A 230686-nucleotide genomic window follows, 5' to 3' on the forward strand; every position below is an offset into this window, starting at 1 on the left:
TCCAGATGATCGTCTTCGCAACGAAGCTAAGCAGCGCAACTGGCCCATTCTTGAATTGTTTGCATGATCACTAAATTTATTAAACGTATTTTGCGGCGTGACCCGATGGTCAAGCATACGCAGGCCAACAATACCGGCGCCCCAAAGCGCATCCCTAAAAAAGCACATCGAATTGATCCGCACTTGCTTTCTAAGAACGCAGTTAAGGTAACGCATACATTACAGCAAGCAGGATTTGAGGCATTTATTGTCGGTGGCGCCGTCAGAGATCTTGCTCTTGGTATCAGTCCAAAAGATTTTGACGTGGCAACCAATGCAACACCAGATCAAGTGCAAAGACTCTTTCGCAAAGCGCGCCTAATTGGTCGCCGCTTTCAAATAGTGCACGTAACTTTTTTTGGTAAAGGCCATCCTGAAATCATCGAGGTGTCAACCTTCAGGGCCTTGTTAGATAACGCCGGAGATCACGTAGCTGAAAGCGGCCGGATCCTGCGCGATAACGTCTGGGGCTCGCAAGGTGAGGATGCTGCAAGACGCGATTTCACAATCAACGCGATGTATTACGACCCTTCGTCTGAAACTGTTTTGGACTATCACGGTGGCGTGGCGGACATGCAAAAGAAAACTTTGCGCATGATTGGTGACCCAGCAAAGCGCTATCGCGAAGATCCGGTACGCATGCTTCGCGCAGTTCGCTTTGCAGCTAAGACTGGCTTTGAATTAGATGGCGCTACGCGCGCGCCCATAGCAAAGCTAGGCAAATTATTAAACGACGTCCCCTCTGCGAGACTTTTTGATGAAATTTTGAAGCTCTTGATGTCTGGCTACTCCTGGGCAGCAATTCAAGGACTCAAGGATGCGGGATTGCATCATGGCCTACTCCCGCTCCTAGACCATATTCTGGATACAGGCGCAGACTCCAAAGGGGCCAATGATTTTGTAAAGCTGGCTTTGGCTAATACTGACGAACGCATTCAATCCGGTAAAAGTGTTTCTGCTGGATTTTTATTTGCCACCCTGCTCTGGCCTGATCTACTAAAGAATTGGAAAGCCAATTCTGCTAAAGGAATGGCTAATATTCCCGCCTTGCATGATGCGATGGACGACACGATTGCCACTCAAAGTAGCGGCATGACGATTCAACGACGCTTCGAAAGCGATATGCGCGAAATTTGGTCTATGCAGCCTCGCTTTGAGAGACGCGTGGGGCGCTACCCCTATCGCCTCATCGAATCCCCACGTTTTAGAGCGGGTTATGACTTTATGTTGCTTCGCTGCGCCACGGGGGAATTAAACCCAGCAATCGGGCAATGGTGGACAGACTTCATTGCAACCGACGTCACAGGGCAAGATGAGCTGATGGCTAGCGTCAAAAATGAATCTGGTAACAGCCCAAGTCCTGCCAAAAGACGGCGTCGTAGAAAGCCGAAAGCGGCAGTGCCCCCAGAGAGTGCAGCAAGCTAAGCAGACTTAGAGAAATTTCAGTAAAGTAGTTTCATCTCTAGTTTGGAAACCTATGGCACGGGCATATATCGGATTTGGCGGCAACATCGGCGACACGCGTCAGCTTATTACTGATGCCATTGTTTGTTTGGCATTGCGCTCCGAACTGCAAATCTTGGCAAAAAGCTGTTTTTATCAAAGCGCGCCTGTTGAGGCTACAGGCGGTGACTACATTAATGCCGTCATTGAAGTCGAAACCGAGTTAAGCCCCTACGGCCTATTACATGTTTGCCAAACCATCGAACAAGAATTTGGTCGTGAGCGCCCATATGCAAATGCCCCCCGGACTCTTGACCTAGACATCCTTTCGTTTGAGGGGGTTACTCAAAGCGAAACAGAATTGATGCTGCCGCACCCTAGAATTATCGAGCGCTCATTTGTGCTCCTACCCCTCCTAGAAATCGCTCCCGATATCTTTTTGCCCAACTGGGGCGAACTCAAGGCCTACCTCCCTAACGTGGCACACCAAAGAATTGAAAAACTCCCCTGCAGGAACTGCAATTGCGGGGAAAAAGACGTTTATAGCCAAACAGCGCATTAATTCATTAAACTCTCGCCATGGGTTACTTACAAGGCGACAAGCCAATCACAATTACTAAGCTCCTCGCAATGCATGCTGAGGGTGAAAAAATTGCCATGCTCACGGCATACGACTCAACTATGTCAGCGCTTCTCAATCGCTGCGCTGTTGAAACGATCTTGATTGGTGACTCTCTTGGGAATGTGATCCAAGGACACTCCAGCACTACACCAGTGACCATTGAACAAATGGCGTATCACACTGAATGTGTAGCCCGTGCTAATACCCATGCATTTCTCATCGCTGACCTCCCATTTGCAAGCTACGGAGATCCAGTACAGGCCTTAGAGTCCTCTGCTCAATTGATGCGCGCTGGTGCAGACATGGTCAAGCTTGAAGGGGGTGGCGACTGGCAGATTGATGTCATTAGTCATTTAGTTGAGCGCAGTGTTCCTGTTTGCGCTCACTTAGGATTACTACCTCAATCAGTTCATGTCTTGGGCGGCTACAAAGTACAGGGCAAATCTAAAGATGCTGCAAGCGTCATGCTTGAGCAAGCACTTGCCTGCCAAGAAGCTGGAGCCCAAATGGTAGTGCTGGAAGCAATTCCCTCTTCATTGGGCGAAAAGATTACTGCTGAACTTCATATTCCCACTATCGGAATTGGTGCCGGTCCAGATTGCTCTGGTCAAGTATTGGTACTACAGGATATGTTGGGCATCAGCCCAGGCAAACCACCGAAGTTTGTCAAAAACTTTATGGATGGTCATCACTCCGTTGAGGCCGCAGTCAAGGCTTACGTACGCGAAGTGAAGTCCGGGAAATTCCCCGGGCCCGAGCATGGCTTTGCTGGCTAATTGCCAGCTAGCCTGCCCACTAGTTACTAGCTAAAGAAACTCTTTACACCATCAAACCAACCTTTTTGTTGGGGGCTGTGTTTGTCGCCAGCAGATTTCAGACTATCGTCAAACTGCTTCAATAATTTCTTTTGCTCTTCTGTAAGCTTAATCGGAGTTTCTACCAGAACGTGGACAAAGAGATCGCCCACCAAGGTAGATCGCAGACCCTTAATACCCTTGTTTCGTAAGCGGAAAGTCTTACCCGTCTGAGTTCCCTCAGGAATTGGAAACTCCACGCGACCAGAGAGTGTTGGCACTTCGATTTCACCACCGATGGTAGCTGTCGCAAAAGAGATTGGCATTTGAACATGTAAGTCACTGCCATCACGCTCAAAGACTTTATGCGGCTTAACACGCACCTCTACATAAAGATCGCCGGAGGGTCCACCATTGACACCTGGTTCACCGTTACCCACTGAGCGGACACGCATTCCATCATCAATGCCTGCCGGTATTTTGATCTCAAGTGTTTTTTGTTCTTTATGCTTTCCGCTACCGTGGCAAGTCTTGCATGGCTTTGGAATGTGCTCGCCAGTGCCGCGGCACTTAGGGCAAGTTTGCTGCATGGAGAAGAAGCCTTGTTGCACACGCACTTGACCATGACCGTTACAGGTTGTGCAAGTCTCAGCCTTAGATCCAGGCTCTGCGCCGGCACCATGACAAGGCTTGCAATTACTCCAGCTAGGTACACGAATTTGGGTTGTATAACCTTCAGCGGCTTGCTCAAGCGTAATGTCCATGTTGTAGCGTAAATCTGCGCCTTTATAGACTTGAGGGCCAGAATGACGGCCGCCGCCTTGACCGAAGATATCCCCAAAGATATCCCCAAACGCATCAGAAAATCCACCACCACCGAAACCGCCGCCGCCAAATCCGCCACCCATAGATGGGTCCACGCCAGCATGACCATATTGATCATAGGCGGCACGTTTATTGGGATCGGTTAAGGTTTCGTAAGCTTCCTTAACTTCTTTAAATTGGGCTTCAGCCGTTTTGCTATCGGGATTGCGATCAGGGTGATGTTTCATCGCCATCTTGCGATAAGCCTTTTTTAGCTCATCGTCACTGGCACCTTTTGCTACACCAAGCACTTCATAAAAATCGCGTTTACTTTTAGGCACGGCCTATTCCTCTCAACAACCTGAATGACACAAGTCGGCACGAGGCCGACTTGTTATTTAAGTACATCAAAACTACGTTAATGAATGACTAATTGCAGAATTACTTCTTGTCATCAACCTCTTTAAAGTCAGCGTCAACAACATCCGCATCAGGGGCAGCGCCAGGGGCTGCACCAGGTGCGGCACCGCCAGCTTTAGCTTGTTCAGCCGCCATGACTTTTTCGCCCAGCTTCTGACTTGCTTTACCCAAAGCTTCTGTTTTAGCTTCAATTGCTTCTTTGTCGCTACCTTTAATAGCTTCGTCCAAGTCTTTCAAGGCTGCTTCAATCGCTTCTTTTTCGGAAGCCTCTAAGCTAGCACCATGCTCTTCCAAAGCCTTCTTGGTTGAGTGAGCCAAGGCATCTGCAGTATTGCGAGCAGTTACCAACTCAAGCGCTTTCTTATCTTCAGCAGCATTGGCTTCAGCATCCTTCACCATGCGTTGAATTTCTTCTTCAGTCAAACCAGAGTTTGCTTTGATGGTGATCTTGTTCTCTTTGCCAGTGGTTTTGTCTTTTGCTGTTACATGCAAAATACCGTTGGCATCGATGTCAAAAGTCACTTCAATTTGTGGCATACCGCGTTGCGCAGGAGCAATACCTTCGAGGTTAAATTCACCGAGCAACTTGTTTGCCGCAGCCATCTCGCGTTCACCTTGGAAGCACTTAATAGTTACAGCAGGCTGGTTATCTTCCGCAGTGGAGTAAACCTGTGAATGCTTGGTAGGGATTGTGGTGTTCTTCGGAATCATCTTGGTCATGACGCCGCCAAGAGTTTCGATACCCAATGACAGTGGGGTAACGTCTAAGAGCAATACGTCCTTACGATCGCCAGACAATACAGAACCCTGAATTGCAGCGCCAACAGCAACAGCTTCATCTGGGTTAACGTCTTTGCGTGGCTCTTTACCAAAGATTTCTTTTACTTTGTCTTGAACCGCAGGCATACGGGTTTGACCGCCAACCAAAATTACATCGTCGATGTCCGCTACGTTTACACCAGCGTCTTTAATGGCAGTTAAGCAAGGACCAGCGGTACGGCTAATCAGTTCCTCAACCAAAGACTCTAGCTTGGCACGGGTCAACTTTAAGTTCAAATGCTTAGGACCGCTAGCGTCAGCTGTTACGTATGGCAAATTGATTTCAGTTTGCTGCGCAGATGACAATTCGATCTTGGCTTTCTCAGCAGCGTCTTTCAAACGCTGCAACGCCAATACGTCTTTGCTCAAATCAACGCCTTGTTCTTTCTTGAACTCAGCAATGATCCAATCAATGATGCGTTGGTCAAAGTCTTCACCACCCAAGAAGGTGTCGCCGTTGGTAGAAAGCACCTCAAACTGCTTCTCACCGTCAACGTTAGCAATCTCGATGATGGATACGTCGAATGTACCGCCGCCCAAGTCATACACAGCGATCTTGCGATCCACTTTGTCTTGCTTGTCCAAGCCAAACGCTAATGCAGCAGCAGTAGGCTCGTTGATGATGCGCTTCACATCTAAACCAGCAATACGGCCAGCATCTTTAGTTGCTTGACGTTGACTATCGTTAAAGTAAGCAGGAACAGTAATCACTGCTTCTGTCACTTCTTCGCCGAGATAATCTTCGGCAGTTTTCTTCATCTTACGCAAGATTTCAGCGGACACTTGCTGTGGCGCCATTTTCTTGTCGCGTGCTGACACCCAAGCATCGCCGTTATCAGCAGCGATGATTGAATATGGCATCAAGCTGATGTCTTTTTGCACTTCAGGATCAGTAAATTTACGACCCATCAAACGCTTCACTGCGTAGATAGTATTTTTAGGATTGGTTACTGACTGACGCTTTGCAGGCGCACCAACCAATACTTCGCCATCTTCAACGTAAGCGATGATGGATGGAGTTGTGCGACCGCCTTCAGCGTTCTCGACAACTTTAGGTGCATTGTTTTCAACGACTGAAACGCATGAATTCGTGGTTCCTAAGTCGATTCCGATAATCTTTCCCATAATTGCTCCAAAAAATTAAATTGTTTGTTGTACTGATAAATATTTCGATACCCAGTAAATGGGGTCTAAAAAGGGGATTTCAAGGGGATAAAGAGCAAAAAAGGCAGAAATCTGCCTTTTTCAACTTTTTTATGCCTTTTTTAGGGTTTTAGTCCCTTTTTAGCTTATTTTGGGGCACTGACCGTCACTAAAGCAGGTCTGAGAACCCTATCGGCTACGGTGTAGCCCCGCTGCAATACAGAAACCACTGTGTTGGACTCTTGCTCAGAAGGTACGGAAGCAATGGCCTGATGGTGGTGCGGGTCAAACTTATCCCCAACCGCAGGGTTAATTTCTGTCATGCGGCCTTTTTCAAAGGCAGACAGTAGCTGCTTAAGGGTAATTTCCAGGCCTTCCTTAAAGGCCTTAGCATCACCAGCATCGGTACTCAATGCAGCATAAAGACTGTCCGTCACAGGCACCAAATGCTCTGCAAAACTTTCAATCGCAAATTTATGCGCCTTCGCAATATCTTCCACAGCACGGCGACGAATATTTTCTCCTTCCGCCTTAGCGCGCAAGAAGTTATCTTGCAGCTCACCAATCTTTTGATTGAGTTCGGCAATTTCCTGTTCAGGCGTTTTCACAGCCGGAGTTTCTGCTGCAGATTCATTGACTGGCTCTGCAGAAGGATTCTCTTGCTCTGGAGATGGGTTTTGGTTTTCTTGTGTCATGGACGCTATTTTACTTTTCTATAAAGATGGCTATTACTTTGCAATATGGGGCTGATTGTTGCAATTTCAAGACTTCATTCTTTCAGCCAGCTCAGCCCTTTCATTGCGCTTCGCTAATTCAGCGTCAGACTCCACGCCTAAAGACCAGCCTTGAAGATGATGATGGGCAATATCGCTCAGAGCCTCTATCCACTTGGGGCTGCTGTTCAGGCAGGGAATATAGCGATAGTCTTTACCACCATGCTCTAGGAAGATTTCGCGGGCTTCCATGGCGATCTCTTCTAGTGTTTCTAGGCAATCTGCCGGAAATCCAGGGCAAAAAATATCGATGCGCTGGCAACCTTCTTTGGCTAACTTTTCAATGGTTGGAGCTGTATAGGGCTTTAACCATTCCGCCTTACCAAAACGGGACTGGAAGGTCACAATATATTGTCCAGGCTCTAAACCCAGAGACTCACCCAGCAAGCGACCTGTTTTCAGACACTCGCAATGATAGGGGTCACCCTTCATTAAATTACGCTTTGGCAAACCATGGAAAGACATCACTAAGCGATCGCCTTTTGCAAAATCAGGGCGCCCATCTTTATCCCAGCTCGATAACACCTGATCACGCAATGCGGAAATGTATGCGGCGTTGTCGTGATAGTGTTTGACCAAACGCAACTCTGGTTGGTCGCGCCATGTGCTGAGAACATGAAAGACTTCATCAAAGCTAGATGCCGTGGTTGTGGCGGAGTATTGAGGGTACAAAGGCAATAACAATAAACGCTCCATACCTTGTGCCTTAAGACCCTCCAGGACAACCTGTGTAGAGGGCTGGCCATAGCGCATTGCCAAATCCACCAAAACTGTATGCCCCTCATTGGCAAATTTCTCGCCCAATTCTTTCGCCTGCAAGCGTGAGTAATGCATTAAGGGAGAGCCTAACTTTGGTAACCAAATAGAGGCATATTTTTTCGCAGAAGCACTACTACGAATTGGCAAAATAATGCCATTCAAAATGCACCACCAAATAATGCGCGGAATTTCTACTACGCGTGGATCCGAAAGAAACTCTTTTAAATAGGCGCGCACTGCTTTAGATGTTGGGGCGGATGGTGTCCCCAAGTTCAAAAGCAACACTGCGGTTTTGGAAGCACGTAGATGCGGATTCGGATTCAAAATGTTCTGTCTCTGGTAATGAGTTTTAAATATAAAAAGTTAGGTCTGTACTCAGGAGCTTAAGGCGCCCGATAGTAATTTTGAGGTGATATCCACAATCGGAATCACTCGGTCATATGCCATCCGTGTTGGCCCAATCACCCCAAGCGTTCCCACTATTTGACCGTCTACGCTATATGGGGCGCTGATTACAGCGAGGTCCTCATAAGGCAATAAATCACTTTCACCGCCAATAAATATTTGAATACCGTCCGCATGACTTGATACGTCGAGCAATTGCATGAGTACCGATTTTTGCTCTAACATATCAAACATCTTGCGTAATTTATCGAGGTTGGAACTTAAATCTCCAACATTCAATAAGCGACGCTCACCAGACAAAACCATGTCGCCCCGCCCCATGTCGTAATCAGCAACACCGGTTTGCAAGGCCAAAGCCATTAAGCCAGCGATATCTGTGCGCAAATTATCTAAGTCGGATTTCAGATGCATACGCACTTGATCAAAACTTTTTCCAGCAAACTGGGCATTGATAAAGTTACCCGCCTCAATGAGTTGACTTGGTGTGTAATCCTGAGTCGTTGGTAATATACGATTTTGCACATCACCCTCTGGGGTAACCATGATGAGCAATATCTTGCCTTCGCCCAAGCGCAAGAACTCAATATGTTTAAAAACCTGGGCTCGTTTGGGCGTCATGACAACGCCAGCAAAATGGGTCAAGTTGGACAAAATCTGCGCTGCCGAGTTCAGGACCCTTTGTGGAGAATCCGGTAGAAGGCCTTTTTCAACCTCTCGAGCAGCCATCGCTTCCAAAGGGCGCACCGTCACCATAGTATCTACAAACAGGCGATAACCCCGGGGGGTTGGAATACGGCCAGCTGAAGTATGGGGGCTGGTAACAAGCCCCATCTCCTCTAAATCCGCCATCACGTTACGAATAGTGGCTGCGGAGAGGTCCAAACCCGAGAATCTAGACAGTGTGCGCGAGCCAATAGGCTGACCCTCCTCGATATAGCGCTCGATGAGAGTTTTTAGTAAGGCGCGGGAACGTTCATCCATGGTGGAAGGGATTTTATGCCTATGGTTTAATCGTTATATGTTAAGCCCATCCCCAAATTCCAGCAAAAAGGCATTTAGCCGGGTTGCGCTTGTCGGCAAATTTCATGCTGATGGCATTGAAGAGCACCTAAAAGACCTAGCCAAAGTGGTCTCAGGATTAGGTTGTGAGGTCTTTATTGAGTCTGAGACAGCCAATCACCTTGGTTTGAACACCTACCCCACAAAAACTGCGCAAGACTTTGCTGGAGCAATTGACCTTGTTGTCGTTTTGGGAGGCGATGGCACCATGCTAGGCATTGCACGTCAATTAGCAGGCAGCAATGTTCCGCTCGTTGGAATCAATATGGGTCGTCTTGGTTATATGACTGATATTCCAATTCAGTCGGTTCAGACTACGCTGCCCAAAATTATTTCCGGGGAATACGAAGCCGATACACGCACATTACTCGATGCTGTAGTTCTTCGTAATGGCAAAGAAATTAATCGTGCGTTAGCACTCAATGATGTTGTCGTGAACCGTTCTGGGATTTCAGGAATGGTGGAGTTGGCAGTTCACGTCAATGGCTCCTTTATGTACAACCAACGCTCCGATGGTCTAATCGTATCGACACCTACTGGCTCAACTGCTTATGCACTCTCAGCTGGCGGGCCTATTTTGCATCCACATGTGGCAGGCATATTGCTTGCCCCAATTGCGCCACACTCTCTCTCCAATCGACCTATTGTTTTGCCTCAAGATAGTGTTACTGTGATTGAGGTTGTGAATGGACTTGAAGTCATTGTCAATTTCGACATGCAATCACAAACCAATCTACAGAGCGGCGACAAGGTTGAAGTACGTCAATCCGACAAAACAATCGCCCTATTACACCCCAGCAATCACAGCGACTACAAAACTTTGCGTGAGAAATTGCACTGGAATGAATACCCATCGACTTTCTGATGTCGAGTTTTTTGCTACGCTAATACATGCTTCAAACCATCTCACTCCGTGACTTTGTCATTGTTGATCAGCTAGAGCTAGATTTCTCAAGCGGGTTTACTGTGCTCACCGGCGAGACCGGTGCAGGCAAATCAATTCTGCTAGACGCCCTTGGCTTAGTGCTGGGTGAGCGTGCTGATAGCAGCCAAATACGTGAAGGTAGTAACCGCGCAGAAATTTCCGCACTCTTTCGTATTGAGCCAGAGCTAGTGAAATCCTTTAGTCAGTGGCTTGATGCGCAAGGATTCCCTATTGAGGATGAGGGCCAAAGCTTATTACTCAAAAGAACCGTAGAAAGTAATGGACGCAGTCGTGCCTTTATTAATGGCAGCGTTGCCACGCTAGCGCAATTGCGCGAAGCAGGTGATCAGCTAGTGGACATTCACGGGCAACATGCGCACCAACTACTATTAAAGGGTGGCGCTCAACGCGAACTTCTCGATCGTCACGCCGGCCTACTACCACTCGCTGTAGAGGTAGCTCAAACCTTCAAAACACTGGCTGACTCTCGTCGCCGACTTGAGCAAGCTGAAAATGCAGGTCAAGACGTTGAACGCGAGCGTGAGCGTCTTGAGTGGCAACTGGAAGAACTTACTGAACTTTCACCGCAAGAAGGTGAATGGGCCAACATTCAAAGCGAGCACGCCCGCTTAGCAAATGGGGCAAAGCTGATTGGCGGTTGCCAAGAGGCAATAGAAATATTGAGTGATGCCGATAATTCTCTGGAATCTACTCTATCGAAGGTATGCATTAATGTAGGCGCCCTAGCAGAGCATGACCCAGCATTAGGCGAGATTAATCAAGCCCTAGGGTCAGCCAGCATTCAGCTGGATGAAGCCATTCATGGCCTTAATCGTTACTTACAAAAGATTGATTTAGATCCCGCTCGACTTTCTGAAGTTGAGGAGCGTATGCAAGCACTGCATAGTACCGCTCGCAAATATCGCGCAGAGGTTGATGAACTACCAAAACTTCTTTTGGAGACATCAGAACGCCTGGACGCTTTAACCGCATCCCAAAATATTGAAGCACTCCGAGATCAAGTCAAACAAGAAGAAGTCGTTTACTTAAAGCTGGCAAAACAGCTTTCACAAAAACGCAGCAAGGCCGCCAAAGAGCTAGGCGATTTAGTAACTAATGCCATGCAAGATCTATCCATGGCAGGTGGGCGCCTAGAGATCGCTTTAACACCCCTTAGCGAAGGCGGATCCCAAGGTCTTGAGCAAATTGAATTTTTAGTAGCCGGTCATGCTGGTAGCTCTCCTCGCTCACTTGCTAAGGTAGCCTCAGGTGGAGAGCTGGCCCGCATTAGCCTAGCAATTAGCGTTATTACAAGTAAAGCCTCATTCACCCCCACACTCATCTTTGATGAGGTAGATGCAGGTATTGGTGGCGCAGTTGCTGAAACAGTGGGCAAACTATTGCATCAATTGGGTCAATCTCACCAGATCTTATGTGTAACTCATTTGCCACAGGTAGCGGCTCAAGGCAATCATCACCTCAAAGTCAGCAAATCTCAAAACAGCGAAAAGACAGTATCACAGGTGCAGATCTTGGGTAGAGCTGAACGGGTTGAAGAAGTGGCCCGCATGCTTGGTGGCGCTACGATTACCGATACCACTCGCCGTCATGCCCGTGAGTTGTTAGAACAAAACTAAAGCTGCATTACTTCTAGCCAATGCTTGAAGGCGCTTTAAAAATCTCCAGCCAAAGCGCTTGAACTGCATCTTTTGCCGCAATGAGCTCAAGCTCATTTTCTAGATTGATCTGGGTCTTTTCGGCTCCATCCAAACGCAAGCGATGTTGACGGGCCCTCAACAATCGATACGCATTGCCAACAGTGAGTGCAGCCTCTTGGGTAATTAAGCCCACATCACCAGCAATTCGCAACAAAGCGATATTGCCAAGATTACCAATGAGTTGAGCGTGTTGATAGGCATAAGCCAAGACCAAGAACTGGACAATAAATTCAATATCGACCATACCGCCAGAATCATGCTTTAAGTCAAAATCGGCCTTGGTATTGGGATGACCTGCATGCACCTTGCGGCGCATTTCTAAAATTTCTGTCCTGAGCTGCTCAATATTTCGTTTCTGACTTAACACCTCGGAACGAACTGAGTCAAAAAATTTGCCCACGCCCGGATTACCGGCCGAGCAACGAGCTCGCGTAAGGGCCTGATGCTCCCAGACCCAAGCCGCATTATCACCTTCTCGAAGTTGGTATTTTTTAAAGGCATCCGCATTCGTTACTAAGAATCCAGCAGAGCCATTAGGACGAAGACGCGTATCGATTTCAAATAAGCTACCAGTAGAAGTAAATGCAGTTAACCAATTAATCATGCGTTTTGCTAGCAAGGCATAAGTTTCTTGAGCCGCATAGTCTGAGTCTTCCGCTTGATACAAAAAGATAATGTCTAAATCAGAGGCATAGCCTAATTCTTTGCCGCCCAATTTGCCATAAGAAATAATTGCAAATGGAGGGCTAGCCTCGAGAAGTAACCCAAACTTTTGAGCCACACTAGGCCAAACCCGCTCAAATGTCGTCTGCAAAATTAAATCCGCTAAAGCAGACAGATGGTCGCTTACCCGCTCTACCGGCAGTGCTTGTTGCACGCCAATACCTAGATCAGTCAATAGCGTGATAAAGGTTTCGTTGTGATGGGTGACTCGTAGGATATCCATCGCCTGCTCAGAGCCATCACTATCGGCCATAACATCATCGAGCCGCATATTTAGATTGGCTCGCACCTCGGTCCAATATCTTGATGGATCCTCGATTAGAGTTCTCTCGGTTTGAGAGTTCAATAAGTGATCCAGTAAATGTGGATGACGCGTAAGATATTGCGCACCCCATTGAGACGCCTTGAGTAAGTCAAGCACATTAGATAATGCTCTGGGATACTCGGCCAAAATGGAAAGATAGGCACTACGCCTCGCAATTGCCTCAAGCAAATCAAACAAACGCAACAGTGTTTGGTCAGCATGTGCCGAGGTAGCAGCTTCAATCTGCAAACTCTCTGCCGCCTTGCACATCAAGTTATCGAAAATTAAACGACTTTTTTCCGGCAACAATTTTTGTTTTGGGCTATCAATCCACGACTGCCACCGAATATAGGAGTCAGGGAAAAATATTGGATCAGGCGCCCAGTCCCGAGCTAAGGGCGCAATCTCCAGACGCGAGCCATCGTCCAGTAAAAATGCTTTTTCAAAAAGCTGAGCAACCTTATTTTGATGCCGCTCCAGTTCGGTCATAAAAGCGTTTACTTGTGCTTCTTGGCCTTGCATCGAAATCGCCAACCGTGACCGTACTTCAGCATCATCAGGCAGATAGTGGGTTTGCTGGTCATCCCATACCTGAAGACGATGCTCCAAGCGTCTTAAGAAAACATAGGCTGCCTGTAACGCATCCACTTCATCGGCGGGCAAGATGCCACATTGTTTAATGAGATCTAAGACCTCCAAGCTTGGGCGGACTCTAAAGCGAGGATCTGTACCACCCCGCATGAGTTGAAACATTTGTGCCAAAAACTCAATCTCTCGAATACCGCCGCGCCCTAACTTGATGTCACGTGAACGCCCTTGATGACCCGAAGAGCGTTTTTCTGCTTCAGCCTGAATTTGTGCATGCAAATCCCGAATGGATGCAATCACACCGTAATCTAAATGCCGACGATATACAAAGGGCCGAATCAGTTGGTCAAGCTCTCTTTGGCAGCGAGAAAAATCTGGGGTCCCAGGTAGAGGCGCGATTAATCTACCTTTAATCCAGGCGTAGCGCTCCCACTCTCGCCCCTGAACCAATAGATATTCTTCCAGCATATCCAAACTACATACCAGGGGTCCTGAATCTCCATTGGGACGAAGGCGCATATCCACCCTAAAAACAAACCCATTGGCGTCGTGCTCAGCAAGCAGCTTGATTAAGCGTTTGCCCATTCTCGTGAACCATTCCTGGTTGGATAAACTCTTAGGTCCACCAGTAGTTTCACCCTCATGCTCATAGAGAAAAATCAAATCGATATCTGATGACAGGTTGAGTTCAAGGCCACCCAATTTACCCATGCCGACAACCATGAGCGGCACCTCTGATTGCGTTGCGTTACTCCAAGGCAAGCCGAAACGGGCTTTGAGGTCTTCCCGAATAAAGGCAATCGATGCGGAAACTGCTAATTCAGCAAAATGGCTCAGCGCCTGAGTCACCTCTTGCAAGGCGGCCATGCCATTTAAATCTCGGAATCCAACCCAGAGCATCAAACGCTGTCTTGCCAAGCGCAAATTGGCCATCCAGAGGGTCTCGTCTTGCGCATCAACCCGTTCATCGACACTACAGTCTTTTAGCAAGGCCTTGATGCCCTGCATATCGACTTGTTTCTGCCCTTGAATACGGAGCCACTCAAGCCACTCAGGGTGAGCAGTTAGCCAACGTCGCGCATAAGTCGAGTGTTGCTCTAAAAAATCGATTTGCCGGGAAAAATCATCCATTCCCCCATCTTAATCCGACCCCAAGACCCAAGCCAGAAGCTTGTCGATCAGGCTAGGGCTGAAGGATAATGGAGGTCATGCTGCAAAACATCATCCCGCCTCGCCTCAAGAGCGTGCTTGCTAAACGTCCTCAAGGTTCGAACGGGGCTTGGCGTAAGCGTGCCCTCATCTTGACGGGCGTTGTTTTGGCTCTTTGTGTGCTGGTGCATGTAGGCGTGCGGTTTGTTCTTTGGCCGCAAATTGAGAAATCTAAAGCCTCGGTTGAGAGGCTCATTAGCGCTCGCATTGGTGCAGATGTATCTATGGACTCTCTACAAGTTTCATGGACGGGCATGAGACCTAATTTTGAAATTGAAGGTTTGCGCTTCAACGCGCCCGATAAAGCGAAACCGCTCTTATTCATTCAGAAAATTGATGGGCAACTCAGTTGGGCAACTTTTTATCACCTAGCCCCATTCTTTCATGAGCTCAATATCGAGGGTGCTGAAATTTATGGGCAACGTAATGGCAAAGGCGTCATTACTGTTGCCGGCATCCCCATAGACGGAAAATCCAATGACTACTCCACTGAGAATTGGCTCTTTGCTCAAAATGAGATTCGTGTCAGCGATGTCAAATTATTTTGGGATGATCAACTCAAAAAGAAAGCCATTACTTCAATAGATATTCAAAACCTTTCTCTTAGCAATGGGATTCGTAGTCATCAAGGCTCGCTGAATGTCATTACGCCCTGGACCAAGGGGCCGGTCTCGCTTGATATTGATCTTGTGCACCATATCGGCGGCCAAGCGGGTAATTGGCGCGATTGGATCGGGACTATCTCTTGGAATGTAAATGAACTCCAGCTCACTCAAATAGCAAATGAATTTGCTCTCTCGCTCAATACGCTTGAGGGAGTGGTGAACTCCAATGGAAAATTAAAAATTGACAACGGCAAACCTGATGGCGGAGAAATTTATCTTGCTGCCGATCGTTTAACTATTCAACTATCTAAAGGTGAAGATGCCATTGCTCTTGGAAGGCTAGAAACCAACCTGGCGCAAGAAACTGATAATGGATTGATATCTGTTACTACCAAGACATTTGCCTGGCGTGATATTGAGAGTCCAGCATCTACCCCCCTCGAGAATTTAAGCCCAATGACTTTCCGCTGGAGACCACCAGCGGGAGATGGAGAAATTAAAGAGTTTGGTTTTTCATCACCAAAGATTTCGGTTGAGGATGTTGCCTTATTTGCCCTGAACCTACCTTTATCTAAAAAAGTTCATCAGTGGATTAAAGCATCACAAGCTGATGGTGAGTTACAAGATCTCGATATCAATTGGTCTGAAAGTAAATCACCCTTATCTGCCCTCAATATTCCCGGCGGATGGTTCAAATCGAACAAAGTAGACTTTACTGTAAGCGGAAAACTCATCGACCTCAGCTTTGTTGGCATCAATAAAGCAATGCCTTCAGTATCCAAACTGTCTGGCTTCCTTTCTGCCGACCAAAACAAGGGCAGCTTCTCGATTAAATCAAGTGATCTAGAGCTCGAGGTTAACGACCTATTGGTGGATCCAAAAATCAAGCTTGATCAAGCCAATGGTCAAATTTCTTGGGCAAAACAAAAAGGGAATTGGGTCGTTAATGCAAAGCAGTTAGCGCTCAGTAATTCGGAGATTTCAACCACTCTCAATCTTAATTACATCATTGGCGAAGGTAAAAATCCTGACTTCATGAACCTGGATATGAATTTTGCTCAGGCTGATCTCAAAACTGCCTATCGTTATTTGCCCGTTGGCATGGGCAGTGATGCCAAATCCTATTTAAGTAAAGCCTTTGATGCAGGCATCATTAAAAATGGTAGCTTGCATATTAAAGGTGATCCTAATGAAGTGCCCTTTCCCAAATCGAGTACCGTGGAATTTAGCCTCAAACTTCCAGTTATTGACGCTACTTTCAGCCCAGTGCCAAGTTCATCTCCGGCGCAAGGTATTTGGCCCGCATTCAATAAAGTAAATGGCATGATCAATATGCAGAATGCTAACTTTACGGTAGATATCGATCAAGCAAGCTACAAACAAGTTGCACTAAGCAAATTTCATGCAGAAATTCCTAGTGTGAGCGCAAAGCAATTACTTCTGACGGTGAATGGTGAGGCTCAAGGTGACGCCCCACAACTGCTTGAATATCTATTTGCCTCACCTGTTGGTAAAAAGCAGATTGCGCTTGAGCGCAATCTAAAGGTTACAGGACCCACCAAGCTCAATTTGGCTCTTAGCATTCCCCTATCAGGCAACGGAGACACCAAAACTGACATTCAATTAAATTTTCCCGGCAACAGAGTCCAGTGGGATGACTTGCCTCCTCTGGATAACCTCAAAGGAAAGATTCGTATAACCGAGATTAATCCTGAATTCGAAGATATCACCGCTAATTTCCTTGGTGGTGATATCAAGATTTCAAGTGCAGCGCCAAATCAAGGTAGCCAGAGCTACAACATCTCGGGTGATATTAGCGCCAGCTTTATTAAAGACTACTTCGCAAAAGATGCATCGGTTCAGGTGGCACCGATTTTGCAAGCAATGAGTGGCGTAGCAAGATATGAGGGTGCCATTCATTTCAATAAAGGTAATAGCGAAACCAATCTCAAGATTGACATGCGTGATTGGGCTAGTTCAGCACCAGCCCCCGCGAAAAAGCAGTTGGGGACACCCATGTCAGGCCAATTAACCCTAAAGTCCTTTGCGAAATCACCCTCCGCCTCCAGTCGATTTACATGGGATGGAAAAATTGGTGACGCCTACTTTATTCAAGGTGAACTTGGCAGTGATGACACTCTTCGTCATGCAGTAGGAATCGGCACGAGCGCAGTACCCCCGGGCCAAGGCTTTCAGCTTAATCTTGCAACTTCAGAGCTCAATCTCGATGTATGGCAAGATTTTTTAGAAAGCCAAAGTAAAAAAGGTGCTTCTAAAGCGGAAGAAAAAAATCCAAGCAATATTCAAATTGCTGCCCAAGTAAAAAAAGTGGTTTTGTTTGAGCGCAATTGGCAAGATCTGAATTTTTCAGCAAGCAATAAAAATGCTGCTTGGCAAATGCGAATTAATTCACCCTCCATCGCCGGTCAACTGCAATATACAGAACCCAATAAGTCACAACCAAGCGGTTTGATTAGTGGGCGCTTAGCGCGACTCAAGTTTCCCGAGAAAGTCAGCGCTCCAATTGAGGTCAAAAAGCCAGCCTCAAAAAATCTTCCTATCAAAACTGCGATTAATCCTGACTCCATTCCTAGTATTGATTTGGCTATTGATGACTTCAACTGGGGTAAGGCTCAGCTTGGTCAGCTGAAAATTAAAACCAGGACAAATAACAACGTCCTCAATATGGATTCCATCCAATTCAATAATCCCCAAGGCAGCTCTGTTTTGACTGGGCGCTGGGTTGGTACCACCCAGAATCAAGCTGAACACACAACGGTGAATGTTGATTTAGACATTAAGGATGCTGGCCAAATTATTGAGCATTGGACCAGCCAAAAATCAGTGGAAGGCGGCCAAGGCAAATTGACCAGTAACGTGGAGTGGGATGGCACTCCTTTCGCACCTCAATTCGACACCCTAGCCGGTAAGGTAACTTTGAATCTTGAAAAAGGTCGATTGTTAGAGGTGAATACCAGCGGCGCCAAGCTACTCGATGTTCTCAGCCTACAAAGTTTATTTAGATTTGCTACTCTGGACCTCCAGGGAAGCTTGGGCAATATTGTGACCAAGGGAACGCCATTTAATTCCATTGATGCTTCTTTTGATATTAGCTCCGGAGTTGCTCAAACAAAGCAATTCACAATGGGTTTAGACCAAGCACGGGTTGCCATGAATGGGCAAATCAATATCCCCAAACAAACGCAAGATTTGCGTGTCACCATATTCCCAACAATTGATGCAACAGCTGGCTCATTAGCTGCATTTGCCATTAATCCTATCGTAGGTCTGGGCGCATTGGTTGGGCAGTACTTAATTACGAGTCAAATCAATCGTAATCTCCAATCAGACTATCTGGTCCAAGGCTCTTGGGATGATCCAGAAGTGATTCCTCTTGATCAAAAAGGTCAGCCAATTGACTCGAAAACTTTAGACACCATTCGCAGTAAAGACTTGTTAAAAGAGCAAAGTAAACCAAACAGCAATAACTCTGGACCACAAAGTAACCCAAGTAATTCAGGCAACTCCAACAAAATTTCTAACTAAATCATCATGAGCCTATCAGTAAGCAGTGCCGATCTCAAGATTGCCTCCATTCAGATGGTTTCCACGCCTGATTTGCATGAGAACTTATCTACAGCAAGTAGACTCATCGCTGCAGCTGCAACTGAAGGCGCACAACTAGCCGTCTTGCCAGAGTATTTTTGCTTAATGGGTCTTAAGGACACCGATAAAGTACGGGCCCGCGAAAGTATTGGTAGCGGCCCTATCCAGGAGCAGCTTTCGGATATTGCACAACAAAACAATATTTACCTAGTGGCAGGCACTATTCCACTGGAAGCAAAAGATTCTAATAAAGTACTTAATACAACCCTTGTCTTTAATCCTGCCGGCGAGCAAATTTCTCGTTACGACAAAATTCATTTATTTGGTTTTCAAACAGCAACTGAGCGTTATCAAGAATCCGAAACAATTGAGGCTGGCAATGAGCCGGGCCTCTTAAAAATTTCAATTAATGGAAATGATTGGACCTTTGGCTTGAGTATTTGTTATGACCTGCGCTTTCCAGAGCTCTATCGCGCCCTTGGACAGTTAGACTGCCATATCATCCCAGCCGCCTTTACATATACAACTGGCAAGGATCATTGGGAAATCCTCTTACGTGCTCGCGCTATCGAAAACCAATGTTACGTATTGGCATCTGCCCAAGGCGGCATTCATCAAAATCAACGTCGCACTTGGGGTAACAGCATGCTGATTGATCCTTGGGGCAGTATCTTGGCTAACCTCCCCGAGGGGGAAGGCTTTATTTCTGGGGTTTTGTGCAAAGATAAATTAAACGAGGTACGCTCTAAGTTACCCGCACTTGCGCATCGCAAGCTTTAAAGAAAGATTTGCTGAATCACATGAATGCACCAGAAGCACTATTCCCCGCCAATTGGACCAAAGCCAAAAAGCAAGCAGACCTCATCAAACTAGCCAAATCTATTTTGCTCGAACCAACCGGCTTATCCGAGCAAGATTTGCACGGCACCTTTGGCAACTTATTTGCTCATCGCCTTGATGATGCAGATCTCTACTTCCAACATACTCGGAGTGAAAGCTGGAGTCTTGAAGAAGGCATTGTTAAGTCCGGCAGCTTTAATATTGATCAAGGCGTTGGTGTGCGCGCTATCTATGGCGATAAGACGGCTTTCGCTTATTCAGATGAGATTAATTTAGAAGCTTTAAATAAAGCAGCCAAAGCTACTCGAGTAATAGGGCCCGAGGGTGGCAAGCAAGCGGTTGCAAGCAAATTATTTAACCCCGTATCCAATAAGCTCTACTCGGATGTCAATCCTTTAGATTCTCTTCAACCCAAAGAAAAAATCGCATTACTAGAAAGTATTGAGCGCCGGGCTAAGGCACGTGATCCGCGCATTATTCAAGTCATGGCCAGTCTGGCTGGAGAATTTGATGTCGTATTAGTAGTGCGAGCAGATGGCTTGCTAGCTGCAGATGTTCGTCCTCTTGTGCGCGTTTCGGTACACGTCATTGCAGAACAAAATGGTCGCCGTGAATCAGGCTCCTCTGGCGGCGGCGCACGTCATGACTATCTCTACTTCAATGAAGAACTCATTAATCGTTATGTTGATGAGGCAGTTGACGGAGCCCTAGTGAACCTCGAATCTCGGCCAGCACCCGCTGGCCCAATGACAGTAGTTATGGGACCAGGCTGGCCTGGCGTTCTATTGCATGAGGCAGTAGGTCATGGTCTCGAGGGTGACTTTAATCGCAAAGGTTCTTCTGCTTTTGCTGGTCGAATTGGACAACGTGTTGCAGCTAAGGGAGTGACTGTTGTTGATGATGGAACCCTGTCTGGACGAAGAGGCTCTTTGAATATCGATGACGAAGGCACTCCCACTCAATGCACCACCTTAATTGAAGATGGCATATTGAAAGGTTACATTCAAGACAGCCTAAATGCCCGACTCATGAATATGCCCCTCACCGGCAATGGTCGCCGTGAAAGTTTTGCTTCACTACCAATGCCACGAATGACCAATACCTATATGTTGGCCGGCAAAGATGATCCTCAAGAAATTGTCGCCAGCATCAAGCGCGGTTTATACGCAGTGAACTTTGGTGGTGGTCAGGTTGATATCACTAGTGGCAAATTTGTGTTTTCTGCTTCAGAGGCCTACTGGGTTGAGAACGGCAAAATTCAATACCCCGTCAAAGGCGCGACCATTATTGGTAGCGGGCCAGAATCCCTAAAACAGGTTTCTATGATCGGAAATGACCTGAAATTAGACGGTGGGATTGGGGTTTGTGGCAAGGAAGGGCAAAGTGTTCCAGTCGGGGTTGGGCAGCCTACCCTGAGGATTGATAGCCTGACTGTAGGTGGGACTGCCTAATATTGGCTAATTACGGCTTAAAATAGCCGGATGAGCCAACAAAATACGAATCCCGCTAATTGGTACTCTGCAGTCGACAAGACTTCAGATACTGACGATCAACGCATTGACAACATTTCTGTTCTGCCTCCGCCAGAGCATTTAATTCGCTTCTTTCCGATTTCTGGAACGCCTACTGAAGCGTTGATCAGCAACACTCGCAAAAAAATCCGCGACATTATTCATGGCAAGGATGACCGCTTACTCGTAATCATCGGACCATGCTCCATTCATGACCCAAAAGCAGCGCTGGAATATTGCCAACGCCTCTTAGCTGAGCGCGTGCGTTTTGCTGGTGAATTAGAAATTGTGATGCGCGTGTATTTTGAAAAGCCGCGCACCACTGTCGGCTGGAAGGGTTTGATCAATGACCCTTACTTGGATGAGAGCTATCGTATCGAAGAAGGTCTCCGCCTTGCGCGTCAAGTACTAATGGAAATCAATCGCCTTGGCATGCCAGCTGGTAGCGAATTCTTGGATGTGATTTCCCCGCAATATATTGCGGATCTGATTTCATGGGGTGCTATTGGTGCACGTACTACTGAGAGCCAAGTTCATCGCGAACTTGCTTCTGGCTTGTCTGCACCTATCGGATTTAAGAACGGCACTGATGGCAACATCAAAATTGCTACTGATGCGATACAAGCTGCAGGTCGTCCACATCATTTCTTATCCGTTCATAAAAATGGTCAAGTATCTGTTGTGGAAACTAAAGGCAATAAAGATTGCCACGTGATTTTGCGTGGTGGCAAAGAGCCAAACTATGAAGCTCAGTTTGTGCAAGCGGCCTGCTCTGAGCTAGAAGCAGCCAAGCTTCCAGCCAGTTTGATGGTTGATTTATCCCACGCCAATTCAAGCAAGAAGCATGAGCGTCAGATTGTGGTTGCTGACGATGTGGCACAGCAAATTGAATCTGGCTCACACCAGATTTTTGGCGTGATGGTTGAGAGTCATTTAAATGATGGAGCTCAGAAATTTACGCCAGGAAAAGATGATCCAAGCAAATTGGAATACGGCAAGAGTATTACCGATGCCTGCATCAACTGGGATGACTCTGTGAAGGTACTGGAGCGTCTAGCTACAGCCGTTAAGAAATGTAGAAGCAAGAAAAAGTAATACTGCAGTATTTTTTAAGTACTACTGATAAAAGAGACTAATTTATTTAGTCTCTTTTTTTTCATGCTTCCACAACACATCCGAACCACCAGCCGCACGATTCAAAATACGCGCAAGCACAAAGAGCAAATCGGATAGGCGGTTGACATATTGACGAGGGGAATTATATAAAGGCTCCTCCCAACCCAAGCGAACAATCGAACGTTCGGCCCTGCGACATACGGTGCGACAAACATGGGCTTGTGCAGCAGCGCGAGTACCACCCGGCAAAATGAATTCAGTCAAAGGGGGTAATTGTTTATTGTATTTTTCGAGCCAAACATCTAGCTGCGCTACATGCTCAGGATTGAGCAGTTTGTAATTAGGGATGCATAGTTCGCCCCCTAAATCGAATAAATCATGCTGCACCTGCAGAAAGAGCTCCTGTAATTCGGCAGAAATGCTCTCTGGGATCTCCTCGGTCATTAAAACCCCGATTTCTGAGTTCAACTCATCGATATCGCCCATAGCGCAGACCCGTAAGTGATCCTTCTCTACGCGACTTCCGTCACCCAAGCCCGTCATTCCTGCGTCACCGGTTCTAGTGGCGATTTTTGATAGTCGATTTCCCATAAGCTTAATTATAGGTAAATGGCTAAAATGATTCTTATGAATATGGTGACCCCACCCCCCGAATTAGCCGCTATTAGCGCCCTTCAGTCCAAATTGGTTGCAGCCTTGCGCCCAATCCTGCCGGAACATGCCCTTCTATGGGAGCCAGAAGACACCATTCCCTATGAATGTGATGGTCTAGCCGCCTACCGTCGGATGCCTTTGGCAGTAGCTCTGCCAGAAACAGAAGAGCAAGTTGCCCAAATTTTGAAGATTTGCTATGCAATGCAAATCCCCCTAGTGCCTCGCGGATCAGGAACCGGTCTCTCGGGTGGCGCAATGCCTCTTTCTCAGGGATTGGTCCTGTCCCTAGCCAAGCTCAAGAAAATTATCAGCATTGATCCATTTACTCGCACTGCAGTCGTTCAGCCTGGTGTTCGCAATCTTGCTATTTCTGAAGCAGTTGCCCACCTCGGTTTGTATTACGCTCCAGATCCCTCCTCTCAGATTGCCTGTTCGATTGGTGGTAACGTCAACGAAAACTCTGGTGGCGTGCACTGTCTTAAATACGGCCTCACTCTGCACAATGTTCTGCGTGTGCGCGGAATACTCATGAACGGTGAGATCGTTGAATTTGGCGGCTTAGCACCAGATGCACCTGGACTCGATTTACTCGCAATCATGATGGGTAGCGAAGGCATGCTCGCAGTGGTTACTGAAGTCACGGTCAAGTTAGTGGCGAAACCAAAATTGGCTCGCGTAATCATGGCAAGTTTTGATGACATTGAAAAAGGTGGTAACGCAGTTGCTGCCATCATTGCAGCCGGCATTATTCCTGCTGGTTTGGAGATGATGGACAAAGCTACTACTCGCGCTGTAGAAGAATTTGTGCACGCAGGCTATGACTTAGACGCTGCAGCTATTTTGCTCTGTGAGTCTGATGGCACTCCAGAAGAGGTTGCAGAAGAAATTGAGCGTATGACCAAAGTGCTTGAAGAAGCTGGTGCAAGCGGAATACAGATTTCTAAAGATGAAAGCGAGCGCTTAAAGTTTTGGAGTGGCCGGAAGAACGCCTTCCCGGCCGCAGGTCGCCTGGCCCCAGACTACTATTGCATGGATGGCACCATTCCTCGTCGCCATATTGCTACGCTCCTCAAGCGCATTCAGGGCATGGAAGAAAAATACGGTCTTGGATGTTTAAACGTATTCCATGCAGGCGACGGCAATATGCATCCCCTGATTTTATTTAACGGTGCTGATCAAGAAGAATGGCATCGCGCAGAAGAATTCGGCACTGAAATCCTAGAAGCCTGTGTAGAACTCGGTGGCACGATCACTGGTGAGCATGGTGTTGGCATTGAAAAAATTAATTCGATGTGCGTGCAGTTTGGTGAAGGTGAGCGTGAATCTTTCTGGGGTGTGAAGAGTGCTTTTGATCCAGAAAAATTACTCAATCCAGATAAAGCTATTCCGACTTTGAGTCGCTGCGCAGAATATGGTCGTATGCGCATTAGCGGCGGCCAATTGCCTCACCCAGAATTGGAGCGCTTCTAATGAGCCACTCCGATCCAAAAATCAATGCATTCCGCGAGCAAATTCTCAATGCAGCTAAGAATAAAACCCCGCTCTCGATTGAGGGCGGCGGTACAAAATCTTGGTACGGCAATCCGAATGGCTATACCAAACTAGACACACGTGGCTACTCAGGAATTTTGGAATACCAACCAGAAGAATTGGTCATCACTGCTTGTGCCGGAACTCCACTAAAGGAAATTGAAGCAGCCCTCAAAGAAAAGAATCAGGTACTTGCTTTTGAGCCGCCTCATTTCGGCGAGAATGCAACCTTTGGCGGGGCAATTGCCGCCGGCCTTGCTGGTCCAGGACGCATCACTGTGGGTAACTTCCGTGACTTTGTATTGGGCGCTCGCATTATTGATGGCAAAGGCCAAGACCTTTCCTTTGGCGGCAAGGTAATGAAGAACGTAGCGGGATATGACGTCTCTCGTTTGCTGCCTGGCTCCTTGGGAACCCTTGCTCTTCTGTTAGAAGCATCAGTCAAGGTGCTGCCTAAACCTGCTGCGACCGCAACTTTACGTTGTCAGATCTCTCAAGAGAAAGCCCTCAAGATCTTGAATGAATGGGCGGGACAGCCATTACCTCTATCTGCAAGCTGTTGGATTGGTTCATCTAAAGGTGGAGATGGGGAGTTAACTTTCCGTCTCGCTGGTGCAGCAGCTGCTGTAAAGGCTGCAATTCCTCTCATGAGTTCTTTAGTGATGGCCACTGAGCTTAATCCTGAAGCTGCAGAACATTTCTGGAATGATTTGCGTGAGCAAAAACTTTCTGCATTTGCCAATCTAGGTGCCGATCAAACGCTTTATCGCTTAGCACTCCCTGCAGCCAGTGGGCCAATTACTATCAGTGGTGCCTCAGATGGGATTGTTCTGGAGTGGCATGGTCAACAACGTTGGATTACAGCGCCTGGTAATGAGGCTACCTTTAAAGCTATCAAGGCCATTGCTAATTCCCATGGCGGACATGCAACTCGCTTTAGACAGGGCGCCAATGTAGACCCTAGCAATCAGCGCTTTACTTTGTTATCAGAGCAGACTCACTCCTTTGCCCTTGAGGCAGTGCAAGAGCGCCTAAGATCAGCTTTTGATCCTGCAGGTGTATTCGCTACTAAACGTCTTCCATAAGTATTTCTATGCAAACTCAACTCGCTCCTCAATTTGCCAACACGCCGGAAGGTATCGAGGCAGCCCGCATTCTGGGCAAATGTGTTCACTGTGGTTTTTGTACGGCCACCTGCCCTACCTATCAAATACTAGGCGATGAGTTAGATGGGCCTCGCGGACGCATCTATCTAATTAAGCAGATCGCCGAAGGGCAGGCACCCACTGAAAAGACTCGCTTGCATTTAGATCGCTGTTTAACATGTCGCAATTGCGAGAGTACTTGCCCGAGCGGTGTTCAATACGGCAACTTAATAGACATAGGTCGCAAGTGGGCAGAAGACAATACGCCTGAGCGCCCAATCGGCCAACGCTTGACCCGTTGGGCCCTAAAAGAAGGTTTAACTAAGCCCGCTTTATTTAATACAGCAATGACTCTAGGTCGTTTAGTACGCCCATTGATGCCAAGCGGTATCAAACGCAAGATCCCACTGACTGTAAATAAAGCATTGGCTAATTCCACCGATGCTTATGCAAGACCCACTGCAGCTCATCAGCGCAAAATGGTTTTGCTAGAGGGTTGTGTTCAGCCTGGCATGCTCCCGAATATCAATTCAGCAACAGCGCGTGTGCTTAACGCGTTAAAGATTCAAATGATTAGCGCGCCCAATGCCACTTGCTGTGGAGCACTACGCTATCACCTTAATGATCAAGCTGGCGGTTTAGATAATGCCAAGCAAAATATTGATGCGTGGTGGCCTTTGGTTGAAAGTGGTATAGAAGCCATTGTCATGACTGCATCTGGTTGTGGTGTGATGGTGAAGGACTATGGACATCTATTTGCAAATGATCCTATCTATGCAGCCAAAGCGAAAAAGATTTCAGATCTGACCAAGGATATTTCTGAAATACTGCCTTCCTTGCAAAATGAGCTGGTGCAGCTAGTAGGCACAGATCCAAAACCAGGTGTTGTTTATCACCCACCTTGCACCTTGCAACACGGCCAACAAATTCGCGGCAAGGTTGAGGGATTACTTTCCAGCATTGGTATTGGTGTGCGTTTATGTGCCGACAGCCATCTTTGCTGCGGATCTGCGGGCACTTATTCAGTGACTCAACCAGAACTCTCTGAGCAACTTCGTAAAAACAAGTTAACCCACTTAAATGCTGCCTGCGAGGAATCTGGTGCAGAGATCATTGTTTCTGGAAACATTGGCTGCATCACCCATCTACAGCAAGAAGACACCCCCGTAGTGCATTGGATTGAAATCGTAGATCAATTGCTTAGCAAATCTTCTAAGGCCTCATGAATTCCATTGTTGTCAATCTGATGCAAGTCAGAGCGCGGATTGAGCTTGCTGCATTAGCCGCAAAACGTGAGCCCGAAGAAATAGAGCTTCTGGCGGTTAGTAAAACTTTTCCGTCCTCGGCCGTTGAAGAAGCCATGCATGCCGGTCAATCCGCCTTTGGTGAAAACTACGTGCAAGAGGCGGTTGAAAAAATTGAGAAGTTAGCCAAATTGCGCCCTTGGTTGACCTGGCATTTCATTGGCCCTTTGCAGGGCAATAAAACCAGGGAAGTAGCGCAACACTTCGATTGGGTTCATAGCCTGGACCGCCTCAAAATTGCAGAGCGCCTATCCGCTCAACGCGGCGAGTTTCCAGATTTACCGCCATTGATGGTTTGCGTACAAATCAATGTCAGCGAGGAAGAGAGCAAAAGCGGTATTTCCCTGGTTGAAGTTGAAGAGCTCTGTAACGCCATTACCTCCTTGCCAAACTTAGTGCTGCGGGGCTTGATGGCTATTCCCGCACCTCATCCAGACCCTGTCTTGCAACGCCAAGCTTTTGCAGCTGTACAAGATTGTTTCAAGCGCATACAAGCCAGCCATTTCACTGAGCTTGGCTACCAGTTCTTTGACACACTTTCGATGGGTATGTCTGATGATTTAGAGGCTGCTATCGCCGAAGGCAGCACTATAGTGCGTGTTGGCACGGCCATTTTTGGGAAGCGCGATAAGATTAGCAAATGAGCACAAACAAAATCGCACAAAACAATAGCAATGCCCACATCACCTTTGTTGGTGGTGGCAATATGGGGCGCGCACTCATCAGCGGCCTTCTTGCCAGTGGATTCGAACCCAATCAAATCTCTGTTGTAGAAACTAATGCTGCAACCGCCCTAAAGTTACATGAAGATTTTGGTGTTCAAGGCATTGGCGCTCTGGAGCAAATCGCTTTTGAATTCTCTAAAAATAATGTGCTTGTCATGGCGATCAAACCCCAAGACTTCAATGTCGTTGCCAAAGGTTTGGCAACTAAACTTAAGCATGCTAGCGCTCCCGGCCCGCTCATTCTGAGCATCGCTGCCGGCATTCGCCTAAAAGATATGAGTCGCTGGCTTGATCACACGCGCTGTGTGCGCGCTATGCCCAATACTCCAGCCTTAATTGGCAAAGGGATTACCGGTCTTTTTGCAGATGCTGCTGTAGATCAATCTGATCGTACCTTAGCTGAAACTATTTGTAATGCGGTAGGCCAAACCGTTTGGGTAAAAGAAGAAAAATTGATGGATGCAGTAACTGCTGTTTCTGGTAGTGGCCCAGCCTATGTCTTTGCATTTTTAGAAGCCATGCAATCTGCTGGAGAGAAGCTCGGTCTTGACTCAGAGACAGCGCGCAAGCTGGCTTATGCCACTCTTGAAGGCGCTACACAGCTCGCCCATAACTCTGATGAGCATGCTGGTGTTCTCCGCGAAAGAGTTACTTCCAAAGGTGGAACCACTGCTGCTGCTCTAGATGTCATGAAACAACAAGGTTGGCATGAAATTTTAGAAAAAGCGATTGATGCAGCCAGTCAGCGCGGTAAAACAATGGGCGATGAACTCGGCCAGAGTTAGTTAATACCTAGACCCAGCACAATTCCCAGAAATAAAAATCCGCCTAACCAGTTGTTATGGCGGAATGCTTTAAAGCAATTGTCTCTATTGCGAGTTGAAACTAACTTCAAGTGATAGATCGCGCAAGCCAATGCTGCGAACCAACCCACTAAAAAATAATTGCTTAAGTTAGCCAATTGCGCCACCCATAACTGACTCAGAAAAAGCATCCCGTAGCTTATTGCTATAGCGACGACATCATACTGACCAAAAGTAATGGCCGACGTTCTCAATCCTAGGCGCAGATCATCATCGCGATCAACCATGGCATAGGCTGTGTCATAGGCTATCGCCCAAAAGATATTCCCAATAAATAAGAACCATGCCTCTAAGGGAATGAAATCCAAAATAGCCGCATACGCCATCGGAATGCCAAAGCCAAAGGCAATGCCTAAGACAGCTTGAGGCATGGCAAAAAAGCGTTTAGTAAAGGGATAGACGAAGGCTGCTAGCAAAGCAAGCACGGACAACTGCTTTGTAAATAGGTTCAGGGGCTGAATGAGTAAAAAGGCGAGTAGTGCCAAAACACCAGCTACGGCTACAGCCTCTTTGCCGGAGATTTTTCCACTTGTGACTGGGCGGCCTTGGGTCCGTTTAACATGCCGATCAAAATCACGATCAGCATAATCGTTGATTGCGCAGCCCGCACTACGCATCAAAAATGTGCCAACAATAAAGATCAGCAAAATAGATAAATCAGGCACGCCACTGCTTGCCAACCAAAGAGCCCAGAGCGTAGGCCACAATAGTAATAGCGTACCAATCGGCTTATCTAGCCTGATTAGATACCCGTAAGAAATAAAACGATCTTTTAAATTCATAAAGTAATTATCAAGCCTTCAGAAATTCTGCTCGAGATCCGAGCCAGCGCTCTAAATGACGCTCTACCAGATCTGCATGCTCAGCGAGTAAGCGCTCAGCCGCCTGTTGAGCCAAGTCAATTAACCAGGCGTCGCGTTGCAAATCAACAAAGCGCAACATCGCATCCCCTGATTGCTTTGCACCCAATAATTCACCCGGACCACGCAGAGATAAATCTCGCTCGGCAATCACAAAACCATCCGAGGTCTCACGTAAAGTTTGTAGGCGCTCTTTGGCCGCCATTGAAAGTGGTTCGGCATACATCAAAATACAAACCGAATCCGCAGACCCCCTACCCACGCGCCCGCGTAATTGATGAATCTGAGCATAACCAAAACGCTCAGCATGCTCAATCACCATTAACGCCGCATTGGGTACGTCTACCCCAACCTCAATTACCGTAGTAGCCACTAAAAGCTGAATCTCATTTGCCTTGAAGGCAGCCATGACTGCCGCTTTTTCTTCTGCTTTTAATCTGCCGTGTACCAAGCCAACCTTAAAGTCAGGTAAAGCCTGCGTCAGTTGCTCGAAGCTCTCAACTGCTGTTTGCAATTGCAGCACTTCAGACTCTTCAATGAGAGGGCAAACCCAGTACGCTTGCAACCCCTTAGACAGCCAACTTTGCAAACCACCAATGACCTCATCACGGCGACTGGCCTTAACTACCTTGGTAGCAATCGGTTTTCGGCCAGGAGGTAATTCATCAATGACAGAGACATCTAAGTCCGCATAGTAGGTCATCGCTAAAGTGCGTGGTATTGGTGTCGCTGACATCATCAACTGATGGCAGTAAAACAATTCTGAGCCAACCCGTTGCTGAATCTCTAAACGCTGCCTCACTCCAAAGCGATGTTGCTCATCAATCACTGCGAGGCCAAGTTTGGCAAAGCTCACATTTTCTTGAATAAGAGCATGCGTACCAATAATAAGTTGGGCTTGCCCATTCTCGATCACTGCTTGCGCCAATCGTTTTTCTTTGGCTTTCAGACTCCCCGACAGCCAAGCGATTTTTACCCCCAAAGGTTCAAACCATTCTTTCATTTTGAGGTAGTGCTGCTCAGCCAAGATCTCCGTAGGCGCCATGATGGCGGCTTGATAACCATGATCCATCACCCGCGCCGCAGCTAAAGCAGCCACTACGGTCTTGCCGCTACCCACGTCTCCTTGTAAAAGGCGATTCATCGGGAATGATTGAGAAAGGTCATGACTCATTTCAGACCAAACACGATCTTGAGCATTAGTTAATTTAAAAGGCAATACTTTCAGCAAGCCCGCTTCAAAGCTTTGCCGCTCTTTCTTGCCCTTACTCTCATCTTTATTTTTTACAAAACTAGGTGCATGCCGCTCCCGACGAATCGCATGCGCACGCTTTAACGAAATTTGCTGAGCAAGAAGTTCCTCAAACTGCACTCGACGCCAAGCAGGATGAGTACGCTCTAGCAATGCCTGAGTATTGGCATCGGCAGGCGGTTGATGCAAATAGGTAATCGCCGCTTGCAAGTTTGGCCAATCATGACTAGGCAGTAACTCTGCCATCAGTTCTTTGGGCAAGAACTCAGCCAGACTATCTTGCAGGCTTGGGTCACGTAAGGCTTGTGACACTGCTTTACGAATAATCGTTTGCGAGACTCCAACACTTGCTGGATAAACTGGAGTCAAACTAGCAGGTAGAGGTGCATCTGGAGCGACAGCTCTCACCGTAGGGTGCACCATCTCTGGACCCTGAAAACCTTCACGCACTTCACCGCGGACTCGAATATTGGCCCCAACAGCCATTTGTTTTTGCTGGCTAGGGTAGAAGTTCAGGAAACGCAGATTTAAGGTTTCAGTTTCATCCTCGATGGTCACCACCATCTGCCTTCTGGGCCTAAATAAGACCTGATTGCGAATAACTACACCCTGGGTCTGGGCTGAGTTAAATCGACCCTGATGTATGGCCTCCTCGATCGTGAGTAGCTCGGTCTCATCCTCATAACGGGATGGCAAGTGCAAAGCAAGGGCCATAGGGCTGTCTAAACCCATCTTTTGGAGTGTGCTTGGCGCTTGTTTAGTAGTCATCGTTAAAATCTAATACCTGATGGTAATGCTATGCAACTCTCCGACTTTAATTACGAACTCCCACCCGAACTAATCGCCCAACATCCCTTGGCGAATAGAACCGATAGCCGCCTCTTAGAGGTCAAGGCTGATGGGCCAAATCACGTCCAATTGGTAGATCGACAGTTTAAGGACATTCTGCGCATTGTTCAGCCCGGGGACTTATTAGTCTTTAATGACACCAAGGTTATTCCTGCGCGCTTACACGGCAAAAAGGAGACTGGCGGGAATGTGGAGCTGCTCATTGAACGCATTAGCGGTGAAAAGCAGGCTTGGGTACAAATTAGAGCGTCCAAGGTACCTAAGACTGGAACCACTGTTCATATTCACAATCAGGCTGGCGAAACCTTTCCTGTAGAGATGATTGGGTATGATGGACGTTTTTACGAGGTGCGCTTTCCGGAGAATGTGTTTTCTTTGCTGGAGCGTTTTGGTGAGCTCCCATTGCCCCCCTATATTGAGCATCAACCGGACGGTGAAGATGCGCAACGTTATCAAACAGTCGTCGCCAAAAATCCAGGGGCGGTAGCCGCCCCAACAGCAGGCCTACATTTTGATGAAGCAATTTTGCAAAAGCTAAGGGATGCTGGTGTAAGTCACGCAACCGTCACACTTCATGTCGGTGCAGGAACATTTACGCCCGTGCGCGAAGAAGATCTTTCAAAACATAAGATGCACTACGAATGGTTCTCCATTCCAAATGAGACATTAGAAGCTATTGAGGCTACCAAGAAAAATGGTGGCAGAGTTGTTGCGGTAGGCACTACTAGTCTGCGCGCACTAGAGAGCCAGGCTGCTAGCGGGCAAAGTAGGGGCGAGACCAATCTCTTTATTACCCCAGGCTACCAATTTAAAACCGTAGATTGTTTGTTAACCAACTTTCATCTGCCAAAATCTACCTTATTAATGTTGGTCAGTGCTTTTGCGGGAATGGAAAACATTCGCGCCGCTTATCAACATGCCATTCATCAGAAGTATCGTTTCTTCAGCTATGGAGATGCGATGTTTCTTTGTCGACTCGAGAATCCAAAGTTATGACCAAACCCGTTCACTTCAATATCCTGGCGCGCGACTCGCAAAGCCCAGCTCGTCTTGGTCAGCTTGACCTTCCACATGGCAGCGTGCAAACACCAATCTTCATGCCCGTGGGAACGTATGGCACTGTCAAGGCAATGACACCGCGTGATTTGAATGAAGCCAAGGCACAAATTATTTTGGGCAACACGTTTCATCTCTGGTTAAGACCAGGGTTAGATGTCATTAAAAAACATGGTGGCTTGCATCGTTTTATGGGTTGGGACAAACCGATCCTCACTGACTCTGGCGGCTTTCAGGTATTTAGTTTGGGCGCGCTGCGCAAGATCTCTGAAGAGGGCGTGACCTTTGCATCTCCAATTAATGGCGACAAATTATTTATGTCTCCAGAAGTGTCAATGGAAATTCAGGCGGTGCTCAATAGCGATATCGCGATGCAGTTTGATGAATGCACTCCTTATGAAATCAAAGGTCAACCTACCTCTGAAAAAACAGCGCGTGCATCACTAGAGATGTCTTTGCGCTGGGGCGATCGCTCTCTCAAGCGTTTCCGTGAACTGAATACAGGCAACGGACTCTTTGGCATTGTTCAAGGCGGCATGTTCGAGAATCTGCGTGAATTTTCTTTAGATGCCGTAAGCCAGCAAGGTTTTGATGGGATTGCTATTGGCGGCTTATCAGTTGGAGAGCCTAAACCCGAGTTTGAGCGGATTCTGAATTTCACTGCGCCCAAATTGCCAGAACATATGCCTCATTATTTAATGGGTGTTGGCACTCCAGAAGATCTGATATTGGGCGTTAGCCTAGGTATTGATATGTTCGATTGCGTGATGCCAACCCGTAACGCCCGCAATGGCTGGCTTTTTACCCGCTTTGGCGACCTCAAGCTCCGTAATTCTGGGTACAAGGACGATGATCGACCGGTAGACCCTACCTGTGCCTGCTATACCTGCCAAAACTTCACCAGATCCTACTTAAATCACCTCCAAAAGGCGAATGAGATCCTAGGGTCTCAGCTAAACACCATCCATAACCTGTCCTACTACCTCCAGCTGATGACTGAAGTCCGCGAGGCTCTGAGTAAAGACCGCTTTAGCGCCTATCGTGAGGAATTTCATAGTAATCGCCAGCGTGGTGTTGAGCCTGGACAGGACTAATAGCCCTACAGGGGGCAAAACCCCCTGCAAATCACCTCCAAAGCCCCACACAGTTTAGAATTGCGGGTTACGGCCATCGGTTTAAAGGTCGAAAAATATCGCAGTTTTTAATTGGTAATTAACGGAGGTTTTGTATGTGGATTAGTAACGCTTTTGCCCAAGCTCCTGCAGCGGGCGCAGATTCCAATGGCTTGATGAGCTTTCTCCCTTTGATTTTGATGTTTGCAGTTTTGTACTTCATCATGATTCGCCCACAAATGAAGCGTCAAAAAGAAACTAAGGCAATGCTCGAGTCATTAGGCGTTGGTGATGAGGTTGTTACTGTTGGCGGCATCATGGGCAAAGTAACAGCATTGAAAGACCAAGTGGTTACCGTTGAAATTTCTGCTGGCACTGAAGTGCACATGCAAAAAGGTGCTGTCACTACAGTATTACCAAAAGGCACACTGAAGTCTGCTTAATGCATCCGCTTAATTTGTTTGATTAAAAGTATCTCAATATGAATCGCTACCCTCTCTGGAAATATCTAGTCATTGCCGTTGCATTACTGATCGGTGGACTATATTCATTACCCAATTTCTATGGTGAGGCACCAGCGGTTCAAGTCTCGTCTGCCAAGCCAACCATCAAGGTTGATTTGGCAACGCAGGCTCGTGTCGAAAAGATTCTTGCAGAAGCTAACATTAATAACACCGGTCTCTTCTTCGAAGTCGCTGGCAATGTAGGCTCCATCAAAGTTCGATTCAATAACACTGACATTCAGTTGCGCGCGCGCGATCTATTGCAGCAGAAATTAAATGTTGATCAAAATGATCCCAACTACACCGTTGCCTTAAACCTGCTATCTAATACACCGGGCTGGTTAAGTGCAATCAACGCATTACCAATGCCACTAGGCCTTGATTTGCGTGGTGGCGTCTATTTCCTCTTGCAAGTAGATATGAAGGGGGCAGTCCAGAAAAAAGTGACTTCCTTGGCAGGCGATATTCGCAGTCAATTGCGTGACAAGAGCATTCGTCATCAAGGTATCGAGCGTGGCGCTGATTTCATATCAATCAATTTCGCCAATGTCGAAGATGCTGATAAAGCGCGCGCAGTACTGACAACGGGGCAACCTGAGCTCATTTGGTTAATCAAATCCAATGGCTCTTTACCTAAATTAGTGGGTGAATTTAAGCCGACTGCTTTAAAAGAAATTCAAGATAACGCCGTTAAGCAAAACATCATCACCCTGAATAAGCGTGTGAACGAATTGGCGGTTAAAGAGCCAGTGATCCAACAACAAGGTGCTGAGCGCATTGTGGTGCAGTTACCCGGTGTACAAGATACCGCTCGTGCCAAAGACATTATTGGTCGCACAGCAACACTCGAGTCTCGCTTAGCTGATCCCTTGGTATCTACCATCGGCTTGGGCGAAACTCCTCCTCCGGGCATGGATACATTCCGCTTTGGTGAAAATCGTTTGGGGGTATTTAAAAAATCAGTGATCTTCAGTGGTGATCGCATTACCGATGCTAGCGCTGGCTTTGACCAAAACCAACGTCCCGCAGTAAATATCTCCCTAGATGCAGCTGGTGGGCGCGTCATGCAAGAAGTGACTCGCGAAAATATCGGCAAGCCGATGGGCATGATCTTGTTTGAAAAAGGTAAAGGTGAGGTACTCACTATCGCCACTATTCAAAGTGAGTTTGGCTCCAAGTTCCAGATCACTGGTCAGCCAACTACCGAGAGCGCTAATGATTTAGCCCTGCTCTTGCGCGCTGGATCATTAGCAGCGCCAATGGAAATCATTGAAGAACGCACTATTGGACCAAGTCTTGGCGCAGAAAATATTGAGAAGGGCTTTAAGTCACTCTTAATCGGCTTTACTGCGATCGCAATTTTTATGATGGCCTACTACTTACTATTTGGCACTTTCTCTGTTGTTGCTTTGGCAGTGAACTTGCTCTTGCTGATCTCAGTGCTATCGATGTTGCAAGCCACCCTCACCTTGCCAGGCATCGCAGCGATGGCCTTAGCTTTGGGTATGGCGATTGACTCGAACGTGTTGATTAACGAGCGTATTCGTGAAGAATTGCGTAACGGAGCTTCACCACAAACAGCCATTTCTGTCGGCTTCGATAAAGCTTGGGCAACGATTCTGGACTCTAACGTAACGACTTTGATTGCCGGTCTAGCCTTGTTAGCTTTTGGCTCAGGCCCTATCAAAGGCTTCGCAGTGGTTCACTGCTTAGGTATTCTGACTTCAATGTTCTCGGCCGTCTTCTTCTCACGTGGCCTTGTTAACCTCTGGTACGGCAGACATAAGAAGATTCAAAAACTTGCTATCGGCCAGGTTTGGCGTCCACAGGAGAAATAAGCCATGGAATTTTTCCGGATCAAAAAAGATATTCCCTTTATGCGCCATGCATTGGTGCTCAATGCGATTTCTTTAATTACTTTTTTAGCTGCAGTCTTTTTCCTCTGGCATAACGGCCTGCACCTCTCCATCGAATTTACTGGTGGAACGGTGATGGAAGTCAGCTATCCACAAACTGCGCCGTTGGACTCTATTCGTACCAAGGTTGAGAAGTTGGGTTATGCAGATACCCAAATTCAGAACTTTGGTAGCTCACGCGATGTGATGATTCGCCTGCCATTACAAAAAGATGCTGAAGGCAAATTGATTTCTTCTGCTGATCAGAGCACGGCAGTGATGCAAGCGCTTGAACCAGCAACGACTGGCGTGAAATTGCAACGCGTTGAGTTTGTTGGCCCACAGGTGGGTCAAGAGTTGGCTATTGACGGCTTAAAAGCACTCATCTTTGTAATCATTGGCATCGTGGTGTATCTATCTTTCCGCTTTGAGTGGAAGTTTGCGCTTGCCGGCATCATTGCGAACTTACATGACGTTGTCATCATCTTGGGCTTCTTCGCCTTCTTCCAATGGGAGTTCTCCCTCTCAGTATTGGCAGCCGTTCTTGCGGTTCTGGGCTATTCAGTAAACGAATCCGTCGTGATATTTGACCGTATTCGCGAGAACTTCCGCAAATACCGCAAGATGAATACCCGTGAAATCATTGATAACGCAATTACAAGCACTATCAGCCGTACCGTAATCACTCACGGCAGTACTGAGATGATGGTCCTGGCAATGTTAGTCTTTGGAGGCCCAACACTCTTCTACTTTGCACTAGCACTGACCATTGGTATTTTGTTTGGTATCTACTCTTCAGTCTTCGTTGCTGCAGCATTGGCCATGTGGCTTGGTGTTACACGCGAAGATTTAGTGAAGGGCGATAAAAAGCCAGATGATGATGCCCGCAAAGATGATCCGAACTACGGAGCGCGGGTCTAACTCAGTCTTTTTAGTTCAGCATCAGTTTTGTTGATCAAGGGCAGCTAAGATTCTGTTAGTTGCACCTTGGTGTTCAGTTGAATAAGCCTGAGCAGCGGCACCCGTCTTCGCCAACTCAGCAGTATTCAGAAGCAATTCTTTCAAGGCCTCCATTAAGGCTATTGGCTCCGTTAAAAGCAATTCGCCATGAATGCGTTTAGCTGCGCCACTATCAATCGCATCTAAGGCAGCCTGTTGAAAGTTATAGGTGTGCTCACCCAATAGAACAGGGCAGCCGGCTGCACACGCCTCAATCAAGTTTTGACCTCCAAAGGGCAGCAAGCTTCCACCCATTAGCACTAAGTCAGAAGCGCTGTAATACATCGGCATCTCACCCATGGAGTCGCCCAAAACAACATCCAATGCAGCGCACTCACTCGGAGTACCAGGCCACTCGCTACGACGGCGAAACTTGAAACTAGCATTGTTAATTTGATCTGCTACTTCTGTGAAGCGCTCGGGATGGCGCGGGACCAAACAAAGTAATGGAGGAGTTGCAAATGCATTGCTTAAGAGCAAATCTTTCCAGGCCCTCAGAATGATGGCTTCTTCTCCATCGCGCGTGCTCGCGGCACATACCATCAAGCGATTTCCTGCGTGTAGTTCCCTCTGCCATTCTTTACCCTCAGCAAGCAATTTCGGATCGAGTGGAACATCAAATTTCAGATTGCCGGTAATAACAATATTTTTAACGCCTAGGCTACGGTAACGCCCAGCATCAAACTCAGTCTGCGCCAGGATTCCCGCAAAAGCTTGAAATAATGCGCGCCCCGCTTGACCAAATCGATTAACACGTCGGGCACTTCTCTCGGAAAGGCGGGCATTTACTAGAAATAGGGGTAAGCCAATTTCTTTGCAACGAAAGACCACAGTCGGCCACGCCTCGGTTTCCATGAAGAGGCCAAACTTTGGCTTAAATGTCTTCAAGAAATGCTCTACAGACCAGCAGAGGTCGTAAGGTAAATAAACTTGACGAATTTGCCCAGCAGCAATCTCTTTAGCAAATAACTGCTTGCCAGTACGGCGGCCATTCAAAGTCATGTGGGTGAGCAAAATAGATTCGCCCTTAGCTAAATAAGCCTCAATCAATGGTTGAGCAGCACGCGTCTCACCTACTGATACCGCATGAATCCAAATAGAGCCCCGAGTAATGGGCTTGCTGTAGCCAAAGCCCAATCGCTCAGGAATGTGATGAAGATAGGAGAAGGCGTGACGTGCACGCCAAGCCAGACGTATAAATGCTAATGGCAGTAAGAGATGCCATAGCAATTGATAAGCAGCAAACCAGATCCGGGGGCGTGCCCCGTATTCTGAATTGGTAGTCAAACTCACTTTTTGAGACGTTCGGTCAATTCGACCGCCTTACCTAGGTAAGAAGATGGTGTCATCTCCAACAAGCGTACTTTTGCATCCTCAGGAATCTTCAAACCACGAATAAAGGTTTGCAGATCTGCTTGATTAATCCCTTTGCCACGAGTCAATTCTTTTAACTGCTCATAGGGATTCTCGATGCCGTAACGGCGCATCACAGTTTGTACCGGCTCAGCCAATACTTCCCAACATGCGTCTAAATCAGCAGCGATTGCAGCATGATTTACCTCTAACTTACCAAGGCCGCGCAAGGCGCTGTCATAAGCCAATACGCTATGGCCAAATGCAGGGCCTAGATTGCGCAAGACAGTAGAGTCAGTCAAGTCACGCTGCCAACGAGAGATTGGTAATTTTTCTGCAAGATGACGCAGCAATGCATTGGCAACACCCAAGTTACCTTCAGAGTTTTCAAAATCAATCGGGTTCACTTTATGCGGCATCGTAGATGAACCAATCTCACCCGCTTTAGTACGCTGCTTAAAGTAACCAACAGAGATGTAAGCCCAGAAGTCGCGATCCATATCCAAAAGAATCGTATTAGCGCGAGCAATCGCATCAAACAGCTGAGCCATGCCGTCGTGCGGCTCAATTTGAATGGTGTAGGGATTGAATGTTAGTCCTAGACGTTTTTCAACCACATTCTTGGAAAAATTTTCCCAATCAAAATCAGGATAGGCTGATATGTGAGCGTTGTAGTTACCTACTGCGCCATTCATCTTGCCAAGTAAAGGGGCTGCAGCGATAGACTCGATCGCACGCTCTAAACGCTTGGCAATATTAGCGATCTCTTTACCCAAAGTACTTGGTGAGGCTGGCTGGCCATGAGTGCGAGAGAGTAAAGGGACTTTAGCGTTCTCAATTGCAAGATCAGTCAGTACTGAGAGTACTTTTCTGAGTTGAGGTAATAGCACCTCATCGCGGGCACCGCGCAACATTAAACCGTGAGAAGTATTGTTGATATCTTCTGATGTACAGGCAAAGTGAATAAATTCACTTGCTTTCAACAAATCTGGTCGTCCAGCAACTTTTTCTTTTAAGAAGTATTCAACCGCTTTTACGTCGTGATTCGTTACTGCTTCGATATCTTTGATGCGCTGAGCATCTGCATCAGAAAAGTTTTCTGGGAGCGAAAGCAAAAAAGCTTCGTCAGCAGCATTAATTTTTGGGACATCAGGCAAGCCGGCAGCAGCCAAAGCCAAGAGCCAATGAATTTCCACAAAAACACGCTGGCGCATAAAAGCGGCTTCGGAAAGCCAGGGGCGCAAGGCGTCCAGTTTTCCGGCATAACGGCCATCTAGAGGGGAAAGGGCATTGAGGGTTGAAAGCGGCTGACTCACGAATATTGCCTTTGCATTGAATATGTCAATAAAAGCTGATTTTAATGCGTTCTGGCATACAGCAAACCCCAAATAGGATCGCTATACTTGAGCCCATGAAACTTATCGGATCCCTTACCAGCCCCTATGTACGTAAAGTACGCATTGTTTTTAACGAGAAAAAGGTCGATGTTGACCTCGAATTAGAGAATGTATGGGCTGCAGACACCAAAATAGCCCTTAACAACCCCCTAGGGAAGGTTCCTTGCCTTATGGCTGACGATGGAGAGGCCATTTACGACTCCCGCGTCATTGCCGAATATGCCGACGGCCTCAGCCCAGTAAGCAAGCTCATTCCTGCCGATAACCGTGAGCGTGCCGCAGTAAAAACCTGGGAAGCACTAGCAGACGGAATTGTCGACGCGAGTATTTTGGCTCGTCTAGAACTTACATGGCGCCCAACTGAACAACAAAGCCAGGCATGGGTAGATCGTCAAATGAGCAAAATTGATGTGGCGCTGCGTCACATGTCCGAGCAACTGGGTGGAAATGCCTGGTGTCATGGCAATCAACTAACTTTGGCAGATATCGCCGTAGGTTGCGCAATCGGATATTTATTATTTCGCTTTCCAGAAGTGAAATGGCAAACTCAATATCCAAATTTAGATCGTCTGTATCAAAAGTTATTACAGCGACCTTCCTTTATTGAAACCGAACCACCTGCTGCTTAATTCACTTGCTGCTGAATTAAAAATGCCAATCAAAACTGATTGGCATTTTTGTATCCGCTACTTGCTAATGAAAATTATGCAGAAATAATTCCGCCACCCAAACAAATATCTCCGTCATACAAGACAGCAGATTGCCCTGGAGTAACAGCCCACTGCGCTTCTGGAAAACTTAAGTCGAAGCTTAGTGCTTCAGCACCAGCACTCAAAGTACAAGCAGAGTCTGCTTGTCGATAACGAGTCTTAGCAGAATAATTTCCGGGTGTTGGTGAAGCACCAGAAACCCAACTGGCGTCCATTGCGGCAAGCTGATTAGCCAATAGCCACGGGTGTTCGTGGCCTTGGGCTACATATAAGGTGTTATTAGGAATATCCTTGCGCGCCACATACCAAGCGTCACCATTGCCATCTTGACTACCACCCAAACCAATACCTTTGCGCTGACCTAAGGTGAAGAAGGCTAAGCCCATATGCTCGCCAACTGTTTTACCTTCTGGGGTTTTTATCGGGCCAGGTACGCGCGGTAAATAACGATTTAAGAATTCTCTAAAAGGACGTTCACCAATAAAGCAAATACCGGTGGAGTCTTTCTTTTTAGCATTGTGCAAACCAATTTTCTCTGCAATTTTTCTGACTTCCGTTTTTGGAATTTCTCCAAGCGGGAACATCACGTTTGCCAATTGTTGCTGCGTTAAGCGATGTAAGAAATAACTTTGGTCCTTACTGGCATCGACAGCTTTCAACAACTGTACTCTGCCACCTTCATGACGCACGCGCGCATAGTGCCCTGTTGCAATCGCATCCGCACCCAAACTCATGGCGTGATCTAAGAAAGCTTTGAACTTAATTTCGGCATTACATAAAACATCAGGATTGGGTGTTCGCCCTGCAGCGTACTCGCGCAAGAAATCAGCAAATACGCGCTCACGGTATTCAGCAGCAAAATTGACTGCTTCGACGTCTATTCCGATCAAATCGGCGACTGAAACCACATCGAGCCAGTCTTGACGAGCAGAACAGTACTCGTCGTTATCGTCATCCTCCCAATTTTTCATAAAAAGGCCAATAACTTCAAAGCCTTGCTCTTTGAGCATCCAGGCAGCCACCGACGAATCTACCCCTCCAGACATGCCAATAACGACTTTCTTGGGCTGGGAGGATGGGATTGAGGAAGAATTGAGCGGGATCATCAAAAAATGCGAGAATTCAATATAAGCTTACAGACCATATTGTAGAAGTCTTAGCCTGATTTCACAGAATTTCGGGCAAAAACCAAGCAAAAGGACTTAGGGGTAAGTAAATAGGCGCAATTAGCCCTATTTAACTAAAATAGATTTTTTATAAATTTTTGCTTTTGGAGACATGCCATGCGCATAGGAGTGCCACTGGAAACAAGGCCCGGGGAAACTCGAGTAGCCGCCACACCAGAAACCGTTAAAAAATTAATTGGTCAAGGTCATACCGTCGTTATTCAAAAAGACGCCGGAGTAAAAGCCAGTCAACCTGACTCTGCGTTCGAAGCTGTCGGCGCAAGCATTGGTAGCGCTGCAGATGCATTAGGTGCTGAGATTGTGCTCAAAGTACGCGCGCCTGAAGCGGCTGAACTCAAGCAAATTAAATCTGGTGCTGTGCTCTTGGGCATGCTCGATCCGTTTGATAACGACATGATTGCAGCCATGGCTGCGCAAGGCGTTACCGCATTTTCTTTAGAGGCTGCACCACGCACAACTCGTGCACAAAGCATGGATGTTTTATCTTCACAGGCAAATATTGCTGGTTACAAAGCAGTGTTGGTTGCCGCAAATGAGTATCAACGCTTCATGCCGATGTTGATGACTGCCGCAGGAACTGTGAAAGCAGCTCGCATATTGATCTTGGGTGCTGGTGTTGCAGGCTTGCAAGCAATCGCTACAGCAAAACGCCTTGGCGCTGTAATTGAAGCATCTGATGTGCGTCCAGCCGCTAAAGAACAAATTGAATCATTGGGCGCCAAGTTTGTTGACGTTCCTTATGAAACTGATGAAGAGCGTGAGATCGCCCAAGGAGTTGGTGGCTATGCTCGCCCAATGCCTGAAGCTTGGATGAAGCGTCAAGCAGCCTTGGTTGCAGAGCGCGCTCAACAAGCCGACATCGTAATTACCACTGCATTGATCCCGGGGCGTAAGCCACCTGTTCTTTTGCATAGCGATACTGTTGCCAATATGAAGCCAGGCTCGATCGTAATTGACCTAGCTGCAGGCAAAGGTGATAACGGTTCAGGTAACTGCCCGTTAACACAAGCAGACAAAGTAGTTGATGTGAATGGCGTGAAAATTGTTGGCTACACCAACTTAGCTAGCATGGTTGCTGCAGATGCTTCTGCACTGTACTCACGTAACTTGCTCGATTTCATGAAACTCATTGTGGATAAAGAAGCCAATTTAGTCATCCCAAGTGATGATGACATTGTTACTGCTTGCTTAATGTGTCGTGATGGCCAAGCCATCCGCAAAAACTAATAGTAAAAATACTAAGGAAACACTATGGATCTCGCTGCCTTTCAAAGCATCCTCACCGTTCAAAACATTACCGTGTTTGTATTGGCCATCTTTGTTGGCTATCACGTAGTTTGGAACGTAACGCCAGCATTGCATACGCCTTTAATGGCGGTGACTAATGCCATCTCCGGCATCATCATTGTTGGCGCATTGCTCCAAACTGAAGTTATCGGTGGCGATGAAATCACCCTCACCAGCATTATTGGTGCAGTAGCGGTATTCCTCGCGTCTATCAATATTTTTGGTGGCTTTATGGTCACCCGTCGCATGCTTGAAATGTTCAAGAAAAAAGCTCCCAAAGCTGATGCGGCTGGAACCAAATAAACCTAGAACAAGACCTATATAGAGACCAAAACTATGTCAAACATAACCGCTATTTCTTATCTCATTTCATCGGTGTTGTTCATCCTCGCTTTGCGTGGCTTGTCTTCACCAACTACTTCACGCCAAGGCAATACCTTCGGCATGATTGGTATGTTGTTAGCCGTTGTCACCACTTTCTTCATTCCTGATTTCAAACCTGTCATCTCATTGATTGGTGTTGCAATTGTGGGTGGCGCGATTATTGGAACGATTGCCGCTAAACGCGTGCAAATGACCAAGATGCCTGAGTTGGTTGCTTTGATGCACTCCTTCGTAGGTTTGTCAGCTGTGTTAATTGCGATTGCTGCTGTATTTAATCCAGCGCATGACCATACTGGCGCGCAGAAGATTGAGCTCTTTATTGGCGCATTTATTGGTGCCATCACCTTTACCGCATCTGTCATTGCATTTGGTAAGTTATCCGGCAAAGTCAGTGGTAAGCCAGTTACTTTCGCTGGTCAACATTTGCTGAATTTGATTTTGGCTGTCTCAATGGTTGGTGCTGGTATTGCTTATTACATGGGTGATAGCCAGGCAGCTTTCTTGGCAATGTGTGCAGTTGCTTTGGTATTGGGCGTGACATTGATCATCCCTATCGGTGGCGCTGATATGCCAGTGGTTGTATCAATGCTGAACAGTTATTCTGGTTGGGCAGCGGCTGGCATTGGCTTCACCTTAAACAACCCAGTGTTGATTATTGCGGGTGCTTGCGTAGGCTCATCTGGTGCGATTCTGTCTTACATCATGTGTAAGGCGATGAACCGTTCCATTCTGGCTGTTTTGCTCGGCGGCTTTGGCGCCGAAGCTGCTGCCGGCGGTGCTGATGATGGCGGCCCTAAGAATTACAAAACAGGTTCACCAGAAGATGCTGCCTTCCTTATGGAAAATGCTGATACCGTGATCATTGTTCCTGGATATGGCTTAGCAGTGGCTCGCGCTCAACATGCCCTCAAAGAATTGACTGAAAAGTTGACTCATCATGGCGTGACGGTGAAGTACGCGATTCACCCAGTAGCAGGTCGTATGCCTGGTCATATGAACGTACTGTTGGCTGAAGCTGAAGTTCCATACGATCAAGTATTTGAGATGGAAGACATCAACAGCGACTTTGGTCAGGCTGACGTAGTGCTGGTACTTGGCGCTAACGACGTGGTTAACCCAGCTGCACGCACTCCAGGTAGCCCAATTTTTGGTATGCCAATCTTGGAAGCATTTAAAGCCAAAACTATCATCGTGAACAAGCGCTCTATGGCAGCTGGTTATGCCGGCCTAGATAACGAGCTCTTCTATATGGATAAGACCATGATGGTCTTCGGTGATGCGAAGAAGGTGGTTGAAGAGATGGTTAAGGCTGTTGAATAAGCTTGAGTCAAGAATCATCAAATAAAAAACCGCCTTCGGGCGGTTTTTTATTACACTAAACAAACTCCTTAACTTAGCTGCACCACATTACGAGAATTTGCCATGCCAAATTTCATTGGGAATCATCTCAATTTTGTTAAATATGCGCCTTTAATATTTTTTGTCTCTATCCTGACATTCTTATTAATGGGTTGGCTCTTCGGAAAATACCGCCTACGTACCTCAAATCAGGTAATTGTTCGAGATTCTTTGGCAACCGCTATCTTTGGATTATCGGCATTGGTTCTCGGTTTTACATTCTCGGGTGCAAATGATCATTTTGATAAACGCGTCAGCCTCATGCGCGCCCAAGCGGACGCCATTACCCAAATCTACCAATCTAGCAAGTACCTCTCCCTAAAAGATCAAGTTGAAGTACGAAACTCACTTAAAGAAATTCTTGAAGACCGTCTTGAGTTATATCAAGAGGTCAATACATTCACTGACCTGAATGCAAATATAGCTCGTCTAGGCAACAAGTTAAATGAATTTAATGAATTAATGATGTTGAGCATTCCTCGCGCACCAATTGGTAATAGAGAATTAGCGGAAAAAATATTAAGACCTCAAACTGATCGCCTCATGGAAGTTTTACGTGATGGCATGTTAAATGCTAGACATCATCCCCCACCAATTCTTGACCGCTTCTTATTTGCCCTACTATCGATTGGTGCGCTTTTAAGCGGCTATGCCATGGCAGTTAAGAATGAAGAGGATTGGTTTTTAACTGCCCTTTACCTAGGATTGATGGGATTCGCGCTTTATGTGATCTTTGCCCTAGAGTTTCCAAATCAACTATTCCCATACGAATCTTTCAACGCAGACTTATTGCGAACACAAAAACTATTTCAATAATCCGCTGATGAAGGTCTAACGTCTTTGATAGCTATTGGATAAATTGTCTTGCAGTACATAGGCAATACCATTGGCTACCAAAGAAAGATCTTGATCGAGTACCCGGCTTCGGTAAGTCCAGCCAGCAGGCAATTTCAACTGCTCACCCAATACCGGGAGATCTTTCATATTGAGGGCAGGATTGACGATTTGTGAATAAGACTGCATCACATAAACATCACCTCCAGGAGAGGTGAGTTCATATACAGCGCTACCAACTCGATAAATAAAATTAGTAGTACGGGTAATTTCATTGGGGGTGTATTGTTTGCTACCCATCAATTGCTTGAGCAAGCTCAACTGGATAGTTGCCCGTAAATTCATCTCGATGCCACCAAAAGATTCTTTTACGTCATTGACAGTAGTTCCTGCCGCTTGTATTTCATCCATAGTCCAATAGCGAGGGCCATTTAACAAAACAAATGAGGCATCGAAAGTCTTTTCAATAGGCTCTTTGGTTAAAGTCTTCCACTGGGCTTCAGGGCAAAGATTAAGCCCTTGTGTATTAAATACCTTTACTTCCAAATTGAGCCAAGCTCGCTTGCCTACCAGAACTTCGCAATAACGCTGATTACGTAGATTTGAGACGCTTTTCTGAAATACTGGCTGAGAGTCAGCTGATTGAGCGATTGAAGTCCCGCTAAGAAGGGTGGAGCTCAGTAAGAGTAAACCCGCTGAAATGAGGAGAGTTGCTTGATTGCGACCAGTCATCTTGATGCCCGTTCCAGTGGTAATGTTGGGTACAGCTTACTCCTATAAATAAAAAGCGCCTGGTCTTTTGAACCAGGCGCTCTTATTTCTACAGCCAGATGGCTGAGGAAAGTAACGGCTATTACATCATGCCACCCATTCCACCCATACCACCCATGCCGCCCATATCAGGCATACCACCAGCAGATTCATCTTTTGGTGCTTCGGAGATCGCGCAATCGGTTGTCAACAACAAGCCAGCAACAGAAGCAGCATTTACTAATGCAGTTTTTGTTACCTTAGTTGGGTCGATAACACCTTGTGCAACGAGGTCGCCGTATTCACCAGTAGCTGCGTTGTAGCCGTTATTGCCTGTACTTGCTTGTACTGCATTAACAACCACACCAGCGTCTTCACCAGCGTTGCTAACGATCGTACGCAATGGCTCTTGCATAGCGCGCAATACGATGCTGATACCAGCGTCTTGATCGGCGTTATCGCCCTTCAAGCCCTTGATACCTTGCATTGCACGAATCAATGCTACGCCACCACCAGGAACAATGCCTTCTTCAACAGCTGCACGGGTAGCGTGTAATGCGTCGTCAACACGAGCCTTCTTCTCTTTCATCTCTACTTCAGTAGCAGCACCAACACGAATCACTGCAACACCGCCAGCCAGCTTGGCTACACGCTCTTGCAATTTTTCTTTGTCGTAGTCACTAGTCGCTTCTTCGATCTGAACACGAATGTTCTTAACGCGAGCTTCAATCGCTTTAGCATCGCCAGCACCGTCAATAATGATGGTGTTTTCTTTGCCTACTTCGATACGCTTTGCTTGACCTAAGTGCTCAAGAGTTGTTTTCTCGAGTGTGAGGCCGATTTCTTCAGCAATTACTGTGCCGCCAGTCAAGATCGCGATGTCTTCTAACATGGCTTTACGACGGTCACCGAAACCAGGAGCCTTAACAGCGCAAGTCTTGATGATGCCGCGGATGTTGTTCACCACTAAAGTTGCCAAAGCTTCGCCTTCAACATCTTCTGCAATGATCAACAATGGACGACCAGACTTCGCTACTTGCTCAAGAACTGGGAGCAAATCACGGATGTTGGCAATCTTCTTATCAAACAAGAGAACGTATGGGCTTTCCAATACGGCAACTTGTTTTTCTGGTTGATTGATGAAGTATGGAGAGAGGTAACCACGGTCAAACTGCATACCTTCAACTACTTCAAGCTCGTCTTCCAAAGACTTGCCATCTTCAACAGTAATAACACCTTCTTTACCTACTTTTTCCATTGCTTCTGCAATGCGCTGACCAATACTGTGGTCGCTGTTTGCAGAAATAGAACCTACTTGAGCGATTTCTTTAGTAGTGGTGCAAGGCTTGCTGATTTTTGCAAGTTCTTGGATAGCAGCTGCAACAGCTTTGTCGATACCGCGCTTCAAGTCCATTGGGTTGTGGCCTGAAACAACATACTTCATGCCTTCGCGAACGATAGACTGAGCCAATACAGTAGCGGTAGTTGTACCGTCACCAGCGATGTCAGCAGTTTTGGAAGCAACTTCCTTAACCATCTGCGCGCCCATGTTCTGGAGCTTATCTTTGAGTTCGATTTCTTTTGCTACGGATACACCGTCTTTAGTGATAGTTGGTCCACCGAATGAACGCTCAATCACCACATTGCGACCTTTTGGTCCCAAAGTTGTTTTCACTGCATTAGCAAGAATGTTTACGCCTTCGACCATCTTGGTACGGGCGCTATCTCCAAATACAACGTCTTTTGCTGCCATGATTAAATTCCTCTCTTAGATACCGAAATTACTTCTGTACAACAGCCATGATGTCGTCTTCACGCATCACGATGAGTTCTTCGCTGTCAACTTTGACTGTTTGACCTGCATATTTGCCAAACAACACACGGTCGCCTACTTTGACGTCAGGTGCGTTTAATTTGCCGCTGTCATCGCGCTTGCCTGGTCCTACTGCCAATACTTCACCTTGATCAGGCTTTTCTGCAGCAGCGTCAGGAATGATGATTCCGGAAGCAGTTTTTGATTCTTGATCTAAACGCTTGATGATTACGCGATCATGTAAGGGACGCAAATTCATCTCTTCTCCTATGTTAGTAAGTGTTAACTATTTAAATAAACTATATAAATCAATGCTTTATGATCTCTTCACACGGAAGCCAAGGGTTATTTAGGTATAAATCGCCTCTTTAGCACTCGCATGTAGGGAGTGCTGATTATATAGGTCTGATTCCCTGGATTTCAAGGGCGGATCACCATAAATTCTTTAAGGATTTAGCCTATTTTTATAATAGGGACAGGCTGGTAGGTCAATTCCTACAGATAAATCAGCCTAAAGCCCTTACCGCTCCAATCCGTCCTGCCTAGACTGGATAGTCACCGATTGGAGAATGCTGATGAGCCCGAAATCCCGGCTGTACACGCTTGTAAAGGCATGGAAGAACAAACCCTTCCAAGAAGTACGAGACGCCTGTGGCGACCCCTGGCTTGGCCTGAGTAGCCAAGTCCTTGAAGAACACCAATCCTGGTCCAAACGACAAGCGATTAGTCATGAACCCATTTTTAACTGCAAGGGAACCAAACTGACAGGATCTTTATTTAGACCATTGCTAACTGCTTCTGACCTGCAATTGCTTCGCCTTTTTATGGAAGGGCTAGACACCATCGCCTATTGGTATCGCAGTGGTCGCTTTATTCCTGGAGTTTTGCCAATACCAACACATGCCATAGCCTCAAGCGGCTACGTGGATGCCATGAGTGAACTCATTCTGAACTCACGCCTACCAGTGGGCTTAGTCAGTATTGGCATTCAAACCATTCCTGAGCCAGACATCGCCGATGCTTGTAAAGAAGGATTGCTGCGTTTACGACGGCTTGGCATCTTGCTACATTTTCTAAAATTCACCGGCAGCATTGAAGAGTTGCAGTGGATCACGGAGATGCAATTAGAAGGTGTTCATATTGATATGAGCCAGATACGTGAGCGCGAGCTGGCTAGTGATGCACTTTCTCAACTCAGGCAATCGCCCTACTCACCTACACAAATTTATGCCAGCAATATTGGGTTGGTAAAAGATTTAGAAAATGCCTCCACTCTGATTGCCGACCATGCATATGGCGGCCTCATGATGCCCCCTATTAGCCGTCATCAGATGCTTCAGATTAATGATAGCCGTATCGCTAAAGCCATTTTTTCGCTGCACCCTCATCAACACCCAAACCAAAACGGAGACAAGTAATGAGAAAACGCGTGATGTTGGTAGATGACCATCCAGCAATGCTGATGGCTCTTAAAAGTATGTTGCAGGACCAGTTGTTATTTGAAATTGCAGGGCAAGCGCAGAACGGCGAGGAGTGCCTCAGGTCTATGAAAGAGGTGAACCCTAATATGGTGATCCTTGATCTAGATATGCCCAAGACGGATGGCTTTGATGTCATCCGCCGAATTGGGTTGATGTACCCAGATGTGAGGATGCTAGTGCTATCGAGTATGGATGAAGCAGTCTATGGCGGCAGGGTTCGCTCACTTGGTGGGCATGGCTTTGTAAACAAAACTGCCGGTGCGGATGTCATCCTAGCTGCATGCGTTGCCATATCCCAAGGCTATAACTTTTTCACTCATGGCAAGAATGGCAATAGCTCATTAAGTGATAACGATAAGCTCGCACTGATTTCTGATCGTGAGCTACAGGTCATGAAATATTTAGGCAAAGGGAACTCAAACCAACAAATCTCTGAAATGCTGCATATCAGCAATAAGACAGTAGCCACTTATAAGACTAGAGTCTTTGACAAGCTGGGCATTAACAATATTGCAGACTTGATTTTGTTCTGCCGCATGAACAACATCATCGAAAGCTAGAGCGGCATGTATCGATCCATCACCCGTATTGCCCTTTTTATCCTATTGAATGGGATATTAAGCAATAGCTATGCGAACTTACTGAACTCGGCAGAGCAACGGTGGATCGATGCTCATCCTGTAGTGCGTTTTAGTATTCATGAAAAATATGCGCCTTACTTGGATGTTAATGGACAGGGTGAATCTGGAGTTTTCCATAGCTTTCTAAAAAAACTTGGTGAATTTACCCACCAAGAGTTTTTACCGAAGTGGCGTAAGAGCGATCGGGAGGGACTTCAGCAACTAGCCAATGGAGAGGTGGATTTCATCATTGATCCGCCCACCCTGGATGACGAGTATCTGAAATTTGGGTCCTTATCAGAAGCAATCTTTTGGGGGCATGACGCTATTCTGACCAAACGATCAAAAAATGATGCGCCGATTGAGCCAATTAATATCGCCTACTTCGACCGTGGCTTTGAAAACCCACCAATACCCAATCATCCCCAAGCCAGCGTATCCGGCGATGCGGAAAAATTACTATTCGACCTACTCAAAAACGATATTGAAGCGCTTGTCTTACCGCTTCGTCTTGCGCAACAACTCATTCAGAAGTTAAACGCAGACAAGTTACAGATTGACGGGCTTTACAGTAGAGAGCCCTTTGAATATCGCTGGCTTATCTCGAATCAAGATGAAGCTTTGCATGGAGTACTTGGGCAGTTTCTTAATAATCTAGATCCAATCGCTTCACGAGATCTTTTTAACATCAACGTGTCTATTTCTGAAAGAGGCCGCTCATCCCCACCCAACCATTTGCCTTGGCTCTCCACTTTAGCAATCCTACTGATAGGCTCTACCTTACTTTGGCGTATGCATCAGAGACAAACAATTCAAAAACAAGAAGCGAAACACCTTATTTCATCGAAAGAGCAGGCAGAAAATGCAAACGCCGCAAAGTCTGCCTTCCTGGCCACCATGAGCCATGAAATTCGCACGCCCATGAATGCCATTTTGGGCGTGCAAGAGTTATTGCTTAGCAGCTCCCTACCTGCAAATGAAAAAACTTTACTGAAGAGCGCACACTCATCAGCAGAATCTCTTCTGGGAATCCTCAACCAGGTTTTAGATCTCTCCAAGATAGAAGCAGGCAAGCTCACGCTCAATATTGAACCCTGCAATCTCAATGCTTTGATTGATGACATCGATTCGGCATTCTCAACGGTTGCCCATAGGCAGAATCTTAAGCTGCATACCTCTAAAGATCCGCGCATTGCAGAAGTCTTGTTGTTGGATTCTTTACGTTTACGCCAAATACTGCAGAACCTGATTAGTAACGCCATTAAGTTCACCGATCATGGTGAAATCTATTTCTCTATCAGCGTGCTCGCAGATGATCATGCGGGACAACTAATTGAATTCAGAGTCATTGATACCGGTGTTGGTATGGGTACAGAAGAAATTACCCTAGCACTGCAAGCTTTTGAGCAAATTCCGGGCAATACCGAACAAGTGAATGGCACTGGTCTTGGCCTTACCATTACTAACCACTTAGTTACCTCCATGAACAGCCAACTTTACTTTGAGAGCGCACCTGGCTTTGGTAGCAATATTCATTTTTGCGCTGCATTCCCACGTACCAGCATTGCTGCAACCAGAGCCTCAAGACCTGAACATAGCAATATATCCAGAAAGCTAGTCTCCAAGCATGCTCAAAATAATGAGCGCCTATTGCAAGCCTTAGTAGTGGAAGATCACCCAGCAAGCCGCCAAATTATCTCGCTTCAACTTCAGGCGCTAGGCATTGAAGTATCAGTTTGCGATAACGCCACCACAGCTCTGGATCTCATCAGTCAACAGCATTTTGATCTTCTGTTAACAGATCAATCTATCCCAGGCATGCAGGGTTCAGAGCTTGCCAAGCACATACGTAATATAGGTAATCAAGACCTCATCATCATCGGAATTACCGCAGATATCTATGCCCTAGATTCACGCCATCAATTCTTGGAGGCTGGTATGAATGGTGTCTTAATCAAGCCTTTAAGTCTCATGACTTTAGAGAATGAGCTTTCTCGCTATTTCCAAGTTGAAAATTCAACCAGTACCTCAACACCCACAACCTATCAGGAGGAATATTCGTTTGTCGCCTTTGGAAATCTCCTCAGAAACAGCCCAGAGTACATTCTGGTGATCTTGGAAGAAATTAAAAAGGTTCATGATGAGACCCTTATCACCCTAAAGAACGAAGAAGTAGATGAAGCTACCTTCAGAAGTATGGTTCATAAAGTCAAAGGGGGAGCTCAACTCCTCCATGCCAAAAACTTTACTAGGGCATGCGAAGCTCTGGAGCAAGAGAAGAATTTAGATGCTCGAATTACCACCTTTATTCAATTACTGGAGGACCAAAATCTAATTATTACTAGGTATCAATCTCAATATGCAAAGCTTTAATCTTTGATGCGGTGGGTTTATCCTATGGGGGATGCGTTTTTCTCCTCTTCGCCCATCCGCTTTTATCGCAATCCTCCTTTGGACGGCTAGTTCTTTAGCCTTTGCCGGCGAGACTGCATCCCCAGTAATTCCACCATCCGTAGCGAGTAGCCTCGAGCGCAATCAAATACCTCTTGATACGGTAAGCATTTCAGTTATCGAGATCGAACCTGGCCACCCCGGAAAGAATGTAGCCAAGAAAGTTTTAGATTGGCGCGGTGGCGATCCAATGAACCCCGCTTCAACGATGAAGTTGTTAACAACGCTTTCTGGTTTAGATATCTTGGGTCCACAGTATCGTTGGCGCACTAATGTCTATACAGATGGAGTGATTCGTCAGGGAATACTGAAGGGTAATCTATATTTGCAGGGAACCGGTGATCCCAAGCTTGTTCCAGAAGAGTTGGCCAAGATGATGAAGGACCTTCAAGGTCTAGGTATCCAGAAGATTGATGGCAATCTGTTCTTTGATCGCAGTGCTTATGCAGCCAGTGTCATGGAGCACAACACTATTGATGGCGAAGCTCTACGTGCATACAACGTTCCGCCAGATCCTTTGCTCTATGCATTTAGAACTTTGTCGTTTCAATTAGGCAAGTCACGCACCGCGGACTTTATTGACATTAGTTACACCCCTCCCCTCTCCCAGCTAAAGGTATCTAACCAAATGCAGTTGGTCGATCGCTCATGCGATAACTGGAAAAGCAATATCCGCTTTAATTTAGATCCCGAAGGTGTCACTAATACCGATCAGCCTTTGACTGCCCAGTTCTCTGGCGCATTCCCAAGCTCCTGCAAGGGGGTGAACTTTAATGTCGTTGCACTTGATGCCAATACCTTTCTAACGCAAGGATTTGCTGCTGCATGGGAATTAGCTGGTGGTAGCTGGGCACAAGCTCCCATCGGCAAAGATGGCTCAGTTCCTTTAGCCGCTCGACTCCTATTGCAATTTGAAGGCAGCAAACTTGCCGATGATGTTGTAGATATCAACAAATACTCCAATAACGTCATGGCTCGCCAAGTTCTTTTGACTATGGCTCTAGATAAAATGGGTAAGCCAGCAACAACTGCCAATGGTGTGTTAGTCATTCAGAGCTGGCTCAAACAAAATAGTCTAGATTTTCAGGGGCTGGTGATTGAAAATGGCTCTGGGCTATCTCGCAACGAAGCAATCTCTGCCAGTCAAATGAATCAACTCTTGCTCACTGCTCGCAATTTACCCGTGGGTGATATTTTTTATAACAGCCTACCGATTGCTGGTACCGATGGCACGATGCGCAATCGCTTGATGGTTCAACTGCGCAAGTTTTTACATCTGAAGAAAAAACCCGAAGCCAGAATTAAAACCGGCTCTCTTGCTGATGTACGAGCGATCTCAGGCTATGTAATGAGTAAATCTGGAAAGATGTATGCGGTAACTTCATTCATCAACCACCCCAATGCTTGGAGAGGTCTAGAGGCGCATGATCAGTTGCTATCGTGGCTACTTGAAGATGGGCCAGAACCAAAGCATGCGCGCTGAAGACGATCTCTAACGCCGTCCCACTCCTCACCTGCTGGCGGCTCAGGGAACAAAATTAAATCCCAACCTTGCTGATCTAGATCTCGTAAGGAACGATATAGGCGACTTGCAAAGGCACCGCTATCGCTTGGCACTTCAACCTCTTCAAAGTGGGCCGAAGGATGCCCATCTTCGCTTAAGGAGGATTCTGAATCCCACACCGCTACAGCAACGCGCGATTTAATATCTGGATATTCAGTCAAGGCATCCAAGACACGACCGGCGGCATATAGGCGCAAAGGCGTAGTTGGTGCGTAATGGGCTTTAAGACTTCCAGATACTCTTGGTAGATCTGCCGTTGCTTCATTGGCCGCTTCATTCCCTTTTACTTCTCCAAGCTGATAAACCTTCACACCTGTCTTAGCAAAGATTTCACTTGGAGTGATTGCACCGGGTCTGAGCAGTACAGCCTTATCGCCAGATGACAAATCAATGATGGTTGACTCGATACCGACTTCACAATCTCCACCATCTAGGACCATTAAATCCAACATACCCTCGAACTCATTACGGACGTCAGCAGCACTCGTCGGCGATACCTTACCAAAGCGATTGGCTGAAGGTGCTACAACTCCGCCTTTAAATTTACGCAACAACTCTTGAGCAATAGGATGGGAAGGAGCCCGAATCGCTACCGTATCTTGGCCGCCAGTCAGTTCATTTAAAACACTTTTATCTTTCTTGAAGACCAGGGTTAATGGCCCTGGCCAAAAAGCATTAATGAGTTTTAAGGCTTCCTCGGACAAGTCTCTTACCCACGACGCCAAGAGCGCAACCCAATCGATTTGAGTTTGATCGAACTTATCTGGCGCAGCTAAGTGAACAATGAGAGGGTGATTTGATGGACGACCCTTAGCAGTAAAGATTTTCTTAATCGCTTCAGGATTTTTAGCATCCGCGCCCAAGCCATAAACGGTCTCCGTGGGGAATGCAACCAAACCACCGTCACGCAAGCTTTGTACTGCCTCATTAATCACTGCAGAAGATTGCAAGTGGGTACTGTCTGCGGACATTTCTAGGGCTCGATCCCTAATTCAGTAGCAACAGCTGCGCAATTTTGGCGCGCTTCATTGAGGGCTTCACCTAAGCAGTTAATGTGGCCCATTTTTCTACCAATACGTGGCGCAGACTTGCCATAGAGATGCAGCTTTGCATCGGGGTGAGTGAGTACTTTATTCCAAGCAGGCTCTTTTGGTTGGTCTTCACTACCCTCAAACCAAAGATCGCCCAATAAGTTCAACATGGATACGGGCGCTAGCTGACGAGTATCACCCAACGGCAGTCTAGCCATGGCTCTCACCTGCTGCTCAAACTGGCTGCTCACACAAGCATCCATGGTGTAGTGCCCAGAGTTGTGTGGACGTGGCGCGATTTCATTAGCGACGATATCGCCGTTCTTCAGTACAAAGAACTCCACACAAAGAACACCCACGTAATCGATCTTCCGAATGAGCGCCTTGGCTGCATCAATGATTTTCTTTTCTTGAGCAGGCTTCAATGAGGGTGCTGGCACAGTAGAGGTATGCAAAATACCATCGCGATGGATGTTTTGGGCTACTGGATAAGCCACTACAGCATCGTCATAACCACGCACTACCAAAGCCGATACTTCAAAATCCAATTCCATGCGCTTTTCTAAAACACAAGGTACGCGCCCGAACTCATTCCACGCAGTAGTCAATTCTTCTGCGCTATAAACAGTGGCCTGACCTTTGCCGTCATAGCCCATGCGTGCAGTCTTTAAGATGCCAGGGAAGAGCTCCTTTGGAGTATGAGCAATATCAGCCTCATGCTCAATTACAAAGTTGGGAGCTGGGCCAATATTGGTTTCTGACTTCCAGGTGGCTAAGAAATTTTTCTCAGCAATACGATTTTGAGCAAGAGAAACGCAGCTACTACGCGGCGCCACAAATACACCCAAGGATTCCAACTCATCTAAGGCTTGTGCTGGAACATTTTCAAATTCAGTGCTCACTGATGAACACAATGCAGCCATCTCTTTTAAAGCAGCGCTGTCAGTGTATTGCGCTTGAATAAATTTTTCGGCAATGGAGCCTGCGGGACTATCAGAACCAGGGTCGAGCACGCAAACCTTGTAGCCCATTGCTTGAGCAGCCTGAGTAAACATCCGACCCAATTGACCGCCACCTAAAATTCCTAAATACGAACCCGGCAAGATGGGCTCCATACGATCTGCCATGTAATTAATATCCCGGCAAATTCATTGAACGTGCGGTATCAGACTGCTTGGCACGGAAATCCTCTAAGCGCTTGGCTAATTCAGCATCATGCAAAGCCAAACCTGCAATCACATGCAAGGCAGCATTCGCTGCACCGGCTTCACCAATCGCAAACGTAGCAACCGGAATACCCTTAGGCATCTGCACAATAGAGAAGAGAGAATCTTCACCACGCAAATATTTACTGGCAACAGGTACGCCATAAACAGGAATAATCGTTTTTGATGCGAGCATGCCTGGTAAATGGGCTGCACCACCTGCTCCAGCAATGATTGCCTGCAAGCCATTGGCTTGGGCTTTTTCTGCATACTGAAACATATCATCTGGCATGCGGTGTGCGGAGAGTACTTTTGCCTCGTGCGCAATGCCAAATAGTTCAAGCATTTGAGCGGCGTGCTGCATGGTGTCCCAATCTGAATTGGATCCCATCACTATTCCGACGATTGGCTTCTTACTCATTTACCTCTCCAAATGCCTTATAACCATTAAGGGCTCTATTATCCCTGACTCAAGAAGTCTCAGTAAGGCGGGTAAGCGCTTCACGATACTTTTGGGCAGTCTTTTCAATCACATCTGCTGGCAATTGCGGTGCAGGGGCTGTTTTAGGCCATAACTTACCATCCACCATAGCGGTTTCAAGCCAATCACGCACAAACTGTTTGTCATAAGAAGGTGGGTTAGAGCCTACATAGTAGGTCTCTGCAGGCCAAAAACGAGAAGAGTCGGCTGTCAGGATCTCATCCATCAACACCAGTTGGTCATTGGCATCTAAGCCAAACTCAAACTTGGTATCAGCAATGATGATTCCGCGAGTAGCTGCGTATTCAGAAGCCTCTTTGTATAAACGAATACTCACTTCACGGATTTGATTGGCTAACTTTTCACCAATGAGTTCAATGACTTTTTCAAATGAGATGTTTTCATCATGCTCGCCGACTTCAGCCTTAGCCGCTGGAGTAAAAATCGGCTCAGGCAATTTCTGGGCGTTTTCTAAACCTTCGGGTAAAGCAATGCCACATACCTTGCCGGTTTCTTTGTAATCTTTCCAACCGCTACCAGCTAAATAGCCACGCACTACCGCTTCAACCAAGATTGGCTTTAAACGCTTAGCGACAACAGCACGACCTTGAACTTGAGCTACCTCATCAGCAGCAACAACAGTAGCCGGATCAATCCCTGTCAAATGATTTGGAATAACAGAAGCCAATTTATCAAACCAAAAATTAGCCATTTGATTAAGGACTACGCCTTTCTCGGGGATAGGCTCGCCCATCACCACATCAAATGCGGAGAGGCGGTCTGTCGTAATCATGAGCAACTTATCGTCATCCAATGCATAGACATCGCGGACCTTACCTTTAGACAATAAAGGCAATGACTTAATGGAGGTAGCGTACAGAGCTGGCATATTTAATTCACTTCACAATTTGAGTTAATTTGCCGCTCTTATAAAGCTCGGCCATCTTCTCTAAAGGAATCGGCTTAATTTTGGAGGCTTGTCCAGCAGAACCAAAAGCCTGGAAACGTGCAATGCAAACCTTCTTAGCAGCTTCACGAGCTGGCTTCAAATAGTCGCGTGGATCAAACTTGGATGGATTTTCAATAAAGTAACGACGGATTGCGCCAGTCATTGCCAAACGGATATCGGTATCGATATTGATCTTACGTACGCCATTCTTGATGCCCTCTTGAATCTCCTCAACCGGAACACCGTATGTCTCTTTCATATCACCGCCGAATTCACGGATCTCAGCAAGCAACTCTTGTGGAACACTAGAAGAACCATGCATTACCAAATGCGTATTAGGTATACGCGCATGAATTTCTTTAATACGATCGATTGCCAAAATATCGCCCGTCGGCTTTTTGGTGAACTTGTATGCCCCATGGCTAGTACCGATCGCAATTGCTAAGGCATCGCACTGAGTAGCCTTTACAAAATCAGCAGCCTGCTCAACGTCAGTCAACAATTGCTCACGAGTCATCTTGCCATCAGCACCATGACCATCTTCTTTATCACCTTGCATGGTCTCTAGTGAGCCCAATACACCTAATTCAGCCTCAACCGTAACCCCAATAGAGTGAGAGAACTTCACTACTTCTTTGGATACGTCTACGTTGTACTCGTAGCTAGCAACACTTTTACCATCGGCCTCTAAGGAGCCATCCATCATCACACTGGTAAAGCCACTCTTAATTGCAGCCATACACACTGCTGGGCTTTGACCGTGGTCTTGGTGCATCACTACCGGAATATGTGGATAAGCCTCAACCGCCGCAGAAATCAGATGGCGCAAGAATGCTTCACCAGCATATTTACGTGCGCCCGCTGAAGCTTGCATGATGACTGGGGAATCAGCCTCATTTGCCGCTTCCATAATCGCCGTTACTTGCTCTAAGTTGTTCACGTTAAATGCTGGCAGGCCGTAACCGTTTTCAGCAGCATGATCCAAGAGTTGTCTTAAAGATACTAAAGCCATGGTGTTCTCTTAATAAATAGTAAGGAGGTTAAAAATAAATCTGTTTTGAATCTTTTTCAATGTGAACTACTTCACATGAATAATTTTGAGCGTATTGGTGCCACCGGGCTCACCCATCGGTTCGCCAGAGGTAAGTACAACGGTATTGCCTGTTTTGACAGCGCCTACTTTTTTCAAGCATGCCTCAACCTCTTGCAGTGCCGTATCACGATCTTTTGTATAGTCCAAGCCGATTGGGGTGACATTACGATAGGTGCTTAATGCCCGCTGCGTAGCGATCTTGGAGGTCAATGCAAAAATCGGGACGTGAATATTATGACGACTCATCCAAATGGCTGTTGAGCCAGAGTCCGTTAAAGCTGCGATAGCATCGGCATTTAAATGATGGGCAGTAAACAAGGCTCCCAGGGCAATCGTTTGATCGATGCGAGTAAAAGTTTGATCTAAGAAGTCGGTGTCGAGTTTCACGCGATCTGACTTTTCTGCTTCAACACAAATCTCCGCCATCGCTTTGATGGTTTGCACTGGATACATGCCAGCAGCAGACTCAGCGGACAACATTACTGCATCAGTGCCATCTAATACAGCATTGGCCACGTCGCTGACTTCAGCACGCGTTGGTACTGGGGCATTAATCATCGACTCCATCATTTGGGTAGCCGTAATCGTAAATTTATCCGCCTCACGCGCCCAAGCAATCATGCGCTTTTGCAACGCAGGCACTGCCGCATTACCCACTTCAATGGCGAGATCACCACGAGCAACCATGATGCCGTCACTCTCAGCAATAATGCTTTTAAGGGCTTCAGGCTCAATCGCTTCTGCGCGCTCGACTTTTGCAATGGTTCTGACTTTACCAACACCATACTTAGCGCTAGCAGCATCAGCCAACTGACGGGCATAGGCCATGTCAGCACCATCTTTTGGAAAGCTGATCGCCAAGAAATCTACGCCCATTGAGATTGCAGCGTCTAAGTCAGCAATATCTTTTTCAGTCAGCGCAGGAGCAGTTAAACCACCACCAGCGCGATTAATACCTTTGTTATTGGAGAGTGGTCCTCCCTGCTCAACAATAGTAAATATCTCACCATCCTTAACACTATCAACTGTCAGAACCACTAAACCATCATTTAATAAAAGACGGTCGCCTGGTTTTACATCGCCTGGCAACTCTTTGTAATCAAGACCTACTTTAGTTTGATCACCGAGCTCACAAGCTACGTCCAAGGTAAATTTGTCGCCTTCTTTTAGGAGGATTTTGCTATCAGCAAATTTACCCACACGAATTTTAGGTCCCTGTAAGTCGGCCATGATGCCCACTTCTTTACCTACCTCAGCAGAGATAGTGCGCACTAAATCATGGCGCGCTTTATGGTCAGCAACGGTACCGTGAGAGAAGTTCATGCGTACTACATCTACACCCGCACGAATCATGTCACGCAACACTTCGGGCTTCTCGGAAGCAGGCCCTAAGGTTGCAATGATCTTAGTTGCTCTCAACATATTTAGTCTTTCGCTCTTTCAGCAAGTACCGCAAAGGCTGGCAAAGTTTTGCCTTCTAAAAATTCTAAGAAGGCGCCGCCGCCAGTAGAGATGTAATCCACCTGATTCTCAATACCGTACTTCGCAATTGCCGCCAAAGTATCACCGCCACCCGCAATCGAGAATGCAGGTGAGTGCGCAATGGCTGCGGCCAACATCTTGGTGCCGCCACCAAATTGATCAATCTCAAATACGCCTAATGGGCCATTCCAAACAATCGTGCCAGCGTGAGCGAGCATGATGGATAAACGTGCAGCAGTCTTTGGACCAATATCCAAGATCATGTCGTCTTCTGCAACCTGATCCGCAGGTACTCGGTTTGCGCGGGCTAATGGAGACAGCTCATTGGCAACCACTACGTCTTCAGGAATTGGAACGTGAGCGCCACGCTTTTCCATGATCTCCATAATCTCTCTTGCTTCGTCCACTAAATCAGGCTCAGCAAGGGATTTACCAATCGGCAATCCTTTGGCCAGCAAGAAAGTATTAGCAATGCCGCCACCAACGATGAGCTCATCCACTTTCTCAGAGAGCGCTTTCAGAATCGTCAACTTAGAAGAAACTTTAGAGCCAGCAACAATGGCTACCAGAGGACGTTTTGGACTTGCTAAAGCACGACTCAGCGCATCTAATTCAGCAGCCATCAAAGGACCGGCACACGCTACTGGTGCAAACTTCGCTACACCATAGGTAGTGGCTTCAGCGCGATGCGCCGTACCAAATGCATCGTTGACATACACATCACACAATGCAGCAATTTTTTTCGCTAATTCGTCGCTATTCTTTTTCTCACCGACATTCAATCGGCAATTTTCCAGCAGGACTACCTCGCCAGGATTCACTTCAAAGCCGCCATTCACCCAGTCGCTAATTAAAGGCACTTTACGATTCAGCAAACTAGCAATGCGATCGGCTACAGGAGCCAAACTATCTTCAGGTTTAAATTCCCCTTCGGTTGGACGACCTAAATGCGAAGTCACCATCACTGCTGCCCCAGCATCCAAACACATCTGTACAGCAGGCATCGATGCCCGAATACGAGTGTCTTCTGTAATGTTGCCTGCCTCGTCTTGAGGGACATTCAAATCGGCACGGATAAATACCCGCTTACCCTTTAATTGACCTGACTGGGCTAATTCACTTAAACGCTTAACTTTAAATAAGGATTCCGGCATGAGTTTTGGTAAATAAGTGGTTTATGGGGAATGTTCCATTCTAAAGGCTCCGACCCATCCACCCCCGAGGATCGGAGCCGACAGACTGCCCTGCCTGCTCTACAATAAGGACTTAAATGCATTCTGGGCCGGAAGACCAAACACTGCCAGCCTAGCGCTCTGCTTAAACCGCTTTTATAGATACTTAATAGACACAAAAGGTAAAGAAAATGTCGATGTCCGACCGCGATGGCTTTATTTGGACTGATGGGAAGCTAATTCCTTGGCGCGAGGCCAATATTCACGTCTTAACCCATAGTCTCCACTACGGAATGGGCGTATTCGAGGGCATCCGAGCCTATAAAACCCCCCAGGGAACCGCCATTTTCCGCCTCCCAGAGCACGTAAAGCGCCTTTTTAACGGCACTAAGATCTTTCAAATGAACATGCCTTACAGCCCAGAAGAGATCACCAAGGGCATTATTGACGTCGTCAATAGCAATAAGCTCGAAGCCTGCTATATCCGCCCAATTATCTTTATCGGCTCCCAAAAACTGGGAATCTCCCCCAAAGGTAACAGCATTCATACCTCGATTGCCGCTTGGGAATGGGGTGCTTATTTGGGCGAAGATGGCCTAAATAAGGGTATTCGGGTTAAAACCTCCTCATTTACACGTCATTTCGTCAATTCTTCACTCGTTCGTGCCAAGGCATCGGGCTACTACATCAACTCCATTTTGGCTAACCAAGAAGTGACTGCCAATGGATATGACGAAGCTTTACTACTTGATACCGAAGGTTATGTTTCTGAAGGTTCCGGTGAAAACCTCTTTATGGTTCGCAACGGGATTGTGTACACACCAGACTTGGCATCCTGCTTAGATGGCATCACACGTGACTCCGTTATCCAGATCGCCAAAGATCTTGGCTATGAAGTTCGTGAAAAACGTCTGACTCGCGACGAAGTCTATTCCGCTGATGAGGCCTTCTTCACTGGCACTGCTGCTGAGGTAACTCCTATTCGTGAATTAGATGACCGCACTATTGGTGACGGCAAACGCGGCCCTATCACTGAGAAAATTCAGAAGACGTATTTTGATGCGGTGTACGGCAGAAATGACCAATACAAATCTTGGCTCACTTACGTTAAATAATTTCAGCAATTAGGAAACAGCACATGACTCAAGCTCAAGTGGTTATGGTGGATGGCAAAGATTTACCTTTACATTGCCCCACCAACAAAACTCCTGCATGGAACTCACATCCACGTGTTTTTCTAGATATCACCGAGACCGGTGAAGCCAAGTGCCCATACTGTGGCACAGAGTACAAACTCATTCCCGGCACTGAGCCGCACGGTCACTAAGCCTTATCAGCACCTCTTCTTGAGGTGCTGAGTCGGGATACATTACATGCACGGTATTCTGATCATTGCCCCAAACTGGATTGGGGACGCTGTGATGACTCAGCCATTATTAGCATCCCTCAAAAAGCAATATCCAGAAGCAAACATTGACGTACTCGCCAGCACTTGGGTTGCTCCAATTTATCGTGCATGCTCCGAAGTACATGAAGTCATCGAAGCCAAGTTCGAGCACAAACAATTGCAGTGGGGCTTACGCAAACAACTTGCAGCCAAGCTGGCGACCAAAAAATATCAAGCCTGTTTTGTATTACCCAATAGCCTGAAGTCAGCACTCATTCCTTGGCTCGCTAATATTCCTTTTCGGGTTGGCTATCGTGGTGAATTACGCTTTGGCTTAATCAACTTATCACTAGATAATCCAAGCAAGGTAAATCGTCCGCCTATGGTGGAGCACTATCTTGCATTGAGCCAACTTCTCAATGAAGAGCAGGTTTCATCAACCGCAAGGAATCTCGCGCCCAAGTTAAATGTTTCGATTGCAGCTAATCAATCAGTACAGGCTAAATTAGTCAGCGCCAATGTTGATCCCGCCAATATTTATGTCATGTGCCCAGGCGCCGAGTACGGCCCAACCAAACGCTGGCCCACAAGTCACTTTGCACAATTGGCGCAAAAACTCATTACCAGCAATCCGCATAGTCAGATCATTCTTTTGGGTAGCAAAGGCGACCACGCACTTGCCCAAGAAATTCAATCACAAGCAAAGCAAGATAATCATATTCATAACTGGTGTGGAGATACTTCGCTAGATGAAGCGATTGCCTTGATTGGCATGGGCAAAGCGGTTATCAGCAATGACTCTGGATTAATGCACATTGCGGCAGCCCTCAGAACCCCTCAAGTTGCCATTTTTGGATCAAGCGACCCAGCCCATACCCCACCTTTATCAGATAAAGCTAAGGTAATTTGGCTCAACCTGCCTTGCAGTCCATGCCATAAAAGAGAATGTCCACTGGGTCACTTAAAGTGCTTAAACGACATCTTGCCGGAACAAGTATTCGCTACACTGAATACCTTGCAGCCATAACTCAGGAATAGTAAGCCATGACCAAACTTGCCAGACTCTTTCACAGTGCGGACGATGTTGTCGAAGCATGGCGAGATGCCTTACGTCATCGTGATATTCAAGGTGCTCTGGATATTTGGTTAGATGATGACTCCATTACCTGCGTTCTGCCAGAAGGTCATCGCCTAACAGGTCATGCAGAAATTCGTGAGGGCCTAGAGAGACTGCTCGCCAAGCAACCTTTATTCCTAGAGCCCATTGCCTGTATTAGCCATTCCGTTTTAGGTGCTGCGGTATACGACACTACTGAAGCAGTTCATCTGAGAGCCGATCAAGTTGAAGCAGAATTTTTTCTGAATATCACACTCGTACTTTTACAGGATAGTCAGGGCTGGCGGATTGCCCATTTGCATGCCAGTCACTCTACCGAAGAAACCTTCGACGCTCCATCTACACCGCACGGCTTGCACTAAACATTATGGATGTTCAAGTGCTTCGGTCACTCATGAAGTGGCCCAATGTACCTGATTGCTATGGCTGGCTTGCTTTAGATCGCCGTGGCCAGTGGCGTATGCGTGACGAGTTCACACAACAAAATAATCTCCCAGGCCAAGTGATTCAACATGCTGCCCTGAATGATTTCATTGAACGTAACTATGCTTGCGATGAGAGCGGTAGATACTTTTTCCAGAATGGCCCGCAACGCGTTTTTATTACCTTAGATGCGACCCCTTGGATAGTACGAATTATTCCAGGTGACGCCGGAACGCATCTAACTAATCAATGCCATCAAATCATGGAGCCCACTGCCGCTCTAAGCGACGAGAAAGGCAATATTTATATTGTTGGCATAGTAAATCAAACGATTTATGGCAGCAATAAAAACGACAGCAATCAATTTGTTAAAAAAGATGGCCAAACAGTTGCCCTGTTACACGATCACGATCTTGATCATTTTGCTGAGCTAGCCAAGCTACGCGAAGAGGCTTGCAGCTTTGGCGGCTCCTGGAATTGGCAAGGCAACCAACTGCCCTTAGACCCCATTCACTCCGAAGAGCTAGCCTCTCGCTTTCACTATATAGCGCAGCCACAGCCTTAGCCAGGCATCTGCTTGCCTTGCTCCTTAAGCTCATCTTGATACTGGCGCTGCATTTCTCGTAAGCGGGCATCAATGCTCGAGCCTTGATAAAAATCGGCGCCACCTGCTGATCTAGCAATACGGAGTTGTTCAATTGCCGAAGGCCAAGCACCCTCTAAGGCATATTTTTCACCGAGTGCGTAATGGCGCATAGGAATATTGCCAGCTTGATCATAGGATTTAGATAGCAGGCTCCACCACACCACTTCGTTGGGCTGCGCTCTTGTGCGCGCTTTTAACCAAGTAACCGCATCATTAGTGCGGCCCAGTTTTAAATCCGCATTAATCATGGCAGCACCAGCAGCGTATGACTGGGGGTAAGCACGCAAAGTAGCTTGGGCGATTTGCAAAGCCTCCTCCCCTTTGCCTTTTGCTAGAGCAAGTTCAGAGGCGGTGATATCCAGCGATAGGCTCTGTCTTTGAATAGGCGACCCTGGTGCACTTGCCTTCTGAGCTAGATTGCGAGCTTGCTGCAAATCCGCCTCTGCTTGGTCTATTTTTCCTTGGCGCTGCGCTATCAAGGCTAGCCCATAAAAACCCTCTAACTGTTTACCAATCGGCTGCTGTTTACTCAAACTCTCAAAGGTATTTTTTAAGTCATACATTCCACTGGATGTTCCAGCCTGCTCCATGCGCGCACGAGCCTTAATGAAATAGAACTCGACTGAGGTAGGTACATTACGTGACGCAACAGTGCGCGCCCTATCTTGCATATCTGCAATACGGTCGGTTGTTAAAGGATGGGTACGCACGTAAGCAGGTACACCTTTATCCATAATGCCGGTGGCTTTTTGCAAGCGCTGGAAAAATCCTGGCGCTCCATTGACGTCATATCCACTGGCATCCAATATCTGAAAGCCTACCCGATCAGCCTCGCGCTCTGCATCCCTCGAATACGAAAGTTGATTATTTACTGCCACTGCCTGCCCACCCTGCATCAAACCAGCTCCGGCCTGGGGGTTGCGAGACATCGCCAATGCGCCAAGCACCATACCGGCAATGGCAATCATGGTATTGGTTGTTTGTTTATCCATCTGACGCGCCAAATGGCGCTGCAATACGTGACCTGTTTCGTGGCCCATGACAGAAGCGACTTCAGAATCTGATTCAGCACTCACAATCAAACCCGTATGAAATCCAATAAATCCGCCAGGCAATGCAAACGCATTAATGCTGCTATCTTTAACGGCAAATACTTCGAAGTTATAAGCGCCACTGCCCTGCTCATTAGCGCCACCGAGTTGTAGTTTTCGGGCGGCTTGTAATAAGCGGCGTTCCATCTGATTTAAAAAATCGTAGAGCGGCAGGTCATTTGAATAGTCAGGATCCGGACGAATCTGGCGCATGATCATTTCGCCATACTTACGCTCATCCACTCGACTTAAGGCATCGCCACCTGGATCGCCCATATCGGGCAAAACAATAGTAGGCTGACTTTGCATCGTGTTGCGTGTAGGCGCATTAGCGGGACGTGCATCGGGTGACTGCATTGCCCTACCGATATTCTGAATAGCGGCTGAGTTACCTTCTACCGACACATCGCCAGCAGGGGTGGCGGCATATGCAGGAAACCCAGAGCAAGCCAATCCCAACATCAGCTGAACAGCCAAAGCACGGCGCAAAAAGGAGGTTTTTGGAACTGACTTTATGTCTTGCATCTCTATATGGTAAAACTTATCCCATGAACAAACTAACTCATTTTGATGCCAGCGGGCAAGCCCACATGGTAAACGTTGGCGATAAACCCAATACCCACCGTATAGCCGTTGCCACTGGCAAGATCACCATGCTTCCCGAGACCTTCAAAATGGTAGAGGCTGGTACCCACAAAAAGGGTGATGTTTTAGGAATCGCCAGAATTGCAGGTATTCAGGCATCCAAAAGAACATCAGATCTCATTCCTCTATGCCATCCGCTGGCGCTAACTCACGTTAGCCTAGAGTTCCAAACCAATCCAAGTGAAAACAGTATTACCTGCCAAGTCAGAGCAGAAACCACCGGACCAACCGGTGTAGAAATGGAAGCGCTCACTGCAGTCCAAGTTGCCCTCCTCACAATTTATGACATGTGCAAAGCCGTAGACCGTGGCATGGTGATGGGGGATGTCAAACTACTCGAGAAAAGTGGCGGCAAAAGCGGGGAATGGGTTGCGGAGAAGTAAACGCTAACCTGTAAAACAAAAGATAAGAAAAATAAAAAGCTAGGGCCCAATTCTGTCCCACTGAGGAGCAGAAAACGTGGCAACACTACGCAAAAGAAGCAATGGACATTGGCAGGCACGAGTCCGCAAAGCAAATCAAAGCATCACAAAAACTTTTATTAATAAAGTCGATGCCGAACGCTGGGCAAAGCAAACTGAAGTTGAGATTGATAAAGGCAGTTTTATAAACGTCGGTCTAGCCGAACGTACAACCTTTGCCGAAATCATTGATCGTTACATCACAGAGGTATTACCAAAGATGCGTGGGGGTGAGGCCGACTACATCCGTTTAAGGGCACTGGCAAGGCGTCCAATAGCTAAGCTGAATATGGTGGCACTAACCCCACAAAAGATAGCTCAACACAGGGATGAACGACTGCGAGAGATTGCACCAGCAACAGTCATCAGAGAGCTATCTTATTTTTCATCCATCATTACACATGCCCGCAAAGAATGGGGCATCAACATAAACAACCCGGTAGCACTGGTATCTAAACCTAAAAATCCACAAGGAAGAAGTCGCATACTTGATAATGCCGAAACTAACGCACTATTTGAAGCATTAAGACCAACTGGGCGGCGTTCGATATGGATGCTACCTTTGGTAAAACTAGCGCTTGAAACAGCAATGCGTAGAAGTGAATTACTGGGGCTGCGCTGGGAGCATATTGACCTTGGGCGGCGTACGATATTCCTTGAGCTAACTAAGAACGGCACAAGCAGAACTGTACCTTTATCAACCCATGCAATCCAAATACTTACCGAAATGCCACGTAACCTCGATGGAAGAGTTTTTCCAGTTACCCATGTAGTAGTGTCACAGGCATTTAACCGAGCCAGAAAACAAGCTGGGGTTAAAGATATACGCTTCCACGATTTAAGACACATGGCTATCACCAGACTTGCTGAAAAGCTGCCCAACCTAATTGAACTATCCGCAGTTTCGGGACATAAGAGCTTGGCCATGCTTAAAAGGTACTACCACCCAAATCCTAAGTTACTTGCAGAAAAGTTGGGTTAAAACAACAATAAACAGAATTTGGGCAAACTTTTATTTTTGCTTTTAAAATACATATGCTCACTAATTCAGCCTGACCTCCTAAAGTCCATGAACTGCCAGAATTAGTAGACGGGTTTTATATCGCCAAGCGATTCACAGCCGACAAACGCAGTACCAATTCATTAACCCGGATTGGAGTTTGTTGGTAAATCCCGGCAGCTCCAATCAACTAGGAGCTGTCATGGAAAAATTAATATCACCTGTAATCAAAAATCAAAAACGAATTGAGCTCGTCTATCAGGCTGTCATATCGCTTGAAGCACAAACTTGGGGAATGCGTCATTCGCCAAACCCTCTTGAATCTGCTATTAATTTCCTTGAGGTAGTAGAAGAGGCAATTTATAAAAAATACCCAATCGATGCAGGATTTGAGCAAGGTGACGATAATGATCGCTGAAAATACCCTGCTCTCCCACTTGGTGTGGGACACCGATAATCCCAATGCAAATATTTACAAAGTCTTAAGCGAAATAGATCCTGGGTGCTCCAGAAGCGAATGGATGCAAGTAGGCTTTGGTTGCATTGACCACCTAGGAGAATCCGCTCAATCGGCATTTTTTGACTGGTCACAAGGGTGCTTGCATGAAAAGTATGATTTTGGTAATTCACCCCCAACTAATTACAGCCGCAGTGAGCTTGAGAGTCAATGGAACGACTGGATAAAGCGCAAATACGAAGGTAGGTCGGGCATTACGTTTGGGACGGTGAAACATTTAGCCAAAAAACATAGCGGTAAACAAATTGGCTCATCCAGACCAACGGTCATAAATAGAAATTCTGGGGGCATAAGCGCCAAAGATCTAGCAAATAAAACCTTTCCCCCATTGGTGTGGATTGTTAAGGACATACTCCCAGAGGGTTGCTATCTACTTTCAGCAAGGCCTAAGGTTGGGAAGTCTTGGCTTGCACTTCAATGCTGCCTAGCTGTTGCTTATGGGAGCAAAACACTTGATCGGGAAGTCGCCGCAGGAAAGGCAATCTACCTAGCGCTTGAGGACAATCAAAGAAGGCTACAAAGTAGATTGAAAATCATGCGCCCTCAGGGATATGCAACAGACAACCTGATTCTTCATACCGAATGGCCAAAGCTAAATGATGGCGGTATAGAAGCGCTAGAAAAATTAATTTCCTCAGAGTCACCAAGGCTTGTTGTAATCGACACTCTAGCTAAAGTTCGCCCACCAATGGGCAGAAACTCAAACTTATACGAAGGCGACTATTCTGCAGTAGCGCCATTAACCACATTGGCAAATAAATATCGGTGTTGCATCTTAGTGGTCACCCATAATAGAAAGGGCAAATCCGATTCAGATGCGCTGGAACAGATTAGCGGGTCTCTTGGCCTATCTGGAGCCGTAGATGGAGCGCTTGTTATAGACGGAATTAGGTCAGACAAACAGTACAAGTTAAGCCTAATTGGTAGAGACATACCCAATGATGATGAACTGGCTATCAGCCGTCAAGAAAATGGCGAATGGAAGATTCTTGGGGAGGCGACACAGATATTTATTAGCGCTGAAAGAAAGGAAATTACCGACGCCCTTCGACTCCACCCAGCAGGCCTAAAACCTAAAGAGATAGCTGATTTCCTTGGGAAAAAGCAACCAACCGTTCGCAAACTATTAAGCTCGATGGTAGTTGCTGGACAGATACAAAACTCTGGTGGTACTTATACATTAATAAGTGGTAACTCTAGTAATAACGAGAAGATCGGTAACTCTGGTAACACCAGTAACTCAAGTAGCTTATTAGCATCAATAGATTGGGATAACTGAGTTACCGATGTTACCGATTTACATAGGTATACCGCTTAGCAAATTAAAAGCTGATCGGTATACCCCATAACCCCATCCCAGATACTGTCAAATTTATGCCACTACCAGCAATCACAAAATATGGCGCCAAAAAATGCCAATGCAAAAGTAAGCGCACCGGGTTACCTTGTAAAAATCTAGCCGCTCACGGTTGTATTAGCTGCAGAATGCATGGCGCTCATAGATCCAAAAATGTGCTCAAAGGCATAGAGCATCCAAACTATAAATACGGGCTAGATACTAAAGAGGCGAAAATCGAGAGAAAAAAGAAGTTTGCGGAGCTAAATCAGATCGCCGCCAGTCTTGGCATTAATCTTCCAAATAAGAATTAAAGCGCCTCTAACGCATATTAGTAACACTGAATCATCTACTACGCTCTTCAGCATATCGACTACATCGCAGATACCACTCATATTTTCTTTGCGACATCTGTGACTGCACCCTTGAAATTGTGGCGTCAGCATTTTGCATCGCTCTATCAAGCTCGGGACTAGCTTTCTGCTTTACTCCATATTGCGACAGAATGGCTGCATCTCTCTGAGACTCAATTGCCAAAATTTTCCTATCAGCCTCATCATTAATTCTCAAAACACGCTCTTGCGCTAAAAACCGCTCGTAGTCTCTTCCTACTGCATACATTTGCCCTCGCCAAAACTCTCGCATCTCATCTCCGCTAAAAGTCTTCATTCTCAACTGAAGCACCATTCCAATTGGCTGACATTTGCTATCAATTTGGAGCTCAACTTTATTCTTAATATAGTCTTCTCTGTCTGCTGCTTTTTGCTCCTCGGTTCTTCTATCAAGTCTTCTAGCATCCGCATTGGAGAGAAATAGCGCAGCCAAAAGAAAGAGTAATAAGCTGTTTTTCATGGGGTTTATAGCTTTCTCATCGCCACCAATTCTTTAAACCAAGCTGGAAATTGCTCGGGCCTTACGCCTAACCTCTGAAACCCTTCCATCTCCGACACAAAATCGAGGGGTTTTCTATTTAAAAATGGGTATAAATCAACAGGACTAGGCTCAAATTTAATGCCCTTTATCCTGCGAACCATAGACTCCCAAGTGGTGTAATTTCTCTTGGGCTTTTCTTTAACTCCAAGATAGTTAAATTCGCTTAACAGCATTTGAGCGGCACACCTCTGACAGACCACCAAATCAGTAAGCATTTTATTTTTTGGAGGGAGGTTTCGAAAATCAATAGAGCTATATATAGGCTCGATATGCCCCTGATCACATTTGGGACACTCGTAAAGTTTGAATGAAGAAATTCTAGTCACAATTTAATCACACAAACCTAAGCGACTCATTCCGCTAGATAGCCCCTCTATTAAGGCATCGAATCTTGGGCGGACTCCAATTACACAATAGGATTTTTCGCGGAATTTATTTATTTCATTTTGACAAGGAATGCTGCCATAGCCACTAGGGGGTATCCCCCCACCAGCAAAATATTCGGCACAATAAAATACGGCATCATAGTCAGCCGTATTAGCTGAGCACCACTTTCCCTTAATTCCCATACCAACCATAACCCCTGATATCCCGCCAGCGCTATTATTTTGAAAACTTATTTTTGGCGCTGCTCCATATTCCATTTTTATGTTCTTAAAATTTCCTATTAAGGCAGTAACCCTTGGTCTTGTCTGGCCAGCTAAAAACAGATTTCCAGATTTATCCTGTTCTGCACTTATTCCACACCTAGTGCGTAGATCTTTTTTTATCTGATTTTCATTTTTTGAGGTTTTAGCTTCACTCTGATCGGGAAATTTCATATAACAGGCTTGCTGAATAGCATATGTTGCAGCCTCTCCTTCGGTACCCTTTAGCTTAGACAGGACACATTCTTCGTAATTAGATGGCCCAAAAATGCCAGCATGGGCACCAGAGAAAATACAAAATAAAAAAATAAGTATTACGAGGTGATAAAACTTTCTCTTCATCTTGAAACCCTTCTACATCAAAGGCTGGAAATTTAGTACAAGGTTTTCAGCGTCCATATAAGTTATTTATCTTTGCGGCAAAAGGATTAGCCTCAAATCTTATAGACCTCTCTTGAAACTCTTTTGATATTTCAGGCGCAAATTCTGAATTAATAACTGAATCCGAAGGTCTAAATTTTAGGAGCATTTTTCCTAGGGGGTGATCATTACTAACCATCATCATTTGAGTTGATGCAAATGAAAGCGTATGTTTTTGCTCATCTGATAATTTTGCTCCAGCTTTGCCAATTAGATTAATTACATGGTTTTCAGTGGCATTAGGATTTGACAAGCCCATTCCACGTTGTAAAAGACTTGCGCAACCGACCATAAATGCAAACTCCATATCCTTCCAGCTAATATCCTTCTTAAACAGCCCAAACATATATTTTCCCTTACTTAATTTAATCTAATCTTTATGAGCAAAAATTCCTAGTATTGGAATTTAAATTAACTCATTTGAAGGCAATAGCCAGTCCCTGAAATTTCTTAAAAAATTTCCTAATGCTGAAGATCCTAAAAAAACTGTATAGACTGCCAAAAAATATTGACTAATTATTCCGCCTTCGCTTTCAAAGAAAAACAATGCGCTATATATTAATAATAGAAAGCTAGCGCAAATAAAAATATGCATGTAGCTACGCACAAAATATCCACTCGTAAGGCCAAAAAAAACTAAGCCTACATTTAAAACCATGGTACTAGTCAGAAAATTCCAATAATTAGGCTTATCGCTTTCCAACGAAGGATCTAATATAAAAATCAACCCCACCCCAACTACAACAGCTATATTTGGTATAAATTTTTTCATTATTAATTTTTTAAATACATTACCCATTTATTATGTTTAATGAAGCAGCCTTTTAAAGGCGCATTTTTAACAAAATTATGGGTATCATCTCCCGTGGTTTTAAATCCGTCAATAGACAAATATCCTGTCTATGGCAAAACCTTCCCCAAGCTATAGTGGATCAAAGCAACTTATTGCCCTAGGCAAGGCCATCAGGGTATTTAGGCAGGGGAGCGGACTATCCCAAGAGGCATTAGCCAACGAAATTGGTATTGACCGTAGTTATATGGGTGGTATCGAGAGAGGCGAGCATAACGTAGCCATCATGAATCTAAGCAAAATTGCCAAAACCCTCAAAATTAAGACATCGGAATTGCTGGTAGCAGCAGGCCTATAGCCTAGAGTCAAATGCTTGACACCACCCGATAGATTTTGTGATGTGGTTACAAAACTCTGATCTACCTAAACTAGAAGGCTTACCTGTACTTAGGTGGGTACGGGGTGGGTGGGGGTCCAATCTTCCAATATGAAGAAGCAAAACCGCCTGTGATATTCTTTTCTGTGGCCCAATTTTGGCCCACTTGTTTATTTATTTAACCACACAGAGTTTGGTTCTTTAAGTTTTAATTTTCTTAGTTCGTTGTTTTTGCTGGGTTTTCCACCGCAGTCCAAGTTGCCCTCCTCACAATTTATGACATGTGCAAAGCCGTAGACCGTGGCATGGTGATGGGGGATGTCAAACTACTCGAGAAAAGTGGCGGCAAAAGCGGGGAATGGAATGCCGCCTGAATTCTCCAATTCAACAATCAAAAGCCGCTTCTAAAGCGGCTTTTTAATTAGTTCCTTATTTACCGATTCTGCATTCCGAAGGTAGTAACTGAGAAATTAAGTTCGTTTCAGTAGACCTACATGACCAACCACCCGCCCAAGTTGCGCCCTCTGGCTTAGACAAATCAATAGGCTTAGGCGAATTTGCATCAGGCTCGTTAGTTGGCACTAAATGAAGTGTATTTTTACCTTCAGGCGCAACACTGACTTGATAGTCAATCGCAATCGCACCCGAGGGTGTGATCTCAATTAACTTAACGCTGCGTGTTGGCGTAAAAGTAAAAGCACCATTCGTTGCATCATCCATGGGAACAGTGCCACGACTTGCAAAAGCCTCTGTCACCGCGAGCTTAGCGCTTGAGGATAAATTCATACCTTCTACAACCCTGCTTCGAGCAATGTAGTCTTGATACTGAGGAACGGCTACCGCAACCAAAATGCCAATGATGGCCACAACCACCATCACCTCAATCAAGGTAAATCCAACTTCTTCCTTGTTTTCTAGTTTTTGAATATCTTGAATCTGCATATTTTCTAGCTCCCGAGGTCAAATGCCCCATCATCCAGTCTAGGCTTTTATTCCTCAAGATATTCAGCTGTAAAAAAAGCCAGCTTTTATTGCTGGCTTTTCTGATTCAGAAGAAGGCTGAAGAAGCTTATGCTTTAGCGCGATTCTTTTTCTTCAAATAGGTGCCTAGCAAAATCACAATAGCGACGCCAATGCCCTCAAAAATCATATGGGCATCTTCCATCGCGCCTTGAATAGAATCTTTGATTGCCGGGTCTTCCACCAACATACCGCCAGCCAATAAGCCCAATAAACCAGCACCCAAAGTAATGATGACTGGGAAGCGATCCATTACTTTAAGAAGCATGGTGCTACCAAAGATGATCAACGGAATAGAAAGACCAAGACCAATGATTAAAAGGGCTAAACGAGTTTCTTCAGGACCCTTTTGAGCAGCGGCAGCTACAGCAATAACGTTATCCAAACTCATCACTAAGTCCGCTACCAATATTGTGCGTATCGCACCCCAGATATTGGAGTGGCCATCCATTTCTGCTTCATCATCACTGTCGGCTAATAATTGCACGCCAATGTAGACCAGCAAAATAGCGCCAACGATTTTTAGATAAGGAAGGCTAAGGAGTTGTACCGCAGTAATTGTCAAAATCACACGCAAAATAATGGCTGCCGCACTACCCCAAAAGATTGCTTTCTTTTGTTGATTTGCTGGCAGATTGCGTGATGCTAATGCAATCACTACTGCGTTATCACCGGATAACAAGATGTTGGCAACAATGATTGATAAAAGTGCAGCCCAAAATGCCGGACCTGAAAATACTGAAAAATCCATGAGTCGTCTCCCTGCGTTATTTTTATGTTTTAACTACTGACACCACAAAAAAGGATGCTGTTTTATCAGCATCCTTTTTCTTATTGCTAATTACAACATTGCCTTTAGTAAAGCAGCCATTTCTGAAGGGTTCTTCGTTACTTTGAAGCCACACTCTTCCATTACAGCAAGCTTGGCATCTGCAGTATCGGCACCACCAGAAATCAAGGCACCTGCGTGACCCATACGCTTGCCTGGAGGCGCTGTAACGCCGGCAATAAAGCCAACTACTGGCTTCTTCATATTGTCTTTGCACCAGCGCGCAGCCTCTGCTTCGTCTGGACCGCCGATTTCACCAATCATGATCACTGCATCTGTTTCTGGATCTTCATTGAACATTCTCATGATGTCGATATGCTTCAGGCCATTGATTGGGTCGCCACCAATACCAACCGCTGTGGACTGACCTAAGCCAATAGCTGTCAACTGACCAACTGCTTCATAAGTCAATGTACCGGAACGGCTAACAACACCAATACGGCCTTTCTTATGAATATGGCCAGGCATGATGCCGATCTTCAGTTCATCTGGAGTGATGATGCCTGGGCAGTTAGGGCCAAGCAATAAAGTCTTCTTGCCGCCAGCAGCTTCTTTAGCATGCATCTTATTACGCACTTCAAGCATGTCGCGCACTGGAATGCCTTCGGTAATACAGATCACAAAGTCGAGGTCAGCTTCAACAGCTTCCCAAATCGCAGCAGCAGCGCCAGGAGGCGGAACATAGATAACAGAAGTCGTTGCACCAGTTTGCTGAGCAGCTTCTTTCACGGTCCCATAAATAGGAATATTGAAAATAGACTCGCCCGCTTTTTTAGGATTTACACCAGCAACAAAACAGTTTTTGCCGTTTGCGTATTCCTGACATTTTTCAGTATGGAACTGACCGGTCTTACCAGTAATACCTTGTGTAATGACTTTGGTGTTTTTATTAATCAAAATAGACATATTGAAATTCCTGAATTATTTGTTTTTGGCAACAGCAGCAACTACCTTGGTAGCAGCTTCAGCCATTGAATCGGCGCTAATAATTGGCAAACCAGAGTCCGCAAGAATCTTCTTGCCTAGCTCTTCGTTTGTACCCTTCATGCGCACAACCAAAGGTACTGTCAGGTTGACTGCCTTACATGCAGTAACAACACCATCAGCAATCACGTCGCAACGCATAATGCCGCCGAAGATGTTTACCAAAATCGCCTCAACACTCTTGTTCTTCAACATGATCTTGAATGCTTCAGTTACTTTTTCTGCTGTAGCACCACCACCAACGTCCAAGAAGTTCGCTGGCTCGCCACCGAACAACTTAATGGTGTCCATAGTAGCCATCGCCAAGCCTGCACCGTTCACCAAACAACCGATATTGCCATCCAATGAGATGTAAGCGAGGTCAAATTTAGAGGCTTCGATTTCAGCAGCATCTTCTTCATCGATATCGCGGTACGCCACGATTTCTGGATGACGGAACAATGCGTTTGGATCAAAGTTGAACTTCGCGTCCAAAGCCTTGATCTTGCCGTTACCTTCAAGAATCAATGGGTTGATTTCAACCAATGAAGCATCGGTATCCCAGTAAGTCTTGTACAAGTTTTTAAATACATCACGAGCCATTGGGATGGACGCTTCAGGAACGCCAATACCTTTAGCAACGATGTCGCAATCCGCATCTGTCAAACCAACCATTGGATCAACAAATACTTTAATAATTTTTTCTGGGTGAGATTCAGCCACTTCCTCAATATCCATTCCGCCTTCGCTTGAAGCCATGATCACATTCTTCTGCGTTCCGCGGTCTGTAACGATACTGAAGTAGTACTCTTTCTTAATGTCAGCGCCATCTTCAATCAGGAGGCGATTTACTTTTTGACCTTCTGGTCCAGTTTGATGTGTCTTGAGCTGCATGCCCAAAATTTCAGAAGCGTATTTTTTTACTTCATCCATGCTTCTTGCCAACTTCACACCGCCGCCTTTACCGCGACCACCAGCATGAATCTGTGCTTTTACAACCCATACTGGGCCGCCGAGTTTTTCAGCAGCTTTCACCGCCTCATCAACACTGAATGCAGGAATGCCGTTAGGAACTGGCACATTAAATTGGCGAAGAAGTTCTTTGCCTTGGTACTCGTGAATTTTCATAATTACTCCGAAACGGTATCTTTTTTAGCAAGCGATGAGGATTAGTTAAACCGATGTTGCCTTGCTCCCATACTTACTCTAGAAATAGCTAAATTAGCCAAATTTGAATAAATGCGAACGGCTTGACCGACTCCATAAGTCTAGCATGCTGCAATGCCGCAAATAGCCTCTGCGGATCCGTAATTGCCCTAATCCGGGCTTTGACCGCCAATCACTTTCGCCACCACTTCTGAGCCAAAACCCTTCGATGCCAAGAAGCGATACTGTCTAGCTCGCTCCTTTTGGTCCTGAGCGCGTACGCCGTATTTTCTGGTCCAGAGATCAAAGGCACGCTGAAACTCGGTCTCTTTTAAGACCCCAAGGAGTGCGGCTGACTTTTTGGCGTCTACTCCAGCCCTATCGAGTTCATCAGCAATCTTTCTCATCCCGTAGCGCTCGCTACGACGGCGAACCAGCGCTTCAGCAAAACGCTCATCAGATAACCAACCTCTTGCCTCAAAGTCATCCAAAACGGCTTCAATCTGAGAGCTCCTGGATTCAGACGTTTGTTCAGCCTGCTCACCGCCTAACTTCCCCCATCTTGCTTCTGATTCTGCCAACTTTGCGGCTAAGCCTTTGCGACTGTATTCTCGCTGCGACAAAAGGCGCAAAGCCCGAGCTTTGAGACTCGGGCTTTGTTTGACCTTCTGATTACCGCTTAACTCTTGCATCGAATTATTCGACTTCCTCTTCCTCACTCAGCACATCCGTTACTACTGCTGAACCAGATTTAACGCCCAATTTCTCGCGAATTCTTGCTTCGATATCTTTGGCAATGGCTGGGTTCTCTTTTAAGAACTCACGCACATTGTCTTTACCTTGACCAATGCGATCACCGTTATAGCTATACCAAGAGCCTGACTTTTCAACGAGGTCAGCTTCGACACCCATATCAATAATTTCGCCCTCTCTGGAAATACCAGCACCGTACATGATGTCAAAAATTGCCTCACGGAATGGAGGAGAAACTTTGTTCTTCACAACCTTCACGCGGGTTTCATTACCAACAACCTCATCGCCTTTTTTGATGCTACCAATACGACGGATATCTAAACGCATAGAGGCGTAGAACTTCAGCGCATTACCACCAGTAGTGGTTTCTGGGGAACCAAACATCACACCAATCTTCATACGAATCTGGTTAATGAAGATCACAGTAGTGTTGGTACGCTTGATAGCACCAGTTAACTTACGTAAAGCCTGACTCATCAAACGGGCTTGCAAGCCTGGTAAAGAATCGCCCATATCGCCTTCGATCTCAGCCCTTGGAACCAAAGCAGCAACAGAGTCAATGACGATTAAATCAATAGAGCCTGAGCGAACTAATGCATCTGCAATTTCTAACGCTTGTTCACCAGTGTCTGGTTGAGAGATCAACAAATTATTTACATCCACGCCGAGACGAGATGCGTACTGCACATCCAATGCATGTTCTGCATCAATAAATGCGCAAGTGCCGCCAAGCTTTTGCATTTCTGCAATCGCATGTAATGTCAAAGTTGTTTTGCCAGAAGATTCTGGGCCGTAGATTTCAATCACGCGACCACGTGCAAGACCACCAACTCCAAGAGCGATATCTAATCCGAGTGAACCACTAGACACCACCTGAATGTCTTGACTAATTTCGGCATCGCCCAATCTCATGATTGAACCTTTGCCAAACTGTTTCTCAATTTGTGCCAGTGCTGCAGTTAATGCTTTTTGCTTGTCCCCGCTCATTCCTTCAAATTCTGAAGAGGCTGATTGCTTTTTGTTATCCAAGGCCATTTTTGATTCCCTTTTCGCTATGTACTGGGCTTTTTCCCGAAGTTTTATCTACTGTGTAACAACTTAGGAGTTACTGTATATAAAAACAGTGGTCTTTGCAAGCGTCTTTTAAACTGAATTTACGGATTTTTGACTAGGTCGTACTTGATTGGCTCGGTCCCAATAGAAAAAGAGGGGTATAGCAAGGGCCCAGACCACCCCTACCAGGATAAATCCAGCAATTTCGCTACCAGGAACCCAGGATCCAGCCCCCATCCGAATACCAGCCTCATAGGACATTGGACCAGCAATGCCTCCTAAAACAGCTCCTAAAACAGGTCTGCCGCGCAACCAAGTCAAGGAGCCATTAATGGTAGTGGCCACCAAAACCCACAAAACCCACATCCAGAGGGGTGACAAATAGGGTGACGGCCAATCATCCCGAAAATCCAAGTAGCCCAAATGCATGATGAGGGTATCAGCCACCAAACCAAAGACAAAGGCTTTCAACAAAAGGCTGATTTCTGTTTTGGGAGAAGGTGAACGCCAAGCGTGAAAAGCAATATAGGCTAGGGTAGCAACCACCGCCCAAAGCACATCTTTATTGGCTGCGCCGAGAACACAGGCAAACCAACCAAGCTGGAAAATAACAAAATTCCAAAATTTAGCCATATACCTAGCAACCTAAGAAAAAGGCCACTGCCGAGGGGCAATGGCCTTTAGATTTGGTGGCGAATCAGGGATTTGAACCCCGGACCTGCGGATTATGATTCCGTCGCTCTAACCAGCTGAGCTAATTCGCCGAACTCGCTATTGTAAATGATCGGAATGCATCTGTCTAAACCAATCCAACCCTATGGCCGCTGGAGGTACTCAAATCCCTATTTAATCTGAAAGGTGCTGACAGCCTCATCTCGGCCATAAAGGACATTAAATTCGATTTTCTTGGCTAAAAAGAGCTTTTTCAGGACCTCATCCTTGTTCTCAAACACAATTGCGGTTTGTTCAGGGTAATGCGAAAAGGGGTCGCTATTGACATCTATCACCACCCCATCAATCTTGATTTGCTTGATTGAGCGCTTATAAAACTTATCGGGACGTATAAAAATGAGGCGCTTTACATACTTATCTAAAACGAGCTTTTGACCCTGCTCGTTGATCTTGAAGTAATAGACCAACTCCTCTTTGCCATTGGTAGTCATGTCACGCTCTTCATCCCACTTAGCGTAAATGCTTGAACTCGCTATGGCACAAAGAAATACCAAGACCAATTGGCTCAATACAAAAACAGATTTCTTTTGAGAGGAATTCATCCTGTAATCATATCAGCCAGTTGTACGCCTCAAAAGTGGAAGGCGTAATATTCCCAAATGATGAATTCATTTCTCTTGCGCCTACTCAGCTTTTTACTCTTAAGTAGCTGCATCCCCACGGCCGCTTGTGCAGCTCAAATCTTCATTACCAATTACCCATCAGAGGCCAATGCCAAAGTCTTTGTCACAAAGTACCAATCAGAAGCAAACTGCATTGTGTATGACACCCAATACTCCAGCGATAACGAGCCGGGTGTTTGGTTCTATACGAAATACAAGGGTGATGCCCGTGCCGTGATTTATTACACCCAATACAAATCCGAGGCAGACCTGATTGTGTACTTCACTAAATACAAGAGTGATGCGCGCTGTCGCTACTAATAAACATCTTTTAATCACCCTCTTTACTTCATGAGACTTCTTTCTATATCCGCCGGCAAGGTATCTCCTTTATTTGGCAATCACCATCCAAATTACAAATCCGTTGCCTCAGCCATTCGCAAGAAGGTAGTCAGTAATATAGAAAATCCTGCTCCAGTTGAAATTACTCCTCTTGGCGTTAAAGGCGATGAGCAAGCTGATCTATCGGTACACGGCGGAATTGAAAAAGCCATTTATGTTTATCCAGCAGAGCACTACATCTTCTGGAATGAACTGCTCACTCGAGAAACCAAGCAGCCGGTTGATTTACAACATGGTGCTATCGGCGAGAACTTCACAATCGAAGGCCTGCTAGAAACAGAAGTGTTTGTTGGGGATAAATTGGTTATTGGCGAACTTGAATTTGCTGTCGTCAAACTCCGCGAACCCTGTTTCAAATTCAACGCTGCTGTTGCTTACAAGGGTGCAAGCAAAGCCATGCTGCAATCTGGCTTTAGTGGTTGGTATTTGCGGGTACTCAAAACTGGAACTCTTACTGCTGGAACTGAAATGACTTTGATTCCAGGTCCAAGAGAAACCTCTATTGCCCAACAAAATCAAAAGCTCTTAAATAATCGCAATCAAAAAGATTTGTGGGAATAAAAAAACCCGACCATTTCTGATCGGGTTTCTTATTTGATACAGACTAAAACTGCTTAGTCACGTGCGTAGATATCTACATCTTTAGTTTCACGTATAAACAGCGTTCCGATTACCAATGTCATCGCAGCGATGATGATTGGGTACCAGAGACCGTAGTAAATGTTACCGTTTTGCGCTACCAAGGCAAAGGAGATCGTTGGCAACAAGCCACCGAACCAACCGTTACCAATGTGGTATGGCAAGGACATAGAGGTGTAACGAATACGAGTTGGGAACATCTCAACCAACATCGCAGCTATTGGGCCATAAACCATGGTTACCAAAAGCACTAGGTAAACCAACAAGAACAATACAGCAACATAATTAATTTGTGCTGGATCAGCCTTAACTGGATAACCTTCTTTGTTTAAAGCCTCGCGAATTGCCTTTTTAAACTCAGCATCTTTTGCTTTTGCTTCAGCAGGATCAATACCCTTAGATGTATATCCAGGGATTTCGATATCGCCAATTTTCACAACAGCAGTGGAACCAGCTGGAGCCGTAACGGTTGTATAGCTAGCAGAGTTAGACGCCATCACTTGTTTTGCAATATCGCAAGAACTTGTGAACTTTGCTGTACCAGTTGGGTTGAACTGGAATGTACATTCAGCAGGATCAGCAGTAATCGTAGCTGGTGCTGTTGCCATTGCCTTTTCCAACGCTGGGTTAGCGAAGTGTGTCAAAGCATTAAACACAGAAACTGGAGTGTTAGGAATGTAAGTAATTACAGCCAATAACAAACCACCCATGATGATGACTTTACGGCCGATCTTGTCAGACAAGCTACCAAATACTACAAAGAATGGTGTGCCGATGACCAAAGAGGCAGCAATCAACAAGTTTGCAGTCTTAGCATCCACCTTCAACACTTGAGTGAGGTAGAACAAAGCGTAAAACTGACCTGTGTACCAAACCACCGCTTGACCTGCAACCAGACCAAACAAGGCCAAGATCACAATCTTCAAGTTTTTCCACTGGCCAAATGACTCAGTTAAAGGTGCTTTTGATAGCTTGCCTTCTTCTTTCATCTTCTTGAAAGCTGGGGATTCATTCATGGACAAACGAATCCATACAGAAACTGCCAACAATGCGATAGAAACGATGAAAGGAACGCGCCAGCCCCAAACTTCAAAGTCTGGGCCAGTGAATTCACGAGTGAACAAAATCACGAGCAAAGAAAGGAACAAGCCAAGAGTAGCTGTTGTCTGAATCCAAGCTGTGTATGCGCCACGACGACCATGAGGAGCGTGTTCTGCAACATAAGTAGCAGCACCACCGTACTCGCCACCCAAAGCCAAACCTTGAAGCATACGCAATGCGATCAAGATGACTGGAGCAGCAACACCGATAGTTGCATAGTTAGGCAGAATACCTACGATGAAAGTTGCACCGCCCATCAATAAGATGGTTACCAAGAAGGTATATTTACGACCAATCAAATCGCCTAGACGACCAAACACCAACGCGCCAAATGGACGTACGATGAAACCAGCAGCAAACGCTAACAAAGCGAAAATGAAGGCAGAGCCAGCATCTAGGCCTGAGAAAAACTGCTTGGCAATAACGGCGGCCAAAGAACCGTAAAGATAAAAGTCGTACCACTCAAAAACCGTACCTAAAGATGATGCAAAGATAACCTTGCGTTCTTCAGCGGTCATTGGGGCTGCTTTAGTTGATGTTGACATCAGTAGCTCCTAACTATTTTTTATTAAATAAATAACAACGGATCGATTATGCTTTGAAAAAATTCAAAGAAATCCACTAGTTAGGGTAATTCCCCATCAAATAGGATCGGGGTTTTCCCGAGATATTTGGGAATTAGAGCTAGCTACGCAGCACCTATGAGCCCAGCCTTGGTGCAATTAGCGTGTTTTAGTAATAAACATTTTGGGTACGTGCAGATCCCAATAAATAGCAGCTGCGCGCAGTCCAAAAATTCCGAGCATGCAAATCACGGAGCCCTCGACTACATACTGAGGTAAGAAGTTCAGCACCAGGACATATGCACAACAACCCAAAGTCACTGGAATGGCATAAAGCTCATGCGACATAATGAGCGTTTTTCTGCCAGCCAAAACATCACGTAATAAGCCTCCGCCGATTGCAGTGATTACGCCCAAGATGACTGGTGCCACAGGTAAGCCATATCCCATACTCCACGCCTTATCGGCCCCCTGAATAGCAAAGAGAGCTGCGCCAAAACCATCGATATACAGCATCCACCGATAAATTTGCGGCTGGGTAAAGAAAGATTCTGCAAAGAAGGTGAGGATGCTAGCGCCGAGCGCAAGCCACACATACATTTGATTCTCAGACCAGAAAATAGGGGCTTCCAAAATGATGTCGCGAATCGTGCCGCCGCCAATTGCGGTAATTAAACCCAGCACCAAGACGCCGAAGAGGTCTACACCACGATCTGCAATAGCTAAGACGCCTGTTACCGCAAAGGCCATGGTTGCGATGATGCCAATCCAGAAATTAATGTCTTCCATAACAACCAGTCTAATGCACTTTGTCCGAGCGCAGACTTGAATGACCATCCTCAATATACTGTTAGCTATGAGTGCAAATAAGGTGTTGATATGACCCCCAAGCTGTATAGCTTTTGGCGTAGCTCTGCCGCTTTTCGTGTTCGCATTGCCCTCAATCTCAAGGCCATGGATTACGAAATCATCCCCGTTCATCTCGGTAAAAATGGCGGAGATCAATTGGGCGAGGAATATGGCAAGAAAAATCCTAATCGCTTAGTACCTCTTCTGGAAGATGGCGAAAAAAGTATTCATCAATCCTTGGCCATTATTGAGTACCTCGAAGAGATTCAATCTGAGCCATCACTCCTACCAACACTAGCGATTGATCGCGCATGGGTGCGTGCTATTGCAATGGATATTGCGAGCGATATTCATCCAATCAATAATTTACGGGTATTGCGTTATCTCATCAAAAAACTCGGCATCAATACGGAAGCAAAAGATGAGTGGTATGGACATTGGATCAAGCTGGGACTCGAAAGTGTAGAGAAACAATTAAGTCTCGATCCACGAGTTGGGAGATTTTCCTATGGCGACCAACCCGGCTTGATTGATGTCTGCTTAGTACCTCAGCTATTTAACGCATTAAGCGCAAAAGTAGATGTCACTCCCTACCCCACTCTGATGCGAATCTTTCATGAGTGCATGACATTGCCCGCTTTTATCGACGCCTCTTGGGAAAACCAAATTGATGCTGAAGGATTAAACCCCGTTGCTCCACCACAGAAATAAAGAGAGCGTCAGCAAAGAACTCACGGTAGTAATTAATACCACCCTAGAAATCACGCTACCGTCAGCTTTGTAGTATTGCGCCAACATAAAGGGGCCCGTACCAGTTGGTAGCGCGCTGAGTATGATGATGGCACTCACCCATAATGCCGGCAGCTCCAAGATGGGGCCCGCAATGACCCAAGCAATCAAAGGTTGCAGAAGCAGCTTTGCCAAACTGATACCCCAAGCCTGAGCAGGAGCGGTAGTACTCTTTTGCATCAGAAATAAACCGATGGAAACGAGAGCACAAGGTGTTGATGCGGCAGCTAAGAATGCAATCACTTGTGCGATGGGATCATATAAAGTTAAATCGCTTGAGGCCCACAACAGACCAGCAACTGGAGCTATTAATAAGGGGTTAGTACAAAGTGATTTAATCACGCTCAACCCAATCTCATGCGGCTTCTTATGCGACAAGATGCCAATCTCAATCAAGACCGTTGCTAAAGCAAACATGACAAACACAATAAAGGTAGAAATAATCGCAGGCGCTAAACCATCTTGACCAAGGGCAAGTGCACATAAGGGAATGCCCATATACCCCGTATTTGAATAAGAAGCACTCAGGCCATCAAAGCTAGCTGCCGCTAAATCACGATGACGTAGCCAACTCACCAAGAGCACCAAGACAAAAACAATTAAACAACTGAGAAAAAATGCAGTGATGAAACCAGGCTGCCAAAGTGTTTGCCAGCCACTATTGGCGGCAAAGTTAAAGAGTTGCGCAGGCAATGCCAACCAAACCACAAAACGATTGAGCTCAACTGAAGCGTTGATTCCTAACTTACCAGTACGCCCACCAACATACCCAATCAAGATGAGTAGAAATACTGGGAGAACTACATTAAATACATAGAGCAAAATATTTAACGACTGATAGTTAAGGGATTAAGAAATTTTCTTCAGCGTCTTGACATAACGCTGCGCATTTTTGACATAGCGACCAGCGATATCGTGAATGCCAGCAATCTGCTCCGGAGTCAACTCTTTTACCGCCTTAGCGGGAGTTCCCAAAATCATAGAGCCATCCGGAAATTCTTTTCCTTCAGTAACGAGCGCGCCCGCACCAACGAGACAGTTTTTTCCAATCTTTGCGCCATTCAAAATCACTGCGCCAATACCAATCAAACTGCCGTCTCCAATGTTGCAACCATGTAGCATCACTTGATGGCCAACAGTGACGTGCTTACCAATGATGAGTGGGTAACCTGGATCGGCATGCAATACAGAAGCGTCTTGCACGTTACTGCCTGCGCCGATTTGAATGAGGTCGTTATCGCCACGGATAACAACTTTGGGCCAGATGCTCGCATCCTGATGAAGTTCAACCTTGCCGATCACTTCTGCGCTGTCGGCAACCCAAGCACCCTCAGCTAGATGAGGGGCATTTCCGTCTAGTTCAAATATAGCCATGACTCATTATAGGTATGAATCAGGCTATAGATGAACGACTCTGCACTAAAAGAAAATTACCAGTTTGGCTCGCGATCGGGTGTAGAAGAAATACGGTGCACACTTAAATCCGCACCTTCAAATTCTTCTTCTTGAGACATCCGAATGCCTAGGACCGCTTTCAGGGCGCCATAGACAATAAAGCCGCCAAGCAATGCAATTCCAACGCCTAAGGCACTTCCAATTAGCTGACCAGTAAAGGTAACGCCACCAATTCCACCTAGAGCTTTGGTGCCGAAGATGCCGGCAGCTAATCCGCCCCAAAGACCGCACAAGCCATGCAAAGGCCAAACACCGAGAACATCATCAATCTTCCAGCGGTTTTGAACCAAGGTAAACATATATACAAACAATGCACCGGCAACTAAGCCAACAAACAAAGCGCCAAGAGGATGCATTAAGTCTGACCCTGCACACACTGCAACCAAACCAGCAAGTGGCCCGTTGTATGTAAAGCCGGGATCGTTACGACCCACTGCCCAAGCAGCCAATGTTCCACCAACCATTGCCATCAACGAGTTCATCGCAACCAAACCGCTGATCTTGTCGATCGTTTGTGCACTCATCACATTAAAACCAAACCAACCCACTGCCAAGATCCAAGCACCCAGGGCTAAGAAAGGAATGCTTGATGGCGGATGAGCCGAGATTTGACCTTCTTTTGTGTAACGGCCTCGGCGCGCGCCCAGCAAAATAACAGCAGGCAAGGCAATCCAACCACCTACCGCATGAACTACTACCGACCCAGCAAAGTCATGAAACTCTTCACCAGTAAAGCCTTTGATCCAAGCTTGAATGCCGTAATGTTGATTCCAAGCAATACCTTCAAAGAAGGGGTAGACAAAACCCACCAATATAAAAGTAGCCACTAGTTGTGGATTAAATTTAGCGCGCTCTGCAATGCCACCAGAAATAATGGCAGGGATAGCAGCAGCAAAAGTCAGCAAGAAGAAAAATTTGACTAACTCGTAGCCATTCTTCTCCGCTAACAACTCTGCTCCGGAGAAAAAGTTCACACCATAAGCAATGCTGTAGCCAATAAAGAAATAGGCAATTGTTGAGACCGCAAAGTCCACCAAGATTTTGACTAAGGCATTGACTTGGTTCTTCTTCCGAACCGTTCCTAACTCCAAGAATGCGAAGCCTGCATGCATGGCAAGAACCATGATGGCGCCAAGCAAGATAAATAAAGCATCACTTCCAGATTTCAAAGTTTCCATGCAATTTCCCCCTCTTATTTTTTGCATCATTATGGGGAGTGAAAAATCCCAAAAAGGGGCATAGCGCACCTATTTAGTGCATATGTAGAGATTTTTATGGTTTATCATCGTTTTTACATACACCCAAGGGAGAACCCATGAAAAAAATCCTCATCGCATTGGCCGCTTTAGCTGCATTTTCCGGTCTTGCCCAAGCACAAGAAACCATCAAGGTATTAAGCACACAAGAACTCGCGAATGTTTGCAAACTCCCTGCAAGCCCAGAATCCCGTAGCTTCTGTATTGGCTTCACTACTTCTGTTTATGAAACGTATTTAGCTACTCGTCACCCACAACGTGCAAAGCCATTTATTTGCGTTAAACAACCCGCTCCAGCGCGTGATGAGGTCATTGGTGATTTTGTGAAGTTTGCAAACAGCACTCCACAAGTTGCAGACAAACCAGCAGCAGGCGTTTTCTTGGGCTTCTTAGCTTCACGCTTCCCTTGCGCCAGAAAATAATCTAAACAACTTAGACAAACGAATACCCATTTAAAGGATCAGTTGAGATGAAAAAAATTATCGCAATTACCGCAGCAACTTTAGCAATCGCTGGTTGCTCAAACATGAGCAACACAGAACAACGCACACTTTCAGGCGCAGGCATTGGCGCAGCTGCTGGTGCTGTTGGCACCGCAATCTTTCACGGCAATCCTATTTGGGGCGCAGTTGGTGGTGCAGCAGTTGGTGCAGCATCTGGCTATGTCTATGATGCATACAAGAAAAATGAAGCTGCTAATTACAACTCCGGTTATAACGCTGGTAAAAATAATCAGCCAGCTCAGGCACCTAATTAATAAGCCTAGCTAAGCAGAATACCCAGGCCTATTGAGGCCCGAGTTCAGCAACACAAACCCAGCTCGTATTAATTTACCAGCTGGGTTTTTATTTGAATCTGTCCTGCTAATGCTTTATGGATTGGGCATTTATGTGCAATCTCAAGTAAGCGCTCTTTTTCTTCAGCACTCAAGTTGCCTTGCAACTGAATCTCGCGGGAGAATGTTTCAACATCATCATGCCGCTCGATATCCACAGTTACGATCGCATTGTCTAATTTCATTTCTTTACGCCCAGCGTACATCTTTAAAGTCATTGAGGTGCAGGCTGCCAAAGCAGCGCCAAGATATTCGTGAGGACTTGGGCCAGTATCAGAGCCACCTTTAGAAACTTCTGCATCAGACAAAAAATGTAAATCACCAGCAGTCAATTTCTGCTGAAGAGGGCCTTGGCCAAACTGTGAAACTACTTTTCTCATAAGAATCCTAAAAAAATTATTAACCCGAAGAAATGATCAAGACTGAATTTAACCCGAATGGGATTTGCTTGCTTTTTCTGCAACGGGTAATTGCGCCTTCCTCCAAGCACTAAAGCCGCCTTCTAAGTGACAAATGTTGGGTACGCCCATTCTCTGGAGAGTTTGCGTTGCTAAGGCCGAACGCCAAGCCGAGGCGCAATACAACACCAGCCTCTTGCCTTCGCCAAAGATTGGCTTGTAATAAGGGCTATCTGGGTCAACCCAAAACTCCAACATCCCCCTGGGGGCATGGATCGCATTCGGAATCATGCCCTCACGCTCTAATTCACGAACATCTCGTATATCTACAAACACCACATTTGGATCCACCAGTAAATCTGACGCCTTTTCCACGGATAGAGTCTCAATTTCAGCCATTGCCTCCTGAATGAGTTCTTGATGCCCAATCTTTAATTTCACCAAAATCTCCTAAATTAACAATGTCTTAGTTTCACCAAGCACCTGCTACCATTCTGCTATGAACTTTACCCCCACAGAACTTGGTGCGAGCATTATTTTTGCAATTGCTGTTTTGCATACCTTTTGCACAGGTTATTTTGAAACGATTGCTAAAAAATCTCCTAGGCATGCCGGTCTTTGGCATCTGCTTGGCGAAGTAGAAATTGTTTTTGGTTTTTGGGCTGCCATATTGGTTATTTTTATTTCCTTATATGACGACTTAGGGACTGCTAAGAACTTTCTGAATAAACGTAATTTCACCGAACCACTCTTTGTCTTTGCCATCATGATTGTGGCCGGCACAAAACCCATTCTGTATTTTTCTACGCAAATTTTGCATGTGCTGGCCAATGGCCTGCAATACCTTTTGCGCATCAGAAGTGCTCCTGCCTTATATTTTTTAATCCTAGGCGCTACGCCCCTCCTTGGCTCTTTGATTACCGAACCTGCAGCAATGACTCTGGCTGCTTTTTTATTGCGCGATCTTGTCTATCGTCACCAATGTTCTAAAGCGCTTCTGTTTGGCACGCTTGGCGTGCTCTTTGTGAACATCTCCATTGGAGGCACACTCACCAACTTTGCTGCTCCGCCTGTTCTCATGGTGGCCTCTACCTGGGGATGGAGTTCAGCATTTATGTTTAGCAACTTTGGTCTAGAGTCTTGCATTGCAATCTTCATCAATGCTCTGGCAGCAACTCTTTTATTTCATCGCCAATTAATTGAACCCAATACCGATAAAAGGGAAGTAAAAATTCCTTTAGCGGTCATTTTGACGCACCTGATTTTTTTATTTGGAGTGGTTTTCTTTGCGCATGATCCAATTATTTTCACGTGGATTCTGCTCTTCTTTATTGGTTACACCACAGCATATCCAAAACATCAAAGCCCCCTCATTCTGAAAGAAGCGCTTTTAGTGGGATTCTTCCTGGGTGGCTTAGTAGTATTGGGTGCATTACAAGGATGGTGGCTGCAACCCATTCTTGAAATGATGAGTCCTACCGCAGGCTTTTATGGCAGTCTTGTTTTGACTGCTTTCACTGACAATGCGGCACTCACCTATTTAGGATCATTGGTAACCGGCACCTCACCAGAGTTCAAACTAGCATTAGTGGGTGGAGCAGTTGCTGGTGGCGGCCTCACCGTCATTGCTAATGCTCCCAACCCAGCAGGTATTGCAATCTTGCGTAGCCACTTTCCTGGACATACGGTTTCAGCACTATATCTATTGATGGCAGCTATTCCGCCCACTATCGTGGCAATTTTGGCTTACAGGCTCATATAAGAACAACTTGGGTCTTAGGCAGTAAAATCTGAGCTTCGCCCCCAGCTATAAACCTGAGAACGGCATATGAAAAAGCTCTATATCAAAACCTTTGGCTGTCAAATGAACGAGTACGACTCGGGAAAAATGGCAGACCTCCTACATGCCGATGAAGGCATGGTCATGACGGATCGCCCTGAAGATGCCGACGTGGTTCTTCTCAACACCTGCTCTATTCGCGAAAAAGCGGAAGACAAAGTCTTTTCAGATTTGGGACGGTTACGTGAACTCAAAAAAACGAAGCCCGACTTACTAATTGGCGTTGGTGGCTGCGTTGCCAGCCAAGAAGGCCAACAAATTGTTAGTCGTGCTCCTTACGTCGATGTTGTGTTTGGACCTCAAACACTCCATCGCCTATCCGACCTCATTGCACAGCGTCGCAAAACTGGAGTCTCTCAAGTAGATATCTCTTTCCCCGAAATCGAAAAGTTTGATCATCTTCCTGTATCTCGCCAAACCCGTGGCTCGGCATACGTTTCCATCATGGAAGGTTGCTCCAAGTATTGCAGCTACTGTGTTGTGCCCTATACGCGCGGCGAAGAAGTCTCCAGGCCTTTTGATGATGTGCTGACTGAAGTAGCAGGCCTTGCTAGCAAAGGCGTCAAAGAAATTGTTCTGCTTGGTCAAAACGTAAACGCCTACCTTGGCAAGATGGGCGACACTGAAGAAATCGCTGACTTTGCTCTATTAATTGAATACATTGCTGAAATTCCTGGAGTTGAGCGAATTCGCTTTACTACTAGCCATCCTAAAGAATTTACACAACGACTCATCGACGTCTACGCCAAAGTACCTAAGCTTGTTAGCCACCTGCATCTGCCTGTACAACATGGCTCTGATTCCATGCTCTCAGCGATGAAGCGCGGCTATACAGCCTTAGAGTTCAAGAGCATTATTCGTAAGATGCGCGCTGTTCGTCCCGACCTGACACTGTCGAGTGATTTCATCGTGGGCTTTCCAGGTGAAACTGAGGCTGACTTTGAGAAGCTACTCAAAATGGTTAAGGAGCTGAACTTTGATAACAGCTTTTGTTTTATCTTTAGCCCACGTCCAGGAACGCCTGCGGCAAACCTTCACGATGACACGCCTTACGAGGTAAAACTCAAACGCCTCCAAACTTTATTGGCATTGGTTGAGGGGCAGGCAAATCAAATTAGCCAAAAAATGCTGGGTAATACCGAAAGAGTATTAATTGAGGGTCTTGCTAAGGATGGCGTCAACTTACAAGGTCGCGCTGAAAATAATCGCGTCATTCATTTCACGGCACCCGATCAAGATATTGAAAGTCTCATTGGTCAATTCGTAGACATTCGCATTACGGAAGTTCTGAACTACACCCTCAGAGGCGAGTTGGTAGAAGCCCATGTCAGTCAATAAAAAAAGCATCTCTTCGAAGCTAGCGATTGAGCTGCAATATGCCAGTCCGGCGATTGAGTCTGCTGTAAATAAAGCAGCTTCCTCAACCCTAATCAAAAAATGGGTGAAAAGTGCCACAGCTCTTAGTGGCTTAATCACTCTTCGCTTTGTGAATGCTGCGGAAGGTAAGAAGCTAAATTTCGCTTTTCGTCAAAAAGATTACGCCACCAATGTTTTAACTTTTCCTTACGAGCTTTCAAAAGAAGCTGTAGTAGCGGATATTATTTTTTGCTTACCGGTTCTACAAAAAGAAGCCAAAGAGCAAAGTAAATTACTAAAAGCCCATTTGGCCCATTTAATTGTGCACGGCTGCCTTCATGCTCAAGGCCATGATCACGAGGTAAGCCGGGATGCAAAAAAGATGGAGGCCCTGGAAATCCAAATTCTCCAAAAATTGGGCTTTGCCAACCCCTATTCTTGATTTGCCATATTTCTACGCTATTCTTGCTATATGCCTGACCCCAATAAATCCCTTTTAGATCGCTTGGCTGATTTTTTAACTCCGCAGCCAACGGAACCCAGTGAACGCCGTCAAGAACTGATTGATACCCTTCGGGAAGCTCAGGCCGAGGGATTAATTGATGCGGATGCCCTCTCCATGATTGAGGGTGTTTTTCAAGTAGGGCAGTTATGCGCTCGCGACATCCTTGTGCCTCGCGCTCAAATTGATTGGATTGATATTGGCCAACCTCTATCTGAAATCATTAAGAGCGTTATTGAAGCAGCTCACTCCCGCTTTCCTGTGTTCGAAGGTAGCAGAGATAACGTCATTGGCATTTTGTTAGCAAAAGATTTGTTACGTCACGCCACTGAGAAAGATTTTCAGGTGCGCGACTGGTTACGCCCTGCAGTATTCATTCCAGAATCCAAACGTCTTAGCGTCTTATTGCGAGACTTCAAAGATAACCGCAACCATTTAGCTATCGTAGTTGACGAATATAGCGGCGTTGCCGGCATTATTACCATTGAAGATGTGCTCGAGCAGATCGTTGGCGATATTGAGGATGAGCATGATGTCGACGAGGAAGCGGACAACCTCATCGCTTTAGATAATGGCGACATCCGCGTTAAAGGCATTACCGAGCTTGAGCAATTTAATGAAAGACTTGGCACTCATTTTGAAGTGGAAGATATTGAAACTGTGGCGGGCTTGGTGATTCAGCATTTAGGCCGCGTCCCTAAAATGGGTGAGCTCATTGAAATAGGTGGCATTGAATTTGAAGTACAGCGCGCCGACCCAAGACAAATTCATATTCTGCTTGCACGACAATCCAATAAAAAATCAGACTGAGATTCACATTGTTTGATCAGTACTCCAATCATTCACGCATGAGCAGCAAAATCTTTTCTGTTTGTATTTTGTTTGTATTGGGGGCGACACTTGCCGCTATTGCTGAACTACCTTATGGCGGTTGGCTTCAGATCCCCGTTCTCAGTCTTCTCTGGTGGCGCCTTGATGATCAGCGGTCTACCTCCTTCAAAAAACAATTTCTCTTAGGCCTCTCATTTGGCATTGCTTATTTTGTAGTGGGTCTATGGTGGCTTTATATCAGTCTCCATGATGTTGGTGGAATGAGTGCACCACTTGCTTGCATGGGCGTATTTTTACTTTCGGCTTATGTAGCACTGTATTTCTCATTGGCAACACTGGCTATTCCACTGTTTAAAAAGAATCGCTTATTTGGTCTGCTGTTGGCAGCGAGTTGGGTTCTTGCGGAATTTCTACGGGGCTATATCTTTACTGGATTTCCTTGGATGGGCTTTGCTGAAACCCAGTTCAATGGACCTTTCGCACCTGTCGCCCCCTTCTTTGGCGGACTAGCGTGTACCTTTTTAGCAATCTGGACTTCCTGGGAAATTTACCAAGCTCGCAAGCATGTCGTTTCCAGCATGCTACTTATCTTGACGGTTATTGGGATTTCTCAATGCGCTGGTTTTTTTACCTTTACGAAGCCAGTTGGAGAACCGATTAGCGTTCGCTTAATTCAGGGTAACTTTGAACAAAGTCTGAAATTCAACCCGCAAGCTATTGGCAAGCAAATCGATTTCTACGCTGGAGAAATTACCAAAGAGGCAGCCAATCTCATCATTATTCCTGAGACTGCATTTCCATGGCCACTACCTAATTTACCCATTGGCCTATTGAATTACTTGCAAAACTTTTCTAATACGAGCAGCAGCAACATTTTGCTTGGCTTGATTGGTGAAGTGCCTGGGGAAGGTGGCATGCAGTATTCGAATCGCGCTACTGGACTATCGCCCAATGCATTGCCCTATCAATACGATAAAGCGCACCTCGTTCCCTTTGGAGAATTTATTCCTCTAGGTTTTCAGTGGTTCGTTAAAGCCTTCCATGTGCCCATGAGTGACTTTGCAAGAGGAAAGCTAGATCAGCCTCCCTTTGTGATTGTGCGCAAGGATCAAGAGGATCTTCATGCGGCAATTACGATTTGCTACGAAGATGTCTTTGGCGGCGAACTTGCCTCTCGTATTCAACAAAGCAATCAGCCAGTAAACCTACTGATCAATATGACTAATCTGGCCTGGTTTGGGGATTCTCAAGCATCCACTCAACAACTCAGGCTTTCACAGTTGCGCTCTCTGGAGACTGGGCTTCCCGCCTTGCGTGCCACCAATACCGGAATTACTGCGGTTCTTGGTCCTGATGGCAAAGTACTGAAAGACCTCCCAGAATTTACCCAAACAACCCTCGGTACCCACGTCCAGGCTTATTCTGGAAAAACACCTTATGTCATTTGGGGCAATTTACCGATTTTAGGTATTTCTTGCCTACTGCTGCTCTGGGGCCTGATTCAGCGTAGACGTTTTAGGCATTTTTAACTCTCGAGTGCTCTAGCCATGTAAAATCAAAGGCTTAGCCAGGTTAATCATGCTTACTTTTCAGCAAATCATTCTCAAACTTCAAGATTATTGGGACCAACAAGGTTGTGCCCTATTGCAACCTATCGACCTCGAGGTTGGTGCCGGTACATCGCACACTGCGACCTTCTTGCGCGCCATTGGTCCAGAGCCTTGGAAAGCAGCTTACGTTCAGCCATCCCGCCGACCTAAAGATGGTCGTTATGGCGAGAACCCAAATCGCTTGCAACACTACTATCAATATCAAGTAGTCCTCAAACCAGCGCCTGAAAATATTCTTGATCTTTACTTAGGATCTCTTGCCGCTTTAGGCTTAGACCTTAAAGAGAATGATGTTCGCTTTGTAGAGGATGACTGGGAAAACCCAACACTAGGTGCATGGGGTCTTGGTTGGGAAGTATGGCTCAACGGCATGGAAGTGACACAGTTCACCTACTTCCAACAAGTAGGCGGCTTAGATTGCAAACCCGTTCTTGGCGAGATTACCTATGGCATCGAACGTTTGGCAATGTATATCCAGAACTGCTCTAACGTATACGACTTGGTGTGGGCTGATGGCGTCTCTTATGGTGATGTGTATCACCAGAATGAAGTGGAGCAGTCTTGCTACAACTTCGAACACTCCAATACTGATTTACTCTTTGCCAACTTCACAAACTATGAAAGTGAAGCAAAGCGTTTAATGGAAGTTCCACTGGCACTACCTGCTTACGAAATGGTTCTAAAAGCAGCGCACACTTTTAATTTGCTGGATGCGCGTGGTGCCATCTCGGTTACTGAACGTGCAGCCTATATAGGCCGCATTCGCAACCTTTCTCGCGCAGTGGCTCAAGCCTACTTTGAGTCCAGAGAAAAACTGGGTTTCCCAATGTGTCAACGTCAAGCTAAAGCTCAGGCTTAAGCACATCGAGATTTTTGCCTTCTATTTATGAGCACATCTAATTCAAAACCTCAATCAGCGACTTTATTGATCGAGGTATTTACCGAAGAACTGCCACCTAAAACTCTGCGTCGCTTGGGCGATGCGTTTAGCGAAGGCATCTTTGCAGCACTCAAAACAGCCGGTCTAGCATCTGATGCATCTAAAGCAACTGGCTTCGCCACACCACGCCGTTTAGCCGTTCAAGTCACCAATGTTCTTGATCAAGCTCCCGACTACCCTGTACAGGAAAAATTACTGCCTACCAGTATTGCATTTGACGGTGAAGGTAAAGCAACCCCACCACTACTCAAAAAATTAGGTGCTCTTGGGTACGGAGACATTGATCTCGCCACTTTAGAAAAAGCAGGCGAGGGTAAGAATGAAGCGCTGTACCTCAATGTCATTGCTAAAGGTGCCGCACTTGAGCAAACTGCGCAAGCCGCACTTGAGCAAACATTAAGCAAGCTGCCCATTGCAAAAATGATGCACTACCAAGTACTGCGGAAAGATGGCCAATTGGCCGACGTGCAATTTGCTCGTCCTGCCCACCGCATCATTGCACTACATGGCGCCACTACTTTAAATATCAGTGCTTTAGGTATTGATGCAGCCAATCAAACTGAAGGCCATCGTTTTCTAGCGCCTGGTCTCATCACTATTGCGAATGCAGACCAATACGAGACTGAGCTCCAATCAAAAGCCAAGATTATTCCCAGCTTTAATCAGCGTCGCTCACAAATCGAGACTGCCCTATTAAAAGCAGCTGGCGATGATTTGGTATTGATGCCAGATAGCCTTCTAGATGAAGTAACAGCGCTTGTTGAGTGGCCGGCCATCTATGAATGCCATTTTGATCAAGAGTTCTTAGAAGTGCCTCAAGAATGCTTAATCCTCACAATGCAAACCAATCAAAAGTACTTTGCGTTAACAGATAAGCAGGGAAAATTACGTAATCGTTTCTTGATTGCTTCTAATATCGAAACAAACAAACCAGAGGCCATCATCTCAGGTAATGAGCGTGTTGTACGTCCACGCTTATCAGATGCTCGCTTCTTCTTCCAACAAGATCAAAAGCGCCCATTAGCTTCTCGCGTGGCAGATCTTGGTAAAGTGGTTTATCACAATCAACTAGGCAATCAACTGGATCGCACCAAGCGCGTTCAAGGATTGGCTGTAGGTATCGCTAAAAAATTAGGTGCCGATGAAAAGCTAGCATCCCGCGCCGCTGAAATTGCTAAAACAGACTTACTAACCGATATGGTTGGCGAGTTTCCGGAGTTGCAAGGAATCATGGGGCGCTATTACGCCACTCATGATGGCGAGAATGCTGATGTTGCTAGTGCTTGCAGCGAACACTATATGCCGCGCTTTGCCGGCGATGCCTTGCCACAAACCCAAACTGGCACGATCTTAGCCATTGCCGACAAACTAGAAACATTGGTTGGTATTTGGGGTGTTGGACTTGCTCCTACAGGCGATAAAGACCCGTATGCCCTACGTCGTCATGCCTTAGGTATTTGCCGTTTGCTCTTGGAAAAAAATCTTTCACTCAATTTGCCTGAATTAATTGAGTTGGCTCGTGCGCAGTTTCCCCAAGCGGATGTACAAGAAAAAGCAAAAGCTGCTGATATCTATGCCTTCATTATTGATCGCTTACGCGCCTATTTGCGCGATCAATCAGTTGCTGGTAAAGCGTTTACTAGTGCCGAGATTGATGCCGTTTTAAGTCAAGACCCAGCACAAATTAATGATTTGATCGAGCGCTTGACTGCCTTGCGTGAATTTAATGCCCTAGCAGAAGCCGCTCAACTCGCAGCCGCCAATAAGCGTATCAGCAATATTCTGAAGAAAACCACTACCGCTATTCCTGCAGCGTGTTCAGCCAAATTACTGCAAATTCCTGCAGAGGCAACACTACACAAGGCATTGGAAGCGGTGACTCCTGCACTCAATGCTGCTTATGAAAAACGTCAATTTGTTGAACTCTTAAGAGCGCTAGTTGCTTTGAGTGGGCCAATTGATCAATTCTTTGCAGATGTGATGGTCATGGATCCTAATCCTGAGCTGCGAGACAATCGCCTAGCTCTCCTGCAACAACTTCACCAGAAAATGAATCTCGTTGCCGATCTCGGCAAACTAGCATGAGCACCAGCTCTTCTAAATTAATCATTCTTGATCGCGATGGCGTGATCAATGAAGATCGCGATGATTATGTGAAGTCAGTAGATGAATGGATTCCCCTTCCAGGAAGCTTAGAGGCGATAGCCTTACTCAATCAAGCGGGCTATCAAATTGCTTTAGCAACCAATCAATCAGGTCTCTCCAGAGGCTACTTCACAATTAATGATTTACATGCCATGCATAGCAAAATGGAGACTTTGTTAAAGCCATTAGGCGGTCATATCGACAGTATCTTCTTTTGCCCTCATCAAGATTCACATCAATGTGATTGCCGTAAACCAGCACCAGGCATGATGAAAGAAATTGCATTGCGCTATAAGAGGACTGATAGCACCAAACCACTGACAGGCGTTCCTATAGTAGGGGATTCTTTACGGGATCTTCAAGCTGGAGTAGCCTTAGGAGCTTCACCTCACCTAGTGCTCACAGGCAAGGGTGAAAAGACGCTTACAAAAGGTGGCCTACCTGAAGGCACGCAAATTCATGCTGATCTACTGGCTTTTGCAAATGCACTTTTAGAAAATAAGGATTAGTCCAATCGTGAAATTGATTCGCTCCATCCTTTTTGCCTTATTTTTAGTAATATTCACGCCCATTTGGTCAGTGCTGTGCATGCTAGCCTTTCCATTCCTAAGTCCAGAAAACCGTTACACATTTATTGGGCTCTGGAACAAAATCGTTATCACCCTATTAAAGCCATTGTGCGGCATTCATTATGAAATCCGCGGTATGGAAAACATGCGGGCTGTACTCAATGAGCGGGTCATCATCTTAAGTAAGCACCAGTCCGCTTACGAAACTATTGCGTACATCGCACTACTGCCAAAACAACTTTGCTTTGTCTTTAAGCGTGAACTTCTCTGGATTCCTTTCTTTGGTTGGGCCCTAGCGCTTCTGAAGATGATCCACATTAATCGTTCCAATAAGCAGACAGCAGCCCACTCTGTAGCGACTCAAGGCCGTAAACGCTTAAGTGAAGGCAAATGGATCATGCTCTTTCCGGAAGGCACTAGAACCCCTATTGGATCAACTAAGCCTTACCGCAAAGGTGGAGCACGCCTTGCGAGCGCTACAGATGCACTAGTGATTCCGATCGCGCACAATGCTGGTCGCTGCTGGCCGAAAAATAGCTTTATCAAGGAACCGGGCACAGTCATCTTTTCAATTGGGCCTGCGATTAGCTCAACCAATAAGTCAGCCGAAGAACTTCAACGAGAAGTAGAAGGTTGGATTGAAGCCGAGATGCGCGTGATTGACCCCAGCGCTTATAAATAATTCACAAGAAAGTAGTAATTCAGTGCTGAGTCAGGACTGAATATTGATTTATGAGGCGAGAACTTTAGCCCACTCGATATAGCGGTCAACAGAAATGTCCTGGGCTCTTGCCTTAAGCTCTATCTCCGTCAGACTCAATCTGTCTGAAAAAGCACTCAAGTTAGTCCGCAACATTTTTCTTCTCTGGGAGAAGGCAGCGGCAACTACTTTTTCCAATAAATTCCATTGCGCATCTGTCAATGTGAAATCCCTTCTGGGGATCATCCGTACTACAGCCGAATTCACCTTAGGCTGAGGGTCAAAAGCTTCTGGGGGAACTTCTAACACTAACTCCATATCGTAACGAGCTTGCAGCATGACCGACAGACGACTGAAATCAGAGCTTCCAGCTTTTGCAACCATTCTTTCTACTACTTCTGCTTGCAACATAAATACCTGCTCATCAATTGAGGCTGCGGCAGAAACTAAATGGAACAATAAAGGTGAAGAAATGTTGTAAGGCAGATTGCCAACCACCTTACATAAGCCCTGCTTAGCTGATCTATTCTGAGCCCATGTCAAAAAGTCAAACTTGAGCGCATCACCCTCAATCACCGTAAGACCTTTGAGATTCTTCTCATTCCAAAAAGCCACTAAATCACGGTCAATTTCCAGAAGATCCAAGTGATCAAGATTACTCAGCAAAGGAAGTGTTAGCGCGCCCAGGCCAGGGCCAATCTCAATGACATGCATATCCGCACTAGGATTGATAAGCGCAACAATGGAATAAATAATTCCGTTGTCCTGCAAAAAGTTTTGGCCAAATCGTTTGCGAGCGCGATGCATCAATTAGCCTTGCTTTCGTTGGTTCAGCGCTAACTTATAAGCTAAGCGCAAAGCCTCAAGCATGCTCCCCGAGTCAGCCAACCCTTTGCCAGCAATATCCAAAGCGGTTCCGTGATCCACTGAAGTTCGAATGATCGGCAATCCTAAAGTGACATTAACGCCATTACCAAAGGTAACAAATTTGAACGGTGCGAGCCCTTGATCGTGATACATCGCAATGAAAGCATCCACTTGCGCAACAGATTCTGAATCAAACATCGTATCGCCGGGATAAGGGCCGGAAACATGGATGCCCATCCTCTTGGCTGCTTCAATTGCCGGTGAGATGATTTCAATTTCCTCTCGGCCCAAATAACCAGACTCTCCTGCATGTGGATTTAAACCTGCCATCCGGATGATGGGTTTAGCAATTCCGAATTTCTTCTGCAAATCTTGATTCACGATTTGGATCGTTTCTAATATCAAGTCATAACTCAGAGCTTGCGGAACATTCTTTAAGGGAAGATGGGTTGTGACGAGGGCAACACGCAAGTCTCTGGGTGCCTTGAGCCCCAAAAATCCGATGGGCAAATGCGCGCACAACATCATCACCACACGAGAAACCTGACAACGCTGCGCCAAGTACTCTGTATGCCCTGTAAATGGTGTCCCAGCATCATTAATAATGCTTTTTTGAAGTGGCGCAGTCACCATGGCATCAAAGCGCCCCTGCTGACAACCATCAATCGCCTGATCTAAAAGACTCACCACATACTGAGCATTTTGCGAATTCAAGCTCCCTGAAATGACAGGCGCCCCCAGTGAGATTGATTCAATTTGTAATCGACTAGATAGGTCTGGGCTAAGACCCTTAGGCAATACTAATAGCCGATCATTGCCTAACAAAGTGATTTGAGCATCTGCATGCGCACGTAGAAATTCAAGCGAAGCAGCTAAAGAAACTTCAGGTCCGACACCGGCTGGTTCACCGGTACTTACAACGAGATTAACGGGGTGCGCTACTTGCTTCATCTTCCACGTTCAGAATTTTTACAGTTGCGTTATCACGCAGCTCACGCATCCATTCTTGATAAGCTTGATCAAACTTTTTCTCGCGAATTGCTGCTCGCGCAAATTGACGTTGCTTCTCAACGGTGAGCTGACCTTCGCGACGCTCTAATACCTGAATTAGGTGCCAACCAAATTCTGATTTAACAGGGTTACTAACCTCACCAATTTGCAAGCGATTCATAGCTTGCTCAAATTCAGGAACCAAATCACCAGGACTCATCCAGCCTAGCTCACCTCCGTTTGGCGCCGACCCATCTTCAGAGTATTTTTTTGCAAGTTCTGCAAAATCTGCGGTCTTTGCCCGTATCTGATCACGGTACCCTTGCAAGCGTCTCTCCGCATCTTGATCACTTAAACCGGCACGACTGCGCAATAAAATATGACGCGGGAGGGTTTGTGTAATCGGAATATTTTTCGGAGTAGGTGAACCAGCATCGGGTGCTGCAGCCTGCTGTGGAGGCGCACTTACTCCAGCTGCACGACGATCTAAAACTTTAAGCACATGGTATCCAGCCGGACTTTTTACAACCGAATTGGCAACCTGCCCGCCACCAGTGTTACGAATAGCCTCATAAAATAATTGCGGCAAACGATCAGGAGTGCGATAGCCTAACTCTTGAAACTTAATCTTTGGATTATCTTTTGCAGCCATTGTGCCTAGTTGCAAGAAATCAATATCTCCACGAGCATCCTTCAACAAGTCATCTGCCTTCTTTTTTGCGTCAGCTTGAGCACCCGCTCCTGCGCCAGCATCAACAGGAATAAAAATTTGCGCTACATCTATTTCTTCTAATTCGCCTTTTGCTGCTGGAGCCGATCGTTGCGCCCCACCTGATGTCATGGCTCGAGTACGCTCAGCAATGAAGTTATCTATCTCAGCATCAGATATTTTGAGCTTACCCTCAACCTCTCGCTCTCTATAACGTGTAACGATGACATCATCACGCAACGTCTCCTTATAACGTTCAAATGTACTCCCAGAAGCGATTACCTTGGCTTTAAATTCCGCATAGCTAAGCTTATTTTTGGCAGCAATGTCGCTGATAATTTTATCTAGCTCTTTATTCGTAACCCTGACCCCTTCTTGGTCAGCATTTTGCAATTGAATTTTTTCTAAAATGAGGCGCTCCAGAATTATTTTGCGGACTGATCCATCTTCCGGCAATTTCACACCCTGTTTTTTGAGTGCCGCAATTCGGTCATCAATTTCTTTGCGGGTTACATAACCCGTGTTGACGACTGCAGCTACTCCATCGATATTACGAATTTTGCTTTCTGCCATAGCATTTGCCTTTGCCGAATCCTGAGCAAATGCAACATTTGCGAATAATCCAATGCCAATGAAAATGGCATGAACACTCATTTGTTTAAAACGTTTCATACAAAGCATTATTGATAGTTCTCGTATGTTGAAGGTGGTATAGGCTTAGAGGTAGGCATATATCCAGGAACATTTAACTTCATGATATCAACTGGATTGCTTCCAGCGCTACCAAAGCCCCTAAATTCGACCTGAAAGAGCACCTGGGTGGTGGTTATTTGAGAAGTATTCAAAACTTGAGAATAGGCGCCACGGAAAGTCCAGCAGTCCCTGCTCCACTCCAAAGCCACCAAACTGTTCAAAGTCTTGGTGGTTAAGGCATCATATCCCCAGCGCCCTAAAACAGAAACTTCCCGAGTAATTGGCCACTGCCCAGAAATATTGTATTGATCCGTTGTGGTGGAGGAAGGCACGAATGCTTGGTTATTTTGAATAGATGCTTGTACTGGCGGAGACCAAACGTTACGGTATCCGAAATTTAAACTTCGACCCTGCGTTGGGCGCCAACTTCCGCCAATCGTAGTTTGAACAAATTTATTTAACTGCGTGTTGTATTGGCCAAATACATCTGCACTGAAATTACCAAGTAAGCGGACCGAACCAGAACCCAGAGTATCTGAATAAGTAGTGGGGTTCACAATCGTGCCGTTCAAACCAACTCGCTGTCCAGTGAACTGCTGCTTTTGGGCAACGGTTACAGTGGCACGCTCTGCTCCAGTGCTGGCTTCGATCATACGACTCGTTAAACCAAGTGTGGCTGCATTGTTATCTGCTACACGGTCATTACCAATGAAAGTATTTTCACTAAAGATCTGCGAAACGCCGAAGCCCGCATCTGCGGTATCAAACAAAGGTGTTTGTGATTGATTTTGATAAGGCGTGTAAACATAGAAAGCACGAGGCTCCATAGTTAACAACATATCTCGACCGTAGAAGCCTTTCAATTCGGCAGCATCTCTTTCGAATGCCAACCCAGAATCCAAACTGAATGTAGGAATGGTGAAGCCTTGCGCTACAGGCGCGCCACCAGTTGCAAAAGGAGTTGCGTTATACGTGTTCGACTGAAAACTCATCTTTGGGGTGATGTAATAGCCTGGTGTGATCTGAGGCAACGCCATCGCGCCTTTAACGACTGTTCGATCAGCCTGACTGTAAACACCAGGCGCAGTAGAAGCTAAGTTGCCGCCAATGTTGTATGAGAACCTTGTGTAATCTGTAGAAAACGTGGTTGCCGGCCCAGTAGGTAAAGTAACGTACTTGCCACTGGCATCAGCTGCTGACGTAGTCAGGCGACTGTTATAGGCAGCAGTAATGTTTGGCAATACGTTGTATGGGGCTTGAACTAAGGCGGTTGGGTCCGGCTGCAGAGTTTGAAATGTTAACGCTTTAGCTGACACTACCCAGTTACTCAAACTCCCCGTCAACCCTTTCGTGGTGCCAACCTCTTGACGAAACTGACTAGTAACTGCTCCAGCAATACTCTGCGAGAAATCCGTTGGATATAAATTATCTGAAACACGTGACATATTTGCATAGCCCGACCATGAGCCTGGCATTGGAATTCCACCAGGCGCCACCCCTCCGCTAAATACCTCTCGCTGCTGCCAGTCATAGCGCCAACGGTTGGTTCCTGTCTTATTGTCATGTGCGAGGTAGTCACCGCCTAGAGTGCCGCTGTACTTGCTGTCCAGAAAGCGGTAGTTTGCGCCCATCTGCAAACCGCGATCACTCATGTAACGTGGAAGAATTAATAAGTCCCTATTGGGAGCTATGTTGACGTAATAAGGCTGAGTAATGTCAAGGCCATTATTGGAGTTGTATCCAGCCACCGGCGCCAAGATACCCGAACGACGCTCACTAGAAGTAGGAGCAGTGAAGTAAGGGACGTATGCAATAGGCACATCGAAGAAGCGCATCACGCCATGCGTTCCAACCATTTCTTTTTGCTCATTATCAATTTCTAAAGTACTGGCCGAAAAATACCAGTCCATATTCTGCGGTGTACATGTTGTATATGTTGCTTTATCAAAGACAAAAATATCTGAGTTTTCAATGGTAAGTTTTTTTGCAGACCCATTGCCCCGAGTATCGAGAAACTCGTATGTAGGTGTTTCCATTGCACCTTCACGCGCATCTACTTTAAATTTGGCAGTTGGCCCCTTAAAAGTAGTATTGCCTTTGTTCAACTCAGCATTGCCTACGAGCTCAGCAATATCAGTATCGGGGTCATAAACAATCTCATCCGCTTTAATCACTGCGCCATTGCGTCGCATTTGTGCGCGACCTTTAAGCTTCATTTTTCGATTCACTACACCATCAATTGAATCACTTGAAGTAAAAGTAAGTGCCTTACTATCATCAAGGGGAAGTCCAACTCGCAGTTGATCGTCCAACTTTAAAACGCTAACATTGCCTCGATCAGGCAATAAAACGGTATTGGCATTAGCCTGTGCATTTGGGGGTAATGGAGCAGGCGCTTGAGCACGTCCACAGAGGGCAAATTGAAGCAATGCCACCCCCATCAAAACGCGCAGGGTTACATGCAAAAAAAGAGGGGCGCAAAGGCCGGCGCGACGGCGATAATGACTCATAGATCCAGACCCGCCTTATTATACGAATCGACCATGACTGACTCACGCTTAAACACTATACGTAACTGGCTAAAAGCCCTAGAAGCTAGGTGGCAACTAGATCTCGACTCTTTGGCACCTGCCTCGGCTGATGCCAGCTTTCGGCGCTATTTCCGAATTGAGTCCAAAAAGCCCAATTTTGGGACTTTGATCGTAATGGATGCCCCACCCCAACATGAACCTTTGGATGCCTTCATAAAGGTCGATTTATTACTCTCAGAGGCAGGTTTAAATGTGCCAAAAATCCTAGAGCAAAATCTTGCTGAAGGTTTCTTGCTCTTAAACGATTTAGGCACCAAAACCTACTTAGCTGAACTCAACAATAAGACGGCTGATCATCTTTATAAAGATGCGACCCATGCCCTAGTACTCATGCAATTGGCGAGTAAACCAGATGTATTACCCAATTACGATGAAGCTCTTTTGCAAAGAGAGTTAGATTTACTACCTGAGTGGTATTTAAGGAAGCATCTCAATATTGCACTTAATGAGCAGCAAACAGAACAACTCAAAAAATCTTTTGAACTCATTATTGAAAACAATTTAGCTCAAGCTAAAGTGTATGTTCACCGTGATTATCATTCTCGCAACTTGATGGTGACTGAACAAAATAATCCAGGAGTGATTGACTTTCAGGATGCGGTTTACGGGCCTATTACTTATGATGCCTCTTCACTGTGGCGTGATGCTTACATTGCATGGCCAGAAGAGCGGGTGATTGATTGGGTTATTAAATTTTGGGAAGATGGTCGTAAAGCAGGGCTGCCAATGCCAAGTGATTTTGGACAGTTCTATCGTGATTTTGAATGGATGGGTTTACAACGCCACCTTAAAATCTTGGGCATTTTTGCAAGACTCTTTCATCGTGATGGTAAGGATGGCTACCTCAAGGATATTCCGCTCGTACTGGAGTACGCCATTGCGACAGCGAACCGTTACATTGAACTGAAGCCATTGGCCCGAATTCTGGAATCTACTCGCATAAATCAAGCGTAATTCATAACCCATGAGTCAGCTCAAACCCATACCCTGTTTTTTACTAGCGGCTGGACGCGGTGAGCGCATGCGGCCCCTTACGGATGATTTACCCAAGCCTTTGCTAAGTATTCAAAAAAAATCCTTACTGGAGTGGCATTTGGAAGCGCTGGCAAAGGCAAAAATTCAGGATGTCGTGATTAACCACGCTTGGTTAGGCGAAAAAATTGAGGCCGTTCTAGGTAATGGCCAGCAATTTGGCCTTCACATTCAATACTCCCCGGAAAGCAGCCCCCTGGAAACTGCCGGGGGCATTTGCAAGGCACTGCCCATCATCGAGCCAGAAGACTACTTCTTGGTAATTAATGGGGACGTATTTAGCCCAAACCTACCAATTACCCAGCTTGTGGATACAGCCTCCAAAATGCGCATGGATGCCAACAAGCCTTTGGCCCACTTATTGATGGTCCCAAACCCAGTCCAGCACCCCGAGGGTGACTTTTACCTCCAAGGTACGTCCGTCAGCGATACCAGGCCTGTCGACGCTGAAAAGCTCACCTTTTCGGGAATAGGGATTTATCACAAAGATTTATTTAAAGACCTAGTGTTCGGTGCTCCAGTTAAGCTCGCGCCCCTATTGAGAACTGCAATGGAGCAAAATAAAGTGTCTGGTGAAAAATATCTCGGTCCATGGCACGATGTAGGCACACCACAACGCTTACAAGAGCTTAATGCAGCATATGAATAAAACGAATATTTATCAGCTTCGTAGAAACCAATTAGCAGCACAAATCTTTGCCAAGACTGGCGGAGGCATTGCTGTTATCTCAACAGCCCCTGAGCTTGCTCGCAACCGTGACAGTGAGTTTCCTTATCGTCACGACAGCGACTTTTATTACTTGACGGGTTTCGAAGAGCCGGGCGCAACACTGGTCATGAAGGTTAGTGGCAATGGAAAAAACCTCGAGCTGCAATCCCACTTATTTTGTAGGCCTAAAGATTCTGAACGAGAAATTTGGGATGGCATTCGCCTTGGGCCTGAAGCAGCACCAGACACTTTGGGTATTGACTACGCACACAGTAATCAAGACTTAGATCAAAAACTTGGTGACTTACTGGCCGATCAAGATGCGGTATACATTCGCCTGGCTGAGAGTGCCGAAGCCGATAGACGCCTACGTCACTGGATGAAACAGGTGCGTGGACAAGCGCGTTCTGGAATAAACCCACCGTCAGAATTTCATGATGTTGAAACACTGATTCATGAAATGCGTTTATTTAAAGATGTGCATGAAATTGACATCATGCGTCGCGCTGCGGCCATCTCTGCTCGTGCTCATATCCGCGCCATGCAAATCTGCAAGCCTGGCATGCGTGAATACCAACTCGAAGCTGAGTTACTACATGAATTCCGTAATAGTGGTTCGCAAAGCGTTGCCTATAACAGTATTGTTGCTAGTGGCGCAAACTCTTGCATTCTTCACTATCGCGCAGGCTCAACTGAATTACGTAGCGGCGAACTTTGCCTGATTGATGCGGGATGTGAACTTGATGGCTATGCATCAGATATCACACGCACCTTCCCGGTCAATGGAAAATTTACAGGGCCTCAACGCGCCTTATATGACATCACATTAGCTGCACAAGAAGCTGCGATTGCTCTGACTAAACCTGGCACTACATTTATGCAGCCACATGAGGCGGCACTTAAAGTCCTTACCCAAGGTCTGCTGGATGAAAAGCTTCTCAAACTTTCAGAGCTGGGTTCTTTAGAGAACGCCATTGAAACTGGCGCCTACCGTCGTTTCTATATGCACCGCACGTCGCACTGGCTGGGCATGGATGTTCACGATGTGGGCTCCTACCGTGAAGCTAGCCAAAATTCATCAGGTGAAGAAAAGCCTTGGCGCATTCTCAAGAGTGGCATGGTGATTACGGTAGAGCCAGGCCTCTACATCAGACCTGCCGATGATGTTGATGAAGCCTTTTGGAATATCGGCATTCGCATTGAAGATGACGCCGTCATCAATGATTCTGGGTGTGTGTTGATTTCTCGAGGCGCGCCTGTCAATGCCGATGAAATCGAAGCACTCATGAAGAATGCTTAAGGTCACCCCGATCAAAATGAATTCATCTAGTTGCGATATCTTGATTCAGGGTGGTGGCCCTGTTGGGCTAGCTTGCGCTGCATGGACCTTGCAGAAATTCCCCGAAGCAAAAATGATCTTGCTTGATCGCAACCCCGTAAACGACGACGATCTTGCAAGTGCCGACAGCCGAGGCATTGCCCTCTCACACGGTAGCAAACTCTTACTCAATACGATTAATGCTTGGCCAAAGGAGTTCGCAGAAATTCATCGAGTGCATGTTTCACAAGCGGGCCACTTTGGCCGCGCACTGATGACGCGTGAAGAACTTAAGCAAGATGCGCTAGGGCACATCATTCGTTATCGCGACATTCATATGGCTCTGCGTCACGCCTTGCGGGCCATTCAAGCAAAGAGCCCCAACTTTATTTGGCAGCACATCAATAAAAACGCTGAAGAAAATCACATTCACGCCAAATGCGTTGTGCATGCTGAAGGGGGTTTATTTAAGACCCAAGACTGGGTTGAATCTGGACGTGACTATGGTCAGTCAGCCTTAGTAGGCTTGGTTGAAGTAGAGAATGCAGAGCCCTATCAAGCTTGGGAGCGCTTTACTGCTGAAGGCCCTTTAGCAGTTTTGCCAAGTCACTATGGTGCCAATATTTTGAATCTGGTTTGGTGTGGCTCGCCAGAATCCTCGCAGTATCGTTTACAACTGAGTGAGATAGACTTCTTAGCTGAACTACAAAAAGAATTTGGTTCACGTATTGGACAATTTCTGAAAATTCAAGATCGTCGTTTATATGAACTTGGCTTGAACTATCGCAAAGAGATTACTCATGACAATGAGGTTTGGATTGGTAATGCCGCTCAAACTTTGCACCCAGTAGCGGGCCAAGGTTTGAACTTAGGATTACGAGATGCCTTCTTACTGTCAGAGAAGTTAGTTGAGACATTTTCTGGGGCCGCAGAGAAACAATCTCCAGTAGATGTCCAAAATGCACTTCAGAGTTATGCGCAAAGTCGCAAAGTGGATAGAAAAACCACAATTGGCCTGACGGACTTTATGGCCAGAGTATTTACATCCAATTTGGCTCCAGTTATTGCAGCCCGTGGGTTGGCTTTAAGCGCCCTGCAGTGGCTTCCGCCAATCAAGACAGCCTTAGCTCGCCAGATGATGTTTGGTAGGCGCTAAAGCCCTTAAATCACCCTCAAAATTTAAGCATTCTCCATTTGATCTGTAACAAGCAATCTGCCTAAAAAATAGGCAGATTTGGGTCTGACTGTGCTAAAGTGTCATGCTTTCCGCACACGCCCTTTTAGATGAACATTGGTCCTCACCTCCTCGCAAATAAGTTATTTGTGGCCCCTATGGCTGGGGTAACGGATCGCCCATTTAGACAGCTTTGTAAGAAGTTGGGTGCGGGATATGCGGTTTCTGAAATGGTGGCCTCAAATGCCCTGCTTTGGAAAAGTGAAAAAACGCAACGCCGCGCCAATCATGTTGGCGAATTCAAACCGATTGCCGTTCAAATTGCTGGTGCTGATCCAGCAATGATGGCGGCAGCGGCAAAAATCAACGTAGATCACGGCGCCCAGATTATCGATATCAATATGGGGTGTCCCGCAAAGAAAGTATGCAATGTTGCCGCTGGTTCCGCCCTATTGCGTGATGAGCCTTTGGTCCAGCAAATTCTAGAAGCAGTTGTGAATGCCGTTGGTATCGGACCAGATGCAGTACCAGTGACTTTGAAAATTCGTACGGGCTGGGATCGAGAACATAAGAATGCTATTGAGATAGCGCGTCTTGCAGAAAAATCCGGCATCTCCATGCTGACGGTCCATGGCCGTACGAGAGCAGACCTGTATCACGGTGAAGCAGAGTACGAAACGATTACCGCAGTCAAAAATAGTGTGGGCATTCCAGTAGTGGCTAATGGTGATATCACCAGCCCAGAAAAGGCAGAGCAAGTTTTAAAGCTCACTGGTGCCGATGCCATCATGATTGGACGAGCCGCTCAAGGCCGCCCTTGGATCTTCCGTGAGATCAACCACTATCTTGAAACTGGCGGCAAGCTTCCGACTCCTGAGATCAATGAAATTCAGGGCATCATGAATGCACACCTCTTAGACCACTACGAATTTTATGGTGAGCATATTGGCCTACGCACTGCTCGTAAGCATATTAGCTGGTACTGCAAAGGGCTGCGTGACTCTCATGCATTTCGCCAACGCATGAATACTGCCGACGACTGCAAAACCCAACTCCAAATGGTCAATGATTATTTTGACGAGATGAAATCCCATTCTGACCGCTTGTTATTTTTGGAAGCGGCATAACTCTAACTGAGTTTAGTTTCTTTATTTATTTTTATTTTTTTGTTTTTGCATTGATAGATTGTTATGACCAATAAGCACCCGATTACCGAATGTATTGAAACCCAATTGCAGGGTTACCTGAATGACCTCAAGGGAACTGCACCGACTGATATCTATGACATGGTATTGGCTGTTGTTGAAAAACCAATGTTGGAATTAGTAATGCAGCATGCCAAGCAAAATCAATCATTGGCAGCGCAGTATCTGGGCATTAATCGCAACACCCTGCACAAGAAGTTGGTTGAACATCAACTTCTGAAGTAACCGCAAACTTTACTAATAACAAGCCATTTTTAAATTAAGCTCCGAAAACTATGATCCGTACAGCCCTACTCTCCGTCTCCGATAAAAATGGCATTGTGCCTTTTGCTAAAGCCCTCCATGAACAAGGTATTAAGCTTATTTCTACAGGTGGCACCGCAAAACTCTTGGCAGAAAACAATCTACCTGTTGTCGAAGTTTCTTCTTTAACGAAATTTCCGGAGATGCTGGATGGTCGAGTCAAGACCCTCCACCCGATGGTTCATGGCGGCTTATTAGCTCGTAGAGATTTCCCAGAACATATGGCAGCCTTGAAAGAGCACGGCATCGACACCATTGACATGCTCGTCATTAATCTTTACCCCTTCAATGAGACTGTTGCTAAGGAAAGCTGCTCATTCGAAGATGCCGTTGAAAACATTGATATCGGCGGCCCAGCGATGTTACGTGCAGCAGCTAAAAATCACCAAGATGTCACTGTATTGATCTCACCGGAAGATTACGCTCCCGTCTTAGCCGAAATGAAAGCCAATCAGAATGCCGTGTCTTACAAGACCAACTTGGCATTGGCTAAAAAAGTTTTTGCTCATACCGCCCAATATGATGGTGCGATTGCCAACTATCTCTCAGCATTAGGCGATGATCTCGATCACAAAGCACGTTCTGCCTACCCAGAAACTTTGCACCTTGCCTTTGAAAAGGTCCAAGAGATGCGTTACGGTGAGAACCCACATCAGTCTGCAGCGTTTTACAAAGATATTTACCCTGTCGATGGCGCGCTAGCCAATTACAAGCAGTTGCAAGGGAAAGAACTTTCTTATAACAATATTGCCGATGCAGATTCTGCCTGGGAATGCGTTAAGAGTTTTAATGGCAATGCCGGTGGCGCTGCAGCTTGCGTCATCATCAAGCATGCCAACCCTTGTGGCGTAGCTGTTGGTGCTTCAGCCCTTGAGGCCTATCAAAAAGCCTTCAAAACCGATCCAAGCTCTGCCTTTGGCGGCATTATTGCCTTTAACGTGCCTTGCGATGGCACTGCAGCTGAAGCCATCTCCAAGCAATTTGTGGAAGTATTGATTGCGCCTAGCTTTAGTGATGAAGCCAAAGCGATCTTTGCTGCAAAACAAAATGTACGCCTGCTGGAAATCCCATTAGGGACTGCATTCAATACCTTTGATTTCAAACGCGTTGGTGGTGGCTTGCTCGTGCAGTCTCCTGATGCCAAGAACGTTCTCGAAAGTGAAATGCGCGTTGTCAGCAAACGTCTACCAACCCCCAGCGAGATGCACGACATGATGTTTGCATGGCGTGTCGCTAAGTTTGTGAAGTCTAATGCGATTGTGTATTGCGCCAACGGCATGACCCTGGGTATTGGCGCAGGCCAAATGAGCCGCGTAGACTCTGCGCGCATGGCAAGCATTAAGGCTGAGAACGCTGGCTTAAGTCTTAAAGGTTCTGCGGTAGCAAGCGATGCCTTCTTCCCATTCCGTGACGGCTTAGATGTCGTTGTGAATGGTGGCGCCAGCTGCGCAATTCAGCCTGGTGGCAGCATGCGTGATGATGAAATCATTGCGGCAGCAAATGAGCATGGTATTGCCATGATCTTTACTGGCACACGTCACTTCCGTCACTAAGAAAACAAGAAGTCATAAACAAACTCATGCGCTGGATTGGAATCGACCCAGGTTTACGGACTACCGGTTTTGGAGTCATCGATGTCGATGGCCAAAAACTGACCTACGTAGCCTCGGGGACGATTGAAAGTGGCGATCCAGCTAAAGGCCTGCCTGAACGCTTAGGCACCCTCTATGCCGGTGTTAAGGAAGTTCTAGAGACCTATCGGCCAGAGTCTGCTGCAATCGAAGAAGTCTTCTTAAACGTTAACCCTCGTTCCACGCTCATGTTGGGTCAGGCACGCGGCGCTGTTATTGCCGCTCTCGTTTCAGAAAAACTCCCAGTAGCTGAGTACAGCGCCTTAAGAGTCAAGCAGTCCATTGTTGGCACTGGCAGAGCAACTAAGCCTCAGGTCCAAGAAATGGTGAAGCGTCTCCTGAAACTCAATCGCGCCCCGGGTACTGATGCCTCTGATGCGCTGGGTGTTGCCATTTGTGCTGCCCATCATGCGCAAATACCAAAAGCCATAACTGCAGCCACTGCTGCCTTAGCTCCCAAAAAACGTAGCAAGTAAAAATACACATCACAGGTTAAGATCTCTACATGATTGGTCGCATTCAAGGTACCCTCGTTTCAGTTCACCCTCCTCGCCTTTTGGTCGATTGCCAAGGTATTGGTTATGAGGTTGACGTGCCCATGAGTACGTTGTATCAATTGCCCCAGGCTGGTCAAAAAATTACCCTATTGACACATTTTCAAGTTCGCGAAGATGCGCAGCAACTTTTTGGCTTTGCTACTGAAACTGAGCGTGAAGCATTTAGACAGCTCATCAAGATTAGTGGCGTCGGCTCACGCACAGCACTCGCAGTTCTTTCCGGCATGAGTGTTAATGAACTAGCCCAAGCCATTGCACTTCAAGAAGCTGGGCGCCTCACTCAGGTGCCTGGTATCGGCAAGAAAACTGCTGAGCGTCTCTGCCTAGAGCTCAAAGGCAAGCTAGCTCCAGACTTAGGCATTACAGGTGACAAACCTCAGGCAATTGAGGCTAGCAGTGAAGTGTTACAAGCCCTCCTTGCTCTGGGCTATTCAGAAAAAGAAGCACTTTTGGCACTCAAGCAAATCCCACCCGATACCAGTGTTTCCGATGGCATTCGAATGGGCTTGAAGTATCTATCTAAAGCCTAATAGCCAAACAGCACTAAACTCTCAGCATGGCAATACATACAGACGACCTCAGCTCTATTCCTGAAGATTTACCGGAAGGTAATGCCCGCATTGTGAGCGGTGCAGCAGGCAATACTGAAGCCGTCTTTGAAAGAGCGCTGCGTCCCAAACAACTCGATGAGTATGTTGGCCAAACTAAGGCCAGAGCGCAATTAGAGATTTTTATCAGCGCTACGAGAGCACGCCAAGAAGCTTTAGATCACGTTCTTTTATTTGGGCCTCCTGGACTTGGTAAAACTACTCTTGCTCACATCATTGCAAGAGAGCTTGGCGTAAATCTGCGTCAAACGAGCGGACCGGTTCTAGATAGGCCGGGCGATCTTGCTGCCTTGCTCACCAACCTAGAAGAAAACGATGTTCTCTTTATTGATGAGATTCATCGCTTATCTCCAGTTGTGGAAGAAATTCTGTACCCCGCACTAGAGGATTACAGTCTAGACATCATGATCGGCGAAGGCCCTGCAGCGCGCAGCGTGAAGATTGATCTCAAACCGTTTACCTTGATCGGTGCAACTACTCGTGCCGGCATGCTCACCAATCCTTTGCGTGATCGTTTTGGTATTGTGGCCAGACTCGAGTTCTACACGACTGAAGAACTCACCAAAATCATTAATCGTTCAGCCAGCTTACTTAAGGCTGACATTGACCCAGAAGGCTCCGTTGAAATTGCACAGCGGGCTCGTGGCACACCACGTATCGCTAACCGCTTACTGCGAAGAGTGCGCGATTATGCAGAAGTTAAAGGCACTGGTACGATTACCAAGGCCATGGCTGATGCAGCACTCAAGATGCTGGATATAGATCCAAGCGGATTTGATGTGATGGACAGAAAGCTACTGGAAGCCATCTTGCACAAGTTCGATGGTGGCCCAGTGGGCATTGATAACTTAGCAGCAGCGATTGGTGAAGAGCGCGATACGATTGAAGATGTTCTTGAGCCCTATTTGATTCAACAAGGATACTTACAAAGAACTTCAAGAGGCAGAGTAGCAACCCGTCAAGCCTATGAACACTTTGGGTTAACGCCGCCTAGTGGTAGCGCTAGCTTAGAAATTTAGACTAACGTCACTTTCGCAAACTTACGCTTACCAACCTGCACTACGTAAGTTCCAGCTTCAACCTTTAATTGCTTATCAGCAACGGTTACTCCATCAATCTTTACGCCGTTTTGCTCAATATTGCGCATCGCTTCAGATGTAGATGGAGCAAGAGCTGCAGCCTTCAAAAGATTGGCGATTGCCATAGGCGCACCAGAGAGATTTACTTCTGGAATGTCATCAGGCACACCGCCTTTAGCGCGGTGATTAAAGTCTTCTAATGCTTTTTCTGCTGCGGCTTGCGAGTGGAAGCGTGCCACGATTTCTTGGGCGAGCAGTACTTTGCAATCCTTTGGATTTCTGCCAGCAGCGACTTCTTGCTTCATCAAATCAATCTCAGCCATTGGTCTAAATGACAGCAATGTGAAGTAATCCCACATCAAATCATCTGAGATGCTTAAGAGCTTGCCAAACATATCGCCAGCTGGCTCACTGATGCCAATGTAATTACCTTTGGACTTACTCATCTTTTCAACGCCATCCAGACCAACGAGAAGTGGCATTGTCAAAATACATTGAGGCTCTTGGCCATACTCACGCTGGAGCTCACGTCCAACTAGAAGATTGAACTTCTGATCTGTACCCCCCAACTCTAAATCACTCTTCAGTGCAACAGAGTCATAGCCTTGCATCAGTGGATATAAAAACTCATGAATCGAAATGGGCACACCATTGCGATAGCGCTTAGTAAAGTCATCACGCTCTAACATGCGAGCAACAGTATGTTTAGCAGCCAACTGAATCATGCCGCGCGCGCCCAATGGATCACACCACTCGCTGTTGTAACGCACTTCGGTTTTAGAAGGATCGAGCACCATGCTCGCTTGGCGATAATAAGTTTCCGCATTGACGGCTATTTCTTCTGCGGTCAATGGGGGACGTGTAGCGTTACGACCCGATGGATCACCAATCATGCTGGTGAAATCGCCAATCAAGAAAATAACGGTATGACCCAAATCCTGTAACTGGCGCAACTTATTCAATACAACGGTATGACCCAGATGAATATCTGGAGCTGTTGGATCTAAACCCAATTTAATCCGCAATGGCGTCTTAGTAGCTTGGCTACGAGCCAGTTTCTGAACCCAGTCCGCCTCAACCAATAGCTCATCGCAACCACGTTTGGTGACTTCGAGCGCTGCAAAGACTTCGGGGGTCAAAGGATATTTTTGTTCTGGTTTAGCCATCATGCTGATTCGGATTGCTGATTCAGTTAAATTAGTAGTTAAATTGCTAAAGCATAATTGTCGCATTCCTGAGAGCTACATGAACAAACACCATTCCCTCTATATCGGCCTGATGTCTGGCACCAGCCTGGATGGGATAGATGCCGTTCTGGCCAAGATAGGATCCAATGGGGAAGCCAGTGCGCTAGACGCCATTAGCGCCCCTTTCTCACCAGAGCTCCGCAAGACCCTATCCGAGCTTCAAAGTCCTGGCCCAAATGAGCTCCATCGCGAAAAACAGGCAGGTAATGCCCTGGCCCTGGCCTATGCAGAAGCTGTTAGCCAGTTACTCAGAAAAGCAAATCTACAGCCCTCTGAAATCACCGCCATCGGCGCACATGGACAAACGATTCGCCACCAACCACATCTTGGGGACATGGCTTATACACATCAAACGCTCAACCCAGCCCTCTTGGTAGAAAAAACGGGCATTGATGTCATCGCCGACTTTAGAAGTCGGGATTTAGCTGCGGGCGGGCATGGTGCGCCTTTAGTGCCCGCGTTTCATGCGCAGCAATTTGTAGAAGATAAACATTTAGCCATTCTCAATATTGGTGGCATTGCTAATCTCACACTGCTTCCAAAGAATGGTGAAGTTACCGGCTTTGATTGCGGTCCAGGAAATATGCTGATGGATGCCTGGATACACGAGCACCAGGGCAATGCCTTTGATGAAAATGGTAATTGGGCATTGCAGGGCAAAGTCAATGAGGCGCTACTTAAGAAAATGTTGTCTGATTCTTTCTTTGCAAAAGCCCCTCCTAAGAGCACTGGTAGAGACGACTTTCATCTTGCTTGGTTACATGAAAAAATAGGTGCAGATAATTATCTATCCGAAGATGTGCAGGCTACATTGCTGCAACTCACTGCCCACTCAGCCCTCAAAGCTTTGGTACGCCATGCCCCGCAAACCCAGAAGCTAATTATCTGTGGAGGCGGCGCCAGAAATAATGCCTTGATGAATCTCTTCAAATTACAGTCGCAGCAATTCTTCAAAAAGCCATTAGAAATTACTACAAGCGAGTCTGCAGGAATTGATCCACAGCTTGTGGAAGGCCTTGCTTTTGCATGGCTTGCGTGGGCCCATAAAGAAAAACGGCCAGCAAATTTGCCGGCCGCTACGGGAGCGAAGGGGCCTAGAATTCTAGGTGCTTGCTATCCTGCTTAAATAATTAAATTCTTTTTTAATTAAGCAGAGAAAGAAGATCCGCAACCACAAGTAGTTTGCGCATTTGGATTCTTGATTACAAACTGTGATCCATTGATGTCTTCTTTGTAATCAATCTCAGCACCAACTAAATATTGGAAGCTCATTGAATCTACCAACAAAGTAACACCATTCTTTTCAAAGAGAGTGTCATCTTCATTCACAGCATCATCAAACGTGAAGCCATACTGAAATCCTGAGCAACCGCCACCTTGAACGAATACGCGCAGCTTCAATTCTGGATTGCCTTCTTCAGCAATCAAGTCCGCCACTTTCGCAGCAGCGCTATCCGTGAACACCAATGGGGTTGGCGGCTCGGCTAAATCTTGTGCAGGTTGTGTAGCTAATTCGGTCATGATTTACTCCTAATTCAAAAGGCAATGTCCTATTTTAGGCTTTTAATGCCCAGTTTGCTGAAGGGTCATTATGGGGAAACAGCAATCTGGGTAAGGCCCATAGTCTCTGGTAACCCAAACATCAGGTTCATACACTGCACACCTTGGCCTGAAGCGCCCTTCACCAAATTGTCCTCAACTACCAAAATAACTAAAGTATCACCGCCGCCTGGACGATGGATCGCAATACGAATACCGTTGCTACCCCGCACAGAACGCGTCTCTGGATGACTGCCTGCTGGCATGACATCGACAAATGGCTCGTCCTTATAGAAGTTCTCATAAAGCTTTTGGTAATCAACGTCTTTACCAGCCTCAGTCAAACGGACATACAAAGTCGAATGAATACCTCTAATCATCGGCGTTAAATGCGGCACAAAAGTCAAACCGATCTGATCATGGCCAGCGATTGCCTTTAAGCCCTGTTCGATTTCCGGTAAATGACGATGTCCCTTCACGCTGTAAGCCTTGAAGTTATCACTTGCTTCAGACAATAGTGTGCCGATCTCTGCTTTCCGGCCAGCGCCAGAAGTGCCTGACTTCGAATCAGAAATAATATGGGTGCCATCGATGAAGTGTTTACCACCAGTCGATTTAGGCGACAGCAAAGGCGCGAGACCTAACTGCACTGATGTTGGATAACAACCTGCCAAACCCACTACGCGCGCATTCTTAATAGCCTCACGATTAATCTCCGCCAAACCATAAACCGCTTCAGCCAAAATTTCTGGGCAGGTGTGCTCCATGCCGTACCACTTTGCAAATTCTTTGACATCCTTCAAACGAAAGTCTGCGGCAAGATCCAAAATCTTCACATTGTTAGCGAGTAATTCTTTTGCTTGTGCCATCGCAACGCCATGTGGAGTTGCGAAGAACACCACATCACATTCATTCAGCTTGGCTTCATCTGGTGTCGTAAATTTGAGAGCAACACGGCCACGCAAAGATGGAAACATCTCAGCCACTGGCATGCCAGCTTCTGTGCGAGAAGTAATTGCAGTGAGTTCTACCTCAGGATGCTGCGCCAATAAACGCAACAACTCCACTCCGGTATATCCAGTGCCACCTACGATGCCAACTTTAATCATGCCATTCTCCAAAATACCGATCATGAGAAGTTTCTTTTAAAACTTCTGAATACCTCAATTGTAGAAACAAAAAGGGCCGCTTGCGCGACCCTTTCGATAAAACTTGAGCGACTGAAAGAATTAGCGCTTGCTGAACTGCTTACGACGACGCGCGCCGTGCAGACCAACTTTTTTACGCTCAACTTCACGAGCATCGCGAGTTACCAAACCTGCTTTAGACAGGGCTGGCTTCAAGGCGTTGTCGTAGTCGATCAATGCACGAGTAACACCGTGACGAACTGCACCAGCTTGGCCAGTTTCACCGCCACCAGAAACGTTTACTTTGATATCAAAGGTCGTTAAGTGGGCTGTGAGAGCCAAAGGCTGACGAGCGATCATGCGCGATGTTTCACGAGCAAAATAGGCATCGATAGGCTTACCATTAACAATGATTTCGCCTTTGCCAGATTTAATGAATACACGCGCCACAGAACTCTTGCGACGACCAGTACCGTAATTCCAATTTCCGTAATTAATAGCCATTTGGGTTCCTTAAATCTCTAACGCTTTAGGCTGTTGAGCCGTGTGCGGATGATTAGCGTCGCCATAAACTTTCAATTTCTTGATCATGGCATAGCCTAGTGGGCCTTTTGGCAACATACCCTTCACAGCCTTCTCCAAAGCGCGACCTGGGAAACGGTCTTGCATTTTGTCGAAGTTAGTCGAGCTAATACCGCCTGGGTATCCGCTGTGACGGTAATAAATTTTGTTCAAGCCTTTTGTGCCTGTGACACGGAGCTTAGATGAATTGATGACAACGATAAAGTCGCCAGTATCAACGTGTGGGGTGTATTCAGGCTTGTGCTTGCCGCGTAGACGGAGTGCCACTTCACTGGCGACACGACCGAGGACTTTGTCCGTAGCGTCAATCACGAACCATTCATGCACTACCTCATGGGATTTTGCAGAAAAAGTTTTCATGATTTCTCAAATTGTTATAGTCAAAAAAATTACCCCAACCAAACTACGTCCACCTTGGCCCTGCTTATATTTGCAAGCTCGCAGATTCTGCAATTCAACTGGTACAACAAATTACCGCTGACCGGCTCGGTAATTCAGTAAAGCCTTGAATTGTAACCTAAAAAAAACCCAGGAACGAGTCCTGGGTTGGAATCCACCTATGTTTGGGTGGAGGAGACACTGGGAGGTAAGTCGCAGTCTTATACAAGACTGACTACCAATATGGTTATTGTATCCATATGCATGGTGCGACGCAAGAATATTGACCAAAATCAATATTTTTATGTTGCTATGCAGCAACTTGATTTCCCATAAAATAGGTAAACTATTGATAATATTGATTAATTTAGTAAGTTAGGAATCACTAATAATGGAATGTCGAGTAAGTTGGTTGGGTAATGGCGGCATGGCTTTTTCTGCAGAAACTGGCAGTGGCCACCTCGTAAACATGGATGGTGCCCCTGAAGCTGGTGGCAAAAACCTCGCTCCAAGGCCAATGGAGCTTCTTTTAGCGGGTGCAGGCGGATGCTCTGCATTTGATGTGGTTTTAATCCTACAAAGGGCCCGTCAGGCCATTAGTGGCTGTGAAGTGGTTCTCCAGGCTGAGCGAGCTACAGAAGACCCTAAAGTCTTCACGAAGATCAATTTGCACTTTACGGTCAAAGGGAAAGACTTGGATCAGGCAAAGGTGGATCGCGCCGTAAAGCTCTCACATGAAAAATATTGTTCAGCTACGACCATGTTGGCCAAAACTGCAGAACTGACCTACAGCGTCGAAATCATTGCGGAATAAGTGCAGAGTCAATCGATAAGCCGGATTCTGTCGCCTAGATTTGCATCTAGGGGCAATCATTCCTCTAGGCCGGCAGTTACCTGACGGCTCAAGCTCCCTACCCGCAGACTCAGCGGGACGCCTCATCGCCTGCTTACTTGGGATTGCTCCAGGTGGAGGTTACCGCGTTTCACCGTAACTAAATACGCTCGTCTCTGTGGCCCTATTCCTCACGTCGCCGTGGATGGCCGTTAGCCATCACCCTTCCCTATGGAGTCCGGACTTTCCTCCCCCTCAATAAAGAGGCGGCGATTGCCCAATTGACTCTGCGCCTGCAGTCTAACGCAGTCGGGCCAATTTGGCTAAGAAAGTAATGATTTGTGTTTTTTAAACGAGTGACCAGGCGATGGTTTCGCCAGCACGCAGCGGAACGATAGTGGCATCACCCAATGGCAATTCAGCAGGGATACTTTGCGCCTGCTTTACCAGAGTAATTTTTTTGCTATTGCGTGGCAGAGAATAAAAATCAGGACCAAAGAAACTAGCAAAGCCTTCTAACTTATCCAGTTTGCCAACACTCTCAAATGCTTCGGCATATAAACCTAGAGCATTAAAGGCACTATAGCAACCCGCACAGCCACAAGCCGCCTCTTTGGCGCCCTTAGCATGAGGCGCACTATCGGTACCCAAGAAGAAACGAGCATTTCCACTAGTTGCGGCTTCCAGTAAAGCAACGCGATGCTCTTCACGTTTGAGCACAGGCAAACAATAATTGTGGGGACGAATGCCACCAGCAAAAATAGCATTGCGGTTCATGAGCAAATGCTGCGGAGTAATCGTGGCTGCAATCGTATTCTTGGCACCCGTCGCTACATCACGCACATAGTGAGCAGCCTGCTTGGTAGTGATATGTTCAAAAACGATTTTGAGCTCAGGAAACTGTTGACGCAGAGGCTCTAACACCTCATCAATAAAGACCGCCTCACGATCAAAGATATCAATTTCAGAGCTGGTTACTTCACCATGCACTAAGAGCGGCATACCAACAGCCTGCATAGCCTCTAATGCCGCATGGCAATGTTTAAGATCACTAACACCAGCATCACTATTCGTCGTTGCACCTGCGGGGTATAGCTTGAATGCTGCGATGCCTGCAGTCTTAGCTTTACGAACTTCATCTGCAGAAGTATTGTCAGTGAGATATAAAGTCATTAAAGGCGTGAAGTCACTGACACCCAGAGACTTTAAATTCGATTCAATGCGAGATTGATAGGCCTTAGCCAAATCCACAGTAGTTACTGGTGGTTTGAGATTAGGCATGATGATCGCACGCGCAAATTGACGTGCAGTGTCCGCCAACACATCTTTCATCACTTCACCATCACGAATGTGCAAATGCCAATCGTCCGGCTGAATCAGTTGAATTTGTGTAGGGCTATTAGACATATTATTTATCGAGCAAGATGATGCGGAAATCATTCACATTGGTAAGTGTAGGGCCAGTTTCCACTAAAGCGCCCAATTCTGCAAAGAAGCCATAGCAATCATGTGCTGATAAGAATTTCTCTGGCGCCAGGCCTGCAGTATGGCCAGCTTGGCGCACGGCGCTATCAAACCAGGCACCAGCGTTCTTTTCGCTGCCGTCTATTCCATCGGTATCCGCAGCCAAGGCAGCCATTCTTGGCAGATCAGAGCTAGCAGCCAAAAGTGAGAGTAGATATTCACTGCAACGACCACCACGGCCTTTAACGCCTGCTGGAATAGTAACGGTACATTCACCACCTGAAATGAAGGCAAGCGGCTTAGTAATTCCCTTGGCCATGTATTCACGAGCTAACGCAGCCTGCTCCACACCCACTTCTTGCGCTTCACCAGTAATAGTGTCTCCTAAAACAATAGGCTCATAACCCTGCGTGCGCACATAGTCAGCGGCAGCCTCTAAACTTTTATAAGCAGTTGCAATCACATGATTGGCCACTTGGGCGGAGATTAAATCAGAATCTTTTAGAGTCTCTGGCTTTTCACCAGCCAAACCTTGTTTGAGATGTTTCAATACTGATGCCGGAATAGAAGGCGTATCTAATTCATATTTTTGCAGAATGTTAAGCGCATCTAAATACGTTGAATAGTCTGCAGCACATGGGCCGCTAGCAATATCAGCCGGTGAGTCGCCCGTGACATCAGAAATTAATAAAGCCTCGACTCGTGCGCTACGGGCAATAGACACTCTTGCTAAGTTGCCACCCAAAATTGCTGAAAGGTGTTTGCGCACCACATTCATTTCTTCGATAGGTGCACCACTACGCAAGAGCGCTTCAGTGGTCTTGCGCATGTCATCAATCGAGATACCTTCTTGCGGCAGAGTAAGAAGGCTTGATCCACCACCAGAGACTAAGGCGATCAATACGTCACCTTTTTCCAATTGATTGGTTAAGACAAAAATTTCTTTAGCTCCATCCATGCCAGCTTGATCGGGGACTGGATGGCCAGCTTCTACGATCTTGATGAGGGAAGTTGGTGAGCTGTGACCATAACGCGTCAGCACAACGCCCTCTAATTTCACCTGTGGCCAATGAGATTTGGCATAAGCTTCCAGTGCACTAGCCATCGAAGCGCTAGCCTTACCTGCGCCTACTACCAAACATTTACCCTTAGGCTCTTGCCCGACTGGAAATATCTTTGCTAAGTACTGGGGAACAATAACCTGTGGATCAGCAACTGCCACTGCAGCAGCAAAAGCATTTTTAAGAATTGCTTCTTTACTTGCTGCCATAGAGGGAGAAGAACTGTTTTGAGTCATCCGGCTATTCTAATCAACCGTGGCACGCTCTTGCATCTGCCACATCTCCGCGTACCTTCCTTGAGCTGCAAGCAACTCTTCGTGAGTTCCTCGCTCCACAATCTGACCACGGTCCATCACTAAAATTTGATCAGCATGAATAATGGTTGAAAGACGATGGGCAATAATGAGGGTTGTCCGGTTCTTGGCCAAACTGAGGAGCTCTTCCTGAAAAGCGCGTTCTGTTTTGGAGTCTAGAGCTGAAGTTGCTTCATCAAAAATCAACATGGCTGGTTTCTTGAGAAGGGTTCTCGCAATCGCCACGCGTTGCTTCTCGCCCCCAGATAGCTTTAAACCCCTCTCGCCGACCTGAGTGTCATAGCCGTCTGGCAAGCGCTTAATAAAGCCATCAATTTGAGCAGCCCTAGCCGCCTCTTGGACCTCTTCAATCGTCGCCGAAGGATCGCCATAGGCAATGTTGTAACCAATCGTGTCATTGAATAAAACGGTGTCTTGCGGAACGATGCCGATTGCTTTACGCAAGCTAGCCTGCGTCACATTTTGAATATTCTGTCCAGCGATCAGAATTTCTCCTGACTGCACATCATAGAAACGGAATAACAATCTGGCGAGAGTACTTTTACCTGCGCCACTTTGACCTACTACTGCAGTAATGGTTCCAGCAGGAATGTTGAAACTGACATCACGCAGAATTTCACGCTTCGCATCATAGTGAAACGAGACATGCTCAAATCTAACATCTGGGCCATGTCCCTGGTCGTGAACTTGCAGTGGCCTTGCATCTGGAGAATCAGCAATCTCTTTATCAGTATTCAGCAGAGAAAACATTCGATCCATATCAGTCAATGACTGCTTAATTTCTCGATATATCACCCCTAAGAAATTAAGCGGAATATAGAGCTGAATCATCAAGGTATTTACCAGCACGAGGTCACCCAAAGTCATCGTGCCATTGACAACGCCGACAGTAGCGCGCCACAGAATCAACATTAAGCCCGTAGCAATAATGATCTGCTGGCCAAGATTTAATACTGCCAAAGTCTTTTGTGACTTGACTGCTGCAGATTGATAGCGCAGCAAGTTTTCATCGTAACGCCTGGCCTCAAAGGCCTCGTTACCAAAATACTTCACTGTTTCAAAATTCAAGAGGGAGTCAATGGCCTTTTGATTGGCTTTTGAATCCATATCATTCATGGTGCGGCGGTAATGGGTACGCCACTCAGTAACCATCACCGTAAAAACAATATAGAGGACTAAGGCTGTAAATGTAATTGCAGCAAACCAAATATCGTATGAATAGGCAAGGTAGCCCAGCACCAAACAGAACTCAATGACGGTTGGCAGGATGCTGTAGAGCGAATAAGAAATTAGTGACTGAATACCACGTGTACCGCGCTCGATATCTCGACTCACGCCACCCGTCTGACGGGCTAGATGAAAGCTCAGCGCCAGTGAATGCAAGTGCTCAAATACTTGAAGTGCGACTTTACGAACTGCATTCTGAGTAACCTTGGCAAATAAAGCTTCACGCAACTCTGTAAACAAGGATGCGGAAATTCTTAACAAGCCATAGGCCAGAATAATTCCCAAGGGAACAACCAAAAGGGCTTGGGGAGAACTTGCTTTGATATCCAAAGAGTCAATTAACTCTTTCATCACAATTGGAATACCCAGATTAACTACCTTGGCGGCAATCAGGCAGCTCAGGGCAAAAATTACCCGAAAGCGGTACTCCAGAAGATAAGGGAGGAGGTCACGAATGACGCGCCAATCACCGCGCCCTGGTGTTTTTGAATCTGCGCTACCGTGATGATGTCCTGATGAATGTCTCATCGCTCTATCTTATTCCTAATTGGCTATTTGACTCGACTTAGTTCGCAGAAAATAATTTCAGAATAGCCTCGCCATTGCTGCGAGAAAAACATTTCTTAGCAGCCTCTTCATAAGGGAGCCACTCATATGCAACATGCTCTCTTGGTGCCAATTTAATTGCTGTGTCATTAGGAACTTGTAGCGCGAACCAGTGTTCAGTATTTCTAGTGACACCTGGGGCATAACGAAAGCGCCACTCAGGATAGATTTCATACTCGATGTGATGATGTAAGTTTTGCAATGCATCTTTTGGAAGGCGATCCACCGCAATCCCTGTCTCTTCAAACACTTCTCGCGTAGCTGCTAAAGCCAGATCCTCATCGAGAGCATCAAGACTACCGGTGACAGACTGCCAAAAGTCAGAGCGGTCAGCACGCTCTATCAATAAAACATCCCTATTCGATTTGTAGATAACGACTAAAACCGAAATAGGGATTTTCAAGATGGTATTACTGAAGTTGCTTTATGCGGCAGGAGTAGCTTGACGCAAACGGATATGCAACTCACGCAGCTGACGCTCGTCTACTGGGCTTGGGGCCTGAGTTAACAAGCACTGCGCACGTTGTGTTTTAGGGAAAGCAATCACATCACGAATGGATTCTGCACCAGTCATCATGGTTACGATGCGATCCAGGCCGAACGCAATACCGCCGTGAGGAGGCGCGCCATATTGAAGCGCATCTAACAAAAAGCCAAACTTCGCTTGCGCTTCTTCTGCATCAATTTTCAATGCGCGGAATACCTGGCTTTGAACCGCTTCTTGGTGAATACGGACTGATCCGCCACCAATTTCACTACCGTTCAACACCATGTCATACGCTTTTGCCAAGCACTTACCTGGATCGGATTCCAGATATTTCATATGCTCATCTTTAGGGCTAGTAAACGGATGATGGCAAGCAACCCAACGGGCTTCCCCTTCATCGTAGTCAAACATTGGGAAATCAACTACCCACAACGGCTTCCAACCTTCGGTAAAGAGGCCATGCGCTTTGCCCCAAGCAGATTGGCCAATACGTAAACGTAAATTACCAATCGCATCGTTCACTACTTTTTCTTTATCGGCGCCGAAGAAAATAATGTCGCCATCTTTTGCACCAGTACGCTTCAGGATGCCTTCGATCGCTGCATCATGCAAATTCTTCACGATTGGTGACTGCAAGCCATTGCGGCCTTCAGCAACGGAATTGACCTTGATCCAAGCCAAGCCCTTAGCGCCATAAATACTGACGAACTGAGTGTAGTCATCGATTTCGCTACGGCTAATTTCAGCGCCACCAGGCACGCACAAGCCCACCACTCGTCCACCAACTTGATTTGCAGCGCCTGAGAACACCTTGAAATCAACGTCTTTCATTAAATCGGTCAATTCGGTGAATTCAAAGTTCACACGCAAATCTGGCTTATCGGAGCCAAAACGTGCCATACCCTCTGAGTAAGGCATAGTCGGGAATGGATTAGGCAACTCAACATTCATCGTCTTCTTGAAAATATGACGAATCATGTTTTCAAATAAATCACGAATTTCTAACTCACTTAAGAAAGCAGTTTCACAGTCGATCTGAGTAAATTCAGGTTGACGATCCGCACGCAAATCTTCGTCACGGAAACACTTGGTAATTTGATAGTAGCGATCAAAGCCAGCGACCATTAACAACTGTTTGAATAACTGTGGAGACTGTGGCAGCGCAAAGAACTGACCATCATGAACACGGGAAGGCACCAAATAATCACGCGCGCCTTCTGGGGTGCTCTTAGTCAACATCGGTGTTTCGATATCGATAAAGCCAGCATCATCTAAATAACGACGACACTCCATCGCCACGTTGTAACGCAAACGTAAATTCTTTTGCATTTGTGGGCGACGCAAATCTAATACACGATGAGTCAATCGAGTAGTCTCTGACAAATTCTCATCATCAATCTGGAATGGCGGAGTTACAGAAGCATTCAGAATCACCAAGCTATGGCAGAGGATCTCTACTTTTCCACTAACCAAATCCGTGTTCTCAGTGCCGGCAGGACGTGCACGCACAAGACCTTTAATCTGTATACAGAACTCACTACGAACTTGTTCAGCAAGAGCAAACATTTCCGGGCGATCGGGATCGCAAACAACCTGCACAAAACCTTCGCGGTCGCGCAAGTCAATAAAGATCACGCCTCCGTGGTCACGACGGCGATTAACCCATCCAGCAAGAGTGACTTCTTGACCAATCAGTGAATCGGTTACCTGGCCGCAGGTATGGCTTCGCATTGACATAACAATTTCCTATAAATCAAAAATGGCGTGGCAACTGGGATGCAGTTAAACCACTAGAACTATTGGGAGGAACAGAGCCCATTGAAACAATATGTTTCAGAGCCTCTTCCACACTCATCTCTAATTCAATCGTTTGTGCTCGTGGCACGATCATGAAAAAACCAGAGGTTGGATTTGGGGTTGTAGGCAGAAATACGTTGACGTAGTCTTCACCTAATTTGGCAGTCACTTCTTTTGCTGGGATACCAGTTTGAAAAGCAATCACCCAAGAATCCGCATGGGGATAGCGAATTAATAAGGCTTTGCTAAAAGCCTGCCCACTTCCAGAAAATAAAGTCGATGAGACTTGCTGAACGCTGGAATAAATGGAACGAACAATCGGTATGCGATTAACAAATTTATCCCAGACCTTTAACCACCACTGCCCTGCAAAATTAATCGCAGTCAATCCGGTGAGCAGGATGACCACAATCACAATCAATATTCCAACGCCTGGGAGATCGCGGAAATGCTGTAGATCTCTCGCAGCATCTTCAGGGAGAACCACAATAATGGCGTGCATTACAGAACCAAAAACACCGTCGAGCAGACCCAAGCCCCAAGCAATCACCCAAATGGTGATCGACAATGGTGCCCAAACGAGGATGCCAGCGATAAAGTATTTTTTCATGTGTTCTGCCTAACCCGCTATTTTAGCGGGTTAGCAGCCAATCAGCGAGAGACTAATAAATACCTAGGCTGATGATCAAAATTCCAGCCAAAAACCCGCCGGCAAAGAGTAAAGCACCCGCCAACAGGCGGTGTGTACGTCTTTCTTGAAATAAAAGGGCCTTTAAGACCTCTAATTCGCCATTTTGGTCTTTTATGGGGGAGCGTGCCTGCGCTAGGCTTTCCGCAATCAAGCGGGGCAATGTTGGCAAAATTTTGGCCCAAGTAGGCGCCTCTTCCTTGATGCCGTCAATGAGACCGCGCCACCCTAACTGCTTGCTTACCCATTTTTCCAGAATCGGCTTAGCCGTTTTCCAAAGGTCTAGATCAGGATCCAACTGACGGGCCAGACCTTCAACATTCAAGAGGGTTTTTTGTAGCAAAGTGAGCTGCGGCTGGATTTCCACCTTAAAACGACGGGAGGTCTGGAACAAACGCATCAGCACGATGCCCAAGGAAATTTCTTTCAGAGGACGATCGAAATACGGTTCGCAAACTGAACGTACCGCACCCTCTAATTCTTCAACGCGGGTATTCGCTGGAACCCAACCTGATTCGATGTGTAACTCAGCAACGCGACGGTAATCGCGATTAAAGAATGCCAAGAAATTCAAGGCTAAATAATTTTTATCAGATTCACTTAACGCGCCGACGATTCCAAAATCTAGAGAAATGAAACGGCCAAATGTTTCTGGCTCTAAGCTAATCATGATGTTACCGGGATGCATATCCGCATGGAAGAAGCCATACTCAAATACTTGAGTAAAGAATATTTCTACGCCATCTGAAGCCAACTTCTTAAAGTCAACTCCTGCCTCCCTGAGTGCCGCCGTCTTACCAATCGAGATGCCATACATCCTCTCCATGACAATCACATTGGTGTGACATAAATCCCAGTACATCTCCGGAATCATTAACTTATTCGAATCCGCAAACTGCCTACGTAGCTGACTCGCATTAGCGGCTTCGCGCATGAGATCAAGCTCATCATGCAAATAAGTATCAAACTCCGAAACGTTCTCACGCGGCTTTAAACGACGGCCATCTTCGGAGCTTTTTTCAATCACCTTAGCTAGGTCGTACATCAAGGCCAGGTCACCCTCAATCACCGGCAGAATACCGGGGCGCAAGACCTTAATCGCTACTGAACGACCTTCCCATTCAGGGTGTTTATCTGTGCCACGCAAGACTCCGAAGTGGACCTGCGCCACTGAAGCGCTAGCAACAGGTGTTGCATCAAAACTAATAAACACTTCTTCAATTGGTTGACCTAGATCTGCTTCAATCAAACGACGCGATTCTTCGTTTGAAAATGGTGGCACTTGATCTTGTAATTTAGCCAATTCGTTGGCAATATCTTCTGGTAATAAATCACGACGCGTAGAGAGCACCTGACCAAACTTCACAAAAATAGGACCTAGTGCCTCGAGCGTTAATCGAATACGCTCACCTCTAGGCAGATGACTGCCCGGAGACATCCAGCAAAGCATGGTTAAGAATCCACGACGAATGCCCGGCTTTAGAAGATCGCGAAGCAGCGGCAATAAGCCATAACGCCATGCGGTAAAGAAAATGAAAAAGAGACGAGCAATTCGACGCACGATTTATTTAGCCTTTTGCTCTAAAAGTTGAATACGTTTTTCTATACGATCTACAGACTCGCGCAGATCACTTAGTTCGGATTTTCGAACCATAAAGTCTCGTTTATTTAAAAGCACTTTCTTTTCTTCGCTGACATACTCCACTACATTGTCCAGTAAATCACTTGCGGCAGAACGCGTGGCAGATACAAACTTTTTACCCTGCCTCACAGCAAAGTTTGCAGGCGCATCTCCCACTAAGCGAGCCAAATCTTCCTCGTATTCCCAGCGCAACTGCCCCGCGAGACGACCCAATAATTGGGCTAAGTCTGCATCACCAGTAATTTTGACTGCTTTAAAAGCTTGCTCTCGCAAAGAGCCAGCACTGCCAGCCAAGTCGCTCAAGGCCTTAGCAGAAACTTCCAAGGTGAGTGAAGGCGCCTCAATCTCTTTCAAGCTAGCCAATAAACCATCTGAGTTGATCTCAAAACACAGATTACCAAGAGGTAACTGCAGCAAAATGGTTTTGTTGGCATGACGGGCCAATTCTGTAGACGCCCAAGGCTCGCTACCCAACACGTGATTAATCCCCCGGCAGGCTGCGCCGGAAGCAATCGTATGGGTAGTCGAAAAATGTCTGTTCATGAGTGTAAAAAACCCGCACTAGTGCGGGTTTTCCGACGGAAAGTACCTAAAGCTTAAACCAACTGGGAGATACCCGCCAGTACCCAGCCGCCAGGACCTTCCACAGGCTTACTTAAATTCCAGATTTCGGAGAAGTCGCTAGCTGGAGCACCCTGCTGCTCACGAATCATGCCGCTGAACTGAACGCTACAGAAATAGTGGGCATCTGCTGTCTCAACCCCCAAGAGCTGAGCATTAATGGTCACAACATCGGTTTGATTGCTGCCATCAGTTCTACCCGCCAAATCTTGCTGAATCGTGGCAAACATGTCGGGGGTTGTAAATTCACGTAAGGACGCGAGATCGCCTTGATCCCAAGCTTTTTGCAAAGTCACAAAATATTGTTTTGCATTTTCCAAAAATGTTTGTTGATCGAAACCAGGGGGCAAGGTTGACTGAAATACCTCAGGCTCTGCACTCACCCCGCCGAATGCGTTTGCAGCAGGAGTAAATGCAGGCTCTTGTCTTGGCATCTCAACGCTATTACGCTGCATGCCTTGTGATGGAACATTTGAGTTTTGACCCGCACCAGACAGCGCTGGCAATAATTTACGAATCACAAACATAATGACAAAGCCTGCCAACATTGCGATCAGTAAACCGGTAATTAAAGAAGAGGCTGCTTCGCCCAAACCAAAATGGGATAAGAGGTAGCCAATTCCTAGGCCTGCAGCTAAGCCACCCAAAATACCGCCCATGCCACCAAAACGACTAGGCGCAGGTGCCTGAGGAGCTGGGGCTGGAGCAGTCGGTTGCGCTTGCTGAACCGGCTTTTGCACAGGTGCAGCCTGACGTTGCATTGGCGCACTTGGCGCGCGACCAAGACTTCTACCGCCACCTAAGCGAGCAGCATCAACTTGGCCAACCATTGCAATGATCAAAGTAAAACTCAAGAGCACTGCTTTAAAAAAATGTTTATTCATTTTTATATCCACCCCTTTTGATAACTACTCAACTTCTTTAGTTTTTAAGACTTTAAAAACTATACGACTATTAGTATTTAATACCAATATGTAAGGCAACGATACCCCCAGTCATCCTGTGGGTTTCCACTTCATCAAAACCGACCCCCAGCATCATTTCTTTGAGGGTTTCTGCATCAGGATGCATGCGAATGGATTCTGCTAGATAGCGATAGCTTTCCGAGTCTTGCGCAATCTTTTCGCCCAACCAAGGCAAAACCTTAAATGAATAAGTGTCATAAACGGGTTGTAAAAAAGCATCAGGCTTGGAGAATTCCAACACCAAAACGCGGCCACCGGGTTTGATCACGCGACACATTTCACCTAAAGCGATCTCTTTATGCGTCATGTTACGCAAGCCAAAAGCAACAGTCACCACGTCAAAATGATTATTCGGAAAAGGAATTTTTTCGGCATCAAACTGCACACAAGGCAAAGCCATGCCGCGATCCAATAGACGATCACGCCCAACGCCCAACATAGAAGCGTTGATATCACTTAACCAAACTTGAGCATCTGGATTGCGCCCCCAATCAGCAGCTTTTGCAAAAGCTGCGGCGAGATCGCCAGTACCGCCCGCAATGTCCAAGATCTTTTGACCAGGACGAACATTTGCGCGAGCAATCGTCACTTTTTTCCAAACACGATGCAGCCCGAATGACATCAGGTCATTCATGACATCGTACTTGCTAGCTACCGAATGAAATACCTCGGCAACCTTGCCGGCTTTTTCAGCTTCATCAACACTTTGATACCCGAAGTGCGTTTTACTCATTAGTGACTTCCACAAGAATGGCCTGATGCACCGCCTGACTGAGTCATCGGTGTATCGCGATCTAAACCAGCAGCGGCCAATTTATCTAAATGCTCTTCCCATAACTGCTCCTGGTTCTCACACAGAAACAATAAGTAATCCCAGGTAAACAAGCCTGAGTCATGACCATCCGAAAAGCTAGGCTTGAGTGCATAGTGTCCAACAGGTTCAATATTGGCGATCAAAACATCCCGCTTACCCGTCTGCAATGTTTCCTGCCCAGGACCGTGGCCTTGGACTTCAGCGGAAGGAGATAAAACCCTTAACAACTCAAAAGGCAAACGATAGGTATTGCTGTTCTCATATGAGAGCTCCAATACCTTGGACTGTTGATGCACAACGATATTGCTTGGAATCATTAAACGAGGACCCTCTCAATGCCACCTTGGTTAGCCTTAGCTACATAGTCCTGCATCCAGTCTTTACCAAGCAGCTTCTGAGCCATTTCAACAACGATGTAATCGGCTGTAGTGTCGCTATCTGCATCAAAACGTGTCAGGCCTTGTAAGCATGATGGGCAGCTGGTTAATACTTTGACTTCGCCAGTGAAATCATCTTTGCGCAATTCAGTCGCAGCTTTTTCCATCTCAATCTGTTTACGGAAACGCACTTGAGTAGAAATGTCAGGGCGCGTGACAGCCAATGTGCCAGACTCACCGCAGCAACGATCATTCTTTGCAATTGCTTTACCGTCTTCGAGTTGAATTAACTCATTCACAGTCTTCAAAGGGTCCTGTAACTTCATTGGGGAGTGGCAAGGATCGTGATACATATACTTCACGCCCGTTACGCCAGAAAGCTTAACGCCCTTCTCTGCCAAGAATTCATGGATATCAATAATGCGACAGCCAGGGAAAATCTGTTCGAACTGGTAGCCCGCTAACTGGTCATAACAAGTGCCACAAGAAACAACAACCGTCTTGATATCTAAGTAATTCAGAGTATTGGCGACTCGATGGAATAACACGCGGTTATCCGTAATCATCTTTTCGGCTTTATCGAAGTCGCCATTGCCCCGCTGTGGGTAGCCGCAGCACAGGTAGCCAGGAGGAAGAACAGTTTGCACGCCAACATTCCACAACATCGCTTGAGTAGCTAGACCAACTTGAGAGAACAAACGCTCAGATCCACAGCCTGGGAAGTAAAACACTGCCTCAGTGTCTGCAGAAGTTGTCTTAGGATCACGAATAATTGGAACGTAGTTCGCATCCTCAATATCCAACAAAGCACGCGCTGTTTTCTTAGGAAGATTGCCAGGCATCTTCTTATTTACAAAGAAAATCACCTGCTCCTTGACGCTTGGCTTTCCTACTGTTGCAGGCGGATGGGCAGTTTGTTGTTTTGCAAACTTACGCAAGACATCATTGCCCAAGCGTTGCAACTTATAACCCCAACCAATCATCGTCTTGCGAGCGAGATTAATCGATTCTGGGCTAGTGGCATTCAAGAAGAACATGGATGCTGCTGTGCCAGGATTAAAGCGCTGCTGTCCCATCTTGCGCAAGAGATTACGCATGTTCATGGTCACATCACCAAAGTCGATATTGACCGGGCATGGAGTTAAGCACTTATGGCAAACCGTGCAATGCGCTGCGACATCATCAAACATTTCCCAATGACGAATCGAAACGCCACGTCGAGTTTGCTCTTCGTATAGGAAGGCTTCAATCAATAGTGATGTTGCTAGGATTTTGTCTCGTGGGCTATAGAGCAAGTTTGCACGTGGAACATGGGTTGAGCAAACAGGCTTGCATTTACCGCAACGTAAACAATCTTTTACGCTATCGGCAATCGCACCAATATCGCTTTGCTGCATGATGATCGACTCATGGCCCATCAGACCAAAGCTTGGCGTGTATGCCATGCTCAGGTCAGCATGTGGCATCAACTTGCCTTTATTAAAGCGGCCCTCTGGGTCAACACGATTCTTATAGCTGCGGAAATCTTTGAGTTCAGCTTCTGTTAAATACTCTAATTTAGTAATACCAATACCATGCTCACCAGAAATCACGCCGTCTAATGAGCGGGCTAATTTCATGATCCGATCTACGGCGCGATGCGCATCCTGCAACATCTCGTAGTCATCCGAGTTCACCGGAATATTGGTGTGAACGTTTCCGTCACCAGCATGCATGTGCAAGGCCACAAATACGCGCTTACGCAAAATATTTTTGTGAATTGCCTCTAGCTCAGCCAGAATCGGCTCAAACGCCAAACCACCAAAGATGATGCGCAATTCAGAGCGCACTTCCTCTTTCCATGAAGCGCGCAGACTGTAATCCTGCAGACGCGGGAAATAAGAGTCCATCTCAATGAGCCACTCAGCCCAACGTCCACGTACCTTGGCGATGAGTTCTAAGGCTTGCTGAACACGATCTCCCAAGATTTCTGCTGTAGGAATCTCATACTCAGCATCACTCTTACCTAACGGTAATGCGCTCTTTTTCAAGAAAGTCTCAAGACCATCGAGTACTTGCAACTTATTCTTGAGGGAGAGCTCAATATTGATACGATCGATACCATCGGTGTACTCGCCCATACGTGGCAAAGGAATCACGACGTCTTCATTAATCTTGAACGCATTGGTATGACGGGCGATCGCAGCCGTGCGGGCACGATCGAGCCAGAACTTTTTACGAGCTTCAGCGCTGACTGCAACAAAGCCTTCACCAACACGTAAGTTCGCCATCCGCACTACTTCACTCGTAGCTGCAGCAACGGCTTCCTCATCATCGCCAGCAATGTCGCCAATCAACACCATCTTCGGCAAGCTATTGCGCTTTGATTTAGTTGAATAACCCACCGCCCTTAAATAGCGATCGTCTAAGTGCTCGAGACCGGCCAAGATTGGGCCGCCTTGCTTGCTTAAACCATCCAAGTAAGCCTTGATTTCTACAATACTTGGAATAGCTTCACGCGCTTGACCAAAAAACTCCAAGCAAACTGTGCGCATAAATTTAGGCATACGATGTAATACCCAAGTTGCGCTAGTAATCAAACCATCACAACCTTCTTTTTGCACACCAGGTAAACCTGATAAAAATTTATCAGTAACGTCTTTACCTAAACCTTCTTTGCGGAAACGTCTACCTTCAACTTCTAATAATTCTGTTTTCAGAATGCGCTGACCCGGCTCACTATTGCCATCAGACCAAGTGAGCTGAAAGCGGACAGTTGCCACATCATGGATCTTGCCCATATTGTGTTCAAGACGCTCGATATCCAACCAATTGCCTTGCGGATCCACCATGCGCCAGCTAGCCAGATTATCTAAAGCAGTTCCCCAAAGAACCGCTTTCTTACCACCCGCATTCATAGCAATATTGCCGCCAATGCAGCTTGCATCAGCAGAAGTAGGATCAACCGCAAACACAAGCCCAGCATGCTCTGCAGCATCAGATACGCGACGTGTCACAACGCCTGCACCAGTAAAGATAGTAGATACTTCGCGATCTAAGCCTGGCAGTTTTTTAGCTTTTACACCACCAATATCTTGCAACTTTTCTGTGTTAATTACTGCAGACATTGCATACAGCGGAATAGCGCCACCGGTATAACCAGTACCCCCTCCACGAGGAATAATGGTCAGCCCTAATTCAATACAAGCTTTCACCAAACCAGGAATTTCAGATTCGTAATCCGGCTTGAGAACAACGAGTGGAAACTCTACGCGCCAGTCTGTTGCATCAGTAACGTGAGCAGCACGAGATACACCGTCAAAACAAATATTGTCTGCATCAGTATGGCGACCTAACTCTTTACGAGCACGCTTACGAATGACTTCAACTTCTTTAAATCCGTTTTCGAAATTTTCGATTGCGCGATAAGCGGCACTTAATAGAATTTCTACTTGGTCAGCAGAATCGCCACTATTACGCTTCTTGACTTCACCCAAGCGATGCCAAAGAGCATCGATTAATTGTTTGCGGCGATTGGGGCTGTCTAGCAAATCATCTTGCAAAAAAGGATTGCGCTGAACTACCCAAATGTCACCCAGAATTTCAAACAACATGCGAGCAGAACGGCCTGTACGGCGAACACCACGCAAGTTATTGAGGACGCGCCAGGATTCCTCGCCCAATAGGCGAATCACAATCTCTCGATCGGAAAAGGAGGTGTAGTTGTAGGGAATTTCGCGAAGACGGGGGGAGCCCGCCTCAGCATCCAACAACTGGTTCAAAGCTAATGGTGCGTTCATAGCGACATATTTGATAAATAAGCATTTTAATTGAGTGAACCTGATAGTGGCAGGATTCCGAGAAAGTTGCTCCCTAAAGGGATAAACCCTTGCAAATCTAAGGGCTTAGGAGCCATCCGTGGTACGCTCATCGGATGGCAACGAACTATTTAAAGAAAATTTTATCGGCTCGCGTCTATGACGTAGCCAGAGAAACCGAACTTCAGCTCGCCCCAGAACTGACTAAGCGTTTGGGCAACCAGGTCTTACTCAAAAGAGAAGATAACCAGCCGGTTTTCTCCTTCAAACTCCGTGGCGCCTACAACAAAATGGCCCATTTACCCCCAGAAGCCCTAAAACGCGGGGTTATTACAGCTTCTGCAGGCAACCATGCCCAAGGTGTAGCCCTATCGGCCGCCAAAATGAAGTGCAAAGCCGTCATCGTGATGCCGGTCACGACCCCTAGCGTCAAAATTGATGCAGTCAAGGCCAGAGGCGGATCCTGGGCAGAAATCATCCTTCATGGTGAGTCCTATAGCGACGCCTTTAAACATTCTGAGATTCTCGGCAAAAAACGGGGCTTAACTTTTGTCCACCCTTTTGACGATCCCGATGTCATCGCAGGTCAAGGAACGATTGCCCACGAAATTTTTACTCAATACGAAAAACCGATTGATGTAGTCTTTGTCGCGATAGGTGGTGGTGGCCTAATCTCCGGTATTGGTGAATACATCAAAGCCGTTAGCCCCAAAACAAAAGTGATCGGCGTTCAAGCTTCTGACTCCGATGCCATGAATCAGTCACTCAAAGCAAATAAACGTATTGAAATGAAAGACGTCGGTTTGTTTTCTGATGGCACTGCTGTGAAATTGGTTGGCAAAGAAACATTCCGTATCTGCAAGAAAGTAGTAGACGAGATTGTCACCGTCGACACAGATGAAATCTGTGCAGCTATTAATGATGTATTTACCGACACCCGCAGCATTCTTGAGCCTGCTGGTGCACTCGCCATTGCGGGTATGAAGAAGTATGTCGAGAAAAAACGCATCAAGAAGAAAACCCTAGTGGCTGTGGCTTGCGGGGCCAACATGAACTTTAGTCGCCTGCGCTTTGTGGCTGAGCGCGCAGACGTTGGCGAGTTCCGCGAAGCGGTATTTGCAGTCACTATTCCGGAAGAGCGCGGCTCCTTTAAACGCTTCTGCGAATTACTCGGCAAACGTAATGTCACTGAATTTAACTATCGTATTGGCGATCAAAGTGAAGCGCATATTTTTGTTGGCATCAGCACACAAAAAGCAGGTGACAGTGAGGCTATTGCAAAGCATTTCCGCAAAGCAAAGTTCGCAACGATTGATCTCACGCATGATGAGTTAGCAAAATCGCATTTACGTCATATGGTTGGCGGGCATTCTGCACTGGCTAAAGATGAATTGCTTTACCGTTTTGAGTTCCCAGAGCGTCCAGGCGCTTTGATGAAGTTTTTAACCAGCATGGCCCCTAACTGGAATATCAGTTTGTTCCACTATCGTAATCATGGTGCTGACTATGGCCGTATTCTGATTGGTATTCAGGTGCCTCAGAATGAGCAGAAGAAATTCCAAAGCTTCTTGGCAACCTTAGGTTATCCACACTGGGATGAGACCAATAATCCTGCCTATCGCCTATTCCTAAAATAAGCCCAATCTCAAATGTCATACACACTCACCGGAAAACTCGTCGTCGCGATCTCTTCGCGCGCCCTGTTTGATTTCGAGGAAGAAAATCGCATCTTCGAATCAACCGATGACAGCGCCTATATGAAATTACAGTTGGAGCGCCTGAGTGAGGCCGCTCAAAAAGGGGTGGCATTCCCTTTGGTAAAGAAACTCCTCGCTTTTAATGATGAGGGTGAGCAACGTGTCGAAGTGGTGATCCTCTCTCGCAACGATCCAGTCAGTGGCCTGCGTGTATTCCGCTCAGCCGAGCATCATGGACTACATCTTGAACGTGGCGTATTTACAAGAGGTAGGCCTCCGTATCATTATTTGCGCTCTCTACATGCCAACCTCTTCTTGTCTGCAAATGAAGATGATGTACGAGCAACGATTGATGCAGGCTTTCCTGCCGCTCGTGTGTATCCAGAGTCCAGCAAAACCGCGGAGTCTCATCCTAATGAAATCCGTATTGCATTTGACGGAGACGCAGTTCTTTTCTCCGATGAAGCCGAACAAGTCTTCCAGAAAAAAGGTCTTGAAGCTTTTGTGGATCACGAAAGTAAGAAGGTCGATATTCCCTTGCCTCCCGGCCCATTCAAGCCCTTACTAGAGGCCTTACATAGACTACAACGTTCCACTAGTGAAAACGGCATGCGAATTCGGACGGCATTAGTTACAGCACGCTCTGCACCAGCCCATGAACGAGCCATTCGCACACTGATGGCATGGGGTATTGATGTAGATGAAGCAATGTTTTTAGGCGGCCTCTCGAAGAGCGAGTTCTTGCGAGAATTCGAACCAGACTTTTTCTTTGATGATCAAACCGGTCATTGCCAATCAGCAGCCTCTGTAGCGCCCACAGGCCACGTGGTATCTGGCGTATCAAATAAACCTAAGAAGTAAGCGAAATACTGTAATGGCAACCTTACCCCTCGGACAATCAACGCAATATCCAGATCAATATGATCCGAGTGTGTTGTTTCCCATCCCCAGATCTGAGAATAGAAAGAAGTTGGGCTTTAAAGAAGATCAAGCTCTACCCTTTGTTGGTGTTGATATTTGGAACGCCTTTGAACTCAGCTGGCTCAATCAAAAGGGTAAACCACAAATTGCTTTGGCAGAGTTTCAGATTCCTGCAGACTCGCCGAACATGATTGAGTCCAAGTCATTCAAGCTTTATCTCAACAGCCTTAACAGCGCACGCTTTGAGGATGAGAATGAAGTTAAAGAGCGACTCATTACCGACTTATCTGCAGTTGCTGGCAGCAAGGTCACCACCCGCATCAACCCAACAGAAGCAGTCTCCAAAAAAGGGATACAAGAAATGGGTGGCATTTTGATGGATAGATTAGATATTGAAGTAGATCCAAACCTACCCGCAGACCCAGGCCTACTTGGCGTCAATGAATCCTTTGGCCCAATAGAGCAGTGTCTTGTCTCGCACCTTCTTAAGTCTAATTGCCCAGTGACCGGTCAACCAGACTGGGCGAGCGTGCAAATTCGTTACCAAGGCAGGCCGATCCTTGAAGAGGGTTTATTACGCTACCTCATTGGCTTTAGACAGTTAGGCGAATTCCATGAGCATTGCGTGGAAACCATCTTTACTGATATCAAGCGTCAGTGCAAACCGGAGAAGCTATCCGTATATGCGCGCTACACACGACGCGGCGGCTTAGATATCAATCCTTTCCGCACAGACTACAACTCCCCTTGGCCAGAAAACATTCGACACGCACGTCAATAAGTCAAAACTTAAGGCGTCGTAGTCTGGATGCTTACTTGTGCGGGCTTGCCATATATCTTTTCCAGATTTGTATGAATACTTGGAGCCTGAGAAAAGCAGCTTTTCACTAAAGCTGGGTTCAAGTACCAGCCTGCATCCCCTTTTGCCTCATCAATAAATGACTTCATCACAATTGCACTGTCAACGTCATCAAGACCTGCTGACTTCAATTTCGATAAGGCAATGGAGCAGGCGCGAGTGAGATCGGCCCCCTCCACTTTGGTCACTTGCTGCAAAAGACTTGGCGCTGAACTATTTAAGAGCTGCATAAAGTTTTGACTAGAACCGGGCACCTGGAAATTTAAAATATAATCTGATGACAGGTTTTCACGGGTAGCCAAATCCACAATGTTTGCCACAGTTGGATAGAAGATGCTTCTAAAGTATTGAACCTCTAACTTCACTGTAAACATTAATTGCTTATCTGCTTTGGGATCTTTTTGTAGTTGCTGAATTTGTTTATCCGTCAGACTACTTACGCTTTGATCAATCTTGTATACAGGGATTTGCACTGCGCTAATTCCTCGACGCAACTCTGACCAGCTAAATGTCACGGGCACTTTTGCATCAATCATTCCCTGCAAAAGACTATTGGCTTTTTTCTGGGTATCGCTCATCACTGAATTACCAACAGTCGCTGAAATACCCCCAATCGCCGCTGCTGATCCGCCTGTTGCCACCATTGCCGCTGCGCCGAGAAGTAATTTTGCAGAACCCACAAAGTCTTGATTGGAATCATTCGAGCTTCTGACATTCAGGACCAAAGATAGATTTCCTGGATTAAATACTGAGTAAGCACCAAGACTGGTGATTGGCACTATCTGCAATGGTGTAGTGCTCAGAGAAGAGCACTCAGAGCCACTATCTCTACCATCAAAAGTCCCAATTGGAATGTCTACTTTATCAAGCTTACTCTTAAACCCATAGGTAACAACCGATAGAACAAGCTGAGTTTTATCCGATCCCCAGAAACTACGACTAGCCATCTGCGTGCATGTATTAACTGGAATCACTTCAGAAGTAATTGTTAGGTAGCCGTCATTGCCCCGGCCTTCTTGCAACCATTCGGGGGAATCTCCTTTAACAAAGGAAGGATTCATATCCGGAAAGAAGAAGGGGGCACCATAAGATAAGCTAGGCATGATGGCCGCAAGCACTACTGTGCATAGCAAAAATACTAACTGCCTTATTCCTCTGATATTCATATGGTTATTTTAAGGTCAATAGTGAATGTTAGATTTACATGCACCCAAGAATCCTGATTACATAAAAGAAAACCCCAATAACTAATTGGGGTTTTCTTGATTTTTAGTAAAAACTACTTACTAGGCATTCTGAAATTATCAAAACGGAATATCGTCGTCCATTGCGCCTAATGATGCAGCGTTTGATGATGCTGGAGCAGACTGCTCAGCCGGCTTTGAGCGGCTATAGCTCTCGCCACCATCACCACTTCCACCTACTGGCTTGCCACCAAGCATTTGCATTGTTTCTGCAACGATCTCTGTGGAATACTTTTCTTGGCCACTAGCGTCAGTCCATTTGCGTGTACGCAAACGACCTTCAACATAAACCTGTGAACCTTTTTTGAGGTACTGACCAGCGATTTCTGCAAGCTTGCCAAAGAATGCAACACGGTGCCATTCTGTGGTTTCTTTCATTTCGTTAGTTTGTTTGTCTTTGTAGCGATCAGATGTTGCTACTGAGATATTTGTAACTGCGTCGCCGCTTGGCATGTAACGCGTCTCTGGATCACGTCCTACGTTACCTACGATGATGACCTTATTTACCGAAGCCATGTTGTCTCCCGAAGAAAAATACTACTGTTATTACTGCTAAAAAATAAACTGCTCGCTTTAATTGAATCAATAAAGCTGCGGTTATGTCGTTGTGCTTACATCCTTGGAACCTGTTGCTCTTGTTGGCATTTCACCCATCGACCAAGCAATTATAAGCCAGCAAACGAGGAGTGCTGCACCCATGGCAAAGACCGATAAATCACCGTGGCTATCCATCAAATAGCCCCCAATGACCGCCCCTGAAAACAAGCCAATGGATTGCGTAGTGTTGTAAACACCTAATGCGGTCCCTTTGGATTCTTTAGCAAAACGAGACACCAAAGAAGGTTGTAAGGCTTCGAGCAGATTAAAGCCTACAAAATAAACCAGTAATGCAGCTGCAATCGTCATGACTGAATTGGCTTGCGTAAAGATCAATTCGGCAACTAGTAATAAAACAATCGCAACTAACAAAATAGTTCTTAACTTCTGTTTCTTTTCACCGTAAATAATTGCGGGTGCCATGAAGATAAAAGACAGTAGCACAACAGGAAGATAAATTTCCCAATGAGAAGAGAGCGGCAGTCCTGCTTGTACAAGTAAACGCGGGACCACTAAGAACATGGCTACTTGAGTTGCATGCAATACAAACACACCAAGATTTAAGCGCATCAACTCTGGACGAAAGAAAACTTCTTTCAATGAAGCCTGTTGAACTTTAGCTTCAGGCTTACTCGTTGGCAAAACATAATAAGTAACGAACATGGCAATTACGCCCAATGCCGCCAGAACGATAAAAATTCCACTGAGACTAATTGCGCGATAAATCGGGGCGGCAATCACTAAAGACAAAGCAAATGAGAGGGCAATACTGCCGCCTACCAATGCCATAGCTCGAGTGCGGACTTGCTCGCGAGTCAAATCAGCTACCCATGCAGAAATCGCTGCTGAGACGGCGCCAGCGCCCATGACCCCCCGGCCAATCGCAATCCAGAGCAAATCATCTTTGGCGGCACAAATTAAGGCTCCGGCCACAAACAGGGATAGACCCCATAAAACAACGGGTTTACGGCCAATTCGGTCCGATAACCGGCCTAAAGGGATGTAAAAACAGGCCTGCACAATATTGAAGATTCCAAGAGTCAAACCGACCCAGAGGGCATGCTCACCACCCGGCAAGCCACGCGCATGAATGCTAAAGATCGGCAATAGCAAGAATAGGCCCAGCATACGGAGGCCAAATATGCCTGCTAAGGCCAGAGTGGAGCGGAGTTCAGAAGGATTCATGGGAAAGAGCTATATTAACAAGTTACGCTAAAAAATCATGAATAACGAAATCAAGATCCGCGGTGCCCGCACCCACAACCTCAAAAACATCAATCTAGACATCCCTAGAGAGAAACTCGTCGTCCTTACTGGCTTATCTGGCTCAGGCAAAAGCTCGTTGGCTTTTGACACTCTGTATGCAGAAGGTCAACGTCGCTACGTGGAATCTCTCTCAGCCTATGCCCGTCAGTTTTTACAACTGATGGAAAAGCCAGATGTCGATACGATTGAAGGGCTGTCTCCAGCGATTTCGATTGAGCAAAAAGCAACCAGCCATAACCCTCGCTCTACCGTGGGTACCGTTACTGAAATTCACGATTACTTGCGTTTGTTATTTGCACGCGCAGGCACGCCCCATTGCCCAGACCACAATCTACCTTTAGAAGCACAAAGCGTCTCTCAAATGGTCGATACCGTGTTGTCGATGCCTGAAGATACGAAGTTGATGATTTTGGCTCCAGTAGTGAGTGAGCGCAAAGGTGAGTTTGTTGATCTCTTTCAAGACCTGCAGGCACAAGGCTTTGTACGATTCCGCATACGCTCTGGCGGTGGCACAGCAAACGTAGCAAAAGCAGAAATTTTTGAAGTTGATCAATTACCAACCCTCAAAAAGAACGATAAGCATTCGATTGAAGTGGTGGTTGATCGCATTAAGGTACGCCCTGATATTCAGCAACGTCTTGCCGAATCTTTTGAAACAGCCTTACGTTTGGCTGATGGCAAAGCCATGATAGTCGATATGGATACTGGCAAAGAGATGATTTTCTCAAGCAAGTTTGCTTGCCCAGTTTGCTCATACTCCTTACAAGAATTAGAGCCTCGCCTCTTCTCATTTAATAACCCAATGGGCGCCTGCCCGTCCTGTGACGGCCTGGGTCACCAGTCTTTCTTTGATCCTAAGCGTATCGTTGCGCACCCTGATTTATCGCTCGCTTCTGGCGCCATTAAAGGCTGGGATCGTCGCAATCAGTTCTACTTCAAACTCCTTCAGACCCTGGCTAAGCATGGCGGCTTTGATGTGGAGAAGCCATTTGAGACGCTAAACAAAAAGCAGCAAGATTTGATTCTATTGGGATCTGGTGATGTCACCATTCCTTTCGAGTACATCAACGAGCGTGGCAAGAACAGCATTCGTGAACATGCCTTCGAAGGCATTGTTGCCAACTTTGAAAGACGCTATCGCGAAACCGACTCCATGACGGTTCGTGAAGAACTATCGCGTTATCAGAATGTACAAACCTGCCCAGAATGTAACGGCAGCCGTTTGCGCAAAGAAGCGCGCTTTGTCAAAGTGGGTGAGAAGAAACAGTCTCGCGCGATTTACGAGATTAGCGCCCTCCCTCTCAAAGAAGCCAAAGAATATTTCGAGACCCTTGAGCTTAAGGGTGCCAAACGAGAAATTGCTGACAAGATCGTCAAAGAGATTGGCGCACGTCTTCGCTTCTTAAATGACGTAGGCCTAGACTACCTTTCACTAGAGCGTAGTGCCGACACTCTTTCTGGTGGAGAAGCCCAACGTATTCGCCTGGCAAGCCAGATTGGCTCTGGCTTAACGGGAGTGATGTATGTATTGGATGAGCCATCTATTGGCCTGCATCAACGCGATAACGATCGCCTGATTGGCACCCTGAAGCACCTGCGTGATTTAGGTAATAGTGTTTTAGTCGTTGAGCATGACGAAGATATGATTCGCGCCTCTGACTGGGTGATTGATATCGGTCCTGGTGCTGGCGTTCATGGTGGCGAAGTAGTAGCTCAAGGCACACCTGCCGAAGTAGAAGCCAACCCGAATTCCTTAACTGGTGCCTACCTTGCCGGCCGTGAAGCAATTGCGGTTCCAGAAAAACGTATTCCTGTAAATGATCGCTTTTTAGAAATCATTGGCGCGCGCGGCAATAACTTGCAATCTGTTCATGCAAAAATCCCCGTTGGTTTGTTAACTTGTGTGACTGGTGTATCAGGCTCTGGTAAATCCACCTTAATTAATGACACCCTGCATCATGCTGTTGCTCAACACCTCTATGGTTCTAATGCAGAGCCTGCAGCACACGATGCAATGAAGGGTCTAGAGCATTTCGATAAAGTAATTAGCGTTGACCAATCTCCTATTGGTAGAACGCCGCGCTCCAACCCTGCTACCTACACAGGACTATTTACCCCGATTAGAGAACTCTTTGCTGGTGTTCCTGCATCACGTGAACGGGGCTATGAAGCCGGACGCTTCTCCTTCAACGTTAAGGGAGGTCGCTGTGACTCTTGCGAAGGTGATGGCGTTCTTAAAGTAGAAATGCACTTCTTGCCTGATGTTTATGTACCTTGTGATGTTTGTCATGGAAAGCGCTACAACCGTGAGACTTTAGATATTCGCTACAAGGGTAAGAATATTCATGAAGTACTCTCGATGACAATCGAACAAGCCCATGAGTTCTTTGAAGCGGTACCCGTTGTTAAGCGCAAACTCAAAACATTGCTGGACGTAGGCTTGGGCTATGTGAAGCTTGGACAAAGCGCAACCACCCTATCCGGCGGTGAAGCGCAACGCGTAAAACTCTCTCTTGAACTCTCCAAACGTGACACCGGCAGAACCTTATACATCTTGGACGAGCCAACTACTGGTTTGCATTTCCACGATATTCAGCTGTTACTAACTGTGATTCAAACACTCAAAAAACAAGGCAATACGATTGTCATCATTGAGCACAACCTTGATGTGATTAAGACTGCGGATTGGATTATTGACTTAGGGCCTAAGGGCGGCGCCGGTGGTGGGCAAATCATTGCTACTGGCACACCAGAAGACGTAGCGAAAAATGAATTGAGTTTTACAGGTCACTACTTAGCGCCTTTGCTAACTCGCAAAGCGCCTACTCCTGTAGCCAGCAAAAAGAAAAAGTAATACGTCAACAGATCTCAGAGTAATTTAGCTTCAGCCAAATCGGTTGCCTCTGAATTGCCTGAGATCACCAAAATATCGTTGGCCTCAAGCTTAAGATCCGGAACGGGGTCCAACTTTACATAATCTGCGTTTCGGCCCTTACGACGTACTGCCTGAACATTGACGCCTTCTTTCTCTAAATTAAGCTCGCCAAGGGTTTTACCAATCGCTTTTGAATGGGGTAGCAGTGTAATGGCATGTAAGCGCCAAGATTCATTGGAACCAAAGTCATCGTCTGCAGATCCGCGGAAGTAGCCCCTCAGCAAGCTATAACGCTCTTCCCTTGCTGTAGTGATGCGTCGCACTACCTTACGCATTGGCACTCCCATGATCAATAGAACATGGGAGGCGATCATTAAGCTACCCTCAATTAACTCGGGTACCACTTCGGTAGCTCCGGCAGCCTGCAACTTGGCGATATCCGCATCATCTCTAGTACGCACCAATACCGTCATACCAGGACGTAAGCGCTCTACCTGACGCAACACTCGCATACTTGCTGCGGTATCGGCATAAGTAATCACAACTGCCTTTGCCCTTGAAAGACCAGCGGCTACTAAATAGTTTTCACGACTAGCGTCGCCATAAACCACATTATCTCCAGCAGCCGCAGCCTCTTTAACGCGATCAGGATCTAAATCCAAGGCAATGTATGGAATTTTTTCTTGATCAAGCATGCGGGCCAAACTTTGACCTGAACGACCGAAGCCACAAATGACCACATGGTTTTCATTACGAACACTCTTGGAAGCAACACGAGTTAATGCAAGCGATTGCAGCAGCCATTCGTTACTGGAGAAACGCATTGCAATGCGGTCGCTGTATTCAATGAGGAATGGTGCGCAGAACATGGAGATCAACATTGCTGCCAATACTGCTTGACTCAAGGTGGGGTCAATTAAATCCAGGCCATCAATTTGATTGAGTAACACGAAGCCGAATTCACCCGCTTGAGCTAAGCACAGTCCAGTTCTAATCGAGATTCCAGGGCTAGAGCCAAAGACCCGAGATAGCAAAGCAATAAGGCCAAACTTGAAGATGAGTGGGCCAACCAGCAAAACCAAAACCAATAACCACTGCTCACGAATGGCATTGAAATCCAGCAACATGCCAATCGTCACAAAGAAGAGGCCAAGTAAAACGTCGCGAAACGGCTTGATATCCTCTTCCACTTGATGGCGATAAGGCGTCTCAGAAATCAACATGCCAGCTAAGAATGCACCAAGTGCTAGCGACAAACCAAAGTGCTCGGTAAGTGCCGCCATGCCCAAAACAATCAATAATAGATTGAGCATGAACAACTCTTGTGAGCGCAACTTAGCAACCAACTTAAACCAATGACTCATCAAGCTTTGGCCAATGAAGAAAATCAATACCAAGGCAACGGTGATTTTGATGGACGCTGCAGTTAACGCAACGAACAAGTCAGAAGGATTTTTCCCGAGCGATGGTAATAGGATCAACAGGAAGACCACTGCTAAATCCTGGAACAACAAAATACCCACGACATTGCGGCCATGCTCTGCCTCTAATTCGGCGCGATCAGAAATCAGCTTGGTCACAATTGCGGTGGATGACATTGCCAGCGCACCACCTAAAGCGATCGCAGCATGCCAAGAGATGGGATAAATCCAATTCATTAGCAAACTAGCGGGGATTGCTAAAAGCATTGTCAGAATGACTTGACTGCCACCAAGGCCAAATACGATCGATCGCATTGCCCTTAATTTATGCAGGTTAAATTCCAAGCCAATCGAGAACATTAAGAAAACCACGCCAAATTCAGCCAAATACTTCACTGTGGCTGAATCATTCGCCAAGCCCAGGGCATTAGGCCCAATCAGCACGCCAATGGCCAAATAGCCCAAAATGGGGGGTAAGCCAAAATAGCGGAAAATAACCACTCCGGCCACACCCGAGGCCAGGAGAATGAGAGTTAATTGAAGGACTGACGGCATATACTTACTCGATGATAGCTAAGACTCGTGAACGTACCCTAAAGCTTGCGCGCGACACCCTCACTATTGAGGCTGCTGCACTGCAAACCATGCGTGATCGCCTTGAGGGCGCCAATGCTGATGCCCTCGTCCTGGCGGTTGAGCTTTTACATGGCTGCAAAGGCAGAATCGTCGTTTCTGGAATCGGCAAATCGGGTCATATTGCTCGCAAAATTGCCGCTACTTTTGCTTCCACAGGTTCCCCTGCATTTTTTGTTCATCCCGCTGAAGCCAGCCACGGTGACTTAGGCATGGTTACTAGAGATGATGTTTTTGTTGCACTTTCTAATTCCGGCGAGACCGATGAGCTTTTGACTATCGTGCCAATCGTGAAACGCACTGGCGCAAAACTCATTGCCCTCACTGGCGCTCCAAATTCCTCTCTTGCCAAATTGGCAGACGCGCATTTAGATACCAGTGTTGAAAAAGAGGCGTGCCCATTGAATCTGGCGCCTACAACCAGCACTACTGCTGCACTAGCCATGGGCGATGCACTAGCTGTTGCCTTACTAGACGCGCGCGGCTTTGAAGCTGAAGACTTTATTCGCTCTCATCCTGGCGGCAGACTAGGTCGCAAGCAATTAATGCATGTCAGCGAAGTAATGCGTAGCCTTGCAGACACGCCAAAGATTTCCATTGATGCATCGCTACAAGATGCCTTGTTAGAGATGACCGCAAAGCGTATGGGTATGGTCGTGATCCTAGATGCCAACAAAAAAGTATTTGGCATATTGACTGACGGTGACTTGCGTCGCCTTCTGGAAAAAACTACCGACCTTGGCGGCATCAAACTGAAGAGTGCGACCACTGCCGATCCTCGCACCATTCCAGCAGAGTTACTTGCTGAAGAAGCGATCGAGATGATGGAGAAACATCGCATCAATCATTTGGTAGTGACAGATAACCAAGGCCATTTATTAGGCGCATTAAATCTGCATGATTTATTTGCAGCCAAAGTTATTTAATCTCCATTAGTAATCGAGTCTTTTTTTATGCCTAGCGCCTTCAATACCCATAACACCAACCCATTAGCTCAATATCCACAGGCCTGGGAGCGTGCAGGCAAAGTGAAGCTTTTGGTATTAGATGTTGATGGCGTATTAACAAATGGACAAGTTTGGATTGGCTCTGATGGCAAAGAATCTTTAAAGGCCTTTGATATTCAAGATGGTTTAGGCATCAAATTATTAGAGCAATGCGGCATTCCGACTGCCATCATTACCGGCAGAAATTCCAAAATGGTTTTGGCGCGCTGTGAAGAGCTTGGTATTAAACATGTTCACATGGGTGTTGAAAACAAAGCTATTGCCCTGAAAGAAGTTCTTCAATCTCTGGGGCTGACTGCGGCTGACTGCGCTGTTATGGGTGACGATTGGCCAGACATGCAAATGATGAAAAATGCAGGCTTTCGAATTTGCCCGGCACAAGGTCACGAAGCTGTCCATGAATTTTCCCACTTGGTGACGACACGCAATGGCGGTAATAGCGCAGTGCGTGAAGTATGCGACCTGATTCTCAAAGCGCAGAATCGCTACGAAGAATTACTTCTTAAGGCTTGTAGCTAAGCAATGCAGTTAAAGCCTCAGCAAATTAAGGTTGGCATCGGTCGCGCTCTGTTGCGCCTGCTGCCCTTAATATTGATGGGCGTGCTCACGCTGGCAACTTTTTGGTTGGTCCAAAAAAATACTCCGCCAGAAAAATCTCCTTTAGAACGCGTGCGCCTGCATGAGCCTGACTACACCATTAAAGATGGTGCACTATCCGCACTTAATGAATTAGGCAATACTAAATACCGAGTGTTAGGCGTCAAAGTCACTCACTATGATGACGATGCCTCTATCGATATCCTGACGCCGCGCATGCGCCTGTTCCAAGCTGAGAAAGCCCCTGTAACTGTGAAGTCAGATACAGGGCATATCGATGGTGATCTCACCATCCTCGATTTATACGATAACGCCAGTATCTTTCGCCCAGCGCAAGAAGCGACTGCATCACAGCCAGCGACTTTAAGAATGTTAGCCAGTTCAAGCTATTTCAAAGTGCTCATTAACGATGACATTATTGAAACCGATCGGCCAATTACTCTTGAGCAGGGCATGTCGATTATGAATTCCACTGAAGGTGGTGTATTTAACAACGTCGAACAAAGTATGGTGCTCAGCGGCCAAGTTAAAGGACGTATTGAACGCGCCCCACGGAGTCACCAATAAAATGGTGTCGATGAAAATCGTATCGGTTCGCCTTGCATTCCTGACCTTGGGGCTCTCCCTTGCATCCCTGTCGTTCGCGGAAAAAGCAGATCAAGATAAACCCGTCATCCTGGAAGCAGAGAAAGTTTCTGTAAACGACGTAAAGCAAATCTATGACCTCAACGGCCAGGTGCTACTCATCAAAGGTAGCATTATTGTGACTGGTGAGGATGGCCACATTGCAGTGGACTCTCAGGGCTATGAGTTTGTCGATGTTGTTGGCACACCGGAAGCGATAGCGAGCTTTAGACAACGTCGTGAAGGACTTGCAGATGAGTTCATGCAAGGTCGTGGCGCCCAGGTTACCTATGATGCCAAGACAGAATTTCTGACGTTGACAGGCGATGCTAGCTTGAAGCGCTTGCTCAATATGCAAATGCTTGATCAATTAAAGGGCTGGAAAATTGAATACGATGATGTAAAGCAGTACTATCATGTCACGCCCCCTAAAGATGCAAAACCGGATGATCTGCCCTTAGCAAGAGCCATCCTTTCACCAAGACGAAAAGCAACCCTAGAGAAATGACAGCGGATTTAGCCCACATCGATAATGCGTCCACACTAAGCGCCCATAACCTACAAAAACGGTATGGCTCAAGAACCGTGGTTCGTGATGTATCCGTACAAGTTAGATGTGGTGAAGTAGTTGGCCTGCTAGGACCAAATGGAGCAGGCAAAACAACTTCGTTCTACATGATTGTTGGACTAGTCCCACTCGATGGTGGGAATATCGTTTTAGATGGCGCGAATATTACGCATTTACCGATTCATGAGCGCGCTCGAATGGGTCTCTCCTATTTGCCGCAAGAAGCCTCTGTATTTAGAAAGCTCAACGTAGCTGAAAATATTCAGGCAGTCCTAGAGCTTCAAGCTCAGGGTGGCAAACCCCTTACTAAGGCTGAAATTGCCAACCGCCTAGATGAGCTCTTGGGCGAACTCCAAATAAGTCATCTGCGCAATAATCCAGCCCTTTCCCTATCGGGTGGTGAACGTAGACGGGTGGAAATTGCGAGAGCGCTTGCTTCCCAGCCAAAATTCATCTTGCTAGATGAGCCCTTTGCTGGTGTTGACCCTATTGCTGTTGGGGAAATCCAGCGCATTGTGCGCTTCCTGCGGGACCGCCAAATTGGGGTACTGATTACCGACCATAATGTCCGCGAAACCCTAGGTATCTGTGATCACGCTTACATCATCAGCGAAGGTAGCGTATTGGCCGAAGGCAAGCCTGATCAGATTATTCAGAACGATGCCGTGCGCAGAGTCTATCTGGGCGAAAACTTCCGGATGTAAGCCAGACAAGGCTTCCCGCTTTTAAAGTAATAAAAATTGCACTTCCCTCTTGGTTTTCGGCAAATTCGCTGATACGCTGGAGGCTCATGGTTTATTTTTCAAAAAAAACAGCACAAAAAATTTCAGGGGCTTGCTGCGCACCCCGGGCATGACTATGCGCACGCATCTATAGCATCTATAAAAGGAGTCGCTAATGAATTTGAAAATTAATAGCCGTCACGTGGAAGTTACCCCTGCCATGCGCTCTCATCTTGAGGCGGGACTAGCCAAAATTCGTAAGCACTTCGATCACGTCATTGATGCGTCTGCCTTCCTGGTAGTAGATAAAGCCAAGGAGAAGGACCTCCGTCAAAGCGCCGAGATCACCATTCATCTCAAAGGGAAAGATCTGTTCGCTGAAGCACACAATGCCGACCTCTATCACGCCATGGATGCAGTGGTTGATAAGTTAGAGCGTCAAGTTGTCAAACACAAAGAAAAGATTCAAGATCATCATCACGAAAAGCATTTTGAGTGATCTAGTACGTCAGGACACCTATAATCAATTCACATGAATGCCCTGACCAATCTTTTTACTCCCGACTGCATTGCATTAGATATCCCCGCCACAAGCAGGGCTGATGCATTTGCAGCCGCTGGAGAACTGTTTTCTAAACAAACAGGAATAGCAGCAAACTCCGTTATAGAGTTCCTCAATGCTCGTGAAGACTTAGGTTCTACCGCGCTCGGCGCTGGTGTAGCTATCCCTCACGGTCGTGTGAAAGGCCTAAAGCAACCAAGTGCCGCTTTTATGAGACTGCAAAACCCCATTGAGTTTGCAGCTCCGGATGGTGAAGCGGTTTCCATCCTGATTTTCTTGCTGGTGCCTGAAAAAGCCACCCAACAACATTTAGAAATTTTGTCTTCGATTGCTCAGCTTCTGTCAGATGCAGATGCTCGCGAGACCTTATCGTCTGCTGCAGACCCCTTAAAGGTTTGCGAACTCTTACAACACTGGGGTACAGCAAAATGACTCAGCCATTACTCCTAGAGGGAGTAACTGCTCAGCAGATTTTTGATGACAACGTTTCAGAATTAAAGCTGTCTTGGATCGGCGGTCTTGAAGGCGCCGACCGCACTTTCCCGCCAGAAGCAGTCAAAGTGGCGGCAGCTAGCTCAGACCTAGTGGGTCACTTAAACCTCATTCACCCAAGCCGCATTCAAATCTTCGGCGAGCAAGAGGTTGAATATCACGCAGCTCTGGAGCCAAAACAAAGGCAAGAGCAAATTGCCAGTTTGATCTCCAAGATGCCTCCTTGTGTCATTGTGGCTGATGGTAAGAGTGCAGATCCAGATCTGCAACTATTCTGCCAACGCTCTTCAACACCGCTATTCACCACCACTATTTCTGCTGCGGAAGTGATTGATCATTTACGCACTTACTTAACCAAAATTGGTGCCCCTCAAATCACAATGCATGGTGTCTTCATGGACATTCTGGGCTTGGGTGTGCTTCTTACTGGCGAATCCGGCCTAGGTAAAAGTGAATTAGGTCTCGAACTCATTTCTCGTGGACATGGATTGGTAGCCGATGATGCGGTTGACTTTGCACGTCTTGGACCTGATTACATTGAGGGTCGCTGCCCCGTCATCTTGCGCAACCTACTTGAGGTACGTGGACTGGGATTGCTCGATATTCGGACGATCTTTGGTGAAACAGCAGTGCGTCGTAAATTAAAACTACGCCTCATTGTTCAGCTCGTTCGTAGAACCGATGGCGAATTTGAGCGTCTACCCCTTGAGGCCCAGCATATTGACGTACTAGGCATCCCCATTCGTACGGTCAAAATTCAGGTGGCTGCTGGCCGCAACTTAGCCGTACTAGTTGAGGCTGCCGTTCGCAATACTATTTTGCAATTGCGCGGTATCGATACCTTAAAAGAATTTATCGAGCGTCAACGTATTCAGATGAATGCGGAGTCAGAATCCTCAAAGTCCCAAGGACGCCTACTCTAAGCTATGCAGATCAATCTGATTACCGGAATCTCAGGCTCAGGTAAATCAGTAGCCCTCAGGGCTTTTGAAGATGCTGGCTATGACTGCGTAGACAATCTTCCTGTCTCACTTCTCGAAAACCTCATCTCCACACTTGAAAAAGAAAAGTGCGAGCAAGTTGCAGTCGCCATAGATGCTCGTCGCGGTCAATCTATTGCAAACTTGCCATCCATTCTCGAGAACCTACGCAAAAATCATCAGGTAAGAGTGGTATTCCTCAATGCCGATACCAATACTTTGGTGCAACGCTTCTCAGAAACCCGTCGTCGCCACCCCTTATCTACTAATGGCAAACAATCTCAATCGGCAACTCTGATTGAGGCAATTGATAAAGAGCGTAATTTGCTCGAGCCCTTACGTGCCCAAGCGCACAGCATCGATACCAGTAACCTACCTGCTCATGCACTGCGTTCCTGGATTCAAGATCTCCTCAAAGACAAACCGGTAGGTCTCACAGTAGTTTTTGAGTCATTTGGTTTTAAAAAGGGCGTGCCCAGCGAAGCGGACTTAGTTTTTGATGTGCGCTGTCTACCAAATCCTCACTATGACAAAGCGCTCAGACCACTTACCGGCAACGACAAGCCCGTTAAGGAATTTCTGGAAAAAATTCCAGAAGTCATGAGCATGGAATCCGACATCACCCAATTCATTAACAAGTGGTTGCCCCATTACATTGCTGATGGTCGCAGTTATTTGACGGTTGCCATTGGTTGTACTGGCGGCCAACATCGCTCTGTCTATCTCGTAGGCCGCTTGAGCGAACACTTCCGCGCCCAAAAGGACCTCATGGACTTGCAGCTTAATTTTTTAGATCGTCACCGCGAACTAGATTCAATCCCTGCAGCAAAAGCTTAATCGGCTGCGGCAGGCCATGGCGCCCTAGCTGAGCCAAGGGAACCCACTTCAGATCTGGATTTAAAAAGACCAACTCTTTTGGAGCGCTTACCTGCCATATTTGCATCCACAAGCGTCTGTGCGTAAAGACATGCTTAATTTCTTCGGCTCGCTTTAATGATTTACAAGCTTTTGTAAGTGCTGCCAATTTTTCTTCGGGCAATGTAGCTGCAAATAATTCCTGTGGGCTTATCCCAACAACTCTTGCACGAGCTACCCTAGGGGTCCAAGGCCCTTCAGGCAAAGACCACAGACCACCCCAAATGGCCTTGCTCGGGCGCTTTTGCAAGAGGATGGAGTTGCCGGAACGCATCAACAACATATTGCAATCAAATTCTAGGGATTTGGTCTTCTTGGTTTTTTGTGGAAGCAAAAGGACTTGACCGCTTAAATTGGCTTGGCAGTCTTTTGCGAATGGGCATTTTTTTTCAGATCCTAAACATACTGGTTTGCGTGACGTACACCAAGTAGCGCCAAAGTCCATCAGTGCCTGGGTATAGACCGGCATATCTGTAGGCTTAGTTGGTAGTAAATCTATTGCTAAATCCCATAGTCGATCGTTGATCTTCTTATCTTGTATCGCACCTTCAATGGCAAATAAACGTGCCAGAATGCGTTTCACATTTGCATCCAAAATAGGTGCTCGCTCATGAAAAGCAAATGCGGCGATTGCGCCAGCTGTAGATCGCCCAATCCCCTTTAATTGCTCAAGCAAAATGGGGTCACTTGGAAACTTGCCGCCGAACTCTGTCATGACCTGCTTTGCGCAAGCATGTAGATTTCTAGCGCGCGAGTAATACCCTAATCCCGCCCACTCAGCCAATACCTCGTCGATATCAGCGGAAGCTAATTTTTTAACTGTTGGAAAGCGTTTCATAAAACGTGGGTAGCGCTCAAGGACCGTAGCCACTTGAGTTTGTTGCAACATGATTTCTGAAACCCACACTGCATAAGGATCTCGATTACCTTGCCAAGGCAAGCCTGAGCGCCCACTGATCGCATGCCAAGCAACCAGCTTTGATGCAAATGTGTTGATCAGCGTTTTTGACATTGAGTACAAAAATAAGTGGAGCGTTGGCCCTGCACTATCTGACTAATAGGCGACTTACACACCTTACATGGTAAGCCTTTGCGGTCATAGACCTTGGTTTGGACCATAAAGTGCCCGGGATCGCCATCGCTATTCACAAAATCTTTCAAACTACTGCCGCCAGCCGCAATCGCTTTTTTCAGAATTAATCTCACCGCTTCAGCCAGGCGAGAACATTGTGGTCGGGTCAGTTTTCCTGCAGCTTTAGCTGGATGAATGCCCGCCTCAAACAAACTTTCAGAACAATAAATATTGCCAACACCGACAACTGCTTGCCCTGCCAAAAGAAACTGCTTCACAGCGACACTGCGCTTGCGGGATTTTTGATACAAAATATCGGCGCCCAGCTCACCCGCAAACTCCGGAGAAAATGGCTCAACTCCCAACTTTTGCAAAAGCGCAAATGTTTCAATGGGACCTTTTGATTTGGGATGCCATAAAACGGCACCAAATTTTCGTGGGTCATGCAAACGCAAACTGAACTTACCGAACTCTAGCGTCACGCGATCATGAATCTTGAGGGGGTCCGAGCTTGGGAGTACACGCAAAGTTCCCGTCATACCCAAATGAATCAGCAAGTAGCCCGTATCCATTTCTAATAAAAGATACTTCCCACGCCTCTCAATGGCATGTACTGTTTGCCCAGGCAAGCTTTTAGAAAGGTTGGCGGGCACTGGCCAACGCAAGCGTCCATCAATAATCTTGACGGCGCTGACCTTGCGCCCCTCCAGATGGGGGGCGATTCCTAATCGGGTGACTTCTACTTCTGGAAGTTCTGGCATAAATGGATTGTAGATTCGCGGATTAGAATGTGCTTATGAGTAAATTCACAATGAAACCCCTATTAAAGGGTTTATTCTTGGCGGCCTTAGCTGGTGGAGTCATTTCATCAGCCCATGCCCAAAACCAGGCAAATGGATTACAAACTGGTGAAGCCGTTTTTGAGGTGCTTGCCTCCGAAATCGCCCTGCAGCGGGGCGAGGCTGGCTTGGCTTACAACACCTATCTGGAGATGGCACGCCAATACCAAGATCCTAGGCTAGCCCAAAGAGCGATGGAAATTGCGATTGCAGGCGGCTCCCCGGATTTAGCTATGCAAGCGGCCAAAACTTGGGATGAACTCTCTCCAGCCTCAGATACCAAACCTAAAGAAGTCCTGGTCACGCTGTTGATCTTAAGCAATCGCTGGTCCGATGCTATCAAGCCAGCAATTACTTTATTGCGCCAACAAACTCCTGCCCAACAAGAAAATACCCTTTTGCAATTGCAAGCATTACTTGCTAAAGCAAAAGATGAGTCAGACGCCTTGCGCGCTTTTTATGAAATCGCCTCCACTGTCAAGATTCCACCCAAAGATCCGGGCCTACTTTATACCTATGCCATGTCTGCTGAAAAAGTAGGTCGCATGGATGTGATGGAAAAAACCTTGCGTGATATTTTGCGCAAGAACCCAAACGATGTAAATTCCCTAAATGCTCTTGGCTATTCTTTAGCCGACCGCAATATGAAGTTACCTGAGGCATATGCGCTCATCAGTAAAGCGCATCAACTATCTCCAAAAGATAGTTTTATTTTGGACAGCTTGGGCTGGGTCAATTTTCGTCTCGGTAAAAACGCCCTTGCATTAGAGCAATTACAACAAGCATTTGCTATGAAACCAGAAGCGGATATTGCAGCTCATACTGGTGAAGTGTTGTGGGCTATGAATCGCCGTGCGGAAGCAGAAGAGATGTGGCGCCAGGGACAAAAAATAGACGCCAATAATCCAACCCTGAAAGAAACCTTACAACGTCTAAAGCCAGACTGGGTAAGGGATGATCAAGCGTCTAAGGGATCATGGGATGGGCGCTTTGCTGTCAAAGTCATTGGCTTAACTGAGTCACAAAACCAAGGTGGCTCTGGTGGTTTTACCTTAACTCAAGAAGCATTAAAAGATGTTTTAGAAATACGCAATCCAATGGGTGGCTCGATTGCCAAAATTACCATTACGCCGGGTGAAGCCACGCTCGAAAGTGATGGCAAAGTAGTGACTGCAGTTGATGCAGATAGCTTAGTACAAAACACATTAGGCCTACCACTACCAGCGCGCGGATTATCAAATTGGTTAAGAGGCGAAGTACGCCCTGGAAGCGAAGCAAGTGTTGATAGAAATGCAAATGGTCAAGTAAGCAAAATTAGCCAGGATGGCTGGGACTTGGTATATACCTGGAGCAATACCAATCGTCTCGAAAAACTCACGATGACACGTAGCTCGAATATCGGCTCAATTGATATACGTCTCGTGTTTGACCGCCCGAATGACTAAGCAAAAGAACAATGGCGAAACCCGATTCTTTATCTCTTCGTTCGCCGGCTAAGCTCAATCTTTTTTTACACATCATCGGACGTAGAGCAGATGGTTATCACCTACTTCAATCTGTTTTTCAACTAATTGACTGGTGTGACACCATCCACTTAAAACGCATTTCTGAAAATGAAGTGCGCCGCATTAATCCAATTCCCGGAGTTCCTTCCGAGCAAGATTTGGTGGTTCGCGCAGCTAAGCTACTAAAAGAATTTTGCAAGATTGAGGCTGGCGTTGAAATTACTCTTCACAAAGAAATTCCGATGGGTGCAGGCATGGGGGGCGGGTCGTCTGATGCAGCAACTACATTGATTGGTCTTAACGCCCTTTGGAATCTCAATCTCTCCAAAGAAACGCTTTGCACCCTAGGGCTTAAGCTCGGTGCCGATGTCCCCTTCTTCATTTTTGGTCAAAATGCCTTTGTTGAAGGCATTGGGGAGAAAATTCAAGAAATTTCCCTCCAAACCCCTGATTTCTTGGTGATCTTCCCCAATCAGGGCATTGCCACTGCTAGCATTTTTCAAGACCCGGAATTGACCCGAGATCACGCTCAGATTACAATTGATGGCTTTCTTGCATCGCCATTGTTATATCAATCGAATGATTGTCAGGCTGTAGCGATGCGGATTTGCCCAGAAGTGAAGCAAGCTTTGGATTGGATTACCCAGGCAGTACCGGGCTCTCAGCCCCGAATGTCTGGTTCTGGTAGTAGCGTTTTCGCAGTCTTAGACCCTAAGACTGATACCGCAAAACTAGAAAATCTTCTACAAAATCTTCCTGAAGGGTGGGTAGGTCGGGTTGTTCGGGGGCTAAATAAAAATCCCGCTTACAATTTGATTTCTTCAGATTGACCTGTAGGGGAATCGCCAAGCTGGTTAAGGCACTGGATTTTGATTCCAGCATGCGAAGGTTCGAATCCTTCTTCCCCTGCCAAGTACTGTAGAAACGATAAAGATAACCTTTTGACCCCACAAAACCCATAAGACTATGTCCTCCACAAACGCAGATTTATTGACTCTTTTCACAGGCAACGCAAATCCCGTTTTGGCTGAGGCCGTAGCCAAAGAACTCAAACTCCCAATGGGAAAAGCCTTTGTTGGCCGATTCTCTGATGGCGAGATTCAAGTAGAAATTCAAGAGAACGTCCGCGGCAAGAATGTCGTGGTGATCCAATCAACCTGCGCACCTACAAATGACAGCTTGATGGAACTCATGATCATGATTGATGCTCTGAAACGAGCATCTGCAAGCCGCATAACCGCAGTGATTCCTTACTTCGGTTATGCCCGTCAAGACCGCCGCCCTCGTTCTGCCCGCGTAGCTATTTCCGCTCGCATTGTGGCCAACATGCTTCAGTCAGTAGCTGGCATTGAGCGTGTTTTGACCATGGATCTGCATGCCGACCAAATTCAGGGTTTCTTCGATATCCCGGTAGACAACATTTATGCTTCCCCAGTCCTTTTGGCTGACTTAGAAGCGCAGAAAACTAAAAAAGATCTGATCATCGTGTCTCCAGACATTGGTGGTGTGGTTCGAGCCCGTGCAATGGCTAAGCAATTGGGCACTGATTTGGCGATTATTGATAAACGCCGTCCTAAAGCAAACGTATCCGAAGTAATGCACCTTATTGGCGAGGTAGAAGGTCGCCATTGCGTCATCATGGATGACATCATCGATACCGGCGGAACCCTCTGTAAAGCCGCTGAAGCGCTTAAAGAGCGTGGTGCTAAGGGCGTTACCGCCTACTGTACTCACGCCGTGCTCTCAGGCGGCGCTGTAGCTCGTATTGCTGCTTCTGAATTGGATGAGTTGGTTGTTACTGACACCATCCCCTTGACAGCAGAGGCCATGAAAGTTTCCAAAATTCGCCAATTGAGCGTTGCTCCGATCCTCGCTGAAACCCTTTCCCGCATTAGCAAAGGTGATTCAGTGATGTCGATGTTTGCTGAATAAGCCAAAAATCACCGTTTTACCCCGGTTTTTGGCAGTTTTAAGCCTTTTGTAGGCAAAAACACCCTTTCCCACGATATAATCGAAGGCTTTTCTGTTTGGTCGCGAACGGAAATTAACCTTAACTAGGGAAATCATCATGAAAGTAGTTGCCTTTGAAAGAAGCGTACAGGGAACGGGTGCGAGCCGCCGTCTGCGCAATTCCGGAAAAACTCCGGGAATCGTTTACGGTAGTAAAGATCCAGCCTTGGTCATCGAGTTAGACCACAACGCGTTGTTCCATGCTCTCCGTAAGGAAGCATTCCACTCATCCATTTTGGATTTGGAAATTAGCGGTAAGACACAAAAAGTGTTGTTGCGCGATTACCAAATGCATCCATTCAAGCCATTGGTATTGCACATTGACTTCCAGCGCGTATCTGCGACTGAGAAAGTTCATATGCGCGTTCCATTGCACTTCACAAATGCTGACACTTCAGCTGCTGTGAAATTGCAAGGCGCTGTTATTAGCCACATCCTTACTGAACTCGAAGTTTCTTGCTTGCCAGCAGACTTGCCAGAGTTCATTGAAGTGGACTTGGCGAAGATTGAAGTTGGTCACGGTATTCACGCTAAAGACATCGCATTGCCAAAAGGCGTTACTTTGGTATTGCATGTTGAGCAAGAGAACCCAGTACTTGCTAACGCACGTATCCCAGCAGTTAAAGCTGCTGAGCCTACAGATGCGCCTGCTGCACCAGCAGCGGCTGCCCCTGCAGCTGAGGCACCAAAGGATAAAGCTTAATTATTTAGCTCAATCGCTTGTACAAGAAGGCCTGCGCAAGCGGGCCTTTTTTATTGCCCCCAGTTTTCATTCTTTTTTGGCGAAATGCTTTTATATCTTTAAACTCTCAGCATGACTAAATTAATTGTTGGCCTAGGCAACCCTGGAGATGAGCATGTAGAAGATCGGCACAATGCTGGCTTCTGGTTCGTTGACGCCTTGGCAAAACAACTAAGCACTCGTTTTGAATCTGAAAAACGCTTTCATGGCAAAGTTGCCAAAGCTAAGTGGGAAGGCGAAGATCTTTACTTACTCAAGCCAAGCACTTACATGAATCTGAGTGGGCAATCGGTTGGCGCGCTATGCCGCTTTCACAAAATCACCCCTGCAGATATTTTGGTAGTCCAAGATGAGCTGGATTTAAAGCCTGGTACTGCACGCCTGAAGTTAGGTGGAGGGAGTGGTGGTCACAATGGTTTGAAAGATATCCAAGCGCATTTAAGTACCCCGGATTATTGGCGCTTACGCCTGGGCATTGGCCACCCCAGAGATGTGGCTGGTGATGGACGTCCTATGGATGTGGCAGATTATGTATTACGTAGACCTCAATTGGCTGAGCAAAAACTCATTGATGCCAGCATTGAAAATGGTCTACAAATTTTGCCGCTCTTTTTAAAAGGCGACACTCAAAACGCCATGATGGATTTGCACTCCAAGGGCTAGGCTGCTTAAGCTGTATTGACTTTTTTAGCAGCAGTTAAGAGCGTGAACTTCACCATTAATTGATCTTGGGTTTCGGTGTGCTCAGGGTTAAATGGAATGCAGTCGACTGGACAAACCTGGCGACACTGGGGCGCATCATAGTGACCTACGCATTCAGTACATTTATCGGGATTGATTTCATAAATCTCCAAACCCATGTAGATGGCATCATTCGGACACTCTGGCTCGCAGACATCGCAGTTGATGCATTCGTCCGTAATCATTAACGCCATGATTTACTCGCCAAATTTCATTTGGTCACTCTTTATTCTGAGTGCCTGAAGCAATTTTTTGGACTAGCCATTTTTCCACTGATGGGAAAACAAACTTACTCACATCACCACCCATTGATGCAATTTCACGTACGAAGGTACCTGAAATAAATTGATACTGATCGGATGGAGTCAAAAATAGCGTTTCAACATCAGGAAGCAGGTAACGATTCATACCTGCCATTTGGAACTCATACTCAAAATCAGATACCGCACGTAAACCGCGCACAATCACGCGCGCTTGATGCTCGCGTGCAAAATCTTTTAATAAACCAGTAAAGCCAACGACTTTTACATTCGGGTAGTGGCCAAGCACTTCCTTGGCAATATCAATACGCTCTTGCAATGTAAAGAAGGGGCGCTTGCTACGGCTGTCCGCAACGCCAACAATCAACTCTGTAAAAATACTCGATGCACGGCGTACCAAGTCCTCGTGACCACGAGTAAATGGATCAAATGTTCCAGGGTATACGGCAACTGTCATAACGTTCCTAAGGCTTTATCGGCTACAGGCAAGAGTTTAGTCCCTTCCACTCCGAAATAGACAAGCTTTTACCTGCCCAGCCTCTAAGTATTTTCCACAATGCCAGCCTGGTAACAGGGCTTCTACCTCCTCGCGTGGGCGGCTAGAGGGAAATTCCACATAAATACCACCGCCCGCAGAGTCATCACATACTCTACCAGCCTCAATAACCGCGCGTTCCAATAGACTCGAATCTTGGAATGGTGGATCAATAAAAATTAAGTTGCTGGAACGATCTGCCTGCTGCTTCAGAAACTCAAGACTATCTCGTTGCAAAATTTCTACGAGGCCGGCGGCTGGTGAAGACTGCAATAAGGCAAAATTGGCCGTTAAATTTGCGCAAGCCCTTTTTTCTTTCTCAAGCAATACTACCAATACAGCACCTCTTGATGCAGCCTCAAAACCCAAGGCACCGGTACCCGCAAAAAGGTCTAGGCATCGCAAACCTGTTAAATCTTGTCCTAGCCAATTAAACAGCGTTTCCCGAATACGATCAGTTGTAGGACGCAAACCCGGAAGATCTAAAACCGTTAGCAAACGGCTTCTCCAGTTACCCCCAATAATCCGCACCTTCTTCGGCGGCTCAGTCTTTAGAGGCTTGTTTGCTTTATTGGGCTTATTTATTTTTTGCTCCCAATACAACAATCTTCATGCGATCCATTGCAAGATATTTTTTGAATGCAGCATTTACCTGCTCTAAAGTTACCGCCTCAATTTGCTTAGTCCATACATCCATCGTATCGAGCGGCAGGTCATTCCATGCAATTGAAGAGACGTTATCCAACAACTTACGATTGTTATCAATTCGCAGTGGATAACCGTTCACTAGGTTTGCTTTAGCAGCCATAAGCTCAGATGGAGTGGGTCCATCAGCAATAAATTGAGCAGTGGTAGAACTCATCACCTCTAAAGCCAGCGCAGCCTGATCACTCTTGGTTTGTAGACCTGCTTGAAAAATGCCATTCTCTTTTCCAGGAATAAAGTAACTAAACACGCTATATGCCAGACCGCGCTTCTCACGCACCTCAGCCATCAAGCGAGAGACAAAACCGCCGCCGCCTAAAACATAGTTACCAACTAGTAAGGGGAAGTAATCAGGGTTGTTGCGAGCAACCGCCGTCATCCCCATAGCAATGTGGGCCTGCTGAGAGTCAAAAGGAATTTGAATTTCTCTTTGTGCCAGAGGCTCCACAGGAGAGCGCTCGAGTTCAGGCAACTTCGCAATAGGCTGACCTGAAGCAGGAATCTGCTTTAACAAAGCTTTGACAATTTCCTCCGCTTGAGCACGGTCAATATCGCCAACAATACTCACAATCATGCGATCACCGCGATAAAACAGCTTATGAAATTGCACTAGGTCATTCGCGCTTACAGCAGCAACTGATTTCACTGTTGGCGAATCAGCTAGGGGATAGTTTCCATATACTGATTTTTTAAAACGACGTTCGAGAACAAACTCGGGTTTTGTTTCCGCCTCAAGCAAACTTGTTATCGTTCTTTGTTTCTCACGCTCAACAATCTTTGAATCGTAAGTCGGCGCGCTCAACATAGCAGCAGCTAGTTGTACTGCTCTATCGCGCAAGTCTTTTCGACTCAAACTGCGAATGCGCAAGATTGCTCGCTCGCCGCTCACAGATAAGCCAATATTTGCTCCAAGATCAGCGATTTCATCAGCTATTTGAGCTTCAGTGAGAACCCCTTTTTCGCTCTTAACCCCATAATTCATCAGGCCTGCAACCATATCGGCTAGGCCACTTTTGCCAGCAGGGTCATAGCGATCGCCTGCATCAATGCTCACTTCAATGTCTACCATCGGCAACGCTTTGGTTTGTACTAAATATGCCTTGGCGCCCTTATAAGAATCTAACTTCTCGATCGGCAAGATGGCGTGCGCATTACCAAGCAAGCCAAAAGTAAAGAGGCAAACTGATATACCTTTAATGAAGAGATTCATCATTTGCCCTCCTTACCGGCAGCTTGACGCACCTGAGGATCTAATACCGCAATCGTGAGACCTTCATCAACTAGGTATTTCTTAGCAACAGCTTGAACTTGTGCGGGAGTAATGGATTGCATTTTTTCTAACATGTAATCGATGTCCTTCCAAGAAAATCCTGCCATCTCTGTGCTGCCAATTTCCATTGCTTGGCCAAAGATAGAATCCCGTTTATAGATTTGCTCAGACAGAATGCGCACCTTAATTCTCTTGAGCTCAGACTCCAGAATCCCTTTTTGCTTTAATTCGGCAAGCGCCTTCCGGATGCTTACCTGAGCCTGATCGACTGTTTTTCCTTTAGCCATCGTGGCGCTAATTAAGAATAGTTCTGGCCCACGAGAAATCATGTCGTAGCCAACACCCACATCATTCACTACTTTTTCCTGCTTAACGAGAGTGCGATTTAAGCGGGCATTGTCATAGCCATCCAGCACTGCTGTCAGAAGCTCTAAGGCATATGGCTCGGGGTCATCCAGCTTGCCAGGCTCGAGACGGGGCACCTTCCAAGCCATGGTTAGTTGAGCGCTATCAGCTGGCGCCCTTACCTGAACCTGCTTAATACCTTTTTGAGGTGGCTCAATTTGTGGCTTACGCACTGGCAACTCATGAGCAACGGCAGCGCCGTAATACTTCTCCGCCATATTCAATACTTTTTTAGCATCCACATCACCGCTGATGACTACGGTTGCATTGTTTGGCTTATACCAACTGCGATACCAATCTCGCGCATCGGATGCCTTCATATTCTCTAAGTCATTCATCCAACCAATAACGGGGTGGCGATATGGAGAACTCATATAAGCAGTTGCCATTAATGATTCGTTGAGCAAACTACTTGGATTGTCTTCTGTTCGTAAGCGACGCTCTTCCATGATGACCTGAATTTCTTTTAAGAATTCTGCATCATCAAAATTGAGGTTAGACATCCGATCTGCTTCAAGCTTGATTACGTCTTCTAATTTTGATTTTTCAACTTGCTGAAAATAAGCGGTGTAATCGCGCGAGGTAAATGCATTTTCGCGCCCACCGACCGCGGCTACCAAGCGAGAAAATTCGCCTGCCTTTACTTTGTCAGTACCTTTAAACATCATGTGCTCAAGCACATGAGCCACTCCAGTCTTACCATTGACCTCATCCATGGAGCCAGCACGATACCAAGCCATATGAGCTACTGTTGGCGCACGATGATCTTCCCTGACAATCAATTTGAGGCCATTGCTCAACCGATACTCATGCGTATCCCCTGAATCAGGACCAGCAGCCCAAGTCAGCTGGCTAAATACGAAGAATAAAAAGGAAATTCGGAGTAAATTGGAAAGCATCTGCTAAATCACCATATCCCTAGAATTAAATTGATAAGATGCAAGGTTTAAATTGTATCGATTATGTTCGGCTTACGTAAAACCCTCGGATCCCTTTTCAAATCAAGCAAGATTGATGAATCTTGGTTTGAAACTTTAGAAGAATCACTCATTCAAAGTGATGTGGGTCTACCTACGACTGAACAACTCATCACCAAACTACGCAAAGCAGCCAAGTCTGAAAAGGCTTCTAGTCCAGAAGAGTTGCAAGCTCTTCTCATTCAAGAAGTCAGCGCCCTATTAACTGCTATTGAACCTTTACCAAACCCACTGTTTACAAGTGATAAGCCTAACACCCCAGAGGTATGGTTGGTTGTAGGGGTAAATGGAGCCGGCAAGACTACGACCATTGGCAAACTCTGCCGACTCTTTCAGTCTCAAGGTAAGTCAGTTCTTTTAGCTGCAGGCGATACCTTTAGAGCTGCGGCACGTAATCAGCTTCAGGAGTGGGGTGGACGCAACCAGGTTGACGTTATTACTCAAGAAGGTGGTGATGCAGCAGCCGTTGCACACGACGCCATTCATGCTGCCATCTCTCGCAAGAACGATATTCTCATCATTGACACTGCAGGCCGTCTTGCTACCCAAGACAACCTCATGGAAGAGCTTAAGAAAGTAAAACGCGTCATTGGTAAAGTGCTTCCTGGGGCACCTCATCACACCCTGCTTGTTTTGGATGGCAATACCGGACAGAATGGCTTGAGCCAGGTAAAGGCCTTCCATGCCGCTCTTGGCCTAACTGGAATCATCGTTACAAAGCTTGATGGCACTGCTAAGGGCGGCGTGATCTGCGCCCTAGCCCACACCCTACAAGATGGCCCAAAACCCGCTGTTCTAGCCCTAGGCAAGGGCGAAGGGATTGAAGATTTAGCCCCCTTCACAGCAGAACAATATTCATCTGAATTATTCAATTAAATCAATAGCTTACAGGTCATTAAAACCATTAGCACTCTCTTGACAAGAGTGCTAAAATAGACTTCTATTAACACCTCATATTTATAAGAAAAAATGGTTCAAAAGAAATCCGACAAACCGAATTTGCAAACGCTGCCAGTCGCGCAGACTGCGTCGGCGTCTGCATTTCCAATGCTGCCAACTCTTGGGGTTGGCACTCTCGACTCATACATTTCGTACGTTAATCGCGTACCAATGCTTAGTGCTGCAGAAGAATTACATCTTGCGCAGGAATTTCGTCGTACTGAAAATGTCGATGCCGCTAAAACTTTAGTACTCTCTCATTTACGCTTAGTAGTTTCTGTTGCTCGCCAATATCTTGGCTATGGAATCCCGCATGCCGACTTAATTCAAGAAGGCAATATTGGCTTGATGAAAGCCGTTAAACGCTATGACCCAAACAATGGTGCACGTTTAGTGTCGTATGCAATCCATTGGATCAAAGCAGAAATTCATGAGTACATTCTCAAGAATTGGCGCTTAGTAAAAACTGCAACTACTAAAGCACAACGCAAATTATTCTTTAACTTACGCAGCAACAAACCTACCTTAAGTGCGCTTACACCTAGTGAAGTTGAAGCATTGGCTAAAGCACTTGATGTCAAAGGTTCTGACGTTAAAGAAATGGAAATTCGCCTTGCTGGTGGGGATATCGCTTTAGAAGGCGATGACAGCGACGATGAGTCTGCTTACGCTCCTATTCAATGGTTAGCAGATAACTCTCAAGAGCCTACCGCTCGCATTGCTAGTGCTGAAGCGGATGCCCTTCAAGGCCCCAAACTAGACCAAGCACTGATGGCTTTAGATGAGCGTAGTCGCAATATTGTGCAATCTCGGTGGTTAGCGATGGATGCCGAAGGTAATGGCACGAAAACATTGCATGACCTAGCCGATGAATATGGCATCTCCGCAGAACGCGTTCGCCAAATTGAAACTGCCGCTCTCAAAAAGATGCGCGGCTTGCTACAAGCAGCTTAATCAATCAAGAAGTTTGCAGACAGCAAACTTCTTAACTTTTCTTACTTCAGCAATTCTTTCAAGTCATGTGCCAAGGTCTCTGGACCTTGGGCGTGCTTGATATACAAACGTAGGTGACCTTGAGGATCAAATGCATAGCTGCCTGCCGTGTGATCCATTGTGTAAGAGCCCGGCTTTGCTCCTGGCACCTTCTTGTAATAAATCTTAAAGTCTTTGGCCACCTTCTCTAAGGAGGCTTCATCTGCGGGACGCAAACCCAAGAAGCAGGAATCAAATGCAGGCACATACTGCTTCAGAATTTCTGCGGTGTCGCGCTCTGGGTCTACAGTGACAAAAAGTACCTGCACCTTATCGGACTGAGGACCCAAGAGGGTCATGACTTGCTGCATTTCAGTTAAGGTGGTCGGGCAAATATCAGGGCATTGGGTGTATCCAAAAAACATCACAACCACTTTGCCTTTGAAGTCTGCCAAGGTTCTAACCTTGCCATCAGGATCTACCAAACTAAAGTCTTTGCCAAACGCCGTACTACCAGTGATATCAATATTTTTAAACTCTGGCTTTGGGCTACAAGCACTCAATACAAAACAAATAATTGCTAAAAAGCAAATGCGCAGAAAATTCATATTGATCTCAGAGGAAATAATGATCTATCAAGAGCGCTGCAAAGAGTAGCGAAAGATAGGTAATTGAAAATCGGAATGTCTTTTTAGCCAACGCATCGCTGTAGGAAATAAATAGCGCAAGCACGTAGGCTAAGAACATTAATCCCAGAATAATTGCGGAGACTAAATACACCATACCGCTCATCCCGTAAATATAGGGCAGCATCGTAGCTGCAATCAAAATCAGGGTATAAAGCACGATATTGAGAAGCGTGAAACGCTCTCCGTGAGTTACTGGCAACATTGGTAAGCCCGATTGAACATAGTCATCGCGACGATACAAAGCCAATGCCCAGAAATGCGGAGGAGTCCATACGAAAATAATCAGAACTAAAAGCCAAGCTTCTGCAGAAACGGTATTAGTCACTGCGGCCCAGCCCAAGGCTGGTGGCATTGCGCCAGATAAACCGCCAATGACAATATTTTGCGGCGTGGCAGGCTTTAATAACCAGGTATAGATCACTGCATAACCAACGAAGGTGGCAAGTGTTAGCCACATTGTTAATGGGTTACAGAAATTCCACAAAATAATCATTCCAAGTGAACCTAGAACAATTGAGAAAATAATGATGTGAAAAGGCGTGACTTCGCCGGTGGCCGATGGACGCCAAGCAGTGCGCTTCATCTTGGCATCAACAGCTTGCTCAATCAAACAGTTCACTGCAAATGCGGCACCAGCCAAAAGCCAGATACCAACGATGCCACCAAAGAGCACTGGGTAGGGAACCATGCCGGGCGTCGCCAAGAACATTCCAATCACCGCACAAAAAACGGCGAGCTGAGTCACTCTCGGTTTAGTTAAAACCCAATATTGACGCCAACGTGGCATAGCCACAGGTGCGCTTGTTTTAGAGTCACTCATATTTACGCCATCTTCTTTTGAATGAAAGGCTTCCAAGAAGCCCAATAACTCATTCTGACCAAACAGAATACCAAAGCTGCAGAGCCAGCAGTGTGTAATAAAGCAGCCATTAACGGCCACTGAAACACCACATTAGAAATACCAGTGATGACTTGCAATAAAAGTACCGCCAGCAAAAGCTTGGCTACTTGACTAAGGCCTGATAGAACTGGGGTTGCCAGCGCAAGAGCGCTCCAGCCCATCGTACCAAGCACGACCAAGACCAGCATGGCAAAAAGGCGATGCGCCCAATGGATCGTTTGCAATGCCGCAGGGGAAATAAATTCTCCTTGAGCATTGAGCCCCAATTGACGCCAGAGTGTAAAGCCCTCACTCCAATTAGTCTCAGGCCAGGCACTACCCAAACAGGTGGGGAAATCAGGGCAAGCTAGTACTGCGTAATTAGTACTCACCCATGCACCTAGGAAAACCTGGGTGAATAAAACAATAAAAGAAAGGGTGAGGAGTTGCCCAGAAAGCGGCCGTACGCGAATGGTACGAATAGCAGAGGACTTGCTCTCCCATGACTGCTGCGCATACGCTGTTAAGCAAGCCAATAAGATCAAGGCCAACATCAAGTGAATCGTAACGATGATTGGCTGCAACTTCAGGGTAACAGTCCAAGCACCAAAGGCACCTTGAACACAGACTAATAAGAGCAAGCCCAAGCTGCCGAGTAAAGGATTTTTTCCTAAGGACTTCAGTTTAGAAAATGCAATAGCCACTTGTACCAAAATCAATGTACCTACTGTCATAGCTAAGTAGCGATGAATCATTTCAATCCAAGCCTTAATGACCGTCACAGGCCCAGTCGGCAAGGCGCTCTCAGCTTGCTGAATATCGCCAAGCGCATGAAAAGGATTGGAGGTGCCGTAGCATCCAGGCCAATCAGGGCAGCCCAGCCCAGAGTCAGTAAGGCGTGTAAATGCACCAAATACAATTAGATCAAAGGTCATGAAGACCAAGACCCAATTGAGTTTTTGCAACAAGCTATAGCCAGGCTTTTTCCAAATGAAGAAGAGCGGTAGGCCAGCAAAAATAATAGCGATGGCTGCCAGCTCCAGAAATAAAATCAGACTGGGCATTACAAACTTTCGCCCTTGTGATTTAACTTCAGAAGCTTTTCCAAGTCTTTCTTCATACTAGAAAATTCTTTAGGGGAATTTGTCACTGGGAAATACATCATCTTGGCAGGACTTGGGTCAATCAACTGAATTTCCTGTCCTACACCTTCCTTATTTAACCAAGCCTCAAAGTCAGCCCTTTGCTTTGGGTCGGAGGGCAATGTAAGTACCTTAAGCCCCGCCGTCTTTTCGTCATAAATCTTGAGGACCTCAGGGTCAACAGGCTTACCATCTGTATTCACCCAGATCAATTGCAAGCGTCCACTTTCTCTACCCATAGCCACTCTGGTTTGGCGCATCAGAAATAAAGCTTCAATACATTTCTCATCTTTGATGTGACATTCACCAGCTGGACGAGCAACCAAGAGAGTCCACTTACCCTGGAGTGGGGCATCAAGCCACGCCGCATTGAACTCTTGCGCTGGATATACGAGTGTTCCGAAATTGGTTTTTCCGCCCTCAGGTTTAATCACGTAATAAGCAAAGTAAGAGGCAAGAACTGGGGAGGCGCAGGCTAACAATAGCAACAACATCTGAATGCGGCCACGACGCGTACGCGCATTAATAGCAGATGCATCTATCTGTGAAGCCGGAATTAATAACTCTTTATCACTCACTCTTGATCCCCATTCGCTAATTCCTGTCGTTTATATTGCCGCAGGCCATTTAGTAACCAAAATAAAAATCCAGCAAGAGCCAAGGCAAACCACTGGAATGCATAAGCATAATGGCGATCGACTCCGCTTGTCAGGGGTGCCCAATCGCGGATTAAGCCATCCACCGCACCAACCTCAAGCTCACGCAAGATAAAGGGCGCTTGGCTCCAACCATGCAGCTTGCCTTCAGCCGTTAAATCAAAATTTTGCTCAATTCTTGGCTTGTTGATATCAGTAGAAATCTTGCTACTACCCAGCTCATAGACTTTCCCCGGATGAGCAAATACGATACCTTCAATATTGACTACCTTGTTTGGAGTTTGCACTGGCGGCAGCGTTTCACGATTTTCATTGTTACGCGGTGCCCAACCTCGATTGACCCAAAGGACCTCATGCCTCCCCTCAAGCATCAAAGGCATCATCAGGTAAAAGCCAGACTGTGCGGTGGCACTACCTTCAGGTGGAATAGGTCTTGGCCTGTTATCCAACCAAACTGCCGCCTCAGGAATATATTGTCCACGAGCACTCATGCGACGCTCACCCGCCTCTTCCAAAGTCCATGGTCCTGCATTCGCACTCAAGATAGGCATTTGTTGGCGAGCCTGTAAAGTCGCTGCCAAGGCAATTTTGGTATTAGCCCTGCTTAGTTGCCAGACCCCAGCACCACAGCCGATCGCAATGACCAGCAAGGCTGATAAAGTAGCGACTATGCGCTTGGCAACGAGGGCAAAAAACAGCTTATTCAATTGAGGGATTTGAGATGAAGTGGATTATTCCTATTGTCCTACTAATGATTGTTTTTAGCTTAGGATCGGCTTTGTATTACATGATGAAAGATAGGGGAAATAGTTCCCGAATGGTTCATTCGTTGATGCTGCGCATTGGATTATCGGTCGCACTATTTTTAGGCATCCTCCTGGCCCATTACTTTGGCCTCATTGAGGCTACCGGCATCAAGGTTGGAACTAATTAATCGTTAACGCACAAAACAAGAGCACTAAAACAAATCGGGGCTTTTAAGCCCCGATTTTTATTCAACTTACATCCAGTAAACAGCGATGTACAGGCCAAGCCAGACTACGTCAACGAAGTGCCAGTACCAAGCAGCACCTTCAAAAGCGAAGTGATGTTTAGCAGTAAAGTCGCCACGAATCATACGGCGCAATACGATCGCCAGCATGGTGCCGCCAAGGAAAACGTGGAAACCATGGAAACCAGTCAACATAAAGAATGTGGAACCGTAGATACCTGATGTGAGCTTCAAATTGAGCTCATGGTAAGCATGGTAGTACTCAAAAACCTGGAAGCACAAGAAGATGAAACCCAGACCAACAGTTGCAGCCAAGCCAATAATGGCCTTCTTCATGTGGTTCTCTACCAATGCATGGTGAGCAATAGTAATAGTTACGCCAGAGCTCAACAGCAACAATGTGTTGATGGTTGGAATCGGCCATGGACCCATAGTGGTGAATTTCTCAACCAATCCAGCAGGACCATCGTTTGGCCATACAGCCTGGAAATTAGGCCAAAGCAATTTGCTTTCAACATCACCCATCCAAGGCATTGCAATATTGCGTGCGTAAAAGAGGGCTGCAAAGAATGCTCCGAAGAACATGATTTCTGAGAAGATGAACCAAGCCATTGACCAGCGATAAGAAATGTCAACGTTGACACCATTCTTGCCAGCATTAGATTCAGCAATCGTATCGCCGAACCAGTGGTAGAGCACAAATAGAACCCATGCCACACCAACTAAGCTCAGAGCACCGCCCCAAGAAGTGTGATTTACCCAGCCAGACATACCAGCGCCAAATGCAATTAAGCCGGCAGCAGCCATGGCAGGATGCCTAGATAGTCCAGGGACGAAATAGTATGGGGTTGAATTGGATGACATCTTATTCTCTCTATTCAATCAAAAAATAATCAATGGGACACAACTGCTTTCACTATCAACAGGAGGACACCCATAAAAATCAAGGCGCCAACAACACCTGCAATGATAATGTGAACAAAACTGAGTGAAGCTACATCTTCCTGCAAACCTGATTGTTTACGCACACCCAAGAAGCCCCACATCACGGCCTTCATAGACTGCATAAAACTACTTTTTTTCTTCACGACACCACCTTTGACTTTGGAGCAGGTGGTGTACCACCCATACCCAACTCAAAGAAGGTATACGACAAAGTAATGGTTTTCACATCGTCCGGTAAACCCGCATCGATCACAAAAACTACCGGCATCTTTTTAGTTTCATTTGCCGCTAGTGTCTGCTCCTGAAAACAAAAACACTCTAACTTTGTAAAAAATTCTGTTGCGCTTTTAGGCGCATAACTTGGTATTGCCTGTGCTCGCACTTGGCGATTCTGATTATTAGTGACCTCATAAACAATCTCAGTCATTTCACCAGGATGCACTTCTAAAAAATTCTTTACCGGCTTAAAAGTAAACGGGCCTCGGCTATTAGAGTCAAACTCAATCGTCACCGTACGTGCATAGTTAACTTGGGTATTGCCAACCCTATTTGGGCTGAAAGCTCTGACACCATAGTCATTTTTGCTTGTTACAACATTAATCCCGGTAACCTCACACAAGGCTTTATACATTGGGACTAGTGCGTAACCAAATCCAAACATCATTACCGCTGCAATTAAGAGCTTTAATAAAATTTGGCGATTCAGTGATTGAGTTGAAACCATTGTCATCGCGGGATTAACCCAACATACTCCGTTTAATCACAATTCCAATAAAAAATACCAATACAACACTCAAAAGAATGAAGCCCATCCTGCGATTATTCGCAGCAAGGGCTTGCTTCTCTGAAGGCTTAAATTCCTGCTTCACGCATTTGCTCTGCACTAGGCGGAGTTTCAAAAGTGTGATGTGGCGCTGGAGAAGGAATGGTCCACTCCAAACCTTTAGCTCCATCCCATGGCTTCATCGGTGCTTTTTCACCTTGACCACGGTATGCAGGAAGCACAACGAAGAACAAGAAATAGACCTGCGACAAGCCAAAGCCCAATGCGCCGATTGAAGCAACCATATTGAAATCAGCAAACTGAGTAGGGTAGTCGGCATAACGACGTGGCATGCCTGCTAAGCCCAAGAAGTGCATTGGGAAGAATGTGATGTTAAAGAAAATCATGGAAGTCCAAAAATGGATCTTGCCGCGAGTTTCATTAGCCATAAAGCCAGTCCACTTAGGACACCAGTAGTAGAAGCCAGCGAACATGGCAAACAATGAACCCGCTACCAATACATAGTGGAAGTGCGCAACAACGTAGTAAGTGTCCTGAACACCAATATCAATTGGTGCCATTGCCAAGATCAAACCAGTAAAGCCGCCCATGGTGAAAACGAAGATAAAGCCGATAGCCCACAACATTGGAGTTTCGAAAGTCATCGAACCTTTCCACATTGTTGCAACCCAGTTAAAAATCTTCACGCCAGTTGGAACAGCAATCAACATTGTTGCGTACATGAAAAACAGCTGGCCAGTTACAGGCATGCCAGTTGCAAACATGTGGTGAGCCCAAACGATGAATGACAAGATCGCAATAGATGCGGTTGCATAAACCATTGAGCTATAGCCAAACAATGTTTTTCTGGAGAATGTTGGAATAATTTCACTGACGATTCCGAATGCAGGAAGAATCATGATGTAAACCTCTGGGTGACCAAAGAACCAGAAAATATGCTGGAACATGATTGGGTCGCCGCCGCCAACTGCGGAGAAGAATGAGGTACCGAAATGACGGTCAGTCAGAACCATAGTGATTGCGCCAGCCAATACAGGCATCACAGCAATCAACAAATAAGCAGTGATCAACCAAGTCCAGCAGAACATTGGCATTTTCATCAAAGTCATGCCAGGAGCGCGCATATTCAAGATGGTGACGATGATATTGATCGAACCCATGATGGAAGAGGCGCCCAATAAATGCAGAGCAAAAATAGCCATGTCCATGCCAGGACCCATTTGCGAGGTCAGCGGAGCATAGATAGTCCAACCACCTGATGGAGCGCCGCCAGGAACTAGGAATGAGCTAAATAACAAGCTTGCAGCCACCGGAAGAATCCAGAAGCTAAAGTTATTCATACGAGCAAACGCCATATCAGATGCGCCAATTTGCAAAGGCACCATCCAGTTCGCGAAGCCAACGAATGCCGGCATGATCGCGCCGAACACCATTACCAAACCATGCATAGTGGTTAGCTGATTAAAGAACTCAGGACGGAAAAACTGCAGTCCAGGCTGGAACAATTCCAGTCGAATTCCCAATGCCATCACACCGCCAGCTAACAAGCTAACAAATGAGAAGATCAAATACATCGTGCCGATGTCTTTGTGGTTAGTTGCAAACAACCAACGACGCCATCCGTGTGGCGTGTGATCATCATGCGCGTGATCGTGTGCGTGGTCGTGGGTAGTAGAGACTGTGCTCATGGATTACTCCGGTTTCGTTTTATCTGTATTAGTTAATCTGATTTACTGGCCGCGTGCGGTAATAATTTCTTGGGTCTGAATCACTTCACCCGTTTTATTACCCCATGAATTACGGGTATAGGTAATAACGGCTGCGATATCTCCATCGGAAAGCACGCCTGCCCACTTCGGCATTGCATTTTTACCGTTCAGCAAAATATTAAATTGGCCTGCTTTAGGTCCGTTGACCACTTTGCTGCCATCCAATGCTGGGAATGCGCCAGCACCTTTGCCATTTGGCTGGTGACAAGCTGCACAGTTCGCTGCATAGACTTTTGCGCCGCGCTCTTTCTGTTCGTCCAAGGTATAAACCTTCGATGGATCATCGCCGCCTGCACCCATTGCTTTTTTCTTCTCAGCAACCCAAGCGGTGTAGTCCTCTGGTGAAACTACTTTGACAACGATAGGCATGAAAGCGTGCTCTGCACCACAAAGCTCAGAGCACTGACCGCGGAATGTGCCAATCTTGTCAGCTCTAAACCAGGTATCACGAACGAAGCCTGGGATGGCATCTTGCTTTACGCCAAACGCCGGAATAGTCCAAGCATGAATAACGTCGTTAGCAGTAGTGATCAAGCGAATTTTTTTACCTACTGGCACAACCATTTCATTGTCTACTTCCATCAAATAGGTATTTGATTTAGGTGCCAAGTTGTTAATTGCTTCGCGTGATGTTGATAAGGTAGATAAGAAGCTGATGCCTTCGCCTTCACCCTTGATGTAGTCGTAACCCCACTTCCACTGATAACCAGTGGTCTTAATAGTGATATCAGAGTTAGTGGTGTCTTTCATTGCCACAACAGTTTTTGTTGCTGGCAATGCCATGCCGATAACGATCAACAGTGGAATGACTGTCCAAATGATTTCAACAGTCGTGCTCTCGTGGAAAGATGCTGATTTGTGACCCAATGATTTACGGTGCTTCAAGATGGAATAGAACATCACTCCAAAAACACCAATAAAAATTAAAGCGCAAATTACCAACATCATCCAATGCAACCAATGGATCTCTTGCATGATTTTGGTAGCAGGGGCTGTGAAATTCAGCTGATTAACAGCTGGGCCACCAGGCATGTTCTCTGCTGCATGTGCAAATGCAGCGCCAAAAGCAGCTACGAAATAGAGCGAAGCCCTAGTGACTTTTCCAAATAAATTCATCTTATTCTCTGTTTATTGTCGTGAGCAAAGCAGCAAAAATGCCACAAAATGCCCAAAAAACGGTCTCAAGCCAATACATCCAGCCGTGATTATAGGGTTAATTAGGCACAAGAACAAACCGGGATAACCCAGCTTGAACCAATCTTGGTCGAGGTTAAAATGATAGTAAGTACTTACACTTAGGCAGAATCTGACCTAGTCTTGCGCACAATTTGATTTGCATCAATATAGGCTACGCTGTCCTTCGCCTTTGCAAGGTGCTTTCCGAGGGCCCACGCATGCCCATAAACCACCTCTAAGGTGATTTTTTGGGGCAAAACCTCTTTTTCAATTGCTTTGGGAGAGGTGGAATGCATCAATTTCAGCGCACTCATATCTGTCAGCAATAAGGCCGGCTTCTCATAATCCAAGGTGAGGTACTCCATATCCATGACAGGATCAGAAAACCGCTCACCAAGCAAGGCATCCCCCATATCGTGCATATCCCAAGGGCTTAATAAATTCTTGAGCTTTAATTCCGAAAGATCCAAGGAGCGCAACTCTTTTCCAGTATCGGGCCCTAAATAGCTAAATGTGATTAAGCCGCCCTCGCGCAGAACACGCCAACACTCCTGCAAAAAATGCTTTGGATCAGGTAAATCGTGCAGCAAAAGATCGCTAAACACTAAATCAACCGAATTGTCGGGAATATCAAATCTTCCAGACGAGGCGTAGCTTGCCAAGGGGCTAGAGTTGATAGCAAATAAAGACCGCCAATTACTCAGCGCTTTAGCGCGCCACATTTGAAATCCTGAAACACCTTTTTCGGTGATGCTAAAAATACGCGCCTTTGGATAGCGTTTAGCAAGTACATCCAGATGCTTGCCAGCAAAATCAGGCACCACCAAGATGTCTTTTACATCAAGCTTAACGATATCTAATTTCTGCAGCATGCGATCTGCAATTTCGTCTTGTAACCATCTAAGGGGCTGGGTCATTGGCTCAGTATACTCAGCGCCCCATGCGATTTCCAGAGAACATTTTTCAAACTATTTGTGAGCAGCTTTTGCCAACAGCCTGCATTGCTTGTCAGGGGTTCCAACAATCATCTCTATGCGATTGTTGTCTCAATCAATTACGCGATGAAGGTTTATTGAACTATCAATGCTGCTACCAATGTGGCATAACACTTCAGGTTTCAGAAATTGCAGGGCAACGTTGTACGCAATGCCAAACCTTGAAGCCCCACTTTGATGAAACTTATTGTTTAGATCGCTACGATGGATTGTTACAAACTCCACTACATGAATTGAAGTATCAAAAACGCATTGCGTTTGCTAATGCCCTTGGCAGAACATGGAACTTACTTCTCAGTAAGGAGCTTGAAGATATCTCTGCCGATTATTTGCTCCCAGTGCCCCTCAGTATTGAGAAGTTAGCACAGCGTGGTTTCAATCAAAGTTGGGAAATTGCCAAACGAATTCAGTGTGGGGGGTATATTAAAAAATCGCCTTATGTGCTGCAGCGCCATCATTATGCAGAGCACCAGGCCGGCAGCACCTTGAGCAATCGCCAACTAGCCATTCAGGGAATGTTTTACGTTGAAGAGCACTACATTCAGCGGCTAGCTCACAAGACTGTAATTGTGTTTGACGATGTGATGACAAGCGGCGCAACTCTTAATGAAATTGCGCGCGTTCTGAAGGACAATGGTGTATCTCGCGTCATTAATTGGGTAGTACTGAGAGCTGCGCGACCAATTTAAAGAGTGCTACATGTTTAATATCGTTTTATTCGAACCAGAAATCCCACCCAACACGGGCAACATTATTCGTTTGTGTGCCAATACCGGAGCAAAGCTACATTTAATTGAGCCGCTTGGGTTTCCGATGGAAGACGCTAAGTTGCGTAGAGCAGGCTTGGACTATCACGAGTTTGCACGAGTCAAAGTCCACAAAAATTGGTCACAGTTTTTAAAAGATGAGCAACCCGATCCTCAGCATCTCTTTGCATTGACCACTAAGGGCTCGGGAAAGTTTCATGTAGGCAAATACGCGCCAGATGATTACTTTGTATTTGGCTCTGAAACTAAAGGCATTACAGATGAAGTCAGGGACTCCATTCCGATTGAGAATCGTATGCGCCTAGCGATGCAAGATAGCAGTCGCAGTCTGAATTTATCAAATACTGTTGCAATCGTAGTGTATGAAGCTTGGCGCCAGAATGGCCTTGCAGGCGGTCAGTAAAAACCGATTCAGCTGCTGTACTTACGATTCGATTTTAGGATCGCGCCCCATAAGCTTTTTAACGGCATCATGCGGCTTCAACTTTCCAGAGAGCACTTCACCCATCATCGAAGTAATCGGCATCTCAACCCCTAGGCGTTTTGCCAAATCGCCAACCGCCTCCGCACAAAGCACACCCTCGGCAACGTGACCAAGATTTGCAAGAACCTCAGGTAGCGACTTGCCAGCAGCAAGCTCAAGACCAACGCGACGATTGCGAGAAAGGTCACCAGTGGCAGTCAAGATTAAATCTCCAACACCAGTTAAGCCCATACAAGTTTCAGATTTGCCACCGGCAGCCTTCACAATGCGCATCATCTCTGCTAAACCGCGTGTGAGAACTGCAGCGCGTGCGTTCAAACCCAAATCTAAGCCATCACCAATACCTGCAGCAATCGCCAAGACATTCTTAATAGCGCCGCCTAACTCCACACCAATCAAATCATCACTTGAATACACACGCATATTGCCGTGATGGAAAGCGGTTTGCACTGCTTCACATAACTTAGGAGATTTGCTAGCAACAGTTAAAGCGCAAGGCATACCCGCACCAACCTCACGTGCAAAGCTCGGGCCGGATAAGGCACCATACGAATGCGTTATTCCATGAGAATGCATCTTGCTCTCACGCTCTACTACCTGGTGGGGCAATAAGGCGGTATTCGGCTCAAGCCCTTTGCAGAGCCAAATAATATTGAGTGGGTGCTCAGCAATTTTTAATGCTTGGGCGATTGTTTCCGAAAGCCCTGACATTGGTGTAGCAATGACCAATAAATCATCGCTAGAAAGCCTTTTGATAGCAGTAGAAAAGTTGCTCTCAAACTTGAGACCTTTAGGTAACTGAATCCCTGAAAGATAAGCGCGATTTTCAGCGCTCTCTTCGATTTCTTTTAACTGTTGTTTACTACGAGACCATAAAACAACATCACCCCCTTGGAGAAAGCGAGCTGCTTGTGCAGCCATCGCCGTTCCCCAGGCGCCAGCACCAAGCAGTGTCACCTTCATGATCTGTGGGCTCGCTCGTTGAGCTTAGTGAGGCTTGCTCTCAGCGGCAGCGCCATCCTTAGCAGCAGCTTCTTGTTGAGCTTGCATCAAACGATGTTCGTACATGCCGTGGAAATTAATCTCATTCAAATGAATTGGCTGGAAGCCTGCGCGACTAATAATGTCGGCAATATTTGAACGCAAATACGGGTACAAAATCGTTGGGCAAGCAATACCAAGCATGGGATCAATTTGCTCAACCGGAATGTTACTAAATTCAAAGATGCCGGCTTGTTTTGCTTCTACCAAGAACAGAACTTTGGTGTCGACTTTCGCAGTCACGGTCGAACTGAGGGCCACCTCAAAGATGCCTTCACTTAAGGGTGCAACGGAGATATCAATCTCAACCTGCACTTGTGGCTCAGACGCAACCAACAAAATCTGCGGAGCATTTGGTTGCTCAAGAGATACATCTTTTAAGTAAATTCTCTGAATACGAAATCCAGGTTCTTTAGCTTGATCGGCACTTGCTTGAGGTGCTGGGGTTTTTTCAGTCATTGCTAACTTTCTTTGTATGTTTAATCTATTGAGCCAATAAGGGATCAAGCTTTCCAGCACGATCCAATGCCACTAAGTCGTCATAACCACCAACATGCGTGTCACCAATATAGATTTGTGGAACAGTGCGGCGGCCAGTACGTGTCATCATTACTTCGCGCTGGGCCGGATCACGATCAATCAAAATCTTTTCTAGATTAGCAACGCCTTTTTTAGTCAGTAACTTTTCTGCCATGACGCAGTAAGGGCAAACTTGGGTGCTATACATTGTTACTGGAGGCATCGATTTTTCCTTATTTCACTAAAGGCAGGGCTGCCGCTTTCCAAGCCTGCACACCACCATCTAAGGCGCCTACTTCAGCAAAGCCCAGCTTTTGAGCTTCGGCCACGAGTTTGCGTGACTGGGAGCCAGTTTCACAAACCAAGACTACTGGGTGTTTACGGTCTAGCTTGAGCTTTTCAATCGCTGCCGTTAAACCAGCAGCATTAGCGAATTTGGCGCCAGGTAAATGACCCGATTTAAAGGCCTCTTCCGAGCGCAGGTCCAAGACATAGGCTTTGCGTCGATTAATCCAAATCGTCGCTTCGGTAGGCGATAAGCCTTTTCCGCCAATAAGCGTAGATAATGAGGGTAGGAAAAGCGCTATGCCTGAAACCAACAGCAGGGCAATAAGCGCTAAATTATCAATTTGCGTGAGAAAGTTCATCACCGGATTATAGAATGGCTCTATGAAACAACTTGTCCTTATTCGTCATGGCGAATCCGCCTGGAACCTTGAAAACCGCTTCACTGGCTGGGCGGACGTCGACTTAACCCCTAAAGGCGCAGAACAGGCCATTGCAGCAGGCACAAACCTCAAAAAAGCAGGTTATGAATTTGATATCGCCTATACCTCCGTTTTAAGGCGTGCCATTCGCACCCTTTGGCACGTTCAAGATGCCATGGATTTGATGTGGCTCCCTGTTGTTCATAGCTGGCGTTTAAATGAACGTCACTATGGCGCGCTCACCGGATTGAATAAAGCTGAAACAGCAACTAAATATGGCGATGAACAAGTTCATATTTGGCGTCGCTCCTATGACGTACGTCCACCGCTACTTGAGCATGATGATGAACGTCATCCTAAAAATGATCTCCGTTACTCAAAGCTCAATCCTTCCGACATTCCTTTGGGCGAGTGCTTAAAAGATAACGTTGAGCGAGTATTACCCTTGTGGAATGAATCGATTGCACCCGCACTAAAGGCTGGTAAACGCGTATTACTAGTGGCACACGGCAATAGCATTCGCTCGCTCATTAAGTACTTAGATCAAATGTCTGATGAAGCGATCATGGAAGTGAACGTACCTAATGGTGTGCCACTTGTTTATGAGTTAGATGACAACCTCAAACCTATTCAACACTTTTATTTGGATTAAAGCAAAAGAGATATGCGCCAATTTCTAAAGAATTTCGCCCTGATAGCCGTTGGCCTTATCGCCGGCGTAGCAGCCACGATCCAGCTCTCCGCGACCGCCCAGCAAAGCGCCCAGCTGCCGCTTGATGAACTGCGCACGCTCTCCAATGTGTTTGCGCAAATTAAGCGCGAATATGTTGAGCCTATCGAAGATAAGCAACTATTAACAGATGCCGTTAAAGGAATGGTGAGTAGTCTGGATCCGCATTCCACTTTCTTAGATAAAAAAGATTTTGCAGAAATGCAAGAGATGACCTCTGGAAAGTTTGCTGGACTCGGCATTGAAATCACTTCTGAAGATGGTGTAGTTAAAGTACTCAATCCAATTGAAGATAGTCCTGCTGCACGTGCAGGCCTTCAAGCTGGAGACCTCATTACCCGTCTTGATGACAAACCCGTACGCGGCATGTCTTTAGATAAAGCGGTGCGTACTATGCGCGGCACTCCTGGAACCAAAATTACGTTGACAGTATTTCGTAAGAGTGAAGAGCGTAGCTTTCCAGTAACGATCACTCGCGCAGAGATTAAAGTTCAATCAGTCAAAACAAAAATTCTAGATAACGATATTGCTTGGGTACGCATCACTAGCTTTCAAGAACGTACCGTTCCTGATCTTGCTAAGAAATTGACGGACATCGCCAATCAAGATCCAAAGCTCAAAGGCATCATTCTTGACCTGCGCAACAATGGCGGCGGTCTATTGCAAGGAGCCGTAGGTGTGGCTGCAGCATTCTTGCCTGCTGATGCAGTCATTGTCTCCACCAAAGGCCAGTCTCCAGATTCAAAACAGATCTTTAATGCAACACCAGCGATGTACCGCCTAAATGAGTCTGGCGACCCTTTGGCCGGCGTTCCAGCAATATTTAAGAAATTGCCTATGGTGGTCTTGGTAAATGCTTATTCCGCTTCCGCATCAGAGATTGTGGCTGGCGCACTCCAAGACTACAAACGCGCAACCATTATTGGAAAAACGACCTTTGGTAAGGGCTCAGTACAAACCGTTCGCCCTCTTACCAATGACTCAGCACTGAAGATTACTACTGCTTATTACTACACCCCTAGCGGCAAGTCGATTCAGGCTTTTGGCGTTAAGCCAGATATTCCAGTTGATCAAAATAAAGATGGCGATCCTGATGATGTATTAATCACTCGCGAGATCGATAGCGAGAAACATCTCCGCAATAAGCAATCTGCCGAAGATAAGTTGATTAAAGATCGAGAGCAACGTCGCCTTGAAGAGTTACAGCGCATTGAAGAGAAAAATGCCAAGAAGACTCCTGAAGAAAAAGAGAAGGATAAAAATAAGAAACCGCCTGAGCTAGGCAGTGCAGATGACTTCATGCTTTCTCAGGCAGTAGCCTTTATTAATGGCCAGCCTGTGAAGCGCTCTTCATCCAAGCTCGAATAATCTTTTAATCTCTGCGGCCGGTATATGAATGACGAGCAGTTACTTCGATACTCCAGGCACTTGCTGCTTGATGAGATTGATGTTGCCGGCCAAGAGAAGCTACTCCACTCACACGTATTGTTAATCGGTGCTGGCGGCTTAGGAAGCGCAGCTTCGCCTTATCTAGCGGCAGCAGGAGTTGGCCATATCACCTTGGTGGATCACGATGAGGTAGAACTCACCAATTTGCAGCGCCAAATCATGCACACCGAAAGTAGCATTGGAAAAAGCAAAGTGGCGTCAGGGAAAGAATTTCTGCAACGCCTAAACTCCAGCATTCAGATTGAGACTATTCAAGCTAAAGCTACAGCATCTCTGCTCGATGAGTTATTGCCAAGTGTTGATGTTGTTTTAGATTGCACGGATAACTTTTCAACCCGGCACCTAATTAATACTGCCTGCGTTAAACATCAAACTCCGCTGGTTTCAGGCTCAGCCCTTAAGTTTGATGGTCAAGTGAGCGTCTTTGATGCACGAAATTCCAGCTCCCCATGTTATGCCTGCATCTTCTCTCCCGATGAAGAGTTTGAGGAAGTCAGTTGCTCCAGTATGGGCATCTTCTCGCCTCTAGTAGGAATCATTGGAGCCATGCAAGCTGCTCAAGCCCTACAGGTATTAATCGGTTTTGGAGAGTCCTTGGTGGGGCGTATGTTGCTTTGGAATGGGCGCACGACCCAAATCGATGAAATCCGCATTAGCCGTAATGCTGATTGCTCGGTATGCGGCTCAGCCCACTAGGCAACGCACAAAATCATTAAGACAGTAGTCGCTCTAAAGCCTTTGCCTGCTCTTCGGGCTCATACGCCTTCAAGACCCTAGCAACGCGGGCTTTTAATAAACCTACATTAGCCTGAAGAATTTCCCGCTTAACCAGCAATAACTGGCTGAAGTGCATTGAGAAATCGGTTAAACCCAAGGCAAGCAGTAACTTGGTTAATGCAGGATCACCGGCCATCTCACCACAAACAGCCACAGGCACATTTGCACGTTTAGCCTGCTCAATGATATTTGCCAATAAATTCAATATTGCTGGATGCAGGGGGTCATACAAATGCGCAACAGCATGATCCGCGCGATCAATTGCCAAGGTGTACTGAATTAAATCATTCGTTCCAATAGAAAGAAAATCGAATCGATTAATAAACAAAGGCAAGACTAAAGCAGCAGCCGGAATCTCAATCATCGCGCCAACTTGAATATTCGGATTAAATGCTTTGCCACGCTGATGCAATTGTTGTTTGGCTTTTTCAATCAGTCTAAATGTTTCATCAATCTCTTTAGCATGCGCCAACATCGGAATCATGATGCGCGCTTGACCATGGGCTGATGCACGCAAGATTGCTCTGAGCTGCGTTAAAAAGATTTCTGGCTCTGTTAAAGACCAGCGGATTGCCCGCAAGCCCAATGGTGATGTGCCTGTTTGAGAAATATCGCCACCGCCGCCCAACGCCTTATCTGCACCAACATCAATAGTTCTGATGTTGACAGGTAAGCCATGCATTAAATCGACTACGCGACGATATTCTTGATATTGCTGCTCTTCATCTGGTAAAGCCTGTTTACGGTCCATGAATAAAAATTCAGAGCGGAATAAACCAACCCCTACCGCACCCAACTTCACCGCCTGAATAGCATCTTCTGGCAATTCAATATTGGCAAACAACTCAATCTCAACACGGTCGGCTGTTTCTGTTTTTGCATGCTTTAACTGTTGGAGCTTACGAGCTTCTTTGAGCACCTGAGTTTGTAGTTTGCGATATTCGGCTAGCAGCTGCTCATCTGGGGCAACTACTACAACTCCTCGATCGCCATCTAGCACCAACCAATCGCCATGGCGAATCATTTCGCTCGCGTGGCGAACACCAACTACCGCAGGTATTTCCATGCTGCGCGCCACGATAGCTGTATGAGAGGTTTTGCCCCCCAGATCCGTTACGAATCCGGTAAAAGCATGCTCTTTAAAACGCAGCATGTCGTGCGGAGCAATATCGTGGGCAACGATGATGGACTCAACACCGATATCGCTGGTTGGCAAAAAATTGGCATCGTTTAATGGATCTTTTTTCTGGGCATTTAATGCCTTAATCACGCGTTCAGCAACCTGACGAATATCGTTGGCGCGTTCCTTTAAATACGCATCCTCAATATCTGCAAATTGCTCCAACAGATCATTCAACTCAGTAGTTAAGGCCCATGCTGCATTTAATCGTTGCGTGCGAATGAGTTTAATGGGCTTCTCAGCCAATGCTGGGTCCGCTAATATCATGCCGTGCACGTCTAAGAATGCCGCCATCTCTTGCGGCGCATCTTTTGGCAAACCCTGGCGCAATTGTTCAAGCTCTAAACGAACCTGATCAAATGCATTCAATAGCTTTTGTGCTTCAACCTCTTCTTTGCCAGCTTCAATCAGGTGATGACTTACTTCTAATGCTGCGCGAGAAATCAGTACCGCCTTGCCAATGGCAATGCCTTTCGATACTGGAATTCCATGCAATGCAAAAGTCATGCTATTTACTCACCCTCACCAAATCGGTCATTAATTAACGCAGTGAGTGCCTGCATGGCTTCATCTGCTTTTTCGCCCACAGTCTCAAGGGTCACAGTACTGCCAATACCAGCCGCCAACATCATCACACCCATAATGCTCTTCGCATTAATTTGACGCCCATTACGTGACAGAAATATTTCACAAGGAAACTGAGCGGCTAACTGAGACAACTTGGCAGATGCGCGAGCATGCAGACCTAATTTATTGATGATTTCGATTTCTGCCGAAGGCATAGTGTGCTGGCCCTTATTTATTCTTGATTTACTTTTGTACCTAAGCGCAAGATGCCATTCTGTCCACCAGCAAGGGCTTTTTGCGCCAAATCTTCCAGATTTTCTCCACGATGAGAAATGCAACGCATCAGCATAGGTAGATTTAATCCTGCCAACACGATGACAGGCGCATTCAATCCCGATAAAGGACCCAAGGCCTCTAACTTTGAGGCCACATTAGCAGGAGTTGCACCCATAACATCTGTCAGGATTAAGACGCCGTTGCCTGTATTCACACCATAAGCAGCCTTCATCACGCGATCAAAGCTTGCCTTGGTATCTTCATGAGGAGGGATATCCACTGCTCGAACACGCTCAGGCAATACACCAAAAGTATGCTCAGCAAACCCCAGCATTGCGCTGGCAACCGGTGTATGAGCAACGATGACAATTCCAGTCATATTTATGCCAATGCTTTCTCTAGTGCTGCCAACCAAAATTGCGCAACATTAAAGCTGCTTTGGTCAGTAATTTCAACAAAACAAGTCGGGCTCGTCACATTAATTTCAGTGAGATAACCACCAATTAAATCCAACCCAACTAAGAATAATCCACGCTGATTTAAAACAGGAGCTAATTTTTCAGCGATTCTTTTTTCGGCCTCGGTTAAGGGCATCGCTACGCCTTTACCACCGGCGGCTAAGTTACCCCGAATTTCGCTACCCTGCGGAATGCGAGCTAGCGCAAATGGCACTACCTCTCCGCCAATTAAAAGCACCCGTTTGTCACCCTGGGCAATTTCTGGCAGAAAGCGTTGAACCATCAGGGTTCTTGCACCATTCTCACCAAGCGTTTCTACGATGCTCGCAAGATTGAGTCCATCAGCCCCAACCCTAAATACACCCATGCCGCCCATGCCGTCTAACGGTTTAATCACGATATCGTGATGTTCCTGATGAAAACGCTCTACTGCAGCCAATTCACGCGTGACTAAGGTAGGCGGAATCAGTTCTGGAAACTCTGTAATAGATAGTTTTTCTGAATGATCTCGAACAGCGCTTGGCTCGTTAAATACTTTCGCGCCCTGACGTACTGCGGCCGATAACAACCAAGTGGTATTGAGGTATTCAATATCGAAAGGAGGATCTGTGCGCATGAGCACAGCGGAAAAAGATTTGAGTGTTCGAGACTCAATCTCACCCAACTCAAACCAGTTGGTGGAGCTGGGCTTAATGACCAAAGACTGGCAATCAGCCACCACAAAATCATCTCTCCACAACACATTACGACTTTGACAAAACCACAAGTGGTGCCCCGCCTCTTGCGCTGCTCGCATCATTGCGAGCGTGGAATCTTTTTGAATCTTAAAAGATTCAAGGGGGTCTGCAATAAAAAGAAGGTTCATTATTTCTATTGAGAGATTAGTGATTTATTTATGCAGCTTCAGCATTGGGATCAGTACGCTCTAGCTCCAATGATGCAGCAAGCAGCGCTAAGCGAGCAACCACACCATACAGATAGAAGCGATTTGGAGCAGCGCTACCTGGCTTAGCCCCTAGATCAGGCATTGAGTTTTGCTCAAAAGCTAGAGGCACAAAGTGCATACCTGGAGCATTCAGGTTCTCATCTGGTCCACGGTCAGTATGAACGCGATAGAAGCCGCCAATGACATAACGATCGATCATATACACCACCGGTTCAGCAACCGCTTCATTGACCTTCTCAAAGGTATAAACACCCTCCTGAATCAATACATCGCTGACCTCAAGGCCTTCCTTAACCACACTCATCTTATTGCGGTCCTTACGATTCAAGCCCTTTAACTGCGCGGGATCATTGACTACCATCACGCCCATGCCATAAGTGCCAGCATCAGCTTTTACTACGACATAAGGTTTCTCTTTAATACCGTATTCACGGTACTTCTTGGCAGTCTTTTTCAAGACTTGCTCTACAGCAGTTTGAAGTTCGTCTTCGCCCTTACGCTCGTGAAAATTAATATTGGAGCAACTAGTAAAGTAAGGGTTGATCATCCATGGATCGATATCAACGACTTTGGCAAATTTCTTTGCCACCTCTTCATAGGCAGCAAAGTGATTAGATTTACGACGCACATGCCAGCCAGCATGCAAGCCTGGCAGCAAGTACTGCTCATAGATATTCTCCAGAATCGGAGGAATGCCTGCGGATAAGTCGTTATTCAATAGGATCGAGCAAGGATCAAAATCTTTTAAACCTAGGCGTTGTTTCTTGAGGCCAAGTCGAGCAAGGGGCTCCATCAACAAGCGATTGCCATCAGGCAAATCAATCCAGGTTGGCTTCTTAATTTCTTCGGAGAAAGTACCCAGCCGAACATTCAATCCGGCTTGACGCAAAATCGAAGACAAGCGCGCAATATTCTGCAAATAGAAAGTATTGCGTGTATGTCGTTCTGGTATCAGCAATAAGTTTTTGGCCTCAGGGCAAATCTTCTCAATGGCAGCCATGGCAGCTTGAACAGCAAGCGGCAACATCTGCGGCGAAAGGTTATTAAACCCTCCAGGGAAAAGATTGGTATCAACTGGAGCTAACTTAAAGCCAGAATTGCGTAAATCGACAGAACAGTAAAAAGGCGGGGTATGTTCTTGCCATTCCAGCCTGAACCAACGCTCAATGGTTGGGGTCGCTTCTAGAACCTTTGACTCTAATTCGAGCAAAGGGCCGGTGAGTGCAGTAATGAGATGTGGAACCATTCCACCATTGTAAGATTATTAAAAGAAAGACGCGGGATCCGAGGATCCCGCGCTTAAAACTAGGCAGCCAACCAGGGCCGCCCAGTGAGGGGTAAATCTACTGATTAAGACTCGTAAGCAGTCTCACCGTGTGAGCTGATATCCAAGCCTTCGCGCTCTTCTTCTTCCTTAACGCGCAAACCAATCACGATATCGATCAATTTGAAGGCTACGAAAGAAACTACGCCAGACCAAATTACAGTGGTAATTACGCCTTGAGCTTGGATCCACAATTGGCTAGCAATTGAGTAATCAGGAGCAACAGCGTTAGCCACATAATCCCAAATACCAGAGCCGCCTAATGCTGGGTCAGCAAATACACCGGTCAACAATGCACCAGTAATACCGCCTACGCCGTGAACACCAAACACGTCCAAGCTGTCGTCTGAGCCCAAAATCTTCTTGAGACCAGTAACACCCCAGAGACAAACTACACCAGCAACTAGGCCAATAATGATTGAACCCATTGGGCCAGCAAATCCAGCTGCAGGAGTAATTGCAACTAAACCTGCTACGCAACCGGATGCAGCGCCCAACATAGATGGCTTACCTTTGAGAACCCACTCAGCAACTGACCAGCCCAATACAGCAGCAGCAGTAGCTAAATAAGTATTCACGAATGCCAAGGCAGCACTACCGTTTGCTTCAAGAGCTGAACCAGCATTGAAACCAAACCAGCCAAACCACAAGAGAGCAGCACCAGCCATTACATAAACTAAGTTATGTGGCTTCATTGCTTCTTTGCCGTAGCCCAAACGCTTGCCGATTACAAAGGAACCAACCAAACCAGCGATCGCAGCATTAATATGCACAACGGTACCACCAGCAAAGTCGAGAACACCTTTTTGCCACAACCAACCAGCACGAGCAGTAATTGCTTCGAGTGATGCAGCATCTTTGATGTCATCTGGACCAGGCCAGAACCAAACCATGTGAGCGATTGGCAGGTAGCTCAAAGTGAACCAAATCACCATGAATACCAAGATTGCAGAGAACTTAGCGCGCTCAGCAAAAGAGCCAATGATCAAGCAGCAAGTGATAGTTGCGAACACTGCTTGGAAAGCCATAAATACATACTCAGGAATCACAACACCCTTACTAAAGGTTGCTGCTACTGAGTCTGGATTCATACCAGCCAAGAAGAGTCGATCTAGTCCGCCGATGAATGCTCCGCCTTCCGTGAATGCAAAGCTATAGCCATAAATCGCCCATAGCACTGAAATCAAAGAGAAGACCATGAAACATTGCATACAGATAGACAAGATGTTCTTGCTACGTGTCAAACCGCCGTAGAACAACGCCAAGCCAGGAAGAGTCATCAACAGCACTAATGCTGTACAGACCATCATCCAAGCAGTATCTGCTTTATTGCACTTTTCAGAGCAAAGAACAGGAGCAGGTTCTGCAGCAGCAGGAGTAGCAGCTGGAGCTGTTACAGCTGGTTTTTTAACTTCATCAGCATGCGCTGGCGAAGTAACCATTACACCAGTAGCACCAATGGCCAAAGCCATAGCACCACCAGCAACGAGTCGTTTCATCCAAGTTAACATTTTTGAACCTCTCTTTAAAGTGCTGATGCGCCGGTTTCACCGGTACGAATACGAATGACGTGCTCAACTGGAGAGACAAAAATCTTGCCATCACCAATCTTGCCAGTACGTGCTGATTTTTCAATTGCTTCAATCGCACGCTCCAAGATGCCATCTTCAACAGCAGCTTCAATTTTTACTTTAGGTAAAAAGTCGACAACATACTCAGCACCACGATACAACTCGGTGTGACCTTTTTGACGACCAAAGCCTTTAACTTCAGTGACGGTAATGCCCGAAACTCCCACTTCCGAGAGAGCTTCGCGCACTTCGTCAAGCTTGAAGGGCTTGATGATTGCGGTAATTAATTTCATGTGTTTCTCCGTTCAGAGTGGAAATTAGAAAGTTTTTGTCAAAGCTACAACTGCGTTACCGCGTCCAGCATTGCCACCGTTAGGTGTTGAGTAAACATACGTATTGCCAACCTTCTGCGCGCTTGTACCTGTGTAGTAAGCAGTGCCTGACAAGCCGCCGCCGAAGTCTTTAGTTAAACCAAGTTTCCAGTCAGCATAGCTAGCATTCCATGTTCCACCGTTACCAGCTCCAGCGATTGCAGATGTAGTAACAATATTATTCGGTACATACTGATAACCAACGTGTGCATTAACAGTAATTCCATAGAAACCAGTGTCATAGTTTGCTGTCAAGTCAGGATAAAGAGCACCTGAAGACTGTTGCAGTCCAAACAAAGTTGTTACAGCATAAGAGACTTTTCCGAAACCAGTTACAGGCCCAAAAGTGAAGTTTTGTGCAGCGTATAACTCAGTTGTATTAGGCGTTGTACCAGAAGCTTGACGTGATGCTGGGTTAGCGGCAACCCAAGCATTAGATTGGCTTGATGGCATTCCTGAAGTTGGGTAGTAGTACTGCAATACACCGATGTCGGTTGCAAAACCTTCGCCAATAAACTCTTTCTTAAAGCCAGCGTAGAAGTCCATCTCAACAGGAGCAGAAACAGAATGACCGCCTTGGCCGGCACCAGGATAACTATCGCTAATCCAAGTAATAGAAGAGTTCCAGTTACCAATGTAAAAACCGCTCTCATGAGCGTAATCAAAGCCACCTTGAATTGCTGGCTTGTTATTAGTTTGTGTCAAGCCACGATAGATATAGTTGCTTGCAACAGTTACGTTAGCAGTGATTGGGCTAACTTCAGCCGCTGCTGGCTCATCAGCCGCGAATGCTACAGTTGAAAGGCCTGCCAACAAAGCTACTGCTGCTGCAGAGATTGCTGTCTTTTGCAAAGTTTTCATGAACTACTCCTTACTGGTTGTAATAAAAAAATGGGTTGAATGCTTATTGCATGGGGTGATATTGAATCCCCGGGGGTTCATGGCTTTGTCACAAATCCCCCAAATAAGGCAAATGCCCATTTTTGGTGCCAAATATTGCACCGAATGAGTGAATATGGGGCATTTTTTGGGTTTTAACCCCTTTTTGGGCAGTTTTACGCATACAACTTAAAATACGAATGTGTATCTTTTCTGCAACTCTCAATAGAACTGCGAACCCTCATCATGCAAAAACCAGGCGAAATCCTCGAACAAATCCAACGTATCGCTAACGATATGCAGAACAAAGTTGGTGATGCCATTCGCAACTCGCCAGCTCAAGAAATTGAAAAGAATGTACGCGCCATGATGAATCAAGGATTCCAGAAAATGGATTTAGTAACGCGCGAAGAGTTTGATCTTCAAAGCAAAGTACTTGCTAAGACACGTGAAAAGCTAGAAGCGCTTGAAGCTAAAGTTGCCGCGCTAGAAAAACAATAATTAAATGATCTTCTCTTCAGACTACTCTGGAGAAAAATCACTAAAGAAGTTTTCGTACTCTTCTGCGGATAAAAAAGTTTTCGCATTCTCATTTCCTGCATTGGCATGCAGGACAGAAATCTGATAAATCCAAGTATCTCCAGTTGGGCCTACTCGATTAATCCAACGAACGCGCATGAGTTGCTGCGATTTACCGCTGGATTTCAAATCCAAAAAATAATCTTTAATCGGTAAACGCTGTCGATCTGCTGTTTTATAAAAAGCATCCTCAACAGTGACGTCGCCACCAGATCCTTTTGCCCTATCGATTAAGTTAGCCTGTAATTGCGAAAGTAACTTATTTAGTGAGGTACTTTGATTGGCCAGCAATTGAATGGTGCTGACCGAGTAAATATCATCATCAATTTTTACCGCTTCCAGTGTCTGTAAAAGTTCTTGATCAAGATAAGGAATGCGGCGCTCTAATTTGTCTGGTTTGCCAGGAAATAAAGCGGTATATCTTTCTTGCGGCGCTTGGACTGTACGCCAATCTAATTTAGGGCTGCATGCAATCAGAAAAATGAAAGTCGCTAGTAGGGTGGCGGCTTTAAATATCCCTCTAAACAACCCCAGCTCCGTGCGCCTGTTGATCGGCGTGATAGCTTGAGCGCACCATAGCGCCTACAGCCGCATGAGAGAAGCCCATTTCATACGCCTTTTCCTCAAACATCTTAAAGACGTCGGGATGAACGTAACGCGTAACAGGTAGATGATGCCCTGACGGGGCAAGATACTGACCAATAGTAAGCATGTCGATATTGTGCTCACGCATATCACGCATGACTTCCAAAATCTCTTCATCTGTTTCACCAAGACCCACCATTAAGCCGCTTTTGGTTGGGACATGAGGAAAGCGCTCTTTAAAATCCTTCAAGAGCTTTAAAGAATGCAAATAATCTGCACCCGGTCTAGCCTGTTTGTATAAACGTGGCACTGTTTCGAGGTTGTGATTCATCACATCAGGCAAACCACTAGGCGCATGCTCAGCAAAAATATCTAACGCTTTATCTAGACGACCACGGAAATCTGGTACCAATACTTCAATACGGGTATTTGGGGAGAGTCCGCGTGATTGAGAAATACAGTCAACATAGTGCATTGCGCCACCATCACGAAGATCATCACGATCTACGCTTGTAATCACCACATAGTTCAGTTTGAGAGCGGCAATAGTGCGCGCTAAATTAGCAGGCTCTTTTTCATCAAGAGGATCTGGTCTGCCATGGCCTACGTCACAGAACGGACAACGACGAGTGCACTTGTCACCCATGATCATGAATGTGGCAGTCCCTTTACCAAAACATTCCCCAATATTGGGGCAGCTGGCTTCTTCACAAACAGTCACTAACTCGTTCTCGCGCAAAATCTTTTTGATTTCAGAAAAGCGAGAATTATTAGAGGCCGCCTTCACCCGAATCCAGTCAGGCTTTTTCAATACCTCTGTCAAAGGAATGATTTTGATCGGAATGCGCGCAGTTTTCTCGCTTGATTTTTGTTTACGTGATGCGTCGTAATTGAGGTCTTGGCGCGCCTCGATAGGTGTCTTGTTGTCAGGCTTATTTGTGGTCATGATGGCATCAGTTGCTTTTGTAAATGCTGCAAAAGCCTTTGGCTAATAGTGTCTATATTGTCCTTGATCCCAAGGGTTTGCATGTCGACTGTCTTTAAACCCTCATACCCACAGGGGTGGATACGCTGAAAGGCCTCTAAATCGGTAGCAACATTCAGGGCTAGGCCATGATAGGAGCAGCTTTTGGAGACTTTGAGGCCCAAGGCAGCCACCTTGGCACCAATCCACTCTGAAGGCACCCCAGATTGCCCTGAGACATAAATTCCCGGAGCTCCCGGATGCCTTTCAGCCTTAATCCCAAAATCTGCCAGCGTATCTATCAGCGCTTGCTCTATACGAGAGACTAATTCTTTTACAAAGATCCCTAGGCGCTTTAGATCTAGCAAAAGATAAACCACGATTTGGCCTGGCCCGTGATACGTAATCTCTCCACCTCGATCTACTTGCACGAGTGGAATTTGATTGCTGGGTGAATGCAAGTTACCCGCATCGCCCGCCAAACCTAAAGTGAAAACCGGAGGATGCTCTAAGACCCAAATTTCATCGGGCGTTTCACTAGTGCGCTCTTTAGTAAAGAATTTCATTGCCTCATACGTAGGGGCGTAATCTGCTAAACCCAGTTGTTTTACTAAAGCGGACATGAATTCAATTACAGAACAACACTAACCAATGGATGGGTGGACAAGGTTCTGTACAACTCATCCAACTGCTCACGACTAGTCGCAGTAATTGGCAAAGTAATGCCGAGGTAATTTCCATCCTTAGAAGGACGCTGCTCGACCTTACTCTCATCAAACGTAGGATCAAATTGTTTGGCAATATGCACTATCGCTGGAAGATATTCTGGATTTGCTTTACCCATGACCTTGATTGGAAATAATGATGGGTACTCGATTAATGATTTTTCTTCGGCCATATAGTCTTTCTATTTCTAATTACTTACGATGATCTGGCATACCTAACCACGCGCCAGTAATGATGTTGCGAATGCAATGCAAGCGGCGATGGAAAAAGTGATCTGCGCCAGGCACCACTTGCACAGTCAACTCTTGCGGACGCGCCCAATCTAAAACATCAAGCAAGGGAATGGTTTCATCCAGTTCCCCATGAATCAAAATCGTATCCGCGGGCACTGGAGCCAGAGTCCATTTGCCTGCGGCGCTACCCACCATCACTAGGCGCTCAGCTGGACGGCCCAATTCTGAAAGCCTTTGCACCAGGTGACTGCCAACAAAGCTTCCAAAAGAAAAACCGGAGACGACTAGCGGCAGGGTATTCGCCTCTCCTGTCCAGGAATGATTCGCAGTCGATTCAAATTGACTCCAACTTGATGGTGTTCGCATCCAATCGGTTACATGTAGCAAGTCTTCTAACTCACCAACGCCATCATCATGAACACCCTCAGTTCCACCTACACCGCGAAAGTTTGGGCGCACGCTGACGTAACCCAATTGGTTAAAAGCGCGCGCCATAGTTTGAGCCACCTTGTTATCCATCGTGCCACCCATCAAAGGATGAGGATGCGCCACAAGGGCCAAGCCACGCACAGCAAATGCAGGATCATTTTTTAATTCATCCGGCAGATCAATAGACATTTCCATTGATCCGACAATGCCTTCAATCTGAATTACTTTTGTACGGCTATTCATAAAAAACTTTCAACTCTCTGTAATGGCTAGGCTAATTGCAAGCGCTCTACTGGACGCCCTGCGATCAAATGAGACTGAATAATTTCTTCAACATCATCCACATCAACCATGGTGTACCAAACACCGTCTGGGTAAACAACCATGACTGGGCCGTCAGCACAGCGGTCCAAGCATCCCGCCTTATTCACTCGAATTTTTCCTGGACCCGCAAGACCAAGGTCTTTTACTCTCTTCTTGGCATAGTCAAACAAGGCAAAAGCATTGTGTTGATCGCAACAATCTTCACCATTGGCACGCTGATTGAGGCAAAAAAATAGGTGGTGTGAAAAACTCATAGAAAAATTATATTCATCAATGTTTCGGTTTAAATTCCACGGCACTTCGAACCATCCAAATCAGTGCCAGAGGTAACCATACTACGGAAACCCACTGCATCAGTTCATTAAAGTGCAATAGACGCCCTTGATACCAGTGTCTGAGCGTCAGAATAAAGTACGGATTGTCAGGCAAAACATTGACCGCTATTGTGGTGCCGAGCAAGCAAATCAAAGCTAACCAAAACTTTGTCATTTGCTTTAGCTTTAAGGTCCATCTTAATAAAATGCTGCCTATGACCATCCCCCAGAGAGCTCCATCTGTAAGCCAGATCAAACTAAACTCGGCGCCAAATTGAAGTGCGGTAAATAAAGTCTTCACCATCACCGTTAGACCAAGCAGTCCATTGAGAATACGCCACTGGGGGGCTTTCGCGCGTAACCCCAGAGAGAGCAGCAAGGCCACCCCAAGCCAGCACAAGGAGGTAATAACCGTTTCTTGAATGAGCTGATTAATCACCACAGTACCCCAATCAACTGAGCCAAATATGGCATGCCCCCATACTCCCGTGCCAAGCCAAGAGCTTTGTGGATAAATTTGTGACCAAGGAAATAATAAGAACAAGGCGCAAGCCGCCCAGTTGAGGCCAAACCATTGATCAAAACGCCGACGAATTGCACTTCCAGAGAGCCATTGCGGCCCCAAAGGAATCGCTAATAAGCCCCCTAACAATCCTCCTAATATATTGGCCCACCAATCCATCTGACTCGGTATGCGTGTAGGTAACCAAGATTGCAAAGTTTCTACACCTAGCGCCAGGGCAGCACTCAAGCTAAGGGCAATTCCAAGGGCTACATAGTTACGCCAACGGGGGTAGGCAGCAAACATCACCAAAAATCCAAATGGAATGTAAGCCAAGATATTGACTGATACATCAAATAGCGTCATAAAACGGGGCAAAGGGGCGTCCAACCAAGCCCAAGCAGAGATCCCATTCTGAAAATCAAAGTCAAAGGGGTTTAGGCTCACATAGATGATCAAAAGCGCGTAGCTTAAGCTCATAGCCCTCGCCAATGGCATAGCCTGTAGTGGCCATACCAGCTTGCGAGGTCGTTGCTCTTTTTGATCCATCCCACAATTCTAGGGCAGACCTTTCTACAATGGCGGAATGACTGCAAATTGCATACTTGAGCGCGTTACCGAGACTAGATCCACCAATGATGATCTTATGACTCGCTGGCGGGCAGGGGAACTCATTGATCCAGTGGCTCGGATTGCCCACAAACAAACTGCTGGTAAAGGTAGGGCAGGCCGAGCATGGCTAGCCAATCCCGAAGACTCTCTTTGCTTCTCTTTAGCATTTCCATTGAAAAGAACCCCTGCAGAACTGAGCGGACTGAGTCTATTGGCTGGTCTCGCAGTAATAACGGGCATTGCACAAGCATGCAACCTGAGCGAGGAAGAACTTCAACAGGCCGGTCTGCAGCTGAAATGGCCCAATGACTTATTGCTGAACAAGAACAAGCTTGGCGGCATCCTCATTGAAGGCGGCCAAGCAAAAGCAGGTGATCCTACTTGGATGATTATTGGGGTTGGTATGAACTTGCGCAATCCAGAAGCGATTGAGGCAAATCTTAATGCTGGACTCAAAGTGGGCTCACTTGCTCAACTGACAAAATCACTTCCTGATACCGAATATCTCTGGCTCAAACTGATCGCTTCACTTGAACACAGCCTTGCCGAATTTGACCTAAATGGATTTAAGTCTTGCAAAGAACGTTGGATGAGCTGGGATGCCTATCGAGATCAAGCGGTGTGCATTTCTGGCGCTGGAAAAGATCCCATTCATGGTATTGCAAAAGGCGTGGATGAGACAGGGGCATTACTATTGGAACAGGAAAACAAAATCATCGCCATTCATGCTGGTGATGTTTCATTGCGGATTCAATCATGAGCCTTTATTTATTTTTTGATGTTGGTAATACGCGCCTGAAGTGGGCGGCTGTCGAGTCAACACAAAATCCCAGCGCTCAACAAAAAAAGTTGTGGGCATACTCAGGCTCTATTAGCAGTAAGTCTTTGCAATCAGCAGAACATCGAGCTGAGTTGGCAGACTATATTTCTAAAACCTTACCGAAGCCCGCGGCCATTGGTTTTGCCTGCGTTGCTGGCCATGAGGCAATGACTAATCTTAAATCACTATTTCCACAATGGAGTGATTTAGATTGGAAGCAACTCAAAGGGGATAGCACTTATGCAGGGATGCGTAGCCTGTATCAAGATCCCAGCAAGCTCGGCGCAGACCGCTGGGCCGCACTAATTGGGGCGCGCGTTTTATCGAATAAAAACACCCTGCTTGTGAATGCCGGTACTGCGACTACCATCGACTTACTAGGTTCTAACGGCTTACATTACGGCGGATGGATTTTGCCTGGCCTTGGATTAATGCAAGAAAGTTTGGCAAACAATACTGCGCAGCTAGGCCTAGCTAAGCGTGGGGAGCATCATGGATTTGGATGCTCCACCAATGACGCAATTATCGGCGGTTGTGATGCAGCGCAAATTGGTGCAATTCTGTACGGAATACAGCAGGCAAAAGAATTAAATTTTCCCATTGAAAAAATTTGGCTTGATGGCGGAAATGCCAAAGTCCTAGCGCAAGAAATTACAAAAACTAATTTGCCAATCAAGCAAGCTGTGGAAGTAACTGAAGGGTTAGTACTTCGCGGTACCTGGGCGTGGTTACTACAAAACCTTTAAGAGCGAATCTTACCTAAGAGGCTTGTAGTTGAGCGCTCGTATAGGAAAGGTATCGCAACTGCTTTACCACCCCAACTTTTTACCAGATGGGTTTCAGCCAAGGTATCGATTTCGTAATCACCACCCTTGACGTAAATATCAGGACGAATTTTTTCAATCAAATTGACTGGTGTTTGTTCGGTAAACAACACAGTCATATCCACGCTTTCCAATGCAGCCAATAAAGCCTGACGATCAGCCTCTGAATTAATAGGCCTGTCGTCGCCTTTACCCAACATCTTCACTGAGGCATCAGAATTTACACCTACTACCAAGCTGACCCCCAAGGCACGGGCCTGAGCCAAATAACTGGCATGGCCGCGGTGCAGGATATCGAAGACTCCATTAGTAAATACCAATGGCCTAGGAAGCTTTTCTAGACGAGCAGCAAGCTGTTCTGGTGAGCAGACTTTTGCTTCAAAAGAGGGGGGTGGCAAATGACTCATAACCCAATATTAATGGCAATCTTACGAGGCCAGCGATATTAGCCAGAATGTCTTAGACTTGGCCTCTCACTCATGAATAAAAAAGGTGCGATATGCCCCGTTTTGTAATGAACTGCCTATTTGGGCTTTTTGCTTTCTTATCTGGATTTCAGCTTGCCATTGCTGCGCCCACTTGCAGCCCGCTGCTCTCCCATACTTTTCCTCGCTTGCAGGACGAGGCGCCGCAAAACCTTTGCCAATATCAAGGAAAAGTAATATTGGTAGTCAATACAGCCAGCTTTTGCGGCTTTACCAGCCAATATGAAGGTCTTGAGAAGATTTACGCTAAATACAAGGACCAGGGCTTTGTCATTCTGGGCTTTCCCTCTAATGACTTCGGGCAACAGGAGCCTGGGAGCAATAAGGAGATTGCCGATTTCTGCAAGAACACCTATGACGTTAAATTTCCGATGTTTGCTAAGAGCGCGGTTTCCGGCGGCAACCCAAATCCCCTATTTAAGATGTTGATAGCCAAAACTGGCACAACTCCAAAATGGAATTTTTATAAATATTTAATCGATCGAAATGGTAATGTGGTTGATTCGTTTGGAAGCATTACCAAACCAGCTAGCAGCAGCATTACAAATGAAATTGAAAAGCTTTTAGGAGAAAAAGCTCAGTGAGTAAAAAAAGAATCGCCATTATTGGCGCAGGCATCTCTGGATTAGGCTGTGCCTACGCCTTAAGACAACATCCTGAATTTGAAATTACCTTATATGAAGCTGGCGATCACATTGGCGGTCACAGCAATACAGTCGATATCACTTGCAACATCGGTGGCAAAGACATCACACATGGCGTAGACACTGGTTTCCTGGTATTCAACCGCAAGACTTATCCACGTCTCGTTCGTTTATTCGAAGAAATTCAAGCGCCAGTAGCCCCCTCAGAAATGTCTTTTTCTGTATCGATTGATACAGCCACCAAATCTGGGGCGGGGAAAAAGATTGAATGGGCCGGCAACGACATCAATTCTTTTTTTGGACAAAGATCTAATCTTCTCTCTCCATCATTTTGGAGAATGGCCTATGACATCTTGCGCTTTAATCGTTTAGCCACTCAGTTGGCGCATGACCAAATTGAAGCTGGTCATCAATACAAAGAGCCTGATGAAAAAATTGCGGATTTTTTAAAGCGCCATCGCTTTAGTCAAAGCTTTAAAGAAAATTACTTTCTACCGATGATCGGTGCCATCTGGTCTTGTTCAGTCGAGCAGATGCTCGAGTTTCCTATTCAAACTATGGTGCGCTTCTGCCATAACCATGGCCTGCTACAAATCCAAAATCGTCCGCAATGGTTGACCATCAAGGGTGGCTCACGAGAGTATGTAAAGCGACTTGTAGCGGCACTAGAAAAGCATGGTGTGGCCATTAAAAGGGAATGTGTCCTGAAAGTAAATACAGGTCATGATGGCGGGCAAGTTGAGGTTATTAGCCAAGCTGGCTCTGCCCATTTCGATGAAGTCATCATGGCTTGTCATAGCGATCAAACGCTAGATTTAGTGCATGGCATTGATCAACAGGCCAGAAATATCCTAGCATCAGTTCCATACCAAAAGAATCGCGCAATATTACATACCGATATTCGTTTCTTGCCAGATGCAAAACGTTGCTGGGCTGCATGGAATTACACCGCTAAATCCGGCGCCAAAACCAATACAAAACAACATGTCAGCGTTAACTACTTAATTAATCGCCTGCAACCATTACCAGACCAACTTAAAGATACGCAAATTATTGTGAGCTTAAATCCCTCGAAAGAGCCGGATCCAAAACTTGTACATCAAGAGATTCACTACTCACACCCTGTCTTTGATATGAATGCGATACAGGCGCAGAAAGAGCTTCCCTTAATTCAGGGCACATCATCTATTTGGTATTGCGGTGCCTGGACAGGATTTGGGTTTCATGAGGATGGCTTGCGTTCCGGCGAATTAGTTGCAGAAGCTTTAATTGAAAGCATTCGTCAACCGATCAAAACCAAACAAGATGTGTAGTTGATGTCAGATGCCAAGATTAACTTTGGAGTAGTAAAACACCAGCGCTTGAGGCCGGCTAAGAATGCTTTTGGTTATGGAGTATTTACTATCTCCATCCCTATGCGCGGTCGTAGCGCCAATCCGAATTTACTGAGTCAAAACGGCTTAAGCGATAACCGTTGGGGCCTCTGTGCATTTTTTGATAAGGACCATGGCCTGGGAGAATCCAATAGCCTTGCTTGGATCGAAAAGATTCTTGCAGACAATCATGTGCAACATGTCGATGGAGAAATTTGGCTTCAGACTTTTCCAAGGGTATTGGGCTATGTCTTTAATCCCGTGAGCTTTTGGATCTGCACACGCGCTGATGGCAAAGTACAGGCGGTACTGGCTGAGGTTAACAATACCTTTGGTGAGCGTCATTGCTATTTACTACACAAAGATTCGGGTGAAGTGTTGCGCTCGGGCGAAACACTCAGTAGTAAAAAGGTATTTCACGTTTCACCATTTTGTGCAGTACGTGGTGATTACCATTTCCGCTTCTTATTTCCGCAAGATAGTAATAGCGGCAAGAATAATGTCTGTCGCATTGAGCTTCATGAGGATGGCCAACCCCTCATTAACACCAGCATTAGCGGCACCAGCCGCCCACTCAGTCGCACCAATATCATGTTGGCGCTACTACGCTACCCATTAATGAGCTTGGGTGTCGTTTTCCGAATACATTGGCAAGCATTGAAATTGTGGGTAAAAGGTGTACCCTTTCACTCAAAGCCTAAACCACCAGAACTTGAAGTTAGCAGATGAATCGCCCAGGACAATCCCTTCTCTCCAGACTCAATTTTTCTCGTCCGCAAGGGCTGGATAGCGCTTCGCCACAACACCAAATTAAGGCTAAGGCACTCCTAACTCTTCTGACGAAGCTAAGCAGTGGCCATTTAAAACTTACCCTTCCCAATGGCGAGAAGCGCGAGTTTGGTATTCAAAGTGATCAATTACACGCTGAAATTCATATCTTGGAATGGTCTGTATTTAAAGAGATCATGTCCCATGGTGATATTGGTTTTGCCGAGAGCTATATTCAAGGCAAATGGAATACTCCCGACCTCAAAGCACTGCTTGAGTTAGCAATACGCAACCGAACTATTTTAGAAAAAGCCATTTACGGCAATTGGTATGGATCAATTTTTTACCGTCTAAAACACTGGTTGCGAGATAACAGTAAAGCGGGAAGCCGCAAGAATATTCATGCGCACTATGACCTAGGTAATGCTTTTTATACTCTATGGCTTGATCCCACGATGAGCTACTCTAGCGCCTGGTTTTCTGAAGGTAATCAGCAAGTCTTAGCTGATGCACAGCGCGCAAAAATTGGGCGCATTCTAGATTCCTTAAAGACTTCGCCAGGAGAGCACATACTTGAAATTGGTTGTGGCTGGGGTGGCGTTATGGAGGAGTCTCTTCGTAACAAGAGAACCATTACTGGCCTAACTCTCTCTACAGAGCAAAAAGCATTTGCAGAGAAACGCTTACTAGCAGTGCAAGGTCAAATTGCTAATCCTCCTGGATTTGAAGTGCGCCTTCAAGACTATCGCGATTGCCAAGAAAAATTTGATGGCATTGCTTCCGTCGAAATGTTTGAGGCAGTTGGTGAAAAACATTGGCCAGAGTATTTTGAAACGATTGCCCACTGTCTAAAAGCGGGCGGCAAAGCTTGTATTCAGACGATTGTAATTGCCGAAGATCTTTTTGATCGTTACAGACGCAACACTGACTTTATTCAACAGTATGTATTTCCTGGAGGCATGCTGCCATCTAGAGCAAGCTTTAAAGCAAGCGCTGCTAAAGCTGGATTACGAATTGATGATGAATTCGCCTTTGGCGGAGATTACGCAAGAACTCTTTGTTTGTGGCGCGATAGCTTTAATCAAAAACTACAAGAAGTACGTCAACTTGGCTTTGATGAAGCATTTATACGCCTTTGGAACTTCTACCTCATGTATTGTGCCGCTGGCTTTACTGAGCGTAATATCGATGTAGTGCAATTCACCTTGAGTCATCAACCATCACCAGCATCTTCTGATGCGCTAGGCGTATGAAACAAAGCGGAATAGATCACTTCTCAGGCAAAAGAGTCTGGGTCATTGGCGCATCTAGCGGCATTGGTGAAGCTTGTGCGAAAACCCTTCTTCTCAAAGGCGCTAAAGTAGCGCTTTCCAGCCGAAGAGCCGAACGATTAAATGAAATTGCCCTCACTGGAACGATTGATCAAAGCCTGGTCATTCCTATCGACGTTACCGATGATGCGCAACTCCAGGATGGCTATAAAACGATTTTGAACGCCTGGGGCGGAATTGATCTCCTGCTCTTTGTATCTGGCGTATACACCCCATTACGAGCAGCTTATTTTGATTTCAAGATTGCTGAAAAAACAATCGATGCAAATCTTCTGGGGCCTATGAGAGCAGTTGCATTAGTGATGCCAGAGATGCTAAAGGCACATTCGGGACATATTGCTATCGTTGGTAGCGTTGCAGGGTATAGCGGCCTGCCAAAAGCTTTGGCATATGGTCCAAGTAAAGCTGCCATCATTAATTTTTGCGAGAATTTATATTACGACTTGCTGCCGACAGGAGTCAGTGTGCACATGATCTCGCCAGGATTTGTGGCTACTGAGGCTACTGCAAAAAATGACTTTGAAATGCCAGCCTTAATTAGTGCCGAGGAAGCAGCCAGCGAGATATTGAGCGGTATTCAGAAGGGGGAATTCGATATTCACTTCCCTAAGCGATTCACAAGATTCTTAAAATTTCTGAGAATCTTGCCTTACCCAATCTACTTTTGGATTGTGCGCCGCTTCGTCAAAATTTAAGCGGCGCTAAAGCATTACGCAGCAACCTATTTCGAAGTTACTGTTTGTACTTGTCTTTACGAATTTTCTCTTCTAGATAATCCATTACTGTAATTGCTTTAGCTTTCGATCCAGCAATGGATGGTGATGTCACATACTTACCCTGCATCACAATCGTCGGTACGCCATCAATACGATAGGCTTCGGTTAATTGCTTAGCAGCACGCGCTTTAGAAACTACTGCAAAAGAGCGATAGGTTGCCAAGAAGGTATTGCGATCAACGCCTTGAGACGCAACCCAATCTGCAATCTCCGTCTCAGTTAAGAGCCGCTTATTTTCCTTATGCATTGCATACATTACTTTCTCATTTAAGGCATCAGCTTTGCCCATCGATTCAAGCGCGTAATACATTTGGCTATGGGGCAAGAAGTCGTCACGGAAAGCTACGGGAACTCTTTTGAAGACAACATCCTTAGGCTGGCGCTTTACCCAGCTACTGAGCTCTGGCTCAAAGTCATAGCAATGTGGGCAACCATACCAAAAGAATTCAATAACCTCTACTTTTCCCTTGGTTTCGACCGGTTGTGCAACAGGCAATATGCGGTAATCAAAACCCTCTTCGATTTTTTGAGCTTGCGCACTAGCAAAGCCACTTAAAGAAAGCAGTGCTAATAAAGTAATGAATCTTTTGCTGAATGAAATCATGATTTACTGGATTTGATTAAGGTTGGTTTAATGCCCATGCTACTCAATTTGTCTCGCACTGAGTTGCTCTCTTCAACGCTGTTATATGGACCTACCCGCACGCGCCAAAGAGTATTGCCGTCACTCGTGACTTCACTTAACTGGGCTTGAATTCCCTGGATTGCTAAATTCGCTTTTTGCGCATCTGCATCAGCACGCTTCGTAAACGCACCCACTTGCAAGAAATAAATGGAATCTGATTTGCTTGCAGGAGATGCATCCGCTGGCTTATCAGCAGTTTTCTTGCCGTTTACCAAATCACCTATTGGATCTGTTGAGGCTGGAGGAGCTGATTTACCCTGAAGGGGCTTATTTAAATCAACTGGCTCAGCAGGAGCACCCGCCTCACCTTCAGCAGGTGCTGTAGAAGGTTTAATAATCAAAGGCAGACTTGGGGCGCGCATCCCCGGTCTTTCTTGAGGGGTATTTTTAGAAAGATAAAAGGCGATGACAAAGGCAATTCCAAGACCTACACCCAAACCCAAAATAAAGCCGAGAATAGTGCCGCCGTATTGGGAGTTTTGTTGATTCGGTGTTTTCATCATTTCCTCATCTTACATCTTCACTTCATACCTCGCCATTACATCTTAATTGGCGCGGATACCCCGAGTACTTTTAAGCCATTTTGCAGAACCTGACGGGTTGCTAGCAGTAATGCAAGACGTGCTTGTTTTAAGTTCTGGTCGTCAACTAATACACGATCTGCGTTATAGAAGGTATGGAAATCACCTGCTAAGTCACGCAGATAAAAAGCCAATGCATGAGGCGCCAATTCTTCGGCAGCGGCCGTCAGAACTTCTGGGTATTCCGCCAAACGGCGCAGCAAATGATCAGATGCTTTACTTTGTAGGAGTGATAAATCAGCGTTAGCTAAATCCGATATTTGGCCACCCCACTGCTGCAAGATTGAATTAATTCGCGCATGCGCATACTGAACGTAGAACACTGGGTTCTCATCGTTTTGCTGCAAGGCTAAATCAATATCAAAAACAAACTCGGTGTCTGCCTTACGCGAGATCAAGAAAAAGCGCACAGCATCCCGTCCACGCTGCAAAGCCAGCTCTCTCTCTTCAGGCGTCATCTCCGGCGTAACGCCACCGGACCATTCAACCAAATCACGCACGGTTACATATGAACCAGCACGCTTAGAAATTTTGACCTCTTCACCATGGCGCATGACGGTAACCATCTTATGCAACACATAGTCAGGGTATGTTTTCGGGATATCCCAACCACGCTTTTGTGCCACGCCCTGCAAGCCTGAACGCACGCGGGCAATCGTGCCATGGTGATCACTACCCTGCACATTAATTACTTTCTGAAAGCCGCGATTCCACTTGCTGGCATGATAAGCCACATCAGGCACAAAGTAGGTAAAGCTACCATCTGACTTACGCATCACGCGATCTTTATCGTCACCATCATCCGTACTCTTCAACCAGAGCGCACCTTCGGATTCATAGGTCTTGCCAATGCTTTGTAAGTCGCCAACGATTTGTGCAACGCTACCGTCGGTATATAAAGAAGACTCTAAGTAATAGCAATCAAATTTCACACCAAAAGTTTTTAAATCAATGTCCTGTTCGTTGCGCAAATAGGCAACCGCGAATTGACGAATGGCTTCAAGATCATCTTTAAATTCTGGAGAGACTTTAAATGCGCTAGCAATCTCCGCTATATATTCACCGTTATATGCCTGCTCAGGCCACTTGGCATCTCCAGGCTTTAATCCCTGCAAGCGAGCTTGAACAGATACGGCTAAATTCGCAATTTGTACACCGGCATCGTTGTAATAAAACTCACGATGAACTTTGATTCCTTGGGTAGCCAATAGATTAGCTAAGGCATCGCCCAGCGCTGCTTGTCTACCGTGACCTACATGCAATGGGCCGGTTGGATTGGCGGAGACAAACTCAATCATGGCGCTTGGCGCAGACCGACCGTCCTGCACAGACTCACCAAAATGAGTTCCCGCAGAAAGGATCTCCTGAACTACAGCAGTCTTAGCAGCATTGCTAAGGCGGAAATTAATAAAGCCAGGGCCAGCGATGTCACAGGATGCAATCAGCTCATTAAAGCCTGCTTGCTGCTGCAAACGCTCCACCAAAGCCTGTGCCAGCTCACGCGGGTTCAGTTTCCAAGCCTTAGCTAGCTGGAGGGCGATATTACAAGCGACATCCCCATGATCAACAGCCTTGGGACGCTCCAAACGGGGGACAGGAGCCTCCCCTAGGTCGCGTTCCTGAGCCAAGCCTGCAAGTGCAGCACTCAGCATTTCAATTAAACGATTTTTATTGGTTAACAACATAGATAAGTGAGTTTATCAGGTGGTAAGCTATCGAAATGATCTATCAATTTCGCTCAAAGGCTGGTCCAGATGTCATCATGCTGGCGGATCTGACTAAACGAATTTTTGATATTTTGGGGCGCCCCCTAGAGCCTCGCGGAATTTTGACCGTTGAGCAACTGCCAGACCTCATCACTGCTCTAGAAACTGCCATCCTCAAAGATCTTGAGGAGCGGGCTAAAACAAATGACGAGTCCGAGAAGGGCGCTGAGAAGCCTAAGCTGGCTGATCGCCTTGGACAGCGAGCCTACCCATTCCTGGAGTTAATGAAGCAGTCCAAAGCTAAGGACGAACCCGTTATGTGGGGTGTTTAATCTATCAAGCTCGCTAGCTGGCGACGGGTATCTTCAATACTTTGACCGCGGCGTTTGGCTAAGTCTTCAACCTGATCATCCGATAGCTTGCCCACATTAAAGTAGCGCGCATCCGGATGAGCCAAATAGAAACCGCTCACACTTGAAGCTGGATTCATGGCCATTGACTCGGTCAGAGTCATGCCAATATCTTCAGAGCCAATTACCCGTAATAAATCCTCTTTAACTTCATGTGCAGGGCAGGCCGGGTAACCAGGTGCCGGACGAATACCGCGGTACTCTTCATTGATCATTTGGTCATTGGTCAAAATCTCGTCTGTTGCATAGCCCCATAAGTCTGTACGCACACGATGGTGCATGAGCTCAGCAAAAGCTTCTGCTAAGCGGTCAGCTAGGGCCTTTAACATAATGGCACTGTAGTCATCATGTTTTGCTTGAAACTCAGCCACTTTCTTTTCAACACCATGACCGGTGGTCACTGCAAAACAACCCAGGTAATCAGCCACGCCGGAGTCCTTTGGCGCAACATAGTCTGCCAAACAACGATTAGGTCTGCGAACACCCTCTACAACAGGGCGCTCGGACTGCTGTCGCAAGTTATGCCAAACAAACAAAGGGTGCTCGCGTGCTTCATCGCTATATAAAACGATATCGTCGCCAACGGTATTAGCAGGATAGAAGGCCACTACTGCATCTGCTTGTAGCCATTGCCCCTTAATCAGCTTATCAAGCAAGGCTTGGGCGTCTGCAAAGACTTTGCGTGCTTCAACACCAACCACTTCATCATCCAAGATCGCCGGAAACTTTCCCGCTAAATCCCAGGTCTGAAAGAAAGGCGTCCAGTCGATGTATTTAGCAATATCACTCAGTGCAAAGTTTTTAAATATGCGACGGCCAATAAACTTCGGCTTCTCTGGAACATATGCAGACCAATCAATCATCTCGCGATTTTTACGGGCTGCAGCCAAAGAAATTGTTGGCGCCGCTTTCTTGTTCGCATGTTGCTCACGAATACGCACATAGTCATCGCGTAAATCTTGAATAAATTTCTTGGCACTTTCATCGGACAGCAAGCTGGAAGCTACTGAAACTGAACGAGATGCGTCAGGTACATACACCACAGGGCCATCGTAGTGTGGGGCAATCTTCACTGCTGTATGAACGCGTGAAGTTGTTGCACCACCAATCATCAATGGGATTTGGCGCTCGCGGAACCAATCATCACGTTGCATTTCTTGTGCAACATAAGTCATCTCTTCTAGCGAAGGCGTAATCAGGCCAGATAAGCCGACAATGTCCGCATTCTCTTCTTTGGCACGCTTGAGAATCTCTGCACAAGGAACCATCACACCCATATTGGCTACTTCAAAGTTATTGCATTGCAGAACAACGGTCACAATATTTTTACCAATATCGTGAACGTCGCCCTTCACAGTAGCCATGACGATCTTGCCCTTAGCCTTAGCTTCGCCACCTGCTGCAATATGTTGACGCTTTTCTTCTTCGATGTACGGAATCAAGATGGCAACTGCTTGCTTCATCACACGCGCACTTTTAACTACTTGAGGTAAGAACATCTTGCCCGCACCAAACAAGTCGCCCACGACATTCATGCCGTCCATCAGCGGGCCCTCAATAACTTCAATGGGCCTGCCACCAGCGCCCATAATTTCAGCTCGTAAATCTTCGGTATCTTCTTCAATAAAAGTAGTAATGCCATGCACCAGGGCATGCGTTAGACGCTCACGTACAGGGGCTTCACGCCACACTAGGTTCTCGACCTGCTTAGCGCCGCCACCTTTAAATTGATCGGCAATATCGAGCAAACGCTCGGTAGGTGTTTTGCCATCTTTTTCTTTAAAGCGATTGAGAACAACATCCTCAACACGCTCACGCAACTCAGGATCTAAATCGGCGTAAACGCCCAACTGACCTGCATTCACAATGCCCATATCCATGCCAGCTTGAATGGCGTGATACAGGAACACCGTATGAATTGCTTCACGAACACGGTCATTACCGCGGAATGAGAAGCTCACATTAGAAACGCCGCCGCTAACCTTAGCACCCGGTAGGTTTTCTTTAATCCAGCGGGTGGCATTAATAAAGTCGACCGCATAGTTGTCGTGCTCTTCAATACCAGTAGCGATTGCAAAAATATTTGGATCAAAAATAATGTCTTCAGCTGGAAAGCCAATTTCATTCACTAAGATCTCATAGCAGCGCTGACAGATTTCTGTCTTACGCTTAAAGGTATCGGCTTGCCCTACCTCATCAAAAGCCATCACTACAGAAGCAGCACCATAACGACGAATTAAACGCGCTTGTTTTCTGAAAGACTCTTCACCCTCTTTTAAGGAGATCGAGTTCACAATTGGCTTACCTTGAATGCACTTCAAACCTGCTTCAATCACACTCCACTTGGAGGAATCGATCATGATAGGAACACGTGCAATATCAGGCTCAGAGGCGATCAAATTAAGGAAGCGTGTCATCGCCGCCTCAGAATCTAACATCGCTTCATCCATATTAATGTCGATGACTTGTGCGCCATTCTCAACCTGCTGACGCGCCACAACGAGCGCCTCATCAAATTGATTATTCAAAATCATTCTGGAAAATGCTTTTGAGCCTGTGACGTTCGTACGCTCACCGATGTTGACGAAGCCAACATCAGAGGTCACGTTAAATGGCTCAAGGCCAGAAAGCTTCATCGCTGGCATTACTTTTTTCTCTATCTTGCTCATGCTGATATCTCCGCATTTTCGCGATAGAAGGCACGTGGCTTACGCTTAGCAACGGCATTCGCAATTGCACGAATATGATCAGGTGTCGTACCGCAGCAGCCACCTACCAAATTTACTAAGCCATCTTTAGCAAAACCATCTACTAGGCTAGAAGTGATTTCTGGGGTCTCATCAAAGCCCGTATCACTCATCGGATTAGGCAAACCCGCATTGGGGTAACAAGACACTGCCGCATCGCAAATTCTTGCTAGCTCTGCAATATATGGGCGCATTAAAGCAGCGCCTAAGGCACAGTTCAAGCCAAAAGTGAGCGGCTTAATGTGACGCAAACTATTCCAGAATGCCTCAACTGTTTGGCCTGACAAAATACGTCCAGATGCATCAGTCACCGTTCCAGAAATCATTACCGGTAAACGCTCACCAGTCTCTTCAAAAAATTCGTCGAGGGCAAACAATGCTGCTTTGGCATTGAGCGTATCGAAAATGGTTTCAACCAAAAATAAATCGACGCCACCCGCAAATAAACCTTCAATCTGCTCACGATACGAAGCACGCAATGCATCAAAGGTTACATTGCGCGCACCTGGATCATTAACATCTGGTGAAATGCTCGCAGTCTTTGGTGTAGGCCCAATCGCGCCCGCAGCAAAACGCGGTCTTTCTGGGGTGCTGTATTTTTCACAAGCTGCGCGCGCTAATTTGGCAGAGACTTCATTCATCTCACGAGCCAAGCCAGCCATTTTGTAGTCCTCTTGCGCCACTGAGGTTGCACCAAAAGTATTGGTTTCAATAATGTCTGCGCCAGCATCCAAATATTGCTCATGGATCTTGCTAATAATTTGCGGCTGAGTCAAAACTAAGAGCTCATTGTTACCTTTGATATCGCCAGGATGATCGGCAAATCGGGCATTTCCCGGCAAACCGCGATAGTCAGCCTCAGTTAACTTATATTGCTGAATCATGGTGCCCATGGCGCCATCCAAAATGAGGATGCGCTGCTTTAATAGCTCGGGAAGCTTTTGACCGCGGGTATAGGGCTGGGACAAACCATTAGATTGCATTGTTAAACCGGGATTAATCTCTAGAATCCCTTATTCTATTGGAAAAGCCACTTTTCATTCACCCCGGAGCCCTTATGTTTGGAACCATTCCAGAATTCAATCAAAGCCTAGATATGTTTAAAACCATGTGGGGACAAGGTGCTGCAGGTCAGGCTGGACAGTTCCCCTTCACGGCAGACGCCTCTAAGGCTGCTGGCGGCTTTGCTTCGGCTTTTCCTGGCTTGGATGTGGATGAGCTTGAAAAACGCATTAAAGACCTGAAAAGCGTTGAAAACTGGCTCAATTTGAACCTCAACATCCTCAAATCGACGATTCAGGGTCTAGAAGTTCAGCATGCCACCATGATGGCACTCAAATCCTTTGGCGATGCTGTATCTGCAGCTAGCTCAGCAGCCAGCTCAACAAGCACCCCAAAGGAAGAATCTAAGACTAAAACGACTAGTGCTAAACCACGGAAAACCGCAACACGCCGTCCTCGCAAAGCTGGCGACGCAACTTTCCTCGACGAAGTAGGTAATTCAGATGAGCAATAGCCTCACCCATTGCAAATGTGAGTTGATGAATATCTAATTCACGCTTAAACAAGACCGGCACAATCTCCCTAGCATGTGCCGGTTTTTTACATGCGGCCAAAGTATCCGCCAAGCGATCATCATGATGCGCTTTGAGTTGCGCAACGCGCGGCCTAATTCCAGTAAATGGTTTGCCATGTGAAGGCAGTACCAATGCATGCTCAGGCAACACTAAATATTTTTCAATAGAGTCAAGATATAAGCCTAGCGGATCTGCATCTGGGTCAGCATCATAAACACTCACATTAGTAGAAATGCGGGGCAACAACATATCTCCAGAAATCAACACTCCAAGATCTTTACAAAACAATGAAGCATGCTCAGGCGCGTGCCCATAGCCCATGATGACTTGCCACGCATGACCACCAATCAAAATAGACTCGCCATCAATAATGCGGCGGTATTGACGTGGCACTCCAGGCACCATATTGCTGTAGTAATTGGAGCGCCCGCGAATTTTTTCTAAATCTTCAGTAGTTGTTAAACCATGTCTTTGAAAATGATCTGCGGAACCACCGCTGCCAGCCCGTGACCCAACTGCAGCACCCCCCTCTTTACAACTTAACCATTGCGCAGTTAAGTAATCCGTCATGGAAATCCACATAGGGACATTCCATTTTTGACAGAGCCATTGGGACAGCCCCACATGGTCAGGATGCATATGCGTCACTATCACGCGCAAGACTGGTAAGCCTTCAAGCTGAGTAGCAAACACTTGCTCCCATGAAGCTCTTGTCTCATCATTAGCAATACCGCAGTCCACAATCGTCCAACCCACAACACCATCAATTTCGTCGCGCAGCAGCCAAAGATTGATGTGATCTAAAGCAAAGGGCAGACGCATTCTGATCCAGCGAACACCTGGCGCAACCTCGATGCTGCTACCCACTTCCGGAAGAGCATCTCCTAAGGGATAATGAATTGTAGCTTCAGCACTGGCTTTGTTTTGAGTATTCATGGCTTAGTGTTATTGATTGATTTTTTACTTCTAGGTTTGCTTTGACAACAGTTCCATCGCCTTGCATTAATTGGTGTGACATTAATCCTGAAAATGGTTACTGTCGTGGCTGCTATCGTACCTTGACTGAAATTGCTGATTGGTCAGATCTCACGAATCCTGAGAAGCTTGAGGTTTGGACGCAACTTCCAAGTCGCAAACCCCAAGCACCACAGTAATATCAATCTTTATTTCTTTTTCATTTATTGACGTCGACAATCAACCGTCCACGTACATTACCCGCCATTAATTCTTGCGCGTATTTGATTGACTCCTCAAGCGTAATCTCATGAGAGATTTCATCTAAGGTTTTCAGATCCACTAACTTACTCAACTGCTCATAGGCGGCAATGCGTTTTGCACGTGGCACAGTCACACTATTAATGCCGTACAAAGTCACTCCGCGCAAAATAAATGGTGCAACACTAGAAGGAAAATCCATGCCTTGAGCCAGTCCACAAGCAGCTACTGCACCATCGCTCTTGGTCTGCGCGCACGCATTAGCCAAGGTATGACTACCCACACTATCAACTACTGCAGCCCATCGTTCTTTTGCCAATGGCTTGCCAGGAGCAGATAAGGTAGCGCGATCAATTACTTCAGTTGCACCCAATTTCTTCAGGTAATCCGCTTCAGCCATACGGCCAGTGCTCGCGACAACAGTAAAACCTAGCTTGCTGAGAAGGGTGATGGCAAAGCTGCCAACGCCGCCCGCAGCACCGGTGACCAGAACCTCACCATCACTTGGCTTAAGCCCATGCTTTTGTAGTGCCATGACGCAGAGCATGGCGGTATAACCGGCAGTGCCAATGGCTAATGCTTGTTTCGCAGTAAACCCCTTGGGCAGTGGAATCAACCAATCGGCCTTCACACGGGCCTGCTGTCCTAAGCCACCCCAATGCCCTTCCCCAACTCCCCAGCCATTAAGAAGCACCATATCGCCAGTCTTGAAGTCGGAACTGGTGCTCTCCATTACTTCACCAGCAAAATCGATGCCAGGCACCATTGGGAAGCTGCGAACCACCGGGCCTTTGCCGGTGATAGCCAGGCCATCCTTGTAATTGAGAGTGGAATATAGGACCTTTACGCGAACATCGCCTTCTGGGAGCTTAGCCTCATCAACTTGGGCTAATTCTGCGCGATACCCTTGATCATCCTTATTTACCAATATTGCTTTAAACATGTCTCTTCCTTTTAGAACGAGGTATTTCCCCGCAGCAATTGCTTAATAGGTTTATCCTAACGAGCATTGCTGATTATGGAGGTTTCCATGAAAAAAATTCTACTATTAACTACGATTTCTGGCTTGGCGCTATCTGGCTGCTATTCCACCCAAATTAATATGTCCATGGGCAATATGCGCCTGATCACCTCTAGCGCTGCGCCGCAGGATGTTATGGATTTTGCTACCAAGACCTGTAAAGATGATTTCTATGAAGGCGCCAGCTTTCTGTCCAAGGCAGGCAAAGAATATCGCTTCAAGTGCGTAAAAGCTGAAGAGAATGAAGTGTTAAATCCCATTCCCGGTACAACACTGACCGCTACAGCAAAAGCTGAAGCTAAATAAGCAAAGACTAATGACCCCGTTTACTTCACAAGAGCTGCGCAAAGGTTTCGCATCATTTGCAACTGGGGTCACTGTTATCACTTGCCTAGATGAGGAAAATAATTCTCACGGCATTACGATTAGCTCCTTCAATACTGTCTCACTCGAGCCACCACTCATACTTTGGAGTCTCAAGAAGCATTCGCGTCTAATGCCATGGGTTGAGCTTGGCAAGAAACATTTGATTCATGTTTTAGAACGCTCGCAAGAGAATCTGGCCATGCATTTCGCTAATGTGAAGACCGATCAATTCAAGGGAGTTGATCACAAGCTAGCTGCTAGCGGACTTACGCAGATTGATCATTGTGTTGCTTACTACGAATGTGAAACTGTTTGTGTTCATATTGGCGGTGATCACAATATTATTGTTGCTAAAGTGATTAACTTAAAAAATCATCCTGAACGAGAGCCACTCATTTTTGCGCGCAGCCAATTTGTTGGCCTCGATTTCACAGAAACTAAAGCTAGCTAATACCACTTCATCTTTGTAAGGAAATGCCATGATGCGTTTATGGGGTCGAAAAAGTTCGATTAACGTTCAAAAAGTATTGTGGTCCCTTGCCGAGCTTGGACTCAAAGAAGGCAAGGACTTTGAGCGCATCGATGCTGGCCTGCAATTTGGTATCAATAACACTCCAGAGTTTTTAAATCTCAACCCAAATGGCTTAGTACCTACACTGGAAGATGGTGAAGTGGTACTTTGGGAATCCAATACCATCATGCGCTACTTAGCCCGTCAGCATGATCAGGCTGGGCGCTTTACAGCAGACATTAAGACTCAGTACGAATCCGAGAAATGGATGGATTGGCAATTGGGCACAATGTGGCCAGCGCTGCGCATAGCATTTCTGGGTCTCACCAGAACACCAGAGGCAGAGCGTCAATACGAATCGATTCTCAAGGGATACCAAGAAACTAATCGGCTGCTTGGATTGCTAGATCAAACATTGTCCAAGCAAAGCTATTGTGCGGGCAATCAATTTCAGACTGGAGATATTGTTCTAGCTCTGTGTGTCAGTCGTTGGATTCTTCTAAATCAGACCTTCCCAAAGCACACTGGCGAGCGTGCACCCCTTAAGAATATCGATGCCTGGATGCAACGCCTAGAAAATGAAACTTGCTTTAACGATATTGTTGAAAAAGAACTCAATATCGTTAAATAGTTTTTCTGTCTTTCATTTTTACTGCTGCTTAAATTTCTTGGCATGGTGATCGGCACCAATAAATAAGTACATTGCTGGCACTACAAAGAGTGTAAACAGCGTACCAATTGATAGGCCAGTGAAAATGACAATGCCCATGGATTTGCGTCCTGCGGCACCCGCGCCAGAAGCAATCACCAAAGGTAATACACCTAAAACCATTGCTGCAGTTGTCATCAAAATCGGGCGCAAACGAACGCTACTTGCTTCAACGATGGCATCGAGCTTACTGCGCCCCGCTTCCTGAAGTTCATTCGCAAACTCCACGATCAAAATACCGTGCTTACTAATCAAGCCCATGAGTGTGACTAGACCAACTTGGGTGTAGACGTTTAAGGTCGTGAATCCCAAATTAATAAATATCAAGGCGCCAAATAAGGCTAGCGGCACAGAAACCAAAATTACAATCGGATCGCGGAAACTTTCAAACTGTGCCGCAAGCACCAAGAACACAATCAGAATCGCAAAGAACATGGTGACTAAGAAGCCGCCAGATTCAGCCATAAATTGGCGCGAAGGACCTGCGTAGTCCATGGTGTAACCATTAGGCGCAACCTCTTTCAGAGTCTGACGCATGTACTCCAATAAATCCGCTTGCGAAATAAATGGAGTGCTTACACCCGAGATTGTTGCTGAATTCAATTGCTGGAAGTGATTGATAGACTGCGGTACCACTCTTTGTTTAATCGTTGCGATAGTGCGCGCTTGAACCATCGCACCACTTGGTGTGCGAATATAGTAATCCAATATTTGATCTGGATTGAGACGATCCACTTGCTTTACTTGTGGAATCACACGATAAGAGCGTCCGGCCACTGAGAAGTAATTTACATATCCACCGCCTAAAGCAGCAGATAAGGCTGAGCCGACTTGTTGCTGAGTCATACCTAGGGCAGCAACTTTTTCTCGATCAATCTCTAAAACATCTTGTGGCTTATCAATCTTAAGATCAGAATCCACGAAGAAGAAATTGCCACTGCGGCGCGCTTTATCAAGCACTGCTTGGGAGACTTCGTTTAGCGCCGCATAAGATTCTGTTGTATTAATGACCACCTGCACAGGTAAGCCTTGTGCGCCCGGTAAGGCTGGAAATTGGAAGGCGGCAACACGTGCGCCGGCAATGGAGTTCCACTTTTGCTGCATATCTTCTTGGAACTGAGTTGCATTACGACCTCGCTCACCCCAATCTTTCAGCAAGATACCGCCAAAGCTCGAAGTTGGACTCGTGATCTGAAAAGCCTGTTCGTATTCTGGTTCTGCAGCAGCAATTGCGTAGATTTGATCTGCATAAGTCTGCATTTGCGTCACCGTACTATTGGGAGGTCCTGATGCTTGCATCAAAACAATGCCCTGGTCTTCAGTTGGCGCTAATTCAGCACGCGCCGTTGAGTACAAATAAGCTACGCCACCTAACAAGATGACGCCCATCACGATGATGACCTGCCAAGTGCTTAGCAAATCACGCAAAGTGGTTTGATAGCTGTGATGCACCTTCTCAAAAATACGATCAATCTTTTGTACAAAAGGTGAAGCCTCTTGCTCTTCGGTAAAGATGCGAGAGCACATCATTGGGGATAGCGTCAAAGCAATCAATCCTGAAACCGCTACTGCACTAGCCAAAGTAAAGGCAAATTCGGTAAACAGTGCACCCGTTAGGCCACCCTGAAAGCCAATAGGGATATACACCGCAATCAGCACTACCGTCATCGCCAAAATTGGGCCGCCTAATTCGCGGGCAGCAATTAAAGATGCCTCTAGTGGTGACTTACCTTCTTTCATGTGGCGGTCAACGTTTTCCACCACGATGATGGCATCGTCCACCACCAATCCAATTGCCAAGACCAGGGCGAGAAGGGTAAGCAAGTTAATCGAATAACCCAGCACTTGCATGAGGAAGAAAGTACCAATGAGCGATAAAGGCATTGCAATCACTGGAACAGCAACCGCGCGAGCACTACCCAAGAAGAGGTAGATCACCACTGTCACAATCACCAAGGCCTCTATTAAAGTAGACACCACTTCATCAATAGAGCTAGTAATAAATTTGGTAGAGTCATAAACAATCTTGCCCGTCATGCCAATGGGTAATTGCTTCTGAATATCTGGCACCACATCCCGAACACGTTGCGCTACATCCAATAGGTTGGCCTGCGGCGCAACCTTAATAGCAATAAATACTGACCTCTTGCCGCTAAAGGCAACATTTGTGTTGTAGTCCTCAGACCCCATAGTGACATTAGCCACTTGGTCTAAATAAACAATATTCACGCCATCTTTTTTAATGACTAACTTGCGAAACTCATCCAGAGTATGCAAGTCGGTGCCAGCAACCAAGTCAACCGAGACCATCTCGCCTTTGGTGCTTCCAACCGCAGATAGGTAGTTGTTGGCTGCCATGGCGTTATAAACATCATCGGCGCCCACACCAAGACCGGCCATCTTCTCTCGATCCAACCAGGCGCGTAAGGCGAATTTACGTCCACCAGTAATCTCTGCGTTTTGTACCCCCTCAACAGCGTCTAACTTTGGCTTTACAACTCGCAATAAATAGTCGGTAATAGCATTGTTGGGGATGTCATCACTATAGAAACCCATATACATCGCAGCAGTAGATTGCCCAACCTGCACTGTCAAAATAGGTTGTTGTGCCTGCGGTGGCAACTGATTTTTTACTGCACTAATTTGAGTCTGTATCTGCGTTAATGCCGCGTTTGAGTCATAGTTCAACTTCAAAGTTGCAGTAATAGTGGAGACTCCACTCACGCTGGCAGAAGATAAGTAATCAATCCCTTGCGCCTGAGCTATAGATGCCTCAAGAGGCTGAGTAATAAACCCAGCAATTGTTTCAGGATCAGCACCATAGTAAGCCGTAGTGATGGTCACAATCGCATTTTGCGTTTGCGGATATTGATTTACAGGCAAAGAACCAATTGCCTTCAGACCAAAAATCAACACAAGAGCGCTCACCACCATAGAGAGCACTGGTCTGCGGATGAATATGTCAGTCCAATTCATCTGCTATTTATTCCTGCGGTTTTGGATCAGGTGAATTTGCTGGCTGCACCTTGTTATTAATAATCAGTGGCGTGCCATTCTTGAGCTTCAGCTGGCCACTGGTGACCACCGTTGCGCCCTCATCAACACCCTTCAAAATAGCCACTTGATCACCACGAGTTAATCCAGTCGTTACAAATACCTGTTGTGCCTCAAGGGCTGGATTACCTTGCTTATCTTTCTTGCCAGTAGGTTTAGCAATGAAGATGGTCGAACCATACGGGTTATAAGTAACTGCTGTCTGAGGTAGGGTCAGGTATTTCACTTGATCACCCAGCTTGATATTCACATTAGCAAACATGCCCGGCAAAATTTTCTTATCCGGATTAGCAAGTTGTGCCTCAACTTGAATATTGCGTGTATTGGTATCGACCTTTGGACTAACGGCAGTAATCTTGCCAGTGAAGCTCGCATCCTTAAACGCGTCAGTAGTCACCTCAACCTCTTGGCCAACCTGAATGAGCTCAGCATTATTTTGCGGTAAGTTGAAATCTACAAAAATAGGGTCCAAGGTTTGTAGCGTTAGTAGCTTATCGCCAGGATTCACATACTGTCCTGGATTAATAGAAACAATACCTACCCGGCCACTAAATGGTGCTTTGAGGTTTTTCTTGGCCACTAAAGCAGTTTGCTGCTCAACCTGCGCTTGTTTTGATTTGGAATCAGCAGCACTCGTATCAAATACGTTCTTACTAATTGCCTGAATTGCTAACTGCTGTCTATCTCGCTCATTAATGACCTTAGCTAGATCAGACATTGCTTTTAAAGAATTCAATTGAGCTACATCAGATGCATCGTTTAATTTAATGAGGAGCTCGCCCTCTTTAACGTCTTGGCCTGACTTAATCGGCACAGTCTGCACTAAGCCGCCAATCTCGGTGCTGAGTTCAACACCCCTAAATGCACGGACATTACCTACGCTGGTTAACTTTGGCTGCCATTCTGCATTTGCAATCACCAGGGTGGATACCGTTGCAGGAGGTAATCCCATGCCCGCGATGAAATGCTTAATCATGAAAGTCTTCAGCTGATTGAAAGCGAAGATCAGGCCCAATAATAAAAATACGCCGCAAAGCATGATGGTCATACGGCGCTGCAAGGGCTCCATTGCCATGAGCTTTTCATGGGTTTTGGTACCACGCCATTTCTGACCCATACGCGCCCAAAAAGCTTTGGTCTTTTCCCAAAGCGCAATTGCTCTCTCACGCAATTTCCATTCAATTGCTTTACGTTGCATCCATGCCCACAAGGCAAGAACCAAAGCAATGAGCTTGTTCTTAATTTGTTCCAGAAGTTTCATTTTGATCTTTGTTCGCTATGTCTTTTGGTTTAAAAGCAGGGCCTTCACGATTCCACCAGCCACCACCTAATGCTGCAAATAACGCTGCGGTATCCGAGAAGCGAGTTGCTTGTGCTGCAACTGATTTCACTTTTGCTTGCTGATACTGATTTTGGTAATAGAGCACTGCTAAATAACTGGCTGTACCGAGTTTGTACTGTTGCTGTACTAAGTCCAGAGTTTCGTAGGCATAACGCTCTGCATCTGATGCCGCTCTGAGTGCTTGCGCACCAGTCTCTAGTGCACGCAATGCATTGGCTACTTCTTGGAATGCATTTAAGACAGTTGCCTGATATTGAAATGCCGCTTGCTCATAGTTCGCAATGGCTCCACGACGCTGCGCCAAAAGCTGACCACCCTGAAACAATGGCTGCAAGATGCCTCCACCAAGTGACCATAAAGCAGAGTTAGGGCCAAACAATCCATTGGAAGTTAAGGAAGCTGCGCCGATAGATCCTGTGATATTAAATTGCGGCAATAAGTTCGCTGTTGCAACACCTACGAAAGCATTTTGAGCCTTTAACTGGGCTTCAGCCGCCCGCACATCAGGGCGCTGACGCACTAAGCTAGAAGGCACTGATAGGGGTAGCTTCTCTGGCAAATGCAAATTGGCCAAATCAAACTTGGCGATATTAGCGTTGCTCGGAATCTCACCTACTAGCACTGCTAATTGATTGCGCGCAAATGCAAGATTTCGTTCGTAGTTAAAGAGATCCACTTGAGAGTTCGATACCAAGGTTCGCTGGGATGTGACGTCTACCTTAGAAACTGTACCAATGACTAACTGCTTTTCAGTTACTTCAGCAAGATTCGTTTGAGCCTTCAGAATTTCTTCTGTGGCTTGCATCTGCGCACGCAGTGCAGCCTCTTTAACAGCGCTCGTGACTACGTTAGCGGTTAGCGAAAGATAAGCGCCCTCTAATTGAAACTGCGCCACCTCAGCTTGTGCGCGCGCACCTTCAACTGCTCTCCGAGCTCCGCCAAACACATCCAACTTATAAGTCACATTGACCGTAGTGTTGTAGAGGTTATAAGTATCAGAACCATAGTTCATGCCATACACAGCTGAAGGTTGTTTTTGTCTTACGGCATTTGCACCAAGGCCAATTGCAGGAAAGTATTGGCCGCCAATTTGTGCGTTGACATTTTCTTGCGCAGCACGCAATGCTGCATCGGCTGCGCCTAAATTTGGATTTTGCTCAAGCGCTCTTTTAATCAACGCATCAAGTTCAGGAGATTTATAAAGCTCCCACCATTGCGCTTCAATATCTGCGCCTTCAACAAACTCTTGATCTGTGCCGCCCGGTACTCCAGGTGCGGTAGTGAGCTTCTTGGCTACAGGGGTTTCTGTATAGGAAGAAGTCTTAGGCGCCTCGGGTTGCTTAAAGTCTGGGCCGACCGCGCATGCAGAGAGAGCTAGCGCACAAATTAGCGGAAGCAATTTCAAACCTGAAAGACGGGGCATCGACAGAAACATGGGTTGCAACAAATATCCTCTTTTACAAGAGTTATTTGAACACAGAAATGCAATCAGGGCTTCGTAAAGCCCTGATTTATCTACTGAATTTTGTCCACAACTTTAGGTGAATGTCAAACAGGCGAAAAATTATTCGACCGTAACGCTCTTTGCAAGGTTTCTGGGTTTATCAACATCCGTACCGCGTGCGCAGGCTGTGTGATAAGCCAATAGCTGCAGGGGAACTACATGCAATATTGGTGAAAGGTTGCCATAGTGCTCAGGCAGCTTGATGACATTGATGCCTTCGCTACTTGAGATGTGAGTATCTTGATCAGCAAAAACATAAAGTTTGCCACCACGCGCTTTGACTTCTTGCATATTGGATTTGAGTTTCTCCAATAAGACGTCATTAGGCGCAACAGTAACAACCGGCATCTTGTCTGTAACTAAAGCAAGCGGTCCATGCTTTAACTCGCCAGCTGGATAAGCTTCAGCATGGATATAAGAAATTTCTTTGAGCTTTAATGCACCCTCAAGTGCAATTGGGTAATGCATTCCACGGCCTAGGAATAGGGCATTTTCACATTTAGCAAAAGCATCGCTCCAGGCAATGATTTGTGGCTCAAGCGCTAGTACTGCATGTAGAGCTTTTGGTAAATGGCGCAGGTCACGCAGGAGCTCCTTCTCTTTTTCTGGAGAAATTCTGCCATCGCGCTTAGCAATCGAAACCGCCAAGAGATAGAGCGCTAAAAGCTGCGTAGTAAATGCCTTTGTTGAAGCAACACCAATTTCAGCGCCAGCCTTAGTCAAAAAATGCCAATCAGTTTCACGAACCATGGCGCTACTAGCCACGTTGCATATGGCTAATGTAAAGCGGTGACCTAAACTCTTGGCATGACGCAATGCTGCTAAGGTATCTGCTGTCTCGCCAGATTGTGAAACCACCACAATGAGTGTTTTTGGATTGGGCACAGTGGTGCGATAGCGATACTCACTAGCAATTTCTACTTGTGTTGGAATACCAGCAATATCTTCTAGCCAATATTTAGCAACACATGCGGAGTAATAACTTGTGCCACATGCCAATATTAAAATCTGCTCAAAAGCTTTCCAATCTTCTGGCTTTGCTTCAAATAGCTCAGGACCAAAGTCAGCGATATTGGCAAGCGTGTCGCCAATTGCTCTAGGCTGCTCAAAGATTTCTTTTTGCATGTAATGCTGATAAGGGCCGAGATCAACTGAGTCAGCTTGAGCAGGCATAGGCTTCAGCTCTCTTTGGGCGACCTTACCAGCTTGATCAATTACCTCAACAGAATCAGCCTTTAGTACAGCGACATCACCCTCTTCCAAATACATCATGGAATGAGCACGTCCTGCCAATGCCAAAGCATCAGAAGCCAAAAAGTGCTCATGATCACCAATGGCAACCACCAGAGGAGATCCAACGCGGGCGCCTACTAAAGTGCTTGGATTATCTTGTGCGATTACACCAATAGCGTATGCACCATGCAATTGAGGGAGCACCGCTCTTACCGATGCTGCAATATCTTTTTGGCCACTAGCAACATATTGCTGGTGAATTAAATGGGCGATAACTTCAGTATCTGTTTCAGAGGTAAACACATATCCAGCCGCCTTTAGATCCGAACGCAGAACTTCATAGTTCTCAATAATGCCGTTATGTACGACTGCAATTAAATCGTTTGAAGTATGTGGGTGTGCATTTTGGGTATCTGGCTTACCGTGGGTAGCCCAACGTGTGTGCGCAATACCCAAGGTGCCGAAAAAATCTTTACCTTGCTCACCTAATTCAGAAACACGTGCAGTAGTTCGAGCTCTTTCAATGGGATGCTTGGCATCATCGCCATTAATGACTGCAAAACCACAAGAGTCATAGCCACGGTACTCTAGGCGGCGTAAGCCCTCAACCAAAACATCAACAATATTTTTACGGGAAGCCGCGCCAACAATGCCGCACATTATTTTTTACCCTTTGCAGTTTTCTTAACCGGCTTCTTGACGGCCTTCTTCACAGCCGTCTTTGATGCTGCTTTTTTTACTGGTTTCTTTTCTTGCTTGACAGGGCGCTGCCACTGTAAGGAAATTTGTTTTGCTCGGGATACAGTCAGTTGATTGGCAGGAGCATCTTTAGTCAAAGTTGTTCCCGCACCCAATGTGGCGCCACGGCCAACACGTACAGGTGCAACCAACTGAGTATCCGAGCCAATGAAGACATCATCCTCAATAATGGTCTGGTGTTTGTTAACGCCATCGTAGTTACAAGTAATAGTGCCAGCACCAATGTTGACTCTGGAGCCAACAATAGAGTCGCCAACATAAGCCAAGTGATTGGCTTTGCTATTAGCGGCAATTTTGCTGTTCTTCACTTCTACGAAATTACCAATATGTACATCGTTTGATAAATCTGCGCCAGGACGCAAACGAGCATAAGGGCCAATTAATGATTGATTGCCCACTTTTGCGCCATCCACATGGCTATATGCATGAATAGCTACGCCTTTGCCGATCACGCTATTGCGAATCACGCAATATGGCCCAACCTTCGTACCAGCATCTAGAGTGACGCAACCTTCAAATACGCAACCCACATCAATAGATACATCGGTGCCGCACTCTAAGGTACCGCGTACATCAATACGTGCAGGATCAGCAAGCGATACTCCCGCATCCATTAATTGATGGGCAATATTGAGTTGGTGCACACGTTCTAATGCAGCGAGTTGATCACGACTATTAACACCAACCGTCTCGAACTCATCATCAGCCTGTGTTGTGCGAATCGGCACGCCATCTTTAACAGCCATAGCAATCACGTCAGTCAAGTAATACTCGCCTTGTGCATTACTTGCACGTAAAGCTTTTAACCACTTCTTTAGTGAGCTCGTTGGCAACACCATGATGCCGGTATTAATTTCTTGAATTGCTTTTTGTGCAGGCGTCGCATCCTTCTCTTCAACGATCTCTTTTACAGAGCCGTCAGCATCGCGCACGATGCGGCCGTAGCCAGTAGGGTTGCCAAGGTTCTGTGTCAGTAAAGCTAATGCAGAATCTTGTCCTCTGAAGCCATCAGCCAACTTCGCTAATTTAGCCAGCGTCTTTTTTGTAGTGAGCGGAACATCGCCATATAAAACTAAAGTGGGCTCTTGAACATCTAATTTAGGCAAGGCTTGCAATAATGCGTGACCCGTGCCTTTTTGTTCAGCTTGCAGCGCAGTGCTTACTTTGCCAAAGCTTGGATCTTCCTTGCCGGCATTTAATAAGAATGTCTTTACATCTGCCGCACCATGACCAACCACTACAACGGGGCCAGATTTAGACTTTTTGTCTTGTAGTGAAAGCGCAGTACTGAGAACGTGCTGGAGCAGGGGCTTGCCTGCGAGAGTTTGCAGGACCTTGGGCAGAGCGGATTTCATCCGCTTTCCTTGCCCAGCAGCCAAAATGACGATATTCATAAAGGGGGATTATAAGTCCCCTGAATCATGGTTCCACAGGCTAATTCATCTAATTCGGCCTCATCAATTGCCCTGTCGCCAGAAGATCTAGCAGCAATACCCGCTAACTCGGTGGAAATCTCCAGGTTCTTGAAATCAAAGGCTTCGCCGTCCATTAAATGAGATGGAACAATATGATGCATAGAGCGAAATAAGTTCTCCACCCGACCAGGATGCTTCTTCTCCCAATCGCGCAGCATTTCTTTCATGACCTGGCGCTGCAAATTGGGCTGACTTCCACACAAATCACACGGAATAATAGGGAAATTCATATCTGCCGCATAACGTTCGAGTAATTTCTCAGGAACATAAGCCAAGGGGCGAATCACAATATGCTTGCCATCATCAGAGCGCAACTTGGGCGGCATCCCCTTTAGCTTGCCCGCATAAAACATATTGAGCATCAAAGTTTCTAAAATGTCATCACGGTGATGGCCTAAAGCAATTTTCGTTGCACCCAACTCATCTGCCACACGATACAAAATGCCACGGCGTAAGCGTGAGCACAATCCACAGGTTGTTTTACCCTCAGGAATCACACGCTTCACAATACTGTAAGTGTCCTGCTCTTCAATGTGATACTGAACACCTAAATTCTTCAAATAATTGGGTAAGATTTCAGCTGGAAAATTAGGCTGCTTCTGATCTAAGTTCACCGCAACAATTTCAAAATTGATCGGCGCGCGCTCACGCAGCTTCATCAGAATATCGAGCATGGCGTAACTATCTTTGCCGCCCGAAACACATACCATGACCTTATCGCCCTCTTCGATCATGCCGAAGTCACCAATAGCTTGACCTACCAAGCGGCAGAGTTTCTTCTCTAGCTTGTTTTCTTCGAAGACAACTTTACGAATATCGCCCATAAGAGTTCTTTTCTAGATTTTGTTTAAGAAGTCTTAATACGAAATACTTCAACGCCCACCGAGTGGCAATCTGGATAGACGTCTGGCTTGGCTGTACTTACACGCGCAGCCAATACCTTTGGGTGAAGCAACATTGCCGTCACGATGTCGTCGCAGAAGGTTTCCTGCAAATGAATGTGTCCCTGAGAGGCCCTAGACTTAATGGTCTCGCGCATGAAGTCGTAATCCACAACCTCACCTAACTGATCTTGGCTGGGCGTATTCATTGCCAAAGGAATATACAAATCCACATTCAAAATGACGCGTTGCTCTGCTTTTTTCTCAAAGTCATGAACGCCTATATTGATATAGATCTCATAGTCCTTGAGAAATAAACGGCGACAGTCAACAAGAGCAGGATGAGAAAGAATGGCGTGCATGTATATTTGCTTTTTAAAAATACTTAATTGGTTTTGAACATCACATCACGTGATGATGGCAATAAATGTTGCCCACCGTCTACATATAAGGTAGTTCCGGTAACAGCGCTAGAGTCAGCCAAAAATACAGCTGCCTTTGCAATATCTGCTGGTGTTGAAGATCTTCCTAGCGGCGTCATTTGATGTGCTTTGGAAAAACCATCCGTTGTTTGATCGCCTGATGGCAAAGAGATTCCGGGTGCTAATCCGACTACACGCAGATGGGGCGCAAAATCCATTGCTAATAATTCCACAGAAGAAAGTAACGCTGCTTTAGATAATGTATAAGACAAATAATCTGGATTAGGGTTAATCAACTTTTGATCTAGTAATTGAATCACTGCTGGAATGGCGCCGGATGTATTTGACTTACTTTTTTGAAACTCAAACATGAGTTGAGTCAGCAAAATAGGTGCGGTCAAATTGACCTGCATATGGTCTTGCAAACTTTTTCCACTGAACGGGGTGCTGGAGTTAGCGCGATCGTATTCAAAGATAGATGCGCTATTTACTAAGCAGGCTAAATTAGGGAATGCTTTGCTGACAGCCAAGAAAAGATCTTTGGTGGCAGCCTCATCAGCCAAGTCCGCCTGAAAGGCTTGGACTTTCACACCCATCATCTCGATTTCTCTGATGGTTTCTCGGGCCTCCTGCTCAGATCGCCCATAATGAACGGCAACATCCCAGCCCTGACGGGCAAACTGCAAGGCAATTTCTCGACCCAGGCGCTTGGCGGCGCCGGTCACTAAAACTGCTTTTCCTTGCTGGGATGGGGGCGTTGAACTAGGGTTCAATTAAATTCTCTTAGACTAGCGAGCTATGGATATTACCTTGACCAGCCTTGAAACGGAGCATAGTGCGCTTCTAAAGGCCAAAATAGCCTCTCAAATCACCTTAAAGGGCGGCTGGCTGCCATTCTCTCGCTATATGGAGATGGCCTTATATGAGCCCGGAATGGGGTATTACAGCGCCGGCGCTCACAAACTTGGGGCTGGCGGTGACTTCACTACTGCCCCCGAATTAAGTCCTCTCTTTGGCGCAGCCATTTGCTCAACCCTCCTACCGGTACTTGAGGGCCTCAAGGAAAAAGGCCTTCCCACTCAAATCTTAGAGTTTGGCGCTGGTACGGGCAAGCTCGCCACTTCAATACTCACTCGCCTCAATGATCTCGGCTTTCATTTGGATCGTTACGACATTATCGAAATTTCGCCAGACTTAGCGCAGCGACAACAAGAAAGAATTGGAAACACTGTTGGGCAACTCAACCTCCATACACAATGTAACTGGTTAACGGAACTTCCTGAAAATTTCAAAGGCATCATTCTGGCAAATGAAGTGATTGATGCCATTCCTTGCGATGCCATCATTTATCAAAATGGATTTTGGTATTGGTATGGCGTTGCATTTGAAAGCGACAAGCTCCTCTGGAAAGTGGGTGCACCAGTCGAACAACCATTGCTTCCTGAAAGTCTTCTCAACGGTAATTTCTCAGAAGGCTATGTCACTGAACTGCACACGCCAGCAAATGCCTGGATGCAACAAGTTGCTAAGCACTTGGAAACTGGGTTATTCCTTACCTTTGACTATGGATTTCCTGAGAGCGAGTACTACCACCCGCAAAGACTTGAGGGCACCCTCATGGCCCATCATCGCCACCATGCAATTCAAGATCCATTTCATCTGCCTGGTCTTTGCGACTTAACAACGCACGTAGAGTGGTCGCAAATCGCTCGTAGTGCATTGGCTGAAAATGTAGATGATGTATATCTGACGAACCAGGCCGCTTATCTTCTTGATGCTGGCATTGGAGACATTGCTTTAGAAATTGGCGACCCAAGTAATCCAGAAACATTTCTACCGATATCCAATTCTTTGCAAAAGTTATTGTCTGAAGCGGAAATGGGCGAACTCTTTAAGGCCTTTGCATTTTCTAAGAAATTAGAGAGCCTACTACCGGGACATGTACTTGAAGATCTGCCTGGTCTACGCGGCAGAAATAGACTGTAGAAGTTTTTTAAGTCGCTAGAGCAGTAGTAATTGCAGACAACCGAGCAGACTCAAATGCACCGCCAATGCGCTCACCATTAGATCGATCTTCTGCAGCAACGCCAGCAATAATTTCGGCGGCATTGATGGCTTGAGTGGTGCGCATTGCATTGATCAAAGGGGAAACAGGCATTCCCAATTTGTCCGCAAGATTCAAAAGTGCTTGCGCTCGATCTGGCTTACGCCAAACATCTGCACGGTTGAACCAAGCTAAAACATCTACCGCCTGATAAGCAGTATCGGGATATTTCTTGACCAAAACCCTCAGATCACTGAATATCTCACTGAAATCTCGCACATCAATTGGCATGCGCACACACTCAGCCCATGAACGAATTTCAGTTGCAGGCAAATTCATTAAGACAATTGCGCAGCGTTCTTCAATATTATTTCCAGCTAAGGAAAAATACGCAACCAACTCTTCACGAAATGGTTCCTCAGATAACTGAGGAACTAACGTAGGAGGCAATATGGTACTGGCAGCACCAGTGTTTAGAAGGACTTGAAACAGATGCATCGGCTTTTGTGCAACCAAACCCCTGGCCAACTCTTGCCAAATGCGCTCGGCCGATAAAGCATTTAACTCACCTGATTGAACAATTGCCTTTAAAGCGCTGAGCGTTTCAGCGGCAACACTAAATTCAGGAAAGCGTGCAGCAAAGCGAGCAATGCGCAAGAGACGCAATGGATCTTCTGCGAATGCATCTGACACGTGACGAAATACTTTGGCGGCTAAATCTTCTTGACCGTTATAAGGATCAATAATCGGTCCAAATAGCTTTCCATCAGCACCCACTTCTTGCGCCATCGCATTGATTGTTAAATCACGACGCTGTAAGTCCTGCTCCAAAGTGACTGAGGGGTCGGCATGGAAGTTAAAGCCCTTATAGCCTTTGCCGGTCTTGCGCTCAGTACGCGCGAGCGCATATTCAGCCTGTGTCTCTGGATGCAAAAACACTGGGAAATCTTTGCCTACTGGACGAAAGCCCTGAGCAACCATCTCTTCTATGCTAGAGCCCACCACAACATAATCAATGTCGTGCACAGGTAAACCCATAAGGGTGTCCCTGATGGCCCCGCCTACTGCGTAGACTTTCATTACTGCATACCTTCAAGGCTGCGACGACTCATTTTGAATACTTCCGTCAACGCATCAACGCCATTCACTGGCAAAGTATTAGGCACTTGCATAGATGCAATATTGTCACGCGACATCAATGTTGGGCCCGGCAAGAATTCAAATGCCAATGCCTGCAAATAGCCCACAAAGGCTGGCACAGGAATGATGAGGCACGAGGCTTTAGCCTTACGTGCAGCAAACTCAACAATCCCCTTCATGGTGTAAACCGTTGGGCCAACCAAGTCATAGGACTGACGAATGGTTTGAGGCATCGATAAGGATTTAACAAATGCACTTGCAACATCATCTACGCTCACTGGCTGAAATTGTGCCTCGGAATGCGCTAAGGGCATGGCTGGAAATAACTTAGTCAATTTAGAAAATAAATTAATAAATTGATCTTGGGTGCCAAAGATGACTGAAGGCCTAAAGATGGTCCAATCCAAATTGCTGGCCTTTACTGCAGCTTCGCCATCACCTTTGCTCCGCTGATACATCGATGGGCCATGAGAGTCGGCACCCAGCGCGCTCATATGTAAATAGCGTTTTAAGCCGTGTAACTGCATTGCCGTAATAATATTTTTAGGGAGCTCCACATGGGCAGCTTTAAATACCTTTCCATAAGGCTTAGCCGGCTTATCGTGTAACGCGCCGACCAAATTGATCACAACGCCATTCGGCTTAATCCGCCCACAAAGGCTCTGCAGCTCATCAAACTCATGAACATCAGCTTCTTCGACATGTACCTTAGGCAACATGCGCAATTCACGTGCAGCGCCTAAATGGCTCGTTGGGACTAATACGGAGTAACCCGCTAGCTGAAGTTGCGCAGCAATCACTCGGCCCACAAATCCGTTACCACCGATTAGAAGAATGTCATATTTCATAGGAAGCTTTCTTAGCTTAGCGCAGTAGTAATTGGTGGTTTAAGGAAGCTCAGATTGAGTTGCAGCCTTCGGCGTAATAACGCCTAAGCGCTGTTTTAAAGATTGTGGCTGACCATTCATCACCGACGAATAGTAATTTGCATTAGAAAGCACATTCTTTACGTATACGCGTGTCTCAGTAAATGGAATAGTTTCAGCAAAAATAGCGCCCTCTGTTGGGCCGGATAACTTTTCCCGCCAAGCCTTTGAACGAGAAGGGCCTGCGTTATAGGCAGCAGAAGCTAACACCCAAGAGCCTTCTAGATCAACGAGGACCATATTTAAATAATTACTCCCCAATGTCAGGTTCGTGCTGGTATCGCTTAACTTGTCATTGGTGTAATTTGTCATACCAATTTTCTTAGCCACGTACTTTGCAGTATTCGGCATCACCTGCATTAATCCAGAGGCACCCACAGAAGAGGCTGCATTCATAATGAAGCGTGACTCTTGACGAATTAAGCCGTAAGCCCAGGCAAGATTGAGGTCTATTTGACGCGCAATTGGAGACAACTCTTCTCTATATGGAGTTGGGTAGCGCAAACTAAAGTCATGCTCTTGCTTTGTACGGTCGGCAGTGTTGACGACGCGGTCATATAAATTGATTCGCTTTGCATACTCCGCAGCCGCCAACAATTGCTTATCAGTCATATTGCGTAATTCCCAATTCCACTCACGATTACCTTCAAAGCGAAGATTCATGGCATATAAGCGTTCACCACGAATAAAGCCCTTGCGGCTCGCCATCGCATCTATCTCTTGCTCAGTCACTTTCGTTTTAGCAGGCGCAT

General features: G+C 46.3%; 230 protein-coding genes, 2 tRNA genes, 1 other RNA gene and 1 pseudogene (2 of these 234 only partly in view). 108 read left to right on the forward strand and 126 right to left on the reverse strand.

Translation table 11 applies throughout. The features are described from left to right. The 4 genes in view from ICV90_RS08690 to panB are tightly spaced (at most 52 nt apart) and all read left to right on the forward strand, a layout consistent with a single transcriptional unit that may run on beyond the window. Positions 1-67: the end of an HAD family phosphatase gene (locus ICV90_RS08690; protein WP_215358551.1), read on the forward strand. 614 nt of this gene lie to the left of the window's left edge; the window shows 67 of its 681 coding nt (coding positions 615-681); the start codon falls outside the window, past its left edge; the stop codon is at positions 65-67. Then, positions 64-1464 carry a polynucleotide adenylyltransferase PcnB gene (gene pcnB, locus ICV90_RS08695; RefSeq protein WP_215358553.1) on the forward strand — a complete coding sequence of 467 codons (1401 nt, stop codon included), beginning with the start codon at positions 64-66 and terminating at the stop codon, positions 1462-1464. The genes ICV90_RS08690 and pcnB overlap by 4 nt, the downstream gene beginning before the upstream one ends. Positions 1465-1516: 52 nt before the next feature. After that, a complete protein-coding gene (gene folK, locus ICV90_RS08700) occupies positions 1517-2044 on the forward strand; it encodes a 2-amino-4-hydroxy-6-hydroxymethyldihydropteridine diphosphokinase (RefSeq protein WP_072582820.1) in 528 nt (175 codons plus the stop codon). 17 nt (positions 2045-2061) lie between these two features. Continuing rightward, positions 2062-2880 carry a 3-methyl-2-oxobutanoate hydroxymethyltransferase gene (panB, locus tag ICV90_RS08705; protein WP_215358554.1) on the forward strand — a complete coding sequence of 273 codons (819 nt, stop codon included), beginning with the start codon at positions 2062-2064 and terminating at the stop codon, positions 2878-2880. Positions 2881-2906: 26 nt separating this feature from the next. Here the strand turns inward: panB and dnaJ are convergent, their stop codons facing one another. From dnaJ to hrcA, 5 genes are all read right to left on the reverse strand, one after another. Next, on the reverse strand, positions 2907-4043 hold the full coding sequence (gene dnaJ / locus ICV90_RS08710; protein WP_215358556.1) for a molecular chaperone DnaJ: 1137 nt from the start codon (positions 4041-4043) through the stop codon (positions 2907-2909). 100 nt (positions 4044-4143) lie between these two features. Further along, positions 4144-6066, reverse strand: a complete 1923-nt coding sequence (dnaK, locus tag ICV90_RS08715) for a molecular chaperone DnaK (protein ID WP_215358558.1) — start codon at positions 6064-6066, stop codon at positions 4144-4146. A gap of 164 nt (positions 6067-6230) precedes the next feature. Then, on the reverse strand, positions 6231-6779 hold the full coding sequence (gene grpE / locus ICV90_RS08720) for a nucleotide exchange factor GrpE (RefSeq protein ID WP_215358559.1): 549 nt from the start codon (positions 6777-6779) through the stop codon (positions 6231-6233). A gap of 66 nt (positions 6780-6845) precedes the next feature. Continuing rightward, positions 6846-7940 carry a ferrochelatase gene (hemH, locus tag ICV90_RS08725; RefSeq protein WP_215358561.1) on the reverse strand — a complete coding sequence of 365 codons (1095 nt, stop codon included), beginning with the start codon at positions 7938-7940 and terminating at the stop codon, positions 6846-6848. A 51-nt stretch (positions 7941-7991) separates the two neighbouring features. Then, positions 7992-9002: a heat-inducible transcriptional repressor HrcA gene (hrcA, locus tag ICV90_RS08730; protein ID WP_215358563.1), complete on the reverse strand. Its 1011-nt coding sequence runs from the start codon at positions 9000-9002 to the stop codon at positions 7992-7994. 37 nt (positions 9003-9039) lie between these two features. Between hrcA and ICV90_RS08735 the strand changes: the two genes are divergently transcribed. Then, a complete protein-coding gene (locus ICV90_RS08735; RefSeq protein WP_215358565.1) occupies positions 9040-9945 on the forward strand; it encodes an NAD kinase in 906 nt (301 codons plus the stop codon). 26 nt (positions 9946-9971) lie between these two features. Beyond that, positions 9972-11642 (forward strand): DNA repair protein RecN, encoded by a 1671-nt coding sequence (gene recN, locus ICV90_RS08740; protein ID WP_215358566.1) that lies wholly within the window; start codon positions 9972-9974, stop codon positions 11640-11642. 13 nt (positions 11643-11655) lie between these two features. Here recN and glnE read toward each other — a convergent pair whose 3' ends face one another. Next, positions 11656-14469 (reverse strand): bifunctional [glutamate--ammonia ligase]-adenylyl-L-tyrosine phosphorylase/[glutamate--ammonia-ligase] adenylyltransferase, encoded by a 2814-nt coding sequence (gene glnE, locus ICV90_RS08745; RefSeq protein ID WP_215358567.1) that lies wholly within the window; start codon positions 14467-14469, stop codon positions 11656-11658. A 77-nt stretch (positions 14470-14546) separates the two neighbouring features. Between glnE and ICV90_RS08750 the strand changes: the two genes are divergently transcribed. The 4 genes from ICV90_RS08750 to ICV90_RS08765 are packed head-to-tail and all read left to right on the forward strand — an operon-like array spanning position 14547 to position 22204. Beyond that, positions 14547-18698 (forward strand): YhdP family protein, encoded by a 4152-nt coding sequence (locus ICV90_RS08750; RefSeq protein WP_251367718.1) that lies wholly within the window; start codon positions 14547-14549, stop codon positions 18696-18698. A 6-nt stretch (positions 18699-18704) separates the two neighbouring features. Beyond that, the gene (locus tag ICV90_RS08755) at positions 18705-19538 is read left to right on the forward strand and encodes a carbon-nitrogen hydrolase family protein (RefSeq protein ID WP_215358568.1); all 834 of its coding nucleotides are present in this window, start codon (positions 18705-18707) and stop codon (positions 19536-19538) included. Between the two features lie 20 nt (positions 19539-19558). Continuing rightward, positions 19559-21049 (forward strand): metalloprotease TldD, encoded by a 1491-nt coding sequence (gene tldD, locus ICV90_RS08760; RefSeq protein ID WP_251367719.1) that lies wholly within the window; start codon positions 19559-19561, stop codon positions 21047-21049. Between the two features lie 30 nt (positions 21050-21079). Continuing rightward, a complete protein-coding gene (locus ICV90_RS08765; protein WP_215358569.1) occupies positions 21080-22204 on the forward strand; it encodes a 3-deoxy-7-phosphoheptulonate synthase in 1125 nt (374 codons plus the stop codon). A 42-nt stretch (positions 22205-22246) separates the two neighbouring features. On the opposite strand, the gene ICV90_RS08770 is transcribed toward ICV90_RS08765, so the two are convergent. Beyond that, the gene (locus tag ICV90_RS08770) at positions 22247-22816 is read right to left on the reverse strand and encodes a cob(I)yrinic acid a,c-diamide adenosyltransferase (RefSeq protein WP_215358570.1); all 570 of its coding nucleotides are present in this window, start codon (positions 22814-22816) and stop codon (positions 22247-22249) included. Positions 22817-22858: 42 nt separating this feature from the next. Here ICV90_RS08770 and ICV90_RS08775 point away from each other — a divergent pair, with 42 nt between their 5' ends. The 5 genes from ICV90_RS08775 to proC are packed head-to-tail and all read left to right on the forward strand — an operon-like array spanning position 22859 to position 28368. Next, complete coding sequence (locus tag ICV90_RS08775) at positions 22859-24349, forward strand: FAD-linked oxidase C-terminal domain-containing protein (protein ID WP_215360451.1); 1491 nt, start codon at positions 22859-22861, stop codon at positions 24347-24349. Beyond that, on the forward strand, positions 24349-25494 hold the full coding sequence (gene glcE / locus ICV90_RS08780) for a glycolate oxidase subunit GlcE (RefSeq protein ID WP_215358571.1): 1146 nt from the start codon (positions 24349-24351) through the stop codon (positions 25492-25494). The genes ICV90_RS08775 and glcE overlap by 1 nt, the downstream gene beginning before the upstream one ends. 8 nt (positions 25495-25502) lie before the next feature. Continuing rightward, complete coding sequence (glcF, locus tag ICV90_RS08785) at positions 25503-26780, forward strand: glycolate oxidase subunit GlcF (protein ID WP_215358572.1); 1278 nt, start codon at positions 25503-25505, stop codon at positions 26778-26780. Then, entirely contained in the window at positions 26777-27502 is a 726-nt protein-coding gene (locus tag ICV90_RS08790; protein ID WP_215358573.1) for a YggS family pyridoxal phosphate-dependent enzyme, read from the forward strand. The genes glcF and ICV90_RS08790 overlap by 4 nt, the downstream gene beginning before the upstream one ends. Then, complete coding sequence (gene proC, locus ICV90_RS08795) at positions 27499-28368, forward strand: pyrroline-5-carboxylate reductase (protein ID WP_215358574.1); 870 nt, start codon at positions 27499-27501, stop codon at positions 28366-28368. The genes ICV90_RS08790 and proC overlap by 4 nt, the downstream gene beginning before the upstream one ends. Here proC and ubiA read toward each other — a convergent pair. Together ubiA and recG are read right to left on the reverse strand one after the other, a co-directional pair. Further along, complete coding sequence (ubiA, locus tag ICV90_RS08800; RefSeq protein WP_215358575.1) at positions 28365-29228, reverse strand: 4-hydroxybenzoate octaprenyltransferase; 864 nt, start codon at positions 29226-29228, stop codon at positions 28365-28367. The two genes, proC and ubiA, sit on opposite strands and share 4 nt — an antisense overlap. 10 nt (positions 29229-29238) lie before the next feature. After that, complete coding sequence (recG, locus tag ICV90_RS08805; protein WP_215358576.1) at positions 29239-31326, reverse strand: ATP-dependent DNA helicase RecG; 2088 nt, start codon at positions 31324-31326, stop codon at positions 29239-29241. 30 nt (positions 31327-31356) lie between these two features. Here recG and queA point away from each other — a divergent pair, with 30 nt between their 5' ends. The 5 genes from queA to secF all read left to right on the forward strand — a co-directional run bounded on the left by queA (position 31357) and on the right by secF (position 36894). Beyond that, entirely contained in the window at positions 31357-32403 is a 1047-nt protein-coding gene (queA, locus tag ICV90_RS08810; RefSeq protein ID WP_215358577.1) for a tRNA preQ1(34) S-adenosylmethionine ribosyltransferase-isomerase QueA, read from the forward strand. Continuing rightward, entirely contained in the window at positions 32400-33557 is a 1158-nt protein-coding gene (gene tgt / locus ICV90_RS08815; protein WP_072582910.1) for a tRNA guanosine(34) transglycosylase Tgt, read from the forward strand. Before queA ends, tgt begins: the two co-directional genes overlap by 4 nt. A gap of 134 nt (positions 33558-33691) precedes the next feature. Continuing rightward, complete coding sequence (yajC, locus tag ICV90_RS08820; RefSeq protein WP_215358578.1) at positions 33692-34018, forward strand: preprotein translocase subunit YajC; 327 nt, start codon at positions 33692-33694, stop codon at positions 34016-34018. 38 nt (positions 34019-34056) lie between these two features. Continuing rightward, on the forward strand, positions 34057-35916 hold the full coding sequence (gene secD / locus ICV90_RS08825; RefSeq protein ID WP_215358579.1) for a protein translocase subunit SecD: 1860 nt from the start codon (positions 34057-34059) through the stop codon (positions 35914-35916). Positions 35917-35919: 3 nt separating this feature from the next. Beyond that, positions 35920-36894, forward strand: coding sequence for a protein translocase subunit SecF (gene secF, locus ICV90_RS08830; protein WP_215358580.1), 975 nt, complete (start codon positions 35920-35922; stop codon positions 36892-36894). A gap of 21 nt (positions 36895-36915) precedes the next feature. On the opposite strand, the gene ICV90_RS08835 is transcribed toward secF, so the two are convergent. Further along, the gene (locus ICV90_RS08835) at positions 36916-38265 is read right to left on the reverse strand and encodes a 3-deoxy-D-manno-octulosonic acid transferase (RefSeq protein WP_215358581.1); all 1350 of its coding nucleotides are present in this window, start codon (positions 38263-38265) and stop codon (positions 36916-36918) included. Continuing rightward, positions 38262-39641 (reverse strand): adenylosuccinate lyase, encoded by a 1380-nt coding sequence (gene purB / locus ICV90_RS08840; protein WP_215358582.1) that lies wholly within the window; start codon positions 39639-39641, stop codon positions 38262-38264. Before purB ends, ICV90_RS08835 begins: the two co-directional genes overlap by 4 nt. Before the next feature lie 95 nt (positions 39642-39736). Here purB and ICV90_RS08845 point away from each other — a divergent pair, with 95 nt between their 5' ends. Next, the gene (locus ICV90_RS08845; RefSeq protein ID WP_072582908.1) at positions 39737-40351 is read left to right on the forward strand and encodes a glutathione S-transferase N-terminal domain-containing protein; all 615 of its coding nucleotides are present in this window, start codon (positions 39737-39739) and stop codon (positions 40349-40351) included. Positions 40352-40425: 74 nt separating this feature from the next. On the opposite strand, the gene mnmA is transcribed toward ICV90_RS08845, so the two are convergent. Further along, positions 40426-41538, reverse strand: a complete 1113-nt coding sequence (gene mnmA / locus ICV90_RS08850) for a tRNA 2-thiouridine(34) synthase MnmA (RefSeq protein WP_215358583.1) — start codon at positions 41536-41538, stop codon at positions 40426-40428. Positions 41539-41715: 177 nt separating this feature from the next. Here mnmA and ICV90_RS08855 point away from each other — a divergent pair, with 177 nt between their 5' ends. The 4 genes from ICV90_RS08855 to ICV90_RS08870 all read left to right on the forward strand — a co-directional run bounded on the left by ICV90_RS08855 (position 41716) and on the right by ICV90_RS08870 (position 45504). Next, positions 41716-42846, forward strand: coding sequence for a Re/Si-specific NAD(P)(+) transhydrogenase subunit alpha (locus ICV90_RS08855; protein WP_215358584.1), 1131 nt, complete (start codon positions 41716-41718; stop codon positions 42844-42846). A 24-nt stretch (positions 42847-42870) separates the two neighbouring features. After that, on the forward strand, positions 42871-43209 hold the full coding sequence (locus ICV90_RS08860) for a proton-translocating transhydrogenase family protein (protein ID WP_011903634.1): 339 nt from the start codon (positions 42871-42873) through the stop codon (positions 43207-43209). A 33-nt stretch (positions 43210-43242) separates the two neighbouring features. Beyond that, on the forward strand, positions 43243-44610 hold the full coding sequence (locus tag ICV90_RS08865) for an NAD(P)(+) transhydrogenase (Re/Si-specific) subunit beta (RefSeq protein WP_215358585.1): 1368 nt from the start codon (positions 43243-43245) through the stop codon (positions 44608-44610). 102 nt (positions 44611-44712) lie between these two features. Continuing rightward, the gene (locus ICV90_RS08870; protein ID WP_215358586.1) at positions 44713-45504 is read left to right on the forward strand and encodes a hypothetical protein; all 792 of its coding nucleotides are present in this window, start codon (positions 44713-44715) and stop codon (positions 45502-45504) included. A 15-nt stretch (positions 45505-45519) separates the two neighbouring features. On the opposite strand, the gene ICV90_RS08875 is transcribed toward ICV90_RS08870, so the two are convergent. The 3 genes from ICV90_RS08875 to ICV90_RS08885 all read right to left on the reverse strand — a co-directional run bounded on the left by ICV90_RS08875 (position 45520) and on the right by ICV90_RS08885 (position 48344). Next, the gene (locus ICV90_RS08875; protein ID WP_215358587.1) at positions 45520-46254 is read right to left on the reverse strand and encodes a hypothetical protein; all 735 of its coding nucleotides are present in this window, start codon (positions 46252-46254) and stop codon (positions 45520-45522) included. Positions 46255-46375: 121 nt separating this feature from the next. Further along, positions 46376-48025, reverse strand: a complete 1650-nt coding sequence (groL, locus tag ICV90_RS08880) for a chaperonin GroEL (RefSeq protein ID WP_072582791.1) — start codon at positions 48023-48025, stop codon at positions 46376-46378. A gap of 28 nt (positions 48026-48053) precedes the next feature. Beyond that, complete coding sequence (locus tag ICV90_RS08885; protein WP_072582790.1) at positions 48054-48344, reverse strand: co-chaperone GroES; 291 nt, start codon at positions 48342-48344, stop codon at positions 48054-48056. 316 nt (positions 48345-48660) lie between these two features. Between ICV90_RS08885 and ICV90_RS08890 the strand changes: the two genes are divergently transcribed. From ICV90_RS08890 to dacB, 4 genes are read left to right on the forward strand one after another with little or no spacing between them, the layout of a single operon-like run. Continuing rightward, complete coding sequence (locus tag ICV90_RS08890; protein ID WP_215358588.1) at positions 48661-49503, forward strand: diguanylate phosphodiesterase; 843 nt, start codon at positions 48661-48663, stop codon at positions 49501-49503. Beyond that, entirely contained in the window at positions 49503-50126 is a 624-nt protein-coding gene (locus ICV90_RS08895) for a response regulator transcription factor (protein ID WP_215358589.1), read from the forward strand. The genes ICV90_RS08890 and ICV90_RS08895 overlap by 1 nt, the downstream gene beginning before the upstream one ends. Before the next feature lie 6 nt (positions 50127-50132). After that, a complete protein-coding gene (locus tag ICV90_RS08900; protein ID WP_215358590.1) occupies positions 50133-52559 on the forward strand; it encodes a response regulator in 2427 nt (808 codons plus the stop codon). Positions 52560-52590: 31 nt separating this feature from the next. Continuing rightward, positions 52591-54120, forward strand: coding sequence for a D-alanyl-D-alanine carboxypeptidase/D-alanyl-D-alanine-endopeptidase (dacB, locus tag ICV90_RS08905; protein ID WP_215358591.1), 1530 nt, complete (start codon positions 52591-52593; stop codon positions 54118-54120). Here the strand turns inward: dacB and ICV90_RS08910 are convergent. The 7 genes from ICV90_RS08910 to ICV90_RS08940 all read right to left on the reverse strand — a co-directional run bounded on the left by ICV90_RS08910 (position 54066) and on the right by ICV90_RS08940 (position 61596). Next, positions 54066-55172 (reverse strand): L-threonylcarbamoyladenylate synthase, encoded by a 1107-nt coding sequence (locus ICV90_RS08910; RefSeq protein ID WP_215358592.1) that lies wholly within the window; start codon positions 55170-55172, stop codon positions 54066-54068. The two genes, dacB and ICV90_RS08910, sit on opposite strands and share 55 nt — an antisense overlap. 2 nt (positions 55173-55174) lie before the next feature. Beyond that, a complete protein-coding gene (locus ICV90_RS08915) occupies positions 55175-56359 on the reverse strand; it encodes a 5-(carboxyamino)imidazole ribonucleotide synthase (RefSeq protein ID WP_215358593.1) in 1185 nt (394 codons plus the stop codon). 4 nt (positions 56360-56363) lie between these two features. Continuing rightward, positions 56364-56858, reverse strand: coding sequence for a 5-(carboxyamino)imidazole ribonucleotide mutase (purE, locus tag ICV90_RS08920; protein WP_215358594.1), 495 nt, complete (start codon positions 56856-56858; stop codon positions 56364-56366). Between the two features lie 49 nt (positions 56859-56907). After that, positions 56908-57807, reverse strand: a complete 900-nt coding sequence (locus ICV90_RS08925) for a phosphoribosylaminoimidazolesuccinocarboxamide synthase (protein WP_215358595.1) — start codon at positions 57805-57807, stop codon at positions 56908-56910. Between the two features lie 7 nt (positions 57808-57814). Continuing rightward, a complete protein-coding gene (fba, locus tag ICV90_RS08930) occupies positions 57815-58879 on the reverse strand; it encodes a class II fructose-bisphosphate aldolase (RefSeq protein WP_215358596.1) in 1065 nt (354 codons plus the stop codon). A 66-nt stretch (positions 58880-58945) separates the two neighbouring features. Next, entirely contained in the window at positions 58946-60382 is a 1437-nt protein-coding gene (gene pyk / locus ICV90_RS08935; RefSeq protein ID WP_215358597.1) for a pyruvate kinase, read from the reverse strand. A gap of 2 nt (positions 60383-60384) precedes the next feature. Next, positions 60385-61596, reverse strand: coding sequence for a phosphoglycerate kinase (locus ICV90_RS08940; RefSeq protein WP_215358598.1), 1212 nt, complete (start codon positions 61594-61596; stop codon positions 60385-60387). 209 nt (positions 61597-61805) lie between these two features. On the opposite strand from ICV90_RS08940, the gene ICV90_RS08945 reads away from it, so the two are divergent. The 5 genes from ICV90_RS08945 to ICV90_RS08965 are packed head-to-tail and all read left to right on the forward strand — an operon-like array spanning position 61806 to position 65106. Beyond that, positions 61806-62729: a branched-chain amino acid transaminase gene (locus ICV90_RS08945; protein ID WP_072582778.1), complete on the forward strand. Its 924-nt coding sequence runs from the start codon at positions 61806-61808 to the stop codon at positions 62727-62729. A 23-nt stretch (positions 62730-62752) separates the two neighbouring features. Beyond that, the gene (locus ICV90_RS08950) at positions 62753-62941 is read left to right on the forward strand and encodes a zinc-finger domain-containing protein (protein ID WP_072582777.1); all 189 of its coding nucleotides are present in this window, start codon (positions 62753-62755) and stop codon (positions 62939-62941) included. Between the two features lie 46 nt (positions 62942-62987). Continuing rightward, on the forward strand, positions 62988-64028 hold the full coding sequence (waaF, locus tag ICV90_RS08955; RefSeq protein ID WP_215358599.1) for a lipopolysaccharide heptosyltransferase II: 1041 nt from the start codon (positions 62988-62990) through the stop codon (positions 64026-64028). 17 nt (positions 64029-64045) lie between these two features. Continuing rightward, positions 64046-64480, forward strand: a complete 435-nt coding sequence (locus ICV90_RS08960) for a nuclear transport factor 2 family protein (RefSeq protein ID WP_215358600.1) — start codon at positions 64046-64048, stop codon at positions 64478-64480. A gap of 5 nt (positions 64481-64485) precedes the next feature. Next, positions 64486-65106, forward strand: a complete 621-nt coding sequence (locus ICV90_RS08965) for a DUF2946 family protein (RefSeq protein ID WP_215358601.1) — start codon at positions 64486-64488, stop codon at positions 65104-65106. On the opposite strand, the gene ICV90_RS08970 is transcribed toward ICV90_RS08965, so the two are convergent. Continuing rightward, positions 65103-66803 carry a M48 family metalloprotease gene (locus ICV90_RS08970; RefSeq protein ID WP_215358602.1) on the reverse strand — a complete coding sequence of 567 codons (1701 nt, stop codon included), beginning with the start codon at positions 66801-66803 and terminating at the stop codon, positions 65103-65105. The two genes, ICV90_RS08965 and ICV90_RS08970, sit on opposite strands and share 4 nt — an antisense overlap. A 23-nt stretch (positions 66804-66826) precedes the next feature. Between ICV90_RS08970 and moaC the strand changes: the two genes are divergently transcribed. From moaC to ICV90_RS08990, 4 genes are all read left to right on the forward strand, one after another. Then, positions 66827-67306: a cyclic pyranopterin monophosphate synthase MoaC gene (moaC, locus tag ICV90_RS08975; protein ID WP_215358603.1), complete on the forward strand. Its 480-nt coding sequence runs from the start codon at positions 66827-66829 to the stop codon at positions 67304-67306. A gap of 76 nt (positions 67307-67382) precedes the next feature. Continuing rightward, positions 67383-68366: a site-specific integrase gene (locus tag ICV90_RS08980; protein ID WP_215358604.1), complete on the forward strand. Its 984-nt coding sequence runs from the start codon at positions 67383-67385 to the stop codon at positions 68364-68366. A gap of 220 nt (positions 68367-68586) precedes the next feature. Continuing rightward, positions 68587-68802 carry a hypothetical protein gene (locus ICV90_RS08985; protein ID WP_215358605.1) on the forward strand — a complete coding sequence of 72 codons (216 nt, stop codon included), beginning with the start codon at positions 68587-68589 and terminating at the stop codon, positions 68800-68802. Continuing rightward, positions 68792-70180 (forward strand): AAA family ATPase, encoded by a 1389-nt coding sequence (locus ICV90_RS08990; protein ID WP_215358606.1) that lies wholly within the window; start codon positions 68792-68794, stop codon positions 70178-70180. Before ICV90_RS08985 ends, ICV90_RS08990 begins: the two co-directional genes overlap by 11 nt. Positions 70181-70582: 402 nt before the next feature. Here ICV90_RS08990 and ICV90_RS08995 read toward each other — a convergent pair whose 3' ends face one another. From ICV90_RS08995 to ICV90_RS09010, 4 genes are all read right to left on the reverse strand, one after another. Beyond that, on the reverse strand, positions 70583-71089 hold the full coding sequence (locus tag ICV90_RS08995; RefSeq protein ID WP_215358607.1) for a hypothetical protein: 507 nt from the start codon (positions 71087-71089) through the stop codon (positions 70583-70585). A 410-nt stretch (positions 71090-71499) separates the two neighbouring features. Continuing rightward, positions 71500-72159 carry a hypothetical protein gene (locus ICV90_RS09000; protein WP_215358608.1) on the reverse strand — a complete coding sequence of 220 codons (660 nt, stop codon included), beginning with the start codon at positions 72157-72159 and terminating at the stop codon, positions 71500-71502. Positions 72160-72205: 46 nt separating this feature from the next. Continuing rightward, the gene (locus tag ICV90_RS09005) at positions 72206-72583 is read right to left on the reverse strand and encodes a hypothetical protein (protein WP_215358609.1); all 378 of its coding nucleotides are present in this window, start codon (positions 72581-72583) and stop codon (positions 72206-72208) included. Positions 72584-72643: 60 nt separating this feature from the next. Then, on the reverse strand, positions 72644-73036 hold the full coding sequence (locus ICV90_RS09010; protein ID WP_215358610.1) for a hypothetical protein: 393 nt from the start codon (positions 73034-73036) through the stop codon (positions 72644-72646). Positions 73037-73139: 103 nt separating this feature from the next. Here ICV90_RS09010 and ICV90_RS09015 point away from each other — a divergent pair, with 103 nt between their 5' ends. Further along, positions 73140-73385, forward strand: a complete 246-nt coding sequence (locus tag ICV90_RS09015; protein ID WP_215358611.1) for a helix-turn-helix domain-containing protein — start codon at positions 73140-73142, stop codon at positions 73383-73385. Positions 73386-73648: 263 nt separating this feature from the next. Next, positions 73649-73777: pseudogene (locus ICV90_RS09020) on the forward strand (cyclic pyranopterin monophosphate synthase MoaC); the annotation flags it as partial. 55 nt (positions 73778-73832) lie between these two features. Here the strand turns inward: ICV90_RS09020 and ICV90_RS09025 are convergent. The 9 genes from ICV90_RS09025 to ICV90_RS09065 all read right to left on the reverse strand — a co-directional run bounded on the left by ICV90_RS09025 (position 73833) and on the right by ICV90_RS09065 (position 80441). Next, positions 73833-74345: a pilin gene (locus tag ICV90_RS09025; protein ID WP_215358612.1), complete on the reverse strand. Its 513-nt coding sequence runs from the start codon at positions 74343-74345 to the stop codon at positions 73833-73835. 127 nt (positions 74346-74472) lie between these two features. Further along, on the reverse strand, positions 74473-75174 hold the full coding sequence (locus ICV90_RS09030) for a TerC family protein (RefSeq protein ID WP_215321007.1): 702 nt from the start codon (positions 75172-75174) through the stop codon (positions 74473-74475). Between the two features lie 90 nt (positions 75175-75264). Beyond that, on the reverse strand, positions 75265-76158 hold the full coding sequence (gene sucD, locus ICV90_RS09035; RefSeq protein ID WP_072582760.1) for a succinate--CoA ligase subunit alpha: 894 nt from the start codon (positions 76156-76158) through the stop codon (positions 75265-75267). A gap of 15 nt (positions 76159-76173) precedes the next feature. Then, on the reverse strand, positions 76174-77343 hold the full coding sequence (gene sucC / locus ICV90_RS09040; RefSeq protein ID WP_011903667.1) for an ADP-forming succinate--CoA ligase subunit beta: 1170 nt from the start codon (positions 77341-77343) through the stop codon (positions 76174-76176). A gap of 188 nt (positions 77344-77531) precedes the next feature. After that, on the reverse strand, positions 77532-78053 hold the full coding sequence (gene recX, locus ICV90_RS09045) for a recombination regulator RecX (RefSeq protein ID WP_215358613.1): 522 nt from the start codon (positions 78051-78053) through the stop codon (positions 77532-77534). Between the two features lie 4 nt (positions 78054-78057). Continuing rightward, entirely contained in the window at positions 78058-79143 is a 1086-nt protein-coding gene (gene recA / locus ICV90_RS09050) for a recombinase RecA (RefSeq protein WP_370623815.1), read from the reverse strand. 114 nt (positions 79144-79257) lie between these two features. Beyond that, positions 79258-79800, reverse strand: coding sequence for a DUF2878 domain-containing protein (locus ICV90_RS09055; protein ID WP_215358614.1), 543 nt, complete (start codon positions 79798-79800; stop codon positions 79258-79260). A gap of 54 nt (positions 79801-79854) precedes the next feature. Further along, a tRNA-Met gene (locus tag ICV90_RS09060) sits at positions 79855-79931 on the reverse strand. 78 nt (positions 79932-80009) lie between these two features. Then, positions 80010-80441: a hypothetical protein gene (locus tag ICV90_RS09065; RefSeq protein WP_215358615.1), complete on the reverse strand. Its 432-nt coding sequence runs from the start codon at positions 80439-80441 to the stop codon at positions 80010-80012. 57 nt (positions 80442-80498) lie between these two features. Here ICV90_RS09065 and ICV90_RS09070 point away from each other — a divergent pair, with 57 nt between their 5' ends. Both ICV90_RS09070 and ICV90_RS09075 read left to right on the forward strand, forming a co-directional pair. After that, a complete protein-coding gene (locus tag ICV90_RS09070; RefSeq protein WP_215358616.1) occupies positions 80499-80822 on the forward strand; it encodes a DUF6150 family protein in 324 nt (107 codons plus the stop codon). Positions 80823-80852: 30 nt separating this feature from the next. After that, positions 80853-81464, forward strand: coding sequence for an MOSC domain-containing protein (locus ICV90_RS09075; RefSeq protein ID WP_215358617.1), 612 nt, complete (start codon positions 80853-80855; stop codon positions 81462-81464). Between the two features lie 53 nt (positions 81465-81517). On the opposite strand, the gene ICV90_RS09080 is transcribed toward ICV90_RS09075, so the two are convergent. Both ICV90_RS09080 and ICV90_RS09085 read right to left on the reverse strand, forming a co-directional pair. Next, a complete protein-coding gene (locus ICV90_RS09080) occupies positions 81518-83188 on the reverse strand; it encodes an MFS transporter (RefSeq protein ID WP_215358618.1) in 1671 nt (556 codons plus the stop codon). A gap of 177 nt (positions 83189-83365) precedes the next feature. Next, positions 83366-83995 (reverse strand): trimeric intracellular cation channel family protein, encoded by a 630-nt coding sequence (locus tag ICV90_RS09085; RefSeq protein WP_215358619.1) that lies wholly within the window; start codon positions 83993-83995, stop codon positions 83366-83368. A 90-nt stretch (positions 83996-84085) separates the two neighbouring features. Here ICV90_RS09085 and maiA point away from each other — a divergent pair, with 90 nt between their 5' ends. Next, a complete protein-coding gene (gene maiA / locus ICV90_RS09090; protein ID WP_215358620.1) occupies positions 84086-84766 on the forward strand; it encodes a maleylacetoacetate isomerase in 681 nt (226 codons plus the stop codon). On the opposite strand, the gene ICV90_RS09095 is transcribed toward maiA, so the two are convergent. From ICV90_RS09095 to ICV90_RS09105, 3 genes are read right to left on the reverse strand one after another with little or no spacing between them, the layout of a single operon-like run. After that, positions 84737-85666, reverse strand: a complete 930-nt coding sequence (locus ICV90_RS09095; protein WP_215358621.1) for an AEC family transporter — start codon at positions 85664-85666, stop codon at positions 84737-84739. The genes maiA and ICV90_RS09095 overlap by 30 nt on opposite strands. Before the next feature lie 27 nt (positions 85667-85693). Beyond that, the gene (locus ICV90_RS09100; RefSeq protein WP_215358622.1) at positions 85694-86218 is read right to left on the reverse strand and encodes a gamma carbonic anhydrase family protein; all 525 of its coding nucleotides are present in this window, start codon (positions 86216-86218) and stop codon (positions 85694-85696) included. Positions 86219-86274: 56 nt separating this feature from the next. Next, a complete protein-coding gene (locus ICV90_RS09105; RefSeq protein ID WP_215358623.1) occupies positions 86275-87477 on the reverse strand; it encodes an ammonium transporter in 1203 nt (400 codons plus the stop codon). 137 nt (positions 87478-87614) lie between these two features. On the opposite strand from ICV90_RS09105, the gene ICV90_RS09110 reads away from it, so the two are divergent. Both ICV90_RS09110 and ICV90_RS09115 read left to right on the forward strand, forming a co-directional pair. Then, positions 87615-87977, forward strand: a complete 363-nt coding sequence (locus ICV90_RS09110) for a Rap1a/Tai family immunity protein (protein WP_215358624.1) — start codon at positions 87615-87617, stop codon at positions 87975-87977. Between the two features lie 47 nt (positions 87978-88024). After that, a complete protein-coding gene (locus ICV90_RS09115) occupies positions 88025-88312 on the forward strand; it encodes a glycine zipper domain-containing protein (RefSeq protein ID WP_215358625.1) in 288 nt (95 codons plus the stop codon). A 68-nt stretch (positions 88313-88380) separates the two neighbouring features. Here ICV90_RS09115 and ICV90_RS09120 read toward each other — a convergent pair whose 3' ends face one another. Both ICV90_RS09120 and ICV90_RS09125 read right to left on the reverse strand, forming a co-directional pair. Next, positions 88381-88770 (reverse strand): OsmC family protein, encoded by a 390-nt coding sequence (locus ICV90_RS09120; protein WP_215358626.1) that lies wholly within the window; start codon positions 88768-88770, stop codon positions 88381-88383. 48 nt (positions 88771-88818) lie between these two features. Beyond that, a complete protein-coding gene (locus ICV90_RS09125; protein ID WP_215358627.1) occupies positions 88819-89229 on the reverse strand; it encodes a rhodanese-like domain-containing protein in 411 nt (136 codons plus the stop codon). A 58-nt stretch (positions 89230-89287) separates the two neighbouring features. Between ICV90_RS09125 and ICV90_RS09130 the strand changes: the two genes are divergently transcribed. The 9 genes from ICV90_RS09130 to ICV90_RS09170 all read left to right on the forward strand — a co-directional run bounded on the left by ICV90_RS09130 (position 89288) and on the right by ICV90_RS09170 (position 99263). Continuing rightward, complete coding sequence (locus tag ICV90_RS09130) at positions 89288-90550, forward strand: putative Na+/H+ antiporter (RefSeq protein WP_215358628.1); 1263 nt, start codon at positions 89288-89290, stop codon at positions 90548-90550. Positions 90551-90616: 66 nt separating this feature from the next. Continuing rightward, on the forward strand, positions 90617-91966 hold the full coding sequence (gene miaB, locus ICV90_RS09135; protein ID WP_215358629.1) for a tRNA (N6-isopentenyl adenosine(37)-C2)-methylthiotransferase MiaB: 1350 nt from the start codon (positions 90617-90619) through the stop codon (positions 91964-91966). Further along, entirely contained in the window at positions 91953-92426 is a 474-nt protein-coding gene (ybeY, locus tag ICV90_RS09140; protein WP_215358630.1) for an rRNA maturation RNase YbeY, read from the forward strand. Before miaB ends, ybeY begins: the two co-directional genes overlap by 14 nt. A gap of 30 nt (positions 92427-92456) precedes the next feature. After that, positions 92457-93296 carry an HlyC/CorC family transporter gene (locus ICV90_RS09145; protein ID WP_215321026.1) on the forward strand — a complete coding sequence of 280 codons (840 nt, stop codon included), beginning with the start codon at positions 92457-92459 and terminating at the stop codon, positions 93294-93296. 38 nt (positions 93297-93334) lie between these two features. Then, complete coding sequence (lnt, locus tag ICV90_RS09150) at positions 93335-94846, forward strand: apolipoprotein N-acyltransferase (RefSeq protein ID WP_215358631.1); 1512 nt, start codon at positions 93335-93337, stop codon at positions 94844-94846. Between the two features lie 49 nt (positions 94847-94895). After that, positions 94896-95786 (forward strand): glycine--tRNA ligase subunit alpha, encoded by an 891-nt coding sequence (gene glyQ / locus ICV90_RS09155; RefSeq protein WP_215358632.1) that lies wholly within the window; start codon positions 94896-94898, stop codon positions 95784-95786. Positions 95787-95813: 27 nt separating this feature from the next. After that, positions 95814-97952 carry a glycine--tRNA ligase subunit beta gene (glyS, locus tag ICV90_RS09160; RefSeq protein WP_215358633.1) on the forward strand — a complete coding sequence of 713 codons (2139 nt, stop codon included), beginning with the start codon at positions 95814-95816 and terminating at the stop codon, positions 97950-97952. Beyond that, positions 97949-98521 carry a D-glycero-beta-D-manno-heptose 1,7-bisphosphate 7-phosphatase gene (gene gmhB, locus ICV90_RS09165; RefSeq protein ID WP_215358634.1) on the forward strand — a complete coding sequence of 191 codons (573 nt, stop codon included), beginning with the start codon at positions 97949-97951 and terminating at the stop codon, positions 98519-98521. The genes glyS and gmhB overlap by 4 nt, the downstream gene beginning before the upstream one ends. A gap of 7 nt (positions 98522-98528) precedes the next feature. Continuing rightward, positions 98529-99263, forward strand: coding sequence for a 1-acyl-sn-glycerol-3-phosphate acyltransferase (locus ICV90_RS09170; RefSeq protein WP_215358635.1), 735 nt, complete (start codon positions 98529-98531; stop codon positions 99261-99263). Positions 99264-99311: 48 nt separating this feature from the next. Here ICV90_RS09170 and rsmA read toward each other — a convergent pair whose 3' ends face one another. Genes rsmA through ICV90_RS09190 form a run of 4 tightly spaced genes read right to left on the reverse strand, consistent with a single transcriptional unit; the run spans position 99312 to position 105050 of the window. After that, the gene (gene rsmA, locus ICV90_RS09175; protein ID WP_215358636.1) at positions 99312-100088 is read right to left on the reverse strand and encodes a 16S rRNA (adenine(1518)-N(6)/adenine(1519)-N(6))-dimethyltransferase RsmA; all 777 of its coding nucleotides are present in this window, start codon (positions 100086-100088) and stop codon (positions 99312-99314) included. A 3-nt stretch (positions 100089-100091) separates the two neighbouring features. After that, a complete protein-coding gene (gene pdxA, locus ICV90_RS09180; protein ID WP_215358637.1) occupies positions 100092-101099 on the reverse strand; it encodes a 4-hydroxythreonine-4-phosphate dehydrogenase PdxA in 1008 nt (335 codons plus the stop codon). Beyond that, a complete protein-coding gene (locus tag ICV90_RS09185) occupies positions 101074-102519 on the reverse strand; it encodes a peptidylprolyl isomerase (RefSeq protein ID WP_251367721.1) in 1446 nt (481 codons plus the stop codon). Before ICV90_RS09185 ends, pdxA begins: the two co-directional genes overlap by 26 nt. Before the next feature lie 8 nt (positions 102520-102527). Then, a complete protein-coding gene (locus tag ICV90_RS09190) occupies positions 102528-105050 on the reverse strand; it encodes an LPS-assembly protein LptD (RefSeq protein WP_215358639.1) in 2523 nt (840 codons plus the stop codon). Positions 105051-105083: 33 nt separating this feature from the next. Between ICV90_RS09190 and ICV90_RS09195 the strand changes: the two genes are divergently transcribed. The 10 genes from ICV90_RS09195 (at position 105084) to ruvB (ending at position 114687) form a co-directional block, all read left to right on the forward strand. Next, positions 105084-106085, forward strand: a complete 1002-nt coding sequence (locus ICV90_RS09195) for an aminoglycoside phosphotransferase family protein (RefSeq protein WP_215358640.1) — start codon at positions 105084-105086, stop codon at positions 106083-106085. 10 nt (positions 106086-106095) lie between these two features. Beyond that, positions 106096-106812, forward strand: a complete 717-nt coding sequence (gene murU, locus ICV90_RS09200; protein WP_215358641.1) for an N-acetylmuramate alpha-1-phosphate uridylyltransferase MurU — start codon at positions 106096-106098, stop codon at positions 106810-106812. Further along, positions 106805-108172 carry an aminopeptidase P N-terminal domain-containing protein gene (locus ICV90_RS09205; RefSeq protein WP_371743897.1) on the forward strand — a complete coding sequence of 456 codons (1368 nt, stop codon included), beginning with the start codon at positions 106805-106807 and terminating at the stop codon, positions 108170-108172. Before murU ends, ICV90_RS09205 begins: the two co-directional genes overlap by 8 nt. Further along, positions 108165-109346, forward strand: coding sequence for an FAD-dependent monooxygenase (locus ICV90_RS09210; RefSeq protein WP_251367722.1), 1182 nt, complete (start codon positions 108165-108167; stop codon positions 109344-109346). The genes ICV90_RS09205 and ICV90_RS09210 overlap by 8 nt, the downstream gene beginning before the upstream one ends. A 128-nt stretch (positions 109347-109474) precedes the next feature. Continuing rightward, entirely contained in the window at positions 109475-110491 is a 1017-nt protein-coding gene (dusB, locus tag ICV90_RS09215; RefSeq protein WP_215358643.1) for a tRNA dihydrouridine synthase DusB, read from the forward strand. Between the two features lie 63 nt (positions 110492-110554). Next, positions 110555-110794, forward strand: coding sequence for a helix-turn-helix domain-containing protein (locus ICV90_RS09220; protein ID WP_072582732.1), 240 nt, complete (start codon positions 110555-110557; stop codon positions 110792-110794). Positions 110795-110844: 50 nt separating this feature from the next. Beyond that, a complete protein-coding gene (gene purH, locus ICV90_RS09225; RefSeq protein WP_215358644.1) occupies positions 110845-112425 on the forward strand; it encodes a bifunctional phosphoribosylaminoimidazolecarboxamide formyltransferase/IMP cyclohydrolase in 1581 nt (526 codons plus the stop codon). A 26-nt stretch (positions 112426-112451) separates the two neighbouring features. Then, positions 112452-112979: a crossover junction endodeoxyribonuclease RuvC gene (gene ruvC, locus ICV90_RS09230; RefSeq protein ID WP_215358645.1), complete on the forward strand. Its 528-nt coding sequence runs from the start codon at positions 112452-112454 to the stop codon at positions 112977-112979. Positions 112980-113008: 29 nt separating this feature from the next. Further along, positions 113009-113590: a Holliday junction branch migration protein RuvA gene (gene ruvA / locus ICV90_RS09235; protein WP_072582729.1), complete on the forward strand. Its 582-nt coding sequence runs from the start codon at positions 113009-113011 to the stop codon at positions 113588-113590. A 26-nt stretch (positions 113591-113616) separates the two neighbouring features. Further along, positions 113617-114687 (forward strand): Holliday junction branch migration DNA helicase RuvB, encoded by a 1071-nt coding sequence (ruvB, locus tag ICV90_RS09240; RefSeq protein WP_215358646.1) that lies wholly within the window; start codon positions 113617-113619, stop codon positions 114685-114687. Here ruvB and tyrS read toward each other — a convergent pair. After that, positions 114684-115916 carry a tyrosine--tRNA ligase gene (tyrS, locus tag ICV90_RS09245; protein WP_215360455.1) on the reverse strand — a complete coding sequence of 411 codons (1233 nt, stop codon included), beginning with the start codon at positions 115914-115916 and terminating at the stop codon, positions 114684-114686. The genes ruvB and tyrS overlap by 4 nt on opposite strands. Before the next feature lie 76 nt (positions 115917-115992). Here tyrS and ICV90_RS09250 point away from each other — a divergent pair, with 76 nt between their 5' ends. Continuing rightward, positions 115993-117120 carry an anhydro-N-acetylmuramic acid kinase gene (locus ICV90_RS09250; protein WP_215358647.1) on the forward strand — a complete coding sequence of 376 codons (1128 nt, stop codon included), beginning with the start codon at positions 115993-115995 and terminating at the stop codon, positions 117118-117120. A 20-nt stretch (positions 117121-117140) separates the two neighbouring features. Here the strand turns inward: ICV90_RS09250 and erpA are convergent, their stop codons facing one another. From erpA to rplM, 4 genes are all read right to left on the reverse strand, one after another. Further along, on the reverse strand, positions 117141-117515 hold the full coding sequence (gene erpA, locus ICV90_RS09255) for an iron-sulfur cluster insertion protein ErpA (protein ID WP_068319574.1): 375 nt from the start codon (positions 117513-117515) through the stop codon (positions 117141-117143). Positions 117516-117583: 68 nt separating this feature from the next. Further along, positions 117584-118642, reverse strand: a complete 1059-nt coding sequence (gene argC, locus ICV90_RS09260) for an N-acetyl-gamma-glutamyl-phosphate reductase (protein WP_215360456.1) — start codon at positions 118640-118642, stop codon at positions 117584-117586. A gap of 120 nt (positions 118643-118762) precedes the next feature. Further along, positions 118763-119164, reverse strand: a complete 402-nt coding sequence (gene rpsI, locus ICV90_RS09265; protein WP_072582726.1) for a 30S ribosomal protein S9 — start codon at positions 119162-119164, stop codon at positions 118763-118765. Between the two features lie 9 nt (positions 119165-119173). Continuing rightward, complete coding sequence (gene rplM / locus ICV90_RS09270) at positions 119174-119602, reverse strand: 50S ribosomal protein L13 (protein WP_072582725.1); 429 nt, start codon at positions 119600-119602, stop codon at positions 119174-119176. A 409-nt stretch (positions 119603-120011) separates the two neighbouring features. Between rplM and ICV90_RS09275 the strand changes: the two genes are divergently transcribed. Beyond that, entirely contained in the window at positions 120012-120434 is a 423-nt protein-coding gene (locus ICV90_RS09275) for an OsmC family protein (protein ID WP_215358648.1), read from the forward strand. Here ICV90_RS09275 and rnpB read toward each other — a convergent pair. The 13 genes from rnpB to ICV90_RS09340 all read right to left on the reverse strand — a co-directional run bounded on the left by rnpB (position 120435) and on the right by ICV90_RS09340 (position 136294). Then, positions 120435-120741, reverse strand: an RNA gene (rnpB, locus tag ICV90_RS09280) — RNase P RNA component class A. A gap of 59 nt (positions 120742-120800) precedes the next feature. After that, positions 120801-121859 (reverse strand): dihydroorotase, encoded by a 1059-nt coding sequence (pyrC, locus tag ICV90_RS09285; RefSeq protein WP_215358649.1) that lies wholly within the window; start codon positions 121857-121859, stop codon positions 120801-120803. Position 121860: 1 nt separating this feature from the next. Beyond that, positions 121861-123213, reverse strand: coding sequence for a glycerate kinase (locus tag ICV90_RS09290; protein ID WP_215358650.1), 1353 nt, complete (start codon positions 123211-123213; stop codon positions 121861-121863). A gap of 9 nt (positions 123214-123222) precedes the next feature. Further along, positions 123223-125046: an ABC transporter ATP-binding protein/permease gene (locus ICV90_RS09295; protein WP_215358651.1), complete on the reverse strand. Its 1824-nt coding sequence runs from the start codon at positions 125044-125046 to the stop codon at positions 123223-123225. A 37-nt stretch (positions 125047-125083) separates the two neighbouring features. Further along, positions 125084-125527, reverse strand: a complete 444-nt coding sequence (gene nudB, locus ICV90_RS09300; protein WP_215358652.1) for a dihydroneopterin triphosphate diphosphatase — start codon at positions 125525-125527, stop codon at positions 125084-125086. Positions 125528-125548: 21 nt separating this feature from the next. Next, on the reverse strand, positions 125549-127348 hold the full coding sequence (aspS, locus tag ICV90_RS09305; RefSeq protein ID WP_215358653.1) for an aspartate--tRNA ligase: 1800 nt from the start codon (positions 127346-127348) through the stop codon (positions 125549-125551). 16 nt (positions 127349-127364) lie between these two features. Further along, a complete protein-coding gene (locus tag ICV90_RS09310; RefSeq protein WP_215358654.1) occupies positions 127365-128018 on the reverse strand; it encodes a DUF502 domain-containing protein in 654 nt (217 codons plus the stop codon). Between the two features lie 52 nt (positions 128019-128070). After that, on the reverse strand, positions 128071-129657 hold the full coding sequence (ubiB, locus tag ICV90_RS09315) for a ubiquinone biosynthesis regulatory protein kinase UbiB (RefSeq protein WP_215358655.1): 1587 nt from the start codon (positions 129655-129657) through the stop codon (positions 128071-128073). Positions 129658-129660: 3 nt separating this feature from the next. Further along, positions 129661-130281 (reverse strand): SCP2 domain-containing protein, encoded by a 621-nt coding sequence (locus tag ICV90_RS09320; protein WP_215358656.1) that lies wholly within the window; start codon positions 130279-130281, stop codon positions 129661-129663. 53 nt (positions 130282-130334) lie between these two features. Next, entirely contained in the window at positions 130335-131243 is a 909-nt protein-coding gene (locus ICV90_RS09325) for a Tim44 domain-containing protein (protein ID WP_215358657.1), read from the reverse strand. 70 nt (positions 131244-131313) lie between these two features. After that, positions 131314-132057 (reverse strand): bifunctional demethylmenaquinone methyltransferase/2-methoxy-6-polyprenyl-1,4-benzoquinol methylase UbiE, encoded by a 744-nt coding sequence (gene ubiE, locus ICV90_RS09330; protein WP_072582714.1) that lies wholly within the window; start codon positions 132055-132057, stop codon positions 131314-131316. Next, positions 132057-132455 carry a gamma-butyrobetaine hydroxylase-like domain-containing protein gene (locus ICV90_RS09335; RefSeq protein ID WP_215358658.1) on the reverse strand — a complete coding sequence of 133 codons (399 nt, stop codon included), beginning with the start codon at positions 132453-132455 and terminating at the stop codon, positions 132057-132059. Before ICV90_RS09335 ends, ubiE begins: the two co-directional genes overlap by 1 nt. After that, the gene (locus ICV90_RS09340) at positions 132455-136294 is read right to left on the reverse strand and encodes an FAD/FMN-binding oxidoreductase (protein ID WP_215358659.1); all 3840 of its coding nucleotides are present in this window, start codon (positions 136292-136294) and stop codon (positions 132455-132457) included. Before ICV90_RS09340 ends, ICV90_RS09335 begins: the two co-directional genes overlap by 1 nt. 134 nt (positions 136295-136428) lie before the next feature. On the opposite strand from ICV90_RS09340, the gene ilvA reads away from it, so the two are divergent. From ilvA to queF, 3 genes are read left to right on the forward strand one after another with little or no spacing between them, the layout of a single operon-like run. Then, positions 136429-137949, forward strand: a complete 1521-nt coding sequence (ilvA, locus tag ICV90_RS09345) for a threonine ammonia-lyase, biosynthetic (protein WP_215358660.1) — start codon at positions 136429-136431, stop codon at positions 137947-137949. Positions 137950-137961: 12 nt separating this feature from the next. Continuing rightward, a complete protein-coding gene (locus ICV90_RS09350; RefSeq protein ID WP_072582710.1) occupies positions 137962-138870 on the forward strand; it encodes a 5'-nucleotidase in 909 nt (302 codons plus the stop codon). 13 nt (positions 138871-138883) lie between these two features. Continuing rightward, positions 138884-139711 carry an NADPH-dependent 7-cyano-7-deazaguanine reductase QueF gene (queF, locus tag ICV90_RS09355; RefSeq protein ID WP_215358661.1) on the forward strand — a complete coding sequence of 276 codons (828 nt, stop codon included), beginning with the start codon at positions 138884-138886 and terminating at the stop codon, positions 139709-139711. An 8-nt stretch (positions 139712-139719) separates the two neighbouring features. Here queF and ICV90_RS09360 read toward each other — a convergent pair whose 3' ends face one another. The 3 genes from ICV90_RS09360 to ICV90_RS09370 form a co-directional block, all read right to left on the reverse strand. Further along, positions 139720-140892, reverse strand: coding sequence for a hypothetical protein (locus tag ICV90_RS09360; RefSeq protein ID WP_215358662.1), 1173 nt, complete (start codon positions 140890-140892; stop codon positions 139720-139722). Between the two features lie 201 nt (positions 140893-141093). Next, positions 141094-141549, reverse strand: a complete 456-nt coding sequence (gene ssb, locus ICV90_RS09365; protein ID WP_215358663.1) for a single-stranded DNA-binding protein — start codon at positions 141547-141549, stop codon at positions 141094-141096. An 81-nt stretch (positions 141550-141630) separates the two neighbouring features. Beyond that, positions 141631-142815: an MFS transporter gene (locus ICV90_RS09370; protein ID WP_215358664.1), complete on the reverse strand. Its 1185-nt coding sequence runs from the start codon at positions 142813-142815 to the stop codon at positions 141631-141633. Between the two features lie 37 nt (positions 142816-142852). Here ICV90_RS09370 and uvrA point away from each other — a divergent pair, with 37 nt between their 5' ends. After that, positions 142853-145750 (forward strand): excinuclease ABC subunit UvrA, encoded by a 2898-nt coding sequence (gene uvrA, locus ICV90_RS09375; RefSeq protein ID WP_215358665.1) that lies wholly within the window; start codon positions 142853-142855, stop codon positions 145748-145750. A 14-nt stretch (positions 145751-145764) separates the two neighbouring features. Here uvrA and ICV90_RS09380 read toward each other — a convergent pair whose 3' ends face one another. Continuing rightward, the gene (locus ICV90_RS09380) at positions 145765-147747 is read right to left on the reverse strand and encodes a monovalent cation:proton antiporter family protein (protein ID WP_215358666.1); all 1983 of its coding nucleotides are present in this window, start codon (positions 147745-147747) and stop codon (positions 145765-145767) included. 11 nt (positions 147748-147758) lie between these two features. On the opposite strand from ICV90_RS09380, the gene ICV90_RS09385 reads away from it, so the two are divergent. The 9 genes from ICV90_RS09385 to rapZ all read left to right on the forward strand — a co-directional run bounded on the left by ICV90_RS09385 (position 147759) and on the right by rapZ (position 154214). Further along, positions 147759-148751: an SIS domain-containing protein gene (locus ICV90_RS09385; RefSeq protein WP_215358667.1), complete on the forward strand. Its 993-nt coding sequence runs from the start codon at positions 147759-147761 to the stop codon at positions 148749-148751. 27 nt (positions 148752-148778) lie between these two features. Further along, positions 148779-149351 (forward strand): HAD family hydrolase, encoded by a 573-nt coding sequence (locus tag ICV90_RS09390; protein ID WP_215358668.1) that lies wholly within the window; start codon positions 148779-148781, stop codon positions 149349-149351. Between the two features lie 3 nt (positions 149352-149354). After that, complete coding sequence (lptC, locus tag ICV90_RS09395) at positions 149355-149996, forward strand: LPS export ABC transporter periplasmic protein LptC (RefSeq protein ID WP_215358669.1); 642 nt, start codon at positions 149355-149357, stop codon at positions 149994-149996. A 10-nt stretch (positions 149997-150006) separates the two neighbouring features. Then, entirely contained in the window at positions 150007-150561 is a 555-nt protein-coding gene (lptA, locus tag ICV90_RS09400; protein ID WP_251367723.1) for a lipopolysaccharide transport periplasmic protein LptA, read from the forward strand. Then, positions 150558-151325 carry an LPS export ABC transporter ATP-binding protein gene (gene lptB / locus ICV90_RS09405; RefSeq protein ID WP_215358671.1) on the forward strand — a complete coding sequence of 256 codons (768 nt, stop codon included), beginning with the start codon at positions 150558-150560 and terminating at the stop codon, positions 151323-151325. Before lptA ends, lptB begins: the two co-directional genes overlap by 4 nt. A 193-nt stretch (positions 151326-151518) precedes the next feature. Beyond that, positions 151519-151842, forward strand: a complete 324-nt coding sequence (gene hpf / locus ICV90_RS09410) for a ribosome hibernation-promoting factor, HPF/YfiA family (RefSeq protein ID WP_012358449.1) — start codon at positions 151519-151521, stop codon at positions 151840-151842. A gap of 33 nt (positions 151843-151875) precedes the next feature. Continuing rightward, on the forward strand, positions 151876-152337 hold the full coding sequence (locus ICV90_RS09415; RefSeq protein WP_215358672.1) for a PTS sugar transporter subunit IIA: 462 nt from the start codon (positions 151876-151878) through the stop codon (positions 152335-152337). Further along, positions 152334-153320, forward strand: a complete 987-nt coding sequence (gene hprK / locus ICV90_RS09420) for an HPr(Ser) kinase/phosphatase (protein WP_215358673.1) — start codon at positions 152334-152336, stop codon at positions 153318-153320. Before ICV90_RS09415 ends, hprK begins: the two co-directional genes overlap by 4 nt. A 3-nt stretch (positions 153321-153323) precedes the next feature. Next, the gene (rapZ, locus tag ICV90_RS09425; RefSeq protein ID WP_215358674.1) at positions 153324-154214 is read left to right on the forward strand and encodes an RNase adapter RapZ; all 891 of its coding nucleotides are present in this window, start codon (positions 153324-153326) and stop codon (positions 154212-154214) included. On the opposite strand, the gene mutY is transcribed toward rapZ, so the two are convergent. Together mutY and mutM are read right to left on the reverse strand one after the other, a co-directional pair. Next, the gene (gene mutY, locus ICV90_RS09430) at positions 154159-155304 is read right to left on the reverse strand and encodes an A/G-specific adenine glycosylase (RefSeq protein WP_215358675.1); all 1146 of its coding nucleotides are present in this window, start codon (positions 155302-155304) and stop codon (positions 154159-154161) included. The two genes, rapZ and mutY, sit on opposite strands and share 56 nt — an antisense overlap. Further along, complete coding sequence (mutM, locus tag ICV90_RS09435) at positions 155289-156125, reverse strand: bifunctional DNA-formamidopyrimidine glycosylase/DNA-(apurinic or apyrimidinic site) lyase (RefSeq protein ID WP_215358676.1); 837 nt, start codon at positions 156123-156125, stop codon at positions 155289-155291. The genes mutY and mutM overlap by 16 nt, the downstream gene beginning before the upstream one ends. A gap of 35 nt (positions 156126-156160) precedes the next feature. Between mutM and ICV90_RS09440 the strand changes: the two genes are divergently transcribed. From ICV90_RS09440 to pth, 6 genes are all read left to right on the forward strand, one after another. Next, positions 156161-157648: an outer membrane lipoprotein LolB gene (locus ICV90_RS09440; RefSeq protein WP_215358677.1), complete on the forward strand. Its 1488-nt coding sequence runs from the start codon at positions 156161-156163 to the stop codon at positions 157646-157648. A gap of 11 nt (positions 157649-157659) precedes the next feature. After that, on the forward strand, positions 157660-158538 hold the full coding sequence (gene ispE / locus ICV90_RS09445) for a 4-(cytidine 5'-diphospho)-2-C-methyl-D-erythritol kinase (RefSeq protein WP_215358678.1): 879 nt from the start codon (positions 157660-157662) through the stop codon (positions 158536-158538). Positions 158539-158543: 5 nt separating this feature from the next. After that, a tRNA-Gln gene (locus tag ICV90_RS09450) sits at positions 158544-158620 on the forward strand. A gap of 54 nt (positions 158621-158674) precedes the next feature. Next, positions 158675-159640, forward strand: coding sequence for a ribose-phosphate pyrophosphokinase (locus ICV90_RS09455; RefSeq protein WP_215321077.1), 966 nt, complete (start codon positions 158675-158677; stop codon positions 159638-159640). Between the two features lie 136 nt (positions 159641-159776). Further along, the gene (locus tag ICV90_RS09460) at positions 159777-160421 is read left to right on the forward strand and encodes a 50S ribosomal protein L25/general stress protein Ctc (protein ID WP_215358679.1); all 645 of its coding nucleotides are present in this window, start codon (positions 159777-159779) and stop codon (positions 160419-160421) included. A 111-nt stretch (positions 160422-160532) separates the two neighbouring features. Further along, entirely contained in the window at positions 160533-161123 is a 591-nt protein-coding gene (pth, locus tag ICV90_RS09465; RefSeq protein ID WP_215358680.1) for an aminoacyl-tRNA hydrolase, read from the forward strand. Between the two features lie 5 nt (positions 161124-161128). Here pth and ICV90_RS09470 read toward each other — a convergent pair whose 3' ends face one another. Genes ICV90_RS09470 through ICV90_RS09490 form a run of 5 tightly spaced genes read right to left on the reverse strand, consistent with a single transcriptional unit; the run spans position 161129 to position 165275 of the window. After that, positions 161129-161395, reverse strand: a complete 267-nt coding sequence (locus ICV90_RS09470) for a YfhL family 4Fe-4S dicluster ferredoxin (RefSeq protein ID WP_215358681.1) — start codon at positions 161393-161395, stop codon at positions 161129-161131. Between the two features lie 25 nt (positions 161396-161420). Further along, positions 161421-161918, reverse strand: coding sequence for a pantetheine-phosphate adenylyltransferase (gene coaD / locus ICV90_RS09475; protein WP_215358682.1), 498 nt, complete (start codon positions 161916-161918; stop codon positions 161421-161423). 36 nt (positions 161919-161954) lie between these two features. Then, positions 161955-162527, reverse strand: coding sequence for a 16S rRNA (guanine(966)-N(2))-methyltransferase RsmD (gene rsmD / locus ICV90_RS09480; RefSeq protein WP_251367724.1), 573 nt, complete (start codon positions 162525-162527; stop codon positions 161955-161957). Positions 162528-162573: 46 nt separating this feature from the next. Further along, positions 162574-163914: a pitrilysin family protein gene (locus ICV90_RS09485; RefSeq protein ID WP_251367725.1), complete on the reverse strand. Its 1341-nt coding sequence runs from the start codon at positions 163912-163914 to the stop codon at positions 162574-162576. Beyond that, positions 163911-165275 carry a pitrilysin family protein gene (locus ICV90_RS09490; RefSeq protein WP_215358683.1) on the reverse strand — a complete coding sequence of 455 codons (1365 nt, stop codon included), beginning with the start codon at positions 165273-165275 and terminating at the stop codon, positions 163911-163913. The genes ICV90_RS09485 and ICV90_RS09490 overlap by 4 nt, the downstream gene beginning before the upstream one ends. 63 nt (positions 165276-165338) lie before the next feature. Here ICV90_RS09490 and ftsY point away from each other — a divergent pair, with 63 nt between their 5' ends. Both ftsY and rpoH read left to right on the forward strand, forming a co-directional pair. Continuing rightward, a complete protein-coding gene (gene ftsY / locus ICV90_RS09495; protein WP_215358684.1) occupies positions 165339-166229 on the forward strand; it encodes a signal recognition particle-docking protein FtsY in 891 nt (296 codons plus the stop codon). Between the two features lie 93 nt (positions 166230-166322). Next, on the forward strand, positions 166323-167246 hold the full coding sequence (gene rpoH / locus ICV90_RS09500) for an RNA polymerase sigma factor RpoH (RefSeq protein ID WP_215358685.1): 924 nt from the start codon (positions 166323-166325) through the stop codon (positions 167244-167246). A gap of 41 nt (positions 167247-167287) precedes the next feature. Here the strand turns inward: rpoH and ICV90_RS09505 are convergent, their stop codons facing one another. From ICV90_RS09505 to ICV90_RS09525, 5 genes are read right to left on the reverse strand one after another with little or no spacing between them, the layout of a single operon-like run. Continuing rightward, complete coding sequence (locus tag ICV90_RS09505) at positions 167288-167872, reverse strand: SCO family protein (RefSeq protein ID WP_215358686.1); 585 nt, start codon at positions 167870-167872, stop codon at positions 167288-167290. Positions 167873-167879: 7 nt separating this feature from the next. Then, positions 167880-168773, reverse strand: a complete 894-nt coding sequence (gene cyoE, locus ICV90_RS09510; RefSeq protein WP_215358687.1) for a heme o synthase — start codon at positions 168771-168773, stop codon at positions 167880-167882. A gap of 2 nt (positions 168774-168775) precedes the next feature. After that, on the reverse strand, positions 168776-169897 hold the full coding sequence (locus tag ICV90_RS09515; RefSeq protein WP_215358688.1) for a heme A synthase: 1122 nt from the start codon (positions 169895-169897) through the stop codon (positions 168776-168778). Then, on the reverse strand, positions 169897-170553 hold the full coding sequence (locus ICV90_RS09520) for a hypothetical protein (RefSeq protein WP_215358689.1): 657 nt from the start codon (positions 170551-170553) through the stop codon (positions 169897-169899). Before ICV90_RS09520 ends, ICV90_RS09515 begins: the two co-directional genes overlap by 1 nt. Continuing rightward, positions 170550-171338 carry an SURF1 family protein gene (locus tag ICV90_RS09525; RefSeq protein WP_251367726.1) on the reverse strand — a complete coding sequence of 263 codons (789 nt, stop codon included), beginning with the start codon at positions 171336-171338 and terminating at the stop codon, positions 170550-170552. Before ICV90_RS09525 ends, ICV90_RS09520 begins: the two co-directional genes overlap by 4 nt. A 14-nt stretch (positions 171339-171352) precedes the next feature. Here ICV90_RS09525 and ICV90_RS09530 point away from each other — a divergent pair, with 14 nt between their 5' ends. Continuing rightward, a complete protein-coding gene (locus ICV90_RS09530) occupies positions 171353-171565 on the forward strand; it encodes a twin transmembrane helix small protein (protein WP_215358690.1) in 213 nt (70 codons plus the stop codon). A gap of 66 nt (positions 171566-171631) precedes the next feature. Here ICV90_RS09530 and ICV90_RS09535 read toward each other — a convergent pair whose 3' ends face one another. From ICV90_RS09535 to ICV90_RS09565, 7 genes are all read right to left on the reverse strand, one after another. Next, complete coding sequence (locus ICV90_RS09535; RefSeq protein ID WP_215358691.1) at positions 171632-172486, reverse strand: cytochrome c oxidase subunit 3; 855 nt, start codon at positions 172484-172486, stop codon at positions 171632-171634. Positions 172487-172515: 29 nt separating this feature from the next. Further along, a complete protein-coding gene (locus tag ICV90_RS09540) occupies positions 172516-172689 on the reverse strand; it encodes a DUF2970 domain-containing protein (RefSeq protein ID WP_083564235.1) in 174 nt (57 codons plus the stop codon). Positions 172690-172706: 17 nt separating this feature from the next. Beyond that, positions 172707-173291 carry a cytochrome c oxidase assembly protein gene (locus ICV90_RS09545; protein WP_215360463.1) on the reverse strand — a complete coding sequence of 195 codons (585 nt, stop codon included), beginning with the start codon at positions 173289-173291 and terminating at the stop codon, positions 172707-172709. 13 nt (positions 173292-173304) lie between these two features. Beyond that, a complete protein-coding gene (locus ICV90_RS10315) occupies positions 173305-173436 on the reverse strand; it encodes a cytochrome oxidase small assembly protein (protein WP_251367727.1) in 132 nt (43 codons plus the stop codon). After that, complete coding sequence (ctaD, locus tag ICV90_RS09555) at positions 173420-175039, reverse strand: cytochrome c oxidase subunit I (RefSeq protein ID WP_215358693.1); 1620 nt, start codon at positions 175037-175039, stop codon at positions 173420-173422. The genes ICV90_RS10315 and ctaD overlap by 17 nt, the downstream gene beginning before the upstream one ends. A gap of 42 nt (positions 175040-175081) precedes the next feature. Beyond that, a complete protein-coding gene (coxB, locus tag ICV90_RS09560) occupies positions 175082-176152 on the reverse strand; it encodes a cytochrome c oxidase subunit II (RefSeq protein ID WP_371743898.1) in 1071 nt (356 codons plus the stop codon). A 263-nt stretch (positions 176153-176415) separates the two neighbouring features. After that, positions 176416-177213, reverse strand: coding sequence for a methyltransferase domain-containing protein (locus tag ICV90_RS09565; RefSeq protein WP_215358695.1), 798 nt, complete (start codon positions 177211-177213; stop codon positions 176416-176418). Positions 177214-177236: 23 nt separating this feature from the next. Between ICV90_RS09565 and ICV90_RS09570 the strand changes: the two genes are divergently transcribed. Both ICV90_RS09570 and trmL read left to right on the forward strand, forming a co-directional pair. After that, positions 177237-177980, forward strand: coding sequence for a ComF family protein (locus tag ICV90_RS09570; protein WP_215358696.1), 744 nt, complete (start codon positions 177237-177239; stop codon positions 177978-177980). 10 nt (positions 177981-177990) lie between these two features. Next, entirely contained in the window at positions 177991-178461 is a 471-nt protein-coding gene (gene trmL / locus ICV90_RS09575) for a tRNA (uridine(34)/cytosine(34)/5-carboxymethylaminomethyluridine(34)-2'-O)-methyltransferase TrmL (RefSeq protein WP_215358697.1), read from the forward strand. A gap of 21 nt (positions 178462-178482) precedes the next feature. Here the strand turns inward: trmL and ICV90_RS09580 are convergent, their stop codons facing one another. From ICV90_RS09580 to ICV90_RS09595, 4 genes are read right to left on the reverse strand one after another with little or no spacing between them, the layout of a single operon-like run. Next, positions 178483-179505: an NAD(P)H-dependent glycerol-3-phosphate dehydrogenase gene (locus ICV90_RS09580; RefSeq protein ID WP_215358698.1), complete on the reverse strand. Its 1023-nt coding sequence runs from the start codon at positions 179503-179505 to the stop codon at positions 178483-178485. A 24-nt stretch (positions 179506-179529) separates the two neighbouring features. After that, a complete protein-coding gene (gene secB, locus ICV90_RS09585; RefSeq protein WP_215358699.1) occupies positions 179530-180042 on the reverse strand; it encodes a protein-export chaperone SecB in 513 nt (170 codons plus the stop codon). Between the two features lie 25 nt (positions 180043-180067). Next, the gene (gene grxC, locus ICV90_RS09590; protein ID WP_215358700.1) at positions 180068-180325 is read right to left on the reverse strand and encodes a glutaredoxin 3; all 258 of its coding nucleotides are present in this window, start codon (positions 180323-180325) and stop codon (positions 180068-180070) included. A gap of 10 nt (positions 180326-180335) precedes the next feature. Next, positions 180336-180749: a rhodanese-like domain-containing protein gene (locus tag ICV90_RS09595; RefSeq protein WP_215358701.1), complete on the reverse strand. Its 414-nt coding sequence runs from the start codon at positions 180747-180749 to the stop codon at positions 180336-180338. A gap of 22 nt (positions 180750-180771) precedes the next feature. On the opposite strand from ICV90_RS09595, the gene gpmA reads away from it, so the two are divergent. From gpmA to ICV90_RS09610, 3 genes are read left to right on the forward strand one after another with little or no spacing between them, the layout of a single operon-like run. Beyond that, on the forward strand, positions 180772-181461 hold the full coding sequence (gpmA, locus tag ICV90_RS09600; protein ID WP_215358702.1) for a 2,3-diphosphoglycerate-dependent phosphoglycerate mutase: 690 nt from the start codon (positions 180772-180774) through the stop codon (positions 181459-181461). A gap of 12 nt (positions 181462-181473) precedes the next feature. Then, positions 181474-182907: a S41 family peptidase gene (locus ICV90_RS09605; RefSeq protein ID WP_215358703.1), complete on the forward strand. Its 1434-nt coding sequence runs from the start codon at positions 181474-181476 to the stop codon at positions 182905-182907. Between the two features lie 24 nt (positions 182908-182931). Further along, complete coding sequence (locus tag ICV90_RS09610) at positions 182932-183684, forward strand: HesA/MoeB/ThiF family protein (RefSeq protein WP_215358704.1); 753 nt, start codon at positions 182932-182934, stop codon at positions 183682-183684. 16 nt (positions 183685-183700) lie between these two features. On the opposite strand, the gene ptsP is transcribed toward ICV90_RS09610, so the two are convergent. The 8 genes from ptsP to ICV90_RS09650 form a co-directional block, all read right to left on the reverse strand. Beyond that, positions 183701-185452 (reverse strand): phosphoenolpyruvate--protein phosphotransferase, encoded by a 1752-nt coding sequence (gene ptsP / locus ICV90_RS09615; protein ID WP_215358705.1) that lies wholly within the window; start codon positions 185450-185452, stop codon positions 183701-183703. Positions 185453-185457: 5 nt separating this feature from the next. Then, positions 185458-185727: an HPr family phosphocarrier protein gene (locus tag ICV90_RS09620; RefSeq protein ID WP_215358706.1), complete on the reverse strand. Its 270-nt coding sequence runs from the start codon at positions 185725-185727 to the stop codon at positions 185458-185460. 17 nt (positions 185728-185744) lie between these two features. Continuing rightward, the gene (locus ICV90_RS09625; protein WP_215358707.1) at positions 185745-186167 is read right to left on the reverse strand and encodes a PTS sugar transporter subunit IIA; all 423 of its coding nucleotides are present in this window, start codon (positions 186165-186167) and stop codon (positions 185745-185747) included. Between the two features lie 2 nt (positions 186168-186169). Next, complete coding sequence (gene gshB / locus ICV90_RS09630; RefSeq protein WP_215358708.1) at positions 186170-187111, reverse strand: glutathione synthase; 942 nt, start codon at positions 187109-187111, stop codon at positions 186170-186172. 28 nt (positions 187112-187139) lie between these two features. Then, entirely contained in the window at positions 187140-188438 is a 1299-nt protein-coding gene (gene gshA / locus ICV90_RS09635) for a glutamate--cysteine ligase (protein ID WP_215358709.1), read from the reverse strand. Positions 188439-188542: 104 nt separating this feature from the next. Then, positions 188543-190027: an ammonium transporter gene (locus tag ICV90_RS09640; RefSeq protein ID WP_215358710.1), complete on the reverse strand. Its 1485-nt coding sequence runs from the start codon at positions 190025-190027 to the stop codon at positions 188543-188545. 14 nt (positions 190028-190041) lie between these two features. Continuing rightward, a complete protein-coding gene (locus ICV90_RS09645; protein ID WP_011903792.1) occupies positions 190042-190380 on the reverse strand; it encodes a P-II family nitrogen regulator in 339 nt (112 codons plus the stop codon). A gap of 24 nt (positions 190381-190404) precedes the next feature. Then, entirely contained in the window at positions 190405-191319 is a 915-nt protein-coding gene (locus ICV90_RS09650) for a TorF family putative porin (protein ID WP_215358711.1), read from the reverse strand. A 264-nt stretch (positions 191320-191583) separates the two neighbouring features. Between ICV90_RS09650 and ICV90_RS09655 the strand changes: the two genes are divergently transcribed. Next, positions 191584-191838: an accessory factor UbiK family protein gene (locus ICV90_RS09655; protein ID WP_072582658.1), complete on the forward strand. Its 255-nt coding sequence runs from the start codon at positions 191584-191586 to the stop codon at positions 191836-191838. Positions 191839-191859: 21 nt separating this feature from the next. Here ICV90_RS09655 and ICV90_RS09660 read toward each other — a convergent pair whose 3' ends face one another. The 7 genes from ICV90_RS09660 to ICV90_RS09690 are packed head-to-tail and all read right to left on the reverse strand — an operon-like array spanning position 191860 to position 196542. Further along, a complete protein-coding gene (locus ICV90_RS09660; protein WP_251367728.1) occupies positions 191860-192444 on the reverse strand; it encodes a hypothetical protein in 585 nt (194 codons plus the stop codon). Next, a complete protein-coding gene (gene lipA, locus ICV90_RS09665; protein ID WP_215358712.1) occupies positions 192437-193447 on the reverse strand; it encodes a lipoyl synthase in 1011 nt (336 codons plus the stop codon). The genes ICV90_RS09660 and lipA overlap by 8 nt, the downstream gene beginning before the upstream one ends. After that, a complete protein-coding gene (gene lipB, locus ICV90_RS09670) occupies positions 193444-194088 on the reverse strand; it encodes a lipoyl(octanoyl) transferase LipB (RefSeq protein ID WP_215358713.1) in 645 nt (214 codons plus the stop codon). Before lipB ends, lipA begins: the two co-directional genes overlap by 4 nt. 8 nt (positions 194089-194096) lie before the next feature. Further along, on the reverse strand, positions 194097-194363 hold the full coding sequence (locus tag ICV90_RS09675; RefSeq protein ID WP_072582654.1) for a DUF493 family protein: 267 nt from the start codon (positions 194361-194363) through the stop codon (positions 194097-194099). Between the two features lie 19 nt (positions 194364-194382). Beyond that, the gene (locus ICV90_RS09680) at positions 194383-195096 is read right to left on the reverse strand and encodes an alpha/beta hydrolase (protein ID WP_215358714.1); all 714 of its coding nucleotides are present in this window, start codon (positions 195094-195096) and stop codon (positions 194383-194385) included. 26 nt (positions 195097-195122) lie between these two features. Further along, entirely contained in the window at positions 195123-195431 is a 309-nt protein-coding gene (locus ICV90_RS09685; protein WP_215358715.1) for a ferredoxin, read from the reverse strand. A 16-nt stretch (positions 195432-195447) separates the two neighbouring features. Beyond that, positions 195448-196542 carry a VanZ family protein gene (locus ICV90_RS09690; protein ID WP_215358716.1) on the reverse strand — a complete coding sequence of 365 codons (1095 nt, stop codon included), beginning with the start codon at positions 196540-196542 and terminating at the stop codon, positions 195448-195450. Between the two features lie 37 nt (positions 196543-196579). Here ICV90_RS09690 and ICV90_RS09695 point away from each other — a divergent pair, with 37 nt between their 5' ends. Both ICV90_RS09695 and ICV90_RS09700 read left to right on the forward strand, forming a co-directional pair. Further along, positions 196580-197365, forward strand: coding sequence for a biotin--[acetyl-CoA-carboxylase] ligase (locus tag ICV90_RS09695; RefSeq protein ID WP_215358717.1), 786 nt, complete (start codon positions 196580-196582; stop codon positions 197363-197365). Next, complete coding sequence (locus tag ICV90_RS09700; protein WP_215358718.1) at positions 197362-198171, forward strand: type III pantothenate kinase; 810 nt, start codon at positions 197362-197364, stop codon at positions 198169-198171. Before ICV90_RS09695 ends, ICV90_RS09700 begins: the two co-directional genes overlap by 4 nt. On the opposite strand, the gene rfaE2 is transcribed toward ICV90_RS09700, so the two are convergent. After that, a complete protein-coding gene (gene rfaE2, locus ICV90_RS09705) occupies positions 198168-198656 on the reverse strand; it encodes a D-glycero-beta-D-manno-heptose 1-phosphate adenylyltransferase (RefSeq protein WP_215358719.1) in 489 nt (162 codons plus the stop codon). The genes ICV90_RS09700 and rfaE2 overlap by 4 nt on opposite strands. A gap of 107 nt (positions 198657-198763) precedes the next feature. On the opposite strand from rfaE2, the gene ICV90_RS09710 reads away from it, so the two are divergent. From ICV90_RS09710 to ICV90_RS09730, 5 genes are read left to right on the forward strand one after another with little or no spacing between them, the layout of a single operon-like run. After that, complete coding sequence (locus tag ICV90_RS09710) at positions 198764-199318, forward strand: glutathione peroxidase (protein WP_371743899.1); 555 nt, start codon at positions 198764-198766, stop codon at positions 199316-199318. Further along, on the forward strand, positions 199315-200691 hold the full coding sequence (locus ICV90_RS09715; protein WP_215358721.1) for an NAD(P)/FAD-dependent oxidoreductase: 1377 nt from the start codon (positions 199315-199317) through the stop codon (positions 200689-200691). The genes ICV90_RS09710 and ICV90_RS09715 overlap by 4 nt, the downstream gene beginning before the upstream one ends. A 3-nt stretch (positions 200692-200694) precedes the next feature. Then, positions 200695-201480 carry a DUF1365 domain-containing protein gene (locus ICV90_RS09720; RefSeq protein WP_215358722.1) on the forward strand — a complete coding sequence of 262 codons (786 nt, stop codon included), beginning with the start codon at positions 200695-200697 and terminating at the stop codon, positions 201478-201480. Beyond that, the gene (locus tag ICV90_RS09725) at positions 201477-202772 is read left to right on the forward strand and encodes a cyclopropane-fatty-acyl-phospholipid synthase family protein (protein WP_215358723.1); all 1296 of its coding nucleotides are present in this window, start codon (positions 201477-201479) and stop codon (positions 202770-202772) included. Before ICV90_RS09720 ends, ICV90_RS09725 begins: the two co-directional genes overlap by 4 nt. Then, on the forward strand, positions 202769-203545 hold the full coding sequence (locus ICV90_RS09730) for an SDR family oxidoreductase (protein ID WP_215358724.1): 777 nt from the start codon (positions 202769-202771) through the stop codon (positions 203543-203545). The genes ICV90_RS09725 and ICV90_RS09730 overlap by 4 nt, the downstream gene beginning before the upstream one ends. A 37-nt stretch (positions 203546-203582) precedes the next feature. On the opposite strand, the gene ICV90_RS09735 is transcribed toward ICV90_RS09730, so the two are convergent. Genes ICV90_RS09735 through argS form a run of 3 tightly spaced genes read right to left on the reverse strand, consistent with a single transcriptional unit; the run spans position 203583 to position 206544 of the window. Then, the gene (locus ICV90_RS09735) at positions 203583-204230 is read right to left on the reverse strand and encodes a thiol:disulfide interchange protein DsbA/DsbL (RefSeq protein WP_215358725.1); all 648 of its coding nucleotides are present in this window, start codon (positions 204228-204230) and stop codon (positions 203583-203585) included. Then, positions 204227-204814: an SPOR domain-containing protein gene (locus tag ICV90_RS09740; RefSeq protein ID WP_215358726.1), complete on the reverse strand. Its 588-nt coding sequence runs from the start codon at positions 204812-204814 to the stop codon at positions 204227-204229. Before ICV90_RS09740 ends, ICV90_RS09735 begins: the two co-directional genes overlap by 4 nt. 35 nt (positions 204815-204849) lie before the next feature. Beyond that, complete coding sequence (gene argS, locus ICV90_RS09745) at positions 204850-206544, reverse strand: arginine--tRNA ligase (RefSeq protein ID WP_371743901.1); 1695 nt, start codon at positions 206542-206544, stop codon at positions 204850-204852. A gap of 68 nt (positions 206545-206612) precedes the next feature. On the opposite strand from argS, the gene ICV90_RS09750 reads away from it, so the two are divergent. Further along, a complete protein-coding gene (locus ICV90_RS09750) occupies positions 206613-206930 on the forward strand; it encodes a DUF1840 domain-containing protein (RefSeq protein ID WP_215358728.1) in 318 nt (105 codons plus the stop codon). On the opposite strand, the gene metH is transcribed toward ICV90_RS09750, so the two are convergent. Beyond that, positions 206927-209677 carry a methionine synthase gene (metH, locus tag ICV90_RS09755; RefSeq protein WP_215358729.1) on the reverse strand — a complete coding sequence of 917 codons (2751 nt, stop codon included), beginning with the start codon at positions 209675-209677 and terminating at the stop codon, positions 206927-206929. The two genes, ICV90_RS09750 and metH, sit on opposite strands and share 4 nt — an antisense overlap. Beyond that, the gene (locus ICV90_RS09760; protein WP_215358730.1) at positions 209674-210738 is read right to left on the reverse strand and encodes a homocysteine S-methyltransferase family protein; all 1065 of its coding nucleotides are present in this window, start codon (positions 210736-210738) and stop codon (positions 209674-209676) included. Before ICV90_RS09760 ends, metH begins: the two co-directional genes overlap by 4 nt. Before the next feature lie 74 nt (positions 210739-210812). Between ICV90_RS09760 and ICV90_RS09765 the strand changes: the two genes are divergently transcribed. Next, positions 210813-211271 carry a PhaM family polyhydroxyalkanoate granule multifunctional regulatory protein gene (locus ICV90_RS09765; protein ID WP_215358731.1) on the forward strand — a complete coding sequence of 153 codons (459 nt, stop codon included), beginning with the start codon at positions 210813-210815 and terminating at the stop codon, positions 211269-211271. Here ICV90_RS09765 and ICV90_RS09770 read toward each other — a convergent pair. Then, positions 211183-212268, reverse strand: a complete 1086-nt coding sequence (locus tag ICV90_RS09770; protein ID WP_215358732.1) for an MBL fold metallo-hydrolase — start codon at positions 212266-212268, stop codon at positions 211183-211185. The two genes, ICV90_RS09765 and ICV90_RS09770, sit on opposite strands and share 89 nt — an antisense overlap. 41 nt (positions 212269-212309) lie before the next feature. Here ICV90_RS09770 and ICV90_RS09775 point away from each other — a divergent pair, with 41 nt between their 5' ends. Then, on the forward strand, positions 212310-212486 hold the full coding sequence (locus ICV90_RS09775; protein WP_072582634.1) for a DUF1289 domain-containing protein: 177 nt from the start codon (positions 212310-212312) through the stop codon (positions 212484-212486). A 20-nt stretch (positions 212487-212506) separates the two neighbouring features. Here ICV90_RS09775 and ICV90_RS09780 read toward each other — a convergent pair whose 3' ends face one another. Then, positions 212507-213490: an MDR family oxidoreductase gene (locus tag ICV90_RS09780; RefSeq protein ID WP_215358733.1), complete on the reverse strand. Its 984-nt coding sequence runs from the start codon at positions 213488-213490 to the stop codon at positions 212507-212509. A gap of 87 nt (positions 213491-213577) precedes the next feature. Between ICV90_RS09780 and ICV90_RS09785 the strand changes: the two genes are divergently transcribed. The 3 genes from ICV90_RS09785 to ICV90_RS09795 are packed head-to-tail and all read left to right on the forward strand — an operon-like array spanning position 213578 to position 215076. Next, entirely contained in the window at positions 213578-213874 is a 297-nt protein-coding gene (locus ICV90_RS09785; protein WP_215321134.1) for a hypothetical protein, read from the forward strand. A gap of 10 nt (positions 213875-213884) precedes the next feature. Continuing rightward, the gene (locus tag ICV90_RS09790) at positions 213885-214385 is read left to right on the forward strand and encodes a flavin reductase family protein (protein WP_215358734.1); all 501 of its coding nucleotides are present in this window, start codon (positions 213885-213887) and stop codon (positions 214383-214385) included. Between the two features lie 28 nt (positions 214386-214413). After that, on the forward strand, positions 214414-215076 hold the full coding sequence (locus tag ICV90_RS09795) for a glutathione S-transferase family protein (protein WP_215358735.1): 663 nt from the start codon (positions 214414-214416) through the stop codon (positions 215074-215076). An 18-nt stretch (positions 215077-215094) separates the two neighbouring features. Here the strand turns inward: ICV90_RS09795 and ICV90_RS09800 are convergent, their stop codons facing one another. The 8 genes from ICV90_RS09800 to ICV90_RS09835 all read right to left on the reverse strand — a co-directional run bounded on the left by ICV90_RS09800 (position 215095) and on the right by ICV90_RS09835 (position 226597). After that, positions 215095-218130: an efflux RND transporter permease subunit gene (locus tag ICV90_RS09800; protein ID WP_215358736.1), complete on the reverse strand. Its 3036-nt coding sequence runs from the start codon at positions 218128-218130 to the stop codon at positions 215095-215097. Positions 218131-218137: 7 nt separating this feature from the next. Continuing rightward, on the reverse strand, positions 218138-219277 hold the full coding sequence (locus ICV90_RS09805) for an efflux RND transporter periplasmic adaptor subunit (protein ID WP_215360467.1): 1140 nt from the start codon (positions 219275-219277) through the stop codon (positions 218138-218140). 169 nt (positions 219278-219446) lie between these two features. Continuing rightward, positions 219447-220997, reverse strand: a complete 1551-nt coding sequence (locus ICV90_RS09810) for an efflux transporter outer membrane subunit (protein ID WP_251367729.1) — start codon at positions 220995-220997, stop codon at positions 219447-219449. Between the two features lie 117 nt (positions 220998-221114). Next, positions 221115-222947, reverse strand: coding sequence for a glutamine--fructose-6-phosphate transaminase (isomerizing) (glmS, locus tag ICV90_RS09815; protein WP_215358737.1), 1833 nt, complete (start codon positions 222945-222947; stop codon positions 221115-221117). Further along, complete coding sequence (gene glmU, locus ICV90_RS09820; RefSeq protein ID WP_215358738.1) at positions 222947-224440, reverse strand: bifunctional UDP-N-acetylglucosamine diphosphorylase/glucosamine-1-phosphate N-acetyltransferase GlmU; 1494 nt, start codon at positions 224438-224440, stop codon at positions 222947-222949. Before glmU ends, glmS begins: the two co-directional genes overlap by 1 nt. Further along, positions 224437-225345, reverse strand: a complete 909-nt coding sequence (gene ttcA / locus ICV90_RS09825) for a tRNA 2-thiocytidine(32) synthetase TtcA (protein WP_215358739.1) — start codon at positions 225343-225345, stop codon at positions 224437-224439. The genes glmU and ttcA overlap by 4 nt, the downstream gene beginning before the upstream one ends. Positions 225346-225368: 23 nt before the next feature. Continuing rightward, positions 225369-225764, reverse strand: a complete 396-nt coding sequence (locus tag ICV90_RS09830; protein WP_215358740.1) for a dihydroneopterin aldolase — start codon at positions 225762-225764, stop codon at positions 225369-225371. Positions 225765-225787: 23 nt separating this feature from the next. Continuing rightward, on the reverse strand, positions 225788-226597 hold the full coding sequence (locus tag ICV90_RS09835) for an SDR family oxidoreductase (RefSeq protein ID WP_215358741.1): 810 nt from the start codon (positions 226595-226597) through the stop codon (positions 225788-225790). Between the two features lie 25 nt (positions 226598-226622). Here ICV90_RS09835 and ICV90_RS09840 point away from each other — a divergent pair, with 25 nt between their 5' ends. Continuing rightward, on the forward strand, positions 226623-227810 hold the full coding sequence (locus ICV90_RS09840) for a class I SAM-dependent methyltransferase (protein ID WP_215358742.1): 1188 nt from the start codon (positions 226623-226625) through the stop codon (positions 227808-227810). A gap of 7 nt (positions 227811-227817) precedes the next feature. On the opposite strand, the gene ICV90_RS09845 is transcribed toward ICV90_RS09840, so the two are convergent. The 3 genes in view from ICV90_RS09845 to ICV90_RS09855 are tightly spaced (at most 39 nt apart) and all read right to left on the reverse strand, a layout consistent with a single transcriptional unit that may run on beyond the window. Next, the gene (locus ICV90_RS09845; RefSeq protein ID WP_215358743.1) at positions 227818-228948 is read right to left on the reverse strand and encodes a polynucleotide adenylyltransferase; all 1131 of its coding nucleotides are present in this window, start codon (positions 228946-228948) and stop codon (positions 227818-227820) included. After that, entirely contained in the window at positions 228948-229856 is a 909-nt protein-coding gene (locus ICV90_RS09850) for a complex I NDUFA9 subunit family protein (protein WP_215358744.1), read from the reverse strand. Before ICV90_RS09850 ends, ICV90_RS09845 begins: the two co-directional genes overlap by 1 nt. 39 nt (positions 229857-229895) lie before the next feature. Continuing rightward, a protein-coding gene (locus ICV90_RS09855) for a lytic transglycosylase domain-containing protein (protein WP_251367730.1) crosses the window boundary here: on the reverse strand, positions 229896-230686 show its 3' portion. Its footprint extends 1168 nt past the window's final position; only the last 791 of its 1959 coding nucleotides appear in the window; its start codon lies beyond the right edge, outside the window — the gene reads right to left on this strand; the stop codon is at positions 229896-229898.

Source organism: Polynucleobacter sp. JS-JIR-II-b4, assembly GCF_018687815.1.
GTDB lineage: Bacteria > Pseudomonadota > Gammaproteobacteria > Burkholderiales > Burkholderiaceae > Polynucleobacter.

Bases quoted from the DNA above. Each gene is read 5' to 3' on its own strand.
- pcnB (WP_215358553.1), top strand. From the start codon at position 64: ATGATCACTAAATTTATTAAACGTATTTTGCGGCGTGACCCGATGGTC.
- folK (WP_072582820.1), top strand. From the start codon at position 1,517: ATGGCACGGGCATATATCGGATTTGGCGGCAACATCGGCGACACGCGT.
- panB (WP_215358554.1), top strand. From the start codon at position 2,062: ATGGGTTACTTACAAGGCGACAAGCCAATCACAATTACTAAGCTCCTC.
- dnaK (WP_215358558.1), bottom strand. From the start codon at position 6,066: ATGGGAAAGATTATCGGAATCGACTTAGGAACCACGAATTCATGCGTT.
- grpE (WP_215358559.1), bottom strand. From the start codon at position 6,779: ATGACACAAGAAAACCAAAACCCATCTCCAGAGCAAGAGAATCCTTCT.
- hrcA (WP_215358563.1), bottom strand. From the start codon at position 9,002: ATGGATGAACGTTCCCGCGCCTTACTAAAAACTCTCATCGAGCGCTAT.
- ICV90_RS08735 (WP_215358565.1), top strand. From the start codon at position 9,040: ATGTTAAGCCCATCCCCAAATTCCAGCAAAAAGGCATTTAGCCGGGTT.
- recN (WP_215358566.1), top strand. From the start codon at position 9,972: ATGCTTCAAACCATCTCACTCCGTGACTTTGTCATTGTTGATCAGCTA.
- glnE (WP_215358567.1), bottom strand. From the start codon at position 14,469: ATGGATGATTTTTCCCGGCAAATCGATTTTTTAGAGCAACACTCGACT.
- ICV90_RS08750 (WP_251367718.1), top strand. From the start codon at position 14,547: ATGCTGCAAAACATCATCCCGCCTCGCCTCAAGAGCGTGCTTGCTAAA.
- ICV90_RS08755 (WP_215358568.1), top strand. From the start codon at position 18,705: ATGAGCCTATCAGTAAGCAGTGCCGATCTCAAGATTGCCTCCATTCAG.
- tldD (WP_251367719.1), top strand. From the start codon at position 19,559: ATGAATGCACCAGAAGCACTATTCCCCGCCAATTGGACCAAAGCCAAA.
- ICV90_RS08765 (WP_215358569.1), top strand. From the start codon at position 21,080: ATGAGCCAACAAAATACGAATCCCGCTAATTGGTACTCTGCAGTCGAC.
- ICV90_RS08770 (WP_215358570.1), bottom strand. From the start codon at position 22,816: ATGGGAAATCGACTATCAAAAATCGCCACTAGAACCGGTGACGCAGGA.
- ICV90_RS08775 (WP_215360451.1), top strand. From the start codon at position 22,859: ATGGTGACCCCACCCCCCGAATTAGCCGCTATTAGCGCCCTTCAGTCC.
- glcE (WP_215358571.1), top strand. From the start codon at position 24,349: ATGAGCCACTCCGATCCAAAAATCAATGCATTCCGCGAGCAAATTCTC.
- glcF (WP_215358572.1), top strand. From the start codon at position 25,503: ATGCAAACTCAACTCGCTCCTCAATTTGCCAACACGCCGGAAGGTATC.
- ICV90_RS08790 (WP_215358573.1), top strand. From the start codon at position 26,777: ATGAATTCCATTGTTGTCAATCTGATGCAAGTCAGAGCGCGGATTGAG.
- proC (WP_215358574.1), top strand. From the start codon at position 27,499: ATGAGCACAAACAAAATCGCACAAAACAATAGCAATGCCCACATCACC.
- ubiA (WP_215358575.1), bottom strand. From the start codon at position 29,228: ATGAATTTAAAAGATCGTTTTATTTCTTACGGGTATCTAATCAGGCTA.
- recG (WP_215358576.1), bottom strand. From the start codon at position 31,326: ATGACTACTAAACAAGCGCCAAGCACACTCCAAAAGATGGGTTTAGAC.
- queA (WP_215358577.1), top strand. From the start codon at position 31,357: ATGCAACTCTCCGACTTTAATTACGAACTCCCACCCGAACTAATCGCC.
- tgt (WP_072582910.1), top strand. From the start codon at position 32,400: ATGACCAAACCCGTTCACTTCAATATCCTGGCGCGCGACTCGCAAAGC.
- yajC (WP_215358578.1), top strand. From the start codon at position 33,692: ATGTGGATTAGTAACGCTTTTGCCCAAGCTCCTGCAGCGGGCGCAGAT.
- secD (WP_215358579.1), top strand. From the start codon at position 34,057: ATGAATCGCTACCCTCTCTGGAAATATCTAGTCATTGCCGTTGCATTA.
- secF (WP_215358580.1), top strand. From the start codon at position 35,920: ATGGAATTTTTCCGGATCAAAAAAGATATTCCCTTTATGCGCCATGCA.
- ICV90_RS08845 (WP_072582908.1), top strand. From the start codon at position 39,737: ATGAAACTTATCGGATCCCTTACCAGCCCCTATGTACGTAAAGTACGC.
- mnmA (WP_215358583.1), bottom strand. From the start codon at position 41,538: ATGATCCCGCTCAATTCTTCCTCAATCCCATCCTCCCAGCCCAAGAAA.
- ICV90_RS08855 (WP_215358584.1), top strand. From the start codon at position 41,716: ATGCGCATAGGAGTGCCACTGGAAACAAGGCCCGGGGAAACTCGAGTA.
- ICV90_RS08860 (WP_011903634.1), top strand. From the start codon at position 42,871: ATGGATCTCGCTGCCTTTCAAAGCATCCTCACCGTTCAAAACATTACC.
- ICV90_RS08865 (WP_215358585.1), top strand. From the start codon at position 43,243: ATGTCAAACATAACCGCTATTTCTTATCTCATTTCATCGGTGTTGTTC.
- ICV90_RS08870 (WP_215358586.1), top strand. From the start codon at position 44,713: ATGCCAAATTTCATTGGGAATCATCTCAATTTTGTTAAATATGCGCCT.
- ICV90_RS08875 (WP_215358587.1), bottom strand. From the start codon at position 46,254: ATGACTGGTCGCAATCAAGCAACTCTCCTCATTTCAGCGGGTTTACTC.
- groL (WP_072582791.1), bottom strand. From the start codon at position 48,025: ATGGCAGCAAAAGACGTTGTATTTGGAGATAGCGCCCGTACCAAGATG.
- ICV90_RS08885 (WP_072582790.1), bottom strand. From the start codon at position 48,344: ATGAATTTGCGTCCCTTACATGATCGCGTAATCATCAAGCGTTTAGAT.
- ICV90_RS08890 (WP_215358588.1), top strand. From the start codon at position 48,661: ATGAGCCCGAAATCCCGGCTGTACACGCTTGTAAAGGCATGGAAGAAC.
- ICV90_RS08895 (WP_215358589.1), top strand. From the start codon at position 49,503: ATGAGAAAACGCGTGATGTTGGTAGATGACCATCCAGCAATGCTGATG.
- ICV90_RS08900 (WP_215358590.1), top strand. From the start codon at position 50,133: ATGTATCGATCCATCACCCGTATTGCCCTTTTTATCCTATTGAATGGG.
- dacB (WP_215358591.1), top strand. From the start codon at position 52,591: ATGCGTTTTTCTCCTCTTCGCCCATCCGCTTTTATCGCAATCCTCCTT.
- ICV90_RS08910 (WP_215358592.1), bottom strand. From the start codon at position 55,172: ATGTCCGCAGACAGTACCCACTTGCAATCTTCTGCAGTGATTAATGAG.
- ICV90_RS08915 (WP_215358593.1), bottom strand. From the start codon at position 56,359: ATGGCAGATCGTATGGAGCCCATCTTGCCGGGTTCGTATTTAGGAATT.
- purE (WP_215358594.1), bottom strand. From the start codon at position 56,858: ATGAGTAAGAAGCCAATCGTCGGAATAGTGATGGGATCCAATTCAGAT.
- ICV90_RS08925 (WP_215358595.1), bottom strand. From the start codon at position 57,807: ATGCCAGCTCTGTACGCTACCTCCATTAAGTCATTGCCTTTATTGTCT.
- fba (WP_215358596.1), bottom strand. From the start codon at position 58,879: ATGGCTTTAGTATCTTTAAGACAACTCTTGGATCATGCTGCTGAAAAC.
- pyk (WP_215358597.1), bottom strand. From the start codon at position 60,382: ATGTTGAGAGCAACTAAGATCATTGCAACCTTAGGGCCTGCTTCCGAG.
- ICV90_RS08940 (WP_215358598.1), bottom strand. From the start codon at position 61,596: ATGCCGGAATCCTTATTTAAAGTTAAGCGTTTAAGTGAATTAGCCCAG.
- ICV90_RS08945 (WP_072582778.1), top strand. From the start codon at position 61,806: ATGTCGATGTCCGACCGCGATGGCTTTATTTGGACTGATGGGAAGCTA.
- ICV90_RS08950 (WP_072582777.1), top strand. From the start codon at position 62,753: ATGACTCAAGCTCAAGTGGTTATGGTGGATGGCAAAGATTTACCTTTA.
- waaF (WP_215358599.1), top strand. From the start codon at position 62,988: ATGCACGGTATTCTGATCATTGCCCCAAACTGGATTGGGGACGCTGTG.
- ICV90_RS08960 (WP_215358600.1), top strand. From the start codon at position 64,046: ATGACCAAACTTGCCAGACTCTTTCACAGTGCGGACGATGTTGTCGAA.
- ICV90_RS08965 (WP_215358601.1), top strand. From the start codon at position 64,486: ATGGATGTTCAAGTGCTTCGGTCACTCATGAAGTGGCCCAATGTACCT.
- ICV90_RS08970 (WP_215358602.1), bottom strand. From the start codon at position 66,803: ATGCAAGACATAAAGTCAGTTCCAAAAACCTCCTTTTTGCGCCGTGCT.
- moaC (WP_215358603.1), top strand. From the start codon at position 66,827: ATGAACAAACTAACTCATTTTGATGCCAGCGGGCAAGCCCACATGGTA.
- ICV90_RS08985 (WP_215358605.1), top strand. From the start codon at position 68,587: ATGGAAAAATTAATATCACCTGTAATCAAAAATCAAAAACGAATTGAG.
- ICV90_RS08990 (WP_215358606.1), top strand. From the start codon at position 68,792: ATGATCGCTGAAAATACCCTGCTCTCCCACTTGGTGTGGGACACCGAT.
- ICV90_RS08995 (WP_215358607.1), bottom strand. From the start codon at position 71,089: ATGAAAAACAGCTTATTACTCTTTCTTTTGGCTGCGCTATTTCTCTCC.
- ICV90_RS09000 (WP_215358608.1), bottom strand. From the start codon at position 72,159: ATGAAGAGAAAGTTTTATCACCTCGTAATACTTATTTTTTTATTTTGT.
- ICV90_RS09005 (WP_215358609.1), bottom strand. From the start codon at position 72,583: ATGTTTGGGCTGTTTAAGAAGGATATTAGCTGGAAGGATATGGAGTTT.
- ICV90_RS09010 (WP_215358610.1), bottom strand. From the start codon at position 73,036: ATGGGTAATGTATTTAAAAAATTAATAATGAAAAAATTTATACCAAAT.
- ICV90_RS09015 (WP_215358611.1), top strand. From the start codon at position 73,140: ATGGCAAAACCTTCCCCAAGCTATAGTGGATCAAAGCAACTTATTGCC.
- ICV90_RS09025 (WP_215358612.1), bottom strand. From the start codon at position 74,345: ATGCAGATTCAAGATATTCAAAAACTAGAAAACAAGGAAGAAGTTGGA.
- ICV90_RS09030 (WP_215321007.1), bottom strand. From the start codon at position 75,174: ATGGATTTTTCAGTATTTTCAGGTCCGGCATTTTGGGCTGCACTTTTA.
- sucD (WP_072582760.1), bottom strand. From the start codon at position 76,158: ATGTCTATTTTGATTAATAAAAACACCAAAGTCATTACACAAGGTATT.
- sucC (WP_011903667.1), bottom strand. From the start codon at position 77,343: ATGAAAATTCACGAGTACCAAGGCAAAGAACTTCTTCGCCAATTTAAT.
- recX (WP_215358613.1), bottom strand. From the start codon at position 78,053: ATGCAAGAGTTAAGCGGTAATCAGAAGGTCAAACAAAGCCCGAGTCTC.
- ICV90_RS09055 (WP_215358614.1), bottom strand. From the start codon at position 79,800: ATGGCTAAATTTTGGAATTTTGTTATTTTCCAGCTTGGTTGGTTTGCC.
- ICV90_RS09065 (WP_215358615.1), bottom strand. From the start codon at position 80,441: ATGAATTCCTCTCAAAAGAAATCTGTTTTTGTATTGAGCCAATTGGTC.
- ICV90_RS09070 (WP_215358616.1), top strand. From the start codon at position 80,499: ATGATGAATTCATTTCTCTTGCGCCTACTCAGCTTTTTACTCTTAAGT.
- ICV90_RS09075 (WP_215358617.1), top strand. From the start codon at position 80,853: ATGAGACTTCTTTCTATATCCGCCGGCAAGGTATCTCCTTTATTTGGC.
- ICV90_RS09080 (WP_215358618.1), bottom strand. From the start codon at position 83,188: ATGTCAACATCAACTAAAGCAGCCCCAATGACCGCTGAAGAACGCAAG.
- ICV90_RS09085 (WP_215358619.1), bottom strand. From the start codon at position 83,995: ATGGAAGACATTAATTTCTGGATTGGCATCATCGCAACCATGGCCTTT.
- maiA (WP_215358620.1), top strand. From the start codon at position 84,086: ATGACCCCCAAGCTGTATAGCTTTTGGCGTAGCTCTGCCGCTTTTCGT.
- ICV90_RS09100 (WP_215358622.1), bottom strand. From the start codon at position 86,218: ATGGCTATATTTGAACTAGACGGAAATGCCCCTCATCTAGCTGAGGGT.
- ICV90_RS09105 (WP_215358623.1), bottom strand. From the start codon at position 87,477: ATGGAAACTTTGAAATCTGGAAGTGATGCTTTATTTATCTTGCTTGGC.
- ICV90_RS09110 (WP_215358624.1), top strand. From the start codon at position 87,615: ATGAAAAAAATCCTCATCGCATTGGCCGCTTTAGCTGCATTTTCCGGT.
- ICV90_RS09115 (WP_215358625.1), top strand. From the start codon at position 88,025: ATGAAAAAAATTATCGCAATTACCGCAGCAACTTTAGCAATCGCTGGT.
- ICV90_RS09120 (WP_215358626.1), bottom strand. From the start codon at position 88,770: ATGAGAAAAGTAGTTTCACAGTTTGGCCAAGGCCCTCTTCAGCAGAAA.
- ICV90_RS09130 (WP_215358628.1), top strand. From the start codon at position 89,288: ATGAACTTTACCCCCACAGAACTTGGTGCGAGCATTATTTTTGCAATT.
- miaB (WP_215358629.1), top strand. From the start codon at position 90,617: ATGAAAAAGCTCTATATCAAAACCTTTGGCTGTCAAATGAACGAGTAC.
- ybeY (WP_215358630.1), top strand. From the start codon at position 91,953: ATGTCAGTCAATAAAAAAAGCATCTCTTCGAAGCTAGCGATTGAGCTG.
- ICV90_RS09145 (WP_215321026.1), top strand. From the start codon at position 92,457: ATGCCTGACCCCAATAAATCCCTTTTAGATCGCTTGGCTGATTTTTTA.
- lnt (WP_215358631.1), top strand. From the start codon at position 93,335: ATGAGCAGCAAAATCTTTTCTGTTTGTATTTTGTTTGTATTGGGGGCG.
- glyQ (WP_215358632.1), top strand. From the start codon at position 94,896: ATGCTTACTTTTCAGCAAATCATTCTCAAACTTCAAGATTATTGGGAC.
- glyS (WP_215358633.1), top strand. From the start codon at position 95,814: ATGAGCACATCTAATTCAAAACCTCAATCAGCGACTTTATTGATCGAG.
- gmhB (WP_215358634.1), top strand. From the start codon at position 97,949: ATGAGCACCAGCTCTTCTAAATTAATCATTCTTGATCGCGATGGCGTG.
- rsmA (WP_215358636.1), bottom strand. From the start codon at position 100,088: ATGCATCGCGCTCGCAAACGATTTGGCCAAAACTTTTTGCAGGACAAC.
- pdxA (WP_215358637.1), bottom strand. From the start codon at position 101,099: ATGAAGCAAGTAGCGCACCCCGTTAATCTCGTTGTAAGTACCGGTGAA.
- ICV90_RS09185 (WP_251367721.1), bottom strand. From the start codon at position 102,519: ATGAAACGTTTTAAACAAATGAGTGTTCATGCCATTTTCATTGGCATT.
- ICV90_RS09190 (WP_215358639.1), bottom strand. From the start codon at position 105,050: ATGAGTCATTATCGCCGTCGCGCCGGCCTTTGCGCCCCTCTTTTTTTG.
- ICV90_RS09195 (WP_215358640.1), top strand. From the start codon at position 105,084: ATGACTGACTCACGCTTAAACACTATACGTAACTGGCTAAAAGCCCTA.
- murU (WP_215358641.1), top strand. From the start codon at position 106,096: ATGAGTCAGCTCAAACCCATACCCTGTTTTTTACTAGCGGCTGGACGC.
- ICV90_RS09205 (WP_371743897.1), top strand. From the start codon at position 106,805: ATGAATAAAACGAATATTTATCAGCTTCGTAGAAACCAATTAGCAGCA.
- ICV90_RS09210 (WP_251367722.1), top strand. From the start codon at position 108,165: ATGCTTAAGGTCACCCCGATCAAAATGAATTCATCTAGTTGCGATATC.
- dusB (WP_215358643.1), top strand. From the start codon at position 109,475: ATGAACATTGGTCCTCACCTCCTCGCAAATAAGTTATTTGTGGCCCCT.
- ICV90_RS09220 (WP_072582732.1), top strand. From the start codon at position 110,555: ATGACCAATAAGCACCCGATTACCGAATGTATTGAAACCCAATTGCAG.
- purH (WP_215358644.1), top strand. From the start codon at position 110,845: ATGATCCGTACAGCCCTACTCTCCGTCTCCGATAAAAATGGCATTGTG.
- ruvC (WP_215358645.1), top strand. From the start codon at position 112,452: ATGCGCTGGATTGGAATCGACCCAGGTTTACGGACTACCGGTTTTGGA.
- ruvA (WP_072582729.1), top strand. From the start codon at position 113,009: ATGATTGGTCGCATTCAAGGTACCCTCGTTTCAGTTCACCCTCCTCGC.
- ruvB (WP_215358646.1), top strand. From the start codon at position 113,617: ATGGCAATACATACAGACGACCTCAGCTCTATTCCTGAAGATTTACCG.
- tyrS (WP_215360455.1), bottom strand. From the start codon at position 115,916: ATGATGGCTAAACCAGAACAAAAATATCCTTTGACCCCCGAAGTCTTT.
- ICV90_RS09250 (WP_215358647.1), top strand. From the start codon at position 115,993: ATGAACAAACACCATTCCCTCTATATCGGCCTGATGTCTGGCACCAGC.
- erpA (WP_068319574.1), bottom strand. From the start codon at position 117,515: ATGACCGAATTAGCTACACAACCTGCACAAGATTTAGCCGAGCCGCCA.
- argC (WP_215360456.1), bottom strand. From the start codon at position 118,642: ATGATTAAAGTTGGCATCGTAGGTGGCACTGGATATACCGGAGTGGAG.
- rpsI (WP_072582726.1), bottom strand. From the start codon at position 119,164: ATGGCTATTAATTACGGAAATTGGAATTACGGTACTGGTCGTCGCAAG.
- rplM (WP_072582725.1), bottom strand. From the start codon at position 119,602: ATGAAAACTTTTTCTGCAAAATCCCATGAGGTAGTGCATGAATGGTTC.
- ICV90_RS09275 (WP_215358648.1), top strand. From the start codon at position 120,012: ATGGAATGTCGAGTAAGTTGGTTGGGTAATGGCGGCATGGCTTTTTCT.
- pyrC (WP_215358649.1), bottom strand. From the start codon at position 121,859: ATGTCTAATAGCCCTACACAAATTCAACTGATTCAGCCGGACGATTGG.
- ICV90_RS09290 (WP_215358650.1), bottom strand. From the start codon at position 123,213: ATGACTCAAAACAGTTCTTCTCCCTCTATGGCAGCAAGTAAAGAAGCA.
- ICV90_RS09295 (WP_215358651.1), bottom strand. From the start codon at position 125,046: ATGAGACATTCATCAGGACATCATCACGGTAGCGCAGATTCAAAAACA.
- aspS (WP_215358653.1), bottom strand. From the start codon at position 127,348: ATGTCAATGCGAAGCCATACCTGCGGCCAGGTAACCGATTCACTGATT.
- ICV90_RS09310 (WP_215358654.1), bottom strand. From the start codon at position 128,018: ATGAAAAAATACTTTATCGCTGGCATCCTCGTTTGGGCACCATTGTCG.
- ICV90_RS09320 (WP_215358656.1), bottom strand. From the start codon at position 130,281: ATGAACAGACATTTTTCGACTACCCATACGATTGCTTCCGGCGCAGCC.
- ICV90_RS09325 (WP_215358657.1), bottom strand. From the start codon at position 131,243: ATGAATAAACATTTTTTTAAAGCAGTGCTCTTGAGTTTTACTTTGATC.
- ubiE (WP_072582714.1), bottom strand. From the start codon at position 132,057: ATGAGTAAAACGCACTTCGGGTATCAAAGTGTTGATGAAGCTGAAAAA.
- ICV90_RS09335 (WP_215358658.1), bottom strand. From the start codon at position 132,455: ATGATTCCAAGCAATATCGTTGTGCATCAACAGTCCAAGGTATTGGAG.
- ICV90_RS09340 (WP_215358659.1), bottom strand. From the start codon at position 136,294: ATGAACGCACCATTAGCTTTGAACCAGTTGTTGGATGCTGAGGCGGGC.
- ilvA (WP_215358660.1), top strand. From the start codon at position 136,429: ATGGCAACGAACTATTTAAAGAAAATTTTATCGGCTCGCGTCTATGAC.
- ICV90_RS09350 (WP_072582710.1), top strand. From the start codon at position 137,962: ATGTCATACACACTCACCGGAAAACTCGTCGTCGCGATCTCTTCGCGC.
- queF (WP_215358661.1), top strand. From the start codon at position 138,884: ATGGCAACCTTACCCCTCGGACAATCAACGCAATATCCAGATCAATAT.
- ICV90_RS09360 (WP_215358662.1), bottom strand. From the start codon at position 140,892: ATGCCTAGCTTATCTTATGGTGCCCCCTTCTTCTTTCCGGATATGAAT.
- ssb (WP_215358663.1), bottom strand. From the start codon at position 141,549: ATGGCTTCGGTAAATAAGGTCATCATCGTAGGTAACGTAGGACGTGAT.
- ICV90_RS09370 (WP_215358664.1), bottom strand. From the start codon at position 142,815: ATGAATCCTTCTGAACTCCGCTCCACTCTGGCCTTAGCAGGCATATTT.
- uvrA (WP_215358665.1), top strand. From the start codon at position 142,853: ATGAATAACGAAATCAAGATCCGCGGTGCCCGCACCCACAACCTCAAA.
- ICV90_RS09380 (WP_215358666.1), bottom strand. From the start codon at position 147,747: ATGCCGTCAGTCCTTCAATTAACTCTCATTCTCCTGGCCTCGGGTGTG.
- ICV90_RS09385 (WP_215358667.1), top strand. From the start codon at position 147,759: ATGATAGCTAAGACTCGTGAACGTACCCTAAAGCTTGCGCGCGACACC.
- ICV90_RS09390 (WP_215358668.1), top strand. From the start codon at position 148,779: ATGCCTAGCGCCTTCAATACCCATAACACCAACCCATTAGCTCAATAT.
- lptC (WP_215358669.1), top strand. From the start codon at position 149,355: ATGCAGTTAAAGCCTCAGCAAATTAAGGTTGGCATCGGTCGCGCTCTG.
- lptA (WP_251367723.1), top strand. From the start codon at position 150,007: ATGAAAATCGTATCGGTTCGCCTTGCATTCCTGACCTTGGGGCTCTCC.
- lptB (WP_215358671.1), top strand. From the start codon at position 150,558: ATGACAGCGGATTTAGCCCACATCGATAATGCGTCCACACTAAGCGCC.
- hpf (WP_012358449.1), top strand. From the start codon at position 151,519: ATGAATTTGAAAATTAATAGCCGTCACGTGGAAGTTACCCCTGCCATG.
- ICV90_RS09415 (WP_215358672.1), top strand. From the start codon at position 151,876: ATGAATGCCCTGACCAATCTTTTTACTCCCGACTGCATTGCATTAGAT.
- hprK (WP_215358673.1), top strand. From the start codon at position 152,334: ATGACTCAGCCATTACTCCTAGAGGGAGTAACTGCTCAGCAGATTTTT.
- rapZ (WP_215358674.1), top strand. From the start codon at position 153,324: ATGCAGATCAATCTGATTACCGGAATCTCAGGCTCAGGTAAATCAGTA.
- mutY (WP_215358675.1), bottom strand. From the start codon at position 155,304: ATGTCAAAAACGCTGATCAACACATTTGCATCAAAGCTGGTTGCTTGG.
- mutM (WP_215358676.1), bottom strand. From the start codon at position 156,125: ATGCCAGAACTTCCAGAAGTAGAAGTCACCCGATTAGGAATCGCCCCC.
- ICV90_RS09440 (WP_215358677.1), top strand. From the start codon at position 156,161: ATGAGTAAATTCACAATGAAACCCCTATTAAAGGGTTTATTCTTGGCG.
- ispE (WP_215358678.1), top strand. From the start codon at position 157,660: ATGGCGAAACCCGATTCTTTATCTCTTCGTTCGCCGGCTAAGCTCAAT.
- ICV90_RS09455 (WP_215321077.1), top strand. From the start codon at position 158,675: ATGTCCTCCACAAACGCAGATTTATTGACTCTTTTCACAGGCAACGCA.
- ICV90_RS09460 (WP_215358679.1), top strand. From the start codon at position 159,777: ATGAAAGTAGTTGCCTTTGAAAGAAGCGTACAGGGAACGGGTGCGAGC.
- pth (WP_215358680.1), top strand. From the start codon at position 160,533: ATGACTAAATTAATTGTTGGCCTAGGCAACCCTGGAGATGAGCATGTA.
- ICV90_RS09470 (WP_215358681.1), bottom strand. From the start codon at position 161,395: ATGGCGTTAATGATTACGGACGAATGCATCAACTGCGATGTCTGCGAG.
- coaD (WP_215358682.1), bottom strand. From the start codon at position 161,918: ATGACAGTTGCCGTATACCCTGGAACATTTGATCCATTTACTCGTGGT.
- ICV90_RS09485 (WP_251367725.1), bottom strand. From the start codon at position 163,914: ATGATGAATCTCTTCATTAAAGGTATATCAGTTTGCCTCTTTACTTTT.
- ICV90_RS09490 (WP_215358683.1), bottom strand. From the start codon at position 165,275: ATGCTTTCCAATTTACTCCGAATTTCCTTTTTATTCTTCGTATTTAGC.
- ftsY (WP_215358684.1), top strand. From the start codon at position 165,339: ATGTTCGGCTTACGTAAAACCCTCGGATCCCTTTTCAAATCAAGCAAG.
- rpoH (WP_215358685.1), top strand. From the start codon at position 166,323: ATGGTTCAAAAGAAATCCGACAAACCGAATTTGCAAACGCTGCCAGTC.
- ICV90_RS09505 (WP_215358686.1), bottom strand. From the start codon at position 167,872: ATGAATTTTCTGCGCATTTGCTTTTTAGCAATTATTTGTTTTGTATTG.
- cyoE (WP_215358687.1), bottom strand. From the start codon at position 168,773: ATGAGTGACTCTAAAACAAGCGCACCTGTGGCTATGCCACGTTGGCGT.
- ICV90_RS09515 (WP_215358688.1), bottom strand. From the start codon at position 169,897: ATGCCCAGTCTGATTTTATTTCTGGAGCTGGCAGCCATCGCTATTATT.
- ICV90_RS09530 (WP_215358690.1), top strand. From the start codon at position 171,353: ATGAAGTGGATTATTCCTATTGTCCTACTAATGATTGTTTTTAGCTTA.
- ICV90_RS09535 (WP_215358691.1), bottom strand. From the start codon at position 172,486: ATGTCATCCAATTCAACCCCATACTATTTCGTCCCTGGACTATCTAGG.
- ICV90_RS09540 (WP_083564235.1), bottom strand. From the start codon at position 172,689: ATGCAGTCTATGAAGGCCGTGATGTGGGGCTTCTTGGGTGTGCGTAAA.
- ICV90_RS09545 (WP_215360463.1), bottom strand. From the start codon at position 173,291: ATGGTTTCAACTCAATCACTGAATCGCCAAATTTTATTAAAGCTCTTA.
- ctaD (WP_215358693.1), bottom strand. From the start codon at position 175,039: ATGAGCACAGTCTCTACTACCCACGACCACGCACACGATCACGCGCAT.
- coxB (WP_371743898.1), bottom strand. From the start codon at position 176,152: ATGCCTGGTGGCCCAGCTGTTAATCAGCTGAATTTCACAGCCCCTGCT.
- ICV90_RS09565 (WP_215358695.1), bottom strand. From the start codon at position 177,213: ATGACCCAGCCCCTTAGATGGTTACAAGACGAAATTGCAGATCGCATG.
- ICV90_RS09570 (WP_215358696.1), top strand. From the start codon at position 177,237: ATGCGATTTCCAGAGAACATTTTTCAAACTATTTGTGAGCAGCTTTTG.
- trmL (WP_215358697.1), top strand. From the start codon at position 177,991: ATGTTTAATATCGTTTTATTCGAACCAGAAATCCCACCCAACACGGGC.
- ICV90_RS09580 (WP_215358698.1), bottom strand. From the start codon at position 179,505: ATGAAGGTGACACTGCTTGGTGCTGGCGCCTGGGGAACGGCGATGGCT.
- secB (WP_215358699.1), bottom strand. From the start codon at position 180,042: ATGACTGAAAAAACCCCAGCACCTCAAGCAAGTGCCGATCAAGCTAAA.
- grxC (WP_215358700.1), bottom strand. From the start codon at position 180,325: ATGCCTCCAGTAACAATGTATAGCACCCAAGTTTGCCCTTACTGCGTC.
- ICV90_RS09595 (WP_215358701.1), bottom strand. From the start codon at position 180,749: ATGAACTTTCTCACGCAAATTGATAATTTAGCGCTTATTGCCCTGCTG.
- gpmA (WP_215358702.1), top strand. From the start codon at position 180,772: ATGAAACAACTTGTCCTTATTCGTCATGGCGAATCCGCCTGGAACCTT.
- ICV90_RS09605 (WP_215358703.1), top strand. From the start codon at position 181,474: ATGCGCCAATTTCTAAAGAATTTCGCCCTGATAGCCGTTGGCCTTATC.
- ICV90_RS09610 (WP_215358704.1), top strand. From the start codon at position 182,932: ATGAATGACGAGCAGTTACTTCGATACTCCAGGCACTTGCTGCTTGAT.
- ptsP (WP_215358705.1), bottom strand. From the start codon at position 185,452: ATGACTTTTGCATTGCATGGAATTCCAGTATCGAAAGGCATTGCCATT.
- ICV90_RS09620 (WP_215358706.1), bottom strand. From the start codon at position 185,727: ATGCCTTCGGCAGAAATCGAAATCATCAATAAATTAGGTCTGCATGCT.
- ICV90_RS09625 (WP_215358707.1), bottom strand. From the start codon at position 186,167: ATGACTGGAATTGTCATCGTTGCTCATACACCGGTTGCCAGCGCAATG.
- gshB (WP_215358708.1), bottom strand. From the start codon at position 187,111: ATGAACCTTCTTTTTATTGCAGACCCCCTTGAATCTTTTAAGATTCAA.
- gshA (WP_215358709.1), bottom strand. From the start codon at position 188,438: ATGGTTCCACATCTCATTACTGCACTCACCGGCCCTTTGCTCGAATTA.
- ICV90_RS09640 (WP_215358710.1), bottom strand. From the start codon at position 190,027: ATGTTAACTTGGATGAAACGACTCGTTGCTGGTGGTGCTATGGCTTTG.
- ICV90_RS09645 (WP_011903792.1), bottom strand. From the start codon at position 190,380: ATGAAATTAATTACCGCAATCATCAAGCCCTTCAAGCTTGACGAAGTG.
- ICV90_RS09650 (WP_215358711.1), bottom strand. From the start codon at position 191,319: ATGAAAACTTTGCAAAAGACAGCAATCTCTGCAGCAGCAGTAGCTTTG.
- ICV90_RS09655 (WP_072582658.1), top strand. From the start codon at position 191,584: ATGCAAAAACCAGGCGAAATCCTCGAACAAATCCAACGTATCGCTAAC.
- lipA (WP_215358712.1), bottom strand. From the start codon at position 193,447: ATGACCACAAATAAGCCTGACAACAAGACACCTATCGAGGCGCGCCAA.
- lipB (WP_215358713.1), bottom strand. From the start codon at position 194,088: ATGTCCGCTTTAGTAAAACAACTGGGTTTAGCAGATTACGCCCCTACG.
- ICV90_RS09675 (WP_072582654.1), bottom strand. From the start codon at position 194,363: ATGGCCGAAGAAAAATCATTAATCGAGTACCCATCATTATTTCCAATC.
- ICV90_RS09680 (WP_215358714.1), bottom strand. From the start codon at position 195,096: ATGAATAGCCGTACAAAAGTAATTCAGATTGAAGGCATTGTCGGATCA.
- ICV90_RS09685 (WP_215358715.1), bottom strand. From the start codon at position 195,431: ATGAGTTTTTCACACCACCTATTTTTTTGCCTCAATCAGCGTGCCAAT.
- ICV90_RS09690 (WP_215358716.1), bottom strand. From the start codon at position 196,542: ATGGATCAAAAAGAGCAACGACCTCGCAAGCTGGTATGGCCACTACAG.
- ICV90_RS09695 (WP_215358717.1), top strand. From the start codon at position 196,580: ATGACTGCAAATTGCATACTTGAGCGCGTTACCGAGACTAGATCCACC.
- ICV90_RS09700 (WP_215358718.1), top strand. From the start codon at position 197,362: ATGAGCCTTTATTTATTTTTTGATGTTGGTAATACGCGCCTGAAGTGG.
- rfaE2 (WP_215358719.1), bottom strand. From the start codon at position 198,656: ATGAGTCATTTGCCACCCCCCTCTTTTGAAGCAAAAGTCTGCTCACCA.
- ICV90_RS09710 (WP_371743899.1), top strand. From the start codon at position 198,764: ATGAACTGCCTATTTGGGCTTTTTGCTTTCTTATCTGGATTTCAGCTT.
- ICV90_RS09720 (WP_215358722.1), top strand. From the start codon at position 200,695: ATGTCAGATGCCAAGATTAACTTTGGAGTAGTAAAACACCAGCGCTTG.
- ICV90_RS09725 (WP_215358723.1), top strand. From the start codon at position 201,477: ATGAATCGCCCAGGACAATCCCTTCTCTCCAGACTCAATTTTTCTCGT.
- ICV90_RS09730 (WP_215358724.1), top strand. From the start codon at position 202,769: ATGAAACAAAGCGGAATAGATCACTTCTCAGGCAAAAGAGTCTGGGTC.
- ICV90_RS09735 (WP_215358725.1), bottom strand. From the start codon at position 204,230: ATGATTTCATTCAGCAAAAGATTCATTACTTTATTAGCACTGCTTTCT.
- ICV90_RS09740 (WP_215358726.1), bottom strand. From the start codon at position 204,814: ATGATGAAAACACCGAATCAACAAAACTCCCAATACGGCGGCACTATT.
- argS (WP_371743901.1), bottom strand. From the start codon at position 206,544: ATGCTGAGTGCTGCACTTGCAGGCTTGGCTCAGGAACGCGACCTAGGG.
- ICV90_RS09750 (WP_215358728.1), top strand. From the start codon at position 206,613: ATGATCTATCAATTTCGCTCAAAGGCTGGTCCAGATGTCATCATGCTG.
- metH (WP_215358729.1), bottom strand. From the start codon at position 209,677: ATGAGCAAGATAGAGAAAAAAGTAATGCCAGCGATGAAGCTTTCTGGC.
- ICV90_RS09760 (WP_215358730.1), bottom strand. From the start codon at position 210,738: ATGCAATCTAATGGTTTGTCCCAGCCCTATACCCGCGGTCAAAAGCTT.
- ICV90_RS09765 (WP_215358731.1), top strand. From the start codon at position 210,813: ATGTTTGGAACCATTCCAGAATTCAATCAAAGCCTAGATATGTTTAAA.
- ICV90_RS09770 (WP_215358732.1), bottom strand. From the start codon at position 212,268: ATGAATACTCAAAACAAAGCCAGTGCTGAAGCTACAATTCATTATCCC.
- ICV90_RS09780 (WP_215358733.1), bottom strand. From the start codon at position 213,490: ATGTTTAAAGCAATATTGGTAAATAAGGATGATCAAGGGTATCGCGCA.
- ICV90_RS09785 (WP_215321134.1), top strand. From the start codon at position 213,578: ATGAAAAAAATTCTACTATTAACTACGATTTCTGGCTTGGCGCTATCT.
- ICV90_RS09790 (WP_215358734.1), top strand. From the start codon at position 213,885: ATGACCCCGTTTACTTCACAAGAGCTGCGCAAAGGTTTCGCATCATTT.
- ICV90_RS09795 (WP_215358735.1), top strand. From the start codon at position 214,414: ATGATGCGTTTATGGGGTCGAAAAAGTTCGATTAACGTTCAAAAAGTA.
- ICV90_RS09800 (WP_215358736.1), bottom strand. From the start codon at position 218,130: ATGAATTGGACTGACATATTCATCCGCAGACCAGTGCTCTCTATGGTG.
- ICV90_RS09805 (WP_215360467.1), bottom strand. From the start codon at position 219,277: ATGGAGCCCTTGCAGCGCCGTATGACCATCATGCTTTGCGGCGTATTT.
- glmS (WP_215358737.1), bottom strand. From the start codon at position 222,947: ATGTGCGGCATTGTTGGCGCGGCTTCCCGTAAAAATATTGTTGATGTT.
- glmU (WP_215358738.1), bottom strand. From the start codon at position 224,440: ATGAATATCGTCATTTTGGCTGCTGGGCAAGGAAAGCGGATGAAATCC.
- ttcA (WP_215358739.1), bottom strand. From the start codon at position 225,345: ATGGGCGATATTCGTAAAGTTGTCTTCGAAGAAAACAAGCTAGAGAAG.
- ICV90_RS09830 (WP_215358740.1), bottom strand. From the start codon at position 225,764: ATGCACGCCATTCTTTCTCATCCTGCTCTTGTTGACTGTCGCCGTTTA.
- ICV90_RS09840 (WP_215358742.1), top strand. From the start codon at position 226,623: ATGGATATTACCTTGACCAGCCTTGAAACGGAGCATAGTGCGCTTCTA.
- ICV90_RS09845 (WP_215358743.1), bottom strand. From the start codon at position 228,948: ATGAAAGTCTACGCAGTAGGCGGGGCCATCAGGGACACCCTTATGGGT.
- ICV90_RS09850 (WP_215358744.1), bottom strand. From the start codon at position 229,856: ATGAAATATGACATTCTTCTAATCGGTGGTAACGGATTTGTGGGCCGA.